Source organism: Mesorhizobium sp. M0478, from assembly GCF_040321305.1.
In the GTDB taxonomy this organism is placed as follows: Bacteria; Pseudomonadota; Alphaproteobacteria; order Rhizobiales; family Rhizobiaceae; genus Mesorhizobium.
In genome coordinates this window covers 1-217,422 of sequence record NZ_JAMYRH010000011.1, presented here as the reverse complement: position 1 = coordinate 217,422, position 217,422 = coordinate 1, and the positions used below count along the sequence as shown (strand labels likewise).

Below are 217,422 nucleotides of genomic sequence, written 5' to 3'. Positions count from 1 at the left end.
TGACGTTACACTCCTTCCAAGGCACCTTGCTCTCCTTGCAAAGGGCCGAAAGTGTAACCCATGTCTCCGGAATGAACTGTCACCCATCTCTCGGGAAGGGCACTCTTCGAGCTTCGGGTGGCAGGCCACTCGAAGCTCGTTAGTCGAAGGAGGACTGCCGACGGTTCTATTCGGCGGAGCTGGCAGCACGACATCAGGCCAACTCGCAGCCGTCGGACCTTCTAGGAAAATGTGGCAGCCTGTATGGCTGCCGTATCGCCGAACGTGTTCCTCACCCTAACCGACCTGTAGACGTAGGCGGCCCAGATCCCTGTGACTATGAAGGATGCCAAAGGTGTAACCAGAGCTCCTCCGGCAAGCAAACGGTTTACCGGGACACCCAGAACAGTCGATATCCAAACTGTGTCCAGTACGAATAAGAGAGGGATCGCGAACCACAGACATATGAACAGCTGCGGAAAGCGGTGGCTTCGCCGCAGCATCGAAACAAGCACGACCAGCTGAAGCACCAGAAATGCCAGATTGAGGGCTGCCTCGCCATAGATGGCCAAGGCCCCGTTGGGCACTGTAACAAGCTGTTGGTAGGTTTTGACCAGACTGGCCATATCGACAAGTGTGCGCAACGGCGAAAGGGACAGGCTGATCGCCAGCAGGATCAGCCAGCCGCCGAACCCCACGAGGTCATCTGGGCTCTGTGACGATTTGCGCGACGACCGGACGGCGAAGAAAACCGGCACGCCAATCAGCAACAGAAGTATCGCCCAATGCCACATTTACCCACCCTCGAATACATCCCTGGGTTGTTTAGCTCGCACCTCTGGATTGTGCAAGCGTTTTTACAGAGATCAAGGCATCGTAGAGATTTTCGGGTTTAGGTTTGCAGAGGACGCTTTCGTCGCTCGCAATGGCCGCATCTCACCCCAAGTCAAAATGCCGCGGAAAGGCCTGGTGCAGCAGGAGCAGCATGGTCTTGCGCAGCACGTCGGTGTCGCGGCTGGACGGGTTGAGATGGTCCCAATACCAGGCGCCATGCACCAGATAGTTCAGGCTCTCCGACAGCGTGTCTATGTCGACGCCGGTGTAACCGCCGCTGCGTGAAATCTCGATCAGCAGCTCGCGCGCTTCGGCCGTGTAGGCGAGATCGCTCGGCAGGCCGATTTCATTGTAGATCTGCATGCTCTTGCGGTCGCTGGAAAACACGACGAAGACCGAGACCCATTTCGGATGCTGCCGGGCAAAGCGCTGCGCGCAATCGACCGCGCCCAACACCCGCTCGACCGGCGACAGGCCGGGCGCCCGCACCAGCGTCAGCCACAGCGCGTCATATTGGTCGCTGAGATATTGCAGGACGGCCCGGAACAGGTTCTCCTTGCTGCGAAAATGAAAGACCACCAGTGCGTTGGACGAGCCGACATGCTCGGCAATGCGCTGCATGGTGACGCTGGCCAGCCCCTCCTCCGCGATGAGCTCGATGGTGGCGTCGATGATGCGCTGGACGCTCGCTTCGCCGCGCTCGCGCCGGCGGTCCTTGGGCGCGGCGTCGTTCGCCGCACCCTTGGCCGCCTTGCTTTTTCCCGCATCCGGAGTGGCTATGCGTTGCGCCATTGTCGTCAGGCCTTTCCCCGGCGGCCGAAACATCCCGCCGCTGCCTTGGCATGCCGGCGCCCTGCGGACTCACAGCGCCGGGCGTGTCCCGGCATTCGTGTACCACTGACCACGAGCCGTCTCATAGGCCATACCCGCCCGGAACACGTCAGCGTCGCTATAGGTGCGGCCGACAATCTGGATGCCTGTCGGCACGCCGTTGGCGGCGCGGCCCGACGGGATCGACAGAACCGGGCAGCGGCTCAGCATGTTGAACGGCGTCGTCATCACCCAGCCCAGCGACGGGTTCACCTCTCGTCCATTGATCTCGACCTTGCCTTTGGTCTGATCGAATTCCGCCGGCACTGCGGGAAGCGCATTGGTCGGGCAGATCAGCACGTCGTATTTTTCCAGCAAAGGCCCCAGCGTCAGGTACATCCTGGCCGCCACATCGAGCGTCGCGACAAAATCCGTCGCCTTCGACTTCTGCCCGTCCTGCGCGAACTGCCTGGCATAGCTGGTCATGTCCTTGCCGTGCTTGGCGAGCAGCGGCGACAGCGAGGCGCCGAAGAGATGTTCGAGATAGGCCATGCCGGCCTTGAGCACCTCGTCGCCCCAGCCGAGGTCCACCTCCTCGACAGTGGCGCCGAGCGAGCGGAACACATCGCAGGCGGAGAGCGTGTTTTTGCGCACGTCCGCATCGACCTCGAAGGACCCGAGATCCATGGAGAAAGCGATCTTCCAGCCTTTGATCGGCTTGTAGTCGAGCGGCAGGCGCAGTTTCGGGCGCAGCGTGGCGATGTCGAGCGGGCTCGGTCCGGCCATGACATTCTGCAGCAGGATCGCATCCCCGACGTTTCGGGCCAGCGGCCCGGTGTGGCAGTAGAAATCGAGATTGAACGGCGGCTCATCGGGATTGCGGCCGTAAGGCGGCTTGAAGCCGACGAGGCCGCAGGCCGAGGCAGGGATACGGATTGAGCCTGCAATGTCCGAGCCGGTGGCGATCGACGATGTGCCCGACGCCAGCGTTGCCGCCGAACCACCCGACGAGCCGCCCGGCGTAAAATCCGGATTCCAGGGGTTGCGCGTGACGCCCCAGCGCTTCGACCAGGTATAGCCGGCGCAGCTGAATTCGGGCGTCGCGGTGCGGGCGTGCACGATACCACCCGCCTTCATGACACGCTCGTTCATCGTCGAGGTATGGCCGCCAATGGCATCCTTCGACAGCAGCGAGCCATGCGAGGTCGGCTTGCCCTTGATGTAGCTCTCATCCTTGATGCCGATCGGCAGGCCCTCGAGCGCGCCGGTCCTGGCGCCTCTGGCGTATTTCGCCTCGGCTTTTCCGGCGAGATCCATCGCCTCGTCGAAATGCGTGAAGGTGAGGCAGTTGATCGTCGCCTTGGTTGCCTCGGCGCGGCGGATGGTGGCCTGCATCAGTTCCAGAGGCGACAGTTTCTTCGCCTTGAACAGCCGCAACGCCTCGCTGGCCGGCATGTAGCAAAAGTCGAGATCGGACATAAAAAATCTCCCGCGGCGGCTTTACGGCATCTGGCATTGGGGATGGCCGAGCCGCGATGCGCGGCCCGATGTTGGTCAGCTTCGGCCGGCGGCGCTGCTATTTCTGCAGATCGGTCCAGATCCTGGTGTAGAGCGCCTGGACGTCGGCGGGACAGGCCGACATGAATTGGCCCTTGTCGGCAATTCGGCCGGAACATCCACTTCGGGCGCGCCCTTCATATCGGCCGGCAGGAAGGGCTCGGAGCCCTTGATGCCATTGGCGTAGTGCGCGAAGGCCGAGATCATCGCTGCATTCCTGGGGTCCATGATGAAATTCTGGAAGAGCTTGGCGTTCTCGACGTTCTTGGCATCCTTGAGCACCGCGACATTGTCCATCCAGATTGGAAAGCCCTCCTTGGGATAGCCGTAGACGATCTTGTCGTTCTCCAGCCGCTCGCGCAGCGATATGCCGTTCCAGTTGACGCCGGCGGCAATGTCGCCCCTGCCGAGACCGTCGACGGCCGCATAGTCGAGCGACAGCCATTTCGCTTTCGCCTCGATGAGCTTGTCATGCACCTTTTTCAAAAGCACCTTGTCGTCGGTGCAGTACTTACCGCCCTCATAGGCAATGGCGAGGAACATGATGTCTCCCATTTCGGGCACGACATTGATCTTGCCCGCGAGTTCCGGCGGCGGATCGAGGAAAATCGCCGAGGTGTTCGGATCGCCCGCATAGACCGATTTGTTGACCGAGATGCCGGTCGTGCCCCATTGCCACGGCACCGAATATTTGCGGCCGGGGTCGAACGGCACGTCGACCCATCTCGGATCGACGTTTCTAAAGTTCTCCATCGTGTTGGGATCGGTTTCCAAGAGCAGGCCTTCGCTGATCCAGATCGGCATCACGCTGGCCGATGGAACGACGATGTCATAGCCGGAAGCGCCCTGGCGGACCTTGGCCAGAGCCGTATCGTTGGAGTCGTAGTCGGTGACGGTAACCTTGACCTTGTAGGTTTCCTCGAACTTCTTGATCAGGTCCGGGCTGGTGTAGTTGCCCCAATTGTAGATTTGGAGTTCGCCCTCGGCGCGGGCAATGCCGGTCATCGCCAGCAGCGACAGGCCGAGCGCCGTGGCGGTCGATTTCAACTGCATGCTTGTGTCTCCCATTGTTGGGACCGGCGGGATTGCGCCTCGAGTCCCTAAGTTCCCTTCGTCCTGGTGATCATTCACCGGCGAATGCCGGCTGACCAACTCGGTATCTCGGGCAACGGTATTAATTACTAAACATACAGTCAATATCTTTTAGCGACACAACTGCATCATCGGCACCGGCAGTGCGCCGGCGAAGCCGACATGATATGGTCAAGGTTGGGCCATTGATGAATTGGGGCAAGCCGTGGCGTGAGCGCCGCAGCCTGCAGGGCTTGGATCACGGTCATGCGCCTTTTTCTGGCGGTCGTGCTGCTGATGACCATGGCGCTCTTCTCCGCTGCGCGCGGCGAAGAGCGGATAGCGCTGGTTGTCGCCAATCCGGCCTCTGAGGGCTCACCGGCAATCGCCAACGCCGACCTCAGTGCCGAACTCGTTGCAGCGACACTACGATCGCTTAGCTTCACCGTCCGGCAGGTGTCGGATGGCGACCGCGCCGATGTCGCGCGCGCCATGCATGATTTCGCCCAATCCCTGGCCAATCCGGACTCCGTCGGCATCTTCTACTATGTCGGCCACACCGCGCAGGCCAACGGCAGGAACTATTTACTGACGCGCGGCACCCGGATCGATTCAAAGGAAACGGTCGACCAGACGGCATTGCCCCTCGATCTGTTCATGCAGGCGCTCGAGGCAACCCCGACATTGAAGGTGGTTCTGCTCGACAATCCCGGCGATGGCCACAACCCTACTTCCGGCGTGATGCAGGGTCTGGCTGCGGTCGATCCCCTCACCCACGCCATCGTCGCTCTGTCGGCCAAACCCGGAACCGTTGCACTGGACGAAGCCCGCCCCGTCACCGTATTTGCCGATGCGCTCACCGCTGCGCTGGTCAAGCGCGGCGCGGACATAGCCATCATCCTCGCCTCGGTCAGGCAAACCACTATCGACAAAACGTCAGGCGCCCAGTGGCCATGGATGTCATATGGCCGCTCGGCAGACGCTGCCTTTGTGCTGACGCCGGACCAAGTGGCCGGCGCGGCACCGGCGCTGCCGCTTGTGCCGGAACCGGCACCGCCGGCGATGGCGAGCGGCGGCTACATCTCCCGGAGTGGGGGTTGGCAGCCTGACGGCAGCGACTACGCCGATGACAGCGGTCAGGAGCCCTACCCCATGGACGTTGCACCGGGCTCCGGCAGTCCCGATGCCGCGATGGGCGACAGCGCCAAGGAGGCGGCGCTCTACGAGGAATACAAACGCCAGGAACAGCAGCGCCAATTGCAGGAAGAGCAGGCTCGGCAACGATACGAAGAGGAAAAGCAACGTCTTGAAGACGCGGCTGCGGCCGCTGCCCAGAACAATCTCGGCGGGACCTATCCGCAGGATGGCGAAGCCACCGGCGCCGAACCGCCCCCCGATAAGGCAAGGATCCCCCCTGAGGATGGCATGACATCGGCCCCGCCACCCGCGACCGGCGCCGAAAGTCCGCCGGAGGCGCAGGCGCCACCGAAACCAGCGCCGCCGCCCATCGACCAGGCGCAAAGCCCTCCTTCCGGCGGCGCCCTTCCACACCCCGAGACGGGCGCTGTCGAGGTGGTGCGCCATCCAACCATCGATGCGCCGGATGAGATTGTCGCCGGCGAGACGGTGACCGTTTCGATCGCCCTTACCGAAGAGCAATTCACGCCCGAAGTGAAGGTGAAGGCAGCGCCGGGCTCGTCGGTGACGGAAGATGGCGCCCTGGCCATGGCGATGCCGGCAGGAGCCGAGCAATGGCCGATCGACATCGATCTGTTCGCCTCCGGCTTCGATCTCACCGACGGCGGCAAATCGAGCCGACGGACGACGCTCTACCGCCAGGGCGACAGCGACTTCGTCCGCTTCGACGTCAAGGCGCGGCCGATCGCCAAGAACAGCAAGCCGTCCCAGTTCATCGCACGCATCTACAGCGCCGGGAGGTTCCTCGGATCGGCGTCGCGGTCCGTTGTCATCCGTCGCACAGCGCCTGTCGAGGCAGCCGCTCCGAGCGCCACAGCCGAACGCTCCGCAGCACCTGCCATGCTGATGCTGGCCGCTACACCGCCGCAACCGGCGGTGACAGGCGATGTCACGCTTGGCGGCGCGGGCGGCGATGACGTTCCCGATCTCGACGTGACCATCCTCTATGACGATCCGAGCGGGCTGGGTTCGGGGCAGATCATCATCCATTCGCCGCATCTGGCCGGTCCGGTGACCGATACGTTCTCGACGCCACCTGAGATGGCGGCGTGGCTGGACTCCGAATACCGCCGCCTGCTGCAGCTCGGCCTGAGCTTGCGCGGGGCCGTTTCGCTGCAGCAGCCTGCCGCAAGCAGCGATCCGGGGACGCAAAAGCGCTTTGTCACGCTCGCCGCCGAAGGTTTTGGCGATGCGCTCTACCGCGACTATGTGCCGAAAGCGTTCAAGGACGTGTTCTGGTCGCTGCGCGGCAAAGGCGAACTGCATTCGATCCAGATCACCTCGAACAGCCCGACGCTGCCCTGGGAATTGATCCGCCCGCGCAGCGCCGACGGCGCAACCGCCGACGGTTTTCTCGGCATGGGCTACCGGCTGGCCCGCTGGGCTCCGCGCAGCAGTGCCTCACAGGTCGACAACCCGCTCGACCGCATGACCTTCACCGGCGTCGCGGCCGTCGCGCCCTCCTATGTCGACAAGCAGTCGCTGCGCTTTCAGCAGGACGAGATCGCGGCACTGAGCAAGCTTGCCGGCTACCGCCGCTTCGATGGCGATTTCATCTCTTTCGAGAAACTGGTCGGCGAAGTCTCGACCGGTTTCATTCATTTCTCCGGCCATGGCGAGGTCAACAAGCCGAGCAGCGGCCGGCCGGTCTTTGCCATCGATCTCGTCGATCAGTCGCTCGACCCGGATACATGGGCTGCGTTGGTCGCGACCGCGCATGGCAAGGGCAATCCGTTCTACTTCTTCAACGCCTGCGACACAGGCCGTTCCCAGATGCTCGGCGGCTTCGTGCAGGGCTGGGGTCCGGCGGTGTTGGCGGGCGGCGCTTCCGGCTTCATCGGCGGCATGTGGCCACTGACCGACCGCGCGGCAGCGGCCTTCTCGACCGATTTCTATGGCGGCATCAGCACGCGGATCAAGGACGGGCCGGTCTATCTGGCCGAGATCCTGCAGGATGTCCGCAGAGAATTCTACCAGACCGGCGATCCGACCTATCTCGCCTACACATTCTACGGCAACGCCAATCTTCAGATCGTCGCGCAGTGAGCGATGGATCGTCGTTGGCAGATTGGCTTCAGCCTACAACGCGTTTTGGGGGCATGGCACGCCAGCGCCGCCGCAGCGTGAGGCCATCGGCCTGGAGCTCATGTCTTCGGACTGCCGCACAAGCTCCGCAAAGAGAAGGGCGAAACTTCCCATCACAAGGAAGACGATAATCAGGCGTGTCACCGGCAATAGACAGGTCTCGACTGGCTAGCCCCCAGCCACCCATCCTCTGTCGGCTAACATGATCGATCAGGCTTTACGAGTGTTTAAGCTCGCTCTTAACCATAACATTCGCCGTTCCGGCGACATGAAGCGCGAGCCGCCGATTTCGTTTCGCCGCGGCCGCAACTGCGCCGGACGATGCCTCCCTTTGCAGATGCGCTTGCCCATGCTACCCCACGCAACCGCCGCCGACCGCCATCGGCCGACCGCCATCGGAATGTCATGAGCAAAGCCAATCTCGCCTTCGTCTCCTCCGACACTGCCGATGCCAAGGCGGCGATGGAGAGCCTGTCGGCCCGCTATGGCCAGGCATCCTTCGACGACGCCCAGGTGGTGGTGGCGCTGGGTGGCGACGGCTTCCTGCTGCAGACCTTGCGCGACACGATGAGCACGGGAAAGAAGGTCTACGGCATGAACCGTGGCACCATCGGCTTCCTAATGAACGAGTACCGCGTCGGCGGCCTCACCGAGCGCATTGCTGCCGCGGTCGCCGAAACGATCCGCCCGCTGGAAATGCTGGCGGTGACGCATGAGGGTGAGACGGTTTCGGCACTCGCCATCAACGAGGTGGCGCTGTGGCGTCAGTCCTACCAGACGGCAAAGATCCGCATCACCGTCGACGAGCAGGTCCGCATCGAGGAACTGAACTGCGACGGCGTGATGATCGCGACGCCGGCCGGCTCCACCGCGTACAATCTTTCGGCGCACGGGCCGATCCTGCCGCTGGATGCGCCGTTGCTCGCGCTGACCCCGGTCAGCCCGTTCCGGCCGCGCCGTTGGCGGGGTGCCTTGTTGTCAAACAAGGCGACCGTACGCTTCGATATTCTGGAGTCGGAAAAGCGCCCGGTGAACACCGCCGCCGACCACACCGAGGTCAAGGCGGTGGCTTCCGTAACGGTCCGCGAATCGCCGACTGCGACGGCAACGCTGCTGTTTGATCCCAACCATTCGTGGAACGAACGCATTCTCGCCGAGCAGTTTCGCTATTGAGCCGGCGCAAAGAGTGACTACCTAATTAAGCATCGCGATTAAGCTTACGTTTTCACAATCGTGCCAATCCCGCCCGTTTCTGTTGACAAATCGCGGGCTTGCGCCTAATCGCAATACCAATCTTGCAGGCACGCTGTGCTTGCCGCGACGGATGCCGTTGCGCTTCCCCGAACCAGCCAAAGACAGCAACTCTTGTCCTCAGACACCACGACCGCTCTAGAAGCGTTGACCTTTTCAGACCTCGGCCTGTCGCCCAAGGTCCTTTCCGCAGTCACCGATGCGGGCTACACCGTGCCGACGCCGATCCAGGCTGGCGCCATCCCGCATGCCTTGCTCGGCAAGGATATTCTGGGCATAGCACAGACCGGCACCGGCAAGACGGCTTCCTTCGTGCTGCCGATGCTGACCCGCCTCGAAAAAGGCAGGGCCCGTGCCCGCATGCCGCGCACGCTGATCCTCGAGCCGACGCGCGAGCTCGCCGCGCAGGTCGAAGAGAATTTCATCAGATACGGCAAGAACCACAAGCTCAACATCGCGCTGCTGATCGGCGGCGTCTCCTTCGACGAGCAGGACAAGAAGCTGGAGCGCGGCGCCGACGTGCTGATCGCCACGCCCGGCCGTCTGCTCGATCACCGCGAGCGCGGCAAGCTGTTGCTCAACGGCGTCGAGATCCTCGTCATCGACGAGGCCGACCGCATGCTGGACATGGGCTTCATCCCCGACATCGAGCGCATCTGCGAGATGATCCCGTTCACCAGGCAGACGCTGTTCTTCTCAGCGACCATGCCGCCGGAGATCACCAAGCTCACCGAGAAGTTCCTGCATGCGCCGGTGCGCGTCGAGGTTTCCAAGGCGGCATCCGCTGCCACCAACATCATCCAGCGCCTGGTCAAGTCCGGCTCCAAGCCGTGGGACAAGCGCGAGACGCTTCGCAATCTGATAAAGGCCGAAGACGCCGAGCTGAAGAACGCTATCATTTTCTGCAACCGCAAGGTCGAGGTCGCGGAGCTGTTCCGCTCGCTGCTGAAGTATGATTTCGACGCCGGCGCCCTGCATGGCGACATGGACCAGCGCGCCCGCATGCAGATGCTGGCCAATTTCCGCGATGGCAAATTGCGCTATCTCGTGGCGTCCGACGTCGCCGCGCGCGGCCTCGACATTCCCGACGTCAGCCACGTCTTCAACTACGACGTGCCGATCCACGCCGAAGACTATGTCCACCGCATCGGCCGCACCGGCCGCGCCGGACGCTCGGGCAAATCCTTCACCATCGCCACCAAGTCCGACACCAAATACATCGACGCCATCGAGCGGCTGATCGGCAACAAGATCGAGTGGCATGACGGCGACCTGTCGACCGTGGTCGCCAGCGAAGGCGGCGAGGACGAAGCGCCCCGCCGTGGCCGTGGCGCTCCGCGCCGCGCCGGCCGCAAGGACGAGGACCGCAAGGCCCATGATCGCAAGGAGGGTGGCGAGCGCAAGCCGCGCGAACGCCATGCCAAGCGCAGCGACGACGCGCCAGCGGCAGATGCCGCGCGCGAGGAACAGCCGGTGGTAGCCGAGGCCGCGGTCGCCGACATCGGCGAACGGCATCAGCGCAAGGAAGCGATCCGCTCCGAAAACAGCGACCGCAAGGTCTCCGATCGCAACAACGAGAACCGCGCCCCGGAACGCGGCGACACAAGGCCGCAGCGCGCCAGCAACAGCCGCCCTGCCCGCGGCAACAACCGCGGTGAAGACAATGACGGCACCGTCGGCTTCGGCGACGACATGCCGGCCTTCATGAAGATCGTCGCCAAGGTCTGATTCCATGAGCCGCGGCGTCCCGAGGACGCGCGGCTTTCCTGGACGCGATTGGGATGCGAGATCTGGAGCCCGCTCAGGATCAATCAGCGCCATGCGCGGTAATCGCAAGACAGGCTCGATCTGCCCGATCTCTTCCGGCCTGGAGCGCTTCAAATACCCGTCGATGCTACAGGCTTTTGAGTTCCAGGCGGGATGCCAATAAATCCAGAAATGCCCGAACCTTGGCCGAAGATGACCGGCCTTCCTGCCACAAGGCATGGATCGGCACCGGTGCCGGCTCGAATTCCGTCAAAACCAGTTCGACGAGACCGTCGTCGACCAAATGTCTTATCTGCCACAGAGGCGAGAAGCCCAAACCCAGTCCGTGGATTGCGGCGGCATAGACCGAGGTCATCAGATTGGAGCGAAAAGCGCCTGCGACCTTCACGGTCCGGGGTTTCCCGTCGATCTGAAACGTCCATTCACCTGGACGCTCGTTAGCGGTTCTGATGATGCAACTGTGCTCACTCAGCTGGAAGGGATGGGCCGGCCGGTCGCACCGCGCGAAATAGGAAGGCGCGCCGAACACAACGCGCCGCAACGCTCCCAGGCGTTTGGCTTTCAAGTTGGAATCCGGCAAATCGCCGATGCGTATTGCCAGGTCGAGACCTTCGGCGCCAAGATCGGCAAATCCATCGGAAAGTTGAAGATCGACCTCGACCCGGGGAAATGTCCGCATGTATTCCGCGATGACAGGCATCAGGACGTTCGGGCCAAACAGAACCGGCGCCCCGATGCGCAGGACGCCTGCCGGCTCCGATCGTTGATTGATCGCCTGAAGTCTTGCGTCGTTTATTTCGTCGACCGCGGGTTTGATCCGGTTGAAAAAGGCTGCTCCGACTTCACTTGGTGTCGAGCGACGCGTTGTCCTGTGGATCAGCTCGACGCCGACTGATTGCTCCAGTGCCGCCAGGGACCGGCTGACCGACTGCAGCGAGCGGTTCAGCCGATGTGCGGCAGTCGTCAGACTTCCATGCTCGACGATCGCGATGAAAGCCTCGAAATCGTCCATCCGGCTCATGCATTCTCCCGACATTCGACATAATATATCGCAAAAACGGGTAATTGTAACGACAATTGCGACGTCGTACCTCTCTGCAAGTTGTCCCGCGAGGACAGGCTTGATGGAAGGAAATCGTCATGCAAGTAGCCAATCCAACTGTTCTGGTTGTTGGTGCCACAGGCCGAGTTGCGGGACTTGTCGTGCCTGAACTTGTCCGCCGCAATGCCAATGTTCGAGCGCTCGTTCGCGACCCTGCGAATGCCGAAAAGGCCCGGAAGGTGGGGGCATCCGAGGTTGCGACAGGAGATTTGCGAAATCGTCAGAGCCTCGAAAGGGCGGTCGCGGGCGTCGACGGCGTCTTTCACATTGGGCCGGCTTTTGCTCCCGATGAAGCAGCCATGGGCGTTGCCATGGTTGAGGCCGCCACGCGAGCAGGAGTTCGAAAGTTCGTCTTCTCGTCGGTGATCCAGCCTACCAATACGCGACTGAAGAACCATGCCAGCAAGGTGCCTGTCGAGGCTGCTCTCTACTCGACGACGATGGAATATACGATTCTGCACCCTGCCAATTTCATGCAGAACCTCGCAGCGGCCTGGCCGTCCGTCGTTGAACATGGTGTTTTCTCGGAACCGTTTCCAAAGACGGCGAAGCTGGCCCGCGTCGACTACCGCGATGTCGCTGAGGTGGCGGCGATCGCCCTAACCGAAGCGCGATTGTCCTACGCGACCCTCGATCTGTGCGCTGACGGCATGCACAACCGGGAAGACATCGTTGCGATGATGAGTGAGGAACTTGGCAGACCCATCTCTTCTGGTGAGCCGACATTTGGCGAGTGGGCGGCCGAGGCACGCCTTCCCTACAATGACCGCCAAATGCAGGTGCTGGCCAAAATATACGCCCACTATGCCCACTATGGCCTTGGCGGAAACAGTCTGACATTGCGCGCCGCCCTGGGCCGCGAACCGCGTTCGTTGCGCGGCTTTATTCGAAACCTTGCCCAGCAAATGGCGCAGGCCGCCTGACTGCGCCCAGCCGCGCATACTTCCACTTTTCGAGAAGGAGATAGGTGATGCGACCGTCATCCCACAAGGTTTTGAAATCGAGGAAGCTACCGGCCTCCTACAATGCGCTGGTAATGCCATTCGTACTTTCCATCCTGATGTCGTGCATTGTTTCCGCGGTAGCGACGCTGATCAATGCGGGCTGGACAACCGGTTTCGTGGCGACCTGGCCGTATGCATGGGGAGCATCATGGCTAGTGGGCTTTCCAAGTCTGCTGCTGGTCTTGCCGATCGTGCGCCGTATCGTTGCGGCAATTGTCGATCAGCCGACCTCGTAGGCCTTGATTACGGAGTCCGACATGCCAAACAAGAACGGCCCTTGCGGGCCGCTTTTACCTTCGACTGACGGCTCGCAGCGCCATTGTCGACTTCCGCGACCAGATACCTGTCTTCATGCGGGCAGCCTTCATGCGCGCCGGCCCTCATGCCGATCGTCGTCCGAGCCTGACTCCCGAGCGCTCTCAAATGCAGCCGGCCAGCTTGCACTCTTGGCACGCTCCTATCCTGGCCCGTCCGTCACATCGGGCCGGGCATCATCTTGGTCGGGTTTTCCAGCATCGGAAACTCTGCCTTGCTGCATTTCACGTTCGGGTTGGTCGGACTGAACATGCCGTTCGGATTGTCTCTGAACAGCCAGGCATGAAGGTCGTAGTGGACGAACTCCCTCGGAATGAGCGGATAGTGCCCTTCCATCGGTCCCATGAAGGTCTGGCCAAATAGTTTTGGAGGTTCCTTGGTGTCTGGCGTCAGGGGCACCAGCCATTCCACGCCAACCAATTTCAAGCCTTTCTTGGTCGGCTCGTAGATCAGCACATTGGGGCGCATCGGATCGAGTTTCTGACCGACACTCGGGACGTTGACGAAATGGATGCCCATAGCGCCCTTCGGATAGTCCATTGCGCCCTCGATCCTGTCCCCGCTGTAATAGACGCACCCGACAGTCGACAGATAAAGGTCGCGGACGGCGACCGTGTAGTCTTCATATTTGGCGAGCGATTTCTTCAACGCTTCGATGTCGGCTTTGTTGGCGTCCTCGGCTCGAGCCGTGGCCGCCGCGCACCAAGCAGAGACCAGACCTGTCAAAATGAGGACGCCGCAACGCCCAAGACGAGCTGTTCTTGTCATGCATTCCTCCCAGATTTCCTTATCTGGCCGTGCAGGACCGGGGCCGACTAAGTGACTGCGCGGCCGTTTGTACCGCCCCATCCCCTCTGGAACCGCACCAATGCTAATCCCTTCCAAGGCCTCCGGAAAGGGATTATTAGAAATCTCTAATGCGTTAGACCTTTTGGCGGACCACAGGAGCCCAAAAAGAAAGCGGCCCTTGCGGGGCCGCCTTCGCATTTCGATGCCGAACAATTCAGGTCAGCGGCGAAAGCTGGATCTCGACGCGCCGGTTCTGCGCACGGCCGGCCGCCGTTCCATTGGACGCGATCGGACGGGTCTTGCCGAAACCGGTGACGGCGAAGCGGCGCGAATCGACACCTTGGCCCGAGAGATAGTTGGCGACCGCCAATGCACGGCGCTGCGACAGATCGAAATTGTGTTCGTCGCCGCCGGTCGAATCGGTATGGCCGAACACATCGACCGTGGTCTGCTTGAACTTCTTCAGCACCAGCGCAACCGAGTTCAGCACCTGGTAGAAGCCAGGCTTCACCGCATCCTGGTCGACGTTGAAAGTAATGTCGGACGGCATGTTGAGGATGATCTGGTCGCCGGTGCGGGTGACGCTGACGCCGGTGCCTTCGAGCTGGCGGCGCAGTTCAGCCTCGTTCTGGTCCATGGTCGCGCCGATGGCGCCGCCGGCCAGCGCGCCGATACCGGCGCCGATCAGCGCGTTGCGGCGGTCATTGCCGCCGGCAAGCAGGCCGAGGCCCGCGCCCGCCAGGGCGCCAAGGCCGGCGCCGGCTGCGGTGTTCGAAACCTTCTGCTCCCCGGTGTACGGATCGGTCGTGGTGCAGGCACTCACCAGCACAGCCGTCGCAACGGCGACGAGCACAGTCTTTTTCATAAGGATCGTCCCTCTCCAAAGCGCGGCCTTTGCGGCTCGCGCATATAAGCCCTTCTCCGGTCTTGTAACATGAAATGCGGCGAAAAACCGAGCGGCGAAAGCGGCTTCTCCCCGCTCGCGCCACACTTCCGCTTCGGTGGCTGGTGCTGGCCTACCAGAGGTTCTTGCCGTCAATGACGACCACCTCGACCTTGTCGAGGTCGAAATCGTCGAACAGCCGCGAATTGACTGAGATCTTGGGATTGTCGAAGTCCGGTTTTCCGGTCGACCAGTCCGGCGTTTCGGTGAAGGTGCCGCAGCCGCAAATGGCGCAAAACCCGTGTTTGACGGTCTTCGATCCCCATTGATAGAAGGAAACGTTTTCCGGCGAGCTGGTGAGCTTGAATTGCGACGGAACGTAGTAAGCCCACAGCGAACCGCGCTTGGAGCAGAACGAGCAGGTGCATTGTGTTACCGTCTCGGGCGCCTGCGAAACCTCGAACGTCGTCGCCTTGCAATGACAGCTGGCCTTGATGGTCATGAAAAGCTTTCCTCTCCGTTGCCCGCCACCCATGCGGCAAGGCACCATAAAGGAAGGCTCCTGACAACTGTCTGTCAGCAGGCTCCGGTCGATCGAGCCGAGCGGCGCTCTGGCTGAAGCAGGCCCGTCGTCACCTCCCAATCGTCGTCACCTGCCGATATAGGCGGCCAGTTCGTCCGGCGTCCCGTTTGGGAAAGCCTGTTTCAGAAAATCCAGGAACGCCGACACGCGCGCGCTGAGCAGCCGCCGGGAGGGGTAGAGCGTCCATAGAGAAATTTCGGGGCCGTCAATATCCCCCCAATTCACCAGTGTGCCGTCAGCCAGGTCGTGGGCCACCAACGAAATGGGAAGCCGTCCTGCGCCGATGCCGGCTCGCACCGCATCCCGGACCATGATGAGCGTCGACAAGGCGAGGACCGGCTCGATTCTAAGTGTTGCCCGGCCACCTGGTGTCTTCACCTGCCATGTTTGCCGCTCGCCTGTCCCGCGCGCAACGCCAGGAGCGGCGAGCCCATCGGCCGGGCGAGGAAGGTCCGGGCTCGCCACAACGACCAGGCGGTCGCGGAGAAACGCCCGTCCGACCAGGCTTTCATCGGGATCCGGATTGACCCGGATTACCAGATCGTAGCCTTCCTCGATCATGTCGACATGCCGGTCTTCGGTGGTCACTTCAAGCCTCACCTCAGGATACCTCAGGGCAAATCCCGCGGCGATCCTCCCCATTGCAGTCTGCGAAAAATGCAAAGGCGCGCTGATCCGCAATCTGCCCTTGGGTCTCTGGCCGCCCGAGGCAATCGCCGATGCCGTCTCGTCCAGCTCGGCAAGCAACGCCCCCGTCCGCTCGAAGAGCGCCCGTCCTTCTTCGGTCAGCTTCAGGTTACGCGCACCCCGTTCGAACAGACGCAGATCGAGACTGCTTTCCAATTCGCCAACGCGCCGGGACAATGTTGCCTTGGGCCGGCCGGTGGACCTTGCCGCTTTGCCGAAGCCGCCATGGCGAGCCACGAGGTTAAAATCGGCAAGGGCTAAAAGATCCATGACTGTCCCACCAGTGAGACGACGTGTCTAAAATTGCCGTCTACTGGGCTCTTTGTGAGCCACACATATTGGGGCTGTCAAGCAACCCAACAGGAGAAATTCCATGACCATTCTCGTTACCGGCGCCACCGGCAATATCGGCCGCCAAGTCGTCGAACAGCTCGCCAAGCGCGGCGCCGATGTGCGTGCTCTCGTGCGCGATCCGTCGAAAACCAGTTTTCCGGCAGGCGTATCCGTCGTGCAAGGCGACTTTCTCGATGTCGATTCGCTGCGCAAAGCCATGTCTGGCGTTTCCACGCTGTTCCTCTTGAACGCCGTGGTGCCGGACGAATTCACCCAGGCTTTGATCGCCTTGAATGTCGCCCGATCGGCCGGCATCGAGCGGATCGTCTATCTCTCGGTGATCCACGCTGACGTCTATGTGAACGTGCCGCATTTCGCGGGCAAGTTCGGCGTGGAGCGAATGATCGAACAGATGGACTTCAAAGCTACGATCTTGCGCCCGGCCTACTTCATCCAGAACGATCTGACGGTCGAAGACGTCATCACCGGCTACGGCACCTACCCAATGCCGATCGGCCCCAAGGGTCTCGCCATGATCGATGCCCGCGATATCGCCGAGATCGCCGCTCTTGAGCTGCTGCGTCGCGAACGGTCCAAGGAGCCGCTTGCGTTCGAGAGGATCAACCTCGTCGGTCCGCAGACACTGACCGGGACGGACATTGCCGCAATCTGGTCAGACGTACTCGCCCGCCCGATCAGCTACAGCGGCGACAATACGGAGGGTTTTGAGCAAAATCTCAAGCAGTTCCTGCCCGCCTGGATGGCCTACGACATGCGCCTGATGGGCGAGCGTTTCTTTACCGACGGGATGCTGCCCGAGACCGGCGACGTCGAGCGCCTGACGGCACTTCTGGGTCGCCCACTGCGGCCGTATCGCGACTTCGCCTCAGCACTCGCTGCTTCCGTCTGACGCAAGCGCCTTCAGCACCAAGGCCGGCCTTCCGATGAGAACTGCCAACAGAACTCAGTAGGAACGCGGTGGCACGAACAGGCAGATCGTCTTGCCTGCGTCGAGGCCGGCCTGGTGCGCGCACCAGTGGAAATCGCCGTCGGGTGAGTCCTTGACCCGCTTGTCGCTCATCGGCACGACCTCCCCCGTTCCGGCGATGACATAGCCCTCCGGCTTTTCCAGCACCTCGCCGGTATGGGTGGTACGGCAGTCGTAGTTTGCGCAGCAGGCGAAGGGATAACTCCAGCCTTGCGGCTTCGCCGCCGTAGGCTTGGCGTCATGGGCGAAGGCGGGTGCGGTCAGCACCGCAGCAAGCATCGCGATTGCAAAGATCGCGGTCACGAACAAGGAAAACAGGAGTCGGCCAGCCGGTTGAACGGCTCTGGCCGATCGGAGAGTGGCAGCAGACATGGAAGCGTTCCTTTCAAACGAGCATCAAGCGTTTCGCTTGCCCGTTCCCGGAACGTGTCTTCCCAGTGGCCGGATCGTCAGGTCGCAGATATGCCGCGTCCGGCCATAAATGCTTTTTCTCTTCCAGCCCTCGGATGCTGGGCTGATTCCTTGGCCGGCGCAAGAAGTTGCTGCGCGAGGCCGCACATCTACGCCGCTATCTGCAACCGCTGACGAGATCCAAGGCCAGGCTCAACTCCCGGCAGACGGGCAACGAAACAACGGGATTGGCCGTATGTGGTTCCAGCCTATACGTCGCCTGGACCGGCGATCACATGCCCTTCATATTTCGGCAAGTCGTCGGCGATGGTGAACCATGGCGCTTTGGAGCCGACGAAGATGTGCGCGGTCGGCCGGATCGTCGGATCGTCGACCAGCGTGCCCATGGCGACATGGACATAGGCGCCGTCGCGGACCAGCGAATACAGCAACGAGCCGCAGCGGCTGCAATGCGCATCGTGGCCGCTGTCATCGCCGAAATGGATGAGCCCGTGATGCCCTTCGGCAAGGGCAAGTTTCTCGCGCTCGATGCCGGCGAAGGGCTTGAAGGCGGAACCTGTGGTGCGCCGGCAGTTCGAACAATGGCAGTTGGCGGCATAGACGAACTCGTCCGCCACTTCATACTGGACCGCGCCGCAAAAGCATTTGCCGGTGAGCCTGCGAGTCATGGTTCCTCCTTCGCTCCCCCGCCCAGGGATGTTCTTATTCAAGTCAGCCGAGTCGAAAGTGGCGGAAGCGCAGGAATCAGCCATTCGCAGGCCGGCCTCACCTGAATATGGACATATCTAGTCGAGGTCGGCCACGGCTTCACCGGCACCGCCCTCGATGCGCTGCGACAACGAAGCTTCCATGAAGTCGTCGAGGTCGCCGTCGAGCACGCTCGACGGGCTGGTGCTCTCGACGCCGGTGCGCAGGTCCTTCACCAACTGGTAGGGCTGCAGCACATAGGAACGGATCTGGTGACCCCAGCCGATGTCGCTCTTCGACGCTTCTGTGGCATTGGCCACCGCTTCGCGCTTCTTCAGCTCTTCCTCGTAAAGGCGCGAGCGCAGCATTTCCCAGGCCTTCGCCTTGTTCTTGTGCTGCGAGCGTTCGGCCTGGCAGGCAACCGCGATGCCGGTGGCGATATGGGTGATGCGAACCGCCGAGTCCGTGGTGTTGACGTGCTGGCCGCCCGAACCGGATGAGCGGTAGGTGTCGATGCGTACATCCGATTCCGAGACGTCGATCTCGATCCTGTCATCGACGACCGGGTAGACCCAGACGCTGGAGAAGGACGTGTGGCGGCGCGCATTGCTGTCATAGGGTGAAATGCGGACCAGGCGATGAACGCCCGACTCGGTCTTCAGCCAGCCATAGGCATTGTGGCCCTTGATCAGGAGCGTGGCGGACTTGATGCCGGCTTCTTCGCCGTCATGGACTTCCAGCACCTCGACTTTGAAGCGACGCCGCTCGGCCCAGCGCGTATACATGCGCAAAAGCATCGAGGCCCAGTCCTGGCTCTCGGTGCCACCGGCGCCGGCATGGACTTCGAGATAGGTGTCGTTGGCGTCTGCCTCGCCCGACAGCAGCGTCTCGACCTGGCGGGCCTTGGCCTCGCCCTGCATCGAGCGGAGGGCCGCTTCCGCCTCGGCGATCACGCTCTGGTCGCCCTCTTCCTCACCCAGTTCGATCAGGCCGATATTGTCTTCCAGCGCCTGGGTCAGGCTTTTGACGCCGGCGATCCCGTCTTCGAGGCCCTGGCGCTCGCGCATCAGCTTCTGCGCTTCCAGCGGATCATTCCAGAGGCTGGAATCCTCGGCGCGCACGTTCAGGTATTCAAGCCGTTTTATGGCCTGATCCCAGTCAAAGATGCCTCCTCAGCAGGGTGATCGCCTGCCTGATCTCGTCGACAATGTTCTGCGTTTCCGCGCGCATGGCTGGTTGTTCTGTCCTGTTTTTGAAGTGGCGCTTGGGTCGGCGCGATACATAGGCACGGCATTGCTGCCTGTAAAGCGAAATGGGCCGGCTCAACAAGCCAGCCCATTCAGCTTAAGAAATCAGGTCGTCAGTAAAGCCCGCCGCCGGGTGCCTGGATGGCTTCCGTAGCCTGCGGCGATAGCGGTCCGCCGGCGCCGTTGGACCCGTCGGCGCCCATGCCGATCACCCAATAGCTGTCGGCCGGGCCGGTGCCGGGCTTGAAGGCTTCGATGATGGTGCCGGAATCGCCCGACGCGGCACGCATGCCGGTCTTGCGGTTGATCGCGACCAGGTTCATGCCTTCCGGCACCTTGAAGTCGACATTGGGCGTGCCGTCCAGCGCAACGCGCATGAAGTCCTTGAAGATAGGCGCCGCCAGACCACCGCCGGTGGCGCCATGGCCGAGACCGCGCGGCGTGTCGTAACCCATGTAGAGGCCGACGACGAGGTTCGGCGTATAGCCGATGAACCAGGCGTCCTTCTCGTCATTGGTCGTTCCGGTCTTGCCGGCGATGTGGCGGCCAAGCTCGGCGATGGTGGCGCCGGTGCCGCGCTGGACCACGCCTTCCATCATCGAGGTGATCTGGTAGGCCGTCATCGGATCGAGCACCTGCTCGGAATTGTCGACCAGTTCCGGTTCGGGCTGGTTGTTCCATTCGGGCGCGTTGCAGCCTTGGCAGCCGCGCTCGTCCTGCTTGAACACGGTCTTGCCGTAGCGGTCCTGGATGCGGTCGATGAGCGAGGGTTTGATCGACTTGCCGCCATTGGCCATGATCGAATAGGCCGACACCATGCGCATCACCGTCGTCTCGCCGGAGCCCAGCGCCATCGGCAGATACGGCGCCAGATGGTCGTAGACGCCGAACCTCTCGGCATATTCCACCACCAGCTTCATGCCCATGTCGTTGGCGAGCCGCACCGTCATCAAATTGCGCGACTTTTCGATGCCGGAACGCAAGGTAGCGGGGCCTGCCACCGTGCCGTCATAGTTCTTCGGCGTCCAGGTCGTAGTGCCGCTCTGGATGGTGATCGGTCCGTCCATGATCACCGAGGCCGGCGTATAGCCATTGTCGAGCGCGGCCGAATAGACGATCGGCTTGAAGGACGATCCCGGCTGGCGCATCGCCTGCGTGGCACGGTTGAACTCCGACTGCGCATAGGAGAAGCCGCCGACCATGGCCAGCACGCGGCCGGTATGTGGATCCATGGCGATCAGGCCGCCCTCCACTTCCGGCACCTGGCGCAGCGTGTAGGCGCCTTCCGACCCTTCGTTCTTCTGCACGAAGATGACGTCGCCGGGCTGCAGTACATCGGCCGGAGACTTGGCCTTGACCGTCTTGCCATCGACCACATGGCGCATGGCAAAGCTCATGTCTTCCTTGCTGACGGCGCCTTCGACGCGTTCCTTGACGATATCGCCCGAAATCTGCCGCGTCGGCTGCAGGCCGATGGAAAGGCCGGTCGCCGAGCTGTCGAGCACGACGGCAAGCGACCATTCCGGCACGTCTTCCAGCCCCTTGACGTTGCCCAGCGCCACGCCCCAGTCGCCGGAAGCATCGATATGCGTCACCGGTCCGCGATAGCCGCGCAGCGTGTCATATTTGAGCAAGCCGTTCTGCATCGACTTGCGGGCGATGAGCTGGATCTTCGGATCGAGCGTCGTGCGCACCGAAAGGCCGCCCTCATAGAGCGCGTTCTCGCCATAGCGCGAGATGATCTGGCGGCGCACTTCCTCGGTGAAATATTCACCCGCAAACAGATAGGAGCCGTTACGACGCGGCGTCACGCCGAGCGGCTCGGCCTTGGCCTTGTCGCCTTCCTCGCGCGTCACGTAGCCGTTCTCGACCATCTGGTCGATGACCCAGTTGCGGCGCTCGATGGCGCGGTCGGCATGCTTGAAGGGATGGTAGTTGTTGGGCCCCTTCGGCAGCGACGCCAGATAGGCGGCTTCCGCGACCGTGAGTTCGTTGACCGACTTGTCGAAATAGGTCAGTGCCGCGCCCGCAACGCCATAGGCGCCGAAACCGAAGAAGATTTCGTTGAGGTAAAGCTCAAGGATGCGGTCCTTCGAATAAGCCTGCTCGATGCGGAAGGCCAGGATCATCTCCTTGATCTTGCGCTCGTAGGTCTGGTCCGAGGACAAGAGGAAGTTCTTCGCCACCTGCTGGGTGATGGTCGAGGCGCCGACCTGGCGCCTGCCCGAACCCAGATTCTGCAGGTTGACGTAGATGGCGCGGCCAAGCCCGGTGATGTCGATGCCGGGATGGTTGTAGAAATTCTTGTCCTCGGCCGACAGGAACGCCGCCTTGACCCGGTCCGGAACCGCCTGGATCGGCAGATAGAGCCGCCGTTCGCGCGCATATTCGGCCATCAACGAGCCGTCGGAAGCATGGATGCGGGTCGTCACCGGCGGCTCGTACTTGGCCAGCACCTCGTAGTCGGGCAGGTCTTTCGACAGATGGCTGATGTATATCGCCACGCCCGCGGCGACGATAAGCGCCAGCGTCGTGCCGATACCAAAGAAATAGCCGATAAGACGAATCATGCCCGCTCCAGTCCGAGGTCCGGGAATTTCCTAGACGAAGCCGCCTTTCGCGCAAGCCTTCGCAACTGTCCCGATCCGTGATGGAAAACCCATGTCGCCACCATGTGGGCAAAATACGGCAGTGCCCGGTTTAGGCATCCCCCACCTGAAATAAAAGCGCCTGGTGTTGTCGTCGTGCAACGCTGCCTCCGGTCGTGGGCGGCGGCGACCATCTCAGCCTCCGGTTCCCGTTCCCATCTTGGCGGAGGCAAACAGGGCGACGGCGTTGGTGATGCTCTGCGCCGCCTTGCCGCGCCAGTCGGCGTCGAGCAGTTGCGCTTCATCCTTGGCGTTGGAGAGATAGCCAAGTTCCACCAGCACCGACGGCACATCGGGCGCTTTCAGCACTTTGAAGCCGGCCGAACGCTGCGGATTATTGATCAGGCCAACGCTGGTGGACAACTGGCCGACCAGAGTGTGGGCAAAGCTCATCGAGAAATTATGCGTCTCGCGGCGGATCAGGTCGATCAGTATGTCGGTGACTTCCTTGTTGTCGTCCTTGATCACCATGCCGGCGAACTGGTCGGAGAGGTTTTCACGGTCGGCAAGCGCCTGCGCTTGCGGATCGGACGCCTTGTCGGAGACGGTATAAACGGTGGCGCCTCTGATACCCTTGACGCTGATCGTGTCGGCATGGATCGAGATCAAAAGGTCGGCCTCGTGCTGCCGGGCGATGCGCACGCGGTCATCGAGCCGCAGGAACTCGTCGGTATCGCGCGTCATGAACACGTCGTAGTTGGCGACGGCGGCGAGTTTGTCGCGCAATTCGGTGGCGAAGGCCAGCGTCACGTTCTTCTCGATGGTGCCGTTGAGGCCTTCGGCGCCACCGTCGATGCCGCCATGGCCGGGATCGATGACGATGGTGAAGCGATGCCCGGGATTGGAGATCGGCCCTGTGCCGACCCTGGAGCCCTTGTCGGTGGAGACGGTCGAGCCAGTGGTCAGCGCCTGGTTGGCAAGGGCTTCGTCGAACTCGCGGTCGGAGGCTGCCGACATGTCGATGGCGATGCGATAGCCTGCGCCGTCCTCGTTCTTGAGCACCTCGAGCTTGTCGACCGAGAACGGCCCCTTGCCGGTCAGGATCAGCCGCGATCCCTCGCCCTGATCGCCATAACGCACCGCTTTGACCAGGCCGCGGGCCTTGGCCTCCTTCGCGCCAATGGCGAATCGGGTGCGCGGCAGGTCCACGACCAGCCGGTTGGGGCCGCGCAGCAGGAACCATTTGATGTCGGGCTCGCGGTCGAAATCGATGACGATGCGCATCTTGGTTGCGTCGCCGGCCATCTTGTAGGCGGTGGCGCCGAGTGGCGCATCGGCGGCGCGTGAAACCGGCGCAAAAGCAAGGCAAAGCGCCAGCAGCAACAGCACACCGGCAGCGCGCAGGAAACGGCCTGCACGGCCATGGCCCTTGTCTGTGATGCCCGCCAGTCCCATTTCTTTGCAGTCGCTCCCGATTTGGCGCTTGCGCCCGCGTGGTTGGTCGAAATGCCGGTCAGGCCGCAGACTCGATTAACGATTGGTATCCAGAGAAGGTTAACCAAGCCTTTTCATTGAGGATTAAGGCCTGTGCTTCCGTTACGGCACTGCTTTTTGCCGGCATCCGAAATCGGGGTTGCCTTCCACCCCGTCAAATCATAAAAGCGATGGTGGATCACTGCAATCCTGGAACCGCTTCTCCCGCAGCTTCCTGCTACAGGTCAGATGAAAGGCGGCTCCTTTCGCTCCAGCGAAAAGGCTTCAGGTGATCGCGACGAATTTCGCAGGTGTGCGCCCGTGGCGGGGGAATCGCCTGCGTGAGGAAAACGGCCGGGTTTGTTCCCGTGCCGGCTCTGTATGAGCAAACAAGCTGGTCCGGTTCGTCCGGGCTTTGGTTCAAAAGGTTCTGCTGGTGACGATGGCTTCAAGCGCAATCATGGAAAGGTCCGCATCAAACCGCGCCATTGTGGCTGCGGGCGGCACCGCCATGGCGCTCAAGCGGCGTCCGGCGGACATTCAGACATCCGGCACCCACATCCCAGACACGCAGCAGCGGGCTTTGCCTCGCAAGCTGCGGCTGACGGCTGCCGGGAGGAAACGAAATAATGCCCAACAAAATGCTGATAGACGCCTCCCACCCGGAGGAAACACGCGTTGTCGTTATCCGCGGTAACCGTATTGAAGAATTCGACTTTGAATCTCAGGACAAGAAGCAGCTCAAAGGAAACATCTATCTCGCCCGCGTAACGCGTGTCGAACCTTCCCTCCAGGCAGCCTTTGTCGAATATGGCGGCAACCGTCACGGTTTCCTCGCCTTCAGTGAAATTCACCCCGACTATTACCAGATCCCGGTCGCCGATCGTCAGGCTTTGCTGCGCGCCGAAGCGCAGGAAGCCGAGGACGAGGAGAACGAGGACAATGACGGCGACGACCGCCAGAGTCGCGATCGCGGCCGGCGCGGCCGCCGGCGCGGCGGCAAGGGTCGTGAGCGCGGCGAACACAAGCGCGACGCCGGCGCCGATGATGAAAACGGCGAACATGGCGATGCCGGCAGCGATGCCGTCTCCGAAGCGCCTGCTTCCGAGCATGCCGCGGCCAATACCGCCGGGCATGACGATCATGCCGGGCATGGCGACAGCGAAGCCTCCGACGCCGAGACATCCGGGACCGAACCGTCGGAAGGCGGCCCGACATCGATCGCGGCAAGCGTCGAAGCGGATGTGATCTCCGAAGCTGTCCCTGCGGCGGAGCCGGGTGACGAAAGGTCGTCCAGCGAGGCAAGTGGCGAAGCCACCTCCGAGGACAATGATCGCGGCATGCTGGAAGAGGTGCAGTCCTCGCATCCGGACGACCACGAGATCGAATCCGTAGGCGCCGAGGATGCGCTGGAAGAGGTGCGCAGCCGCCGCAAGCCGGTGCGCCGCCAGTACAAGATTCAGGAAGTCATCAAGCGCCGGCAGATCCTGCTGGTGCAGGTGGTCAAGGAAGAGCGCGGCAACAAGGGCGCTGCACTCACCACCTATCTGTCGCTTGCCGGCCGCTATTCCGTGCTGATGCCCAACACCGCACGCGGCGGCGGCATTTCGCGCAAGATCACCAGTGCGGTCGACCGCAAGCGCCTCAAGGAGGTCGTTGCCGATCTCGAAGTGCCGCAGGGCATGGGCGTCATCCTGCGCACCGCCGGCGAAAGCCGCACCAAGGCGGAAATCAAGCGCGACTACGAATATCTGATGCGGCTTTGGGAAAACGTCCGCAATCTGACGCTGCAATCCACCGCCCCTGCCCTCGTCTATGAGGAAGGCAGCCTGATCAAGCGCTCGGTGCGCGACCTCTACAACAAGGATATTGACGAGATTCTTGTCTCCGGCGAGGAAGGCTACCGCGAGGCCAAGGATTTCATGCGCATGCTGATGCCGAGCCACGCCAAGGTGGTTCAGCCGTTCCGCGACACGACGCCGATCTTCGTGCGCAACGGGATCGAGGCGCAGCTCGACCGCATGCTGCAGCCGCAGGTGACGCTGAAGAGCGGCGGCTACATCATCATCAACCAGACCGAGGCGCTGGTCGCCATCGACGTCAATTCGGGCCGCTCCACCAAGGAGCACTCGATCGAGGACACCGCTCTCCACACCAACCTTGAAGCGGCGGAAGAAGTCGCCAGGCAATTAAGGCTGCGCGATCTCGCCGGCCTGATCGTCATCGACTTCATCGACATGGAGGAGAACCGCAACAACCGCTCCGTCGAGAAGCGGCTGAAGGATCACCTCAAGAACGACCGAGCCCGCATCCAAGTCGGCCGCATCTCGCATTTCGGCCTGATGGAGATGTCGCGCCAGCGCATCCGCGCCAGCGTGCTGGAATCAACCATGAAGCCGTGCCCTCATTGCGGCGGCACTGGCCATGTGCGCTCCGATTCGTCGGTGGCGCTGATGGTGGTGCGGGCGATCGAGGAATTCCTGCTCAAGGATTCGCGCAGCCACATCACGGTGCGGACCCCGGCGGCGACCGCTCTCTATGTGCTCAACCACAAGCGCGGCACGCTGGTGGAACTCGAAAGCCGCTTTGGCCTGACCATCACCGTCGAGGCCGATGATACGGTCGGTGTGCAGCACTACGCGATCTTCCGCGGCGCCATTGCCGAAAAGCCGGAAGGCTTTGTCGAAGCGCGAACCTTCCCGGCCTATGTCGAGCCGGAAGAGCCCGAGGACGAGATCGTCATCGAGGAGGAAGACGACGAGGTTGTGGTACAGGCCGAGCAGCCGCGCCAGGCGCAGCCGCAATCGCAGCAGCAGCCGAGATCGGCTGAGGACGGCGAAGGCCGCGACCGCAAGCGTCGCAAGCGCCGCAGGCGGCGCGGCGGCAAGGATCGCGAACGCGAACATGGCGATCGCGAGCATGGCGCCGAAGGTGCTTCGGTTTCGGCGGCAAGCGACGACTTTGCCGCTGAACCAGGCGATGACGATGCAACACAGCAAGACGAAGCCCAGGTTGGCGCCGTCGAAACGGTGGAAGCATCAGATGACGCCCAGGGCAAGAAGCGCCGTCGCGGCAAGCGCGGCGGCAAGCGCAATCGTCGCGAAGACGGCACGGAGACCGAAGCCGGCGAAACCGCCTCGGTGGCCGAGGCCGCTGAAGTCGGAACGGCCGCAAGCGAGCCCGTAGCAGCCGTAGCGGTTGAAGAAGCGGCGGCTCCCGCCGCGGCGAACGACGACGCTCCAGCCGAAAAGCCGAAGAAGAAGCGCGCTTCAAGGGCAAAGAAGGCTGTGGTGGAAGTCGCCGATGAGACGGCGGCCGAGGCTGCACCGGAAGCTGCCGTCGAAGCTGCCGCCCCCGCTGCGGCCGATGCCGCCACGGAAACGACCGTCGACGACGAGCCCGCCAAGGCTCGCCCGTCACGGCGCAAAGCCGTGGCCGCGGATACCTCCGCGGTGCCGGTGGTTTCCTCCAGCGTTGCCGACGAGGCAAAGGCCGAGGAAAAGCCGAAGCGCGCCGGCTGGTGGCAGCGGAAGGGCTTTTTCTAAGCTATTCAGCCGATTAAGATAGGTTCCTGACAAAAATCCCGCGCCATTCAAACCACGGCGCGGGATTTTTTCATGCGCGAATGATGGAAGGCGTCAGGGGGCGAAAATCGACCAGTTCATCATCCTGGCCAGTTTTTCCAAGGCGATCGACCCCAACTTGGAATTGCCGTTGGCGTTCAAGCCCGGCGACCATACGGCGAGTGAAGCCACACCCGGCACGATCCCCAATATGCCCCCGCCGACGCCGCTTTTTCCCGGAATGCCGACACGGAAGGCGAAATCGCCGGAGCCGTCATAGTGGCCGCAGGTCAGCATCATGGCGCCGATGCGCCGCGCCCGCTCGGCAGACACCACGGAGTGCCCGGTTGCCGGGTTTCTGCCGCCATTGGCGAGGAAGCGGCCGGCCAGCGCCAATTGCCGGCAGCTCATGGCGATCGCGCAATGGTGGAAGTACACGCCCAGCGACAGCTCGGGTGCATGGTTGAGATTGCCGAAGGATTTCATGTAGTTGGCAAGCGCGAAGTTGCGATAGCCGGTGGCGCGTTCGGATGCCGCGACCTCGCGGTCGATGATGATGGTTTCGTCATCGGCAAGGAACTGGATGAAGCGCAGGATTTCGCCGATCGCCTCGCGCGGCTGGTGGCCGGCAAGCAGTATGTCGGACACGACGATGGCGCCGGCATTGATGAACGGATTGCGCGGAATGCCGTTCTCATGCTCGAGTTGCACGATCGAGTTGAACGGATTGCCCGACGGCTCGCGTCCGACACGCTGCCACAGCGCGTCGCCGACATTGCCGAGCGCCAACGTAAGCGTAAACACCTTGGAGATGGACTGGATCGAAAACGCCTGGTCGGCGTCGCCGGCGACCAGCACGCGGCCGTCATTGGTCACGGCGGCAATGCCGAATTTCTTCGGATCGACCTTGCCGAGCTGCGGAATGTAGGTGGCGACGTCACCGCGATCGGTGAGCTCGGCCATCTCGGCGGCGACATCGGCCAGCACTTGTTCAAGATCCGGCATGCTCGTCCCCGCTATTTCAGCCAGCGCTCGATGCGCGCCATCGCCTCGACCATGTCGTCATGGCTGCCGGCATAGGAAAAGCGCATCGTGCGGTGGCCCTGAAGTGGATCGAAATCACGGCCGGGCGTCGCCGCCACATGCGCCTCGGCCAGCATCTTGCGCGCAAAGGCCATGCTGTCATTGGTATGCCGGGTAACATCGCAGAAAGCGTAGAAGGCGCCGTCCATCGGCGCCGCCAAGGGAAATCCGAGTTCCGGCAGGCGCCGCATCAACAGCTCGCGGTTCCAGGCGTAGCGCGCCTTTACCGCTTCCAGCTCTTGCGTCGCCTTGAAGGCTTCGATCGCCGCGATCTGCGACAGTTCCGGCGGCGAGATGTAGAGGCTCTGGGCGATGCGCTCGATCGGCCTCACCAGAGCTTCCGGCAGCACCATCCAGCCGATGCGCCATCCGGTCATGCAATAATATTTCGAGAAGGAATTGATCACCGTCACGCCTGAGCCATAGGCCAGCGCCGTGGTGTCGGGCGCGGCATAGGCCAGCCGGTGATAGATTTCGTCCGATATCACCGCGATGCCGAGTTCTTCGGCTGTCCTCACCAGTGCCGACAACTCGTCGACGGGAATGACCGCACCTGTCGGATTGGCCGGGCTGGCGAACAACACGCCCTTCAGCGGTTTTTCCTGGTGCGCCGATTTCAAATGCTCGGCGTACAGGTAGGCGTCGCTGCCGAGCTCCATCTCGACGATCTCGATGCCGAGCGCCGCCATGATGTTGCGGTAGGCGGGATAGCCGGGTGCTGCGATGGCGACGCGGTCGCCGGGATCGAACATCGCCAGGAATGCCAGATTGAAGGCGGCCGACGATCCCGTGGTCACGGCGATCCGGTTCGGCGCGACATCGATCCCGTAATGGTCGCCATAATGCGTGGCGATCGCCTTGCGCAGATCCGCCAGACCGAGTGTGTCGGTATAGCCGATGCGTCCGATCCTCAGCGCATTTGCGGCTGCTTCCCTCACGCCCACGGGCGCCGGATCGGATGGCTGGCCGACGGCCATGGAGACGACAGGCACGCCCGTCGCCTTCAGCCGGTTGGCTTCGGCCAGAATGTCCATGGCGTGAAACGGCTCGACTTCACCGCGGCGCGACAGCGAAACTACCATTTGACCTCAATCTTTCCGTCCGGCCCGCCGCTCAAAGCCATCAACCGGCGGCAGCGCCGCACAAATGCCCGATTGATGTGAGGATCACAAGTTCGCCTAGTTTCGGTGCCGTGACTTTTCATCGTTCGCGCGCTCGTTTACCAGTGGACCTCATGCTGAGCCGACCCAAATCAACGATGTCCAAATCTTCCATCGGGAAGACAGCGCGCGGCTTCGCGACGCTTTTGCTTGCCGCCGCCGTCGCTGTCACCGGCTCGGTGACGGCCTTCGCCCAGGCGGTGCCGGTCGTGCGCGATGCCGAGATCGAGGCGCTGGTGCGCGACTATGCGCGGCCGATCTTCAAGGCGGCCGGTCTTGCCAATGACGGTGTCGATATCGTTCTGGTCAACGATCAGAGCTTCAACGCCTTCGTCACCGGGCGCCGGCTGTTCATCAACACCGGCGCGCTGATGCAGGCAGAAACGCCCAACGAGATCATCGGCGTCATCGCCCATGAGGCCGGCCACATCGCAGGCGGCCATCAGCAGAAATTACGCGACCAGCTCGAGCGCGCCAAGACCATGGCCATCATCGCCACGCTGCTTGGCGCCGGCGCCATCGTTGCCGGCGCCACCACCAACAGCCGCGGCCTTGCCGGCGCCGGCATGGGCGTGGCCGCGGGCGGCGGCGAGATGGCGCAGCGCAGCATTCTTGCCTACCAGCGCACCGAAGAGTCGACCGCCGACCGCTCTGCCATCACCTATCTCAATGCCACCGGCCAGTCCGGCATGGGCATGCTGAAGACCTTCGCCCGCTTCCAGACCGCGCTGTCGCTGTCCGGCACGCAGGTCGATCCCTACCGCATCAGCCACCCGATGCCGCAGGAGCGCATCGCCAATCTCGAAGTGCTGGTCAAGCAGAGCCCCAATGTCGACAAGGTCGATCCGCCGGCACTGCAGCAGCGGCACGACATGATGCGCATCAAGATCGCCGCCTATATGGGCGGCCAGGCCGCGGCCACGCGGCTGATCCGCAAGGCCCCGGGCAGCCTCGCCTCGCGCTATGGCGAAGCGCAGATGGCCTATCTCTACGGCAATCTGGGCGCGGCGCTGACCAAGGCCAATGCACTGATCAAGGAACAGCCGAAGAACCCCTACTTCCAGGAAATGCGCGGCGACATACTGATGAAGGCCAACAAGCCCAAGGACGCCGCGGACGCCTATGCCAAGGCGGTCAGCCTCGATCCGGTGAGGTCGGGCCTGTTGCCCGTTTCTCTCGGCCAGGCGCTGATGGCCATCGGCACGCCCGATTCGCTGAAGAAGGCGGTGGTGCAGATCAACAACGGCCTCGGGCGCGACAAGGAAAACACGGTCGGATACCGCTATCTCGCCCAGGCCTATGGCGAGCTTGGCAACATTCCGGCGGCGGAACTCGCCACCGCCGAGGGCCATTTCTATTCCGGCGATTACACGAATGCGAAAATTTTCGCCATGCGCGCGCAAAAGGACTTGAAGCGTGGCGAACCCGGCTGGATTCGCGCGCAGGACATCATAAACTACAACCCTTCAGGCAAACTCAAGAAATGAACCTTCCGGTCGCCCGCGGCGACTAGGATAGACCGGAACCGGTAAAGAGGATGAGACGATGAACAAGGCAATATTGCTCGGCACGACGGGAGTGGCGGCTGCTCTTGCCATGCTCGCTTTCGGGTTCGTCGCCGGCAGTCCGCAGGTCGCCAAGGCCGGCACGGCGCAGACCGTGCAAACCGCCTCTGCCGACACCAAGATCGATCGCACTGAGGTCGAGGGCATTATCCGCGACTATCTCCTGAAGAACCCCGAAGTGCTGCTCGAAGTGCAGGAGGCGCTCGAGGCCAAGCAGAAGGAAGAGCAGCGCATAGCCAGCCTCGGCGTCATCGAGAAGGCCAAGTCCGAGATTTTCAACTCGACCTTCGACGGCGTCGTCGGCAATCCGAAGGGCAAGGTCACCATCGTCGAATTCTACGACTACAATTGCGGCTTCTGCAAACGCGCCATCGACGACATGCAGGCTCTGACAAAGGCCGATCCGGAACTGCGCTTCGTGCTCAAGGAATTCCCGATCCTCGGGCCGGATTCGCAAAAGGCCAGCGTCGTCTCGATGGCTTTCCACCTGATGCATCCGGAGAAATACGGCGAGTTCCACAACGCCCTGCTCGGCGGCCAGGGCCGCGCCACCGAGGCGGCGGCCATCAAGGTTGCGCTGTCGCTAGGCGCCGATGAGGCGAAATTGCGCGAGAAGATGAAGGATCCGACCATCACCGAGGCTTTCTCCAAGACCTTCGACCTCGCCAACAAGCTGGCCATCACCGGAACGCCTTCCTACGTGGTCGGCAATGAGGTGGTGTTCGGGGCGCTCGGCCAGGAAGTGCTGGCTGAAAAGATCGAGGCGGCGAAAGCCGCGCTCTGATCTTGCACGCGAGCCTATTTCTCACGGGCACATTTCCGCCTGTTGTGGACAGTGAAAGATCGCACTTGTGCTCTTTCCGCGGGCGGCTATGCCCATTATAGAAGGCCCTGCGCGCCGGCTTGAGGCCGGCGTCGGAAAAGGTCGGCATTTTTGAAAACGATTTTCGTCCTGAACGGCCCCAACCTGAACGCGCTCGGCAAGCGCGAGCCGGGCATCTATGGCGGCAAGACGCTTGCCGCGATCGCCGACGACTGCAAGCAGGCGGGCGCCGCGCTTGGCCTCGAGATTGATTTTCGCCAGTCGAACCATGAGGGCGACCTCGTCGACTGGATCCAGGAAGCCGGCGACAAGGCAGCCGGCATCGTCATCAATCCGGGTGCCTACAGCCACACCTCGATTGCCATTCACGACGCCATCCGCGCTGTCGCGCCGCTGCCCGTCGCCGAAGTTCACCTCTCCAACATCCACGCGCGGGAACCATTCCGCCACGTCTCCATGGTCGCGCCGGTCGCTGTCGGCATGATCTGCGGGTTCGGGCCGCTTGGCTACTCGCTGGCGCTGCAGGCGCTGGCGGCACGCCTATGACCGGCCCACAAACAGAAGGCTCGAAAATGTCGATAAAGAAGACCGGTGTTGACCAGCAACTGATCCGCGATCTGGCGGGCATACTGAACGACACCAATCTCACCGAGATCGAAGTCGAGCTCGGCGACCTGAAGGTGCGCGTATCGCGCCAGGCGCCGGCCGTCCACGCCATCGCCGCACCGCAGGCCGGTTATGCTCCGGCAGCGCAGCAGCCCGCGGCCGGCGCGGCTGCCGCACCAGCAGTGGCCGATCCGTCCAAGAACGCGGTCCCCTCGCCGATGGTCGGCACCGCCTATCTCGCGCCCTCGCCCGACGCCAAGGCCTTCATCGAAGTCGGCCAGAAGGTCAAGGAAGGCCAGACGCTGCTGATCATCGAAGCGATGAAGACGATGAACCAGATCCCTTCGCCGCGCGCCGGCACGGTGACGGCGATCCTGTTCGAGGACGGCCAGCCGGTCGAGTACGGCATGCCGCTCGTCGTGATCGAGTAGAGCGGGCCGGATGTTCCAGAAGATCCTCATCGCCAACCGCGGCGAAATCGCGCTTCGGGTGCTGCGCGCCTGCAAGGAACTCGGCATCCAGACCGTGGTCGTGCATTCGACCGCCGACGCTGACGCCATGCATGTCAGGCTCGCCGACGAAAGCGTGTGCATCGGTCCGCCGCCGTCGCGCGACAGCTATCTCAACATCCACCAGATCGTCGCAGCCTGCGAGATCACAGGCGCCGATGCCGTGCATCCGGGCTATGGCTTCCTGTCGGAAAACGCCAAGTTCGCCGACATTCTCGCCGCCCACAACATCACCTTCATCGGCCCGTCGGGCGACCACATCCGCATCATGGGCGACAAGATCGAGGCCAAGCGCACCGCAAAGCGGCTCGGCATTCCGGTTGTGCCGGGCTCCGACGGCGCCGTCACCGATCAAAAGGAAGCTAGGCGCATTGCCGCCGAGATCGGCTATCCCGTGATCATCAAGGCATCGGCAGGCGGTGGCGGGCGCGGTATGAAGGTCGCCCTTACCGAGGCTGACCTTGAGATCGCCTTGCAGACAGCGAGCACGGAAGCGGGAGCCGCCTTCGGCGACGATGCCGTCTACATCGAGAAATACCTGGAAAAGCCGCGCCACATCGAGGTGCAGGTATTCGGCGACGGCGCCGGCCGCGGCGTGCATTTCGGCGAGCGCGACTGTTCGCTGCAACGCCGCCACCAGAAAGTCTGGGAAGAGGCGCCCTCGCCGGCCCTCAACGCCGAGGAGCGCGCCCGCATCGGCAATATCTGTGCCAAGGCCATCGCCGACCTCGGCTACTCCGGCGCAGGCACCATCGAATTCCTGTACGAGAATGGCGAGTTCTACTTCATCGAGATGAACACGCGGCTGCAGGTCGAGCATCCGGTAACGGAGGCGATCACCGGCATCGATCTCGTCCACGAACAGATCCGCGTCGCCTCCGGCGGCGGGCTTTCGGTGCGCCAGGAGGACATCAAGTTCAACGGCCACGCCATAGAATGCCGCATTAATGCCGAGGACCCGCGCACCTTCACGCCTTCGCCCGGCACGATTACGCATTTCCATACGCCTGGCGGTCTCGGCATCCGCGTCGATTCCGGTGTCTATTCCGGCTACAAGATCCCGCCCTATTATGACAGCCTGATCGGCAAGCTGATCGTGCACGGCCGCAACCGCGTCGAATGCATGATGCGGCTGCGCCGGGCGCTCGACGAGTTCGTCGTCGACGGCATCAAGACGACGCTGCCGCTGTTTCGCGACCTGGTCGGCAATGCCGATATCGCCAATGGCGACTACGACATCCACTGGCTGGAAAAGTATCTGGCCAAAGAGGAATAGCGCCCGACTTGCCGCTATGATGCCGCGATGACCCGTCCTTACGCTCCCGGCTATCGCATTCCGACCGACCTGTTGCTCAAGGCCTATGCCTCGGGCGTCTTCCCGATGGCCGAGAGCGCTTCCGACCCGGAAGTGTTCTGGGTGCGGCCGGAGACGCGCGGCATCATACCGCTCGATGGCTTCCACACGCCGAAGAGCTTGCGGAAGACAATTCGCAAGCACCCGTTCGACATCCGCTTCGATTTCGATTTCGAGGCGACGATCGACGGCTGCGCCGAAAAGCGCGAGGAGCGCCGCTCGACCTGGATCAACGCGCCGATCCGCGAAGCCTATATCGAACTGCACCGTCTGGGGCACTGCCATTCGGTCGAGGCATGGCGCGAGGAACGGCTGGTCGGCGGCCTCTATGGCGTCTCGCTCGGTCGCGTGTTCTTCGGCGAAAGCATGTTCGCCCGGGAAACCGACGCGTCCAAGACCTGCCTGTATCATCTGGTCGAGCGGCTGAAGGCGCGCGGCTTTGCCCTGCTCGACACGCAATTCACCACTGAGCATCTCAAACGCTTCGGCGCGGTCGACGTGCCGCGCGTCAAATACGAGAAGATGTTGGCCGACGCGCTGAAGGGGGAAGCCGTTTTTTATCCCTGACCGGAGACCGAGCGGCCGAGCCGGCTCGACCGGTGAAGGGGTCAGCCCTTCGCGGTTTCCATCGGCGTCTGCGAATGGAACATCATCTTCCAGCCGTTGACACGGTGGACATAGCCGGTGCTGACCAACGCGGCGTAGGGCTCGCCGTTTTCTCGTGTCGCATGAGCCTCATAGGTCAGCATGATAATGTCGCTGCCGGGCTCGATGATACCCTTGAGGTCGATCTGAAGGTCGCGCCAGCGGTTGGGCTTGGTCGCGGTCTTGGCCAGATCGGCATTGTCCATTGCCTGTGCCATCTCAGGAAATGCCACCAGGCATTCTGTGTCGACATTGGCGGCGTAGTAAGCTTCGTCGCCCGTCCAGAACCCCTTTTCGAGTTCGAGCAGGTCGTCTTTGCTGGCCGTGATCCGTTTGCTGTCCGACATCAGAATATCCTCCAAGCGCGCAAATGCGCGGTCGTCCATGGCCCAACGCATGGTGGCCATGACGGTTCCGGAGGATCAGTTGGTGTTGGTCGCGTCAGGCTCCGTGGGGTCCGGCTGTTCGGCGGCCGGAGCAGCGGCGGGCTTTGGCTTGGACGTGTCGACCTTGGGCGTCTCGGCATTGGCCGCGTCGGGCGGCGGCACATCCGACTTCTGCTTGCAGCCCTTTAGCCAGACGTCATAGACGGCGTGCTCGACGGCGTTTAGGCCGGGGCTCTCGGCGAACATCCAGCCGGTGAAGATGCGGCGGATCTTGCGGTCGAGCGTGATTTCGTCGACTTCGACGAAGGAATCGGTCTTCGGCTCTTCATTCTCCGGCCGCGAATAGCAGATGCGCGGCGTCACCTGCAAAGCGCCGAACTGCACGGTTTCGTCGATGTAGACATCGAAGGTGATGATACGGCCGGTGATCTTGTCGATGCCGGCAAATTCGGCGACCGGATCGGTGATGCGATCGGAGATTGCGGGTGCTGCCGCAGGCGCCTGCGCCGCGGCAAACGCTGTCGGGAACATGGCGATAGCGCCAATTGCCGCCAGTCCGGCCATCGATGTCAGGCTGAAAATGTTCATGCGGAGATACCGGTGGTTTGGGCCCGGGTGATTCTGTCACGCCCAAGGCTATTCGCCGTTGTCATATCAGCAAGCAGCTAAACGCCAATTGTGGCGACAAAGGACCGGCCGGCGGTCAAGAACCAGGCGTCCACGCATCGTAGTCGCCCGTCACCTGCGGACGGTGCTGATTGGTGAGCACGGAACCCTTTGGGCGATAAGCCGCCGGTGTTCCCGTGAGGTTCGGCTCATGCGCCTTTTCCCATTCGCGCGGCCGATAGTCGTCGCTTGGCGGCGCCACATCGACGCGGTGATGCATCCAGCCGTGCCAGCCCGGGGGGATCGCCGACGCCTCCGAATAATTGGCGTAGATGACCCAGCGGCGGGTGCGGCCTTCCGAATCAACGCCGCCTTCGTAGTAGACGTTGCCGGCCCCATCCTGGCCGACCTTGTTGCCGTGGCGCCATGTGTGAAAACGGGTTCCCAGCGTCTGGCGGTTCCACCAGGTGAAAAACTGCAGAAGGAAAGTTTTCATTCAGATCCTCGCGGGCGCGCGGCGGTGGCTGTCCCTGCTTATGGCGTCAGGCCTTGGCGAAGGCAAGGGTTTTGCGGCGCCTGCGGCACTGACGGCATGCCGAAACGCTCGGTCATTGGCCGATCCATTTCGCACCTGCGAACCGACGCTTGCCAAGCCGGCTGCGTCTTCCTAAAGCTCTCATCGCCCGGCGCTGCCGCATGACCCCGAAAATCGAAATCGATTTTCGGAAAGGATCATGCGCAAACCCAAGTGCTACAGCGTCCTTTGCGCGTCCACGGGGCGCGGCGCTGTAGTCAACGCCGGCTGCGGGAGGTGAGGAATGGCCTTAGCTGTCGCCAGGATCAGTGCGGAGACAATACGCGCCCGCAAGGGCGGCGTGCCGATCGTATGCCTTACCGCTTACACCTATCCCGTCGCCCGCCTGCTCGACGATCATGTCGACCTTCTCCTGGTCGGCGACAGCGTTGCCATGGTGCTGCATGGCCACAAGACCACGCTCGGCGCCTCGCTGGAGATGATGATCGCCCATGGCCAGGCCGTGATGCGCGGTTCATCAAAGGCCTGCGTGGTGGTCGATATGCCGGCCGGCAGCTACGAGACTTCGGCCGCGCAAGCCCTTGCCTCGGCGCGCCGCATCTCTGAGGAAACCGGCTGCCAGGCGGTGAAGCTGGAAGGCGGCGTCGAAGTCGCCCTCCAGATCGCGGCAATCGTCGCGGCCGGCATTCCAGTGATGGGCCATATCGGCTTGCAGCCGCAATCGGTGGAAAAGGACGGTGGCTACAAGATCAAGGGCCGCACGCCGGAGAATGTGGCCGCGCTCATGCGCGACGCCGACGCGGTCGAGAAAGCCGGCACGTTTTCGCTGGTCATCGAGGGCACGGTCGAGACCGTTGCCGCCGACCTCACCCGGCGCATTGCCATTCCCACCATTGGCATCGGCGCCAGCCGCGATTGCGACGGCCAGATCCTGGTCATCGACGACATGGTCGGCCTGACGGTCGACCGGGTGCCGAAATTCGTCAAGGAATACGCCGATTTGCGCAGCGCGGTCGCCGATGCCGCGGCGCGCTACGCAGCGGAGGTGCGCAGCCGCACCTTCCCCGGGCCGGGCCACGTCTTTTCAGCCGCGAGCGACAAGGACAAGGCATGAACCGGCCCCCCATCAGCCAGCCGCTCGTCGTCGACACCGTGCCCGGCCTTCGCGCGCAGATCCGCGAATGGCGGCGCGAAGGCCTGAGCGTCGCCATGGTGCCGACCATGGGCGCTTTGCATGACGGCCATATCTCGCTGGTCGGGGCCGCGCTCGCAACGGCCGATCGCTGCGTCGTCTCGATCTTCGTCAACCCGGCCCAGTTCGCCCCCACTGAAGATCTCGACAAGTATCCGCGTCAGCTGGCCCGCGATCTCGACCGGCTGACCGAGGCCGGCGCACAGCTTGCCTTCACGCCTACGGTTTCCGAGATGTATCCGGCAGGCTTTGCGACGAAGATTTCGGTCGGCGGCCCGTCTTCTGGCCTGGAATCGGATTTCAGGCCGACCTTCTTCGAGGGCGTCGCCACGGTCGTGGCCAAGCTCTTTCTGCAAGCCCTGCCCGACTACGCCATCTTCGGCGAAAAAGACTACCAGCAGCTTTGCGTCGTCCGAAAGCTCTGCCGCGATCTTGACCTTCCGGTGGAAATCGTCGGCGCGCCAACCGTGCGCGATGCGCATGGCCTGGCAATGTCGTCGCGCAACGCCTATCTCGACGCCGCCGAGCTCGACGTCGCGCGACAGCTCAATGTCATCTTGCGCCAGACGGCGGCAGCGCTCGCGGCCGGTGCCGATGAAAACGGCGTGACCGGTAAAGCCACTGCCGCGCTTCTCGAGGCAGGCTTCGACAGCGTCGACTATGTCGCCGCGCGCGAGAGCCTGACGCTCACCTCGTGGCGGCGTGACGGCGATGGCCGCCTGCTTGCCGCGGCGTGGCTTGGCAGAACCAGGTTGATCGACAATGTGGAAGTTTACTCATTTATTCCCTGAAAAATTCCAATTCCGTTCACTTTGATTTGTATCGCAGAGCGGCCCGAGCGCTCTTAGACAACGGCTCATCAGGTACGTTCTGGCCAGCCCGTAAGCGCTCACGATACACCGAACGCCGCTGTGAGACGTTTCACAGACGTAACCAAGCCGGCTATGTTGTGTGCGACCCCAGGCAGAGACAGTGTGTGACCTGCCACTACGTTGCAATCCTTACGAGGCTCTACGTGTCTGTCCAGGCCAACATAGTCGGTCGCGCCCTGCCGCAGATCGTCGAGGCAATCTACGATTCGATTGTCGATGTCGGCCGTTGGCCATCGACGCTTGAATCAATCTGCAAATTGGCGCTCGGCCGGCTTGCCATGCTGGCGGTCGTCGATACGGCGAGAAACTCGGCCCGGTTTTCGACTTCCTGCGGCGATCCGGTTCTGCTTGAGCCGCTGCAGCGCGACTACGCCTGCGAGGTGCCCTTTTTCAAGGCGGTGCCGAAGATGGAAGTCGACATACCGTTGACCGTCGACAGCGTCTACGCCCTGCAAGGCCCTGACGCCCGCCAGAACTGGCTCGAAAGCCGCATCGTGCGCGAGTGGGTGGAACCCAACCGTCTCGACGATTTCTTCTGGGTAGCGCTGATGAAGCAGCCGGCGCGCACCGGCACGCTGATGGTGGTTACCGACAAGGACAGGCCCCAGATTTCAGCCAGGGATATCGACCTGATGTCCAGGCTCGCCCCCCATGTCCGGCGTGCGGTGACCATCGGCGACCTGTTCGAGGCCGAGCGGCGCAAGGCCGACATCTTTCGCTCGATCCTTGAGAGCCTCGACCATCCAGTGCTGATCGTCGCCGACGATATGCAGATCATTTTCGCCAATCCGGCAGCCGAAGCCCTGCTCACCGAAACCGCCTCAGTGTCCTCGGTGCGCGGCCAGCTGTCCTTCGCTTATGCCAACGCCAACACCGCCATCGGCCGCGCCGTCCAGCTCGGCACGCGCGACGAATTCGCGCTCGGACCGTCCGGCATCAACATTCCGCTGGTGAAGGCCATGTCTCCGGCGGTGGCGCATGTCATGCCTCTGGCGCGACGCGACATTTCGGCCCGCATGTCGCCGCGCGCCGCCGCGGCCATCTTCATTGCCGCCGCCGGCGCCGCATCAGTGCCGGCGCTGGAAGCGATCGCAGCGCTGTTCGGACTGACCACCGCGGAAAAGCGTGTCGCCGGCCATGTCGCCGCGGGGCTGACACGGCGTGAAATCGCGGCTGCCAGCGGCGTCTCGGACGGCACCGTCAAATCACAGCTGGCGACGATCTTCGACAAGACCGCCACTGGCGACCAGCGAGAGCTGGAACTCCTGATGCGCGAATTGACGCCGCCGCTGCGCTCGGCCTGAAGCCAATCGTCAAATTTTTCAACTATTTGCCGGTACGCAGGCGTAATCCACAATACCAAGCCGGCATCGTTGCAATTCGGCCAAAATCATGGTGCGGTTCTGCTCCGGTCCGGAGACGGTGCATCGTGCACGACCGGACGTGGAAACCATTTCCTGGGCGGTCCCCGAACTTGATACCGACACGAATTGAACGGCTGCTGCCTTACCTCTTCCTGCTGGCCCTGCTTTGCATCGCGCTCGCTTTTCGTCCGCTACTGCCGGTCGATGAGACGCGTTATCTCAGCGTCGCCTGGGAGATGTATCTCGGTGGACATGTCTTCGTACCGACGATGAACTTTGCGCCCTATCTGCAGAAGCCGCCGCTGTTGTTCTGGCTCATCGATCTCGTCTGGAACATCTTCGGTGTGAGCCGCGCGGCGGCGATGCTCGTCATCTTCGCCGCCTCGTCGCTGGTCATCTGGCTGACGACACTTCTGGCCAAAACCCTGTTTCCCGAGCGCCCGGAAATTGCCAGTCGCATCCCCTGGCTGGTGGCCGGCAGCACCGTCTTTGTCATCTATTCGACCCTGATCCTGTTCGACATGCTTTTGACGGCCTGTGTGGTCGCCGCACTGCTGGCGTTGCTGGGCTTCGCCAGGACCGGCAACCGCTGGCAGGCGGTGCTGGCGGGTCTCTTCATCGGGCTCGGCGTGCTGGCCAAAGGCCCGGTCGTGCTCATTCACATCGGCGCGCCCGTCCTGCTCTATCCCCTCTGGCGTGACCGGCGAGCCGGCCTTGCCCCTTTGCAGTTCTTTGCCGGAGCCGGCCTGGCAATTCTCGCCGCCCTTGTCCCGGTCGCTATATGGCTGGCGCCCGCGACCATCCTGACCAAGGGCAGTTTCGTCTACGATCTCGTCTGGAACCAGTCGGCAGGTCGGGTTACCGGAAGCCTGCACAATTCGCATGGCCGGCCGTTTTACTTTTACCTGATGCTGTTGCCGCTCATGTTCGTGCCCTGGGCCTTTATCCCCCCGGTGTGGCGGCTGAAGCCGGCTGCCCGGATACGCAGCCTGATCGGCACGAAATCCCCGGATCTGCGTGCCCTGCGCCTGCTGTCGTTCTCGTTCATTGCGGTGCTGCTGGTCTTCAGCGCCATATCCGGCAAGCAGCCGCACTATGTCGTGCCGGCACTACCATTCGCGACCATTCTGCTGGGCTACTTCATGGCCGAGATTTCAGTCGCCAGGCTGAGGGCTACGGCCTTTGTCATGCTTGCCCTTTTCGCCATCGGCCACGCCGCCGCCTCGGCAACCGTGTTCAAACGCTACGATCTCACGCCGCTGGCGAGCTTCATCGACGAACGAAAGGACGCGGACTGGGCCGTCGCTTACGACTATCAGGGCGAGGTCGGTTTCCTTGGGCGAATAGAGAAGCCATTCGAGAACGCCGACAAGCCTGAGGAATGGCTCAAGTCTCATCCCGGCGGCTACGTCATCGAAAAGCAATCGAAAGATCCGGGCACATCCGAACAGATCGCCTTCCGGCAGCCGGTGGAACGCGGCTATCTGGTCGTCCTGAAGGGACAGCACTGAACGTTTCGTCGGACGCCTATCCCAGCGGCTTCTCGAAGATCAGCGCCGGCAACCCCGAACCGCCGCCGCAATCGGCGGTGCTGCCGACCGGCAAAAATCCCTTCGAACGGTAGAAGGCGATGGCCGGCACGTTGGCCTCTTCCACCTCGACGCGCAACCTGTTCGCCTCGGGAAAGCTGGCTTCGACCTCGTCCAGCAAGGTCTGGCCGATGCCTTGCCGCTGGCAGGCCGGCAGTACATAGAGCTGGTTCAGCAGCACGATCTTCGTATCCGTCGTTGCGGCGGCAAAAGCCATGCCGCCGATACGCTTGCCGTCATCGGCGACCAGGAATTCCGAGTTCGGCCTTGTCAGCCGCGCCTTGAGCGAGGCGATCGAATGCCAGTCGTCGGTAATTTCGGTCACCCGCTCGGCGCCATAGATCGTGTCGTACGTTGCGTGCCAGGTTTCGACCAGCAGCGCGCGGACGGCAGCAAGGTCACGTTCGCTGGCGGTGCGGACGAACATTGTTCTATTCGATACCGAGCTTGGCCTTGACCAGATCGTTAACCGCTTGCGGGTTGGCCTTGCCGCCGGTGGCCTTCATCACCTGGCCGACGAACCAGCCGGCCATGGTCGGCTTGGCGCGAGCCTGCTCGACCTTGTCGGGGTTGGCGGCGATGACTTCGTCGACCGCCTTCTCGATGGCGCCGGTGTCGGTGACCTGCTTCATGCCGCGGCTTTCCACCAGCTGGCGCGGATCGCCGCCCTCGTTCCAAACAATCTCGAACAGATCCTTGGCGATCTTGCCGGAGATGGTGCCTTCCTTGATCAGGTCGATCACGGCACCGAGCTGCTCCGGTGTTACAGGAGCATTTTCAATGTCCTTGCCGGCCTTGTTAAGCTGGCCGAGCAGGTCATTGATGACCCAGTTGGCGGCAAGCTTGCCGTCGCGGCCCGAGGCCACCTGCTCGAAATAGTCGGCGATCGGCTTTTCCGACACCAGGATCGAGGCGTCGTAGGTCGACAGGCCAAGTGAAGAGATCAGGCGCGCCTTCTTGTCGTCGGGCAGTTCCGGCAACTCCTTGGCCAGCGCGTCGACATAGGCCTGATCGAATTCCAGCGGCAAAAGGTCGGGATCGGGGAAGTAGCGGTAGTCATGCGCCTCTTCCTTGCTGCGCATCGAGCGCGTCTCGCCTTTGACGGCGTCGAACAGCCTGGTTTCCTGATCGATCTTGCCGCCATCCTCGAGGATGGCGATCTGGCGGCGCGCCTCGAACTCGATGGCCTGGCCGATGAAGCGGATCGAATTGACGTTCTTGATCTCACAGCGCGTACCGAATTCGCCGCCGGGCTTGCGAACGGAGACGTTGACGTCGGCGCGCATCGAGCCTTCGTCCATGTTGCCGTCGCAAGTGCCGAGATAGCGCACGATGGTGCGCAGCTTGGTGACATACGCCTTGGCCTCGTCGGCGGAGCGCATGTCCGGCTTGGAGACAATCTCCATCAGCGCCACGCCGGAGCGGTTGAGATCGACATAGGACATGGTCGGATGCTGGTCGTGCATCGACTTGCCGGCGTCCTGCTCCAGGTGCAGGCGCTCGATGCCGATCTCGATGTCCTCGAACTCGCCCTGCCGGTCGGGACCGACCGAAATGACGATCGTGCCTTCGCCAACGATCGGCTGCTTGAACTGCGATATCTGGTAGCCCTGCGGCAGGTCGGGATAGAAATAGTTTTTCCGGTCGAACACCGACTTGTGGTTGATCTGCGCCTTCAATCCGAGGCCGGTGCGGATCGCCTGCTTGACGCATTCCTCATTGATGACCGGCAGCATGCCGGGCATGGCCGCGTCGACGAGGCTGACATTGGCGTTGGGCGCCGCGCCGAAAGTCGTCGACGCCCCGGAAAACAGCTTTGCTTCCGAGGTCACCTGCGCATGAACCTCGAGGCCGATGATGATCTCCCAATCGCCGGTAGCGCCGGGAATAAAACGTTTGGCATCGGGCGTGCGGGTATCGATAAGGGTCATGGTGGCCTGCGCTTTTGGCTCGCGAAAACTGCGATTTTCGCGAATTTGGGTATCGGTCTTCGCTAGTGCAAACCGCTTCGCGAGACAAGCGCCCAAAGCAGCGCAGAGCAGCGGGCTGGCCTTTTCAGCCCTTTTCGGCCGCTCGGCAACCGATGAATGAACGCCGCCGGCCGGTATTCGGTCGGCGGTCCTTTCGTCAGGTCAGGCCGTTGCGATATAGGCCCTGATCTCGTCGGCCTCGCGCTCGACATCCTCGATGCGGCGCTTGACCACGTCGCCGATCGACACGATACCGTCGAGCAGCCCGTCCTTTTCCACCGGCAGATGGCGGAAACGGCCTTTGGTCATGATCTCCATCACCTCGTTGACCGTGTGGTTCTCGTTGCAGATCTTCACTTTCGGCGTCATCGCCGAGCGTACCGTTATATCAAGTGCGGCAGCGCCTTCCCTGGCGACGACCCGCACGATGTCACGCTCGGAAAGGATGCCGACGATCTTGCGATCGCCATTGGTGATGACCAGTGCACCGATCTTGTGGTCGGCCAGGATTCGAATGGCTTCGCTGAGCTTTACATTCGGCCCGAGCGTGAACACGTCATGGCCTTTTCTCTCGAGAATTGCCTTAACCGTCATGGCGTCCTCCTCTCCTGCTTGGCTAGCCAGCTCCCGCCCTGACCGGCTTCACATAAGAGTGAACATCGTGCGCCGTGATCGGTTGCTTTTCAAGTGTGCCAGTGGGGTGTGCCAGTGGGCTGCGCCAATAGAGTGCGCTAGTCGGGGGTGCGCTGGTCGTCGGGGATCTCCCATTCAGGCGCCCGCCAGCGCCGGTCGAACCAGCGCAACCCGAAGAAGCCTGCGACGAGGCCGCCAATGTGCGCTTCCCAGGCGATCTGGCCGGGCTCTCCGAGCCCGAGACCGTAAAGGCCGGTGGCGAGATTGATGACCATCCAGGCGCCGAGAAAATTGACGACGCCGCGCATGCGCAAAACGATTGCGATCGGCAGCACGGGGCCGGCAAAGGCCGCCCTGCCGGAGGAGCGGTCGGTACGGAACCCGAAACGCGCCGCAGCACCCATCATGCCCGATATCGCTCCGGAAGCGCCGACCAGCGGCGCTTCGCTGTATGGATGGACCGCCCAGAACAGCACCACCGCGGCCAGCCCGGTGGCGGCGAAAAACAAGGCGAACCAGAACCAGCCGAGACGGTTGGCCAGCGGCGACCCGAAGGCGGCCAGCGCAACCATGTTGATGGCAATGTGGGCAACGCCGCCATGCATGAAGGCATAGGTGAAAGGACGGGTGAAGAGGAACCAGTCGAAACCGTATTGGCCGGTGTAGAGGACCGGAATGAAGGCGCCATCGGTGAGCAATGTTATCTGCTGCTCTTCGGTCAGCACATATTGCTGCAGCAGGAAGACGGCGACGCAGATGCCGATCACCGCCAGCACCACCGGTGGCAGGTTGAACACCGGCTCGCGGCGCGGCGGCGGCGCCTCCGCGGTCTGTTCGGTCTCCAGGGGGCCGGCCGGTTCGCTCATATGCACTGATCCAGGGATTTGCGTGTCGCGAGCATCTAGGCCATGCCCGGACAAATCACAAACTACGAATCACAAAGCGCGAATCACAAACCGCGAATCAAAAAGAAGCCGTCCAAGGTTTCCCTTGAACGGCTGGTCGAGCCCCCTGCTCCCCTAAAACTATTGACCGAAGTGCTGTTGGTCGTCGCGAAACGACCGCTTCTGGAGTGGTTTTGGTGTGCCATGGCAAGCCTGCGCGCGCAACGTAAACCACTTGTTAACCTTAACGCCCCCGACCCGTGAACAAGTCTTAACGACGCTGGCACGCATCCTGCTCCGGAACGCATGTAGGTCATCGGAGGGCGCCCTTTCTGTTCACCGATGGGACCATCAGACGGCAGAATGCGCGGAGTTTCATAGCATGAACCAGAACGGATCAATCGCGCTGTTCCATTATTGGAATCGCCTGCGTGGTGGACGTCCTGCCCCAAAGCGTTCGGAGATCGAACCTGCCGACATCAAGGCGCTTTTGGCCGACACCTTCATCCTGGAAAGGGATACGCGTGGCGAAGCGGTGTTCCGGCTTGCCGGCACCAGGCTTTGCGCCGGCTACGGCCGCGAGCTCAAGGGTTTTTCGTTCCCCTCGCTATGGCGCGAGAAGGACCAGCGGCTGGTGTCGCGCCTCATTCACGGCGTTTTCGAGCAGAAATCCGTGGTGCTGATCACTTATGAGGGGTTCAGCCGCAGCGGCCGGTCCAACCACTTCGAGTTGCTTGCGCTGCCGCTCGACGGCGGCGTCGAGAACCCGCGCTGCCTCGGCGTCATCAGCGCCGTGGAAAAGCCGTTCTGGCTGGGCGCCGACCCGATCACCGACGCGCTGATCGACGCCATCCGCGTCATCGCTCCCGACAAGGAACCGATGTTCCTGAAAAACCGTCCGGAAATATCCGTTCCTTCGCTGGCTCCCACCGAACTCGAAGCGGCGGAGACCATCTCGGCGCTCGGTCGGTCGCGCCGTATCCGCCACCTCGTCGTGTTCGACGGCGGGCGCGAGCAATAGTCTCCAAGCCGGCGCTAATCTTAACTATCGGCGACCCACTTTTCTCCTTTGTTAACCTGCTTGGCTGTAGTTTTGGCCGAGATTCCACGCACGACGCGGGAATGCCAACGGGGTGTAGGCAGTCATGAGGTCAGCGGCGGTCGAATACGCACCGTCCCGCGCCGAAAGGCGTAATTTTCAGCGCGTCCGGGTCAAGATCTACGGGCGCTTCATGCTGGAGGACCGCACCGAACACCCTTGCCAGGTCGTCGATATGTCACCGGGCAATGTCGCGTTGCGCACCGAGCGCGTCGGCATGCCGGGCGAAAAAATCATTGCCTATATCGATCATATCGGCCGCATCGAGGGCGTGGTGACGCGCACCTCGCAGGACGGCTTCGCCATGACCGTCATTGCCTCGGATCGCAAGAAGGACAAGCTTGCCGCGCAGTTGACCTGGCTCGCCAACAAGCATGAACTCGACCTGCCGGAAGACCGTCGCCACGAACGCGTGGCGCCGCGCAACCCGACAAGCGTCCTGCAGCTCACCGACGGGCGCCAGTATCAGTGCCGCATCATCGACCTGTCGCTGTCGGGCGCGGCGGTCGAGATCGACGTCAAGCCGGCGCTCGGCATCCAGGTCATGCTGGGCACCATGCGTGGCCAGGTGGTGCGTCATTTCGAGGATGGCGTTGCCATCGAATTCGCCGTCATCCAACGCCCGGAAACGCTCGATTCCGAGTTCAACGCCCCGCGCGCCTGAACGATCGGCAACAGGCAGCAAAAACGAACCGGCCCTGCGCGGCCGGTTTTTTGTTGCCGGCGTTCCGCCTGCCTCTCCAGCTTGTAGCGGCACGCAGCAAATCCACGGCTCCACCCGGAAATCCGCGCCCCGACACCCCGGTTTTACGCCGAGACCTGAACGATTTTATATTAAAATAGATCAAATTTTACGCTTATTCTATTGCGGTTTTACTCAATGTCTACTTCGGGTTTTTGCGTCAAATAAATCCAGCGCTGTCATTGTCTCCTCAAACGGGGAGACTGACCAATGGCGAAGATTTGGGGCAAGCTGTTGCTCTTGGCAATGGCGATGCAGCTTTCCGCTTGGGGAACGGCGCAAGCAGCAGGGCCGGCCTACATGCACACCGGCGGCCGCACGACACAGCCGGTCGGTCACTACGAATTCTGCCAGAAGCTGCCGCAGGAATGTGCTCAGCGCACGCCGAAGCAGGCGCCCGTCGAACTGACCCGCAAGCTGTGGGCGGCGATCGTCGACGTCAACAATTCTGTCAACACCCGGATCGTGCCGCGCACCGACATGGAAATGTGGGGCAAGGAAGAGGTCTGGTCCTATCCCGGCAGCGGCTTCGGCGACTGCGAGGACTATGCGCTGGAGAAGCGCCGCGAATTGATGGCGCTTGGCGTTCCCGCCGGCAATCTCTTGATGACCGTGGCGCGCCAACAAAATGGCGACGGCCATGCGGTGCTGACCGTGCGCACCAGCCTCGGCGAGTTCATCCTCGATAATCTGGAGTCCAAGGTGCTGTCCTGGACCGACGCAGACTACACCTACCTGAAGCGCCAGTCCGACCAGAATTCCGGCGTGTGGGTGACGATCAACGACGGCCGCGCCGACGCGGTTGCCAGCGTCCGCTAGGACGCCATCACAGAGGTCAAGCACATCGAATAATGCGACGTGCCTAACGAGAAAGCCCGGTCGAGTCCCCACCCTCCCCGTCCCCAACGACCGGGTTTTAAGGAGCCGGCCCCGTCCCCGGGCCGGCTCCACCATTTCAGACCATGATCCCGAACCGAAGGACCGCGGCAGCGAAAAGTGAGAACCGGTTTTTGCTGCGCTGACCCGCCGTTCGGAAAAGATCATCGCCAAACAGGAATAGAGTTCAGGCCTTCTTCAGCCCGGCCTTGAAGCGCTTGCCGTTGGCGACATAGTGCGCGGCCGAGGCGCGCAGCCTGGCGACAGCGGCATCGTCCAGCGTCCTGATCACCCGCCCGGGCGAGCCGACGATCAGGCAATTGTCGGGGAACTCCTTGCCTTCGGTGACTAGCGCGCCGGCGCCGACCAGGCAATTCCTGCCGATCCTGGCGCCGTTGAGCACTATGGCGCCCATGCCGATCAGGCTGTTGTCGCCGATCGTGCAGCCATGCAGCAAGGCGCGGTGGCCGATGGTGCAGCCCTGCCCGATCGTCAGGGGAAAACCGGGATCGGTGTGCATCACCGTGTGTTCCTGGACATTGCTGTCGGCGCCGATGACGATCGCCTCGTTGTCGCCGCGGATGACCACGCCAAACCAGAAGCCGGCATTGCGACCGACGCTGATGTCGCCGATCAACGTCGCGTCCGGCGCGATCCAGTTGCTGTCGGGATCATCGAAACGGGGCGCTTTTCCGTCGATTGCATAGGTCGGCATTTGCAGTCTCCGATTCGTCGCAGGCCGGGACAAACCCTAGAACAATCCTACGAAAACCGCGTAGCGGTTTCCCCCAGCAATTGCCTCAAGGCAAATACCGCGCCAGCGATTCCACCAAAAGCTGAAGCGCACCAGGAGAGCCAATGCCCCAGGAGGCAATGGCGATCAGCACGATGCCCAGCGTCAGCGCCCAGGCGATCACCGTGCAGCCGCAGGACATCAGCATCAGCGTCGAAATGCGGCCCTCGCGCCGCGCATCGAGCGCATCGTTGGCGAGCATGAACGGCCCGGCGCAAGCGGTCGCGGCCAGCGAGCGCAGGATGTACGCCGGCGACACATAAGGCTCGGCAAAGGCAAGCCGGCGGCCCGCCGCCAGTTCCATCACGGACCCGGTAAGCCCGCAGGCGGTGAGGCCGACGGCGAAAGCGAAGAGAACGGGCAGCAGCAGGCTCATCTTTACCTTCCGTTTACCATGAAATCGCACAGTCGCGTCCAGCGCAGCAAGAGCCATGCCGCGTCATGTGTGCCGCCCAGGGACAGAGGGCGGCGACTATGGGGATTGCGATGAAGCAGGCAGCGACCGCAGAAGAGTTCAACGTCGTCGATTCCGTGCTGATGAAGCGGGTGTTCTATGCTTTTGCCGCATTGGCGCTGCTGTCGCTGGCGATCAGCCTTGGCGGAAAATGGTTCGGCCGCTCGATCGCCATGGCCGGCTACACCGACGACACCACGGTCCACAGGGTAGTGATCGGCAACAATGTCATTGCCGTGCCGGCCAACGCCATCCGCTTCCTGCAGGCGCGGCGCGACGGCATCGCTTCGCGCCTCGACCTCTATCTGCGCTATCCCCAGATGGACGGCTACAGCGAAGCCGCCCGCGACGATTTCAACCACACGGGGGCCGCCAAAAACATCATCTTCCTGTCGTTTGAACCGCAGATGATGTCGCGCGACATGAGCGGCCGTTTCGCGCCGATCTATAGCGCGCTCATCAGCCAGCCCGGCGCGCCCGGCCCCGGCGGCACGACGATTTACGGTTTTACGGAAAAATCAGGCTATCTCAACGAGGTGCTCGCGGTCGCCGGCCGGGCCGGCAAGGACCCGTTCGTCGCCCGCTGCCTGAGCGGACCGAGCGCCGAGGAATCGCTGGCGCCCTGCGAGCGGGACATCCAGGTCGGCGACAGCCTCAGCCTGACCTACCGCTTTCCCCGGGAGTTGCTGGGCAACTGGCCGGCGCTTGACGCCGCTATCGTCGCCGAGGCCACGCGCGTCCTGAAGACCGCACGGTAGCGGCCCTCTGCTTTTGTCATACACGGGCGCGAAGCCGCGCGGACCCGAGGATCCGTTCCATGCCCTTAAGGCAGCGAAGCGGTGCAGAATTACTGTTGGGAAGCAGCAGAGGCAGTTCTGGACCGCCACATTCCTGAGCCGAGGCCCGGAATGTATCCCAGGGTCTCAGCGACGCCGCTCTGCGGCTGCTTCTCCCCGGGATGACGATGGCGCAGCTGGCTGCCGCCAATCGCCGAAGTCCGTAGCCATCTGGCTCAGGCCAGATCGATGTCGAGGATCGCCATCGAGAAATTGTAGTCGCCGTCATCCTCATCCTTGAAGACGATGCCGAGGAACTCGTCGCCGACATAGACCTCGGCGGAATCTTCCTTGCGCGGCCGCGCCTTCACCTCGAGTTTGGGATTCTGGAAGACGCGCTTGAAATAGGCGTCCAGCTTTCTGATTTCGTCCGGCTTCAAAAGTCTTCTCCGATCGTCGGGCTTGCTCGTTGGAACGCGCTTCTGGCACGTCGACAATGGCGATGTAAAGGCAAGCCGGCTGGATAGAACGCGAACCCTGGGGCCGGATGATTTCAGGTCGAATCCAAATCCGCCTCTAAATCAAGGAGGTAGAGCATGATGTCGTCCGAAAACCGCCTCACACTTTTCGGCATCATGCTCCAGAGGCAATGGCGCCGGCAACCGGACTTCAGTCCGGCGCGCCGGGTGTTGCAAATCAGATGTCGAAGCTGACGACCTGATCCATCGACTGCGACGGCAAAAGCTGGTCCATCTGCCGCGAAGGCTGGTCGCAGCCGGTCTCGCCGACGACGCGGGCCGGTACGCCGGCAACCGTCTTGTTGTGCGGCACCGGCGACAGCACGACCGAGCCTGCCGCGATCTTCGAGCAATGGCCGATCTCGATATTGCCGAGAATCTTGGCGCCGGCGCCGATCAGCACGCCGTAACGGATCTTGGGGTGACGGTCGCCGCCGGCTTTGCCGGTGCCGCCCAGCGTCACGCCATGGAGGATCGACACATCGTCCTCGATCACCGCCGTCTCGCCCACGACGAGGCCGGTGGCGTGGTCGATGAAGATGCCCTTGCCGATGCGGGCGGCCGGGTTGATGTCGGTCTGGAACACCGAGGACGAGCGGCTCTGCAGATAGAGCGCGAAATCCTTGCGGCCCTGATTCCACAGCCAATGGGCCAGCCTGTGCGTCTGGATCGCATGGAAACCCTTGAAATAGAGCACCGGCATGATGAAGCGGTCGCAGGCCGGATCGCGGTCGTAATAGGCCTGGATGTCGACACGCACGATCGACGACCATTCCTTGTCGTCGGCCAGCATCGACTTGAACGTCTGGCGGATGAGGTCGGAGCCGATGTCCTGATGCGCGAGCCGCTCGGCGAGCCGATGGATGACAGCTTCCTCCAGGCTCTCCTGGTTGAGGATGGTCGAATAGAGGAACGCCGCCAGAAGCGGGTCGCGGTTGACCGCTTCCATCGCCTCGTCGCGGACCGAACGCCAGATCGGATCGACCGGCTGGACCATTGTGGGGCGGGAAATGCTGATGCTGTTCATCGACGTCTTGTCCTGCGTCCTGGCCGCTTGCCTATTCTCCGGCGGCACATATAAGCCAGATCATAGCACGATTGAACTCAATTTTCCTTAGTGCTCGGTGAAATGGATTTGGTTCACGGAAATTCAAGCCGCCATGGAAAACGAACCCTTGATCGACGCTCCGCTGAAACGCGCGCTCTCCGCGCTCTATCAAGCTCCGGATCGCCACTATCACAACCTCGCCCATATCGAGGCGTTGCTGGCGCTGGCGGACGAATATCGAGCATCGCTGCATGATTCCGGCGCCGTCGAAGCCGCGATCTGGTTCCATGACGCCATCTATGACAGCCGCGCCAAGGACAACGAGGCCAGGAGTGCGGCACTTGCGCAGGACAAACTTGCCACCCGCACCGATCCGGAGCGCCTCGGCCGCATCGCGGCGATGATCGTCGCCACCGCCACGCATGAACTGCCCAGCCTTCACCCAGGGGGCCTTGCCGATGAGAACGCCCTCCGCGACGCAGCGCTTTTCCTCGACATGGACTTGGCGATCCTGGGTGCGTCAGCCGACGCTTTCGACGCCTATGAACAAGCGGTCCGACGCGAATATGGCTGGGTCGAGGAGCCGATGTGGCGCGCCGGCCGCGGCGCGATTCTCAAGACTTTCCTTGCGCGCCAGCATATTTTTCACTCGCAGGAATTCCGCCAGAGGTTCGAGCCCCAGGCCAGGCAAAACCTGGCGCGGTCGCTCGAAACGCTCAAACCCTAATCCGGAAAGGTCTCCATGCGCTGGGCATAGGCTTTGAAACCGGCGCGCCGGTAAACCGCTTGCGCGCCAGGGTGATCGAAGGTGTCGGTATGAAGCCAGATCCTTTGCGGCGCCCGCGACCAGATGGCGCGAAGCGCCTGGTCGAGCAGGAACGGGCCAAGCCTGCGACCCTGGAAGGCGGGAGCCAGCCCGAAATGAACCAGCTCGACCTCAGGCTGGCCGACGCCGTTGAATTCGCACAGGCCAGCGGCCACGCCCTCGACGCGCAGCACGTGGATATGTGTCGAGGGCAGCGCCAGCAGGCGCTTGAGGTCTTCCGCCGGCATGCGCAGCCGCTGGTCCCATTGCACGGGCTCGCCGACCGCGTGGTAGAGGCTGATATAGTCGGCCACATCAAGTGTTTCACGCGCCACCGTGGCGCCCGATAGCGGGCAGTCGAAAGCCGGCGCCGAATTCGGTTCGCGCATGTCCATATAGGTGACGAGAAGGTCAACCAAAGCGGCACCGCCTCCGGCTGCAAGCCAGACGAAGATCGATCACCTGAAGGCGCCAACGGACTTGGTGGCCGCCCAAACAAAGAACAGGCCGATCACCAACGACAGCCCGTTGAGGATGATACCGACGATGCCGAGGACACGATTGTCGTTTGAACGTCCCAGTGCCATCAAGCCAAAAACCACGCCGGTGATGTGCGCCAGCGGCGCCGCAACGAGAAACACCAGCAGAAAAACCCCGCCGAGGACGTTTTGAGCGGCCAGCGACGCCTCGCCTGGCATCAACGCCAGCGTGACCACCGCCGCAAAATCCATTGCGAACGCCAGCAGGGCCAGGATCACCGAGCGTTTGCCCAAGCTGCTCCGCCCCGCCACGCCGGGCATTGCTATCGTGCTTCTTCCCCATCCGGCCATTACTCGTCCCCGATCAGGTGAAAGCGCCGATCGTCGATGCCATTGCCACAAGCAGCAGGAAGCCAACCGCCAGGGAGCCGCCGTTGAGCAGGATGCCGACGACCCCAAGCACGCGGCTATCGTTCGAACGCACCAGCGCCATCAGCCCGAAAATCAATCCGGCAATATGCGCCAACGGCCCTGCCAGCAGGAAAACCGCCATGAAGAAAGCCGTGGCGATGTTCTGGGCACGCTCGGATGCGTGGGCCGGCAGCGCCACCATTGTGGTCAGCGCTATCACACCGGCACCGAAGGCGAGCAGCGCCAGGATGACGGAACGCTTGCCGAACATGCTTGTCACGACGGCGCCCGGCAGAGCGTCGGCGCTTCTTCCCCATTGAGCCATTGTTTGCCACCCCTCGCCGGCCGCCCAATCCATTTCGCCCGAAAAATCGCTTACCGGTTAAAGCGGATTTTCGGCATAAAACTCCAAAACCCGCTGCTTGAAAATCTTGTCGCCCACAGCCAGCATATGGTCGCGGCCGTCGATGTGAAATGACTTGGCATTCGGCATCAGCGCGGCGAGCTCGTCGGGCGAGCCGCCGATATCGTCTGTCGTCCCGACCGCAATCAGCGTCGGTTGGGCGATGCGCGTCATGTCGTGTTCGCTGAGCAGTTCGCGCGACGTGGCGATGCAGGCAGCCAATGCCCGGCGGTCGCTGCGCGTCTGATCGGCAAAGGCGCGAAAGGAGCGACCGCGCGGATGGCTGGTGGCGGCCGGATCGTCGGCCAGCAGCGCCTCGGCGATCGGATCCCAGTCGCCGACCCCGTCGACCATGCCGATCCCGAGCCCGCCGAAGACCAGCGTCGCCACCTTGTCCGGATCCGACAGCGCCAGGAACGCCGAAATGCGCGCGCCCATCGAATAGCCCATGACATGCGCGCGGCCGATGCCAAGATGGTCGAGCAGGGCCGCCGCGTCCGAAGCCATTTTGGCCGGGGTGTAGTCGGCCTCGTCATAGCTTTTCGACGACGAGCCGTGGCCGCGATTGTCGAAGGCGATGGCGCGATAGCCGGCATCGTTCAGCGTCTTGAACCAGCCGGGCGATACCCAGTTGACATAGTGGCTGGAGGCAAAGCCGTGGATCATCAGCACCGGATCGCCCGCCCCCGACGCCGGCCGGCGGTCGAGGAAGGCGAAGTCGAACCCGTCATGGGAGAAGAATTGCATCGGGAGCGGCTCAGCCGGCGCCGGGCGTGGGCGCGTTGCCGTTGTCCGATGGCGGCATGCCGGGGCCGGACACCGTGCCGACGGCCGGATGGCGCAGCAGATCGCCATGGTCGATGCCGTTTTTGGCGGCGGTGCCGGCCTTGAGCTCCAGCACGAAGCGCACTGGCACACCCGGCGAGATGACTGCATCGGACAATGGAGTGCCGTGCTTGACGGCCCGGACCTTGCCGTCCTGTCCAACAAAGATCAGGTCGAGCGGCATCGGCGTGTTGTGCATCCAGAAGCCGACCTGCTTCTGCATCTCGAAGACGAACAGCATGCCATGATTGTCGGCCATATCCTGGCGATACATCAGGCCGGCCTCGCGTTCCGAGTCGGTGTCGGCGACTTCGATCGAAAAGGATTTATCGCCGCCTTTCGTCGCCACGACCAAGGGTGTCGGATCGACGGGAAGGATCATCGCCTGACCGCCGGCGATCGTCTGCTGGGATGCGGTCGGCTGCCCGGAATAGAAGTAAGCGCCTGCGGCTACCGCAACAATGACGCAGAGCGCGCCCGCTGTCAGCCAGTTCCTGTACGCCATTGGAAATCCTCGACCAAAGACCATGATCCCTAAAAGTGGTCTCAGGTATTCGGATAAGATCGTGGTGAAACCAAGAAAAAGAGCCGTCCTGACTTCCTCAGGAAGGCTCGCGTCCTAATGCGCGACCGGCAAGGTGCCCATATCGGGGTGAATCTCGGCAGCCATGAGGCCCTTGTCACCGCGTCCGAAACGCACCAGCACGACCTGTCCGGGCCTGAGCTCGGTGATGCCATAGCGGCGCAGCGTCTCCATATGGACGAAGATATCCTCGGTGCCCTCCCCGCGCGTCAGAAAGCCGAAGCCCTTGGTGCGGTTGAACCACTTAACCAGCGCCCGCTCGAGCCCGCTTTCCGGCGTCACCGCCACATGGGTGCGCTGTTCCTGCATCTCGGCCGGATGGATCGCCGTAGTGGTGTCCATGGACAGCACCCGGAACGCCTGCAAACCACGGTCGCCGTGCTTGACAAGGCACACGACACGCGCGCCCTCCAATGCAGTCTGAAAACCGTCCTTTCGAAGGCAGGTGACATGGAGGAGGATGTCGCCCGAAGAACCGTCATCGGGAAGTATGAAACCGTAGCCCTTGGCCACGTCGAACCATTTGATGGCGCCGGCGATTTCGACAAGGTCGGCGCTATCGCCGCCACTGTCACTCTTCAGGGCGTCGTTAAGGTTCTCATCCCGCCTCGTGAAAGAGGCCTTATCCCCCATAAGAACGCCCCCTTTTTTTCAAGGAAACCACAAGTGATTCTTGACATTAGATTAACACCGCCGCTTCCGGGGTGTGCAAGACCTGCCGTGCCTTTTTTCGCGGTTGAATACAGGAATAGCTGACTTGTTGTTTGCCGGCGTCGCTGCCGACAGCAATGACGATCCATCAAGGCGGTCAACCGGTCGGCAATTTGCAAGGGATTTCGCCGAAATCGGCAACCACTTGTGTCCGGCGCTTTTGTCAGAGCCATCTGATTTTCCAAAACCGGTGACCACTTTCAGTCCGATGCTCGTTGCCCTTCGGCGGGGTGGACCTTATGTTGCCTCGCAACCCAAACATCCCCGAGGAAATCCCATGCGCTACCTCCACACAATGGTCCGTGTCGCCGACGTCGATGTCTCGCTCGATTTCTACTGCAACAAGCTCGGCCTTAAGGAAGTGCGCCGCTACGAAAACGAGCAGGGCCGCTTCACGCTGATCTTCCTCGCCGCCTCCGAGGATGTAGAAAGCGGCATCACTGAGAAGGCGCCGCTGATCGAACTGACCTACAATTGGGATCCGGAGGAGTACAAGGGCGGCCGCAATTTCGGCCATCTCGCCTATGAGGTCGACGACATCTACGCCACCTGCCAGCATCTGATGGACAATGGCGTCATCATCAACCGGCCGCCGCGCGACGGCAACATGGCCTTCGTCAAGTCGCCGGACGGCATCTCCTTCGAACTGCTGCAGAAGGGCCCGGCCAAGCCCAAGGCCGAGCCGTGGGCATCGATGCCGAACACCGGCACCTGGTAGCGATCACGCCATCTTGAGCGAGGCGGCCGCGCCGACAAGCCGGCCGCCTTTGCCATTTCGAGCAACGGCACCTATTTACCTGCCTGTCGCGCCAGCCAAGCAAAGCCAGTGCCTCATCCAGGAGAATTCATTTATGCCGACCAGCCGTGCCGATGTCACCACCGCATATGCCAGCCGCTATTTGCAGCAGCTGTGCAAGCACTGGGCGCACAAATTTCCCGTCGAGTTCGATCCAAACCACGGCACCATCGATCTGTCGCTCGGCCGCACGGTTCTCGATGCCGATGCGGCAGCGCTGCATATCACGGTGTCGACGGATGAAAGTGGATCGCTGGAGCGCATGGAGAGCGTCGTTGCCGATCACATCAAGCGCTTCGCCTTCCGCGAGGAGCTGACTTTCGAGTGGAAGCAGGCTCCGGCGACCTGATCTGCTGTCAGCCGCAACGCCGAACGCCGGAAGCTGCCAGCCCCGGACAACGTTATGGCGTCACTTGGTTGCGACGCCATCTGAATTGTCGGAACGACGGATCGATCAGAACTTGTAGTTCAGGCCGATCTTGATCGTATGGGCGTCGATCTTCACCCTTGCGTCGTTGCCCTCGATATCTGTCAAACGGACCTTGCCGAAGTCGAAGTACTGGTATTCCAGCTTCGTGGTCCATTTGTCGGCGAAGGCCCATTCGACACCGCCACCGATCGTATAGCCGAAGCGGCCTCCGCTCCTCGATGCGCTGCTGTCCGGGTCGGGCACCCCGTCAAAATCGAAAGTATCGCCATAACTCAATTTGTAGTGAGTCGCCGCCGCGCCGCCCTTGGCGTAGATCAGCAGCCTGTCGGTGGCGTAGCCCAGACGTGCCGTCAGATCGCCATAGACGCCCAGTTTCGCCGATCCGAAATTGTCCGGCTCTTCGACGATAGTCCTGTCGCCCTCGATGCCGAGATAGCCCAGATCGGCTTCGACGCCATAGACGAATGCTCCGGACTGCCAGTTGTAACCGGCCTGAACGCCGCCGAGGAAGCCGTCGGTATCGACGTCATGGGTCTGACCAAGCTCCTCGTCGAAGAAGGAATCCGTCTGGTCGACCGCGTCACCGCGTCCCCAGCCATAGCCGGCGTTGATGCCGACATAGCCACCCGACCAGACAAACCCTGCCGGTACGGTCTCAATCACGTCGGCGGCGAACGCCGCGCCGCAAGCCGAAATCAGGAAAGTAGATGCGAGAAGCAGACGTTTCATGAAACTCCCCAATGCGTCGGAAAGAGCATAGCACAGACATGCAGTATTCATTAAGCTGCCCAGGCCGGATAATCGAAAATTGTTGCAGAAAAACAACTGTTTAGCCGAGGCTTAATTAGCATCGCGACCGCAACGTAGAAGCGGTTCAAAGCGAACGCGCTATCTGCAGCAGCGCCAGCACCGAGCGCCAGTTGCGCGCGGTGCCGGGCACTTTCAGCACGCGCGGGATGAGTTTGGCGAACACCGATTTGCCGAGCCCGTCCGGCGCCTTGAGGTAGAGCACGTCGTCCCTGACCTCGAAGCTTTCCGGGCCGGTGCATTTTTCGGCAAGCCTGGCGATCTCGTCCGCCGTCGGCTGGCGCTCCAGCGTGTAGGCGTGAAGCTTGGTCGGATCGCCGGCGACTTCCGGATAAGGATTCTCCTTCACCAACCGTTCGAACCAGGAGAGATCGCGCACCATGATGCGCGAGTGAAAGCCCCATTTTTTCTCGAACGCCATTTCGATCTGTTTCGCCAGCGTGGCGGCGTCGCCCTTCTTGGTCCGGAACACGACATTGCCGCTCTGCACATAACTGGCGACATCGGTGAAGCCTAGCGCCTCGAATAACGCCCGCAACTCCGCCATCTGGACGATGCGGTTGCCGCCGACATTGATGCCGGAAAACAGCGCGACGAAGACCACCCTTCGCTCTTCGAGCTTCGGGTGGCAGGCTGTACCGCTCATATGATGAACCCGGCCAGGGTCTCGTTGTCGGTGATGTCCTGATAGTGCACGCCCTCGGCCTCGAAATTCGCCCTCAGCAAATCGAAGTTTCGCCGGTCTTTGGTTTCGATGCCAATAAGCACAGAGCCGAAGTTGCGCGCCGATTTCTTCAGATATTCGAAGCGCGCGATGTCGTCGTCGGGACCGAGCAGTTCGAGGAAGTCGCGCAGCGCGCCCGGCCGCTGCGGAAAGCGGATGATAAAATATTTCTTCAGCCCCTCGAAGCGCAGCGCCCGCTCCTTCACGTCGGGCAGCCGCTCGAAATCGAAATTGCCGCCCGACACCACCGCGACGATGGTCTTGCCGCGGATTTCCTTGCGCGAAAAATCCTTCAACGCGTCGATCGCCAAGGCACCGGCCGGCTCCAGCACCACACCTTCGATGTTGAGCATCTCGATCATGGTGGCGCAGAGCCGGTTCTCAGGGATCAGCCGCACCGCCTGAGCGGCGAACTCCTTGAGGTGGCGCAACGGCTCGCGGCCGATCTCGGCCACCGCCGCGCCGTCGACGAAATTGTCGACATTGGCGAGCCGGACGCGCTTGCCGCTGGCGAGGCTCTGATGCAGGCTCGGCGCACCGGCCGGTTCGCAAAAGACGTAGCGCGCGTCACGTTGCTGATCGGCGAAATAGTGCGTCACCCCCGCGGCCAGGCCACCGCCGCCGACCGGCAGCATGATGATGTCGGGCATGCGCGCGCCTGGCATCTGGTCGGCGATCTCATAGGCGACCGTCGCCTGCCCCTCGATAATATCCTTGTGGTCGAAGGGCGGCACCATATGCGCGCCGGAACTTTCGGTGAATTCGAAGGCGGCGCGGTAGCAGTCGTCGAAGAAGTCGCCGACCAGCCTGATCTCGACGAAATCGCCGCCGAACAGCCGCGTCTTGTCGATCTTTTGCTGCGGCGTCGTCACCGGCATGAAGACCACGCCCTTCTTGCCGAAATGGCGGCAGACGAAGGCAAAGCCCTGCGCATGGTTGCCGGCCGAGGCGCAGACGAACAGCTCGGCCTCGTTGCCGGCGGCAAGCGCCTTGCGGAAAAAGTTGAAGGCGCCGCGGATCTTGTAGGAGCGCACCGGCGAAAGATCCTCGCGCTTCAACAGCACCCGAGCCCCCGTCTTCTTCGACAGATAGTCGTTTTCCTGCAGCGGCGTTTCGGGAAAGATCTCGCGGATCGCGGCTGCGGCGGTGGCGACACGGGAGGAGAAACTGTTCATGGCGCCGTCACCTCTGGATCGAATGGTTCGAAGGCGAAGCCTATTGCACAATTCGCCGTTTGCAGCCACCGATGCGGCGCGGCCGCTTTGACGCGCCAGCAGGAAATCCATTGGAGCCATCTTCATGCCTGTTTCGGCTGTCGCCCTGAAGACCGTAGACCTTCCTGAATTCGGCGAGCCAACAGTGATGCCGCTAGTTCAGCGGCGGACCTACGAAGCACGCATCGAGGCTCTGCTGGCGCGCGGCGCCAAGGCCGGGCTCGACGCCTTTGCCGTCTATGGCGACCGCGAGCACGCGGCCAATGTCGCCTATCTCAGTGGTTACGATCCGCGTTTCGAGGAGACGTTGCTGGTCATCGTCCCCGGCAGCCAGTCAAAGCTTCTCGTCGGCAATGAGGGCTGGGGCTATGCCGAAATCTGCGACGGGCCTTACGAGCGCGTCCTCTACCAGACCTTCTCGCTGCCGGCGCAGCCACGCGACCGCTCGGCCTCTCTATCCGACACGCTTGCCGCCTGCGGCCTGAAGGCCGGCCAGAAGATCGGCGCCATCGGCTGGAAGCCGTTCGGCCCCGGCGATGGCGGCTTTGGCGAGACGACGCTCGACCTGCCTTCCTTCATCGCCGATACGCTGCGCACACTGGCCGGCGACAGAGGCGCGGTGGTCAACGCCGCCAACCTGTTGATGAACCCATCCGACGGCCTACGCGCCATCAACGAGGCAGACCAATTGGCGTCCTTCGAATTCGCCGCGACTTTTTCCTCGCAGGGCCTGCGCAATGTGCTTGGGGGTATCGAGCCCGGCATGAGCGAATTGCGGGCCGCGCGGCTGATGGGGATCAACGGCCTGCCCCTGTGCTGCCACCCGATGCTGTCCGCCGGCAGGCGTGCGCCCTACGGCTTGCCTAGCCCGCGCCTCGACATCATCAAGCGCGGCGATCCTGTCACCATGGCCTATGGCATCCAGGGCTCGCTCAACGCCCGCGCCGGCTTCCTGGTCGAGAGCGCGGCCGAACTGCCGCGCGAGATAAGCGACTATGTCGAACAGCTGGTAGCGCCCTATTTCGCCGCCGTCGTCGACTGGTACGAGACCATCGGCATCGGCGTTGCCGGCGGAGCGCTGTGGAAAGCCGTGCATGACCGCATAGGCGACCCGTTCTTCGGCGTCTCGCTCAATCCCGGCCATCTCGTCCATATCGATGAATGGATGCATTCGCCGGTGTTTTCGGGCTCGGACATCAAGCTGCAATCGGGCATGGCGCTGCAGGTCGACATCATTCCGGCGACCGGAACCAGCTATTTCACCACCAACATCGAAGACGGTATCGCGCTTGCCGATGAGGCGTTGCGCGAGGAGATCGCGGCCCGTTATCCCGAGGCATGGCGCCGCATCGAGGCGCGCCGCGCCTTCATGGGCGATGTGCTCGGCATCAGGCTCAAGCCCGAGGTATTGCCCTTCTCCAACATCCCTGCGTTCCTGCCGCCATTCTGGCTTTCGCGCAACAGTGCGATGACCGTGGCTCGACGCTGACCACATTTCGGCTGGACACGACTTACTTCTGCCGCACTCTCACTGTCCGGGAGGTGCCGCGGGGGTATATGGGCCTTTTGGCCGGAGTGGAATTTTTGACGTGCGTTTGAAGACGATTTGCATTCTTGCACTTGCCCTGTTGATCGCCGGCTGCGGCGGCCGCAAAACCGAGGAACTGCTCGGCAGCGCCGTCATGTCCACGCCGGTGACCGAAATCTCGGGCAATCACTCGATCTTCATTGCCACCACACGCAAGAAATCCGACGATCCCAACAAAGTTTTCGACGGCGAACGCTCGGCGACGCTGAACTACGCCCGCGTCACCGTCACCGTTCCCGGCGTCCACCAGACCGGCCAGATCGAGCGCCGCTCGCGCGGCAAGTCGAACGACCCGGCGAAATACTTCATGGCTTCCGAGGTCGTCGGCTACGATGCGCAGCCTCAATTCTCAAGCGCGCTCAACGCCGACATCGCCGCGCGCGGCGGCCGCGTCATGGTCTTCGTGCATGGCTACAACACCGGCTTCGACGACGCGGTCTACCGCCTGACCCAGATCGTCCACGATTCCGGCTATCCCGGCACGCCGGTGCTGTTTTCCTGGGCATCGGGCGCCAGAACCACCGACTATGTCTATGACAAGGAAAGCGCCAGCGCCGCCCGCGATCAGCTGGAGGTGACATTGCGCATGCTGCAGCAGTCCGGCGCGCGGCGCATCGACATCGTCGCCCATTCGCTCGGAACCTGGGTGACCATGGAAACGCTGCGCCAGATGGCCATCACCGGCGACCGCGATCTCGGCGGCAAGCTCGGCGATGTCGTGCTGGCTTCTCCCGACATCGACGTCGACGTCTTCAAGAGCCAGATGCGCCGCTACGGCAAGCCGGACAAGCCGTTCATCCTGCTGCTCTCCGACGACGACCGGGCGCTGCGGCTCTCAGGCCTGATCGCCGGCTCGCGGCCACGCGTCGGCGACTACAAGGATGCCGCCGACCTCGCCGCTTATGGCGTCACCGTGGTCGACCTTTCCAAGGTCAAGGGAGGCGACAGCTTCAACCACACCAAGTTCGCCGACAATCCCGAACTGGTGAAGATGATCGGCCAGCGGCTGCGCGAGGATGATGGCTTTGCCAGCGACCAGACGGTGACCGACCGTATCAGCGCGCTCGGACAATAAGGCTGTCGCCTTGCGGCGACCGTCGCCGCGTGAGGTCGCGAATGCCGCTCGGCCCGATCACTTTCAACTGGACCGGGCCGGTCTCTGCCTCTACGACATTGAAATCGGCGCCAATGCGCCAGCGGGAGCCCGCGTGAACGAGCGTTGGAAGACTGTCCTGGTCCTTGCGTTCGCGCTCGCTGCCGCCGGCTGCGCCGGCCCCAACACCCATGACCTGTTGAACAAGACGACGGTTTCGGTGCCTGCCTCCGACATCGCGGCCACCCACGAAATCTTCGTCGCCACCACCCGCAAGCAGGCGACCAAGGACCCACGCCAGGTGTTCGATGGCGATCGCTCGCTGACCACCAGCTACGCCCGCGTCGACGTCACCGTGCCGAAGGTCCACCAGGTCGGCGCCATCGAGCGCGCCAAGGGCTCGGCAAATTCGAACCCGGCCAAGCAATTCACCGCCACCGACGTCGTCCACTATGGCGACGCCTCGCAATTCGCCAAGGCCGTCGGTGCCAACATCACCATGAATGGCGACCGCGCGCTGGTCTTCGTCCACGGCTTCAACAACGGCTTCGACGACGGGGTCTACCGGCTGACGCAGATCGCCCACGACACCGAATATCCCGGCACGCCGATCCTGTTTTCGTGGGCTTCGAGCGGCAAGACCACGGGCTATATCTACGACAAGGACAGCGCCAACGCCGCGCGCGACGACCTCGAGGCGACGCTCAGGATGCTCGCCAAGACAAAGGTCAAGAGCATCGACATCATCGCGCATTCGATGGGAACCTGGGTGACGATGGAAGCGCTGCGCCAGCTCGCCATCACCGGCGACCGCGATCTCGACGGCAAGCTCGGCCGTGTCGTCCTGGCATCGCCCGATATCGATGTCGACGTCTTCAAGAAGCAGATGATCCGCTACGGCAAGCCCGACAGGCCGTTCGTCATCCTGCTTTCCGCCGACGACCGTGCTCTGAGACTGTCCAGCCTGCTATCCGGCGACAAGCCGCGCGTCGGCGACTACGGCAACGCCGCCGACATTGCCAGTTACGGCGTCGTTGTGGCCGACCTCAGCCAGATCAAGGGCGGCGACCGCCTGAACCACGCCAAATTCGCCGACAACCCGTTCCTTGTGCAATTGCTCGGCGACCGTCTGCGCGCTCCAGCCGGCCTGGCATCGGACGAACCCACGCAGGGCCAGATCGACAATCTCGGCCGAGGCCTCGGCAAGGCAGTCGGATCCGTCGCCGAGATCATCATCACCACGCCATTCAAGGTGCTGACCATCGCCACCGGCGGATGAGAGCCAAGCAGCGGGCTGATCTCAGATAAAAAGATCGACCTTCTGGAACGTCGTCACGTCGATCAGGCCGACATCGGAAATCCTGAGCTCCGGAATGACGACCAGCGCCAGCAGCGAGTGCTGCATGTAGGCGTTGTTGAGCGAGCAGCCCATCTTGCGCATTGCTTCGGTGAGTTTCTCGGCCTTGGCCGCCACGATTTCGGCGCGCTCGTCCGACATCAGCCCGGCGATCGGCATTTCGACAAGCGCCAGTTCCTTGCCCTTTGAAAACAGCACCACGCCGCCACCGACCTCGCCCAGGCGGTTGACGGCCAGCGCCATGTCTTCCTTGTTGGTGCCGACGCAGATGATGTGGTGGGCATCATGTGCGACGCTCGACGCAATGGCGCAGTCGCCCATATAGCCGAAGCCTGAGACGAAGGCATTGGTGACGCCGCCGGTGCCGCGGTGGCGCTCGACCAGCGCGATCTGGCAGATGTCGTTGCGGCGGTCCATGGCGACCAGCCCGTCCTCGACCGGCAGGTCGGCCTCCAGCGCCCGCGTCGGCGCCTGGTTTTCGATCACGCCGATGACCCGCACCCGCACCTCGTTGGCGCCCTTGGGCGCCGCAATGTCGAAGTCGCCTGGCTTCAGCTTCTTGCCGAGCTTGACGGTGTTCTTCGCCGATTTGGGGTAATCATAGGCCGGGATGTCGATCTCGAGCTTGCCGCCCTTGGCCAGCCTGATACCGCGGCCATAGACCTCGTCGATGGTCATGGCGGCGAGATCGGCGACGATCAGCAGATCGGCCAGCCGTCCCGGCGCGATCGAGCCGATCTCGCGCTCCAGCTTGAAATGCTGGGCGGTATTCAGCGTCGCCATCTGGATCGCCGTCACCGGCTTCAATCCCTGTTGGATGGCGTGGCGCACCACCCGGTCCATATGGCCTTCATGCACCAGCGTGCCGGAATGGCTGTCGTCGGTGCACAGGATGAAGTTGCGCGGGTCGAGCCCGCTCTCGGTCACCGCCTTGATCTGCGAGGCAACATCGTACCAGGCCGAGCCCAGCCGCAGCATTGCCTTCATGCCCTGGCGCACGCGGGCGATCGCGTCCTCGGCGCGCGTGCCTTCATGGTCGTCCTCCGGCCCGCCGGCGACATAGCCATGGAACGGCAGGCCGAGATCGCGCGACGCATAGTGGCCGCCGACCGTCTTGCCCGCTCGCACCGTGGCGGCTATCTCGCCCGACATCACCGGATCGTTGGCCACGACACCGGGAAAATTCATCACTTCGCCGAGCCCGATGATGTTTTCCCAGGTCATCGCTTCCGCGACATCGGCGACCGTCAGTTCGGCCCCGGCATGCTCCAGCCCCGGCGCGGACGGCACGCAGGACGGCATCTGGACATGGACGTTGATCGGCATGGCGACGGCCTCGTCATGCATCAGCCGCACGCCGGGCAGACCCAGCACATTGGCGATCTCGTGCGGATCGATGAACATCGAGGTGGTGCCGTGCGGGATGACGGCGCGGCAGAACTCGGTCACCGTCACCATGCCGCTCTCGACATGCATGTGCGCGTCGCACAGGCCGGGCACGAGATAGCGACCGCCGGCGTCGACCACCTTGGTGCCCTGGCCGATGGCATGGCTGGCATTCGGCCCGCAATAGGCGAAGCGGCCGCCTGATATGGCGATGTCGGTGCCGGCTATGATTTCGCCGGAGTGCACGTTCACCCAGCGGCCGTTGCGAATGACGAGATCGGCAGGCTTGCGCCCCGTCGCGACGTCGACCAGATGCGTCGCCATCTCGGTCCAGGGCTTGGGTTTCGTCGCCGACGGCTGCTTGGCCATGAAAGACTCCTGTTTGCCAGACTGTGCCAAGCCGGCAAGGTTTTGGCCAGCGATCACGGACGAAATCCGCTCGATGATCGGCGGATGCGCTGCACCCGTTCACACCGGCGAGCGTCACGGCGGTCATTCAGTTTGGCTTGTGCCGGCACTTATGCTACTATTCTGCCGACGGTGCTGATTTGCGCCGACGACCCGCCGCGAGGCGGGTTTTTGTTGTGATGAGGCCGAAACCTCCTGAGGTGAAGTCATGACCCGGTTCCTGAAAGCACTCGCCTTCGTCACCCTGTTCCTGATCTCGGCCGGCTTTGCATCCGCCGAGGAACGTTGGCAGACCTTGCCCGAACCGGCGGCCATGCCCAAGCCTGAACAGAGCGGATATGCGCCGGTCAACGGCATTCAGATGTACTACGCCGTTTTCGGCGCCGGTGATCCGATTCTCCTGATCCATGGCGGCCTTGGCCATGGCGACATCTGGGCAAGCCAGGTGGCGACCATGTCCAAGACGCATAAGGTTATTATCGCCGACAGCCGCGGCCATGGCCGTTCTACCCGCACCGAGCAAGCTTACGGCTATGACCTCATGGCGTCGGACTATCTTGCGCTGCTCGACTATCTCAAGATCGACAAGACCGCTCTTGTCGGCTGGAGCGACGGCGGCATTATCGGCATCGACATCGCGCTGCATCATCCGGAGCGGCTGACACGGCTCTTTGCGCAGGCCGCCAACGTCACCACCGATGGCGTCGATCCGGGTGTGCTGACCAACAAGACCTTTGCCGCCTACATCGACCGCTCGGGCCGCGACTACAAGAAACTGGCGAAGACTCCCGACCAGTACGGTGCCTTCGTGGCGCAGATCAGCCACATGTGGGAGTCGGAGCCGGCCTGGACCAAGGAACAGCTCGGCAAGATAACCACGCCGACCGCGATCGTTGCCGGCGACCATGACGAGGCGATCAAGCGCGAACACACCGAATACATGGCCTCCGTCATTCCGGGCGCCAAGCTCATCATCCTGCCCAACGCCAGTCATTTCGCCATGCTGCAGGCGCCGGACGAATATAGCCAGGCGGCGCTGGACTTCATCGACGCCAAATAGCGCCCCCAGCTGAGCACCCAGCGCAGCAACGGGTACATTCCGATTGTTGAACAATGGGTTCCGTTTTGCGGCGAATAGGATTACCTTCCGGCAAGGCGCCTTCTGAACCGCCTTTTCGGAGAACTCGATGCGCTGTCTGACCATTGCCAGTGCCGGATTTCTGATCGCTCTGGCCGCGCCGGCATTCGCCGCCGACCCGATGGCGGTGCCGATGACCGAACCAGGCTTCGACTGGACCGGCTACTATGCCGGCCTGCAGGCCGGCTACGGCTGGGGCCAGTCCGACATATCAGTGACGGAAGGCGCGCCGTTTTCCATCGCGCCCGACATTGACGGCGGTTTCGTCGGGGGCCATGTCGCCGGCCTGTGGCAGTTCGACCAGGCAGTGCTCGGCGCCGAGGCGGAGCTCAATTATTCCGCCATCGACGGTACGGCGGTATCAGGCCTTGGCAGCACGTTCCGCACGGACATCAAGTGGTTCGGATCTGTCGACGCCAAAGCGGGCTTCGCCATGGACCGCGTGCTGGTCTACGGCGTCGGCGGCATCGCCTTTGCCGGCATCGAAACTTCGCAAGTCGCGGGCGCGTCGTTCGCCGGCACACGCACGAATGTTGGCTGGACCTTGGGCGCCGGCGTCGACTACGCGCTGACCGACAAATTCATCGTCGGCGCGCAATATCGCTATTACGATTTCGGCTCCGAGCACTATGACGTGGCGGAACCCTTCAACGATCGCGATCAGGATGTGAAGCTGAACGCGGTCGGTATCAATCTCAGCTACAAATTCTGAGCCTTCTCGGCGACTGAGATTTTGGCAACAACCAACTGTTTTGCCATCACGAACCACCTTTCATGAGTCCGACACTCGGCAAAAGATGGCTTGACGGGTTTTCGCTGGCGTCTGAAAAGGGCTGGCCTGCGGACGTGGCGGAATTGGTAGACGCAAGGGACTTAAAATCCCTCGATCTCTGATCGTACGGGTTCGATTCCCGTCGTCCGCACCATTTGAAATGCTTAGGATTTGTTCTGTAAGAACTCACTGGCTACCATAGAAAAGGCTGACGCGGGTAGCAACTGAAGAGGTTTAACACTCTTGCTGGAATACCTGCTGCAACACTCCTGTCGGTAGCGACCGACCGCGCGGGCCAGGTCAAGGCACTCCCTTAGGAGCCGGCTGGGGCCGCAGCGGCCTTAACCCGGTGGGCATGCTCCGTCGCGATTTTAAGAAGAGTTGCGGCCGTTTCCTGTGGCGTCCAACCTTGCGCTTCTGACGCAGTCACCAAGGCCGCAAACGCGGCTTCTAATGCGACTTCACAGTTCACCCCACGGTCTGGGCTATCCTCTGGCAATATCGGGGGTTCGACGGATTGGGACATGGTGACTTCTTTCAAAGGGGAAAACCCGCCGCCCCAGCCTTTTGCCACTTGAAAATTTCAGCAAAGGATCATTCCAGCTATCAGCAGCGTGATTAGAACTGACAACGGCACGGCCAGAAGACCGACCAACTCAACATTTCTTGTGTTTTGTCGCTTGTCCATCTTCGTCGCCCGCATGTCGTTGGCTTTGGCATCTTGCCGTCAACGTGCAGCTGTTGGAACCAACCACAAGTGCCGCTGATCGGAGATTCAGTCGGTGCTGCATATTAGCAACACATTGTGGAACGATCGGGCGGCATCAGCCAATTGCTTTTGAATGCGCTTGCACTTGCTTCGTACGATTCCGTACAGTTTCCCCCATAGGGGAGGCGGCCGATGGACCATGACGAGGAAGGCTACAGCATTGACGCCTTCGATTTCGATGTGGTGTGCGAGACCTTCAGGAGATCCGTTCGGGAGTTGAACCTGGCTGAAGAGCATTGGGTAGACCACGCGAAGGCGCTGCTACGGGAATTCACCGACAGCGCACCTGATGACGACATGATTAGCCGGATCGTCGGGCGCTAGTGGCCTATACAGCGGTAGTTGGTTAGAATCGTACCCCGGTCCTGCCACGGAAACCTTTTCCAAGGTTTGCCGCGTCATAGAGGCATCACAGAAGCTCCTGGAACAGATTGCCCAGCGCGGAGGGCCCTATAACGAAAAAGCTCGCCACCGTGAGGCAGCGGGCAGTTTTGGGAGAAACAGAAATGGGAACAATGGACCCCCGAATTGCCAACGGGCCATCGCCAATGCCGTCAGAGAGCCCTGCCTGGACGTGTGGCGTCCTGTCCGGCCCTCGCCATTGATTTCGTCGGCAAGCTTGTCTTTGGCCTCGTGATAGGAGTTGGCATCGGGATGGCAATCGCCGGCTGCCAAGGAGGCCGGCCGCTGGCCGACCCATCAGTTAGGCGTCCGTAGCCAGAGCGTTATAAAGCAGCAAACACGCCAGGATAGGAACGGCGCTGCCTAGCAGCTGGTCTGCCGTGAGGCCGGAAAAATAGACAAGATGAAACGTCACCATCGCTCTACCAATCACGGTTCGGAACACTGCCGAATTAACCGTTGGCCGACGCTAATGTTCCGCTCTGGACTCACTACCGCTTTGGAAGAATCCTGCATCAGCGCCCCGCCGACCTTGATCTCAACGTCCGTGCCACAAGGCTTTCCTTCGTTCGCATGGTTCGCAGAGATTAGCACGATCGCATACTCTCATCTCATCCGGCGTCGTCTCCCTCACAAAGCAGCGCCGGTAAGGCTCGGCGACCTTCTTGTTTGTCCGTGTGCCAAAGGAGGTCGCCGGGCCTGCCGTTGCTCATCTTTGCTGGTGGTTGCTCCTGATGCTGCGCTTGGCGCCGTCGCCCTACTGCTACCTGCGGGGTAAGGCCGGCGAGCCCTCTTGTCAGGCAGTCCGGCATGTAGGATTATAGTCCTCGTTGCGGCGACCCCTCAATGGAGAGCGCCAATGGCCAGAACCAAACCTTCGGAACAACTTTCCCGGGCTGAAATCGAGCGCTTCCTGGCGGCAGCCGAAGCGCTGCACAAGAGCATCGTCGGGCCGCTCCTGGCGTACCACGGCGAGCACTACCAAGCTCTACGTAAGGTCCATGGACCCCTGTTGAAGTCGATCGAGACCATCACCGGCCAGAGGGCGAAGTTCATCCAGTGGAACGGGACAGGACCGGCACAGCCCCGGGACAAGCCTCCGGGCTAAGTCTCCTCCCGGAAATCCAGCAGCTTGGCATGGCGAAGCTTCTCCTCGCCCTTCAGGAACCGCACGCGGCCGACCAGGCCCGGCTTTAGCCATTCGGCTTTGTCACTTTTGAGCCCTTTCGGCGCCGGCCCGCCAATCTTGCCTTGCACGCGGTCCCATAGGCGCTGGCGCTTGTCCGCCTTGAAGGTGACGAAGGCGCCGCCGGCATAGTGGCCTTTGTCGGCCATCAGCACCATGGCAGGCTTGCCGGGCTCGCGCTGCACGCCGATGATGTCCATCTCCTTTTCGGCATAGCACTTGATCTTGCGCCAGTTCGTCGTCGGACCCGACCGATACTTGCTGCCCTTCCGCTTTGAAACGATACCTTCAAGCCCAGCCTGGTCGACCAGATGAAAGACGGCGTCGCCAGTGCCCGGCATCGCTTCGCTGAACTGAATTCGGCCGCCGTCCGGGATCAACGCCCGGAGTATCTCGCGACGGTCTTCCACCGGCGTGTTCCGCAAGTCATGCCCGTTCAGGTGCAAGAGGTCGAATGCTAGCAGATACAGATCGCGCGACGGCTTGCGGCTGGTCGCGGCTGATTGATGCGCATGGAAGTCGGATAGGCCAGCCTCATTGATCGTAATGGTCTCGCCGTCGATGATGAAGTCTTTCGCCTCGATCGCTTCCGCCTCACCGGCAAGTTGGATGTAGCGGCCCGTCCAATCATAACCGTTCTTGGTGATCAGCCGAATCCCGTCATCATCCTTGATGACCTGGGTGCGGTAGCCATCGAATTTGATCTCATGAATCCATTCATCGCCCATCGGCGGCGTGTCGACCAGTTCGGGTTCCATGGGCTTAATGAATTTCAGACGCATGCACTGACTCGCAGAACTGCGACTTCAATTAGCTAGCGCTAAATTAGTTCCGGAACATTTTAGACGAATTGGATGTTTGAAGGGCTATGAAGATCGAAGCCGACCAATGCCGGGCAGCGCTGACGCTCATCCGGCGCACAATGGAAGAGCACTGTCCTCCTGGCGTGCTGCCGAGCGAAGAGATGGTCAATGGGCTCTATGGTCCGGAACTGATGCATGAGGCGGAAGCCATTGCCGCCGGCATCGTCGCAACCATTGACCAGCTGCAATTGCCCGTGATGAAACCGCCGTCCCCTAGTATCAAATAGAGACGACACAGGGAAGGTCGCTTGGCCGCGCGATCGTGGGCTCGCAACGACCGGCGAGGCGATGCCGGCCCCACCAAGGGTTACAGCCCCTCGACCAGCAGCGAAGGCGGCTCGCGGCAGTGCAACGCCCGAAGTGTTTCGAGGCGACAATGTCCACCGAGCGTAGCCAGCGCGCGTTGTGCTGCACAAGGACTGAGGCAGCGGCACGGCCGCCCGGGCTACTCCAAAGGCGGCTCTTCGCTCTGTGGAGCCAAAACGGTGATATCCATCCTGGCGATTGTCGATGCGGCGCGCCCCTGGGCGCCAGAATCCGTGTCGCCACTTTCTGCCGCCATTGCCTTGGCGCGATGTCCTACGCTGTCTGCGCTTTTGCCTGGCGCAAATCCTTCGCCCGGTTCTGTCTTTGCGGGTTTCGGTCGAGTTTCAGCTGCCTGCCGATGTTGGTTTCCAATCGCCGAGACCATTGATACCTCCCCTTGATGAGGCCGCGACTGTACCTGTCAAGGCTGTAGCGAGGCTGATCACTTAAGTGGTCGGGTTGCGCCCGCTCGTCGTGGCCCTCCGATCACTGGGCTCTCGATGCCTTGGCGCTCGCGGACGTCTGGCCGGGTGGGAAGTTCAAACTCAGCCGCCCTTTGCGGCACCGGCTTCGCCCGACAATTAGGAACGATTTCGCCCGCCATGTGTTACGCAATCATGAATCTCGCGGATCCCGGATCATCAATGGCAACCGATCTTTTCACGATGCAACTCGCTGATGCTCAGCAGCGCATCAAACAGACCGAGTTCGCGCTGGTGCTCAGCGAGAAAATGGTGGCTGAGAACCTTGCTTTATCCAGCAGGATACGATCGGCGAGGCGGCGTGTCCTGAAGGCCGGAAGGCCTCTGGCGACAGTCGACTCAACAAGCTGAAAGAGTTCTTCAAATGATCTCGACCCAGTCGGGACGTGGGAGAGCTTGCCGGTAACCTTAGCGGTAATCGGCCGAGTCGCAGCAGGAAGCGCGCCGAAAACTTGCTCGATGAAGACTGCGGCGTCGCTATGACACTCGCCTTGTGTTGCCGAATCCGATCTGCGCAAAGGCGCGTGGTCGAGACCAGGCAGCGGCTCACGAAGATTAATCCCAGCAGGGCAAATTGACCGCTACGGCTCAGTTGAGGCAGCACTTCGAAATCACGGCTATTGACCTGCTGAGCTATCAGTTTCCCTCGATCTCTAATCGTATGGGTTCTCCGCACCACCCTTCGCTCTTCGAGCTTCGGCGTGGCAGGCCACCGAGTAGCCGTCAAACGTCGAGATAGCCGGCGGCGACCAGCGTTGCCTTATATCGTTTGGCAAATCGGCTGGGCAAACGACTGAGGTAAGCTGACGCGCCAATATCCCAATGCGCGCCCAGTTCGCGGTCGAAGGCAGCCGGATCGAATTGCAGCAAGCCGCTGCGTGGGTAGACCGTGAATTCTCCGAAGATCGGCTCCCCCTCCTCCTCGTAGAAATCGACACGCACCATGTCGAACTCGCTGCCGAGCGCCTCGGCTGCCTCGATCATCCGCGCCAGGCTCTTGGGAGGGGGAATTTCCAGGCTCGAGTCGATCGCGCCCTGGACGATGTTCAGCGGGCGCCAATCGCGATCCAGGTGGGCGGTATTCTTGACCGTGGAACGGAAGGCGACGACGACAATGTAGGCAACGCGGCCAGCCAGCACACAGAATTTGTAGTCGACCGGGTCATAGCCCTGGTCCTTGCCCACAAGGGCTTCGACGAAAACCCGCCGCTCTATGTGCTCATAGCTGCGCTCCAGCTTGCGGGCGCCATAGGTTTGGCCAAGGTATCCCGTCATCTCGGCAATGATCGCCTCCCGGTCGGCGTTGGCCGGATCGCGAACGATGACATTCATGGCGCAACCGTGGTTGCATTTGACGGCGTAGGGGATTTTCAGGTCATCGAAGGGGATCTGGCGCGGATCGTCGCCCTGCCACAGCACCTCCGGGATGGCGAGCCCGGGAAGCCGCTCCCTGACGATTTCCTTGGACTTGAGCTTGTCGAGAAGGCCGATAAAGCGAGGATCGTCATCGAAAATCTTGCGCCAGTGGACCTTTTCCGTGAACGTCACCGGGGCTGCAAAATTCGGCAGATGCCGCATTCGCTCAAGGAAACGCTGGGTCAACCGGCGATAGCGGACAAGCAGCGCGGCGTTCAGCAACAGGAGAGATGCCCGCGCGCTGTTTCGCTTCAGCCATGCCTTTGCGCCACGCGCCATTCCGGTGTCCTTGCAACTTGCGCAACTTCATCCGCGAAGTGGACGGCCACCCTGCCCGCAGCAGTGAGGCACGTCGAGCTTCGCCGAGCTAGCCCTTCATCGGGTACAGTTTCAAATGCTGGATCAGGATGATCGTCTTGGCATCGATGATGCGGCCGTCTGAAATGCCGGCCAGCGCCTCATCAAGCCGCATTTCCAGAACCTCGATGTCCTCGCCCTCGTCGGCCGCGCCGCCGCCGGCCGAGATGCGGTCGGCGGGTGAATAGCGCGCCACGAAGAACCACAGCCGTTCGGTGACGCTGCCCGGGCTCATATAGGGGGAAAACAGCCGCTCGATGTTCTGTAGGCGATAGCCGAGCTCTTCCTCGGCCTCCTTGAGGATGGCGGTTTCGGGATCGTTTTTGTCGAGCAGGCCGGCGCAGGCCTCGATCAGCGGTTCGCGGTGGCCGGTGACGTAGGCGGGGTAGCGGAACTGCCGCACCAGAAGCACCGTCTGACGCTCGGGATCGAAAGGCAGGATCACCGCGCCGTCGCCACGATCGTAGGTCTGGCGAATCTGCGTCTCCCACTGCCCGTCGCGCCGACGGTAATCGAGAACAGTCTTCTTCAGGACCGCCCAGTCGTCGGACAGGACTTCCTCCGAGCGGATGCGGATACGATCTTCCATGATGAGCTCCAAGCTGTCGGCGCCATGGCGTAACCGCGAACGGTTTTGCGCGCAACCGAAACGGCGAAGCTTTCACCGCCTCGTGTCTGGTGCCGGCAACTGCCATCGCCTAAATAGCTGCAGTCCCTCTCCGGAGTTTTTTGATGACCGCAGCGCTTTTCCAGCCGATCGCTCTCGACGGCCTGACCTTTCCGAACCGTATCGCGGTGGCGCCGATGTGCCAGTATTCCGCCGAAGATGGCTCGGCCAGCGACTGGCATCTCTATCACTGGATGAACCTGGCGATGTCGGGCGCCGGCATGGTCACCGTCGAGATGACCGACGTCGAACGGCGCGGCCGCATCACCCATGGCTGCCTCGGCCTCTATTCCGACGACAACGAGGCGGCCGCCCGGCGCACGCTGGATGCAGCAAGGCGCGTCGCCGCGCCGGAAACGAAATTCGGCATTCAGCTTGCCCATGCCGGCCGCAAGGCCTCCAACCGAAAGCCCTGGGAAGGCGGCGGCCCATTGCAGCCGGGCGAGGATCCCTGGCAGACCGTCTCGGCCTCGGCCATCGCCTATGACACCGGCTGGAATGTGCCGCATGCGCTGGAGGAGGATGAAATCCTGCAGCTTATCGAGCGCTTCACTCAAGCCGCGAAGCGGGCCGAGCGCGCCGGCTTCGACTTCCTCGAGTTGCACGCCGCGCACGGCTATCTGATCTTCCAGTTCCTGTCGCCGCTTTCCAACCAGCGCACCGACCGCTGGGGCGGCTCGCTGGAAAACCGCATGCGCTTCCTCATCGAGATCGCCAAATCGGTGAGGAAGGCAGTTCCAAACCTGATGCTTGGCGCCCGCCTGTCGGTGAAGGACTGGGTCGATGGCGGCTTCGAGGTCGAAGAGGCGATCGAGGTGGCCAAAGCCTTGAAGGCGCTTGATGTTGCCTATATCTGCTGTTCGAGCGGCGGCAATTCGCCGTTGCAGAAGCTGCCGACCGGCGCCGGCTATCAGGTGCATCTGGCCGAAGCGGTGCGCAAGGGCGCCGGCATCCCGACACGGGCTGTCGGCCTGATCGACGATCCCTCGCAGGCAGAGGCGATCGTCGCCGACGGCCGCGCCGACATAGTCGCGCTGGCCCGCGCCTTCCTCGCCGATCCGCGCTGGGGCTGGCGCGCCGCCGCCACCTTCAGCGAGAAAATCCATCCCGCGCCACAGCTCGCCCGCTCGGTGACGACGATGCAGCATTGGACGAAGGGCTGAACAGGCAGCGCCGACGGATGCGCCAAACGCATCTGCTGGACAGATTGCCGCAGCTTCGCGTTAATCCGCCCGCTATAGTCCCTGGGGGCAGGCCGCCTTGGCGGCCGGATTGGGAGCAAAGTCCATGGCATCAAGGGCAATCTATCCGGCGGCAGCCGCTCTGGTGGTCGCACTGTCGTTCGCCGCGTCGTCTCCGGTCGGCGCGCAATATTGCGAAGGCACGGTGCACGGCCTGTCCAGGCACTACGATCTGGATACCGGCAGCGGGTTTCTCGCCGTGCGCGTACGGCCGAACTCGTCGTCGCGCATGATCGGGCAATTGTTCAACGGCGACCACACGGAGATTTTCGACCGCCGCGGCAACTGGTACCAGGTCGAAATCGGCGGACGGACCGGCCGGGCCAACGCCCACTGGCTGCGCAACGACTGCGGTTACTGAGACCAACGATTGCGGTTGGTGAGACGTTTGGGCGCAGGCTGACGGCCACTTTTGCAACCATATTGGCTGCTTTGCGTTGCGGCCATCATGGATAACAAACCTTTTGAAACCCCGGTCGTGGTCGAACTCGGCCATGTCGGCAAATATCGCCAGATCCGCAGCACCCAGGAAGCGGCGGAGTGTCTGATGACGGTGTGGCCGCTCAATCGCGGCCCGCGCCATCGTGATGCTCTCGACACTTGCCTCAAAGTGCTGGAAGGTTATCGTTCGACGGCCGATGCACGCAGGGCTTTGATCGAAGCGGCCAAGGAATCGGAAGTGCTGGTTCCCGAAGACCGGCTGCCAGACGCCAAGTTGCATTGAAGCCCAGATAGCATTGAATAACGGGCCGCATTGAGCGGACGGACGAACCGGAGGATTTCATGGCGAAGCTGACTTACAAGATCGTCGAGCATGACGGGGGCTGGGCCTACAAGGTCGGTTCGACATTCTCGGAGACATTCCCGACCCACCAGGATGCGCTGCGCGCCGCCGAGATCGCCTCGGCCGAACAGCAGATCGCCGGCGCCACGGACGGCATCCAGTATGAGGATGCCGAAGGCAAGTGGCACGACGAACTGGCCGACGGCCGCGACCGGCCGCAGACCGAAGTTTCCGACTGATCCTTGCCCCTCAGCTTTCGCTGCCGGCCATGGATGCTCGCCTAAGCAATTCCCTTGGGAATTGCGTGTCAAAACAAACAGGCGGGACATCCTGCCGGTCAGTCGAAGCCGCGGCTTGATCACTTGCCGCAATATTGATCGTTCACGTTGGGCCTCACATTTCCATAGGGTCCTGACGGGTCGGAGGCGCACGGCCCCGTAGCGCCGCCATAGCCTTGGCTGCCGTCGGCATTGATGCTGCCGGTGGTGCTCTGGTCGACGGTCGATGACTGCTCGTTCCCGAACGGCCACCAGCTGTGATGGTTGGAATACGTGCTGTCCGATGACTGCGCCATCGCCGATGTGGCAAGACCGATCGTCAGCACGGATGCTGCAAAAACTTTCCTGTACATTGAATTACTCCGTATCCGCCGCCTTGGGTGCGACACGGGGTAAAACCGGATATCAGCCGAATGGTTCAGTGAAATTGTTGTGAGGCTGTGGTGAGGTCTTGGCCGGCGAATGTCCGCTCGGCAATGCGCTTGATGAAGGCGATGACGCGGTCCGGCTCGACGAATTGCGGCATGTGGCCGAGGCCTTCGACCGTCTCGAAATCGAGCCCTTCGATCCTGTCCTTCATCGGCTCCCCATGTATGCGCATGGCGATGACGCGATCGGCTGTCCCGAAGAAAATGCCGGCCGGCATGGCGATCTCTTCATAGCGCTCTTCGATGCGGCCAAGATCCTGTTCGACCGCTACGAAATCGGTGGAGGTTGCATGGAAATGGCTTGGCCTCAGCCCGAGCCATCCGCCGCCATCGATCATGTAGTCGGCGGGAACGGCCTGCGGCGCGAAGATGAACTCCAGTGTCTGCCGCGCATATCTGAGGCTTGTCGGTATCGCGACGGTGTAGGCCATGATCCAGCGCCAAAGCCGCGAACGGATATAGAGCAGGCCCGCTTTCTCGCGGGCGCCGGCTTCCGGATGCGTCAGCGGCGCCAGCAAAGCGATGCCGGAAATCGCGCCGGGATGCTCCAAGGCCAGGGTCAGCGCGACGGCGCCCCCCAGCGAGTGCCCGACCACGAGCGGCCTTTCCAGCCCGAGTGTTTCGATGAAGCGCCTGATGATCTCGACCTGTTCAGGCAGATGGCCGGTGGCTCCTCGCGCGCGAACAGAATAGCCCGATCCCGGCCGGTCGAGTGCAATGAGGCGGTAGCCAGGGCCAAAGCGCTCAAACAGCGTGTGGCGAAACTGGTGGAGTTGCGCGCCAAGTCCGTGCACGAACAGGATCGGCCGTCCCTCGCCCGTTTCGACATAATGGATGCGGCTGCCGTCGATCTCGACGAAGTTTCCGCTGGCCGGCACCAGCCTTTCGGCCTTGGCGGCAATCCAGAGCGTAGCGGCCACCAGGCAGGCCACGATGACGAGAGCCAGCACGGACAGGCCGGCGACAAGCCACAGCAGAATCGATACCAGCATGTTTCACCTGGGGAGCGGACCGGCGCGCACCATCACCCACTGACGAACGCTCGGCAAGGCAGATGGCGGCTTGTGTCGGCATTGCCGCCAGTTCGATGTCGCGCTATCTCAGGCGACCTTCTTTCTGCCTCAGGCGACCTTGTCTGCCAACGGGCCTGTTTGCCGGAGCCTTCCATGCCTGAAATCGTCACTGCCGCCATGCTTGTCATCGGCGACGAGATTCTGTCCGGCCGCACCAAGGATAAAAATATCGGCCACCTCGCCGACATCATGACGGCCATCGGCATCGACCTGAAGGAAGTGCGGATCGTTCCCGACGAGGAGGACGAGATTGTCGCTGCGGTGAATGCCGTGCGCGCCCGCTACACCTATGTCTTCACCACCGGCGGCATTGGCCCAACGCATGACGACATCACCGCCGATTCGATTTCCAAGGCTTTTGGGGTGCCGTGCGAATACGACGCCAAGGCCTATGCCATGCTGGGCGAGAGCTATGCCGCGCGCGGCATCGAATATACCGAGGCCCGCAAGCGCATGTCGCGCATGCCGCGCGGCGCCGACCATATCGACAATCCGGTCTCCGTCGCGCCCGGCTTTCGCATCGGCAACGTCCATGTCATGGCCGGCGTGCCGGCGATTTTCCAGGCCATGCTCGACAATGTCGTGCCGACGCTGAAGGCCGGCACCAAGATGCTGTCGGCCACCGTCCATTGCCCGTTCGGCGAAGGCCTGATCGGCGGTCCCCTGGGCGACATCCAGAAGGCGAATCCCGACACCGTCATCGGCTCGTATCCGAAATATGGCGACGGCAAATTCTGGACCGAGCTGGTGGTCCGCGCCCGCAGCCAGGAGGCGCTGGATTCGGCACGCAAGGACGTCGAGGCGATGGTGGCCGGCTTCACCGCCGCCAATTGACCCTGGGTTCGCGGCCCATCGCCGGGCCGGAACCAAGCACCGCACTCCCACGTTTTCCCTCGGGCGCAGCACGCGCCGGCAGATTTGAGGGATTTCGCATGCGCTTCAAGACCATCGTCGCCATATTGCAGAACGAACAGGACGCCGAACGCGTGCTCGACTGCGCCATCCCGCTTGCAGACCGGTTCGAGAGCCATCTCATCGGCATCCATGCCGAAGCGCTGCCCGTTCCCTACACCTCGGCAACCGGCTTCCCCGACACCGAGTTCCTGCAGGTCTCCGCCGACATGAATCGCGAGCGCGCCGAGAAATTGAAGGCGCTTTTCGTTCGGCAGATCGAGAATTCCGGCCTTTCCTTCGAATGGCGCAGCCTCGAGAGCTTTTCCGGCGACAGCGCGCTGACGGGTATTTCCAGCGTGCGCGCCGCCGATCTGATTATTGCCGCGCAGCGCGAGACCGGGGGCGACACGAGCGCCGATGTCGACACGCTGGTTTACGATGCCGGCCGGCCAGTGCTGGTGGTGCCGCATGAGGGGCCATTGGTCACCACATTCAAACATGTGCTGCTGGCCTGGAACGGCAGCAAGGAGGCGGCGCGTGCCGCCTTCGACGCGCTGCCCTTCATCATCGAGGCCGAAAAGACCGACATTCTGGTCATCGATCCGCCGGATACGCTGGATGACAACCCGGAAGCCGCCGGCGCCGAGATCGCCGCGGCACTCTCCAGGCATGGCGCAACGGTCAGCGTGTCGGTGCAGAAATCGGGTAATGCTTCGGTCGATGACGTAATCCAGACCCGGATCGCCGAGACCGGAGCCGACCTTCTGGTGCTCGGCGCCTACAGCCATTCCTGGCTGCGTCAGCTTTTGTTCGGCGGCGTCACGCGCACCGTGTTGCGCAGCGTGCCGGTTGCGGCCTTTTTGTCGCGGTAACTCCACAGACTGGCCCCGCCCTTGCCAATGCCCTGACTTTCCAGTTAATTCCGCGCGCATTCCACAATGTTGCGCGCGGAGTGCAGAATGTCCCTTCCCGAAAAAGCCTTTCCGGTCTCCTGGGACCAGTTCCACCGCGATGCCCGGGCGCTCGCCTGGCGGCTTGCCGGCGCCAACAAGGGTCAGTGGAAGGCCATCGTCTGCATCACCCGTGGGGGCCTGGTTCCCGCTGCCATCATCTCACGCGAACTCGGCATACGCGTCATCGAGACGGTCTGCGTCGCCTCCTATCACGACTACACCAGCCAGGGGCAATTGCAGGTGCTGAAGGAGATCACGCCGGCGCTGCTCGCCGATGATGGCGCGGGCGTGCTGATCATCGACGACCTCACAGACACCGGCAAGACGGCAGGCATCGTGCGCGCCATGATGCCCAAGGCGCATTTCGCCACCGTCTACGCCAAGCCGAAAGGCCGGCCGCTGGTCGACACCTTTATCACCGAAGTCAGTCAGGACACCTGGATCTACTTTCCCTGGGACATGGGTTTTACCTACCAGAAGCCGATCGCCGACGATCACGCAGGCTGATTCGCGCCAGCCCCATTTCTGCCCAGACGGCCAAACCCGCCCCGTTTGCTATGAAAACAGGCACTGGAAGGGACAATATTCTGTCGAATCGACAGCTGTTGGCGGAGTTTGACGGGTCGGTGTGAGGTTTTTTACTTTTAAGACTTACACTTGTCGGTAAGATTCATACGGCGGCTAACGATTCTGAGGGCTGGGGTAGCTTTCACTGATGCTGACGACACCGGCGACACACGACCATCTGGCTGAAAGGGTCCGCAAGCTCTTCGGCACTTCGCCTTGTCGCCTGCAGGTTGCCGCTTTGCCATGGCGCAATAACGAAGACGGCGTCGAGATCATGCTGATCACCAGCCGAGACACCGGGCGTTGGGTGCTGCCGAAGGGCTGGCCCGAGGCCAGGGAGCCGCTCTGCGAGGCAGCGGCGCGCGAGGCGGGCGAGGAAGCCGGATTGCGTGGCAAGATTTCGCTTTTCGAGGCCGGTCGTTACTTCTACGCCAAGGCCCTCGCGTCCGGCGAGGAAGTCCCTTGCGAAGTGCTGGTGTTTCCGCTGCAGGTCGAGCACGTTGCCGACCGCTGGAAGGAAAAGCGCGCGCGCACCCGCAAATGGGTCAATGGGGCCGAGGCCGTACGCATGGTCAACGAGCCGGACCTCTGCCAGATCATCGCCCATTTCTGCGCCGATCCCGACAAGTTCGTCGTTAGAGCCTAGCTCACAGCCACCGCTGCATAGTCCTGCGCGCCCGCACCGGTTCTTGCCCCGATTCCGGGCTCGGTGCTTCGCTCCGCGCGCCAGCAATCCGACACTATAAATCCCTCCCCTTCAGGCCAAGCTTAGCCACAGCTTGACATGCAGGCATTTACCTGCATATTGTGTCTTCAAGATGAGTGAGACCGATGGACGCCGACAAGGTTTTCAAAGCGCTGGGCGACCCGACCCGCAGAATGCTGCTCGATCTTCTGTGTGAGAAGAACGGCCAGACGCTCGGCGAGCTTTGCGAAAATCTCGACATGGCGAGGCAATCCGCCACGCAGCACATCGATCTGCTGGAAGCGGCCAATCTGATCAGCACGGTCAAGCGTGGCCGCGAGAAGCTGCATTTCATCAACCCCGTGCCGCTGCACGAAGTCTACGAGCGGTGGGTGCGAAAATTCGAACGGCAGCGGCTGAGCCTGCTGCACGACCTGAAACAAGAACTCGAAGGAGACGACCAATGACCCGGGAAACCACCAGTTTTGTCTACGTGACCTACATCAGATCGACGCCACAAAAGGTGTTCGAAGCCATCACCAGGCCCGATATCGCCAAGCGCTACTGGGGCCACGAAAACGTCTCCGACTGGAAGCCCGGCTCGAAATGGGAACACATCCGCGCCAATGACGAACGGACCGTCGAACTCGTTGGCAAGGTCGTCGAAATCTCGCCGCCGACCCGCCTGGTCATGAGCTGGGCCAACGCCTCGCAGGCCGACGATCCCACCAAGCACAGCCGGGTGACGTTCGCCATCGAGGAATACGACACCATGGTCAAGCTGACCGTCAGCCATGACGAGCTCGAAGCCGGCAGCGGCATGGCCAAGGGCATCAGCCAGGGCTGGCCGGCCGTGCTGTCCAGCATGAAATCCTTCCTCGAAACCGGCACAGGCATCGACCTGTTCGCCAAGCCGAAATCGGCCTGAAGCAATCTGACAGCGGGAGAACGACAATGACCAGGCACTATACCGGCGGCTGCGCCTGCGGCGCGATCCGCTATGAGGCCAGCGGCGAGCCGATCTTTCAGAACCACTGCCAATGCCTCGATTGCCAGAAGCGCAGCGGTACTGGCCATTGTTCCTATGTGACCTTCGGCCGGCGCGCTGACGTAAAGATCACCGGCGAGCCGAGCACATGGCGGATGATCGCCGACAGCGGCAATGAAAAAGCCCAGGCCTTTTGCCCGACCTGCGGCACGCCGGTCTACGTAACGTTCGTCGCCATGCCGGAGGTGACGGCGATCCAGGCCACGAGCCTCGACGATCCCGGCCAGTTCGACCCGCAGGCGGTCACCTACACCGTGCGCGGCCACGCCTGGGACACGATCGACCCAGCGCTTCAGCCATTCGAGCGAATGCCTGGATGAATCAGGCAGAGCCCTATCCCTCGGATAGGGCTCTGCGTTCAGCTCAGATCACCAGGCCCTTGGTCAGTTCCAGCGCCTGCCGCTCGAACAGGCGGCGGTAGATGCCGCCCTTCAGCCGGATCAGCTCGTCATGCGAGCCTTCCTCGACGATCTTGCCACGGTCGAACACGAGCAGCCTGTCCAGCGCCCGCACCGTCGACAGACGGTGCGCGATGACCAGCGTCGTGCGGCCAACCATCAGCCGCTCCATCGCCTGCTGGATCAGCACTTCCGATTCCGAATCGAGGCTCGATGTCGCCTCGTCCAGGATCAGGATGCGCGCATCCGCCAGGAACGCGCGTGCGATCGCCACCCGCTGGCGCTCGCCGCCCGACAGCTTCACGCCGCGTTCACCGACCAGGGTGCCGTAGCCCTTCGGCAGGCTGGTGATGAAGTCGTGCGCGCTGGCGAGCTTGGCGGCATGCTCGATCTCGGCCTGCGTGGCGTCCGGACGGGCGTAGCCGATGTTTTCCGCCAGCGAGCGGTGGAACAGGATGGGCTCCTGCTGGACGATGGCAATCTGCGCGCGGAGCGACGCCTGTGCAACCTGGGAGATGTCTTGGCCATCGATCAGTATCCTGCCGCCGCTGACATCATAGAGACGCTGGATCAGCTTCACGAAGGTCGTCTTGCCCGAGCCGGAATGGCCGACCAGTCCGACCCGCTCGCCCGCCGCTATCTCCACCGAAAAGTCGCGGTAGAGCGGCAAGCGATGGCTACCATAGTGGAAGGTGACGTTATCGAAGGCGATGTGGCCATGCGTGATCCGGATCGGCTTGGCGCCGGGCCGGTCCTCGATGCCGAGCGGTTGCGACTGGAAATCGACCAGTTCCTCCATGTCGTTGACCGAACGCTGCAAATTGCGGATATGCGTGCCGATGTCCCGGAGATAGCCCTGCAGCACGAAGAACGAGGTCAGCACGAAGGCGACATCGCCCGCACTTGCCTGGCCCCAGGCCCACAGCATCAGCGACAGGCCGATTACTGCCGTCCGCAGCACCAGCAGCATGGCGCCTTGCGTCGTGCCGTTGATGGTGCCGCGCACCCAGGTGCGGCTGGTCCGCGCGCGCCATTTGGCGACGACCTTGGCAAGCCGCGTTTCCTCGCGCGTCTCGGCGCCGAAACCCTTGACCACGGCATTGCAGCTCACGGCATCGGCAAGCGAGCCGCCAAGCCGCGTATCCCAGCTGTTGGCGAGCCGTGCCGCGGGCGCGACATAGCCGAGCGACAGCAGCGCCGTCACGGTGATGAACAGCAGCGAGCCGACTGCCACGACCAGCCCCATCAGCGGCCAGAACCAGCCGAGCAGCAACGTCGAGCCGACCAGCATGGCGACCGACGGCAGCAACGCAATCAGGATGGTGTCGTTGAGCAGGTCGAGAGCCCACATGCCGCGCGTAACCTTGCGCACCGTCGATCCGGCAAAGCTATTGGCGTGCCAGTCGGTTGAGAAGCGCTGCACGCGATAGAACGCGTCGGCGGCGATGTCGGCCATCATCTTCAGCGTCAGCTCGACAATGCCCATGAAGGCGAGGTTGCGCAGCACCACGCCGGTCAGCGCCAAAGCGATGAGCGCGAAGAACGCCGCCATTGCCGCGTTCCACGCGACATCGTCAGCCAACGCACTGCTGGCGACGGCGTCGACCAGCCGGCCGGAATAGAGCGGCGTCAAGACGTCGGCCAGGGTCGACAGCAGGAAGCTGCCCATGATCAGCGAAAGCCGCCACGGCTGGCGCCGCCAGTGGCTGAGCGTGAAGCCAAGAACGCTGCGAAAGGCGCTTGCACGCAGATCGATTCGGAAACGAGCCATGTTGTCATCCGGGCGCAAATCTGCCCGGTCCCGGTAAGGTCTGAAATTGAAAACCGCGCTGGGCAATTCGCCCGGGGCTGCGGAGGTTCGGCATAGGTGGCGGCGCGCCCGATTCGTCGGGTGGCGACCGGCATCGGCAGAAGCCTGTACTCGACCCGGCATCGGCGCGAAGGACAAACCTTCGCCGGACGCCAGGTGAGACCTAGGCTTCGCGGCCTCGCATTACCATGTGAAATACTGCCATTCAGACCTCCCGCAAGACACTTGCGGAGAGGTCCTTATAGAGACGCCATGAAGGATCGCCAAGGCCGGGCACGTGGCAAAGCGTAACTGGTCCAACCAGTGAGGTTATTTTGCAACAACAGCCGGTCAACCCCCCTCGCTATGCGTCATTCCGGGTTGCGATCGAGGCGCATGTAGCGGCCGTCGGTTGATGCCTTGAAGCCCAGCTTCTCATAAAGGCCATGCGCGTCACTGGTCGACAGGCTCCAGTGCGAGACCGTGCTGAGTTCAGGGTGGTCGATGAGCGCCTGCACCAGTTGCAAGCCAATGCCTTGGCCGCGATGCTGCGGCCAGATGATGATGTCGGCGAGATAGGCAAACACCGTACGGTCGGTGATGGCCCGGCCAAAACCGACTTGGTTCCCGTCGATATAGGCCGCGGTGCAGAACGAGTTGGCAAAGGCGCGGCGATGAAACTCATCGCTGCGGCCGGCGCCCCAATAACTTGCCATCAACAGGTCGGAGGTCGCCCGGAAATTGATCCGTGACATGTCGAAGCTGATCTCACAGTCGGGCATGGTGCCTCGCAAAGAATGGAGGGCGGCCGAATTCAGTCCGGCCGGTGATTTGGCTGCCCACGTGGCGCGCTTATGGCACCACGAGATAGGCCTTCTGGTCGGCGATCGCGATGGTCACGTCGGTGCCGGAATTGAACTCGACGAAATCGAGCTCCATCCCGTCGCTGAAGATGACGCCGCCCCTGCTCTGCCGCGAAGAAACCACCAGCGGCCGGTCGCGGGTGATGACGCCATGCACAAGCGACACGCCGGTCGTGTTGCTCGGAAACGGTTCGCGCACCGAAAAGAACAGCTGTTCGCCTTCGCGGTCATAGCCTTGCGGCGGCACGGTCGGCACGGAGTTGTCACCATAGGCCGCGGCCAGTCCCGCGGCGCCCGCCATAACCGAGCGCAGCCAGCCGGTAGAGCCGGCGCCCGTGGAGATGATAATGCCGCTCGACGACTGGCGCTCGGTCCTGCCGCCATAGGTCAACTCGTAACGCGCCGAGACATGCGTCGAGGCGCCAACGAACAGATCGTTGAAGGCGATCAGCCGGCGTCCGTCATTGGAGCGCGCTTCGGCCATCACCACCGCCTGGCGCTTCGCCTTGCCAGCGATCGTCAGGCCGAGGACCTTTTCGGTATCGTCGGCATTCCACGGCAGCAACACGCCGTCGAAAAGCGCCGGGTTCGGGTTGATGCCGATCAGCGGCTGGTACGGGAGGTACTTCGCGGTGTTGGACACCAGCCCGTCCTGACCGAGCGCGATCACCGCGTCGGAGCCGAATTCGAACTGCGGGACCAGTTCGCGGTCGAGCCGCAACTGTTTGAGGCCTTGGGGAAGCGAACCCATCACCCGGCCGAGCGCCTGGTGATAGACGTCATGCGCCGCCTTGACCGGGTCGAAATTCATGCCGGCCTGCCGGAGATAAAAGCGCGCCTGTCCCTGCGTGTTGAAGCGCGTCGTCAGCTCCTCCAGCTCGGTCTTGCGGGTGACGACGATCACCCGGTCGATCGGCCTGCCGCTCTGGTCGCTTGCCACCCGAGCTTGCCTTTCAGGACCCGGCTTTCGGAGTGGAAAGCTGGCTGAGCGCGCTGGTGAGCATATCAGGCGTGATCGACAGATTGCCGACCGAACCGCCCTTTTCCGCCCAGGCCTTGAAGGCCATCGCCGTGAGCACGTGCGCCGGCGCCGACGAATAGACGGTGAGTTCGAGCTGTTGGGCCTTGGCTTCCGCCTCGGCAAGCGTCAGCTTGTTGCGCGCCTCGGTATCGACCAGCAGCTTGTTGCGTTCGGCAAGCTCGATTTCGGTCGCCAGCTCGCTCTGCTTGATCTCGCGCTCCTTCTCCACGCCCCAGGCACGGCGCCCATAGATCGCGGCATCGGCCTGGCGCTGCAGCGCCTCGCGATATTCGGTCTGGAGCGCCTTGCGGATCTCCGGCGTCGGCTGGACCGAGGTGATGTGAACCTCCTCGATCGACAGGCCGGCGGTCGCGGCAATCGGATCGTTGCGCAGGAGTTCGGCGAGATTGCCACCGAGCTTGGTCACCTCGGCCAGCGCCTGTTCCAGCGTCATGCTCGAAACCACCGCGCGGGCGCGGCTCTGTATCGCAAGCACCAGGCGCTCGGCGATCTTCTCCCGGCCGTCGCCGACGACGTCGGCACGGCTGAGCTTGGCGCTGAAATCAAAACCTTCGGCTGCCTTGAGTGGATCGATGATGCGGTAGCTGACCGACCCCTGGATTGCCAGATCCTGGAAATTCGCCGTCGTCTCGGTGAAGATGAAGGGGTTATCGAGCGACGTCACCGGCACCATCGCTATCGTGGTGCCGAACGTGCCGTACCAGAAGGAGATGCCGCGCCCCTGCTCCCTGATCTTGCCGTTCTTGAAGCGCAGGATGTGATACTCAGGTGTTCCCTTGAAATAGCTGATAAACATGCGTCCCCCAAGGTTCATCAATGTTTAGCCGCGATCCCTGAAACGGTTGGTGATGGGATAGCGGCGGTCGCGGCCAAAATTCTTCCGGGTGATCTTCACACCCGGCGCCGCTTGCCGGCGTTTGTACTCGGCAATGTAGAGCAAATGTTCGACGCGCGTCACCGTCGCCCGGTCGTGGCCGCGCGCCACGATGTCGTCGACGCCCATTTCGTTCTCGACCAGGCATTCCAGAATGTCGTCCAGCACCGGATAGGGCGGCAGCGAATCCTGGTCGGTCTGGTTCTCGCGCAATTCCGCCGACGGCGCCTTGTCGATGATATTCCTGGGGATCACCTCGCCTGAGGGACCGAGCGCGCCCGGCGGCACATGGCTGTTGCGCCAGCGCGACAGCGCATAGACCTGCATCTTGTAGAGGTCTTTTATCGGGTTGAAGCCGCCATTCATGTCGCCATAAAGCGTGGCGTAGCCCACCGACATCTCGCTCTTGTTGCCCGTGGTGACGACCATCGAGCCGAACTTGTTGGAAATCGCCATCAGGATCGTGCCGCGCGCGCGGCTCTGTAGATTCTCTTCGGTGATGCCTTCCTTGGTGCCTTCAAAAAGCTGCGCCAGCGTGTGTAGGAAACCCTCGACCGGTTCGAAGATCGGCACGATGTCATAGCGGCAGCCAAGCGCACGGGCGCAATCCTCGGCATCCTTCAGCGAATCCTCCGAGGTATAGCGGTAGGGCATCATCACCGCCCGCAGCCGCTCCTCGCCGAGCGCATCGACGGCCAATGCGGCGCAGATCGCCGAATCGATGCCGCCGGAGAGACCCAGCACGACGTTCTTGAAGCCGTTTTTATTGACGTAGTCGCGCAGGCCGAGCATGCAGGCGCGGTAGTCCGCCTCCTCGCGCTCGGGGATTTTCGACATCGGCCCTTCCGAGCAGACCCAGCCGTCGAACTCTTCTGCGTTTTGCGCGCCTGCGGCGACGCGGTTGCGCTTCCAGGTGGTGACGTCGACAGTTTCCTCGAACTGGCTCATCTGGAAGGCGAGCGTCTTGTCGGCGCCGATGGCAAAAGAGGCGCCGTCGAAGATCAGCTCGTCCTGGCCGCCGATCTGATTGGCATAGATCATCGGCAAACCGGTCTCGATGACCTGGCGGATAACGACCTGATGGCGCACGTCCATCTTGGCGCGGTAGTAGGGCGAGCCGTTCGGCACCAGCAGGATTTCCGCGCCGCTCTCGGCCAAGGTTTCACAGATGCCGACGTCGCCCCAGATGTCCTCGCAGATCGGAATTCCGATGCGCACACCACGGAAGTTGACGGGTCCCTGAGCCTCGGGCCCGGCCTGGAAGACGCGCTTCTCGTCGAACTCGCCATAGTTTGGCAAATCGAGCTTGTAGCGCTCGGCGAGGATCTTGCCGCCATCGGCGACGATGATCGAATTGTGGGTGCCGCTCTTGCGCTTCAGCGGCGTGCCGATGATGACGCCCGGCCCGCCATCGGAGGTATCCGCGGCGAAATCCTGAGCGGCCTTCTCGCAAACCTTGAGGAAGGCCGGCTTCAGCACCAGATCCTCCGGCGGATAACCGGCAAGGAAAAGCTCGGTGTAGAGCACGATGTCGGCGCCCTGGCGGGCGGCATCCGCCCTCGCCTCGCGCGCCTTGGCAAGGTTGCCGGCGACATCGCCGACCGTCGGGTTGAGCTGGGCAACGGCGATGCGCAGAATATCGGGTGCGGTCTTCTGGGTCATCTGTGCGGTTTAGCGCGGCAAATTTGCCCGAGCAATGGCGTTCGTTTGGACCAATTCGGTGATCAGTCGTCGCCCATATATTCGCGCAGCGATTGCGGCGAATGGTTCTCTCCGATCGACATCGCCAGAATGCGCGAAATGTGCCGGCGCGGCAGGCCGGTTTCCTGCGCCCATTTGTTGATCTGCGCCTGAATCCTGTCGAGATCCCTCTTCGACGTCGGGCTTTCCGCAATGTCGAGGCCGGCGTCACGCAAAGCCGCAACCATATCGGCCGAGATGACGAAGGCGTCCCATTGCAGCCAGCGCAGGAAATACTGGCCGGTGTTGCCGCCAAGCCGGCTGCCATGCTTGCCGAGATACGCCATCAGCCCGACCTGGTCGTCGTCAGGCCACTCCGCGAGGAATTTGCCGAAACCGCCATGTTCCTTCGACACACGCTCAACGAAGGCGGCGTTGTCGCGGACGGATTTGATCTTCTGCGGGTTGCGCACAATGCGTTGATCAGCCGTCAGGTCGTGCCAGAAGTCATCAGGTTGAAACAACAGCCGTTTCGGGTCGAAATGGAGAAAGGCTTCCTCGAAGCCCGGCCATTTCTGTTCGATGACGCGCCAGACGAAGCCGGCGGCAAACACCCGCTCGGCCATCGTCGACAGGATGCGATCGTCCGTAATGTCGGCAACGGCAGCATTGTCAGGCGCCGGCCCGAGCAGCGAGGTCAGCACCGCGTCGCCGCCTTTGCGTTTTGCAGCACGGGCGCGAATCTTCGCGAAATCGGGCATCCTGCATCCTCGCGCCGCGCTTTTGACGAAACGCCATCTTCCTATATGCAAACGAGGCTGCCAAGCCGACGCTTTTCCTATGGAGACATCCATGCACAAAACCGTGCCAGAACTGGCCAACCGCTGGCTGAAGCGAACGCCGGAGGGCCTCAGCGAGCTCGAGCGGCGGGTGTTGCAGAGCACTGTCGACCGCAAGCCCATCTCGCAGGATATCAACGACAGCCTCACCGGCCTTCAGGGCGCCGGCGACCGGATCGCCGATGCCATTGCCCGCATCGGCGGCTCGTGGACGTTCATCCTGTCCTTCATTGCTTTCCTGGTGCTGTGGATCGGCGCCAATTGGTGGCTGCTCGGGCGAGACTCGTTCGACCCCTACCCCTTCATCTTCCTCAACCTGGTGCTGTCGATGATCGCCGCCCTGCAGGCGCCGGTGATCATGATGTCGCAGAACCGACAGGCCGCGCGCGACCGCATCGACGCCGCGCATGACTATGAGGTCAACCTCAAGGCCGAGATCGAGATCATGGCTCTGCATGAAAAGCTGGACGAACTGCGCCACAGCCAGATCATCGGCGTGCGCGAGGACATCGCGCGCCTGGCCGAACAGGTGAACCGCATAGACGAAAAACTGTCGGGCCGGCAAACCTCTCAATGACCGGGATCGTCCATCACCTCATCGAGCAATATGGGTTGATCGCGGTTTTCCTGGGCTGTGTCGCCGAAGGCGAAAGTGCGGCCATCCTCGGCGGCTTCTTCGCCCATCAGCATGTCTTCATCCTCTGGAAGGCTTTCCTCACGGCCGCCATTGGCGCCTTCGTCGGCGACACGTTTTTCTTCATTCTCGGCCGCAGCTTTGCCGACCATCCCAGGGTGCTGAAACTGAAGGCGAGGCCCGGCTTCAACCACGCCTACCGTCTCGTCTCGTCCCATCCCAAGATCTTCGTCCTGTCCAACCGCTACATCTATGGCCTGCGCCTGGTCGGCGGCATCGCGGCCGGTTTCGCCAGCATTTCGGTAGCGCGCTTCGTTATCCTCAACGCGGTGTCGTCGCTGGTCTGGGCGGCTTTGTTCTGCGGCATCGGCTACGTCTTCGGCCTCGGCGCCGAGCAGATGATAGGCAAGGCACTGCTCCATCACGAACGGCTGCTGATCGCGCTTGCCATAGGTCTGGGTGTCGCCATCCTTGCCTGGCTCATCGCCCGCACCGTCGCCGGCAAGGAGCGCGCCAAGGACGCCCGCGACAGCGAAACCATATCGTAAGGTTCAGTCGTCGTCCTCGACCAGAGCCCGGTCGCCGCGATCGAGGATCAGCGGGATGATGAGATCTTCCTCGTCGGCCAGATGCCGCTTCAGCATGGCGATCAGCCGGCTGTTCTCGTCCGCATAGGCGTCGGCGGCGAAGCGTTGCCTGTCCTCGCTCTCCTCGAGCGTGCGGATGAAGGCGTTCGCCGTCTCGGCGTTGCGCTCCAACCCCTCATGAATGGTGTGATGGTCGGCATCGAGGATTTCGAAGCCGCGCTTCAGGCGCGGCTCCGCCTTGGCGAAAGCCGGGAAATATTGGTAGTCCTCGACATTGTGGTGGCCGTCGAGATTGCCGAGAAAGTGGTTCAGCCGCGGCGCGAACCAGCGCGCGAAATCCGGCGCCGTCAGCCTGCCTTCGCGATAGTCGCCAATGCCGTTGGTGAGCATGCCGCCCAGCTCTCGGAACATGTCGTGCCGCTGCAGCCACATGTTTGCCATGCCGTGGATGTCGGCGTGGCCCTGCCATGTCTCGCGCGGATATTTTTCCGCCAGCCAGCGCAGGTCTTCCGGCAGGCCGGCTCTTTCAAGCAGCAGAAAATTGGCTTCCACGACGTCAGTCTCCTTTGGTGACTAACATATGGGAGCGTTCAGATCAGATCGGTAGTCCCGTGATGCGCTCGATGAGGGCGATTCCCCAGACGCCGGCGACGATAACAACCGAAATCAGCACCGCCAGCGAGCCGCAGTCCTTGGCGAGCTGGATGTCGACGTTGAACTCGCGACTGAAGGCATCGCAGGCTGCCTCGATGCCGGTGTTCAGCACTTCGACCATGATGAGCAGCAGCACCGCGCCGATCAACAGCGCGTAGCCGCGCCACGAGACCGAGACGAACCAGCCGAGCGGCAGCGCCAGCACCAGCAGCATCAGTTCCTGCTGAAATGCCCTTTCGCTGGCGGCGAGCTTGCGAAAGGCTCGCACAGAATTGAAGTAAGCACCGATCAGCCGCTGCATGCCGCATCCCCTTCGAATCACCGGCAGGGGATATCGCAATGGCTGGATCAAGGGAATAAGGCAGCCGCCGCAAAATCACTCCTCCGCAACCTTGATCGGCGGCGTCGACTTCTCGAACTGCGGCAGTCCATCGTCGATCGTATAGTAATCGCCCTTGTCGCCGACAAAGATGTGGCATTGGCCTTCGAGCCCGGTCGGGTTGTCGAACGATCCGGCCAGAACCGAGACATAGGCATCCTGACCCGGCTTCCAGAACAGCACCGAGCCGCAGATCTTGCAAAAGCCGCGCTTGGCAAAGGAAGACGATTCGTACCAGCTGATGTTGTCGGCGCCGGTTATCGTGATGTCGCCGTCGGCGACGTTGGTCGCGGCGTAAAAATGCCCGCTCTGCTTGCGGCACTGCGAACAGTGGCAATAAATGACTCCGCGCAACGGCCCTCGCGTCTGGAAACGCACGGCTCCACACAGGCAAGATCCGCTGTGGTTGTTGCTCATCCCTACCTCCACCAGCCATCGTCCACGGCTTCGCCGCTGGCCGAGAGGATTTCAGTTTTGCCGCAGCCGGGCACCGGCAAATGCGACATGGGGTGGGCGTGTTCGGACCTGACCTCAGGATCTTTGCAAACCATTTCTGCAGCCTGCGGTAGAACGGACGCGTTACCTGGCGGCACATTAAGGAAACTTTAGCGCCGGCGCATCTATGGTCGTTGCCAAGCGAATGTCGCGATTGGGGACGTGTCTTTCGCAGGATGATCCGAAATACGGCTGGCACTCTCCGGTCGGCGGCATCTCGCACGGTCTGCGATGGTTCCCAGAGGCAGAGTGAACAGAACATGCAGCCGGCAGCCGTCCAGACCGACCGAAACAGCGACATTGCAACAGCCGTTGTGGCGACCATGCGTCAGCTCGGCGTGCTTGGCCTGCCGCGCAATTACGAAATCTTCTACGAAGCACTGAAAGGCACCAATCGCGAACTCGGCCTGGCCGTCGTCGCGCTGGGCAACCAGCCGACGCAGGACGATCTCGACCGCATCGGCCGCGCTTTCTTTGCCCAGCATCACGGTCCCGGCATTGTCGAGCAGGCGCGCGACGTGCTGGCCAGGGAACTCGAGGACATCGCCTTGTTGCTGCGCAGCGAACGTAGCCATATCGAGAAATACGGCAAGATCCTCGATGAGACATCGAGTGGCCTCGCCAACCGCAGCCTGCTTTCGCAGGATCTGCTGCAGAAGGTCGCCAGCGCCATGGCGGCGGCCACCAACTCGACCCTCGACCACGGCAAGCAGGTTGCAACCACGCTGAGCGACAAGACGGCGGAACTGGAGAGCGTCAAGTCGAAGCTTGAGGAGTACAAGCGGCTCGCCGACACCGACCCCTTGACGCATATCTGGAACCGCCGCGCCTTCGACAAGCAAATCACGGCGATTTACACCTCCAACAAGGGGATCCTGTTCAACGCCCTGATCCTTGCCGACATCGACCATTTCAAGGGTGTCAACGATCGCTACGGCCACCCGGTCGGCGACAAGATCATCCAGATCGTCGCTGAAATCTTCCAGACCAGCATCCGTGAAGACATGTTCGTTGCCCGCACCGGCGGCGAGGAATTCGCGCTGATCGTCGAGGGCGCCAGCGAGGATACCACTTACGAGATCGCCGAACGCATCCGCGTGCTGATCGAACAGACGCCGTTCACCAGCAGCCAGACCGGCGCCAATTACGGCACGGTGACCGTTTCCATGGGCATCTGCATGGCTTCCGAAGCGGAAAGCCCGGAGGATCTTTACACCAAGGCGGACCGGGCGCTCTACCGCTCCAAGGTTGGCGGGCGCAACCGCGTCACCCGGCACTCGACAATGGCCGGCCGCACCGGCAAGAACTGGCTGCTCTACAAGAAAGACTGACGCTTCGGCGTGCAGCCAATTCCCGGGCACAGGCAAATTTATCGGATCCCGCCTCTTTCCATATGAATTTCCGTGGACTATATTTTCCATGGAAAGAGAGAGGCCATGTCTGTTACACCACCCAATGCTGCCGCCCCTGATCTGACCGCGAAGGCGGCCGAAAACGCGGTTCTGACCAAGGCCACGCTGCGCGCCGCCGAACTCTTGGATATAACCGCCAGGGTGCTTGCGTCGATCATCGGCGTCTCGGAAGCCACGGTTTCACGCATGCGCAGGCAGGAATTCCTGCTGGAGCGCGGCACCAAGCCGTTCGAACTCGCGGTGCTGTTCGTGCGGCTGTTCCGTTCGCTCGATGCCATTGTCGGCGGTGACGAGACGATAGCCCGGGCATGGCTGAAGAACGCCAACACGGCTTTCGATGGCAGCCCGCTTGAAAAGATCCTCACTATTACCGGGCTTGTCGATGTCATTGCCTATCTGGACTCCCGACGCGCTCTCGTCTGAAGCCGTCCGGCTCGACGGCAAATACTGGCGCATGGTCGAGGCGCAGCACCGCGTCTCGACGCTGAAGATCGTCGACACGCTGGACGAACAGGCGCTGCTCGAGGATCTGATCGAGGAGACCAAGCCGCAAATCCCCATGGAATGCCGGCATCTCCACTATCTCCTGGCGACGCCCTTCCGCTACGGCTCGATCTATCCCTACGGCTCGCGCTTCCGCCGCGCCGGCCGCACCCTGGGTGTCTACTATGCCGCGGAGACGATCATGACGGCGGTCGCCGAAATGGCCTTCTACCGCTTGTTGTTCTTCGCCGATTCGCCCGACACGCCATGGCCGCACGACGCCGCCGAATACACCGCCTTCGCCGCCGCGATCCGTACCGACAAGGCCATCGACCTGACGCGGCCGCCGCTCGACCGCGACCGGGCCCATTGGACGCATCCGACCGACTATGCCGCCAGCCAGGCGATTGCCGATGTCGCGCGTGAGGCTGGGCTGGAGGCGATCCGTTACCGTTCGGCGCGCGACCCGAAGGGCGTCAATGTGGCGCTGCTGACATGCCGCGGCTTTACCAAGGCCAAGCCGCTGGAGCCGCACACATGGCGCATCCGGCTGGGCTCCCTCGGCGTCCAGGCGATCTGCGAATTTCCGGAAAGGCGCATCGAGTTTTCCAGAACCGCCTTTGCCAACGATCCCCGGCTCAACGGATTGCGCTGGGAACGCGGGCGTTGATCAAAACGAAAAAGCGCCGGATCTCTCCGGCGCTTTCCACTTCAATCTGAAAACGGGTTCAGCCGTTGGCCGCCTGCTTGTGCTGCACGGGATGGCTCTTCTTCAACAGGTCGGAGACGAGGAAAGCCAATTCGATCGCCTGGTCGGCGTTAAGGCGCGGGTCGCAATGGGTGTGGTAGCGGTCCTGCAATTCCTCTGCGGTGATGGCGCGGGCGCCGCCGGTGCATTCGGTGACGTTCTTGCCGGTCATTTCGACATGGATGCCGCCGGGATGCGTGCCTTCGGCGCGATGCACCTCGAAGAAGGTCTGGACTTCCTTGAGGATGCGGTCGAACGGCCGCGTCTTGTAGCCGGCTGCCTCGATCGTGTTGCCGTGCATCGGATCGGATGACCACACGACGCTGCGGCCTTCCTTCTGCACCGCGCGCACCAGCTTCGGCAGATGGTCGGCGACCTTGTCGGAGCCGAAGCGGGCGATCAGCGTCAGCCGGCCCGGCTCGTTCTCCGGATTGAGCAGGTCGATCAGCTCCAGCAAGCCGTCCGCCGTCAGCGACGGACCGCATTTGAGGCCGAGCGGGTTCTTGATGCCGCGGCAATATTCGACATGCGCATGGTCGGGCTGGCGGGTACGGTCGCCGATCCAGATCATGTGGCCTGACGTTGCGTACCAGTCGCCCGAGGTCGAATCGACGCGGGTCAGTGCTTCTTCATAGCCAAGCAGCAGCGCTTCGTGGCTGGTGTAGAAGTCGGTCTCGCGCAGCGCGTAATTGGTCTCGGAGGTGATGCCGACGGCCTTCATGAAGTCCATCGTCTCGGTGATGCGGTTGGCGAGCATGCCATACTTCTCGCCTTGCGGGCTGTCGGAGACGAAGCCCAGCATCCAGCGATGCACATTCTCCAGGCTGGCGTAGCCGCCTTGGGCGAAGGCACGCAGCAGGTTAAGCGTCGCCGCCGACTGGCGGTAGGCCATTTCCTGGCGGGCCGGGTCGGGAATGCGCGACTTCGGGTCGAACTCGATGCCGTTGATGATGTCGCCACGGTAGCTTGGCAGCGTCACCTCGCCCTTGGTCTCATTGTCAGACGAGCGCGGCTTCGCGAACTGGCCTGCGACACGGCCGACCTTCACCACCGGCTGCGCGCCGGCAAAGGTCAGCACCACCGACATCTGCAGGAAGACGCGGAAGAAGTCGCGGATGTTGTCGGCGCCATGTTCGGCGAAACTCTCGGCGCAATCACCGCCCTGCAGAAGGAATGCGTCGCCGGCAGCGACAGCCGCAAGCTGCTTCTTCAGCTTGCGCGCCTCACCGGCAAAAACCAGCGGCGGAAAGGTGGCGAGCTGGGCTTCCGTGTTCTTCAGCGCGGCGAGGTCCGGATAGGCAGGAACCTGCTTGATCGGCTTTGCTCTCCAAGAATTCGGCGACCATTTCGTCATCGCTGCACCCAAACGCTCTTTCCAGCAGGCTTTTGCCCGCCATTCCCGCCCCATATGGGGATGGCGGCTCCATACACGAAGCCGATTTCCTATTCTAGACCGGAATTCAAGCGCTGGCGAATGGTAGCCGGCGGGCTATGCGGCCTTCTCCACCAGCCGCGCCAACTGCGTCATGACGACAGCCGAGCCCGCCAGGCGCTTTTCCGCCGTCGGCCAGTCGCGGATGAAGACCACGCTGTGGTCGGCCCTGATCTTGGCCAGCGAGCCCTGTTCGCCGATGTACTTGACCAGCCCGACCGGGTTCGAAAACTCGCGCTTGCGGAAGTGGATGACGACGCCCTTGGGGCCGGCATCGAGCTTTTCGACATTGGCCCTCCGGCAGAGTGCCTTGATGAAGACGATCTTGAGCAGATGCTTCACTTCCTCCGGCAGCGGGCCGAAGCGGTCGATCAGCTCGGCGCCGAAAGCATCGATCTCCTCGGTGCTTTCGAGATCGCCAAGGCGGCGGTAGAGCGCCAGCCTGAGCTGCAGGTCCGGCACATAGCTTTCCGGGATCATGACCGCCGTGCCCACCGCGATCTGCGGCGACCAGCCGCCATCCTGCACCTCACCGGAATCCTTCACCTCGGCCACCGCCTCCTCCAGCATCTGCTGGTAGAGCTCAAAGCCGACCTCCTTGATGTGTCCGGATTGTTCTTCGCCGAGTAGATTGCCGGCGCCCCTGATGTCGAGGTCGTGGCTGGCGAGCTGGAAGCCGGCGCCAAGCGTGTCCAGCGATTGCAGCACCTTCAGCCGGCGCTCGGCGGTGTCGGTGAGCTTGCGATTGGCCGGCAGCGTGAACAACGCATATGCCCGCACCTTGGAACGGCCGACGCGGCCGCGCAGCTGGTAGAGCTGCGACAGGCCGAACATATCGGCGCGATGGATGATCAGCGTGTTGGCGGTCGGAATGTCGAGCCCGGATTCGACGATGGTGGTCGACAACAGCACGTCGTACTGGCCGTCATAGAAGGCGTTCATGATGTCGTCGAGTTCGCCCGGCGGCATCTGGCCATGGGCCACCGCCACCTTCAGCTCGGGGACGGATTCGCGCAGGAAATCATGGATTTCGGCGAGATCGCTGATGCGCGGAACGACATAGAAGGAATGGCCGCCGCGGTAGCGTTCGCGCAGCAGCGTCTCGCGGATGACCAGCGGGTCGAAAGGCGAGATGAAGGTGCGCACCGCCATGCGGTCGACCGGCGGCGTGGCGATCAGCGACAGTTCGCGCACGCCGGTCAAGGCAAGCTGCAGCGTGCGCGGGATCGGCGTCGCCGACAGCGTCAGCACGTGGACGTCGGTCTTGAGGTCCTTCAGCCGTTCCTTGTGCTTGACGCCAAAATGCTGCTCCTCGTCGATGATCAGCAGGCCGAGATTCTTGAACGAGATCGCCGACCCGAGCAGTGCATGGGTGCCGATGACGATGTCGACCTGCCCCTCGGCGATGGCTTTCTTGGTTTCCGCCAGTTCCTTGGCGCCGACCAGCCGCGAGGCCTGGCCGACGCGGATCGGCAGGCCGGAGAAGCGCTGCGAAAAAGTCTTGAAATGCTGGCGCGACAACAGCGTCGTCGGCACCACGACCGCGACCTGGAACCCTTCCATCGCCGCGATGAAGGCGGCGCGCAACGCCACTTCGGTCTTGCCGAAGCCGACATCGCCGCAGATCAGCCGGTCCATCGGCTTGCCGGCGCCGAGATCGTCCACGACGGCATCGATCGCGCCCTGCTGGTCGTCGGTCTCCTCATAGGGAAAGCGCGCCGAGAATTCGCCGTAAAGCCCTTCCGCCGGCACCATGGGCGGCGCGGTACGCATCTGGCGCTCGGCGGCAATGCGGATCAACTGTCCGGCCATGTCGAGCAGGCGCTTCTTCAGCCGCGCCTTGCGCGACTGCCAGGCGCCGCCGCCGAGCTTGTCCAGCGTCGCCTCGGCTGTGTCAGAGCCGTAGCGCGACAGAAGCTCGATGTTTTCCACCGGCAGGAACAGCCGGTCGTCGCCGGCATAGTGGATTTCCAGGCAGTCATGCGGCGCGCCGACCGCCTCGATGGTGCGCAGGCCGATGAAGCGGCCAATGCCGTGATCGGCGTGGACGACGATGTCGCCGGCCGACAGCGACGAGGCCTCGGCGATGAAATCCGACGCGCGCTTCTTGCGCTTCGAGCGGCGGATCAGCCGGTCGCCCAGAATGTCCTGCTCGGCGACGACGACCAGCTGTTCGGTCTCGAAGCCGGATTCCAGCGGCAGCACGGCGAGTACCGCCTGCCCCGGCTCGAGCTTTTCCGCCTCGGCCAGCGTCGCCACCGGCACGAGATTGCCGAGATGGTGCTCGGCCAGGATCTGGCCCAACCGGTCGAGCGAGCCTTCGGTCCAGCCGGCGACGATGACCCGGCGGCGCGCCGCGCGCTCGTCAGCGATGTGTTTTACGACGACATCGAAGACGTTGATGTTTGGGTCAGCCCGTTCCTCGGCAAAGCTGCGGCCATGGCGCGAGCCGCCATGGAAGACCTTCTTGGCCCCGACATCGGGCGCGTCGAAGGCGGTGAAGTCGATGGCTTCGCGCGGTCCGAGCGACGCCACGAGGTTTTCCGGTGAGAGATAGAGCAGGTCCGGCGCCACCGGCTTGTAGGGCACGGCGTCCTTCAACGCGGCGTCGGCCTGTTTGCGGCGCGCTTCGTAGTGGTCGAGGATTAGCGTGTGACGCTCAGCCAGCGCTTCGTGCGCCAGATGGTCGAAGATGACAGGCGCATCCGGCAGATAATCAAACACTGTCTCCAGCCGCTCGTAGAACAGCGGCAGCCAGTGCTCCATGCCGGCAAAGCGCCGCCCTTCGCTCACCGCCGCATAAAGGCCGTCGTCGCGCTGCGGCGCGCCAAAGGCTTCGATATAGGAGCGGCGGAAGCGGCTGATGGTTTCGGGGGTCAGCGCCACTTCACTCATCGCCTGCAGCGCCATCGACTTGCGCTGGCCGGTGGTGCGCTGCGTGGCGGCGTCGAAGACGCGGATCGATTCCAGCGTGTCGCCGAAGAAATCGAGCCGCAGTGCTTCCGTCCAGCCGGGTGCGTAGAGGTCGAGGATGCCGCCGCGCACGGCGAATTCGCCGATACCGCGCACCGTCGGCACTCGCTCGAAGCCGGAAATCTCCAGCCGGGACACCAGCGCGTTCATGTCGATTTGGTTGCCGGGCTTTGCGTGGAAAGTCTGCGCTTCGACCAGATCGGCCGGCGGAATGCGCTGCAGCAGCGCATTGGCAGTGGTCAGGATGACCGCGCGATGCGGCTTTTTTGCCAGCGCGATCATTGCCGTCAGGGCGTCGAGCCGCTTGGCGGCGGCATCGGAGCCTGGCGAAACGCGGTCATAGGGCAGGCAATCCCAGGCCGGCAACTCCAGCACCGGCAGGCCGGGGGCGGCAAAGGTCAGCGCCTCGATGATCGACGGCAGGCGCTGGCCGTCGCGCGCCACGAACAGCACCGGTTTGTCAGGCGCAATCTCATGGATCGCCTGCACCAGCGCAAAGGCTTCGTAGCCATCGGCAACGCCGTCGACGATGAACTGGCCGGCACGGCCTTTCGGCAGACCGATTTTGGGAATGAGGCTCATGGTTGCACGTTTAAAATGTCATGGTCCGGCGCGATGCCAGGATCTTTTGCAGGACGGCACAGTCGATATTCCTGGGAACCGGGCGTTCGCCGGTGACCATGGGCAGGAATTCGGTGTCGGGGATGTCGAGGAGCCTTTCATATTGGTCGATTTCATCGCCGGTCAAGGCGCCGATCTCGTTGTCGGCAAACGTACCGAGGATAAGGTCCATCTCGCGCATCCCGCGATGCCAGGAGCGGAACAACAGCTTGCGGCGCCTGATATCCAGCCCCTCGCTTGATCGTTTCGTCCCGGTCATCGTGCCGCATCCTTGCTTGGTGCGGCGCATATAGCGTGGATAGAGGGCGGTGTCAGCCTTGCAACGCACGGGTGGGCGGCTAAACATCCCTGGTGTGAAGAACACTCCTGACAACGCTGGTGCCGGACACCGCCCGCACTTCACCCTCCCCCTTGTGGGGAGGGTCGGCGAGCACGCTTCGCAAAGCGAAGCGAGTGAGACGGGGTGGGGGTGCGGCGCTGACCTACCGACTTCCTCGAAAGTTAGCCGCGCACCTACCCCCATCCCGCTCCGCTTCGAGGATCGACCCTCCCCACAGGGGGGAGAGTGAAGCCATGCGCCCCTCCCTCCTCGACCCTCTCTTCGTCCCGATCACTTCGCTTGCCGGCGTCGGCCCCAAGGTTGGCGCTCTGATCGAGAAGGTGGTGGCGGCCGATCTCGGCGAACGGCCGGCGCGCGCCGGCGACCTGTTGTTCGTTCTGCCGCACACCGTCATAGACCGCCGCAATCGTCCCGGCATCGCGCTTGCGCCGGCCGGCGCCATCGTCACGCTCGACGTGCGCATCGACCGCCACCAGCCGCCGCCGCGCGGCAACCGGTCGGTGCCTTACCGCGTCTATGCCCATGACGACACCGGCGAGATCGGCCTGATCTTCTTCCACGCCCATGCCGCCTATCTCGAAAAGGCGATGCCGGTGGGCGAGCATGTCGTCGTCTCCGGCCGCATGGAGTGGTTCAACGGCCGCCCGACCATGGTCCATCCCGACCATATCGCCCTGGTGAGCGAGGCGGAAACACTGCCGCTGGTCGAACCGGTCTATCCGCTGACCGCCGGCCTGTCGGGCAAGGTGCTGCGCCGCGCCATCGGCCAGGCGCTCGGCCGGCTGCCGGAATTGTCGGAATGGCAGGACGGCGCCTTCATGCGCAAGCAGACTTTCCCCGCCTTCGCCGACGCGCTCGCCCGCATCCACTATCCCGCGGACCCGATCGATGTCGCCATCGAGGGGGTGGCATGGCGCCGCCTTGCCTATGACGAGCTTCTCGCCGGCCAGGTCTCGCTGGCATTGGTGCGGGCAAAAGTGCGCCGCCTGTCGGGCCGGCCGCTCATCGGCGACGGTCGCATCGTTGAGAAACTGCGCGCAGCCCTGCCCTATTCATTGACCGGCAGCCAGGAATTCGCGCTTGCCGAAATCAATGCCGATCTGGCCGACCCCGAGCGCATGCTGCGCCTGCTGCAAGGCGATGTCGGCTCCGGCAAGACGGTGGTGGCGCTGCTGGCCATGGGGCGCGCAGTCGAGGCCGGTGGCCAGGCGGCATTGATGGCGCCGACCGAGATCCTGGCGCGCCAGCATCTGGCGACGATCACGCCTTTGGCCGAACAGGCCGGCCTGCGCGTCGCTATCCTGACCGGCCGCGAAAAGGGCCGCGAACGCACTGAAACGCTATCAGGTCTCGCCAGCGGCGAGATCGACATCGTCGTCGGCACCCATGCGCTGTTCCAGGAAACGGTGACCTATCACGACCTCGTCTTTGCCGTGGTCGACGAGCAACACCGCTTCGGCGTCCACCAGCGGCTTGCCATCACCGCCAAGGGCGACGCCCCCGACATGCTGGTGATGACGGCGACGCCGATCCCGCGCACTCTGGTGCTGACCGCCTTCGGCGACATGGACGTCTCCAAGCTGACGGAAAAACCGATCGGCCGCCAGCCGATCCGCACCGTCACGCTGCCACTGGAACGGCTGGACGAGTTGGTCGGTCGCATGCTGGACGCGGTTGCCGACGGCCAGAAGATCTACTGGATCTGCCCGCTGGTCGAGGAATCCGAAGAGATCAAGCTGATGTCGGCCGAGGACCGTTTTGCCTCGCTGCAGCCCTTGTTCGGCGATCGCATCGGCCTCGTCCACGGCCGCATGAAGGGTGCCGAAAAGGACGAGGCGATGCGCGCCTTCAAGGCCGGCGAAACCCGCATCCTGATCGCCACCACCGTTATCGAGGTCGGCGTCGACGTGCCGGACGCCACGATCATGGTCATCGAGCATGCCGAGCGTTTTGGCCTGGCGCAACTGCACCAGCTGCGCGGCCGCGTCGGGCGCGGCGACAAGCCTTCTTCCTGCGTGCTGCTTTACAAGGACCCGCTCGGCGAGACGGCAAAGCGCCGGCTGTCGGTGATGCGCGAGACCGAGGACGGTTTCCTGATCGCCGAAGAGGATCTGAAGCTGCGCGGCGAAGGCGAATTGCTCGGCACCCGCCAGTCCGGCACGCCGGGCTTCCAGGTGGCGCGCATCGAGGTGCACGCCGACTTGCTCGAAGCAGCCCGCGACGATGCAAGGCTGATCCTGTCGCGCGACCCGGAACTACAGTCTGAGCGCGGCGAGGCGCTGCGCCTGCTGCTCTATTTGTTCGGCCGCGACGAGGCCGTACGGCTCTTGCGCGCCGGCTGAGCGCCCTCGGCGATCAGCCCGCCAAGCGGCGGGTTGGCGAGATCTCCGTCGATCGGCTGGCCGTTCATCGTCACCATTTTCGGCTTGACTTCGGGCGCCACCAGCCCGGCCGAGACGATCAGCCTGGCGCCGTCCTCGATCGTCATGTCGAGCAGCACGATGTCGGATTTCGGCACGTACATCAGGAAACCGGTGGTAGGGTTCGGCGTGCACGGCATGAACACGGCGATCATCGGGTCGCCTGCATGGTCGAGCTTCTGGTTGATCTCGGTTTCCTTCTCGCTGGCGACGAAGACCAGCGACCAGACGCCTTTTCGCGGATATTCGACCAGCCCGACCTGGCGGAACATATCGCCCTTGTTCGATAGCACCGTCTGGAAAATCTGCTTCAGCGAACCGTAGATGCCGCGCACCAGCGGCATACGGCCAAGCAGCCGTTCGCCGAAATTGACGATGGCGCGACCGACGATGTTGGCGGTCATGAAGCCGATCAGCGTGATCAGCACGAGCGCCACGATCAGGCCGAAGCCGGGCACCGGAAACGGCAAATAGGTGTCGGGGCTGTAGCGCGCCGGAATGTACGGCTTCACCCAGGAATCGACCCAGCCGACGAACGACCAGGCGATATAGGCGGTGATCGCCAGCGGCGCGCAGACGATAAAGCCTGTGAGGAAATAGTTCCTCAGCCGGGTCATGCCGGAAGTTCTGGGAGCATCGGACATGGTTCACCGGGGATGCGGGTTGCAGCGCCACACTAGTGAAGCGGACGGCGCTTTGGAACTGCGAAGTTTTTTAGACCCCCGATGAGCGCCGACTACTCCACGGTCACCGATTTCGCCAGATTGCGCGGCTGGTCGACGTCCGTCCCCATGAACACGGCGGCGTAGTAGGCCAGCATCTGGATCGGCAGCGCATAGATGATCGGCGAGATGATTTCCGGCACGTCAGGCAGGATGATCGTCTCCATCGTCTTCAAGCTCACCTGAGCCGCGCCCTTGGCGTCGGTGATCAGGATGATCTTGCCGCCGCGCGCCGCCACCTCCTGCATGTTCGACACAGTCTTTTCGAAGATGCGGTCATGCGGCGCGATGACGATGACCGGCATGTTTTCGTCGATCAGTGCGATCGGGCCATGCTTCAGTTCGCCCGCGGCATAACCCTCGGCATGGATGTAGGAGATTTCCTTGAGTTTCAGCGCGCCTTCCATGGCGAGCGGGAAATTGGTGTCGCGGCCGAGATAGAGCACGTCCTTGTAGCGCGAGATTTCGCGCGCGATGCGCTCGATCTGCTCCTCGAGCTTGAGCACCTGGTTGGCGTAGCGAGGCGCCTCCGAAAGAGCGCGCACCAGCGTCTTTTCCTCGTCCTTCGAGATCGTGCCGCGGGCCACACCCGCACGCACCGCCAGCGAGGCCAGCACCGAAAGCTGGCAGGTGAAAGCCTTGGTCGAGGCGACGCCGATCTCCGGCCCGGCCAACGTCGGCAGCACGACGTCGGATTCGCGCGCCATGGTCGATTCGCGCACATTGACGATGGCGCCGATCTTCATGCCCGCCTTGCGGCAATAGCGCAGCGAGGCCAGCGTGTCGGCGGTTTCGCCGGACTGCGAGATGAAGAAGGCAGCATCATCAGCCGATAACGGCATTTCGCGATAGCGGAATTCCGAGGCGACATCGATGTCGACCGGCAGCCGCGCATAGCGCTCGAACCAGTATTTGCTGATCAACCCCGCGAGATAGGCGGTGCCGCAGGCCGAGATCGCCAGCCGGCCGATCTTAGCGAAGTCGAACGGCAGTTCCAGCGGCTTCGACACGCCAGAGACGAAATCGACATAGTGCGCCAGCGTATGCGAGATCACTTCGGGCTGTTCATGGATTTCCTTTTCCATGAAATGGCGGCGGTTGCCCTTGTCGACCATGAAGCTGGTCGACAGTGATTGCTGGCGCTTGCGGGCAACCTCTTTGCCGTCGATGTCGAAGATGGTGACGCCATCGCGGCGCACCACCGCCCAGTCGCCGTCTTCGAGATAGGTGATGGAATTGGTGAACGGCGCCAGCGCGATGGCGTCGGAGCCCAGAAACATCTCGCCATCGCCATGGCCGACGGCCAGCGGCGGGCCATTGCGGGCGCCGACGATGAGATCCTCGTCGCCGGTGAACATGATGGCCAGAGCAAAGGCGCCTTCCAGCCGCTTCAGCGCCTGGTGCGCCGCCTCGATCGGCTTCAGCCCTTTGGCAAGCTGCCGCGCCACCAGATGCGCTACGACCTCGGTATCGGTCTGCGACGAGAAGGAATAGCCGTCGCGGATCAGCTCATCGCGCAACTCGGCGAAATTCTCGATGATGCCGTTGTGAACGATGGCGACGCCGTCGGAGAAATGCGGATGGGCGTTGGTCTCGTTGGGCACGCCATGTGTGGCCCAGCGCGTGTGGCCGATGCCGATCGTGCCATCGAGCGGCTCGTCCTTCAGCCGGCGTTCGAGGTTGATCAGCTTGCCTTCGGCGCGGCGGCGGCCAAGCCGGCCATGCTCGATCGTGGCGACACCGGCCGAGTCATAGCCGCGATATTCCAGCCGCTTCAAAGCATCGACGATGAGCGGCGCGACTTGGCTCTGGCCGACAATTCCGACGATACCGCACATGCGCCTGCCCCCGATTCACCTGGAAAACCAGTCCGATGGAAAACCAGCGCTATCTAGGGATTGCCGGCCCGCCGCGAAAGTCACTTTGCGTTTCGTCTGCTGTAACGGAACGCTTCTCAACCCGATGCACCATGACACACCGCTCTTGCAATCCGGTTACCGCAATTCCTCGGTTGTTCAATTGCTTCGGCGGTTAATGGCCGGTGCCGGCCTTTTTCTTCGCCGCTGCGGCAGACGCGAAGCGCTCGCGCAATTCCTTGCCCTTGCCGGGAATGGTCTTCTGGCGGGCGCGGCCGAAGGCCAGCGCATCGTCCGGCACGCTTTCGGTTATGACGCTACCCGAGGCGATGTAGCCGCCCTTGCCGATCGTAACCGGCGCCACCAGCGACGAGTTCGAACCGATGAAGGCGCCCTCGCCGATGTCGGTGAAAAACTTCGAGTAGCCGTCATAGTTGCAGGTAATGGTGCCGGCGCCGATATTGGCCCCCGCGCCCACACGGGCATCGCCGATATAAGTCAGATGATTGACCTTGGCGCCCTCCTCGATGACCGCCTGCTTGACCTCGCAGAAATTGCCGACCTTGGCTTTCTCGCGGAGATCGGCGCCTGGCCTGAGCCGTGCGAACGGACCGACGTCGCAATTGGCAGCGACGGTCGCGCCTTCGATGTGGCTGAAGGCGTGGATCTTGGCGCCGCCGGCGATTTTCACGCCCGGGCCGAACCAGACATTGGGCTCGACGATGGTGTCGGCGCCGATTTCGGTATCGTGCGAGAAATACACGGTGTCCGGCGCAATCAGCGTTACGCCCGACAGCATCGCCTCGTCCCGACGACGCTGTTGCCAGATGCCTTCCGCCTGCGCCAGCTCGGCCCTGTTGTTGATGCCGAGCGCGCTCTCGAAGCTCGTTTCGGTGGCGACGACATCGAGCCCTTTCGCACTGGCGATCTCGACGATGTCGGTGAGATAGTACTCGCCCTTGGCGTTCTTGTTGCCGACCTTGTCGAGCAGTTCGAGCGCATGAGCGCCGGCCACCGCCATCATGCCGGCATTGCAGAAGCCGATCTTCTTTTCCTCGGCGGAGCAGTCCTTCTCCTCGCGGATGGCGGTGAGCTTGCCACCTTTTTCGATCAGCCGGCCATAGCCGGCCGGGCTGGGCGGACGGAAACCGATCACCACGACGGCCGCGCCATCGGCAAGCTTTTGCCGCGCGGTCACCAGGGCTTCAGCATCGATCAGCGGCGTGTCGCCGAACATCACGAGAATATCGTCATAACCCTTTGATATCGCATCGCGCGCAGCCCGCACGGCATGCGCAGTGCCGAGCCGCTTCTCCTGCACGAAGGTCTCGGCCTTGGGCGCGAATTTCGCCGCCGCCTTGCGCATATCATCGGCGCCATGGCCGATCACCAGCGCCTGGCTGGCAGCACCGGCGGCCCCGGCCGCCTTCACAACATGGGCGACCATCGGCAGCCCGGCGATCTGGTGCAGCACCTTGGGCAGAGCGCTCTTCATGCGCGTGCCTTCGCCGGCGGCGAGGATGACGGACAGACAGGATCTCTGGCTCATGGAAGGACAACCATCTGAAAAGGGATCAGGAATCGGAGAGTGGTAGCATCTGGCGTCATGCTGCACCAATGCGGTTAAATTCCGGTGAGGTGATGAGGCAGTTCACTCTCGATCAGCGGATCTCTACCCCAGCCGGCCCAGCACCGGAAATGTCTCCAGCAGCCAATAGGACACCGTCTGCACGCCACCGGTGAGGAAGAACACGCCGGCGATAACCAGCAGCGCGCCGATCGCCTTTTCGACGCGGCCGAGATGGACGCGGAACCTGCCCAGGAAGCGCATGAAGGCGCCGGAGAACAGGGCAGCAATCAGGAACGGAATGCCGAGGCCAAGCGAATAGGCGGCAAGCAGAAGAGCGCCCTCGCCCACCGTCTCGCGGCCGCCGGCCAAGGTCAGGATCGGCCCCAGCACCGGGCCGATGCACGGCGTCCAGCCAAAGGCGAAGGCCAGCCCCATGACATAGGCGGCGACCATGCTGGCAGGCTTGCCCTGCGACTGAAAGCGCGCCTCGCGCGACAGAAGTGGTATGCGCAGGATGCCGAGGAAATTCAGCCCCATCAGGACGATCAGCACCCCGGCCGCCATCGCCAGCGGCTCCTGCCAGACGCGCAGCCAGTGGCCGATGGTCGAGGCGCCGGCGCCAAGCGCCACGAACACGGTGGAGAAACCGAGTACGAAGGCGAGCGAGGAATAGATGAGCGCGCCGCGGGCGCCGGCCTTGGCCGTGACGCCGGCACCGCCACCGCGAAAGTCGTCGACCGACACGCCGGCCATGTAGCAGAGATAGGGCGGCACCAGCGGCAGCACGCAAGGCGACAGGAACGAGATCGCCCCCGCTCCGACCGCGCTGACATAGCCGATGTCCAATGGCATTCCAGAACTCCAGATTCCTTGGCGCCGATATAGCGACGCAAAATCGTGTTCGCCAATCACCATCGTGTGGAATTTGGCTACAGATACGATCCGGCCGGACGAATTGTTGTCGGCCAATCCCAAGTTGACCAAGCCGGGGAAGAAATGTCCCTCGCCGAACGTTCACAGAGCGAAGCCGCGGTTTCTGCGCGCTTCGTCGGATCACCAGGGAGATTTCCATGAAAACGATCACCGTCGGCCTGGCCGCCCTTCTGCTCAGCACCGCCGCATCCTTCGCCGCCGAAGCGTGGAAGGAAGCGGAAGTCGCTGGCACCAAGATCTACACCGATGCCAACGGCATGACGCTCTATACCTATGACAAGGACGAGAAGGGCAAGACCAACTGCTATGACAAATGCGCCACCAACTGGCCGCCGCTGAAGGCCGAGGACGGCGCCAAGGCGGACGACGAATGGACCATCGTCGACCGCACCGACGGCACCAAGATGTGGGCCTATGACGGCAAGCCGGTCTACACCTTCATCAAGGACAAGAAGGCCGGTGACGTCACCGGCGACGGCGTCGGCGAAGTCTGGCACATCGTCAAGGCCGACTGATCGTCCGAACCTCTATCCCGCACCCCATCGGCGGGACTCGGCTGGCCGCCGGCTCCAAGCGACCCGGCGGCCAGTTCGGCATTTACGGGCAGCACGAACTGGTCGCGGCACCTTTCCCGGTGGCTCGAAACACGAACCCTCCCAGACAAAAAATTTTGTGATCTTCTCCATACACTCTAAGAGTGTATTGCGGCACACGCCTCCGCATTTTGGCCGCTTGCCCTTGACCGATCGCAAAAGCGCGGCCATGTGAGCGACCAATTGAATGCGTCACGCAGCGGAATTCTTCTGCCGCCCCCACAGCTGATATGAGACCTCATGGACGTCGTCGTCGTCGAATCGCCGGCCAAGGCAAAGACAATCAACAAGTATCTCGGCAAGAACTTCAAGGTTCTGGCCTCGTTCGGCCATGTCCGCGATCTGCCGGCCAAGGATGGTTCGGTGCGTCCCGACGAGGATTTCGCCATGTCCTGGGCGGTCGACACCGCTTCCGGAAAGCGTCTCACCGACATCGCCAACGCGGTCAAGGATGCCGATGGCCTGATCCTCGCCACCGATCCGGATCGCGAGGGCGAAGCCATTTCCTGGCACGTGCTGGAGGTGCTCAAGCAGAAGCGCGTGTTGAAGGACAAGCCGGTCAGCCGCGTCGTCTTCAATGCCATAACCAAGTCGTCGGTGCTGGAAGCGATGGCCAATCCGCGCCAGATCGATGCACCATTGGTCGATGCCTATCTGGCTCGCCGCGCACTCGATTATCTCGTCGGCTTCACGCTGTCGCCGGTGCTGTGGCGCAAATTGCCGGGCGCCCGTTCGGCCGGCCGCGTCCAGTCGGTGGCGCTGCGCCTGGTCTGCGACCGCGAATCCGAGATCGAGCGCTTCATCCGCGAGGAATACTGGCAGATCGCTGCCCTCCTCGGCACGCCACGTAACGACAGCTTCGAGGCGCGGCTGACCGCGTTCGAGCGCAAGAAGCTGCAGAAGCTCGACATCGCCAGCAAGGCGCAGGCCGACGATATCAAGGGCATGCTCGAAGGCGCGACCTTCAAGGCTCTATCGGTGGAAGCCAAACCGACAAGGCGCAATCCTGGCCCGCCCTTCACCACTTCGACGCTGCAGCAGGCGGCATCGTCCGGCCTCGGCTTTTCGGCGACGCGCACCATGCAGGTGGCGCAGCGCCTCTATGAAGGTATGGAGATCGGCGGCGAGACTACCGGCCTGATCACCTATATGCGAACCGACGGCGTGCAGATGGCGCCGGAGGCGATCGACGCCGCCCGCGACACCATCGCCAAGGAATTCGGCCCAAGATACCTCCCGGAAAAGCCGCGCCAGTACACAGCCAAGGCCAAGAATGCCCAGGAAGCGCACGAGGCGGTCCGCCCGACCGATTTCATGCGCACGCCGGCTTCGGTCAGGCAATATCTCGATTCCGACCAGCTGCGGCTTTACGAATTGATCTGGAAGCGCGCCATCGCCAGCCAGATGCAGTCGGCCGAGATCGAGCGTACCACGGTCGAAATCGAGGCGGTCAATGGCGCTCGCACCGCGGAGCTTCGCGCCGTCGGTTCCGTCGTTCGCTTCGACGGCTTCATCGCCGCCTACACCGACCAGAAGGACGACGACGCCGAAGACGAGGAAAACCGTCGTCTGCCCGAGATCCGTGCCGGCGAGCAGCTGGCCCGTCAGGCGATCAATGCCACCCAGCACACCACCGAGCCGCCGCCGCGCTACTCCGAGGCGTCGCTGATCAAGAAGCTGGAAGAGCTCGGCATCGGCCGTCCGTCGACCTACACCGCGATCCTGAAGACGTTGGAAGACCGTGACTACGTCACCATCGACAAGCGCCGGCTGGTGCCGCAGGCCAAGGGCCGGCTGCTGTCGGCTTTCCTCGAAAGCTTCTTCGAGCGCTATGTCGAATATGACTTCACGGCCTCACTCGAGGAAAAGCTTGACGAGATTTCCGACGGCAAGCTCGCCTGGAAGGACGTGCTTCGTGACTTCTGGAAAGATTTTTCCGGCGCCGTCGCCGACATCAAGGAACTGCGCGTCACTGACGTGCTCGACGCGCTGAACGAGGAACTGGCGCCGCTGGTGTTCCCCGCGCGGGAGGATGGCTCGAATCCCCGCATCTGCCCAAAATGCGGCTCCGGCAATCTGTCGCTGAAACTCGGCAAGTTCGGCGCCTTCGTCGGCTGCTCCAACTATCCGGAATGTTCCTTTACCCGCCAACTCGGCGATGCCGCCAACCCGAATGGCGAGAATGGCGGCGGCGAGGACGGCACCAAGGTCCTCGGCAAGGACCCCTACACGGCAGAGGAAATCACGCTGCGCTCAGGCCGCTTCGGTCCTTATATCCAGCGCGGCGACGGCAAGGAAGCCAAGCGCTCCAGCCTGCCCAAGGGCTGGACGCCCGACTCGATCGACCATGAAAAGGCCTTGGCGCTGCTGTCGCTGCCGCGCGATATCGGCAAGCACCCTGAATCCGGCAAGATGATCTCCGCCGGGCTTGGCCGCTATGGTCCATTCGTTTTGCATGATGGCATCTATGCCAATGTCGACAGCATAGAGGATGTGTTCTCGATCGGCCTCAACCGCGCTGTCACCGTGATCGCCGAGAAGCAGCTGAAGGGCAAGGGCGGCCGCAATGGCGGCACTGCGGCGGCGCTGAAGGAACTCGGCGACCATCCCGATGGCGGGGGCAAGATCGTCGTGCGCGATGGCAAATATGGGCCCTATGTCAACTACGGCAAGGTCAACGCGACACTGCCCAAGGGCAAGGATCCGCAGTCGGTGACCGTCGAGGACGCGCTGGCGCTGATCGCCGAGAAGGAAGCCAAGGGCGGCGGCAAGAAGCCGTTCCGCAAGGCGGCAGCCGCCAAGGCCCCCACAGCCAAGAAAACCACTGCCAAAACAACCACTGGCAAGAAAACCACAGCCAAGAAGTCGGCGACCAAGAAGCCGGCGGCGAAGAAAAAGGGATAGCAGCGTGGCGCGCAGGATCACCGGTAGAAGCCACGGCGATCCGCGCACCGCCGACACGAGGGCCAAGGTCAAGGACGACTACAGGCCCTCGCGTGACGAAATCCTGCGCTACATCGCCGAGAACCCCGACCGCGCGGGAAAACGCGACATCGCCAAGGCGTTTGCCTTGCGCGGCGACGACCGCATCTGGCTGAAGGACATTCTGCGCGACCTGCAGGACGAAGGCATCCTGACCAAGGAGCGCAAACGGCTGGCCCGTGTCGGCGCCTTGTCGCATGTCGCCGTACTCGACATTTTTGGCCGCGATGGCGACGGCATCCTGCTGGCGCATCCTGCCGAGCCCGTAGGCACCGGCGAACCGCCCGTCGTCTCGATCCGCGTCTCGCGCGGCGGCAATGGCCCGCAGCCGGGCATCGGCGACCGTGTGCTGGCCAAGACCTTCCCGACCGACGATGCGACCGGGCCCGCCTATACGGGCCGCGTAATGAAGATTTTCGAGAAGCGGACAGATGCCGTGCTGGGCGTCTTTCGTATCCTTCAGGACGGCACCTTCCGCATCGAGCCGGTGGAACGTCGCCAGCCCGAACTGATCGTCGACAAGGAATTCCAGAACGGCGCCAGGAACGGCGACCTTGTCGAGGTCGAGCCCGCGCGGGCCTCCCGGTATGGTTTGCCGCGCGCAAAAGTGGTGGCGGTGCTGGGCTCGCTGACCAGCGAAAAGGCGGTCTCGATGATCGCCATCCACGCGCACGACATTCCGCATATCTTCCCGGCCGACGTCATCGCCGAATCCGAGGCGGTAAAACCGGCGACGCTTGCTCACCGCGAGGACTGGCGCGACCTGCCGCTGGTGACCATCGACCCGGCCGACGCCAAGGACCATGACGACGCCGTCTTCGCCACGCCCGACCTCGACGAGAAGAACCCCGGCGGCGTGATCGCCACGGTGGCGATCGCCGATGTTGCAGCCTATGTCCGCTATGGCACCGCACTCGATCGCGAGGCGCTGAAACGCGGCAATTCTGTCTATTTCCCCGACCGCGTCGTGCCGATGCTGCCAGAGCGCATCTCCAACGACCTGTGCTCGCTGCGCGAAGGCCAGGACCGTCCCGCGCTTGCCGTGCGCATGATTTTTGCCGCCGATGGCCGCAAGCTGCGTCACACCTTCCACCGCGTCATGATGAAATCGGCGGCAAAGCTCGCCTATCCGCAGGCCCAGGCCGCGATAGACGGCCTTCCTGACGACAAGACCGGCCCGATCCTCGATACGGTGCTGAAGCCGCTGTGGGACGCCTACGCCATCCTCAAGCGCGGCCGCGATGGCCGCCAGCCACTCGAGCTTGATCTGCCCGAGCGCAAGATCCTGCTCAAGCCGGACGGCACCGTCGACCGCGTCGTCGTCCCGGAGCGGCTCGACGCCCACAAGCTGATCGAAGAATTCATGATCCAGGCCAATGTCGCCGCCGCCGAAACGCTGGAAGCGAAGAAGCAGGCGCTGGTCTACCGCGTCCACGATGCGCCGTCGCTGGCCAAGCAGGAATCGCTGCGCGAGTTCCTGCAGACGCTCGGCCTGTCGCTGGCGCGTGGCGCGCAGATGCGGCCCGCCCAGTTCAACGGCATTCTCGAGCGCGTGCGCGGCGCCGACAATGAGGGGCTGGTCAACGAAGTGGTGCTGCGCTCGCAGAGTCAGGCCGAATATTCGCCCAAGAACATCGGCCATTTCGGCCTCAACCTGAAGCGCTACGCGCATTTCACCTCGCCGATCCGCCGCTATGCCGATCTGATCGTGCATCGCGGGCTGATTGCCGCACTTGGGCTCGGCCCTGGCGGGCTGACGCAGGACGAAGAGACGCGGCTGGAAGACGTCGCGGTGCTGATCTCCGGCACCGAGCGCCGCGCCATGGCGGCCGAGCGCGACACCGTCGACCGGCTGATCGCTGCCTACCTCGCCGAGCGCATCGACGACCGGTTCGACGCCCGCATTTCGGGCGTCACCAAATCGGGACTATTTGTCCAATTGCCGCAGTTTGGCGCAGATGGCTTCATCCCGGTGTCAAGTCTGGATGGCGATTACTATATATATGACGAAACCGCGCGATCGCTGTTCGGAGAACGCACCGGCAAGGGCTATCAGCTTGCCGACCGCGTCGAGGTTCGCCTGATCGAGGTGGCGCCTATGGCCGGCGCGATGCGTTTCGAGATGCTGACCGACCCGAAGCCCCTGCCCGGCTCCAAACGGTCGTTTCACAAGGCAAAAGGCCGCGCCCGCGCGTCGCAATCGCGCCCGGGGTCGCGCGGCAGGAGACGATAATGGCAAGCGAAATGGGAATCCAGAAGCAGGTTTTCGGCGGCGAACATCATTCGGGCCGAGTCGCCCGCCCGCTGTGGACGGCGATGAAGCGCGGCGCCCTTGGCCGCTGCCCGCATTGCGGCGAAGGCAGGTTGTTCGCCGGCTTCACCAAAAGTGTCGACAAATGCGCCGTGTGCGGTGAGGAGTTCCACCACCACCGCGCCGACGACCTGCCCGCTTATCTCGTCATCGTCATTGTCGGCCACATCGTTCTCGGCGCCTTCATGGGCGTTGAGGCGACCTCGACGCTCTCCATGTGGCAGCACATCGCCATTTGGGTGCCGTTGACCATCGTGCTGTCGGTCGCTCTGCTGCAACCGGTCAAGGGCGCCGTCATCGGACTGCAATGGGCGCTCTATATGCACGGCTTCGGCGGCGAAAAAGACGGCACCGAGCCGCATCCCGGAACCTAGTTTGCGTCAGGGCAATGTCGCCTGGCGCAACATGCCGACCGTGAAAGGCCACTTTCGTTTGCCAGAAGTTTCCGCTAGGTCCTGCGCATGGAAGGTATGACCAAGGCGGAAGTCAGCAGGATGGACCGTGGCGCAGCCGCCCACAGCGGCCTGCCCATACGCCCGCGCGATGCCGCCACCCTGATCCTGCTCGACCGCGAGGGCGACGAGATTCTGGTGCTGATGGGCCGGCGCCATGCAGGCCACGCCTTCATGCCCGGCAAGTTCGTCTTTCCCGGCGGCCGCACCGATTCGGCCGACAGCCGCATAGCCGTTGCCACCCCATTGCTCCCGGAGGAAGAAGCCAGGCTGACCGCCGGCGTCGGCCGCATCAGCCCGTCGCGGGCCCGTGCCATCGCGCTCTCGGCCATCCGCGAGACTTATGAGGAAGCCGGCCTGCTCATCGGCCGCAAAGGCTCGTTCGCAACCGACAAGCGCGACTGGCAGGGCTTTGTCGAGCACGGCGTCCAGCCTTCGCTGGCGCCGCTGCGCTTCATCGCCCGCGCCATCACCCCGCCCAATCGCGTGCGTCGTTTCGACACCCGCTTCTTCAGCGCCTGGCGCAGCGATGTCGCCGTGGAACTGCCGGGTGGCGGCCCGACCAATGAGCTGGAAGAACTGGTCTGGCTGCCGCTTGCCAAGGCCAGAGAGGCCGATATCCCCGACATCACCCGAACGATCTTGCAGGAGCTGGAGACGCGGCTTGCCGGCGATCCGCGCCTGCGACCCGGTGGGTCCGTGCCGTTCTACCGGCTTATCCGCAACCGCTTCGTTCGCGAAATTCTTTAGAGCAATTCCAGGAAAAGTGTGACGCGGTTTTCCGTCCGGAATTACGCAATATCAAACAGACAGAGTATTCAGGCATCACATGACGGTCGATACCCAGCAAGAGGGCGACGAGCGCGTACATTGGCTACCGATGATCGCCGCGATCTCGTCGATCAGCGTCGTCGGCATCGCCATAGGCCTCGGCATGCCGCTGCTCAGCGTTATTCTCGAGAGCCGCGGCCACTCGGCATCGATGATCGGCCTCAACACCGCGGTCGCCGGCCTTGCCTCGATCGCCGGCGCCCCGCTGGCCACGCCGCTGGCGATGCGCTTCGGCGTCGCCTGGACGATGATCGCCATGATCGCCGCCGGCGCGCTCGCCTTTGTCGGCTTCCACTTCGCGCCGGACTTCTGGATGTGGTTCCCACTACGCGTCGTGCTGCACATCGCGCTGACGGTGCTGTTCATCCTGTCGGAATTCTGGATCAGCACCTCGGCGCCGCCGCGCCGGCGCGGCCTGGTGCTCGGCATCTACGCCACCGTGCTGTCGCTCGGCTTCGCCGCCGGGCCATGGATCTTCGCCCATATCGGCAGCACCGGCTTCTTGCCGTTTGGCGTCATCATCGTCCTGGTCGCGCTGGCCGCAATCCCGGTGCTGGCCGCACGGAATGAAAGTCCCACAATCGTGGTTGACGGCGAAACCAGCAACTTCCTGCGCTATATCTGGCTGGTGCCGACAGCGACCGCCGCCGTGCTGGTGTTCGGCGCCGTCGAGACCGGCGGCTTTGCGCTGTTCCCCGTCTATGGCAACCGCATCGGCTATTCCGAGGCGGATGCAGCCCTCCTGCTCACCATGATCGGCCTCGGCAACGTGCTGATGCAGATCCCTATCGGCATGATCAGCGACCGCGTCTCAGACCGCCGCTATCTGCTGTTGGCCTGTGCCACCGTCGGACTTGCCGGCACCATCTTCATGCCGTTCTTCGCCGGCAATTGGCACCTGATGGCGGCGCTTCTGTTCGTCTGGGGCGGCGTGGTGGCCGCCATGTACACGATCGGCCTTGCCCATCTGGGCTCGCAGCTCTCCGGCCATGAACTGGCCTCGGCCAACGCCGCCTTCGTACTCTGCTACGGCGTCGGCATGGTGCTTGGCCCGCAGGCGATCGGCATCGGCATGGATGCCTTCGGGCCCTCCGGCTTCGGCTGGTCGCTCGGCCTGTTCTTTGCCGCCTATATCGCCTTGGTCAGCGCCAGGCTGGTCCGCAAGATCTGGTAGCCTGTCCGTCGCCAGCCTGCGCAATCCTGACGGGATGTCGCCGCTGCTGACAGAACCGTGTCAGGAGACCTCAGCTAAAAGGGTGTCCCAAAAAACCCGAGTTTGAGGATACGGCGATGATCGACAGCGGCTTTGAAACCACATCTCTGCGCATGACGCTTCTGCTGCTTGTCAGCTTCCAGGCCCCGGCAGCCGATGTCGACCGCATCATGGACGCCGTGGTCGCAATCGCGCCGCTGGCAATGGGCAAATACGACCGCAACGCCTATCAAACGGCGCACGGCATCGAACGCTACCGACCGCTGGAAGGTGCAGCCGCCGGCGTCGAAACCGAACTGCGCCGCCGCCCCGGCACCGTCGAGGTCTCGTTCGAGTTGCCCGACGACCAGTCGCTCGCCGCCCGCGTCGTCGAGGCGATTTTCCAGGCGCATTCCTACCAGGAGCCGGTGATCCGCATCCAGCCGATCCTCGCCAGCCGCTCCAAGGGCCTGGACGACCGCGCCAATCCGAATCGCTGGTGGAACACCACTGGGGACTGGAAGAAAGCGCTTCCAGTTAAGGAAGAAGCCTAGAAATCCGGCCCCGCTGAGGGGAAGCAGCGGCTTTACCTTCTCCGTTGTGAGGTGAGAAGCGGTCCGAAGCGGACGAAAAGCCAATTGCTTGGTTGTCGAGATTCGAACGCCCTGAGCCTGCGAAGAGTTGGTCGGGGTGACCAATCCACCCTGCCGAACCCCGCCGCTTCGCAGCGTCCCGGCATTCGCCGGCCTATAGCCATGCTGTCCGTCTCATCCTCAGCCTCCATCGGGCCGATGATAAAACCGGACAACTCATGTGCTCCTAATCCGGACAACTCATGTGCTTACGACACAGGCAAGGCGTCGGGCTTGACTTTCCGGGCACGTTCTTTATGTGTCGCGCCAAGTTTCCCGCGTCCGGGTGTTTTCCCCCGCTCCAGCGGCCAAAACCCCACGAACATAACGGACTGATACAATGGCCAAAGCCGCAAACATCAAGATCAAGCTTCTGTCGACCGCCGACACCGGTTTCTTCTACGTGACCAGCAAGAACAGCCGTACCAAGACCGACAAGCTGTCGTTCCGCAAATACGACCCGGTCGCCAAGAAGCATGTCGAGTTCAAGGAAACCAAGATCAAGTAATCTGGTTTTCATACGCTCTGTCAAAAGCGCCGCCCCTTCGGGCGGCGTTTTTGATTCAAGGCCCCGAAAAGCCAGAACCCTCCGCTGTTTGGCGCGAAGTGCTCATCTCATTTTTTGGCAAAAAAGGGGGCCGGTCGGCGTATGGCAGCGGTACGAGGAGGCCACTATGTGCCAGCGCCGGCCGGCCGACCCCACGGACCCAGGAGATGCGGCGGACCTGAGCATCATGGGGTATTCGGCGAAGCGATGCGGCTGTCTACCCTCGTGCCCGCATCGCCCTTGTTCTTGCACCGCACATTTGCGCAACAATGTTTGAAAATCAATAGTTTCTTAACCAAGCCTGCCGAATCGCTTGGATTAAGGTAAATTCCTAACCCTGTCCGATTGACTGGATAATCGGTGGTCTAGCCTACGCTGCCTTGGCGACGACCCGGTTGCGGCCGCCACTTTTGGCTTCGTAGAGCGCCACGTCGGCACGTTTCATCAACGCCGCGACCGTGTCCGCGCCCTTCAGAACCGATGACACGCCGACGCTGACCGTGACTTCGATCGCCTTGCCTTCAGGGCCGATGGCAAAGGGCAGCTGGGCGATTTCGGCGCGAATGCGCTCGGCAACCTTCTCCGCCACCGCGCCGTCCGTGTCCGGCATCACAACGACGAATTCCTCGCCGCCGAAGCGGCAGGCAAGGTCGATGCCCCTGACGTTCTTGCGCAGCCGCCTTGCGAACTCGCGCAGCACATCGTCGCCGCCATCATGGCCATGCGAGTCATTGACGGTCTTGAAGCGGTCCAGATCGGTGATCATCACAGACAGAGGCCGCCGCCGCGCCACGGCGCGGTCGAACAGCGTCTGCAAATGGCTGTCGAGGTAGCGGCGGTTGTGCAGCCCGGTCAATGCGTCGGTCACCGCCATCTCTATGGTCTGGGTGACGCTGGCGCGCAGCTGGTCATTGTAGCGCTTGCGGCGCACCTGCGTGCGCAGCCGCGCCGTCAGCTCCTGCTGGTCGATCGGCCGCATCAGATAGTCGTTGATGCCGAGTTCGAGGCCTCTGATGATGCGGCCCTCCTCGCCTTCGTCGGCAATCAGGATGATCGGCAGGAAGCGGGTGCGGTCGAGCGAACGCAATTGCGAACACAACCGCAGCGGATCGAAATCGGTAAAACCGGTCGAGATCAGCACGCACTCATAGGGCGCCTCGGCGGCCTGGAAGAAGCCGGCATGCGGATCGGTGGCAATGTCGAGCTCGGCGCTGCCGCGCAGCATGTTCTGGATGCGCTCAACCGACGATTTGCGCTCGTCGATCAACAGCACCTTCGGCGTGGCGTCCTCCGACGCGAAGCTGCGGCTCAACAGCGCCTCGATGCCGATGTTGCGGGTGGTCGATGCGCGCAGCCGCAGCTCGTCGGTCAGCGACTTCAGCCTGACCAGGCTCTTCACCCGCGTCATCAGTTGCAGATCGTTGACCGGCTTGGTGAGAAAGTCGTCGGCGCCTGCCTCGAGGCCGCGCACCCGGTCGGCAACATGGCCCAGCGCGGTCACCATGACCACCGGTATATGCGCGGTCGCCGGATCGCTTTTCAGCCGCTTGCAGACCTCGAACCCGTCCATGCCGGGCATCATCACGTCGAGCAGCACGACATCGACCTTGCCGTTTTCGCAGGCCTCGATCGCGTCCGGCCCGTTGGAGGCCGTCAACACCTCGAAATATTCGGCCAGCAGCCGAACCTCGAGAAGTTTGACATTGGCAGGGATGTCGTCGACGACGAGGATCCGCGCGGTCATGTCACAAGGCTCCGGCTGAAGGCATCAGGCATCAGGCATCACCGAGATAGGATTTGATGGTCTCGATGAAACGCGGCACCGAGATCGGCTTGGAGATGTAGGCCTCGCAACCGCCCTGGCGAATGCGTTCCTCGTCGCCCTTCATGGCGAAGGCGGTGACGGCGATGACCGGAATGGAATGGAGGTCGTCGTCCTCCTTCAGCCATTTCGTCACTTCCAGCCCCGACACTTCGGGCAGCTGGATGTCCATCAGGATCAGGTCGGGCCTGTGCTGGCGCGCCAGATCGAGCGCCTCGAGCCCGTTGCGCGTGCGCACCGTTTCATAACCGCTGGCTTCGATGAGGTCGCGAAAGAGCTTCATATTGAGCTCGTTGTCCTCGACGATCATGACCTTCTTAGGCATCGATTTCCCGTCCCGGCCAGGCTTCTGCCCGAAGCCCTGCCGCTATGCGCCTTTGTCGAAGCACACCAAACCCTCGCTCACTCTTAAGGCAATATGATTGACGAAATGCAAACCCGAAGCGGCAAAAGCCATTCGGATTCCACCTCGAAAACCACATTGGATCGGGGCTGTGGCTTGCCGCAGGCGACGCTTGCGATTACTGCGGAAAAGAGACTCATTTCCGCAACGAGAAAGTAGTGATGGCAAACGCAGCGTCAATGCGCGAGGAAGCGGAAACCATTGCCGTGAAGGCACTGGGCTTCGTCGCCGCCGACCCCGAACTCCTGCCGCGCTTCCTGGCCATCACCGGCATCGAGGCGTCCGCCATCCGCCGCGCCGCGGCCGAACCGGGATTCCTTGCCGGCGTGCTGCAGTTCATCCTCGCCCACGAGCCGACCTTGCTGCGCTTTGCCGAGGAAACCGACACTCCGCCGGCCTCAGTCGGCAAGGCGTTGCGCGCGCTGCCTCTTGGCGGCGACGACCATGAGCATTCGATATGAGCGACGATCCCGAGACGGCACGCCAGATCGCCGAACTTGCAGCCGACGACCGGCCTCTGCTGATCCTCGATGTCGACGATGTCGTGCTCGAATTCATCCGGCCGTTTCCGCATTTCCTGAAATCGCGCGGCTTCGGCCTGACCCTGGCCTCCTTCCGTCTCACCGGCAACATTGCCGAAACGGCGAGCGGCCGGCTGATCGAACAGCCGGAGGTGACGGCACTTCTCGGAGATTTCTTCGATACGCAGGCCGACTGGCAGAGCGTCACCGATGGTGCCGAACAAGCGCTTGCCAGCCTTGGCGACCGCGCCGAGATCGTCCTTTTGACCGCCATGCCGCACCGGCATCGCGCCGCCCGCCGCGCCCATCTCGATGCGCTCGGTCTGCCCTATCCGCTGTTGACCACCGAAATGGCCAAGGGACCGGCGGTGGCGAAACTGCGCGGCAAGAACGGCCGGCCGGTAGCCTTTGTCGACGACCAGCCCGCCAACCTCATCTCGGCACGCAACTCGGTTGCCGACGCCCACCTCTTCCACCTGATGGCCGACAATTCGCTGCGCGCCTTCCTGCCGCCGGTGCCGGACGACATCATCTCCGTCGAGGACTGGCACGAGGCCGCGCCGAAGATCGCGAGCGCGCTCGGGCTTTAAGCCCAAGCGCCTCCAAGCTTGGCGATCAAGGCTGCAGCTTCGCCCCTGCTCCGCCATTGTTGCCCTCGCCAGGGATCGCATCCTGATCGGTGTTGTCTTCCACGACCGGATCCGGCCCCTTCAGCATGGCGCCGTTGACCGTCACCGACCCATCGTGCCTGGCGTTGATCACCCATTCGATACGACCATCCGGCAGCGTCTTGGCAAATCCCTTGATGGCCAAGGCGCCGGTAAAAGCCTGTGAGGCCTGCGGGTCGGTCTTCGCCGCCTCCTGCAGGCTTGCCACGATCTTGTCGTAGCCGGTCACGTCGATTGTCACGTTGGCATCGGGCTTCTCGCCATCGGGAAACGTCATATCGCCCTCCAGCCCGATTTCGGCACCGCCGCCCTTGACCGTGCTGTGGCCGATGAGGATCTTGGGGCCGTTCGCCAGAAAATCTTTCTTCAGGCCGTCGCCGAAATCCGCCGAAAGCGGCGGGTTGTTGTTGAGATCGAAGGCCTCGATAGCCTTCTTGGCCATTGTGTCGAGATCGATGTTGGCCCCACCGAAATTGAGGTCGATGTCGGTGGGCAACAGCGCGACGCTCCAGGCTGGAACAAGATTTTGCGGTATCGAGAGCCCAGACGCTTTGATCCCGTAGCTGATCGTCCCGTTGCGCGAGACACCGTGCATGCCGAAGGCGATGCCGAGTGTTGCTGCGCCGAAACTGCCGATCGGGCTGCCGACGCTGAAATCCTTGAGACTGTAAGCCCCATCAATCCGCTCCCATATCGGCAGCGCGGTCAGAAGATGCGACTTGAGCTCCGCCTGATTGGCTTTCAGTTTCGCCTCGTCCTCATTGGCCACGGCGAAAGCCAACAGGTCCAGAATAGGCTTCGTGCGCAGCCCCTTGCCTTTCGCGTCGACCGAAAATTCGGGCGACTTGACCGTCAGCGGGATTTTCTGCCCGCTGTTGGGGTTGTCGATCGTGATGACCTCTGCAAAATCGGCAATCGTCTGAACCATGCTAAAATCGACACCGCCATTTGCGCCCTTGGTAGCGCTCATTGTGGCGGTTCCAGCACCAGAACTCATCTCCGTGCGCTGCCTGGCGTCCTGCGACGTCATATTCATGCCTTCAAGTGACGACGTGGCGCTGCTGAAAGCCGCCAACTCGGGATCGTAGACACCAACGAACTTCCCGCCCTTGATAGACATCTTCATGCTTTGCGGCCCCTGAGGGCCGTTGAACTCCATCGACCCTTCCGGCGCCAGATTGCCTGAGACATCCCACGCGCCATCGCTGCGTGGTTTGGTCAACAGCGTATAAGGGGTGAGATCGAGCTTCAGGCCATCCTGTTTTGCCAAGAGTTCCACGACGGGCTTGAAATCGAATGCGAGCTTGTAGGCGTCGCCTTCGACCGAGACCTTCAGAAATCCGATCTCGAACGGCTTCTTGCTGAAATAGCGCGCCAGATTGTCGGTAAGCTGCTTGGCGCCCTCGCTGTCGACCGTCTGCCCAAGCGCCGGCGCACTGCAGGCTAGAAGCAAAGCGAATGGCAAAACGCGCTTCATATCGATCCTCCCTTTATTGCAGTCGTCAAAACCGCTTCTACCACTGGTAGGAAAATACCATCACAGCCGCAAGACAAGACCTATGGATTGCTGCCGCCTACAGCACAAGCCGCATCAGCGGCCGGCCGGCCTTGCGTTCGAGGAGCCGCTCGAAGCCGGCCTTTTCGAACACACGCGACGAGCCGACGAACAGCTCGATCGAACGCGAATCGCGCGACACGTCGATCGGACACGCCTCGACCAGCCGCGCCTTGTTCTGGCGGGCAAAAGCGATGCCGCCCTCGACCAGGCGGTGGCTGACGCCCCGGCCGCGCGCGCTGGCGCGGATGAAGAAGCAGGAGATGGCCCAGACGCCGGGATCTACGGCGTCGGTTGGATCGACCGGCGCCGAGCCCCTGCCCCGATTGTTCCATTCGGGCACGTCGGCGCGCGGGCCGATCTGCATCCAGCCGACCGCTATGCCGTCCTCGAAAGCCAAAAGCCCCGGCGGCGGCCCTGCGTCGATGCGCGCCTTGATATGATCCTTGTTGCGCTGTTTGTCGCTGGCCCGCCGGACCGCCGGCGCCATCCGGAAATGCGTGCACCAGCACCCGTAACAGGCGCCCTGCTTGCCGAAAAGATCCTCGAAATCCGCCCATAGGTCAGGCGCCAGCGGCGCTATGGTGGTGCTCATGAGTTCTCTCCCGGCTAACCGCTTGTGGCGGCTTCCGTCCTGACGTACCATTGCATCTGTTCTCTTTATGTTCGCAGCGATGGCGGCCCCTGTCAACAATCCCGAGCACGGTTTTTGCCGCGACTGCCTGACCTTTCAGCGCAGCGATACCAGGCGCTGTGAGCGTTGCGGCAGCCCTCGACTCACCCGCCATCCCGAGCTCTACCAGCTGCATCTAGCGCATATCGATTGCGACGCCTTCTATGCGGCGATCGAAAAGCGCGACAATCCGGCGCTGAAGGACAAGCCGCTGATCATCGGCGGCGGCAAGCGCGGCGTCGTCTCCACCGCCTGCTACATCGCCCGCATCAAGGGGGTGCGCTCGGCAATGCCGATGTTCAAGGCGCTCGAAGCCTGTCCGGAAGCGGTCGTCATCCCGCCCAATATGGAGAAATACGTCCGCGTCGGCCGCGATGTCCGCGCCTTGATGCAGGCGCTCACGCCGCTGGTCGAACCGCTCTCCATCGATGAGGCGTTTCTCGACCTTGCCGGCACCGAGCGCCTGCACGGCATGCCGCCGGCGGTGGTGCTGGCGCGCTTTGCGCAGACCGTCGAAAAGGAAATCGGCATCACCGTTTCGGCCGGCCTTTCCTACTGCAAGTTCCTGGCCAAGGTTGCCTCCGATTTCCGCAAGCCGCGCGGCTTTTCGGTGATCGGCGAAGCCGAGGCGCTGGGTTTCCTGGCCGAACAGCCGGTGACGCTGATCTGGGGCGTCGGCAAGGCTTTTGCCGCAACGCTCGAACGCGACGGCATCCGCAGCATCGCCCAGTTGCAGCGCATGGAGCGCGCCGATCTTATGCGCCGCTATGGCGTGATGGGCACCCGGCTCTACCATCTCTCGCGCGGCCAGGACGACCGCCGTGTCGATCCCGACCAGGATGCGAAAAGTGTGTCGGCCGAAACCACTTTCGACACCGACATAGCTGAAATGGGCGAACTGGTTCCAGTGCTGAGGGGATTGTCGGAAAAGGTCTCGGCGCGGCTGAAGAAGTCAGGCATTGCCGGGCGCACCGTGGTGCTGAAGCTGAAGACGCAGGATTTCAAGCTGCGTACCCGCAACCGCCAGCTCGGCGACCCGACCCGGCTGGCCGACCGCATTTTCCAGACCGGGCTCGAGCTGTTGCGCAAGGAGGCGGACGGGACAAAGTACCGGCTGCTTGGCATCGGTGTCAGCGATCTCTCGGATGACGAGAAGGCCGATCCGCCCGATCTCGTCGACGTCGGCTCGCGCAAGCGCGCCATGGCCGAAAGCGCCATCGATACGCTGCGCGACAAGTTCGGCAAGAAGGCGGTGGAAACCGGCTACACCTTCGGCAAAGGCCGCAACGCCAACCCGCCGGAGCCGATCGAGGAGTGAGACGGCTTAGATACGCTTGAGATCGATGCGGCTCGTCACCACGTTCTTGCCGGTTTTCGGATCGACGTCGGTAACGGTCAACCGCATTCCGTCGCCGCTGGTTTTCTCGACCGTCAACCGCGCCTTACGATCGCCATTGACCTCCGCCGCCCAGCGAATGCCGAGAGTGATCGCGTTGCCAGAACGGCTGCCGGCGAGCTGTGCCGGCCCGGTGCGCGACCCGACATAGACGCCTGTATACTTCGCCCCGCGGGCCTTCAGATTGGCGCTGATGGCGCGCGTCACCACGACAAGACCACGGCAATTGCCGTCAAGCGACAATGAGCTCGAGGTCGCGTCGGAATTGAAGGTGCAGGACACATTCACCGTCGGTGCGTCGGTGGTGACCTTGACTGTCCCCTTGCCGGAGAAATTCCCTTGCAAGGAGCTGAGAAAATTCGCCTCGTCGGCATGGGCCGCGGCGCTTGCAGTTAGCAGGCAGCCGGCTAGCAGAAACCGCGCGAATGATTTCATCGGAATCTCTCCCCCGTTGATGTTTAAGAAACGATGCGTCCAGCAATTGGCCAATACCGGGAACCAACGCCTGCCGTTGCGTCAGGTTCCACTTCCAGCATGGCTGTTTTGCGACGGGTCTGGCCCAGTCGAATGCGTCGCCTAGCGGTTGCGATGGAAGCCCCGGCTTGCGACATAGCGCCTATGGCACCTTCCCCATCGATCCCCAAAGCCGCGTTCTGGATGGCGCTGTCGATCGCCTCGTTCCTGGCGATGTCGGTCGCCGGCCGCGCCACGACCGCGGAGCTCAACGTGTTCCAGGTGCTGGAACTGCGCTCGGTGATCGGCTTTTTCATCCTGCTGCCGCTGGTGATTGTGAGCGGCGGCTTTGCGGCGATGCGCACGCAGCGCCCCGTCGCCCATCTCGCCCGCAATGTCATCCACTATACCGGCCAGGCGGCATGGCTTTACGCATTGACACTGATCCCGCTGGCCGTGCTGATTTCGATCGAATTCACGACGCCGATCTGGACGGCCCTGCTGGCGGTGGCCTTCCTCGGCGAAAGGCTCTCCCGACCCAAGCTGGCGGCGATCGCGCTGGGGCTGATCGGCGTGGTGATCATCGTGCGGCCCGGCGTTGGCGCCGTCGATCCGGGGCACCTGATCGTGCTCGGCGCCGCTGTCTGCTTCGGCATTTCGGTGGTCATGGTCAAGTCGCTGACACGCACCGACAGCGTCGTGCGCATCATCTTCTGGATGCTGATCATCCAGTCGGTGGTCGGCCTGATCCCGGCGCTTTATGAATGGCGCAACCCACCGCTCGAACTCTGGCCATGGATCCTGCTGATTGCCTTCACCGGCATGTCGTCGCATTTCTGCATGGCGCGTGCCCTCACCTATGCCGACGCTACGGTGGTTTCACCGATGGATTTCCTGCGCGTGCCACTGTCGGCGCTGATCGGCTGGCTGCTCTACAGCGAACAGATCGACATCTTTACAGCCGGCGGCGCCCTGCTGATCCTGATGGGCAACCTGCTCAACCTGCAGCGCAAGGCGCCAAAGCCGGCCGAGGTCGCGGCCTCGTAGCGGTCGGTCAATTCCCCTCATCCGGTATGTTGAGGAGATGCCCGCAGGCCTTGCAGTGCACGGCGTCCGGCTCATGCCGTTGCAGTCCGCACTGCGGACAGGGAAAGAACACCTTGGCGGGTCGAAAAATCGCGGTCGCCAGTCTGACGAACAGCGAGATGCCGATGATCATGGTGGCGATCGCGGTCAGCTTGCCGGCGATCCCCGGCAGCACGATGTCGCCGAAACCGGTCGTCGTCACCGTGGCGACGGTGAAATAAAGCGCATCAATGTAGTTTTCGAGGCCGGCGCCGGTGCGGAAGAAGAAGGTGTAGACGAAGCCGGTGATGACGAACAGGAACGTCAACAGGTTGATGACCGCGTGGCTCGCCTCGCGCCAAGGCCTTAAGCCACGCATCTCGAAATGCCGCCACAGCGACCCGCTGCGCGACAGCGACCACAGCCGCAGGATGCGCAGGAACGCCAGATTTGCCAGCGCCGTCGGCATCAGCAGCGTCAAAAGGATGAAGACATCGACCCAGGATGTCGGCTGTTTCATCAGCCGCAACATGTCGTTGGAGGCTAACAGTCGGGCAATCAGGTCGGCGGCGACCAGCGCCGCGACGGTATAGTCGAGCCACAGGAATGACGGCTTGTCCTGGAGCACCGGCGTGGCAACGAAGAAGGCGATGATGGCGAGGTCGATGATGACCGCCACCAGTTGAAACCGGAACGCCGCCGGCGTGCGTCCGTGATAGAGCTTGCGCAGCCTGTCACGCAGCCGCGCGATGGCAGAGCTTTGCTGCGATCCGTCCTTCTCGGCTGCTTTCATCACCAAGTGCGTAACGGTCCCAGGCGGGGCCGTCTAGAGCATGATCCCAAAAAGTGGGTGCCGGTTTTTGGAAAAGATCCCGTTCAACAAAGGGTTAGATCATGATGAGATTTCAACCGAATCTCATCATGATCTAGTGGGCCCGGTGATCGTCAGCCCTCCACCACCTTGCCGTCCGGCCCGACGAGGCGCCAGGCCGAGGCGGTGTCGTAGACGAACCGCTCCTCCGCAATCCGGTCACCACGCCAGCGCTGCAGGGCCACCTCTTCCAGCCGGCGCACGGTGCCGGCCTTGTCGACACGGTCGAAGGTCCAGCGGATGGCGACATTGTCGCCATCGACCAGGAATGTCTGGACAGGATGGGTGTGCATCTTCTCGATCCGGTCGAGTGCTGCCTGCTCATGCGCCATCAGTGTTTCCTTGCCGCGCCGCGGGACGCCGAGATTTTCCTGCATGGTGGCATCGTCATGGTAGAAGTCGGCGATCGCTTTGACGTGGCTGCCTTCGACCACCTCCTTGAGGAAGGCTTCGACGCGTTCGCGGCTGGGCATGATTGTGCGTTCCTTTGAAGTTTCTGCTCAACGCATGTGGTTCAAAGGAAGGTCAGGTCAACCACGCCCCGCACGCTGGCCCTATCGGCTGCAATGTCAGGCCCAGAGCATCTTTATGCCGTCATGCACTGGCCGACGTCGATGCGATTGCCGTGTATATCAGCGCAGCCTAGACGAGCTCGACTTCGACCACACCCGGCACCGCGCGCATGGCCGACGCGATCTGCGGCGAGATGCGGTAGCGATTGGGCAATTCGATCTCGATCTCACCTTGCCCGGCTTCCTTGATCAGCACGAAGCTGACCTGGCCCTCGCCCTTTACCGCCAGTTGGCCGGCCAGCATGCCGATCGGAGCCGCATCGCGCACGAAGATGCGCAGCGCCTTCTGGATACGGCTGGCCTCATCCTCCAGCGACTGCACCGTCTGGATGCGCAGATTGACCCCTTCGGGCCTATCCTCGGCCGAAACGGTGATCACCACCGAACGTCCGGGCTCGAGCAGATCGCGATACTGCGCCAACCCTTCCGAAAACAGCACGGCTTCATATTGGCCAGATGTGTCGGAAAAGGCGATGACGCCCATCTTGTTGCCGGTTCGGGTCTTGCGCTCCTGCTTGGTGGTGACGGTGCCGGCGAGCCGGCCCGCGGCGGCACCGCGTTTGACCGCAGCCGAGAACTCGCCCCAGTTTTGCACGCGCATCTTCTGCAGGGCCGCCTTGTACTCGTCGAGCGGATGCGCCGAAAGATAGAAGCCGACGACCTGGAATTCGCGGTGCAGCCGGTCGGCGGCAAGCCACGGATCGGTCTGCGGCAAATTGAGCGCCTGCTGTTGCGCGCCGAGCGACGCGCCGAAAATGTCGTGCTGGCCCGAAATGGCATTCTGCTGCGCCAGAGAAGCCAGCCCCATCATCCGTTCGACGCCGGCCATCATCTGGGCGCGGTCGTGGCCGAAGCAGTCGAGCGCGCCGGCCATGATCAGGCTTTCGAAGACGCGCTTGCCGACGATCTTGGGATCGACCCTTTCACAGAAATCGGCGAGATTCTTGAACGGCTTTTCGCCGCGCATGGCGACGATGTGCTCGACCGCAGCGTCGCCGACGCCCTTGAGGGCCGCCAGCGAATAGTAAATGCGGTTCTCGCCGACCTCGAAATTGCGGAAGCTGGTCATCACCGACGGCGCCACCACCTCGATGCCGAGACGCAGCGCATCCTGGCGGAAATCGGCGAGTTTGTCGGTATTGCCCATGTCGAGCGTCATCGACGCCGCCAGGAACTCGACGGGGTAATGCGCCTTGAGATAGGCGGTCTGGTAGGACACGACGGCGTAGGCGGCCGCGTGCGATTTGTTGAAGCCGTAGTCGGCGAACTTGGCCAGAAGGTCGAAGATGAAGTCGGCCTGCGGCTTGCCGACGCCGCGTTCGACCGCACCAGTGACGAAGCGCTCGCGCTGCTTGTCCATTTCGGCGCGGATCTTCTTGCCCATGGCGCGGCGCAGCAGGTCGGCTTCGCCGAGCGAATACCCCGACAGCTCCTGCGCGATCTGCATCACCTGTTCCTGGTAGACGATGACGCCTTGCGTCTCCTTCACCAGATGGTCGATTTTGGGATGGATCGAGGCCATCTCCTCTTCGCCATGCTTTCTGGCGTTGTAGGTCGGGATGTTCTCCATCGGGCCGGGGCGGTAGAGCGCCACCAGCGCGATGATGTCCTCGATACAGTCGGGCCGCATGCCGATCAGCGCCTTGCGCATACCGGCACTTTCCACCTGGAACACACCGACCACTTCGCCGCGCGACAGCATGGCGTAGGTTTCAGGGTCGTCGAGCGGGATCGTCACCAGGTCGATCTCGATGCCGCGCCGGCGGATCAGCTTCACTGCCGTCTCCAGCACGGTCAGCGTCTTCAGGCCGAGGAAGTCGAACTTCACCAGCCCGGCCTGTTCGACATATTTCATGTTGAACTGGGTGACCGGCATGTCGGAGCGCGGATCGCGGTACATCGGCACCAGTTCCGACAAGGGCCGGTCGCCGATGACGATGCCGGCGGCGTGCGTCGAAGCGTGGCGGTAGAGCCCTTCCAGCTTTTGCGCCATATCGAGCAGCGTCTGCACGATTGGCTCCTTCTCGGCCTCCTCGGCAAAGCGCGGCTCGTTGGCGATGGCATCCGCCAGCTTGACCGGATTGGCGGGGTTCTGCGGCACCATTTTGGAGAGCTTGTCGACTTGGCCGTAAGGCATTTGCAGCACGCGGCCGACGTCGCGCAGCACCGCGCGCGCCTGCAGCGTACCGAAGGTGATGATCTGCCCAACCTGGTCGCGGCCATATTTCTGCTGGACGTAGCGGATGACCTCTTCGCGCCGGTCCTGGCAGAAGTCGATGTCGAAGTCGGGCATCGACACGCGGTCGGGGTTGAGGAAGCGCTCGAACAGCAGCGAGAAGCGCAGCGGATCGATGTCGGTGATGGTCGTGGAATAAGCGACCAGCGATCCGGCGCCCGAACCACGGCCCGGCCCGACCGGAATGCCTTGCGCCTTGGCCCATTTGATGAAGTCGGCGACGATCAGGAAATAGCCGGGAAACTTCATCTTCTCGATGATGGAGAGTTCGAAATCGAGCCGCTCGCGGTATTGTTCGACCGTGTAGCCGGAAGTGGGCCCATGCGCAGCCAGCCGCGCCTCGAGCCCCTCATGCGCCTGCCGGCGTAGCTCATCGGCCTCCGCTTTCAGCGCCACCTCATTGTCGGCGACATCGCCGCCGGTAAAGCGTGGCAGGATCGGATTGCGGGTCTTGGGATAATAGGAACAGCGCAGCGCGATCTCGACGGTGTTGTCGATCGCTTCCGGCAGGTCGGCGAACAGCCGCGCCATATCCGCCTGGCTGCGCAGGAAATTGTCCGAAGTCAGCCGGCGACGGTTGTCGGCGGCAACCACCGAACCCTCGGCAATGGCGATCAGAGCATCATGCGCGTCATAGTCGTCGCGGGCGGCGAAGAACGCCTCATTCGTGGCGACCAGCGGCAGATCATGGATATAGGCAAGGTCGACCGATGATTTCTCGATAGCGCGGTCATAACCGGAAACACGGTCCAGCTCGACATAGAGCCGGTCGCCGAACAGCGCCTTGAGTGCCAGAAGCCGCGTCTCGGCAAGATCTCGGCGATCCTCCTTCAGCGCCCGGCCGATCGGGCCGCGCGGCCCGCCGCTGAGGCAGATCAGGCCATCGCTATGGCCTTCCAGCATTGCTGACGTCAGATGCACGGGCTCGCCCGGCGGCGTCTCCAGATAGACCTGGCTGACCAGCCTGACGAGGTTGCTGTAGCCGGCCTCGGTGGCGGCGAGCAGCACCACGGCGTGCATCTCCGGACCATGGCGGCGGCGGTCGCGCTGCGCGTCGCTGGTCTCGCCGGAAAAGGCGAGATCGATCTGGCAACCGATAATCGGCTGGATGCCTTCCTTCACCGCCTTCTGGGCAAATTCCAGCGCGCCGAACAGATTGTTTGTGTCGGTGACTGCGATTGCCGGGCACTCGTCCTTGACTGCATGACCGACAACGGCGGCGACCTGCAAGGCGCCCTCGAGCAGCGAATACGCCGAATGCACGCGCAGATGGATGAACGGCCGCGCCGGCGCCTCCGGGCGCGCAGCAGCGAGCGCTGCTTCGCGCCTCAGGGGATCGCGTGGAAGTTTGTCATCCGCCATGATGTTTCAAATTGCTCGAAGGGCTTTGAGTCGATGGAGATGTATTGTCCCGGACCGGGCGATGCCAGTCCAGCACAAATGACCACCGACCACAGGCTTCCGTACCCAGCCGCACGGCTCAGAGATTGTTCGAAATTCGCACTGGCGAGTCATATGATGGTGGTTTCGAGAACCGGAGCGCAGCGGCCATTGGTCCGTGAGCACGGGAAGCGCAGAACCACCTTCAGATGGCCGCCGGAGTAGAATTTCCAAACAATCTCTAGGCGAACTCCATGATCACCGCATCGACAGCCAGGCTGTCACCCGGCTTGGCGTTGAGCTTCGACACGACAAGATCGCGGTCGGCGCGCAGCACGTTTTCCATCTTCATCGCCTCGACCACGGCCAGCGTCTCGCCGGCCTTGACCTCCTGCCCCTCGGCAACCGCGATCGACACGACCAGGCCCGGCATCGGGCAAAGCAGCATCTTGGACGTGTCCGGCGCCACCTTCTCCGGCATCAGCCTTTCCAGCTCCGCCGTGCGCGGCAGCATGGCGCGCGCCGTCACCGACATGCCTTTCCAGGCAATGCGCAGGCCGTTCGGCGCCGGCCTGATCTGCGCCGTGACCTTGCGGGCACCGACAGTGCCGCGCCAGATGAGGTCGCTCGGCCGCCAGTCGGACGCCACGGTCAGCACTTTGCCGCCATCGACCGACAGATCGATTTCCATCGGAATGGAGATCATGCCCTCGATGATCGAAGCCTGGAGATAGTCGTCGCCGAGCTTCACCACCCAATCGCGCTTGAGTGCGCCCGAATGCGGCGCCAGCCGCCCGCCCAGCCGGTCGAGCCGGTCGCGGCGCAGAAGCTCGACCGCGGTGGCGATCGCCGCCAGCACTGCCTTTTCATCGCCATTGGGCACGATCGGCGCGAAGCCGTCAGGATATTCCTCGGCGATGAAGCCCGTCGATATCCGCCCCTCGCGCCAGCGCGGATGCTGCATCAGCGCCGCCAGGAATGGAATGTTGTGCTCGATGCCGTCGACGACGAAACTGTCCAGCGCTTCCGACATGGCGTCGATTGCCGCCAGCCGTGTCGGCGCCCATGTGCAGAGTTTTGCCACCATCGGGTCATAGAACATCGAAATCTCGGAACCTTCGGTGACGCCGGTGTCGTTGCGGATGACGATGTCGCCGAACGTGCCCTCCTCCGGCGGCCGGTAGCGCGTCAAACGGCCGATCGAGGGCAGGAAATTGCGATAGGGATCCTCGGCATAGAGCCGGCTTTCCACCGCCCAGCCGTTCAGCTTGACGTCGCTCTGCTCGATCGCCAGCTTCTCGCCGGCGGCGACACGGATCATCTGCTCGACTAGGTCGATGCCGGTAACAAGCTCCGTCACCGGATGCTCGACCTGCAATCGTGTATTCATTTCAAGGAAATAGAAGTTCTTTTCAGCATCGACGATGAACTCGACGGTGCCGGCGCTCTGGTAGTCGACCGCCTTGGCCAGCGCCACGGCCTGCTCGCCCATGGCCTTGCGCGTCCTGGCATCGAGGAATGGCGACGGCGCCTCTTCCGCAACCTTCTGGTTCCGGCGCTGGATCGAGCATTCGCGCTCGCCGAGATAGAGGGCGGTGCCATGCGCGTCGGCCAGCACCTGGATTTCGATATGACGCGGATCGACGACGAACTTTTCGATGAAGACGCGGTCGTCGCCGAACGAGCTTTTCGCCTCCGAGCGCGCCCGGTCGAAGCCGTCGCGCACTTCCGACTGGCTCCAGGCAATGCGCATGCCTTTACCGCCGCCGCCGGCCGAGGCCTTGATCATCACGGGATAGCCGATCTCGCCGGCGATCTTTTCGGCATGGTCGGCATTTTCGATGACACCAAGCCAGCCCGGTACCGTCGACACTTCTGCGGCATTGGCGAACTTCTTCGATTCGATCTTGTCGCCCATCGCCTTGATCGCCTTGGCTTTTGGACCAATGAAGACCATGCCCTCAGCCTCAAGCGCTTCGCAGAAGGCGGCCCGCTCCGACAGAAAACCGTAGCCGGGATGCACGGCCTGCGCGCCCGTCTCCTTGCAGGCAGCGATGATCTTTTCAGGCAGAAGATAGCTTTGCGCGGCCGGCGATGGCCCGATATGCACGGCTTCGTCGGCCATTTCGACGTGCACGGCGTCGCGATCGGCGTCGGAATAGACCGCTACGGTGGCAATCCCCATCCTGCGCGCCGTCTTGATGACGCGGCAAGCAATCTCGCCGCGATTGGCGATCAGGATTTTCGTGAACATCGAAGGCGTTTCCTCGGTCTTTCGTCCTTCTTATGGGCTTCGGCAGCCGGGCTCAAGCACCGCCGGCAGCGCACCCATCAAGACACTCCCTGCCCGCCAGGCCCGTGCCGAGGGGCGAAGGTTGGGCTCGCCGACGACTGAGCCAAGATTTGCGCCATATTTGGTCGCCAAATCGGGTTGAAACAGTATAAAAACCCTGAAAGCCTGAAGACCAATCGCCTTGGGAGGAATTGCCTGATGAAAACCCGCGCCGCTGTCGCTGTCGCCGCCGGAAAGCCGCTGGAAATCATGGAGGTCGACCTCGACGGACCGCGCGAAGGCGAGGTGCTGGTCGAGATCAAGGCGACCGGCATCTGCCACACCGACGAGTTCACTTTGTCGGGCGCCGATCCCGAAGGTCTGTTTCCGGCAATCCTCGGCCATGAAGGCGCCGGAATCGTCGTCGATGTCGGCAAGGGCGTCACTAGCGTCAGGAAGGGCGACCACATCATCCCGCTCTACACGCCGGAATGCCGGCAGTGCCCGTCCTGCCTGTCGCGCAAGACCAATTTGTGCACCGCCATCCGCGCCACGCAGGGCCAGGGCCTGATGCCGGACGGCTCGTCGCGCTTCTCAATCGGCAAGGACAAGATTTTTCACTATATGGGCTGCTCGACCTTCTCCAACTTCACCGTGCTGCCCGAGATCGCGGTGGCCAAGGTCAACCCCGAGGCCCCCTTCGACAAGATCTGCTACATCGGCTGCGGCGTCACCACCGGCATTGGCGCTGTCATCAACACCGCCAAGGTCGAGCAAGGCGCGACCGCCGTGGTCTTCGGCCTAGGCGGCATCGGCTTGAATGTCATCCAGGGCCTGAAGCTGGCCGGCGCCGACATGATCATCGGCGTTGATCTCAACAACGACAAGAAGGCATGGGGCGAGAGGTTCGGCATGACGCATTTCGTCAATCCGAAGGAGATCGACGGCGACATCGTCCCCCACCTCGTCAACATGACCAAGCGCGGTGCCGACCAGATCGGCGGCGCCGACTACACGTTCGACTGCACCGGCAACACCAAGGTAATGCGCCAGGCGCTGGAAGCCTCGCATCGCGGCTGGGGCAAGTCGGTCGTCATCGGCGTTGCGGGCGCCGGCCAGGAGATTTCGACCAGGCCATTCCAGCTGGTCACCGGCCGCACCTGGATGGGCACCGCCTTTGGCGGCGCACGCGGCCGCACTGACGTGCCAAAAATCGTCGACTGGTACATGGACGGCAAGATCCAGATCGACCCGATGATCACCCATTTGCTGAAGCTGGAAGACATCAACAAGGGCTTCGACCTCATGCATGAGGGCAAGTCGATCAGGAGCGTCGTCGTTTATTGAGGAGAAGAAGCCGCCGACCGAAGGGCCAGCGACTGTAGTTGCATGGGTTCAACAAGGGAGGAAGATAATGCCTGAGAAACTGCATCCGAAAATCGACAATGGCCTGCCGAAGGAAAGCGCAAGCTTTGCCGGCGGCACGCTGGTCTGTGCCTGCACCAGCAAGCCGGTGAAGGTGACGGTCAAGGGCCAGATCGCCCACAACCATGCCTGCGGCTGCACCAAATGCTGGAAACCGGACGGCGCGGTGTTCTCGGTCGTGGCGGTCGCCGGCACTGGCGACGTCACCGTCACCGAGAATGGCGACAAGCTGAAGGTGGTCGATCCGGCAGCATTGATCCAGCGCCATGCCTGCACCGGTTGCGGCGTCCACATGCACGGCCCGGTCGAGCGCGATCATCCGTTCAAGGGTCTGTCCTTCATCCATCCCGAGCGCTTCGAGGAAGACGGCTGGTCACCGCCGGGCTTCACCGCTTTCGTCTCGTCGATCATCGAATCCGGTGTCGACCCCAAGCGCATGGACGGCATTCGCGGCCAGTTGAAATCGATCGGCCTCGAACCCTATGACTGTCTCAACCCCGGCCTGATGGATTACATAGCCACCTGGACGGCGAAGAAGTCGGGCGCGCTGCCGGCCTGACGGTACGAGATTTCTGGCATGGGGCCGGGTAACATGCCGGCCCCATGTCCGTTTTGGAGAGATAATGCCCGCACCCGCCATCTACGTCGACGCCGACGCCTGCCCGGTGAAAGCCGAGGTCGAGAAGGTCGCCGAGCGCCATGGCGTGGTCGTCACCTACGTCTCCAATGGCGGGCTGCGTCCGTCGCGCGATCCGATGATTCGCAACGTCGTCGTCTCTAAAAGCGCCGATGCCGCTGACGATTGGATCGTCGAGAACGCAAAACCCAACGACATCGTGATCACCGCCGACATCCCGCTTGCCGCTCGCACCGTGGGGCTCGGCGCGCATGTGCTTGGGCCAACCGGCCGGCCGTTCACGCCGGAGACCATCGGCATGGCGGTTGCAATGCGCGATTTGAAGCAGCATCTGCGCGAAACCGGCGAGAGCAAGGGCTACAATGCCAGCTTTGCGCCACAGGATCGCTCGCGTTTCCTGGGTGAGCTCGACCGTATCTTGCGGCGGGCTCTGAAATCCGTCACACCCGACCAGACGTGAAGCATCATCCGAGGTCGGGCTATGGCCGACACATCGCCGAATAACCCCTTGCAGCGGCACAAGCAGTTCTTTGTGTCGCTAGCCGTCGGTCTGGTCGTATTTGCCGCGGTATTGCCTTTGATTGGAGCGCTCCCCGTCTCCACGCGGCTTGCCTATTCGATCTCGATTGCCGCCGATTCCTTCTTCGTCGTCTTCATCGCGCTCGTCATCGCCAAGATGCCGCTGCTGTCCGGCCGCTATCTCAGCAAGAACGCGCGCGAACTGGACCTCCCAGTGCTGGGCATCTTTGCCATCACGCTCGGCATCGTCGCCATGGCCATTGTCCTGCTGTTCCTTTTGATCAATCACAAGGATCGCGACCCCATCGAACTCGGCTTCGCCATGCTGTCGATCCCGCTTGGCTGGTTCACCATCCATGCCATGGCCGCCCTCCACTATGCGCATGTCTACTGGATGGACGGCGACGCGATCGATGCCGAAACCAAGAAGAAGATACCGGTCGGCGGCCTCGATTTTCCCGGCAGCAAACGGCCGGACGGTTGGGACTTTCTCTATTTCGCGACGGTGATCGGCATGACCGCGCAGACCGCCGACACCGCGATCACGACCTCGCATATGCGCCGCGTGGTGCTTGTCCATTCGATCCTGTCGTTCTTCTTCAACGCCGTCATCGTCGCCGCCGTCGTCAATCTCGCGGTGAGCCTCGGCAATTGAGTATCCGTGCCCGCGATAAACCCGTGCCCGTAATAAAAACGTGACCGCATGAAACATCGCTTTCGATAGCGACGTATTGGGAGGACAAGGACGAGCGCGGCCATCCCAGGATCGCGCAGCCGGAGGCGAGGAAAAGATGGAAACCATTACCGTGAGTCAGCCCGGCGCAGGCGTCGATGCCGCCTCAACGAAGGATGCGACGCTGATCTACCGGCAATCGCGCTGGACCCGCCTGACGCACTGGCTGTGGGCGATCTCGCTGTTCTTCATGCTTTTGTCCGGCCTGCAGATCTTCAATGCCCGGCCGCAGCTCTACATCGGCAAGCAATCCGGCTTCGAGTACAACAACACCGTCTTTGCCATCGGCGCCGAAAACACCGCCACCGGCCCGCGCGGCTATACCGAAATCTTCGGCCATCGCTTCGACACCACCGGCGTGCTCGGCTGGTCGGGCCCGGCCGGTCAGCAAACCTCGCGCGCCTTCCCCTCCTGGGCGACGATCCCGTCCTATTACGATCTCGGCACCGCCCGCGTCGTGCATTTCTTCTTCGCCTGGATACTGACCACCACCCTGGTCGTCTGGCTGGTCGCCAGCCTGGTCAACGGCCATCTGCGCCGCGATCTGGCGCCGCGCCTTGACGATCTCAAGCGGCTGCCGCAGGACATCATCGAGCACGCCAAGCTCAGGTTCCACCACACACGCGAATACAACACGCTGCAGAAAATAGCCTATGGCGGCGTGCTGTTCGTGCTGTTGCCACTCATGATCATCACCGGCCTTGCCATGTCACCGAGCATGAACTCGGTGCTGCCCTGGTTAAACGAAGTGCTCGGCGGCCGGCAGACGGCGCGCACCATCCATTTCACGGTGATGGTGCTGCTGGTCGGCTTTTTCATCGTCCATATGATGATGATCCTCGCTGCCGGCCCGATCAACGAACTGCGCTCGATCATCACCGGCTGGTACCGCACGGATCCGCCAACGCATGGCGACACCGAGAGGAGTGCGTGAGATGGCCAAATTCCCGATCAGCCGCCGAAAGTTCCTGACGGGTGCCGGCCTCGGCGTTTCCGGCATCATGTTGTCGGGCTGCGATGCCTTCGACAGCCAGCTCGGCATGGGCGATGGCCTGCGCAGTTTCCTCGAAAACGCCAATGGCCTGACCTACCGCGCGCAACGCTGGCTTGCCGGCCGCGATGCTCTGGCGCCGGAATTCACCGAGGCCGACATCCGCCAGCCGCAGCGGCCGAACGGCGTCACCGCGCCCGACGATGACACCTACAAGGGCCTGCTCGCCAACAATTTCGCCGACTGGCGGCTGGAGGTAACGGGCCTGGTCGAAAAGCCGCTGTCGCTCAGCCGCGAGCAGTTGGAGAACATGCCGAGCCGCACGCAGATCACCCGCCACGACTGTGTCGAAGGCTGGAGCTGCATCGCCAAATGGACCGGCACCCCGCTGTCGCTGGTGCTCGACCAGGCTGTGGTCAAGCCGCAGGCCCGCTATGTCATGTTCCACTGCCTCGATACGATCGATCGCAGCCTCTCCGGGGAAATCAAATATTACGGCACCATCGACCTGATCGATGCCCGCCACCCGCAGACGATCCTGGCCTACGGCCTCAACGGCAAGCCGCTGCCGGTCGAAAACGGCGCGCCGCTGCGCGTGCGCGTCGAACGACAGCTCGGCTACAAGATGCCGAAGTATCTCTACAAGATCGAGCTCGTCGACAGTTTTGCCAATATTGGCGGCGGCCGCGGCGGCTATTGGGAAGACAATGGCTATGACTGGTATGGCGGGATTTGATGGCCTCGCATTCTGACCGAGCACGATCTGACTCCGACCGAACCGAGCTTGCCTGAGGAAGCCGGTTTCGAGCGCGTGGCCGAACTTGGCGATTGGCCTGAAGACACTCCAATATCGTCCTCTGCAAAACGGTCGCAGAAAACGGCGCGGCTTAAGCAACCTTGTCGAGCAGTGGCTTGAGCGCCGGATGTATCTCCGGCGAGGCGAGTTTGATCAGCGTCAGCAGCGCGCATTCATTGTCACGCAGCGGGCGGTCGGTGCCGATGCGATCGGCCAGCCATTTCGCCTCGCTGGCGTCGATCGTCTCGGCGCGGCGCGCGAGTGCCTCGGCGGCACGGTTCTTCGACTCCCATTCGGCCTCGATATCGCCGGGCGAACGATAGGCTTCCATGATGCCGGCCAGTCCGCCCGACACCATGCGGCTGAAGAAGCCACCAATTTCGGGCTCGGCCTGGTCCAAGAAACTGTCACGACGCAGCGCCACATCGCGCGTCGGCGCTTCGTAGCCGGCCGAACACATGACGAAATTGGCGAGCGCCTTGACGAACAGGTCGTTCCAGGACGGGTCGTTGTGGGCCGCTGCGGTCTGCTCGTTGATCTGGAACAGCACCTCGGCCTCAACCCGTGTGATGGCAATGTTACCGTCGCCGCCATAGGCATGGAGAATGCGGCGCAACAGATCGACCTCTGCCTTGGCGACCAGCCCGGGAACCAGCGCGCCGCCGAGCATCAGTGGTCCCTTGCCGTCGACCACCGCGTTGGCGACCTGCTCGAGCGCATAGGCGGAGAGCCGGCCGGGCGATGATTTCGCCCTTTCCAGCACATGCACCAGCAGCTCCAGTTCGGTCACACTGTCGACCATTCCGTCGCGCGAGATGGTCTGGATCAGCCAACCGGCATTGTCTTCAGAGATATAGCCTGCCGGCTTTTCCTGGTGGACGATGTAGTCGGTAACGGCCTCGACGAAGAATTCAGGCCATTGCGGGCATTTGTCCGTCGCTGTCGCATCGAGCGCGAACAGTGCTTCAGCCTCGCCGCGCGTCACCACGCCGTCGGCGAACACTTCGCGACGCAGCATGACGACATCTTCCGCCGTGATGCGGTCCTTCGAGGCCAGCCCCGCCACCGGCGCGCTCCCGATCCGTTCGCCCATCTGTCAATCCCCATCCGCCGTGCCCAACGCAATTGCCGGCCAAACCGTCAGCCCAGAATATCGCCATTGTCTTGAAAAACCGGCAAACGGCGTGGTTAGCGAAGACTGTAAAGACGACGCGCTTTACGTGTCGCTGGCAGGTGACAAGGTGTCGCCGACAAGCTATGGATGGCGCGTCGAGGGCTTAAGTTTTGAGTCCTACCTGTTTGCGGGAGAGAGCAGCGCGAGCTGCCGCCGAAGGGGAAATCGCCCGAAATCTCTCAGGCAAAAGAACCGTAGACGGGAAAGACACTCTGGAAAGTCGGGGCTTGCCCCCGCGCCGAAGGTGTAAGCGTCGCCGACAGAGTTCCGGTTGCGCGAGTCTCTCAGGCTTCAGACAGAGGGGCACGGACTGGTCGCCAGCAGCGGCCGATTGCGTGCGACTCTGGAGATGACATGACGGGCGACGACACCAAACACCTTCCTCTCGAAGATCTGCACACCGCCGCCGGCGCACGCTTTGGCGCCTTTGCGGGCTGGTCGATGCCGCTGACCTATCCGGCCGGCGTGATGAAGGAGCACCTTCACACCCGCGAACATGCCGGCCTGTTCGACATTTCGCATATGAAGCTGTTCGAGATCAGCGGACCGGGCGCTGCGGCACTGCTCAACCGCGCCAGTCCGCTCGATGCCGGCGCGCTTGAGATTTCACAGTCCAAATATACCTTCTTCCTCAACGAGGCCGCCGGGATCATCGACGATCTGATCGTCACCCGGCTCGGCGCCGAGCGCTTCATGGTGGTCGCCAACGCCGGGAATGCGGTCGAGGACGAGAAGCATTTGCGTGCGCTGGCGACCGATTTCGACGTGAAGGTCGATGCGCTCGATCGCGTCTTCCTGGCGATCCAGGGGCCCGAAGCCTGGGCTGCCTTGTCCCGCGCCGGCATCGAGACCGGCTCGCTCTTGTTCATGCATGGCATCGAGCCGAAGCAAAACTGGTTCATGAGCCGCTCCGGCTACACCGGCGAGGACGGCTTCGAGATCGGCCTGCCGGAGGCGGATGCGCGCGCTCTGGCCACGAAACTGATCGAGGACGAGCGTGTGTTGTGGATCGGCCTTGCTGCCCGCGACTCGCTGCGGTTGGAGGCCGGCCTGTGCCTGCACGGCCAGGACATCACCCCGGAGATCGATCCGGCGAGTGCCGGCCTGATGTGGGCGATCCCCAAAGATCTCCGCGCCGGCGGATCCTTCATCGGCGCCGATGCGCTGCGGTCCATCCTGGAGCGCGGGTCGTCGCAAAAGCGCGTCGGCCTGAAGCCGGACGGCCGCCAGCCGGTGCGCGCCGGCGCTGCTTTGTTCGATGCCGACGGCAATCCGGCCGGCCACGTGACATCAGGCGGCTTCGGCCCCTCGGCCGGCCATCCCGTCGCCATGGGCTACGCCACAACGCCCCTGGCCAACCCGGGCACGAAACTCTTCGCCGATGTTCGCGGGACGAAAATCCCGGTCGATATCAGTTCCTTGCCCTTCACTCCTCATCGCTACCGCAAAGGATAATTCCGATGGCAAAAACCTATTTCACACAAGATCACGAATGGCTGAGCGTCGAGGGAGGCATCGCCACCGTCGGGATAACCGACTATGCGCAGGAACAGCTTGGCGATCTCGTCTTCGTCGAACTGCCTCAAATCGGCACGAAGCTCAGCAAGGGCGATACCGCCGTGGTCGTCGAATCCGTCAAGGCGGCCTCCGACGTCTATGCGCCGGCTGACGGCGAGATCACCGACGCCAACGGCGCGCTGTCCTCGGACCCGTCGCTGGTCAACTCCGCGGCGACCGGCGACGGCTGGCTGTGGAAGATGAAGCTCGCCGACGAAGGCCAGCTCGCAGGCCTCATGGATGAGGCTGCCTACAAAGCCCATATCGGTTGATATCAGGACCTATTGCCATGAGCGCAGCACTTACCCCCTTCTCGGCCCGCCACATCGGTCCTGATGTAAACGATGTCAGAGCCATGCTTGCCGTGATCGGCGTTCCCTCCGTCGAGACGCTGATCAGCCAGGCTGTGCCGCAGTCGATCCGCCTCGATCTGCCGCTGACCCTTCCCGCGCCGGCGAGCGAAGCCGAAGCGCTGGCCGAATTGTCGGCGATCATGGCAAAAAACACGGTGCTGAAGAGCTTCATCGGCGCCGGCTATCACGGCGTCCACGTGCCGCCGGTCATCCAGCGCAACCTGTTCGAGAACCCGGCCTGGTACACCGCCTATACGCCCTACCAGGCCGAGATCAGCCAGGGCCGCCTGGAAATGCTGTTCAACTTCCAGACCCTGGTCACCGAATTGACCGGCCTGCCGGTGGCTTCGGCCTCCCTGCTCGACGAAGCGACGGCGGTGGCCGAAGCGGTCGGCATCGCGCTGCGCCATCATCGCGACAAGCGCACCAAGGTAGCGCTGGCCGGCACGCCGCATCCGCAGACGCTGGACGTCGTGCGCACCCGCGCCGAGCCGCTCGGCATCGAGATCGATGGCGAGACCATCGACGACAACACCGCCGCCCTGCTGGTCTCCTGGCCGGACACGTTTGGCGTCTATGGCGACCACAAGGCGGCGATCGAGAAGGCTCGCGCCACCGGCGCCGTGGTCGTCTTCATCGCCGATCCGCTTGGTCTCACGCTGACCGACGCGCCGGCCAGGCTTGGCGCCGACATCGCCGTCGGCCCGATGCAGCGCTTTGGCGTGCCGATGGGCTTTGGCGGCCCGCACGCCGCCTATTGCGCCGTCTCCGACAAGCTGACCCGGCTGATGCCCGGCCGCCTCGTCGGGCAGTCGATAGACAGCAAGGGCCGTCCCGGCTATCGCCTCGCCCTGCAGACGCGCGAACAGCATATCCGCCGCGACAAGGCGACCTCCAACATCTGCACCGCGCAGGCGCTGCTTGCCAACATGGCGACCGCCTATGCGATCTGGCACGGCCCCACTGGTTTGCAGGCGATCGCAGCGCGCATCCATGAGCTCGCCAACCGCCTCGCAGCAGGCCTGAAAACCGCTGGTGTTTCCGTGCTCGGCTCAAGCCGTTTCGACACGGTGACGGCCGAAGTGAAGGGCAAGGCAGCTTCGATCGCCGCTGCCGCTGAAAAAGGTGGCCGGCTGCTGCGCGTCATCGATGCCGACCGCATCAGCATCGCCTTCGACGAAACCTCGACCGAGGCGGATCTCGAGGCTATCGCCGCCCTGTTCGGCGCCAAGTCCGGCGCTACTGAGGCCGGCGCGATGCCCGGCAAGCCGCGCGGCAAGGAGTTTCTGACCCAGCCGGTTTTCCGCGAAAACCACTCCGAGACCGACATGATGCGCCTGCTGCGCAGGCTAGCCGACAAGGATTTGGCGCTCGACCGCACCATGATCCCGCTGGGCTCCTGCACCATGAAGCTCAACGCGGCGGCCGAAATGATGCCGGTCAGCTGGCCTGTTGTCGCCAACCTCCATCCCTTCGCGCCGGCCAGCCATTCGGCCGGCTATCGCGCCATGGTCGGCGAGCTGGAAGGCTGGCTGGCGGAGATCACCGGCTTCGACGCCGTCAGCCTGCAGCCCAATGCCGGCAGCCAAGGCGAATATGCCGGCCTGCTCGCCATCCGCGCCTATCACCGTTCGCGTGGCGAAGGCCATCGCACCATCTGCCTGATCCCCCAGTCCGCGCATGGCACCAATCCCGCGAGTGCGGCGATGGCCGGCATGAGCGTCGTCGTCGTGCGTTGCCTGGAGGACGGCAATATCGACATGGACGATATGCGGGCCAAGGCCAACGAGCATTCGAAGAATCTCGCAGCCCTGATGTTCACCTATCCCTCGACGCACGGCGTCTACGAAGAAGGCGCGCGCCACCTGTGCGCTCTCATTCACGAGCATGGCGGCCAGGTCTATTTCGACGGCGCCAACCTTAACGCGCTGGTCGCCCTGGCCCGGCCCGCCGATATCGGCGCCGATGTCTGCCACATGAACCTGCACAAAACCTTCTGCATCCCGCATGGCGGCGGCGGTCCGGGCGTCGGTCCGATCGGCGTCAGGGCGCATCTGAAACCCTATCTGCCGGGTCATGTCACCGAAGGCTCGGCGCATGCCGTGTCGGCCGCACCGTTCGGCAGCGCTTCCATCCTGCCGATCACCTGGATGTACATCCGCATGATGGGCGCCGCCGGCCTGAAGCAGGCGACGGAGACGGCGATCATCTCGGCCAATTATGTGGCGACGCGGCTCGCGCCGCACTTCCCGCTTCTCTACAAGGGCAGGCACGATCGCATCGCGCATGAATGCATCCTCGACACGCGCGTGCTCAAGGAGAGCGCCGGCATCAGCGTCGATGATATCGCCAAGCGGCTGATCGACTACGGCTTTCACGCGCCGACCATGTCGTTCCCTGTCGCCGGCACGCTGATGGTCGAGCCCACAGAGTCCGAGCCCAAGCGCGAACTCGACCGGTTCTGCGAGGCGATGATTGCCATCGCCGGCGAGGCAGCGAAAGTGGCGAAGGGCGAATGGCCGCTCGAGGACAACCCGCTGGTCAATGCCCCGCACACGGCGGCCGAAACCCTTGCCGGCCAGTGGACCCACCCCTATTCGCGGCTGGAAGCGGCCTACCCCGCCGGCGATGTCGATACGGCGGCCAAATACTGGCCGCCGGTTTCGCGCATCGACAATGTCGCCGGCGACCGCAACCTCGTCTGCTCCTGCCCGCCGCTGTCGGAATATCTCGGCGCCGCCGAATAACACTCTGGCCTGTCAGGCTGAGCGCAGGGCCGGTCCGTCGGCTTTGCCGTTGAGGACAAGCACGCGATTTCGCCCGGCGTTCTTGGCCGCGTAGAGCGCCCGGTCGGCCTCGGCCAGCACTTCATCCAGGCTGCTGCCGTCTTCCTTGCCAAAGCCAATGCCGCCGCTGACGCTGCTGCGCAACGGCCCGCGCGGCGTCGGCACCACTTCCGTGCCGAAGGCGACGCCGATCCTGCAGGCGAAATCGTAGGCCTTGTCTTCGGTCATCCGAGACATGACCAACGCGAACTCCTCGCCGCCCAGCCGGAAGGCGTCGACGCCAACCCTGTCATACTTCTTGATGACTGCGGCGAAACGGCAGAGCACCCGATCGCCGACGGGATGGCCATAGACATCGTTGGTTCGCTTGAAGTGGTCGAGGTCGAACATGGCGACCGACATGAACGGGCCGAAGACGCGCTCGCGATAGAGCGAGTTCAAAGCCCGCCGGTTCATCAGACCGGTCAACGGGTCGGTCAGGGTCTCGGCCTTCAGTTCGATCTGTGCCTGCAGATGATGCAGCGACAGCGTCAGCGCGCCGAGAGCCGTCATGCAGGCGACCGCCACGACCGAATTCAACCGCTCGGCCCAATTGTCGGGTGCGACGCCGAGCACCCACTGGGCCCTTGACCAGAAGCACGGCGCCGCAGAGCCCGAAGGATACGCCGCAGACGCCGCTTAGCGCCGAAACGACCAGCAGAATGCCGCGATCCTGACCGCCCTTGATCCAGAACATCACCCCGATCGAGGCGAGCAGCACTGTTACCGTCGTATAGGTGAGGATGAAGCCGACACCATCGAAACCGAGATAGGTCACGCCGGCGCAGACAGCGATCGCGAGCATGGCCGGCAGGACAGCGCGGCTGTAATTGCGCACACCAAGATATTGCATGGCCGAAAGTGAAAGCGCCAGGAAACCGAGGCTGAGCAGCGCCAACGCTGCCTGACAAAGCAACGGACTGGGCCTCCCTCGTGTAGCGCCAGAAGACGATGACGTGGGCGACAAGGACGAGAATGCCGCACGCAACCGTCAGCACGAAGCGTGCACGCGGCGCCGTGAACCAGATCACAAACATGGTGACGCTCAGGCATGTGCCCGACAGCGCAGCCGCCAGCAATAGCGAACTGAAATCCAGCATGGATGAGCGGCAACCTTTGGGATCTTCGATTTGTGGCGCATCATAGGCATGCAACCGGCCGGAGATACCGTTTTCGGCCGGTTTTCAAAGCAACCTGCCGACAGGGTTTACAAAGCGTCGACTGCCGTCCCGCGAAGCTCGGCACGCGAGTGTCCCTAGTCTCAGCCCTTGTTGAGCAGCGCCAGATTGGCGTTGATCACGCTCGGGTCGGCCATGCCGGCCCTTGCTTCCATGAGCAGCGCTCTCGCCTTCTTCTTGTTGCCGCGCAGCAGCTGCGAATAGCCCATATTGTTGACAATCTGCGGCTTGCGCCCGGCAACCTTCAAAAGCTGGTCGTAGGCGCGGTCGGCGAAGTCGAAGCGGCCGAGTTCGTCATAGGAGGCGGCAAGCCCCATCCATCCCTCGGCACTGTCGGCCTTCAGTTCCACGGCCTTGCGGAAATGCTGTTCGGCAAGGCCGTAATTGGCCTCGCGGAACTGCGCCTTGCCTTGCGCAAGGTCGGAGGTGCTGACGTCTTTTGCCACCGGTTGGATCGATGTGGTCTTGGTTTTGTCGACGTTGTCGGTCGTGCAGCCGCCGACCATCAAGACCGCCGCTAGCGCGGCCATTGCCGTGAAACTTCTGTGACGCATGCCCCTGGCCCCAATCGCCCGATTTACCGGGTCGTTCTCTGAGGAAGCAGACTACAACAGGGCGATTAAACTTCAGTGCGGAAACGCGCCTAAAATTTGGTTTCGGGCACAGAAGCCATTAACCAGCCGAAGCCTATTCCGGCTCCAGCGCCTTGAGCCCCGCCGGAAACTGATAGCGCCTGCCGTCGTAGCGCAGCCGGTAGGTTCGTTTCATGGACCTGCCGGGATGGGACTGGCACTCGCCATTCTTGTCGACAGACGGATTGTCGGTGTCCAACCGCTCGAACACTGTGATGTCGTGATAGCCGTGATGTCTCGCCGGGCTCATCGCCAGGCTGACCCGGTTGGATTGAAAGGATCCTGCGCAATTGGTGTCGCCTTCGCCGCCAAAGCCGGCCACGATGATGCCGTCGAGCACCAGGCGCAGAGCACCGCCGTCAAGGGCATAGAGCCGCAGGTCGGTTTCACTGAAAGGATTCGGCTGCGAATGGTTTGCCATGTCGATGCGCAGGCCGAAGGCGCCGACATCGGGCGCCAATCTGTAGCGCCCGGTATCGAAGTCGATCTCGCGGATGCCGACGGCATCATCGGTCATCAGCCCGGGCTGGAGCAGGCGCTGGCGCACCTGCCGGGTCTTCCTGTCGACGACCAGAAGCTCGACATCGCCGAAATGCCCGTCGTCGCTGGATTGGGAGCTGTCGATCAGCGGCACGGCGACCAACAACAGGTCGTCATGGGCGGGCCAGATCTTGCAGACCACGCCGAATGGCGCATCGCCATCCCAAAGCGTCTGGGCGATGCTGGTATGAGGTTCGAGCGTGAAGGAGGCGCCATCGGCACTCTTTTGGGCCTTGGGATATGCCTGCTGCACCAGAGCGGCAGCGTCGCCGCAATCGTCGGCCGCGGCCGAGGCCGGCGACAGACTGGCCGCGGCGAGGCCGAGGAAGGCGGTGCACAAGACTATTCGCATGGACGGCTCACTCATTTTGCTTTTTGCGGATTTTGCCGAAGGAGAGCGGCCAAACCGGCCGGATATGACATCCAGGCGAAGCGTAGTTGAAGTGAGTAACCGCAGAAAGCCGCCGGGCGGCCACTTGGTATCTACTGCCTTGGTATCTACTGAACCGCCGTCATTTTGACGATGATCGGGATGACGGCGATCATCAACACCACCGGCAGGATGCACACCACCACCGGCACCGACATCTTGGCCGGCAAGGCATGTGCCTTCTCCTCGGCCAACGACATGCGCTTGTGGCGCATTTCGTCGGAGAACACGCGCAGCGCCCCGGCGAGGCTGGTGCCGAGTTCCTTCGACTGCTGCAAGAGCGTGGCGAAGGAGCGCACCTCGTCCAGGCTGAGGCGGTCGGCGAGCGCCTTCAATGCATCGTCGAGGCTGCGGCCGGCCCTGAGTTCCAGCGACACCAGCTGCAGATTCTGGCTCAGCGACGGATAGGTCTTGGCCAGTTCCCTCGAGACGCGCTCGATGCCGGCCTCCATGCTCATGCCGGCATCGGAGCAGACGATCATCAAATCCATGAAGTCGGGAAAGCCGTTGCGGTATTCGCGCATCTTTTCCCGCACCTTCTGGCTGAGCACCAGGCCGGGCACGAAATAGCCGGCGGCTCCCGACAGGATGATGAAGGTCCAGCGGCTGGTCGCGGTGGAATCGGCGCTGCCCATCCAATGGTTGACCAGGAACGCGCCGATCGCTGCGCCCACCAGGCAGGCGAAGCGGATCAGGAAGAATGTGCCGACCGCGCGCGGCTCCATATAGCCCGCCTGGATCAGCTTCATACGCAACCGGGCGACATTTTCCGGATCGCTCTTGGCGTAGAATTCCTGCGCCCGCTTCACCGCCTTCTCGCGCACGACGCTCTGGTTCTTCTTCGGCGCCACCTCGGCCTGTTGGGGAGTCTTGCTGTCGTCGATCTTGAGCCGGCGCTTGAGATCGTTGCGGTCGCCTTTGGCCACCACCAGCGGCCATGCCACCGCGCTGCCGCCCAATGCCAGCAGCATCGCGGCTACCGGCATCAGCGACGTCGGCGCCAGCGAGGCAAGAAACTGGATCACCTGCTCCATCTCAGAACCGGAAGTTCGACATCTTGAACATGATGATGTTGCCCAGCATCAGCCATGTCACCGAACCGCCCAGCAGATACCAAGTCTTCGGCACATCCCAGACGCTTTGATAAAATTGCGGCATCATCACCATGATGGCGGCGAACAGCAGCGCCGGCACCGCCGTCAGGATATAGGCCGACATACGACCCTCGGTCGAAATGGCGCGCACCTTGCGGCGCAGCTTGCCGCGTTCGCGGATCGTCGTCGACAGCCCGTCGAGGATCTCGCGCAGATTGCCGCCCGAACTCGTCTGGATGGAAACCGCGGTGACGAACAGCGGCAGATCCTCCTGGCCGACGCGATCAAACAGTGAATTCAACGCCGAAACCAGGTCGGAACCATAAGTCACCTCGTCGGAGATAACGCCGAATTCGGTGCCGATCGGATCGGGCATCTCGCGCGACACCATCGAGATCGCCACCGGAACCGGATGCCCGGCCTTCAAGCCGCGCGTGATCAATTCCAGCGCCTCCGGCAACTGCACGCCGAAACGCTTCACCCGCCGGGCACGCTTGGAGCGCAGCACAATTACCGGCAGCAGCGCTGTCAGCACCACAAACAGCAAAATGGCGAGCAACAGCGGCAGGCCGTACCAGAGCGCGACGAGCATCATCGCCAGCGCCACGCCCGTCGTCATCGTCAGGAATTTCGGCAAGGGCATCACCATGCCAGACTGCGTGCGCAGCGCGCGAAAACGGTCGGGCGAGAAGGATGACGTGCCGGAATCGAGGCCGCGTTCCTTGCGCAGCTGGATCAGCACCTGTTCCTGGCTGATCTTGTTTTCCTGCAGCTTCATGCGCCGGTTGATAGCCAGGCGCTTGTCGCTGCGGCCGGCATAGAGCAGATAGCAGCCTTCGGCGATCATGATGCCGGTCAGCGCTGCCGCGGCATAGACGACATAGATCGGGCTGAAATTCTCGAACACCCGGCTTACTCCTGCGGCCGGCCGGGTTCGAAATATTTGCCGGGGAATTCAATGCCCATATTGCGCAGGTCCTCGAGGAAACGCGGGCGAATGCCGGTCGCCTCGTAGTGACCGAGGATCTTGCCGTCGGCTTCCATGCCGGTGCGCACGAAGCGGAATATCTCCTGCATCTGGATGACGTCGCCTTCCATGCCGGTCACCTCGGCGACGCTGGTCACCTTGCGCTTGCCGTCCGACAGTCGCGTCAGCTGGACGATAAGGTCGAGCGCGCTGGCGATCTGGCTGCGGATCGACTGCACCGTCATCGGCATGCCGGTCATGCCCAGCATCTGCTCGAGGCGCGAAATGGCGTCGCGCGGCGTGTTGGCGTGGATGGTCGCCATCGAGCCTTCATGGCCGGTGTTCATCGCCTGCAGCATGTCGAAGGCCTCCTCGCCGCGGCACTCGCCGAGGATGACGCGGTCAGGGCGCATGCGCAGCGCGTTCTTGACCAGGTCGCGCTGCTTCAGCTCGCCATGACCTTCGATGTTGGCGGGGCGCGTTTCCATGCGCGCGACATGCGGCTGCTGCAGCTGCAGTTCGGCCGCGTCCTCGATGGTGATCAACCGTTCGTCTTCCGGAATGAAGGCTGACAATGCGTTGAGCATCGTCGTCTTGCCGGTGCCGGTGCCGCCCGAGATGATGGTCGTCTTGCGGGCGTGGACTGCCGCCGCCAGCACCTCGGCCATATTCTGGGTGATGGCGCCGAACTCGACCAGCTTGTGCAGGCCGAGCTTGTTCTTGGAAAACTTGCGGATCGATACCAGCGGCCCGTCGACGGCGACCGGGCGAATGGCGGCGTTGAAGCGCGAGCCGTCGAGCATGCGGGCATCGACCATCGGCTGCGATTCGTCGACCCGGCGGCCGACGGCGGCGACGATCTTGTTGACGATGCGCAACAGGTGCGCCTCGTCCTTGAACGGGATATGGACCTGCTGCAGCTTGCCCCGTTTTTCGACGAAGCAGTTCTGGTGGCCGTTGATCAGGATGTCATTGATGTCGGGGTCCTTGAGCAGCGGTTCCAGCGGGCCGAGGCCGACCATCTCATCGACGATGTCATCGACCAGCGCTTCAAGTTCGACGGTGTTGATCGCCATACGCTCCTGGCGGGTCTTTTCCGACACGAACTCCTGCACCTGCCGGCGCATCTCATCCTTGGGCAGGCGCTCCAGCGCGACCAGGTTGATTTCCTCGAGCAGCAGCCGGTGGATGCGCACGCGGGCATCGAGCACCTTGTTGGCGCTTTTTCCCGGTGTTGTCTCCGGCTTCGGCGGCAAGGCCTTGCGGTTCGTCGGGATGACCACGGCGTGATGCGCGACCGGCGCCGCCTCGGCCGGCTTCAGCGCGCGGACGTCACGGTTCTGCAGGGTCGAGAAGCGGCTGGTCATCCGGCTTTCCTCTTCAGGAGGCCCCTGCCGATGCCGAACAGCGAGCGCGATTTCTCCGGCGTCACCACGGCTTCTTCCGGCAGGATGATCCTCTTCAGATCGTTGACGACATTGGCGTTCGGGTCGATCTCATGCAGCGGCACGCCGCGGTCGACCGCTTCACGCACAAGCCGGTAATTGTTGGAGATGCCGCCGACGAAATGCTCGCCGAGGATTTCCTGGACATCCGCCTGCTTTATGCCGTTGTCGAACATCTTCTGCTCGAAACGGTTGACGATCACGTTCGGCTTCACTTCCTTGCCTGCCGTCTCGTAGACCGCCTGGATCAGCCGCTGCGTATGGCGCAGGCACGGCACCGTCATTTCGGCGACGATGTAAAGCTTGTTGGAGCCGAGCAGCACCGTTTCCGTCCACGGAAACCAGGTGCGCGGCATGTCGATGACGACGTTGTCGAAATAGGCCGAAACGAGATCGAGCATGCGCACCACGACATCGGTCTTGAACGAGCGCATTTCCGACGGATGCGTTGGCGCCGCCAGCACGCAGAGCCCGCTCGCATGCTTGGACAGCATCACATCCAGCAGCTGACGGTCGAGGCGCTCGGGCTGGTTCTCGATTTCGGTGATGTCGAAGCGCGGCTCGAGGTCGAGATATTCGGCGCAGGCGCCTTGCTGGAAATTGAGGTCGACCACGCAGGTCGACGCGCCGCGCGTCACCGAATGATGCAGCTGGAAGGCGGTCTGCAGCGCCAGCGTCGTGGTGCCGACGCCGCCGGCGGCCGGCATGAAGGTATAGATCTGCGACTCGGTGTTTTCCTCGCGCCCCGGCCCTTGCAGCGCGCGCACGACCGACCGCACCAGATCGGCGGTGGTGATCGGCTTGACCAGGAAATCGGCGACCTGGAGCTGCACCAGGATACGCACTGCGGCTGCGTTGAATTCCTGGGTGACGACGACCACCGGAACGCGGCCTTCAAGCCGGCGCATGATGCGCTGCAGCGACTCGATCTCTTCCAGCTTTGCCGCATCCATGTCGACGATGAGCGCGCCGAAATCGGCTTCCTGGACCTCGCCGCGCAGTTCGGTAATGTTCTTCTCGACGGTCGAAAGCTGGATCACCTCCGAGGCCGCGAACGCGGTGCGCGTATCCTGCGCAAAGGTCCGGTCGCTGGACACCAGCAGGATCTTCTTGGTCTTGATGCCGCTTGCCATTTTGTCAGCCTGTCAGGTCATTCCCGGTCAAATCACCGGGCAAATCAATCGGTTGTCGCTGTCGGTTGCACGGCCTTGGCAGCAGCAGCCTGGTCGGCGGCGTTGACTGCCGCCTCACTGCGCTGCGCCGGCACCAGCAGCCTGGTGTTCTGGACGCCGTATTTCCAGGGATCGACCATCTGCATGGCCGTATTGGCGGCCTGTGCGTTGCCGGCGGCAATCGTCGGTCCCTCGGAGCGGACATAGTCGTCGCTGGTGCAGCCGCCGGCGAGGCCGGCGATCAGCAGGGCGATGCATGATTCCACGCGCATGGCTTCAATCCTTCGGCAGGTCGAGGAAATGCCCGACGGTGGTGACCGCGGCCGGCTGTGCCGTACTGCCGCTGGCCATTGCCACTGCACGATTGGCTTCGGACGATTTCACTTCCTCGGTGTTGTTGAGGAAATAGTCGACATTGCTGGCCGGCTGCGTGCCGTCGGTCGGCTCGAGCAGCTTCTTCGACGGATCGACCGGCTTGACCAGATAGGGGGTGACGATGATCACCAGATCGGTCTCGCGCCGCTGATAGGATTTGGAGGAGAACAGCGAGCCGAGCACCGGCAGCTTGCCGAGGCCGGGGAGACGCGACGTGGTGATGTCGTTCTGTGACTGCAGCAGGCCGGCGATCATGAAGCTCTGGCCGTTCTTCAGGTCGACCGATGTTTTGGCGCGGCGCACGATAAAGCCCGGCACCGAGATATTGCCGATATTATAGGAGGCCGAAGCATCGATCGAGGACACTTCCGGCGCTATGTCGAGGCTCACCAGCCCGTCCTTGAGAACCGTCGGCGTGAAGTCGAGGCTGACGCCGTATTTCTTGTAGCTGACGGAAATCTTGCCATTGTCCTCGGAGACCGGGATCGGGAACTCGCCGCCGGCGAGGAAGCTTGCCGTCTGGCCCGAGCGGGCGATCAGGTTCGGCTCGGCCAGCCGCCTGGCAAGACCACGTTCCTCCAGCGCCTTGATGGCGACGTCGATCGACAGGCCGTTGGACAGCAGCCGGCCGATGATCTCGCCATTGCCGGCTCCCGGCACCGAGCCCGGCTCGATGGTGACGTCGCGCCCGCCAATGCCGTAAGCAAAATTGGCGCTGTATTTGGCGCCGAGATCCTGTCCGGCCTGGCGATTGATCTCGACGAAGCGGACGTTGAGCTGAACCTGCTGCGAGGACGAGATGTTGACCGAATTGATCACTTCTTCATTGCCGGAGAAGCGGCTGGCGATCTTGCTTGCCTTCTCGGCGGCGACCGCGTCATCGGCCTCGCCCGACAGCACGACGCGGCCATTGGCCGAGCCGACCTTGATCTTGGCGTCCGGCACGCTGGCGCGAATGGTGCTGGCCAGCTGGTCGGTGTCCAGCGTCACCTCGATGTCGACGGTGCCGACCAACTGCTTGTTCTCGTCGAACAGCGCGATGCCGGTGGTGCCGAGATTGTTGCCCAGCACATAGAAGGATTTGTCGGTCAGCGGATTGACGTTGGCGATCTCCGGATCGCCGATGACGATCTGGTAGAAGGCGGCATTGGTCATGACCGTCTTCGGCTTGCCCTTGGCTACCTTGATCGACGCATTCGTTGTCGACGAGACATGGACGATATCGTTGTCGGCCTTGGCTGGCGCACTGAGGCCGAGCATTGCGGCCGCGGCCAGGCAAGCCCCCACCGCAAGCGCCCGCATTGGGCGCAGCCCTTTCGTAGTTCGAAATGCATGAAGTCCCGACATCTGTCCCGTCCCTCGCCCGGTCCCCACCGGCAGTTATTGCTGGTCCCGCGCAGGAACCTGGTATTCTTCGACCTGCGTGCCGCGCGTCACGATGATCGTCTTGAATTTCGGCTTCTCAGGCTCCTTGGTCGCGGCAGTGAACAGCGCGCCGGCAGCGGCCTGGACGCCGGAGGCGACCGATCCGCCGAAGGACGAGATGGTGGTGACGCCGTCCTTGGCGGCCCCTCCGTCTGCGGCCGAGCGGAGCGACAGCGACAAGGTGCCGACGGTGCGGGCAAGCGCCACTTTCTGCGCGCCTTCGGTCGTCACCTCGATGGTGACGGAATTGGCGATCTGCGGTGTGGTCTGGCGCTCGTCGGCGCCCTGCCCCACGGTCAGCACCTTGGCGTCGGAGACGACGATCTCGGAGGTAACGGTCGATCCGGCAGCGCCCTGCGCGTTCTTGGCCACTTCCTGGATTTCGCCCGCATCGCGTGTCAGCACCACGTCGACCCGGTCGCCCGGCATGACGAAGCCGCCGACACCGGCGATCTCGTCGGTGCGGATTGTCACCGCCCGCATGCCGGGCGTCATCATGTTGGATAGCGTCGCGCGGCCGTTCGGCCCCGACAATTTGCTGATCAGCACCGGCTCGTTGATCTCGATCGGCGACAATACCACGCGGCTGCCTTCGGCGAGCAATGCATTGACTGTGGTGAACGCGCCCTGCGGCACCGAATCCTCGGACCATGGGATTTCGCTGAGCTGCGCCCGGTCAAGCTCCATGCCGTAACGCAACGGCGCGTTGGCCACCACGATGGTCTTGAAGACGATCTTGGGGACGGCGGGCGCCGGGATCGACGCCGTTTTCTCTTCGGCATCGGCCTTGGCCTGGCTTTTCACCCAGAAATCCGCGGCAAAGATTGAAATCGCGCCGAAGACGGCAGCGATGCCAATCATCGTTATGGCCTTGCCCCTCACAACCAACCCCTGACATTCGTGGTCTTTTGTTTTGTTGAGGCGACGCTAGGCCGCTTTGTTAAAGATTCAGGAATCGCGCCCGCTCCGCACGGACCTATTTCCGCCAGCTTGGTTATCGAAAGGTTTTAGGATAAGAAGGGTTTAATCCCCGAACGTAACAGGAACTTCCGTCGCTTGGCGCCGAAAAGCGTGGCAGTATCGACGGGTGATTCGCGGCACCGGATTCTATGGCAGGCATGGACGACAACAACGATCTTTTCGGCAATCTGGAAAAGCAGCCCCAACCGGCTCGGACACCGGAGCGCCCGGCCGACCCGCTGGTGCAGGCCACGAAGCGTCCTGCCGCGACCAAGGACGGCAGCGAGGGCTATAGCGCCGCCGACATCGAGGTGCTGGAGGGGCTGGAGCCGGTGCGGCGCCGTCCCGGCATGTATATTGGCGGCACCGACGACAAGGCGATGCACCATCTGTTTGCCGAGGTCATCGATAATTCGATGGACGAGGCGGTCGCCGGCCATGCCACCTTCATCGATGTCGAGCTGTCGGCCGACGGGTTTCTGACCGTTACCGACAATGGCCGCGGCATTCCGGTCGATCCGCATCCGAAATTCAAGAAGCCGGCGCTCGAAGTCATCATGACGACGCTGCATTCGGGCGGCAAGTTCGATAGCAAGGTCTATGAGACCTCCGGCGGTCTGCACGGTGTCGGCGTCTCGGTCGTAAATGCGCTGTCGGACCATCTCGAAGTCGAAGTCGCGCGCGGTCGCCAGCTTTACCGCCAAAGGTTCTCGCGCGGCGTTCCGGTGAGCGGGCTGGAGCAGCTCGGCGAAGTGCACAACCGGCGCGGCACCAAAATCCGCTTCCATCCCGACGAGCAGATTTTCGGCAAGGGCGCCGCCTTCGAGCCGGCGCGGCTCTATCGCATGACCCGCTCGAAAGCCTATCTGTTCGGCGGCGTCGAGATCCGCTGGAGCTGCGACCCATCGCTGATCAAGGAAAAGGACCAGACGCCCGCCAAGGCGGAGTTCCATTTCCCCGGCGGCTTGAAGGACTATCTCAAGGCATCGCTTGGCGACGACTTCCAGGTGACCCGCGAGATCTTCGCCGGCAAGAGCGAAAAACAGGGCGGCCACGGCTCGCTGGAATGGGCGGTGACCTGGTTCGGCGGTGACGGCTTCGTCAACTCCTACTGCAACACCATCCCGACCGGCGAAGGCGGCACGCATGAGGCCGGCTTTCGCAATGTGCTGACGCGCGGGCTTCGGGCCTATGCCGACCTGGTCGGCAACAAGCGCGCCTCGATCGTCACCTCCGAAGACGTGATGATCTCGGCGGCAGGCATGCTGTCGGTGTTTATTCGCGAGCCGGAATTCGTCGGCCAGACCAAGGACAGGCTGGCAACGATCGAAGCCATTCGCATTGTCGAGACCGCCATCCGCGATCCCTTCGACCACTGGCTGGCCGACAATCCGCAGGAAGCCTCCAAGCTGCTGGAATGGGTAATTGCGCGCGCCGACGAGCGGGTGCGCCGGCGCCAGGAAAAGGAAGTGTCGCGCAAGAGCGCGGTGCGCAAGCTGCGCCTTCCCGGCAAGCTCGCCGACTGCACGCAGAATGCCGCCGCGGGCGCCGAACTGTTCATCGTCGAAGGCGACTCGGCCGGCGGCTCGGCCAAGCAGGCGCGCGACCGCGCCAGCCAGGCGGTGCTGCCGCTGCGCGGAAAAATCCTCAACGTCGCCAGCGCCGGCAACGACAAGCTAGCCGCCAACCAGCAGATTTCGGACCTGATTCAGGCGCTCGGCTGCGGCACGCGCTCGAAATACCGCGACGAGGATTTGCGCTACGACCGCGTGATCATCATGACCGACGCCGACGTCGACGGCGCTCACATAGCCTCGCTGCTGATCACCTTCTTCTACCAGGAAATGCCGAACCTGGTGAATGGCGGCCATCTCTATCTGGCGGTGCCGCCGCTCTATTCGATCCGGCAAGGCGGCAAGGTTGCCTATGCCAGGGACGATGCGCACAAGGACGAGCTGTTGCGCACCGAATTCACCGGCCGCGCCAAGGTCGAGATCGGCCGCTTCAAGGGCCTGGGCGAGATGATGGCCGCGCAGCTCAAGGAAACCACCATGGACCCGAGGAAGCGCACGCTGCTCAGGGTCGATGTTATCGACGCCGTGGCGGCGACCAAGGATGCTGTCGACGCGCTGATGGGCACCAAGCCGGAAGCCCGCTTCCGCTTCATCCAGGAACGCGCCGAATTCGCCGCGACGGAAGTGCTGGATATCTGAGCGCCGGCCAACTCTTCGTTTTGACGCAGTTCCGGGCGGAAAACCGTTTCACACTTTTCCTGGAACTGCTCTAGCCTGCGCTTCCGATACGGAGACCAGCTTGTGATCTGGGCGCGGCTGAAGAGCTACTTCGAAACTAGTTTGGCGGGCCTGACGCAGCCGACGCGCTCGGATTGGATTTTCGCCCTGCGCACGGTTTCGGCCGGTCTGATCGCGCTTCTCGCTGCTTACGCGCTAAAACTCGACCACCCGCAATGGGCGATGATGACGGTCTTCATCGTCGCCCAGCCGGTCGCCGGCATGGTGCTGGCGAAAGGTTTTTACCGGCTGCTCGGCACGCTGGCCGGTGGACTTGCGGCGATCGGCATCACCTCGGTTTTCGGCACCAATCCCTGGCTGCTGGTCACGGCGCTGTCCGTCTGGATTGGGCTGTGCACGCTGGTTTCGTCGCTGCTGCGCAATCCGGAAGCCTATGGCGCCGCACTTGCCGGCTATACCGCGATGATCATTGGGCTGCCGGCTTTCGGCCAGCCGCATGTGATCGTCGATCTCGCTGTCGCGCGCTGCGCCGAGATCGTGCTCGGCATCGTCTGCGCCGGCCTGACCAGCCGGCTGATCCTGCCCAAGCTGGCCGCTGACGCCATCATCTCCAGGCTGAAGCGCAGCATCCTCGACCTTGCAACCTATGCGGGCGGCGCTTTTTCCGGCGGCGACCCGGCGAGACTGGCCGGCCTGCACGGCAAGCTGATCACGGACGCCCAGATGCTGGCCGAGATGCGCACCTATGCCCGGCTCGAAGCCCCGAGCTTCGCCACCCGCGCCCATCCGGTCCGCCTCACCATCGGTCAGCTTCTGTCGGCGCTGTCGGCGGCACGCGCGCTGCATTCTCACGCCGCGCCGAAAAACGCAGCGCTCATTCCGGTGCGCTCGGAACTGCAGTCGCTGGTCAGCGAACTGGCAGCCACGCCCGAGGCGCTGGAGGACACGTCGCCCTGGGTGACGCGGCTCGACGCGATTGCCGGCAAGGCCCGGCAAATGCCCGACGCCTCGACCGATCAGGGCGACGACAGGGTCGGCACCATCACGCGCCTCACCATCGCCGCCGATTTCGCCGAAGCCTTCAAGCAGGTGCTGCGCGGCCTCGACGGCCTGCGCGCACCGGTGACGCGCCCGAGCCGGAGCAACATGCAGCTGCCTGCGCTGGTGGTGCATCGCGATTATCCCGGGGCTTCGCGCAATGCCATACGCGCCGCCCTTGCCACGCTGGCGGTCGCCGCCTTCTGGCTGACGACGAAATGGTCCGACGCGGCCGCCACCGTTATCCTCGTTGCGGTCGTCTCCAGTCTTTTCGCCGCGCGGCCTGACCCGGTGCGGGTGTCCTGGGGCTTCTTCAAGGGTACGCTGCTGGCTTTGCCCTTTGCCTTCCTTGTTGGCCAGGTCGCGCTGCCTGCTTTGCCCGGCTTCGGCTGGTTCACGCTGTTTGTCGTGCCGATCCTGGTACCGACGGCGCTGGGCATGGCCAATCCGCGCACCGTCGGCGTGGCGACGGCCTTTGCAATCAATTTCCTCGCCTTCCTCAGCCCGCATCAGGCGATGACCTATGCCCCAGGCCCGTTCTTCGCCGGCTCGGCGTCGGTGCTGGTCGGCATCCTGCTGGCTATCTGCGTCTTCATCGTGGTGCTGCCGGTGGATCCATGGCGCGCGGCCAACCGCATCGTGCGCGCCATGCGCGAGGATCTGGCGCGGCTGTGCCTGCATGAGCGGGTGCCGCGGCGTTCGGCCTTCGAGAGTCTGGCCTATGACCGCATCAACCAGCTGATGCCGCTCTTGCAAAATGCCGGCAGGAAAGGCGATGCGATCCTGGGCGGCGGGGTCGCCGCCGTTACCGTCGGCCTCGAAATCCTGCGCCTGCGCGCCGCGCAGCAGAGGCCGTCCACTCCTACTGACACCGCGCTCTCGATCGCCAATTTCCTGCGCGGCCTCGCGCGTGAACTGCTCTTTCGCGCAACCGGCGATCCACAGACAGCAACTGTCACTGTGGCCCGGCAATATGCAGCCAGCCTTTCAGAGCGCAGCGGCGGTGCGGATATGCTGCAGATCGCAGCCTCGCTGCGCATCATCGCCGCCGCGATCGAGGATTTCCCGGATTTCTTCGCCAAGGACCGAGTTTAGGGCGTCAGGCCGCGGCTATCGCCAGCGCATGCCCGCGCGCGTTTTCCCGCAGCGCGTCGAGGTGGATCGACTTGACCAGGCCGGCGAGATCGCCCTCGGTGGCCGGACCGCCAAGCTCCTTCAGCATCAGCCAGCTGACCTCCTGCACGCCGGCGAGGCGCTTGCCGTTGGCGACCTCGCGCCAGATTTTGAGCGCGCGCAGGATGATGCCATGGGTGGAAGCGGCAAGGCCGGCGCTGCGGAAGAGCGCCTGCAACGCAACGTCCTGGCCGCCTGCGAGCAAGGCCCGCACCCGCTGCTCCGACTGCTGGCTGAGCGCAACCAGGGCCGAGCCGAAAAAGTCGACCTTGCCGTGGGCAATGGCACGGATGATGAAACTTGCGGTCAGGTCGCCGCGCAGGCGCAGATGTTCGATAAGTGCCGCATGTTCCTCAGTGCGCGTGCCTTCGACCAGCCGCACCGAAGCCTTGACGCAAGCATCGCGCGTGACCCGCTCGGCTCTGGCCGCCCCCATCAGCGCCATCACCAGCGGCGAAGCCTTCAGCGTTTCGCCGAGCTTGACCAGCAGCATGTGCCGGCAGTCGGCCGGCAGCCGCACATCCCTGACCATTGCCTCGCGCAAATGAGCGATATGGCCATGCCGCTCGGCCATGCGGCGGAAGCTGAGCGACGCGATATCGGCGCCGTCATTGGCGAGCAGCGCCGCACACGCTTCCGGTTCGCCGATCTCGGCGATCGCCGCGGCAACCGCCATCGAAACGACCGGCCGGTCGGCGATCAGTTTTTGCGTCGCCTTGTGCCCGGCCGCGACGCGGTCGATCAGGTCGGCGTCCGTCAGCAGCGGGGAGCGCGCCAGCACCAGGGCTGCCACTTCCGGCTGATCGGAGGCAAGCGCGCTGATGATCTGCAGCGGCGCGTGATGGCTCATCGACAGCGCTTCGGCCATAGCCAGCCGCACCTTCGACGAGGCGTCGTCGAGCAGCAGCGTCAGCGCCGCTTCGGCCGCGCAACGGTCTTCGAAAGGCAGGTCGGAATTGACGTAGGCGCGGGCCAGCGCGCTCGCCGCCGCGGCGCGCTCCGAAACTCTCGCGGTGTAGATCCATTTGAGAAAATGCGAGACAACCATACTGCCTGCTACGCCCCTTGCCGGAAAGCTTCCGGCCCCAGGAATGACCCTAGGCAGAAATGGTTTACGAACCGTTCACCATGTTTGTTAATGCATGTCGCTCGAAAGTGGCCCCGGTTTCGAGGCAACGACATGCATCAAAACAAAGACTTAAAACTTGCGGGTGGCATGGGCAGCGCCTATCAACCGTCAGGCAGCGGAGGAGAAAAACGATGCCCGGGCTTTATCTCGAAGAGTTCGTCGTCGGACATGTCATTCGGCACACGCTGCGCAAGACCGTCACCGAAAGCGATAACATGCTGTTCTCGGTGATGACGCTGAACCCGCAGCCGCTGCACATCGACTTCGACTTCGCCGCCAAGAGCGAATGGGGCAGACCGCTGGTCAATTCGCTGTTCACGCTCGGCCTGATGATCGGCATTTCCGTCAATGACATCACCGTCGGCACCACAATTGCCAATCTCGGCATGAGGGAGACGGTGTTTCCGCACCCGGTCTTCCATGGCGACACCATCCGTGTCGAAACGACTGTGATCTCGGTCAGGGAATCGAAATCCAAGCCGGACCGCGGCATCGTCGAGTTCGAGCATCGCGCCTACAATCAGAACGATGTGCTCGTCGCCAAATGCACGCGCCAGGCGATGATGATGAAAAAGGCGGCCTGATGCGCTCGCTGCTGTTTGTGCCCGGCGATTCCGAAAAGAAGCTGGACAAAGGCTTTGGCGCCGGCGCCGACGTGGTCATCGTCGACCTTGAGGATTCCGTGGCGCCACAAAACAAGGCGTCGGCACGCGACATCGCGGCACGCTTTATCGGCGGCAACCGGCAGCAGACAAGCTCCGCCATCTATATCCGCGTCAACGATCTCTCGACCGGATTGACCGACGACGATCTGGCCGCCCTGGTTCCGGTCAAACCCGACGGCATCATGCTGCCGAAGTCGAACAGCGGCCAGGATGTCCAGCAGCTATCCGTAACGCTCCGCGTACATGAGGCCGAAAACGGATTGCCGGATGGCGCGATCAAGATCCTGCCGATCATTACCGAGACCGCTGCTGGGTTGCTGGCCGCCGCGACCTATGCCGGGGCAAGCGCCAGGCTTGCCGGCCTCACCTGGGGTGCCGAAGATCTGTCGGCGGCGATCGGCGCGCAGGCTGCGCGCGACGACAACGGCCGCTACACCGATGTCTTCCGGCTTGCCCGCACCATGACCATCCTCGCTGCCGGCGCGGCCGAAGTCCCGGCGATCGACACGGTTTTCCCCGCCTTTCGCGACATGGCCGCCTTCGAAGCCGAATGCGCCGAGGCCGAGCGCGACGGCTTTACCGGCAAGATGGCGATCCATCCGGCGCAAGTGCCGGTCATCAACGCCGCCTTCACGCCATCGGCCGAGGCGGTGGAGCGCTCGCAGGCGATCGTCTCTGCCTTCGAGGCGGCAGGAAATCCTGGTGTGGTCGGCATTGACGGCAAGATGTACGACCGGCCGCATCTGCGGCTGGCCGAACGGATTCTGGCCCGGGCCAAGGCGGCCGGGGTTTAGTCCCGCGCCAGCACGATGACCCGGTCCTCCGGCAGGTAGGCCAGCGCTTCCGACTTCAACGGGTTGACGGTGACGCCGCCCAGCGCCCGCTCATCGGCTTCAGCAGTGCGGACGCGCCGGTATCCGATGGCGATCTCGCCACGCAACCGCGCCGATTCCGCGATCGTCCAGAACGTCACCGGCTGGTCGATGGCGACATAGTCGCCGACCGGGCGCATGTAGATTTCGGAGCCCTCTTCGTCGAGCAGATCATCGAAGATCGCGGCGAGATACTGGTTCTCCGACGCCTGCGCCAGCATCAGGCTGACCAGCCGGTTGCTGACGACGAAATCATCGGCCTTGGTCACCGCTGCCAGCTCGCGGTTGCGCACATCGATCATCTCGCTGACGATGCTGATATGCGTGCCGGCATCATCTGAAATCTTGCGCAGATGCAGCAGCGTCACCAGCGTGCGCGTATCGGCGGGCTGCGCCGCCATGGTCTCGCTGTAGCCCAGCACGAGCACGTGGTCGTAGGAAGGCACGTCCAGGCTGGCAAGCTCGGTGCTGCTCGACGTGTCGGTGATGCGGCAGGACACCGACAGATTGTCGCCCACGACCGGCAGTCCGGCAACTTCCTGCTCGAGGCCGGGTGTGTCGGCGGCGATGGTCAGGATCGAGCCGGGCGCGACATAGCGCGACAGTTCATAGGTGATGATCGGACCGCGGCGGTTCCAGCCGAGGATCAGCGTGCGCTCGGGCTTCGCCTCGACAGGCTGATGGCGAAGGATCGCCGCGGTATCGATCTTGGCCGCCGCGCCTCCCAGCTTGATGGCGGCATCGTCCTCGGCAATGATGATGGCGCGCATGTCCTTGCCGATCACCAGCTCCGACGACGGGTTGAGATTGACCCGCCCCTTTTGGTCGCAAAGCCCGATCAGCGCGCAATGCTCATACGCCATCACCGCCTCGCCGAAGGTCTTGCCGACCAGATCCGGTTGTTCGGTCGTGTAGATTTCGCAGCCGTCGAAATCGAGCAGCTCCGAATAGACGCCGCTGAGACCCGACTGCCGGCTCGAATGCACGACGATGCGCGAGATCAGCTGATCGGCCAGCACGAGCTGCACCTCGGCCCCGCCGACGACGCGGGCGACCTCGGCGTTCTTGCCGTCGCGGATTTCGGCGGCGATGTTGTAGGGCGCGGTGCGCCGGTTCGGGTCGTTGGCCAGCGCCAGCACCGTCTTGATCACCTGCGAATCCGGATCGTCGCCGTCCGGCGACAGCACGATGATCGAGCGCGAAGTCTGCGGGTTGACGATGGCGAGGTCATAGAGGTCGGTCGGGTCGCCGCTGCGGCAGATGATGCGCGTGTTGCCCAGCCTGTCGACCTTGGCCGCGATCTCGTCCTCCATCGCGACCTTGTCCATATTGGCCATGACCACAATGCGCGGATGGCGGCGGCTGGCATTGGCAATGACGAGTTCGGAGATGACGTCGAAGATCGACGGCGACCAGTTGAGGATAATGGTGTGGTCGCTCTCCAGCACCCGCGAACGGCCCTTGCGCAATTCATCGAGCTTGCTGTCGACGCCGGCGCTGAGCACGCCGATGAGCGCCGACACGACGAAGATGCCGGCAAGCGTGACAAAGAGCATGACGAGGCGGAAGGCCCAGCCGGTGTCGCCGCCCATCGTGCCGGAATCGAGCGTACGCATCAGCGATTCCCAGAGCGCTTCGAAGAAGTTCAGCGGTTCGCCGCCCTCCGGCGCGATGCGGGTCACCGCAAGGAAAGCCGCGGCGGCGATGATGATCAGCAGCGAAGCGAGGGCGAGCCAGCCGATCAGCGCGATCGGGCCGGCGGCCATGCTCTTGTCAAACCCGTAGCGCAGCCGGGTTCCCAGCGAGTCTCGTTTCTTCATGTCGCCGGCGACCCCCAATATCCTATGATCGATACGCCAACCCCACGCATCGCCAAGCCGCCGTCTTAGCCTGTGTTTAAATAAAGGGGAATCGCTTTCGGGTGTCAGCCGTTCCACGGCCCAGTATAATCGGCATAGAGCTTTGCCGGATCGGGCCGCGGCCGTTCCGGCGCCGGGCCCTGGTAGGAGCCGACATGGATGAAGCCGACGACGCGCTCCTGCGGCGCCAGCCCCAGGATCGCCCTGCCCTCCGCGACGTCGGAATACCAGTTGCTGATCATGTTGGTGCCATAGCCCAGCGCGTTGGCCGCGATCATCAGGTTCAGCGCCGCCATGCCGCCGGACAGGAACATTTCCCATTGCGGGATTTTTGGATTGTCCTTCGGAACCGACACCACGCCGATCACCAGCGGCGCGCGGGAAAACCGCGCAAGCTCCTGGTTGCGGCGGTTTTCCGGCAGCGGCCCTTCGCGCTGTTCGGCGAGCGCCGCCAGCTTCCTGCCGATCTCGAATCGCGCCTCGCCGCGATAAAGGATGAAGCGCCACGGCTCCAGTCGGCCGTGATCGGGCACACGGCTTGCAGCCGCGATCATGGTCGCGATATCGGCATCGCTGGGCGCCGGTTCCTTCAATTCAGGAATAGGTGCGGAGTTTCGGGTCAGCAGGAAGTCGATGATCGGCGACGCCATGGGGGCCAGGTCTCCTAAAGCACTCGATTTTGAGCTGAAGCGCGCCATTGCGGATCGGGGCGGCTCGGGCATTGGCGCGGGCGCGCCGGACGAAAGAACCTGTTGCCAAGGCGGTCGGACTCTTAAGCCTTGAAATTGCCACCGCCTTGGGCTTCAACGCAAGGCATGTTTGAGGGGACATCGCGCCTTTTCCTGATTTGGCTCGCCGTAGCGCTGTTTGCGCCGGCCTCGATGGCCATGGCGCAGAATGCCGACGGCATCGGCAATCTGAAACTCCCCGATATTTCGAGCTATGCACCGCCCAAGGGCGAGACGCCGCTGGCACTCGGTGGCGGCGGTGCCATAACGCTGTCGGCGCAGTTGACCGACAAGGGCGCCGACATCACGCGCGGCATCGTCTGGCGCGTCTTCAAGCCCGAGGCCGCGAGCGACGGCAAGCTGCCGATGGTGGCTTCCGCGCATGGCGGCAGCGCCGTGTTCCAGCTCGAACCCGGCAGCTATCTGGTCCACGCCTCATACGGACGCGCCGGCGCCACCAAGCGCATCACCGTCGGCAAGGACGCCAAGCGTGAAAGCCTGGTGCTCGATGCCGGCGGCCTCAAGCTCGACGCGGTGCTGTCGGGCGGCGTGCGCATTCCGCCGAAAAAGCTGCGCTTTTCCATCTATGAGGGCACCGCCGAGGCCAATGGCGACCGCGCTCTGATCATCCCCGATGTCGAGCCGAACAGCGTCGTGCGGCTCAACGCCGGCGTTTATCATGTCGTCTCCACCTATGGCGCGGTCAATGCCGTTATTCGCTCTGACATCCGTGTCGAAGCCGGCAAGCTGACCGAAGCCACCGTCGAGCATCGCGCGGCGGAGGAGACCATGAAGCTGGTGCGCGAGACCGGCGGCGAAGCGATCGCCGATACATCCTGGTCGCTACTCAACGAATCCGGCGACCCGATCAAGGAAGCCGTCGGCGCCTTCGCCTCGATGGTGCTGGCCGAAGGTCAGTACACCATCATCGCCAAGAACCGCGACCGCATCTACCAGAAGGATTTCACCGTCGTCGCCGGCCAGAACCAGGAGATCGAGGTTCTGGCCACCGAAGCCTCGGCGATCGATCCCGAGGAAGGCGCCGACTAACCGGCGCGTTTGCCGCTCTATTGAAGTGGTACCCGTTTCGTCAGGCTGCCTTGCGCATACGGCGCGGCAGGAAGTGGACGCGGCTGCGCGGTGCGTCGGGCGCCAGATCGAAGACGCCGCGATGAAGGCGATCAAGCAAGGTCTTGCGGTCGCGCAGCGGCTCCAGCTCATCCCAGCGCAGTACGTTGCCGACGCGAACGTCGATCGCTTTGCCGGACAGCCGCGCGAATTCGCGGATGAGCATTGAAAGGCGCAACGTCAGCGACGCCTTGCCGACTAATTTCGCCAGCCTTCCTTCGCGCTCCCCCATGTTCATCGGGCCGCTGACCAGATGGAACAGCCGGCCGTTCTGCCCGGAAAAATGCATCGGCACCACCGACGCCTTGGCGTCCTGCACGAGGCGCGCCGGAAACATCTTCCACGGCAGGTCTCGCGCCCGGCCAAAGCCTCTCGGCGCGGTGGCGACGCCGCCGGCCGGAAATACCACGATGGTGACGCCCTCTTTCAACAGCCGCACTGCCTCGTGGCGCACCGCCATGTTGTTCTTCACCGCGTCCTTGGTCTCGGAAAAGTCGATCGGCAGCGAGTACGGTTCCATTTCGCGGACCTTCAGCAGATCCTTGTGGATCATGACGCGGAACGGACGCCCGAGCTGCTCGACCAGCGACAGCACGGCAATGCCGTCGCCAATGCCGAACGGGTGGTTGGCGACGATCACCAGCGGCGTGTCCGGCAGCCCCGCCGGCGGCCACCGATCGGTGCTGCGCACCTTGACGTCGATCAGCTCCAGCATGCGGCTGAACACCCGCTCGCCCGTCGGCGCCACCTGGCGGCGCCAGAAATCGTAGAGCGCGGCATACCGGTCGCGCCCCGAGAGGCCTTCAATGGAATGGATGAACCAGCGCGTCAGCGCCGGTTGGCTCGCATTGGCGTAGGAGAGTTCGGGAAACGGTCTTTCCCGTATCTTCAGCTTGAGCATGGGGGCTCGTTACAAGGTTCGCGTGACAGGCATGTGAAAATGGCGGTGGATCGCTCCACCGCCATTTCTCCGAAACATTGTTTGCTCAGGCCGCGCTTCGCCTGCGGTCGGGCGAAACAGCCTCGTCAGAAAGCAGCTTCAGCGCGTCGGCCAGCTTGAGCGATTCCTGATCGCGCGAGCCAAGCCGGCGGATGTTGACCGTCTCCTCCTCCGCCTCGCGCTTGCCGCAGACGAGGATCACAGGAACCTTGGCCAGCGAATGCTCACGCACCTTGTAGTTGATCTTCTCGTTGCGCAGATCCGGTTCGGCCAAAAGTCCTGCCGCCTTCAACTGTACGACAACCTTTCGCGCATAGTCGTCAGCATCCGAGGTGATCGTCGCCACAACCACCTGCAGCGGCGCGAACCACAGCGGGAAATGGCCGGAATAATGCTCGATCAGGATGCCGAGAAAGCGTTCCATCGAACCGCAGATGGCGCGATGCACCATCACCGGCTGCTTCTTTTCCGAATCCGAACCGATGTAGAAGGCGCCAAAGCGTTCCGGCAGATTGAAGTCGACCTGCGTGGTGCCGCACTGCCATTCGCGGCCGATGGCGTCCTTCAGCACATATTCGAATTTCGGCCCGTAGAAAGCGCCCTCGCCCGGATTGATCGAGGTCTTGATGCGGTTTCCCGAGCGCGTCCTGATTGTATCCAGCACGTTGCCCATGATCGCCTCGGCATGATCCCAGGCCTCGTCGGTGCCGACGCGCTTATCCGGCCGCGTCGACAGCTTCACGCTGACATCGTCGAAGCCGAAATCGGCGTAGGTCGACAGGATCAGATCGTTGATGCGCAGGCACTCCGCGGCCAGCTGCTCCTCGGTGCAGAAGATGTGCGCATCGTCCTGCGTGAAGCCGCGCACGCGCATCAGCCCGTGCAAGGCGCCGGACGGTTCGTAACGATGCACATTGCCGAATTCCGCAAGCTTTACGGGCAGATCGCGATAGGATTTCAACCCATGCTTGAATATCTGCACGTGGCCCGGACAATTCATCGGCTTCAGCGCGAACACGCGGTCGTCGTCGGTGTCGTCGCCGGCCACCGTCACCTTGAACATGGCATCGCGATACCAGCCCCAGTGGCCTGACGTCTCCCACAGGCTCTTGTCGAGAACCTGCGGTGCGTTGACCTCCTGGTAGCCTTGCTCGTCGAGGCGGCGGCGCATGTAGTTGACCAGATTCTGGAACATCTTCCAGCCCTTGGCGTGCCAGAAGACGACGCCCGGCCCCTCTTCTTGGAAATGGAACAGGTCCATCTCGCGGCCGAGTTTGCGGTGGTCGCGCTTCTCTGCCTCTTCCAGCATAGTCTGGTAGGCATCGAGTTCAGCTTGCTCGGCCCAGGCCGTGCCGTAGATGCGGGTCAGCATCGGGTTGTTCGAATCGCCTCGCCAATAGGCGCCGGCCACCTTCATCAGCTTGAACGCGTTGCCGATCTGGCCGGTCGAGGCCATGTGTGGGCCGCGGCAGAGATCGAACCAGTCACCCTGGGAATAGATCTTGAGATCCTGGTCTTCGGGAATGGCGTCGATCAGTTCCAGCTTGTAGCGCTCGCCCTTGTTGCCAAAGACCTTTTTCGCCTTGTCGCGCGACCAGACTTCCTTGGTGAACGGCTTGTTGCGCGCAATGATCTCGCGCATCTTCTTTTCGATCACCGGGAAATCGTCAGGCGTGAACGGCTCGTTGCGGGCGAAGTCGTAATAGAATCCGTTCTCGATCACCGGCCCGATGGTCACTTGCGTTCCCGGCCACAGTTCCTGCACGGCCTCCGCCAGCACGTGTGCTGCATCATGACGGATGAGCTCCAGCGCGCGCGGATCGCTGCGGGTGATGATCTCGACCTTGCCGGACTTGCCAAGCGGGTCGGAAAGATCGCGGACGGTGCCGTCGATGGCATAGGCGACAGCCTTCTTGGCCAGCGACTTCGAGATCGATTCGGCGAGGCCCGCACCGGTCATCGCCGCGTCATAGTCGCGGACGGAGCCATCGGGAAATGTCAGGGAAACGGAATTCAGCATCGGGTATCTCCTATCCAGTCCCGCAAACGAGCGCGGGTGGTCGTGGTGTGAAGCCGGAGGCATCCGGCAGCGGGCGGGTTTTAGAGGCCACGCGGCATCAGGTAAAGAGCCGTCGTTGGCGCAGCTGTCAGGAAATGGCGCGACAGATGTCGCAGGCCAGTCGCACAGGCTTGCGAATTTCCCCGACACGAGGTTGGAATCCCCGGCATGGAAGACGCAAAACCCAGCCGAACCGCCTTGGGCGTCGCGCGTATGCGAGCCCTCCACCAGTTCTCGCAACAGGCGGCGCTGTTTCGCGACCCATATGCGAGTGCGATACTGGGCGATGCCGCACCGACGGCGCAGGAACTCGAGCAGGAAGATGAGCGCAGCCAGCGCATGCGCCTATTCGTGGCGGCGCGTGCCCGTCTCGCCGAGGACTGGCTTGCAGCGGCGGTGTGCCGGGGCGTTCGGCAAGTGGTGGTGCTCGGCGCCGGCCTCGACACTTTCTCGCTGCGCAATCCGTACCCTGATGTCGCGGTGTTCGAAGTCGATCACCCGGCGACACAGGCCTGGAAACGGAAATGCATCGCCGATGCTGGTCTTGCCGAACCGCGGGCCACCATGTTCGTGCCGGTCAACTTCGAGCGCCAGCGCCCCGCGGATGAACTGGCATCGGCCGGTTTGCGGCAGACCGAGCCCAGTTTCTTCATCTGGCTGGGTGTCGTTCCGTATCTGAGCCAGGACGCAATCTTCAGCACCCTGTCCTGGATTGCCGGCATGCCCGGTTCGGAGGTCGTCTTCGACTACAGCGAGCCGGCCGAGAACCGCGATGCGGCTGGACAGGCTGCCCTCTCTTTCCATGCGGCGCGCGTCGCCGCTGCCGGAGAGCCCTGGATCAGCTTCTTCGTGCCCGCGGCACTGGCGCAATCGCTGCGCGAGCTCGGCTTCGATGAGATCGAAGATCTGGAAAGCAGCGACATCGCCGCCCGCTTCTCCAGGACGCCAAAGGCGGAGACAAGGAATTCCGGCGGCCACATCCTTCGTGCCCGCCGGAGCACTTGAAGCTAAAGCAAGTTCACTTCACCAGTTGCGGCAACTCCCTCAGTAACGCCGCGCGTGTCGCCGGGCCTTTCGGCATGTCGATCGGCTTGGTGTCGACGACCAGCCGGGCGAAGACGATCCGCCGGCCGCCCTTTTCGGCCCAGCCGACGAACCAGCCCAGCGCGCGCTTGTCCTTGCTGTTTCCCAGCCTGGTGCTGCCGGTCTTGCCCTGCACCGTCCAGCCGTCGGCCTGGAAACTCGGCAGGATGGCTCGGGTCATCTCATGTGCCTTGGCAGAAACCGGCATCTTGCCGGCGAGCAGCCGGCGCAGGAAGGCTGTCTGTTCGACCGGCGATATCTCAAGCGAGGAATTTATCCAGGACTGCGTGAGCCCGTTGTCCTTGTCGGCATCGCCCGAGACATCCATGTTGCCGTAGCCGAATTTCGAGACGTAGAGGGCAAAGCTTTTTGCGCCGAGCCGGCGCACGATCTCGCGCGAATACCATACGATCGAGTCGCGCTCCCAGATCGTCGGGTCGACGGCCTTGTGGTCGCGCTTCACGGCGTTGAACTCAGGCTTGTAATCCCAGCTCGGTGTATGCGCGTCGCTGAGGACACCGCTGTCGTAGCCGATCAGCGCCAGCGGCACCTTGAAGGTCGACGCCGGGCTGACGCGTTGGTCGCAGACGCCGCTTTGATAGAGCGTCTCGCCGCTCGCCGCGTCCTGGATAAGCGTGCAGGCGAAATCGCCAAGCGGCGCCGATTGCGCCCGCATCGGAAATCCCAGAAACCAGGCCAGCAGGAAGAGGACCGCGGCAATGATGAAGGGATGGGTTTCGATCCGACGCATGTGGGCTCTCCTGGGAATGACAGGAGGCGCTTAGCGAAGTGTCTTGGCCCGATTTTGACTCAAATGCGCAGTCTTTGTGCAGGTCGTTGTTAACCTTACCGGATTGTAAAGAAATGCCGCGCTGGCGACCTGGATCAGGGACCAGCGCACCCGCCGTCAGGCCTCGCCGCGCTTCCTGCCGATCTGCCAATAACGCCATGGCGTGAACCAGACGTAGCGCGGGGCGAGCACCTCCGGCACGCGGTCGATGCCGTGCGTTCCGAACGGCCCGCAGCGCAGCACGCGGAACAGCCCCATGAAGCCGCCGGCCCACAGACCATGGCGGGCGATCGCCTCATGCGCGTATTCGGAACAGGTCGGCAGATGCCGGCAGGAATTGCCGACAAATCCGGACAGCGTCAGTTGATAGAGGCGCACCAGCGACGTGCCGAAAATGCGGCCGGGTGTTTTGCGCCAGGGACCGGGCCAGTTGCGCCCGCGCCGGGTCCGTCCGGCGGCATGCACATGCCGATGCTGGTCGCCCACCGCAGTCTCTTTCCGAACGCGACCCGAAACCGGCTTCCGGGTCAGCTTGCGTTTCCAAACCGATAGATGTGAGCTTCGGCCGGCAAACGCAATCCTCTTCACTCACTCGCCTCTTTGTCGGCTCAGGGTCGCGAGCGGCGAAAGGGATGCCGCTCCGATGGAGCCGCCCAGCGGGTGGCCGGCCTTTGCTCGGTGCGCTGCACATGATGCCGCCTGTCGCCATGCCACTGAAATGTCGCGATCCGCATCACATCGCAAAAGATCTTCAGTAACTGGATCATGGCGCATCTCCTTTGAGGCGGATTAGACGCCCGCTGGCCTTCGCCTTCAAACGAGTATAATTTCCGGTCCGGATAACTTCGGGTTATGCGAAATGAAGCGCGGACGGCTGCCGCTGACGGCGTTGCGAAGTTTCGAGGCAGCTGGCCGGCAATTGAGCTTTAGCCGGGCCGCCGAGGAGCTGTTCGTCTCGCAGGCCGCCATCAGCCGGCAGATCCGCGAACTCGAGCAGTTCCTGCGCCAGCCCTTGTTCCACCGTCATCACCGCCGCGTCGAGTTGACCGAGGCCGGCCAGCGCCTGCTCGATCAACTGGTCAGGAGTTTCGACGACATCGACAGGCTGCTTTCGGACCTGGTGGCGGCCCCGGCACAGTCGGTGGTTCGCGTCAGTGTCGAGCCGTCGCTGGCCTCGGTATGGCTGTTGCCGCGGCTCAACCGGTTCAGCCAGTTGCGGCCTGATATCGACGTTTCCCTCGAAGTCGACCCAAGGCCGATCGAGTTCCGCAGCGATCAGCCTGAACTCGCCTTGCGCTTCAGCGCGCGCGCCACCTCGTGGCCGCGCAGCGAGGCCGAATGGCTCGCCTCGACCGTCGATTCACCGGTCCTGTCGCCCGCCTTGCTGGCATCGGGCCCTGCCCTCGAAAAGCCGCTCGACCTTGCCCGCTACACGCTGTTGCACGAGGAGAATCGTCAAGGCTGGGCGCGCTGGTTCGAGGCAGCCGGCGTCGCCGCCGACACCATTCCGGCGCGCGGCCCTATGCTGGCGGATGTGTCGCTGTCGAAGCAGGCGGCCCTGCTCGGCCACGGCGTGGCGCTGGGCGACCTCTTGCAGATCGGCGAGGAGATTGCATCCGGCGCGCTGATCAAGCCGTTCGACATTGATGTCGCATCGGGCGCCTACTGGCTGGTCGCCAGGAGTTTGAAGGACCTGGCGGAGCCGGCCAAGGCCTTCGCCGACTGGGTGAGAAGCGAATTTGCCGAAAGCAGACGGGCGCAGCAAACCAAGGCATGAGCCCGGTTACGTGAGAAGCTCCTCGACGTGTTCAGCGCCCAATTTTGACAATTCACCGGCTGTTGGAGGAGCCGTCATGTACCAACATCACGCTGCTTCTTCTGCGCGTTTCTTCTCGATCTGACCGATGGCATCGACGACCGCATCGAAGGTCAGCATGGTCGAGGCATGGCGCGCCTTGTAGTCGCGCACCGGCTCCAGATATCTCAGATCGGCAAAGCGGCCTTGCGGCGGCGCGCCGTTTTCCTTGAGCATCTTCAGCACGGTGTCGCGCACCGCCCGCAATTCGTCGGCGCTGGCGCCGATGACATGTTGAGCCATGATCGAGGACGAAGCCTGGCCGAGGGCGCAGGCCTTCACGTCATGAGCGAAATCGGTGACGACGCCATTGTCCATCTTGAGGTCGACGGTTACCGTCGAGCCGCACAATTTGGAATGAGCCTTGGCGCTCGCATCCGGATGATCGAGCCGGCCTATGCGGGCGATGTTTCCGGCAAAACCCAGAATTTTCGCATTGTAGACGTCGTCAATCATATTTTTCCAATCCGTCGCCGCCAAGCGAACAGCGATTGCCGCTGTGGCGTCTTTCATTCGCTGCGCACGACCATATATAATGCTGGCAGTCGGGTATCGACAAGGCAACGCAGAGCCATCGTCCTTGCCCATTTCGTTCACGCCGCTTGCGGGCTGGAAACCGGGCGAGTTTTCAGCACCCGAAAGGTCGTGGTCCGTTCAACTCGTTCCTCCTGAGAGAGGAACTACGGGAGACGCCTTTATGGATGCCGTCATCAAGAAAATCATGCCCCCTTCCGACTATCTGGACAAGCCGGTCACCGACAGGCCGAGCGAAGCCGAGGTCGAGGCCGCCGTGCGCACGCTGTTGCGCTGGACCGGCGACAATCCGGACCGCGAGGGCCTGATCGACACGCCCAAGCGCGTCACCAAGGCCTTTCTCGAAATGTTCAACGGCTATGACATGTGCCCGGCCGAAGAACTCGGCCGCACCTTCGAGGAAGTCGCCGGCTATGACGATCTCGTCATCGTCAGGGACATCCAGTTCCACTCGCATTGCGAGCACCACATGGTGCCGATCATCGGCAAGGCGCATGTCGGCTACCTCCCGGACGGCAAGGTCGTCGGCCTGTCCAAGATCGCGCGCGTCGTCGATATCTTCGCCCATCGCCTGCAGACTCAGGAGGCCATGACCGCACAGATCGCCGGCGTCATCCAGGACGTGCTCAATCCGCGCGGTGTCGCCGTCATGATCGAGGCCGAGCATATGTGCATGGCCATGCGCGGCATCCGCAAGCAGGGCTCCACCACGCTGACCTCGACCTTCACCGGCGTGTTCAAGGACACGCCCGAGGAACAGGTCCGTTTCGTCACCATGGTGCGCGGCCTCGGGGCGTAAGCCCCTCGCCGGCATCGCTAGATCAAGGACCCGCGATGTCGGCACTAACATTTCCCACGGCTCCATCAGACAAGAAGGCTCTCGAAGAAGGCGCGGTGTTTTCCCCGCGCTTCGATGCTGCCGGGCTGGTCACCGTCGTCGTCACCGACGCCGCTGACGGTATGCTGCTGATGGTCGCGCATATGAATCCCGAGGCGCTGGCGCTGACGCTCGAAACCGGCATCGCGCACTACTGGTCGCGCTCGCGCAGCACGCTGTGGAAGAAGGGCGAAACATCAGGCAATTTTCAGACGGTCGTCGAGATGCTCACGGATTGTGACCAGGACGCCATATGGTTGCGCGTCAAAGTGTTGGGCCACGACGCAACTTGTCACACCGGCCGGCGTTCATGTTTTTATCGGACGGTGGGGCTAATCGGCGGCAAGGCAACGCTTGCCGGCGATGGCAGCACGCCGCTGTTCGATGCGGAAAAAACGTATCGGAAGCCCGCGTGAACCATTCAACAGTCGCAAACCACTCATATTCACTATTCTCAAACGTCCTTCCTGTAGAACGGACGCGGGACAAGGGAGATCATGATGCTCGAGTGGGCGTCATTGCGTAGCAGACCGGACGTGCGGGAGGCCAATGGCCCCTCATCGTCCGGCGGCGTGCCTGACCCGCAACCTGCGGGCAAGACAGGCATTTCGCTCGCGCTGGGCGGCGGCTGCGCACGCGGCTGGGCGCACATTGGCGTGCTGCGCGCGCTCGACGAAGCCGGCATCGAAGTCTCAATGATCGCCGGCACCTCGATCGGCGCGCTGGTTGGCGGCTGCTATCTCGCCGGCAAGCTGGACGAACTCGAGGAGTTCGCCCGCAGCCTGACCAAGCGGCGCATCTTCGGCCTGCTCGATCTCAATCTGCGCGGCAGCGGCCTGTTCGGCGGTATGAAACTGGACGTCAGGCTGCGCGAGCACATGGCAGGCATCCGCTTCGAGGATCTGACGAAACCGTTCGTCGCCGTTGGCGCCGAAATTCGCACCGGCCATGAGATCTGGCTGTCCAGCGGTTCGCTGATCACCGCGATGCGGGCTTCCTATGCGCTGCCCGGCGTGTTCGAACCGGTGAATTGCAACGGCCGCATTCTGGTCGACGGCGCGCTGGTCAACCCGGTTCCGGTTTCGGTCTGCCGCGCCTACGAGCAGCCGCTGGTCGTCGCGGTCAACCTTCACTACGATCTGTTCGGCCGCGCCGCCGTCATCAAGCACAGCGCCGGCGAACTGCTCATCGAGAAGGACGCGCCCCGGCCAGGCCAGGCCAGCCCCGACCACCAGCCGCACCAAAGCCGTCTCGGCATCACCGGCGTCATGGTCGAAGCTTTCAACATCATCCAGGACCGGATTTCACGCGCAAGGCTGGCGGGCGATCCGCCCGACATGTCGCTCCAACCGAAACTCAGCCATATCGGCTTGACCGAATTCCACCGCGCGGATGAGGCGATCAGCGTCGGTTACCAGGCGACGATGGCGCAGATCAGCGAGTTGAAGCGGCTGCAGACGGTTCTCGCTTAAACCAATTCGGCAATGTCAGGCTTTGGCCGCATCGGTGATGCGGAACTGCACCGTGCGGTTGCCGTTCCAATAATTCCCCGACAGCGAGCCGGCTACATGGATCGTGTTGCCCCTGTTCTTGAACAGGAATTCGCCCAGCGCGGTATCGACGGATCGAAAGGCGATGCCCTGGATGCGGCCGCCGCTTTCCGACTGCAGATCGGCCCGGATGTGGTTGGTGCCGACGGCCCGCGCGTCGGCCAGCCGATGGCGCGGCAGCGCGAACACCGGCGCGACATGGCCGGCGCCGAAAGGCCCGGCCTTTTCCAGTGCATCGAGCAAAGCAATCGTCGCGCCCTCGGCGGCGAGCGCGCCGTCGACGGCCAGACTTTCTTCGTCCTGCAGCCGGAACACTTCGGCCGCCGCGCGCTCCTCGAAGAAAGCACGGAGTTCGCCGAGCTTGGCGCGTTCCACCGTGATGCCGGCGGCCATGCCGTGGCCGCCGCCCTTGACGATCAGCCCGGCATCGGCGGCTGCGCGCACCAGCCGTCCGAGATCGAAGCCCGACACCGAACGGCCGGAGCCGGTGCCGATGCCATTGGCGTTGAAGGCGATGGCGAAGGCCGGCCGCCGCGCATGGTCCTTCAGCCGCGAGGCGATCAAGCCGACAATGCCGGGATGCCAATTGGTGCTGGCGGTGACGATGATGGCCGGCCCGTTGCCGCCGGCAAGTTCGGCGTCAGCCTCGGCGCGCGCCGCTGCCAGCATCTCCAGCTCCATCTGCTGGCGTTCCTGGTTGAGCCGGTCGAGTGTCTCGGCAATGGTCCTGGCCTCAACCGGATCGTCGGTGGCGAGCAGCCGGCTGCCAAGTGCTGCATCGCCGATGCGGCCGCCGGCATTGATGCGCGGCCCAATCAGATAGGCGAGATGAAAGGTGCTTATCGGCTCACCAATGCGGGACACCCGCGCCAGTGTGGCGAGCCCCTCATTCTTCTGCTGCCGCGCCATCTGTAGTCCCTTGATGACGAAAGCGCGGTTCACGCCGATGAGCGGCACCACATCGCAAACCGTGGCCAGCGCCGCCAAGTCGAGCAACGACAACAGGTCCGGTGGCGCTGCGTCGGGCAATCGGCTGCGCAGGACCCTCGCCGTCTGCACCAGAGTGAGGAAGACGACACCGGCGGCGCACAGATGGCCTTGCCCGGAAAGGTCGTCCTCGCGATTGGGATTGACGACCGCGGTCGCCTCCGGCAGCGGGCCGCCGACCTGATGGTGGTCGAGCACCACCACATCGGCGCCTGCGGCCTTGGCGGCATCAATGGAGACAGCGCTGTTGGTGCCGCAATCGACGGTGACGATCAGCGTCGCGCCGCGCGAGACCAGTTCGCGCATAGCCTCCGGATTGGGGCCGTAGCCCTCGAAGATGCGGTCGGGAATGTAGATCTCCGAAGGCACCAAGAAATGCGTCAGGAAGCGTTTGAGCAACGCCGAAGAGGCGGCGCCGTCGACATCGTAGTCGCCGAAGATTGCCACCTTCTCCTTGGCCATGACCGCTTCGGCGATGCGCGTCGCAGCCTTGCCCATGTCGGTCAGCGAAGCCGGATCCGGCAACAGATTGCGGATCGTCGGATCGAGGAAGCGCTCGGCCTGGTCCGCGGTCACGCCGCGCCCGGCGAGCACGCGCGCCACAATGTCGGGCACGCCGTGGCCCTGCGCTATGGCGAGCGCAGTCATGTCCTGCCGCTCGCTCAACCGGTGTTCCCAGGAAACACCGGTCGCCGACTGCCTGACATCGAGGAAGAAGCGTTTGTCGCCCGTCATAGGAGGCGTAATCTATAGATTGTCATTTCCGGCAATATGCGACGGCTAAACAGGAAAGTCTCAAAACTTTTCCACATCCTGGTGACGCCTTGATCTCGCGACTCACGCCTCCGCCAGAGCCCGATGATGATTGGTGGGTTCGACCTGAAATCTCAATCCGGCTCCAAATCAAAGAGATAGAGCATTATGGCGTCCGAAACCACTTTTCAGCAGCAGCATCAATCGGTTAAAGGAGAAAAATGACTTGGCCTAGCCCGCACGCTCGATGCGGATAACCTGCGGCTTGTCTGTGAGGTGGCCGTCCTTGGTGATGCCGTCGACAGCCTTGCGCACCGCTGCTTCCGTCGTCTCGTGGGTGACCAGGATCACCGTCTTTTGCGCGTCGGTCTCACCGCTGACGGCATGCTGGACGATCGATTCCAGCGAAATGTCGTTGTCGGCCATGCGCTTGGCGATCGCGGCAAAGACGCCGATGCGATCATGCACGGTCAGTCGGATGAAATAGCCGCCGGCATGGCTGCGCATCTGCGCCTTCTTGTAGGGCCGCAGTTCCTTGGCCGGCAGGCCGAACACCGGACCGTGCTGGAAGCCCGGCCGGCTCTTGGCAATGTCGGCGATATCGCCGACCACGGCGGACGCGGTGGCGTTGCCGCCGGCGCCGGGGCCGGAGAGCAGCAGCTCGCCCAGAATGTCGGTTTCGATGGCCACCGCATTGGTCACGCCATGCACCTGTGCGATCACCGACGCGGTCGGCACCATGGTCGGGTGCACACGCTGTTCGATGCCGCTGTCGGTGCGCTGCGCGACGCCGAGCAATTTTATCCGGTAGCCAAGGTCGCCCGCGGCGCGGATGTCGGCCTGGCTGATGTTGGAAATGCCTTCCATGTAGATGTCATTGGCCGCGATCCTGGTGCCGAAGGCCAGGCTGGTCAGGATCGACAATTTGTGCGCCGTATCATGGCCCTCGATATCGAAGGTCGGGTCGGCCTCTGCATAACCCAGCCGTTGCGCGTCCTTCAGGCACTCGTCGAAGGAGATGCCCTCGGCCTCCATGCGGGTCAGGATGTAGTTGCAGGTGCCGTTGAGGATGCCGAAGACGCGGGTGACCGAATTGCCGGCCATCGCCTCGCGCATCGTCTTGATGACCGGGATGCCGCCGGCAACTGCCGCCTCGTAGTTGAGCAGCACGCCCTTCTTCTCGGCGATTTCGGCAAGCGCCACGCCGTGCTTGGCCAACAGCGCCTTGTTGGCGGTGACGACATGACGTCCGGCTTCAAGTGCTGCCTTGACCGACGCGCGCGCTGCCCCCTCATCGCCGCCGATCAGTTCGACGAAGACGTCGATATCGGCGGCCTGCGCCATCTTGATCGGATCGTCGAACCATTTGGCGGCGCTGAGGTCGACGCCACGGTCGCGCTTGGGATCACGCGCGGAAACGGCCGCGACGATGACATCGCGTCCGCACTGGCGCGTCAGTTCCGCTGCCTTGTCGCGCAGCACGCGCGCCACCGAGGCACCGACAGTACCCAGACCGGCAATTCCAACACGCAACGCTTCAGCCATGCCCGGCGACGCCCCTCAAAAAATCTACTCGAATAAGATGTGCGGCGACTTTAGCGATGCGCGGCGAGCGGCACCACATTGTTCGGCTGCTTGGCGCTGGACGCCAGGAAGCGCTTGATGTTGCGCGCCGCCTGCCGGATCCGGTGCTCGTTCTCGACCAGCGCGATGCGAACATGATCGTCGCCATGCTCGCCAAAGCCGATGCCCGGCGCCACCGCCACGTCGGCGTGCTCGATCAGGAGCTTGGAAAACTCAAGCGAGCCGAGATGCTTGAACGGCTCCGGGATCGGCGCCCAGGCGAACATCGAGGCAGCCGGTGCCGGAATGGTCCAGCCGGCGCGGCTGAAGGCGTCGACCATGACGTCGCGGCGCTTCAAATAGACCTCGCGCACTTCGGCGATGTCGGCGCCGTCGCCATTCAGCGCATGCGCCGCCGCCACCTGGATCGGCGTGAAGGCGCCGTAGTCGAGATAGGACTTCACCCGCGTCAACGCCGAGATCAGCCGCTCATTGCCGACGGCAAAGCCCATGCGCCAGCCGGGCATGGAGAAGGTCTTCGACATCGAGGTGAACTCGACGCAGACATCGATGGCGCCCGGCACTTGCAGCACCGAAGGCGGCGGATTGCCGTCGAAATAGATCTCCGAATAGGCAAGGTCCGACAGGATGATGATGTCGTTCTTCTTGGCGAAGGCGACCACGTCCTTGTAGAAATCGAGCGAGGCGACCAGCGCCGTCGGGTTCGACGGATAGTTGAGGATCAATGCCAGTGGCTTCGGGATCGAATGACGGACACCGCGCTCGAGCGCCGGGATGAAGCCGTCATCCGGCTCGACCTGCAGCGAACGGATGACGCCGCCCGACATGATGAAGCCGAAAGCATGGATCGGATAGGTCGGGTTGGGGCACAGGATCACGTCGCCCGGCGCGGTGATCGCCTGCGCCATATTGGCGAAGCCTTCCTTCGAACCGAGCGTCGCCACCACCTGCGTGTCGGGATTGAGCTTCACGCCGAAACGGCGCTGATAATAGGCGGCCTGGGCGCGGCGCAGACCTGGGATGCCGCGCGAGGAGGAATAGCGATGCGTGCGCGGATCGCGCACCACTTCGCACAATTTGTCGACGATCGCCTTCGGCGTCGGCAGGTCCGGATTGCCCATGCCAAGGTCGATAATGTCGGCGCCGCGCGAACGGGCGCTGGCCTTCAGCCGGTTGACCTGCTCGAACACGTAGGGCGGAAGCCGGCGGACCTTGTGAAATTCTTCCATGTCAGTTCCAGACGATTTAAGATTGGCTTTAGCACAGTTGGCTTGGCTAGGCGCCTTTGGCAAAGACCGCTTTCGGCGCGCGATATAGCCTTATTTGCAGGTAGGGTCGAGGGCGGGATCGCATTTGGCTTCGATCTGCTTCAGCGTGTCCTTGCCATGGTTCTTCGCCAGCGAATTCAGCGCCGCCGGGCTGGTGGACGGGGCACCGCCGCCGCCCTTGGCCACTTGCCCCTGCTGTTCGCCCTTCAACTGGGCAAGCTTGGCCTGCGTCTCCTCAGGGGTGAGCTGCTTTGCCGCCACCTGCGGTGGGATGTTGAGATTGGGATAAGAGCCGGTGTCCTGCGCGCCCTGGGTCAGGCCGACATTCATCCCGTTGCCGGTGTTGGCGCTCGTGCAGCCACTTGCCGCCAGCAGCCCTGGCGTCAGACAGGCGATTGCAACCGCGACGCGGCAAAAGCGGCCTGCTCCCGAAAAAATGGTCTTGCCGGTGTTAATCGTCATATTGTTTTCCTGGCAGCCGGGGTACAGCGCATTGGACCCGGTCAGATGTCCCATGATAATATGTCAAGAAAACGCCTCGGGAGGAACCCCGCGAGCCATGTCCAAAACACCTGATTCGAGCAAAGCGGAAGATGATCAATCTTCGACCGTCGAGCAATATCTGGTGAAAGACCCGGAACGCTTCGCGTTGAACATGGCGCGCATGGTCGAACAGGCCGGCAAAGCCGCCTCGGCCTGGGCCGAGCCGCGCGAAAAAGGCGAGGTGCGCGATCATGTCGCCGAACCCGTGGTCGACATGGTCAAAACCTTTTCCAAGCTCAGCGAATATTGGCTGGCCGACCCGCAACGCGCGCTGGAAGCGCAGACGCGACTGTTCGCCGGCTACATGACGGTCTGGGGCAACGCCATCCAGAAGGTTAGCCCGAATGCCGAAGCGCCGGACGATGCGGTCAAGCCCGAGCGCGGCGACAAGCGTTTTCAAGACCCCGAATGGGGTCGCAACGCTTTCTTCGATTTCCTCAAACAGGCCTATCTCGTCACCTCGCGCTGGGCGGCCGACCTGGTCGAGCACGCCGAAGGCCTCGACGACCACACCCGCCACAAGGCGAGCTTCTACGTCAAGCAGGTGTCCAATGCCATCTCGCCGTCGAACTTCATCCTGACCAATCCGGAGCTGTTTCGAGAAACCGTCGCCTCGAATGGAGAAAACCTGGTGCGCGGCATGAAGATGCTGGCCGAAGACATCGCCGCCGGCAAGGGCGACCTGAAGCTGAGACAAGCTGACTATTCGCCCTTCGAGATCGGCAAGAACGTCGCGACATCTCCCGGCAAGGTGGTCGGCCGCAGCGATGTCGCCGAAATTATCCAGTACGATCCGACGACGGAGACGGTGCTCAAGCGCCCGCTGCTGATCTGCCCGCCCTGGATCAACAAGTTCTACATCCTCGATCTCAACCCGCAAAAGTCCTTCATCCGCTGGGCGATCGAGCAAGGCCATACCGTGTTCGTCATCTCCTGGATCAATCCCGACGAGCGGCACGGCGCCAAGGGCTGGGAAGCTTACATACGGGAAGGCCTGCAATACGGCCTCGACATGATCGAGAAGGCGACCGGCGAGAAAGAGGTCAACGCCATCGGCTATTGCGTCGGCGGCACGCTGCTGGCGGCCGCACTCGCACTGCTGGCACAGGAAGGCGACAACCGCATCAAATCGGCGACCTTCTTCACCACGCAGGTCGACTTCACCCATGCCGGCGACCTGAAAGTCTTCGTCGATGAGGACCAGGTGGCAGCGGTCGAGAAATCGATGAACGAAAAGGGCTACCTCGACGGCACCAAGATGGCGACCGCCTTCAACATGCTGCGCTCGGGCGACCTGATCTGGCCTTATGTCATCAACAATTACATGCGCGGCAAGGATCCCCTGCCCTTCGACCTGCTCTACTGGAACGCCGATTCCACCCGCATGGCGGCTGCAAACCACTCCTTCTACCTGCGCAACTGTTATCTCGAGAACAATCTGACTCGTGGCGTGATGGAACTCGCCGGCCGCACTGTGTCGCTGGCCGACGTCACCATCCCGGTCTACAACCTGGCGTCAAAGGAAGATCACATCGCGCCGGCCCTTTCGGTGTTTCTCGGCTCGCAATATTTCGGCGGCGACGTCGAGTTTGTGATGGCTGGTTCCGGCCACATTGCCGGTGTCGTCAACCCGCCGGCAGCCAAGAAATACCAGTACTGGACCGGCGGCAAACCGACGGGCGATTTTGGCCAGTGGCTCGCCTCGGCGGTGGAGCATCCCGGCTCCTGGTGGACGCACTGGCAGCACTGGATCGAAACCCAGGACGACACCCTCGTTCCGGCCCGCAAACCGGGCAAGAATATGAAAACCCTGGGTGATGCCCCCGGCACCTATGTGAAGGTCCGCGTGTAACGCCGGCACCTTTTGCAGGTGCCTGTGTGTAACGGAATGTAATGTCTGGTGAGTTGACGGGCCGGCAAAACGGGGCGAAATGGTGTCGTCAACCTTCAAGAAGCCTCAATTGGCCTCCAACGAGCAAATAATTCAGAGGCTTGCAGAATTGACACAAGTCTCGTTTCCGGTTTGGGAACACAAGGTTATTGGATGTGAACGTTTCGACGCCGCACCAATAGCAGGCCGACCGGACACCGAGGGGGAATCTAGTTTTGAAATCAGTAGGATCGCGTCTCGCGGGGAGAGAAGGTCGCACTATAGCGGCAGCGCTTTTCTCCGTGCTTCTGGCGTCCTGCACCTCCGCCGGCGACCCCACAATGTCCGTCGGCATGCCTGGCTACAACGCGACCGCTTCTGACATCGCCGCGGCTTCCGGCGCCAGCCCTGCGGCGCCGGGCGATTCGACCGTGCAGGTCACATCCACCGGGCCGCAGATGATGATGACGGCAGCGGGCGATGCGACACTGCCCGAGCAGGTCGCCTATGTGCCGGTGGCCAAGCCCGGCACCGGCTTCCCGGTCAATGTTCCCGCCGGCTCCGAAACCATTGTCGGCCAGACGCCGCAGTCGCTGCAGCAGTCAGCACAGACCGCGGCCGCAACGGACGCCGTGGCGCAGAAGATCGCCGCCGCCGATGCCGGCGTGACCGCACCGAAAGCGACGGCAGCGGCACCCGCGACCAACGAGGTCTACGTGACCGCCGCGCCCCAGCAGATCGACACGCCGAAGAAGGGCTTCCTGGCCTCACTGTTCAGCACCACGCCAACCTCGGCGGCACCTGCTCCGCTGGTCAACTCGCGCTCGGGCGAACAGCCTGCGGTTGCTTCCCAGAAGGCCGTCCCGGCAAAGCCGATCATCACGCTAGCGTCAGCCAATTCCGCCGACAAGCCCTTGCAGCTTGCCTCGCTTGGCAACGAGAGCAACCACATCACCGGCAGCGATGCCTTGCCCGGGGTGCGCCAGACGGCGCTGTTCGAGATCAAGCGCAAATCCGGCCTCGACGACGAAAGCGACGTCGACCTGAACGAGGACGAGGGTTCGGGCGGCGCCTATCAGGTGGCCTCCGCCGCCGGCCTCGCCCGGCTGGCGCCCAATGGCCTGTTGAAGCAAAACGAGAGCGTCGACGTCGCCTGCCTGAAGCCGTCGCTGGTGCGTGTGCTGAAGACCATCGAAGGCCATTACGGCCGCAAGATGATGGTCACATCAGGCTACCGCGACCCGGCCCGCAACCGGCGCGCCAACGGCGCCAAGAATTCGCTGCACATGTATTGCGCCGCCGCCGACATCCAGGTTCCCGGCGTCTCCAAATGGGAACTGGCGAGCTACATCCGAACCATGCCCGGCCGCGGCGGCGTCGGCACCTACTGCCATACCGAATCCGTTCACGTCGACGTCGGCCCCGAGCGCGACTGGAATTGGCGCTGCCGCCGGCGGGGTTAGCATCCCCATTCGGCAAACGGGCCGAGGGGCCGTTAGCAGCCTGCCGTTTTTCCCGATTAGCTATCAGCGACGTTCGAGATTAGCCGAGGCACCCGCGACTTCGTCATCCTATGGCGAAGCAAGGCGCGCAGCGACGCAGCGCAGACCATAGGATGACGACTGCGCGGGGCGTTCAGGCTAATCTCCAAAGATGTGCAATGACGCGAGGGCAGAAAACCTGGGCTGGCTCACAAACTGGCCCTTTTCGCCCCTCTTGAAAAAAGTTTCCGCATCTGGCGGCTGATGGGTTGCCGGTTGGCAACAACGCAATTATAAGCCGCTTCGTCTGAGCGCGCCCATCGTCTAGCGGTTAGGACACCGCCCTTTCACGGCGGTAACAGGGGTTCGATTCCCCTTGGGCGTACCAGATATTTCAAGCACTTAGCTCCACACCGAAGGAATTCGTTGCCGAATTCGTTGATCGCAGAAACCCACTGCGTTGGCGTTTTGGCTTCACCGAGATTCGCAATGTGCTAAGATGCGACCGGGAAAACAGATGAACGGCATCGATTTTGCGGCCAATTCTCAAAACAAAACGCACCAAGACGGGCAAGCTGTGGGGTCGTCCGGTCAAGGCGCTCGAGCCTGACAACGGCGTACGCGACCTTCCATCCAAAGAGCGTAGGCGCCGGGGCTCCAAACAGAGTGCCACCCTGGGCATCGTGTACCGCGTTGTTGCCAAAAGAGCCGGCGACTCGCCGACGTCACGATCGGCGTGGTTGGTGATGAACGACCACGAACGGTTTCCGACATCGGCCGACAAATCGGCCGAAGCCGTGGACAGAATGAAGCGCTTTCTGGTCGACCCCACTCGGTCGAAGCCGCCTTCTGCCAAACGGGCAAAATAAACAAACTTTCGGCCGATTCCATCGCTGTTTCAAAGCCTTGGACTTGCCCTGGCAATTGGTGGCGGTCTGCCAAGCTCACGCCGTACGATGAGGCCTCAATCAGTCGCGAGGCCACTCAATGTCATCTAAGAACCCCACGCCAGTCCTTCAGGCAGTCTTTTCGGTCGAGGAATTGGCCGACTATTTCCGCATCTCGCGTGCTGGCGTCTGGCGTTTGCTACAAGACGGCCGGCTACCGAAAACGAAGATCGGCGGCCGGACCCTTATCCGGCGCATTGATGCCGACGCTTTTCTTGCCAGCTGCGTGAGCGCCGCGTGAGGTCCCATAGTCTCTCCGAACCGGAGCCTCGGTTTCGCGCCTCGTATCCACTCCGATACGACGATCCTTGCTCGTCGAGCTTGCTCGGCTTCCTCGTCGAGGGCTTTCGCATCGCCGGCGACGCACCGGGCCTCTCGCCCTTCGGTGAGCATGCTGTTGTAGACCCGTCGTACTCCCGACCGATCCAGAACATGCTCAATGACCACAACTCGTTGGTCGCGGCCGTCGAGAGTTCGCTGCGGAGGCGAGCAACTGAACTGGTGACTGCCGCCGGGGTCGAAGTGGGCGCCGCCGGTGAGCCGCTGGTGGCCGAACTGGTGAGGGCGTGGCGAAATGAGAGCCTGGCGGTCGAGTTGCTGTCTGCCGAGCGAGTGCGCCACGATCTGACGTCTCCGGCCGCGCGCGCCATTGCAGGCGCATGCATCTTGCTCCGCGGTGAGTTGGATCCGATCCGGGATACCCCACTATACGCAGAAGTCGCGAAGCTGGTGAACCGAGGCGCAGCGACATCGTCGTTTCTAGCTGGCCGGCATATGCGCGCCGGCGCGAACCGATGGCGAGCAGACCTCGTGAGTGGTTTGCAGAGGCCGCGACGTGTTGCAATTCCTGTCGAAGAGCTGATGCGGTTCGAAGTCGACTACACAACACAGTTCACGCGTGCGCTCTTGGTGTTGTGGTCGCAAGCGCCCGGCGTCGACCGCCTCAAAAGCTATCGCGGCGCCGCCCTCGCCCAAGCGATCGACGATCAGGACGGCCTGATTTACCGGATTGGAAAAGCGCACGATCAGCCGCTGCGCTTGCGACAGCTATACGATTCCCGGCGCTGAAATCGCACTCGCATCGTACGGCATCTCTCACCACAATTGCCCGACGACCAACCTCCCAGGAAAGAGAACCATGCGGAAATTGTCAGCAGTCGACCGCCCTGAATTCATCACTGTTCGCCAGGCAGCAATTCTCGCCCAACGATCGACGTCATGGATCCGCGAATGGGTGGCTTGCGGCCGGCTGGCGGCTGAGAGGCGCGGCCGGCTGATCTTCGTTGATCAGGCAGATGTCGACGCCTTGATCGCCAGAACCATCAGGCGGCGCCCTGCGCGCCGGGGCGTGCCGCATCTGCGGCTCGTCGTCGACAACACTTAAAAGGAAAAGGCCGCCCGCCCCTGGCAGAGCGCGACGGCCGGAAAGTAAAGTGAACAGCTTGAATGTACACCACACCCCGGACGGCCCGCAAGCTGGCAAGGCCAGTTGGGAGCAAGTCCGCGACGGCGCTCGAGCTACGCCAGCGACATCCGCCGCTACGACCGTGAAGTCGTCGGCGAGCACTTCCCCATTAGGAGAAGTGGCGTCGGCGATGGTGGCCGCCGGCTATCTACCTTTCCTACGGCCATGCCTGCCCGTCAAAGTCAGTTTCACCAGGTGGGATCGGAGGACGAAGCTTCTCGTTGAGAAGATATCGGACGGCAAAGTGCCGGGCGAGTTCGCCAACGGCAAGTGGAGGGCGATGGCGGACTGGCCGAACCGAACGCCAACCGACACGGATGTTGCTGAGTGGCGCACTTGGCCAGACGCAGGGCTGTGTCTCGCCACCGGGACCGTGGCTGCGCTAGATATCGACGTCAAGATCGGGACAGCGGAAACGGGGCGTGAAGCCGACCGCGGCCGGACGCTGGTCGATGCAATCAAACGGCTGGCCGCCGATGCATTGAGCGTGCCCATCGCGCGCCTTCCGCTACGCTGGCGCGAAAACTCGACCAGTTGCATGGTGTTGGTGAAGCTCGCCGCGCCGCGGGGTAGACGGCAGCTGCATCTCGTCGATAACGAGACCGGGCGAGAACATGCGGTCGAGTTCTTGGCGAATGGCCAGCAAATTGTCGTCGCCGGGATGCACGCATCCGGCGCCCGCGTTCAATCGTCGTTGCCTAATGTACCGTTCGAAGCTTTGCCTACTCTGGACAGCGCCAAGCTAGACGAACTCATTCCCGCCATCGTCGAAACTGCGCGGTCGTTGGGCTTCAGCCTGTCGGCATCGAAAGGCGGCTCTGGCCGGGAAATGAAACCGCCCTACCCGCCCGCCGTTGCGGTGCGCCGCGCAGTCATGGCACGACGCGCAGAGTGGGTGCCGCAAATCGTCCCGTGCACGCCAACCTCCGATCACGAATGGCGCGTCACGTCGGCAGAGTTCGACCGCGACCTCGAGGAAGATCTTGCAATATTTTCGGACGGAATTGAGGACTACGGAACGGAGCGAACCCACACGCCCGCCTCGCTGATCCAAGAGTTCGGGTCGTTCGCCGGCGACGGCGTCATACACTTCGGAGGGAGCCCTCTCTACGGGCCTAGGGATGGTCAGGCCTTCGCCGTCGTCGGCGAGCCAGATCGGTCGACTCGACGCCCTACTGGAGCTGAGGCGTTGACGTGGCTTTGCCGGACACTGGCGGGCGACCATTTCCCCGCGTTTGCCGAGGGCGCTACCTGGTCGTCCTCGCTGCCAACAATTGCTCGCGCCGTCGGGCTTCGCTGGCAGTCCTTGGTAACAGCCCGCTGGTTTGAATTTGCTGAAGACAACCGGCCTTGGTCCTGGCCGCCGGATGTGCTGAGCGAGAAGGCAGACGTTCTGGTCGCGTTGGAGGCGATTGATCCGGTTGACTTTGCACGAATCGAATTCGCGAATGAGATGAGACCCGACCCAGCAAACCTGCGGAAAATCATCGACGATCGACGGGCAGTCGTGGCCGCTACGTGTCCTGAGCAAGGAGCCGCCGCTGTTGATTACGGTGGGGAACCGGAGCCCGTCGACATCTTCGCCCAAGACGACCCCGCCGAGCTCTCTGCACTGCCGGCAGATTGCCTGCCCCCGATGCTCCACCGATGGGTGCGAAGCGAAGCACGACGCAAAGGGGCGCCGGAGAGCTTCGCCGCCTTGGCCGCCGTTGCTGTCGCCTCCGCCGCTGTGGGAGCGTCGCTGCGAATTCAACCGAAGGCGCGCGACACCGACTTTGTGCAGCCGGCTGCTTTGTGGGCTGCAATCGTCGCTGAGCCAGGCCGTGGCAAATCACCAGTCATCAGCGCCGCTGAAAAGCCGCTACGGGAGCTCGACGCGGAATGGTACGCAGCAGGTAAAGACCGGCATGATCGCTGGGCGGCTGCGAGGGATGCGCACCGGAAGAAGCCGAAGGAACATCCCGACCCTGGCTCGGAGCCGATTATACGCCGCATTGTGGTCGACGACATTACGCTTGAGCAGCAAGTCCGCGTACACGCCCAAAATCCCCGAGGCCTGATGCGAGCGCCAGACGAGTTGCTGGGCTTTTTCGGTTCTCTTGGCCAATATAAAAAAGGTGCTGAAGGTGACAGGAGCCAGGCGCTGCGCCTTTTCGAAGGTCGCCCCATCACGGTGGACAGAGTCGGCAGCGGTTCTGTCCGCGCCGATCAGGCCCTGATGGGAGTGATCGCCGGAACGCAGCCGCAGAAGCTGACAGAGATCGCGCGCAACCTCGGCGCAGATGGAATGCTCCAGCGGTTCCTTTTCGTCGTCGATGACGGTGCGGAACGAGAGGCCGTTGACGAAGAGCCAGACGCAGAGGCGCTCGGCGCATACCGTCGCGCGCTCCGCAAGTTGGCGGCAACAGAGTTCCCGCACTCAGTGCCATTGAAGATGGCTCCCAGCGCACAAAAGGACTTTAGGGAAGCTATGGCTTCAATCTCCCGCCTAAGGAACGTGCCCGGCGGTTCCGTCGCGTGGCGCGGCCACCTGGACAAATGGGGGCTGTTCCTGCCGCGCATCGTGCTCACCTTCCACGCCCTGCAATTTGCCTTCGCGCTGGACGACGCCGATTTCAATGCGGACATTGAGGCGCCTACCGTTCGGCGTGCCGTCAATTTCGCCAGGTTCCTTCTGCGCCACGGGCTTCGAATTTACCAATCGTTTTTCGCTCCCGACCCCGCAGCCACCGAGGCAAGGGCGATCGCAGGCTATCTGCTGACGCGACCGGATCTCGAGACGCTGTCACCGCGGACCATCTCGGACGCTCGGAAGGATCTTCGTTCCGACCGCCGAAAGCTTTTGGCGGCCATGGCGGAGCTTGAAGAAGCCGCTTGGTGTGTCGTGGCTGAACGCAACGCCGATGGGCCGGCTCGCTGGCGGATCAACCCAAAGGTCCATGTTCGTTTTCAGGCCCAGGCCGCGAGGGAAACATCGGAGCGCTCGCGAAAGCGGCAAGCTATTGCGGAAGCCGGCGAGGCGCGAAAGTGGGTCAACACGGACAGATTGTCCGACGGAGGCAGCGATGAAGGTTGAAGGCGCGGCAAACGCGGCTTGCGTACGCGAAGAGATAGTTTGCATACCACCCTATTTTTACCAGTCTCCCTATCTGGTTTTGAAAATGTATCTCACACGCGCACAAGCCGCGTTTGCCGCAGTGGGCTCGGTCGGACAATTTGTCATCGATACGGGGCGGTGCCGATCAGGTGAGCTGACCGATTCGGGGGCGGCAAGAGTTGGAATGGCGATAACTCATAAGCGCCTATCGTGGGAGTGGCTGTGAGACGCGCCGGCACGCCCACGCCGCCCGACGGATGGCGGGGAAGCGCCGCCCAGATCGCCGTCGGCCGCGCGGCGATCCGGGCATATAACAAGCGGCGACATCTGGTGCCGAAATGCGGGGCCAAAGCTAAGAGCCATGGTAACCCCTGCGGCCAGATCGCCATGGCCAATGGCCGCTGTTATTTACACGGCGGGCGGGTTCCGGCCGGCGACGGGTATCACCTGCCGGTGTGGCCAGACGGAAAGGCACCTGGCGGCGTGGCGAAGTTGAATCGCAAATTGAACGACCTCGACCGCGCCGCGGCGAAGCGAGCAAAGCGCGTCGCGGCGATGAGCGCGGAAGAGCGCGCTGCTTACGAGCAATGGAAGAAGACGCACAAGCCCGGTCCGGCGGTCGCACGGGCCAGAGCGCGGCGGGAGCGGGAGCGGGCGAAGGCTCAGCGCGAGCTGATCGAAACCTTTCCTCCACGGCAGTCGCCGTCTGCAAAGTCAGCGGAGCTTGCAGAACAAATCGAGGCGCTGCGCGCGGAACTTAAGCGCCGCAGAGACGACGAACAAAAACCAAAGCCGATAGGGGCGTTCGCATGAGTGAACTCAACGACAACGAACTTGACGACTTCGACGGCGACGAGCGGCTTCGGGCCGACATCATTAGGCAAGCGCGCACGGTAGGTATCCAGGTGGCGTTTGAGAGCGCCCTTGCGGTTTGCCGAGATCCAAACGCTCCAGCCGCAGCGAAGGCGTCGAGCCAGCGTACGCTTTTGATGGTAGGCGGTCTTCTAGATCGCAACGACCGCAACGCCAGCGTAGAGAAGGCACCGTCGGAAATGGACGGCGCCGAACTCGAGAAAGCAACCCAAGACCTAATCCGTAGACAGCGCCGCACAGGATCTGTGGCGACTAAGCCACGCGGCGACGCCTTCAATTGATCATGCGATCGTCGCGTCAGCCCGGTCTAGTATCCGCTTCACCGACATCGCCTTCAGGCCGATGGCATCGCCAATCGCGCGTAGACTGGCGCCGGCTTTTCGCATCGATTGCATTTTGGCCAGGGTGAATTGCTGCTCCGCATTGTCGACCAACCGACCGTCGACCACGTCGAACCCGAAAGGCGCTTTACCGCCCCCGTAGACGCCCTTAGAGGCTAGGTGGCGCTTTACCTCACGAATGCGCTCACGGATGCGATCGCGCTCGTTCTCAGCGACGGCTGACAGGATGGTGAACACTAGCTTGCTGATTCCGTTCCCAGTGACGTCGCCACCGAGATCGATCATCACCAGGCCAGTGCCTTGCCCCTTCATCTCCTCGAGGGTGCCGAGCGCGTCTGATGCGCTCCGAAACATGCGATCGAGTTTCGGCGTGATGATCATGTCGCCCTTGCCGACGGCAGCGAGAAGACGTTCGCCCTGCGGCCGATCGGCGAGCGGCACCGAGCCGGAAACGCCTGCCTCAACAAAAATCTCGTCTACCCCCCAGCCTTGCATCATGGCGTATCCGACGATCTTCGCCTTTTGCGTTTCAAGGCTGTCGCCGTTCGTCGCCTGCTCGGCGGTCGATACTCGCACGTAGCCAAAAACCTTCATTTCATCGGCCCTTTTGTAACCGTGCATTAGCAATGTTACATTGTAGGCAATGTTACGCCATGATAGCAAGGTAAAAAGTAGACGCAACGGGGCAGGCATCAGCAGCCGGCCCCGGCCCCCGGGCAACGACCCGGGGGCCGGTGGCACCCCCCGGTACGGTCCGAACAGCCCGGGCCGAGCGCCGGCGAACGCCGAAACAAAGTCGCCCCATTTTCAAACTTTTGGTCCCCATTTTGTTCGATTTAGCGGCTTTTAGAGGCCGTTGGTTCGTTCAACAGAAGCGGGCAAAATAGGTGCACTGAAACAACTGGACCCGCCCTGATGCCGAACGAATTCATTCCCTTCGCCACCGACGGCCATGAAGAGGGCGATCCGCCCACCCAGGAAGAAATCGCCTTCGATGGGCAAGTCGACAGCATTGGATTTGGGCTGTGGAAGTCGACATTGCTGCACGTCAATATCGCCTTTGAATTGCCGCTCACGTTGGAGTCGATCCGAAAATTCAAGCCCGTCTACCAACTCGACGCAAAGCGTCGCGACCAGTTGGTTCTCGACGCGGCTGACGCCATGGCCTCCGCGGCAAGGCGCCTGCCCCCAAATTACAGCCGTGGCCAAATCGTCACTTTAATGTCGGCAGCGATAACCGTTATCCGCTCCTGGGCGGAAGATGACGTTGAAAAAGCTGCCCATCATCCGCATCGACTGACCGACGCCAAGGTGTGGATAAAGCTGTTTGAACGCGACCTGCGCAATCTTTCGGACTTCCAGTGGTTGCAGCAGCGAAAGGCTCAACGGCGCGAAGAAATCGTCGCAAGTATGCTCATTGGGAGCTCCATGGTTCCCGCCCTCGCCGGGGCTGCGTGATGCTGGCCTTTTCGGTCCAAATTTCGTATAGTGATAGCGCTGGAACCGCGCGGGACTCGAGCATCCGCAAATCGCCGCAAGCAGTGCTTGCCAACTTCAACCCTTTCACAGCCATCAATTTGCGAAGCTCGCGCTTCGTCGCTGTTGATTTCGGGGTGATGCGATGACGGAACCCACGCTGCCAATCTCCCCACCTTCCGCCGAAGCTGTTCGTTCTCGACTGGAACGTGCAGCTGGCTATCTGGCCAACGTCACAGAGCCAGGCAAGACCGTACTCAACGCCTTGAGCGGCGTGCGCGAGATACTGTTCGCGGCATGCGAAACCGGCGATCTGCCCGGCGAATTTCCCGACCTGGTGCCAAGGCTCTCGCAGCTGATCGCCGACGCTTGCCCTATCCTCGCCAAAGATGGCGCGATGTCAGCGGAACGGGCCTATTGGGGCTTGGGTCGAACGAACGATCTCTTGCATCCCTGCAAGGCCGACGCCAAGACGGCCGGCATCAGTTACGTGGCCATATTCGTAGGGGAACTTTCGATCGCGTTCCATCGGACGCAGCTTTTGGCCGCCGGTTTCGAAATATTCGAAGACATCTTTGCCAAACGACTGCCGATCGACACCGGCAGCGCTGCACTCCACTGAGGGACCGCCGTGAGCATGAAATCGAGCCCCTACTTTAACTCGCCCCAGTTTGCCCAAGCGGCGAGCAACCTTTCCTCGCTGTTCGAACCGCCGAGCGGCGCGGATGCCGCCGGCTGGGCTGACGCGAATGCCAAGAAAGCTGCAGCTTCGCGGATCCAGCAGCTTTTCGATTACCGCAATTCGCCGGATTTCGATCAGCAGTCGTTCGATCGAGGCAACATCGCGGTCGGCAACTACGCTCCGACTAGCTCGTTTCAGGCGCTGGACATGAACGACGCGACCAAGCGTCGGGGTGACGACATCACGGCGGCCACGTCGCGCGCCAACAATGCCGCGGATAATGTCGGGGCGATGGATCGGACCCGATTGAGCGAGCTCGGCAATCTGTTCGTGCCGCTGAGTGAAGGCCAGGTGCGCCCCGAATTGCCATCCGATATCGCTGGCCAGTTCGGTGTGACGCACGATCTGCCTGCGGCGCAGGGCCGCGAGAAGCCGCTGACGGAAACCGAATTCAACGCCCGCACCCTGGCCGGCATGTCGCCGGAGATGCAGCAGGCCGCAGCGTTCGGCAGCACGCCGATCGAGCCCGTTGTCACGCCAGACGGCCCACGCAACGTTACGCGCCCGAACGCGCTCGGCCAGGTCCCATACGACAAACCGACGGCCGGCTTTTCCGTGTCGATGGATAAGGACGGCAACGTCACTTACACGCAGGGCGGATCCGGAGGGAAGACGACAGAATTCCAAGGAAAGCAGAATGCGTATGTGACCCGCATGCGCGGGATGGCGCCGATCATCGACACGCTCGGCAACGAACTGACCGACTTCAAACAGGCCGCCTACGACGCTCTTCCGACGGTAGGAACGATCAAAACCGGCAATGGCATGCTGAGCGAAAACTACCAGAAAGCCAGCAACGCCGGCCGTGTGTTCCTTCAGTCAGTCCTTCGCCTGGACAGCGGCGCCGCGATCCCGCCCGCAGAAGAAGCGCAGTATGGCGACGTCTTCCTGCCGCGGCCTGGCGACAAGCCGGGAACCATCGCGCAGAAGAAACAGGCCCGCGACCTAGCCTTGAACGGTGTGGAAGCTGGGATGACGCCGGAACAGGTTCTGGCAACCGGCAGGGCCGTGCTGGCGTCTGGCGGTGACCCGAACGCGACAAGCGCCCCTTCAGCGCGAGCTCAGCAGCAAGGCGCGGCGGGTGGCCGCCCCTCGCAGAAGGCTGTCGATTTTCTGAGGTCCAATCCCGGTGCAGCGCAGCAGTTCGACGCGAAGTATGGCGCCGGTGCCGCTGCGGCCATTCTAGGAGGCCAGTGACTTGGCGAACATCTTCGATCAATTCGACGAACCGGCTCCGCTCCAGGGGCCGCCGCTGCTGCGTCCATTCAAGGCCGACGAGAAGCGGCCGAATGCCGATGGCTCTTATTCGACCGAGATCAGCACCACATGGCAGCAGCCCGATGGTCAATGGGTGAACATCCCCTCGCTTTGGATGAGCCCGCAAGGACCGAAGCAGTTCGAACCCGGCGATGAAGATGGGATCAACACGGCCGCCAATAATTTCGAGCAGATCAACGGACCGACATTCCAGCGATTCCCCGATCTGGCATCCGCCGAGCAGGCCGCGAAGCTTCGGTCTTCCGAAGGCGGTGCAGCGGCGCCGGCCGGAAACGTCTTTGACCAGTTCGACGAGCCGGCCACTCCCGCATCCTCTGCGCCCGGCAACAACCTTGAGAGCCTGATGCGCGGGACAGAGCAGGCCCCGCCGGGGCCTGAAACCTCAACGGCCAAGGACGTCGGCTTGTCGGCGTTGTCCGGCATTCCACGCGGTCTGGCTGAAACAGCGATGTTTCCGGTGACCCTTTCCCGAATGGTCGAAGGTGGCGGGAACTGGTTGTACAACAAGGCCGAAAATGGCGTTCGCTATGCAATCGGCGCCGAACCGCTGTCTGACGAGGAATTGGCTCGCCGTGAGCAGCCGATGGGCATCAATGGCTATCTCTACGATGCGCAGGACGCAGCGCGCGGCGAGATGGACAAGGTTCTGCACAAGCCACAGACCACACCAGGAAAGTTTGCCGGCACGATCACCGAGTTTGCCGCGCCTGGCGGGTTGCCGAGTAAGGGTGTTCGTCTCGCGGAGACTGGCGTGGGCGCGCTTCGCAAGTACGGTGCCGAACTGGTCGGAAACGTCGTTGTGCCGGCGGTTGCGTCGGAAAGCGCGGGCCAACTGGCGGAAGGGACGCCATATGAAGGTTTGATGCGCTTTCTCGGCGCGGCTTTTGGAAATGGTGGCGTGGCCGGCGTCCGTGCCCACAACGCCCCGGGGGCGGCTGTTCGCCGTGCCACCGAAGGCACTACGGACGCAGAGTGGGCCGCAGCAAAGGCTCTTCAAGACAACAACACCGGCATTGCGCTTTCCGGCCCGGAGGCCCACGCTCAGGCCCGCGACGGCGCCAGCAAGCTTCTCGACCTTCAGCGAGTTGTTGAAGGCTCGACCACGGGCGGCAACAAGACGGGGCCGTTCTATGCACAGCGTCCCGCACAAGTCGATGCTGCCGTTGGCAGGCAACTGGATGAGATCGCCCCGAAGAGTGCGGATCCCTATGCACTCGGGCCGCGAGCGGCCGAAGCTGCCGGGAATGTGATCGACAAGACGCGCCAGAACATCAATGCGCAGACTCGGCCGCTCTACGATGCCGCACGGCCGCAACAGATACCGGCGGCAGAATTTGCGCCGATCGCCGCCGATCCTCGCTTCGTCGCGGGGTTGAAGCGGTTGCGTGAAAACAAGGAACTAGCTCCCGATTACGCCAACATGCCCGACAATTCGGTCGGCGTCATCGATGCGGTGACGAAAGACATGGCCGCCCGTGGCGAAGCTCTCAGCACCGTTGCCAATCCGCTCTATGGCCCCGAGCTCGCAGGCAAGAGCACCGCGGGCGCAGCCAACGCGCGCAACATTGCGACGCAGGAGTCGCCGGAATACGCCCAGGCTCTGGCAGAACAAGAGGCCCTGCGTCGAACTCAGTTGAACCCGCTCGAGCAAGGCCCTGTCGGCAGTGTGGCAAAGGCAACGGACACCAGGACGGCCGGCGAGGCCATTCTGCCCCGCGACCCGCTCGCCGGCGCAGCGCCGTCGAACGCCGATGCGGTCAAGCGGCTCGCTGCTGAAGATCCGGAGACCACAGCCGCGCTTGTTCGGCAAAACCTCGCCGATCGCTATTCTGCGGCTCAGACTGAGACGCAGAGCGGCAGCCGCGAGACCGCCGGAGCGAAATTCCATAAGAGCGTGGCTGGCAATGACGAGCGTAGCGCCCTCCTCGACGCGGTGCTGCGCGCCCTGCCGAACAATCAAGCGTCGGTGACGATGCCCGAGCTTCTCGATGTCTTGCAGGCCACCATGAGGCGGCAGGGGCCAGGCAGTGCGACCGAGCCAAATCGAATGATCACGTCAGAGCTCAGCGCGGCGTCCCCGGCAGCGGCCGTGTTCGATATCGTGAAGTCAGTCGGCGGTAGCGTCATCAATAAGGCCGGCGACGCGACGAAGCGTGCCGCGCTGCGCGATGGGTTGGAAACGCTCGCCGATATGTTCATCTCCCCGAACTCTGTCGATCTGATCCGCAATGCCAAGAACAATGGCGGACGGCGGATCGCTGCGACGGCAGCGGCTCGTACCGCCGCAGAGACAGGTGGGACGTTGTTCGACCCTGCCGGCCAGCGGTGACGTATAAGCGCTTTCCGATCTGCGGCCTCAATTTGGTCCGGTGTAGAGGCTAGGAACGCACCCAAGTTTGAGATATCGAAAGAGAGCGCAACGGCGATCTTTGCGCAACGAGACTGAAAACGGGGGAGAACAGGTTGGCTACGAGGCGCACGGCATTGCCGCCATCGTCACTAGAAGAGACGCTTTTTCCAATCGTAGATCTTTCCGATGAGCAATTCGTTCGGCTGATGGCAGGCCTGAGTTCCGAAGCTTCGTTTGCTCTACCCCGGGCTGTTGTAGGCGACTTGGCCCAAGATTTGTCCATGTCTGAGAGACAAATCTCATTCCTGGCAAATTCGCTAGCATACCTATATGTCTCAGCGCAGGATTCACCCTTAGCGCACAATGAAGCTGCAAAGGCACTCGTCAGCGAACTCGAACTGTCCGCATTGCAAGATCATCAGCAGGCTCAATTTTCCACTCGATTGTTAGAGCTGATCTCCAAGTCATCAACTCATGACGCCTACCGCAAACGAGAAATGCTAAAAGGCGGGATCCTTCCAGCGGCGGTCGCTCTAAAAACGCTGGTCGATCTGCGTGCAGATTTTGGAGAAGATGAAAAAACACCCCTGGCAAAGTCGTTCGTAATTTCTATTCAGCTCAAAATAAGTACGGACTCCAGAATAGACCAGAATCGCGACTTGACGTGCCATCTTACTGAGGACGTTCTTGATGATTTTATAGAAAAATTGCAACGCACTAAGAAGAAGATAGTCGCCTTGAAAGATTTCGCTGCCGCTAACTCACTTTCGGTTCATTAGATGTATCATGATTTCTTGGCGGATCTCCGAGTCACTCCGCTGGATCACGGGGATCCAGAGACTACAGAGCGGATGGTGCGGTGTACAGTCCGGCATCAGGACTTGGCACCGACGGGACGGATAAAAGGGATAGGGTTTCGACGCTCCACCCCCGCGTCTGATGGGATTTTGCATCACAGGTTAGAGGAAACTCCTCGGCTGAGGGTTTGGCGTGAAAGCGCGGACGGTTATAATTTCGGGCTCACCCATCACAGGCCCTACCCCGAAAAATCTGAGGTTAAGGCTGTATCTGGCCAAAGCGCCTTGAGCCTAAGCGGCTCATATTCTCCGAGCAAATCTGTGCTGGCATACTGGTTTGAGGGCCTTCGTCAATTTGCTCCGGCGGAAGAGTTTGCAGAGGCCGAGCGGCTTCTGAGCAGGTCGGACGAGGCTGAGCTCGCGGCGGAATTTGGCCGGCGGCTCGTTTCGCTGCTAGGCTCATTTGTGCAACACCGGCGGGACGAACGACCTGTTCTCTTTGCGCTGACCCAAAATGGTAGAATTGATCCTCACTTCCAAGTGGCGGCATGCGAGCGCTTCTGGATTGTTCCCGACAAGTGCGGAGAATTCCTCGGCGCGCTGGCGAGTGACCTGCTGTCAAACCTGAACGGTGGCGTGGAAATTTCCGGCGAGTGGGGCCGGATCTTGTCTGATGGTCGCAATTTGCAAGCTCGACTTGATCCACTCCGTAAAATTGTCGAGCCGAGCTTTATACATGCCGTCCGGACCGAATGACGCTCTTCCGATTTATACAGCTGTCCGATATCCATCTGTGCATCGAACCCCGTCGCAGAAACGCGCTAGCGCTGTTCAGGAGGCACCCAAGCGCGAGCCTCGACGTAGCTCGGCAATGGTGGAACGGAAACCTAGCGCTAAAGCTTACTCGCCCGGAAAGCTACGATCCTGACCTGGTGGCTGGTGTCGCCCGTTTCGCATGGCGACATGGTGACGTCACCGACTGCATCATCGTGTCTGGCGATTTGGCGACGACAGGTAGCCAGCTAGATTTGGCAACCGCGAAAGCCTTCGTCGACGCTGCTCCCAATGACCGTTTTTTCACCCTTGGTGGCGGTGTAACTTTGAAGGCGGCGCACCCCGATATCCACGTTATGGCCGGCAATCATGACCACTATCGGGACGATTACGGAAGCCCAGGCGGATCAGCACATTTCCGGTTGAATTTCGGAAATCGCATGCCGAACCATGACGGAAAGATTTCTCATACGGTACTGACAAAAAATGAAGAAACAATAGGGCTCATTTTCGCTGATTTCACGCTGGACAAAAGCGACGACTGTTCTGCGGTCAACGCTGGTGCTATGTTTCTAAGGTATGGTCAAGGTCGTGTATATCCAGATGTTCTTAAGGCGCTTATTGCCAAGCACCACGTGCTAAAACAGAAATATCGAAATATTCATATTGTTTGGGTGGTTCATTTTGCGCCATTTGATTGTTCAGTTAAACTTCAACTCAATGATTTTAGTGAACTAGTTGATGCGGCGAACAGCGTGGGGGTACAGCAATTGCTATGCGGGCACACTCACTCCATGAAGAAGCAAATAGAAGGAAAGTTGTCGATATATTGTGCTGGGCCGGCTGGTGCAATAGGCTCGGAAGAATCAAGCTACATTCATATCAACGAGATTGAACTGACTGGCGGGGTCGGCCGCTTTAAGAGGCGGAATTTTCTATGGTCGGCCGCTCGACATGATTTCGACGAGCAAGCGTCAGACTAAGTCTTAGATGACTTCGGCAGGTTGCTAAAATTCGTTTAGACGAAATTGGGCAACAGCACCGGCCGTGTTCGACATCGTGAAGTCAGTCGGCGGTAGCGTCATCAATAAGGCCGGCGACGCGACGAAGCGGGCGGCGTTGCGGGACGGACTGGGAACGCTGGCCGACATGTTCATCGACAAACACTCGGTAGAGCTCCTACGCAACGCCCGGAACAACGGCGGTGGTCGCATCGCACGTGCGGCAGCGGCTCGCACCGCGGCAGAGGCTGGCGGAACTTTGGTCGACCCGGTCGGTCAGCGCTAGGACGTCCTTGCCAGCGCTGCAACGCATCGTTGCATTAAAGGTTAACCGCGTTCTGGCCTTCGCCTTGAAGGTCGGCTTGATGTCAGGTTGATGTTCCGCTCGCATTTGAACTACCCGGTGCGCGCTGCCACACAAACATCAAAATCCGAATCCGGAGCCGGAGCAGCAACAGACGATCCACGACCTGCGCAACGTACTGGAGCAATACACGACCCCTGAAGCACCATCCCAAGTTCTGCATTGATCGGCGTGCGATTCTGCTTCAGCATGGCCTTCGGGTTTTTGCGACGTTTCGGCACGGTGGGCAGCATGAATCAATTCGTCCGTGGCGCCTTGAACCGTGAAGCTGCGGTCAACCGCACCTCGGCGGTGCGGCCGGCCGGTGAGGTCGGCCAGCTATGGGGCGATGTCTGCAGCTGGGTTTGCGCGATCGAGGACGGGCTGGGCAAGATCGGCACGGGCATTTTGATCGGCGCCGATCTGGTGCTCACCAACCATCACGTAGTCGAAAATCTTTTCCTCGCACCGGCCCGTATCAAGGACGCGGGCGTGCGTTTCGATTTCTTCGAGGACATTGCATTCAAGGGGAAAGTCTACGAGGGCCGCCGGGTGAAGCTCGTGGAGAACTGGAGTCTCGACCTACCGCACTGCAGCGACATCGACTACGCGGTGATCCGCCTGGCCGAGAAGGTGGGCGACCAGGCCATCGCCGACAAGAACGATCGCCTGGCCCCGCAACGCAGCTGGCTGGCGCTGCCCATGGCAACAGCCAAGCTCGTGCCCGGCGCCGAAATCCGTGTTTTGCAGCACCCCGTCAACGACACCCAGACTGCCGCCCAGCCCCGCAAGGAAAGCCCCGGCACGATTCTCAAGTTGCTCCATGGCGGCACGGTTCTGCGCCACGACGCCACGACCTTTGGCGGCTCGTCGGGCGGCGCAGTGCTCAACGCCCGCTTCAACCTCATCGCCATCCATCAGGGCGGCAACGAGGCGGAGAAGTTCAACCAGGCCATCGCGATCAGCGCCATCACCGCCGACATCGAGAAGAAAGGCTTCCCGCAACTGGTCGGCGTGGCGCCGCCGGAGCGACGCCAGCCCGTGGCCCGGCCCTTTAACCGCAAGAGCGAGACGGAGAAGGCGCGCAGCGAGGTCACAGCTTGGACTAGCGAGGTCTGGCAACTGCACATGCGCATGCTAATGGATCGCGACCAGGAGGAAAGCGACATTAGCGCCATGCGCGACATGGCGCTGGAGCATCCCGGCCTGATCCACCTGATCGCCTGCCGCGGCGTCGACAGCCACGCCAATTTCCTGGCAAGGCTGGCGCGCCTGTCGCTCGACAAACTAGGCGACGAAGACCGCAGCAAACGCGAGGCGGCATTACTCGGCGACACCGGTGCGCAGGGGCTGCAGCCCTGGAAGCCGGCCCGTATCGAATGGCCGAGGCGGATGTATCCTGCAGCGCGCGCCTGGCCGGGGCTCAAGACCGCAGTCGACAGGTATCTGCCCCCGAGCCAGCCCACCCTCGTGCAGATCGAGATCATGATGGACCAGTGGGAGCCAGTCCGCGATCCCGAGCTGATCGCCATGCTCGCCGCATATCTGCGCGGCAAGGAGGGGGTCGGCGCCGATTGCCTGCAGGTCCTCGTCATCTGCGCCGATGCCGTCGCGCAGGGCGATCCCGACCCATACGACGCGGACCGTGAGAAGATCCGGCAGATATGGGACAAGGATGCGCCGCCCGGCTGCGGCGCGGCGATCGAATTCTTCGACGTCACCAGCAACGACTTTGGTTCCTGGTGCCAGGCATTGGCGGCGGCGATGACAGGCAGCGGCGGCAAGATCAGGGGCAAGGCGGCGCTGGCGGACGCGATAGCCAGCAAGAAGAGGGAGATCGCCGCGGCGGTCGGCTTGGCTTTGCCGGGCGGTCAGGCCGTACCGATGGTGGTCGCGGAAGCCGCGCTTATGAAGAAGCTCGCACCGCTGATACGCAAGGCAGCTGCGAAGGATTGAGCGGCGCACAATCTATTCGATACCGCGCAAGGAGGATGGCTGATGTGGTTCAAGACTTTTCCCGAGAAGGATCCGAAAGAAGTGGTCCCCCTCATGGAGAACGGGCGCGAGGTGGAGAAAAAGGGCAAGGACTACGTCTTCAATCCAGACCTGATCGCCGCGGTCGACGTCGCCCGCGGCCTTGGCCGGCCGCTGCTGGTATCTGGCGAGCCCGGCTGCGGCAAGACGGAGCTGGGTTACGCCATTGCGCGGCGGCTCGGCATCCCGCGGGTGCATTTCTTCTCGACCAAGTCGAACTCCGAAGCGCGCGACCTCTTCTACACATATGATGCGATCGGCCGTTTCCGCCACGCCCAGGGCGACGGCGCACAGGTCGCCCCTGACGTTGCAGACTACATCGAGTTCCAGGCGCTCGGCCGTGCCATCCTCGACGCGCATGATCGTAAAGACATCGATCGCCTGCTGGTCGGCCGGCGCCCTTACCAGCCGCTGGAGAAACCAGGCCCCACTGTCGTCATCATCGACGAGGTCGATAAGGCCTCGCGTGATTTCCCTAACGACGTGCTGCGCGAGATCGAGGACTTGGCCTTTCGTGTTCCCGAGCTTTCAGGGCGCATAGCCGGGGAGGCGGAGACGCCTGGCAGCCTGCCGGCCGAGCAGCGCCCCATCGTGGTGATTACCTCCAATGAGGAGCGCCAGTTGCCCGATGCGTTCTTGCGGCGCTGCGTCTTTCACGAGATCGCCTTCCCCACCGACGAGAAGATCCTGCGCGCCATCATCGCCAGCGGGCTGAGGAAGAAGTTCGGGAAAAAGCAGGAGCCACCTGGGCAGGGTGTTGAGATGAAGTACGACCTGCCGGACAAGGACAAGGATTCGCTGCTGAGGCTGTTCAACAATTTCCGCAACGAGCCGCTGGAAAAGAAGCCCGGCATTTCCGAGCTCATCGATGCGGCTGCCCTGCTCGCCTACCCGCCGGCCCAGGCCCCGCGGGCCAAGCTGGCCGCGAGGATGCAGGAGATCGGGCCGGCGCTCGCCAAGCTCAAGAACGACCGGATGACGCTCGGCAAGCTGCTTGCGGAGCCCAAGCCCGAGGGCGCCTGATGCCGCAAGCCGGTGAAACCCACGACGCCACTCGCTTCGACTTTACCGAAGCCGGGCTGGAGGCGTTTTTCCGGCGCTATGAGGCGCAGCGCCTCCATCACGGCGTCGCCACGACGCTGCATCACGTATCGCCTGGCCAACGCATCGATGCGATCACCGCCATCGTCGGTCTGAACAAGGCAGAGGGCTGGCGGCGCCAGGAAAGCGACACGGCAAAGAGCCTGTGGCTGCGCTACATCACGCCGGTACTGGCGGAGGCGCGTGAATCGGCTGCCGCACTTGCCGCCGCCGCTGTCGACGGGCTGCCTGGTGTGTTCGTCCCACCATTCCCCGAGCCGCCGATCAGGCAGTTCCGCGAGCGCCCTCCGCCACGGGACCCACCGCCGCGCACAAAGCGGGATGACGAAACGAAGGCGATGATCAAGGTCAAGATGCCGGCGCTCACCTGGCGCGAACGGCTTGCCGCTCTGCCGCAGCAACTCTGGCAGGCGCTGCGCCGGGGTCAGGTGCAGCTCGTGATCGCGGCGATCGTGGCAGGCTGTGCCCTTGCCGGCTTGCTGCTGGACGGGAGCGTCGACAGGTTTCTGGAGTGGATCCAGCCAGGCCCTGTCGTTGAATGCGCCGCGCCACCATGCACCGTCGGTCCCGACCCGGGCGGCAATGAAGATCGCCTCGTACTACCGCCTCGTGACGTCCAGTTGCCTGACCCGAGTGCGGACGACCCTGTCGGCGACGCTTACCGCATGGCGCTGGTGGTGACGTTGGCCGCCGCTGCAGAGCACGACAACAAACTGACCCCACGCATGCTGGCGGAAATCTATGCCGGCGAATCTGACGTTTCCGGGCGGCCCGAGCTTTTCCTGGCCGCCATGCTGAAGCGTCGTCCGGACCCAGTTGACGATCTTGTCCTCGACCATCCCGCGTTGTTGGAATTTGCAGCCGCTTTTGCAGCGATCGAGCTTGGCACGGACAGGGTGAGAGTTCAGGCACTCAACCGTGGTGATAGCGAAGATCGCAGATTGGGCGAGTTGCTCAATACGTTCATAGCCAACAGCCCTGCTCAGAGCGCCCATATTCCGAGCCAAAACCAGACTTGGCCGGCCTGGCTGCCCTACTCCGTCTTTATCCTGTTGCTGCCGGCGCTGCTTCTTGCCGCCTTCACCTACCCGGCTGCCGTCGAAGCCAGTCTCGCCAATCCGCCGAAAGGCATCCGCGGCAAACCCTTTGACCTGCCGCTTGACGGGCTGGTGCTGTCGACGCCACGGCCTGACCGCAGGCTGGCGCGCAGCATTTCTTGGCGCGAGCCGGTAGTGGGGCGGCGCATGCATGCAGACCGCTCGATCCGGGCGACGTTGGCGGCAGGCGGCTTCCTTAGCATCGTCATGCGCAAGCGTACGCTGCTTGCCGAATATGTGTTCCTAGTGCGCCGGCCTTGGCCGAACGATCACGAGGCGGCGCGTGTCAGCCGGCTGATCGACACGCTGTCTCAAGCGGGCGCCAACCTCGCCACCTACGACTACGACCCCGATCCGCGCACGATCAGCGCGCGCCAGCGCGACGAGCGCTCGCCGGCCGTGGCCTTCGACCTGCGCGGCCTGCGCGAGCGCCATCCCGACGCCAGGCTGGTGCTGGTGACCGACGGCAACGAGCTGGTCGACTATTTCACGCTCGACCCGCTCCCCTTCGTGGCCGACGAGCTCGCCAGATGGCCGGGTCGCATGTTGTTGACGCCGATCCCCGTCGCCGAATGGGGAGAGCGCGAGATGAAGATCAGCCGGGCATTGGACGCCCCGATCGGCCGCGCCTCCGCGGCAGGTTTCCAGGAGTTGGCAGCAGCCTTCGGCGAGCGGCGCAGGCCGGCGCCGCGCCGCATCGCTGAGCCGCGGGCCGCCGACGATGCCGATCTGATCGAGCGCATCGTGCCCTGGCTGGTCGAGGCGCGCCGGCGCGTCTGGGCGGGGCCGGAGCCGGCGGCCCGCCCCGCCGCCATCCGGCTAGACGAGCCGTTCCTGCGCTCCGACGTGCCGCCCTCGCCCAAACTCGTGGCCGGGCTGGTCGACGATCTGCACGGCTGGCTTGGCGCCCGTGGCTTCTACTGGCTGGCGGCCTGCGCGCAATATCCCGAGCTGCGTTTTCCAGTGACGACCTATCTCGGCTGGAAGATCGCCATCGACCATGGCGGCGTGAAGGTGCCGCTCTACGACGAGGACCTGCTAGCGCAGCTCACGCTGTTGCCCTGGTTCCGCTCCGGCCACATGCCGCCCTGGCTCGGCAAGGCGCTGCTTGCCGCGCTCACCGACACGGCTCTGGCGGCGGTGCGGCAGGCAGTCGACGCCATGCTGAACGGCGAGCCGCTGCAGCCGGACGGACGGCCGCTGCCGAAAGACGCCAGCCTGCCGATCTGGCTGCCTGGCGACGACGCTTTGGCAATCCCGCTGGAGGCGGTGGTGGCCAATGTGCTGAACCCGGACCCGGATCCGCGCGCGCCGAAGCTCGGCCACAAAGCGATGTCGCGCCTGCTCGGGCCGCACCGGCGCCATGCGGCGGGCATCCGCGCGCTGGCGCTGGCCGGGGTTGTGCTTTGGTGCGCCGCGGCCTGGTGGCTGTGGCCCGATCCCGCGGCGACGCCGCATGGCCAGGGCGCCTGGCTGCCGCTTGCCGCGCTTCTGCTCGTCACCGCGATGGGGGCCGTTGGCGTGTTGCTCTTTCTGCGCCCCCCCAGCGGCGCTGCCGCAGCCGGCCAGAAGCCAGGCTCGGCGGCGCCCGGCAAAGATGCAACGGCGCGCGAGGGCAAGACGCAAGACATGAAGCAACTGCCGTCGGCGGGCGAGACGATGCAGCCCGTCTCTCTCACCACGCCATCACAGGCGGAAGCTACCAGCGAGGCCACAATTGGCGGAAGCTACAAATCCTGAAGCGGCGCCCCGGCGGTTGGAGCCCGAGGCGACCGCCCCGACGTCAGTGCCGCAGCCTGTCCCCGCCGTTCCGCGGAAGCCAGAGCGACCGCTGCCGGCGCGGCCCGCTACGGTGCGGCGCACGCTTCTCGCACTCGCGCTCATTGCGCTGGTCCCGGTGTTCGCGGCCTTCGCCGTGCGGCTCTACCTGTCGCCCCAGCAGCGTGTCTTCGACGAACAAATGATTTTCGGCGACGGGTTCCACACCGTCACCGTCCTTGATTGGTCCATGCAGCCGAATGGCCCACTCTTTGTCGGAACGCGTGCGGGAGTCGTCATGCAACTCTCTAGAGACGGTGGCAGCTCCACCGTTCGGTTCGCCGGCGACGGAAAGCCTGTCATAGCGTTGCATGCTGCGGGCAATGACGCGCCGATCGCCGTAGTCCCGGATCGCGGAGGTGCCGATGGCGCCGCCATTGCCATGGCAGGGCCTTGGGAGGTCGCCGTTCATGAGAGGCTGTTTGCGGCCGTGCCTGCCAACAATGGTTCGGCGATCGTAGGCCAGTATGAAGGCACCGGCGACACAGGTTCTCTATTTTCGACGCAACTGTTTCCACCCGCTCCAAGCGGCCGATTGCGATTGATGCTGTACCGCGACCTCAACACCAAACCCATTGCGGTCGGCGAAATTCCCGGCATTGAGGATGCTCGCGTCGTGGCGGCGCTGCCCCACACCAATATTGTCATCGCCGGCGACGGCAAGGGCAATCTCTTTGCCATTGATGCCTCCGCGCAGATTGGCGGCGTCAGTCCCACGCAGTACATCAGTCTGATCGGCAGGCACGATTCCGCGATCGTCGAGATCGCGGTTTCGGCCGACCCGTTATTCGCAGGGATGCGATTCGCGACCTTGGCGTCCGATCGCTCCATCAAAGTATGGGGCGAGGAAGTCGATTCACCTACCATCGGCTACGTCTCGGCCGACGTGACGCCGCCCGGATCGGCATGGGTGCAAGAACCCACGGTGCCGCCGGTTAATGGTTTGCGCGACCTTCTGTCAATGAATCGCAATGGACGCCGGGTGTTGGTCAATCGAGGTACCGATCTTTTGATCTATGACCTACCCGCTCCGGGCGTAGACGCCGCGGTAACGGTCCATGAAAATATCTCGAACCACAAGCTAGATAGTCCGGCAATATTGTCACAAAGCGGCAGCCGGCTACTCGCGAACAATCCACGCGATTTGGTGGTCGAACTGATAGACTTATCCAACATCGGAAGCCAAGCGCGGCCGCCGCCGGTCATCGCCTCCTTCCTCAGGGGACGGTCCGTCATCCATCTGGCCTTCGACGCGATTGGCGATCGTTTCGTTGCTGTGAGCGCGGACGGCACAATCTTTCTGCAATCAGTATCTTCGCCGGATTCTTCCCCAGTCGAGATAAGGGAGTACAGTCATCAGCTACTCGACCCCCAGGTGGCGATCAGTCCTGACGGTACTGTAGTGGCTGTGTGCACACGTGGACTGATCAGCCTTTACTCCACCGACGATGGCCACCGCCTGTCGCAGTGGCCCGCGTTTAGATCCGAAACGGCCGGCGCGCCCGGCTTCGATTCAAATGGCCGCAGGGTGCATGTCTACAATGACGATACCACCCTGCTTTCCACCTTTTCGATCCGCGGGCCAGTCCACCGCGCTTTCCCCGTACCTGTCGACACCGAAAGCATCAAATACAGTGGCGACGGGAAACGGTTTGTTGGTACCTCCGCCACGGAGCTGCGTGTTGGCGACATCGACGGACAAAAGGAAGTCGGAACAATCGTCTCGATCGCTGCGGGCGGCAGGCAATGGGTGACCAACTACAGCGCCAGCCGCATTGCCGTGCTCGACAGTTCCGGCCGGCTGCGGTTCTTCCGCGAAAAGGAAGATCTGACACGCCCTGGCCCTATGCCGGCGCTGCGCGAGCGTGCGCTCAGGCTATCAGCCGACGGGCGCCAGCTCTTCGCTGGCACGGCCGACGGCCGGCTGCTGTTCGCGCAGCTCATCAACGGGCGCCAAACCATCCTGGCCCGCCCCGTGCTCGAGCCGATCCTAGCAGGCCCGGTGCTCGATTTCGCCAGTCCGTCCGGCGGTACTGTGGCGACAGCGCGAACCGACGGCAGCGTCAGCATTGCCGACATCGTGCTGCCTGCACTGCTGGACAGTGGAGAGGCCGATGCCAACATCGCCGTGCGGCCGACCGGACTGAATGCGGTTGCGACCATCACCGGCCATGGCGGCCCAGTCCAAGCCATGGCGCTTTCGCCCGACGGCACGCTGCTTGCCACCGCCAGCGCCGACGGGCGGCTGCGCATCACTGATCTTGCCATAACAAGGCTTGTCGCTTGGCTGCCCATTTCGACCCTACCCACTGGGCCGGCCGTAGAGACCATGGTTGCGCGACCGCTCGCTAACTCACCCTATGCGCCCGCAGCGGAAGGGTCAGCGGCGACACCCGACCCAGCCTGGCTGAAAATTGCCCGGGGCGAAATCGGCGTTCGAGAATACCTGCCCGTCAAAGGCATCACATGGCTCCCCGCAAGTAACCCGAGGATTGAGCAATACCACGCGTCGACTACCACGGGCCGGCAGCCGCAGACTGTCGCCTGGGGCTGTTCATTCGTCAGTTGGGTGCTCCAGCAGGCTAATGTCGCCGGCAATCCGCGCAGCGCCCGTTGCGCCGATTATCGCCAATTTGGACGGCCTCTGGACGAGCCCGCCACGGGTGCCATCACAGTGCTCAGCCCCCAAGCCGCCGCTGAGGCAGTATCCGGCGCTGCCGGCTTCTTGGTCAGCTGGGACGATGCCACCGTCACGCTGGTCATCGGCAATGTCAACAACCAGGTTGGTCTGCAAAGATTCCCGAGAGCGCAGGTGCGGGGCTATCGATGGCCGATTCCATCAGGTGGCTGACAAAAAAAGAACTGCACCGCACGGAGAGGCCGGCCTACAGCACGAGGTCCGACGTGCCGTTGATCGACCGGAAACTGCCGCGCGTCCCGGCCAAGCTCTCGGCCTTGCGCCGCTTCGCGAAAGGATCGTGCTTACTGAGATGCCCGACATCGAGCCGCGCCAACTCTCCGATCTGCGCGACCTCGACCTGGTAGGTCTTGAAGGCGCCGTAGACGAACTCGCCGGTCAGACCCTTGATCAGGTCGCCTTGCGCCAGAATATAGCCCGTGCATGACAGGTCGCCTGTCTCGTCATTGACCACTGCGGCGATCTTCCAGAAAGCCTTCGGCAACTTGACTAGGCCTCGATAGTCAGGATCCTTGTCGCCGAAGATTGGACCGGTAAAGGCGGAGACCTGCAGGCCGCGCGTGCGCGCATTGCCGAGCACATAGTCCTCCAGCCTCACCCAGTCGCGCTGATTCAGGTCTTCGTGCTGTGGCGCGGCATTGGTGTAGTGGAACGTGTCGAGATTGGCCTCTGCCGCGATCTCCACGGTCTCGCCCCACACCGGATCTTCGCGGCGCACCATATGGCCGCGATCCAGCGGGTTCTTGACGTAGGCGGAGTTGTCCACCTGGAACTCGTCGCCCAGCCGCCCGTCTATGTACCATTTGTCGACCCGGCCCAGACGCTTGGCCAGCACACCGTTAATGTTGACGGCCGTCATAAGCGGCAACTTGCGGCTCTTGCACATCCACACCGAGAAATGGCGGTACTTGAGCACGTCGGTGTCTTTGCCGGTGTCGGCATCCTTGACCGCGGCGATGTCTTTTTGCCACTGCTTGCCCGGCCTTGGAGGCTCGACCTTTTGCGCCTTCCCGAGGAAGAGCGGGTTGTAGCCGTCTCGTCCCTTGAAATGCTGCGGCTTGTTGCGTCCATCGCCGGCGGCTTCGGTGATGCTGGCTTGAGAGGGTATGACGCTGGTGCTGGTCAGACCCTTCAGCGCCGACTTAATCTCGGAGACCGGCACCGCGTAGTTGGCTACCCTGTAGTCGCCGGCAAAATGCAGCCCGACCGCCTTGCCTGTCTCGCGGTTGAACACGACAGAGCCAGAATTGCCGCCAAGCGTCGTCGCGTCGTGCGTGAATTCTGGGCGATCTGTAGCAATACTGTTGACATCGCCGAAGGCAAAACGCTTGACGTCAAATATGTCGCCGAAATAGGCGGCAACGTCTTCTGGATCGCTGCGGCTGTCATAGGCCGGATAACCGACGACCCCGATCGGTGTTCCTTCCTTCAAGGCAGTGGTCGAGAACGGGATTGGATCAAGGTCGCGCAGAATCTCGTCCTCGACCTCCAGCAGGGCAATGTCGGCCGAATTGCTGCCCGCGATGAAGACGACCTTGCCGACACGCGCCTGCCGGGTCCTAGAAACACCATGTTCCTCGAGGAAATCCACATTGACCTGATAGTCTTGATAGTTGGGTAGGGTGTTGAAGAAGTAGCTGCCGCGCCCGTCATTGCTCGCGAATTCCTCGGCGACGTGGCGGTTGGTCACCAAGATCGCTTTGGTCGGGCTCTTCTTCTCCACGATCCAACCGGTGCCAACGTAGGGCACGTTGGGCACATTGCCGAGCTCCACGCGGGCGGTGCGTGCAATCACCGTGTCGATCTTGGCCCGCTTCAACTTGTTGAGGATCTTCTTGACCTCCGGCACCGGATCTAGCGGCAACACGAAGGTCCCGTTGCGCACCAACAGGGAGGGTCGGATGATCTTCAGGATGATCGCCTCCAGATGGACATTGCTGAGCGGCGTCTCGGAGCTGATGTAGGCCGTTTCCGGCACCACACCCGAGCGGCGGCGGGTGCTCAGACTCGCCGATCCCACTAGGCCAACGTTGGCTGATTCCAAAGTGAGCGAAGGCCCACGGCGGCCAGTAGCACTCTCCGCTCCGATGCGCGAATTCATGGCCTGCGGCGTGAGATCGTTAATACCCAGCCTCTCACGTACGTCGTCGAGCAGTTTCGGGTTGAGGCGGGCCATCGAGCGCAGCGACGGGCTCTCGAAGTTCACATGCAGCGATGTTTTCGGCATTGGCCCCCTCCGACATCCCGGTTCGAGAGCAGCGTTGCGCGCGCGACCGAGCCGAGTTGTTGCAAGTATGCTCGGCTATCCCGTATTTGGCTAGCGCAACGCGGCAATTCGACCACCACGAATTTTGCCTTGCGGCAGGCCAACGGGTGTGCGTACCTGTCGATCACGTTATTCAGGGATAGCTGCAAGGCAGGATTCCGCCCCCCATCTAATTCCTCTCGCGTCCGGTCTAGAGGCGCAAGTCTTCACCTTTGCGGCCGCTGCGTGCAGCGTTGCGCAGCATTCTCAGGGACTTTGGCGGATATGTTCGTCGACCTGCGATTCGGTCGAGCTCATTCGAGATGCGAACGGCCGCGGCTTAAAGAGTGGACTTGGCGATGCCTTGGCTCGCACCGGCGCCGAAACGGGCGGGACTCTGTTCGACCCGGCCGGTGTCCGCTACCACCGACAACAGCCGGGACGCTTTACGATCCACGGGAGCGGGCGGCGAGCGGCGCCTGAAGCAGTTCAGACTCTTCACGATTCGCAGACGAACTGATGTTGGAGCGCCCCTGTGGGGTCTATCGTGGGCTATCGAGACGATAACCTACCGCCCCAACGTCATCGCGGAGAAATTGAACTGCCACGACGGAGTTCGTCGAAAGATCTATGATTGGGGCCCCTGAGGACCCGGGGCCGGTATCACACTGATGATGAATCAGGTTTGGCTCCAATTTGATCACCCGACAGTCCGCCACACCCCAAACGGTCCGAGGCAAACCGTCCGTTCGAAAGTAAATTACTCCCAAGGTGGCGTTCTCAGATAGTGCATTTCGGCTGATCACCAATGGCGTAAAGCTGGCATCGGCAGGTCGATCCAGACCAAGGGAGGCATATCCGCCCATTTTGTCCTCTGAACCGACAATCTTAGTCTTAGTCAAATCGACGTTAAAGATTACCGACCCGTCAATTGTTCCTTTCGGCAAAAGTAAAAATCGGATAGAAATCGCGTCCTTTGCGCAATGAGTTGCCGTAATTATTTGGGAAGGACCAACGAGAAACGCTGTGCAAACAACCAACTGATTTTTTCGCTGAATTGCGAGACGGCCTACTGCCCGCGCTAACTGGCGAGCGGGGTGTTGATCTGGCAAAGATGAAATGAGCTGAGAATCGTCGAAACCAATAACTCCCGGTAAAACCGAATTAGACGTCAGCCGGGGTATAATTTCCTTGTCCGGATTTTGAATCTGCTCCTCGGCCATTGCCTGAAGTTCATCTCGGTTTAGAGAATTCAAAATCCCGGCGCGTGCAAGAAAAAGAAGTACAGCTGCTCGCTCGCCATTGGTCTTGGAAAGATTACTAAGCTCTGATTTCACAATTTCGTATTGAAATTCGCGTTCCTTTGCCAACGCTTGTATCTCTGCTACTGTTTTTGTAGTTTCCGTGTCCAATTGCTGCTTCGTCCTCGCCTCACTATCCTTTAGTTCTTGTCGAACTTGTTCTAGAGTTACGGTGTTCTTCGTAGTGTCTTCGCGCGCAATTCGATCAAATAGGAATGTAGCTGACAACGTTAGCAATCCGGCAAGGGCAGCAACCAAAGGCGTATTCCAAATGAATTTTCGGTGATCCAAACCTAGTTGCTGAATCTTGAGATCGTGGTCGGATTTTGCCGTTCCCGAGGTAATAAGCGCCTGCGCAATAGCGGTTCTTACCGCCTCCGGTATCTCTGCGTTTGTCAGAACCTCGATATCTTTCGCGTCCATATGAGCACCAGGCGAACTAGCTACCATCGTTCGAAATGCGTCGTACGAGGCCGGAATCCTCGACGGTGGTGAATGTTGATGGCGACACAAATATTCATCGTGGTCAATATGTTCGTCCATTTTGAGGAAATCTTGGCTTTTTCTTGATTGGCAGCGGATGGAATACGCCCGTTTTTCTTTCGTCGGCGTAGCCACTGTGATACTATTGATGCGGCCGGAACAACCGCAGAACTCGGGCAACTGCACCAACCGCTTCGGATCCTGCCGGGGCTAACGTCAACGGACTTCCAACAAGCATCTGAAATCTGAGTGCGGAGCGCTGCTCCTGCGCCGCGATGCGATCATGGAAGCGACGTTCTGGTGCACCAAAATGCCCTCTCCGACGAAGCCCGTCATCGAGTTCAGCTACCAATACCTGCCCTACGGGACCCAACTCGACAACGATCTGGCCGAGCTCGTGCGCAGCGCCGACGAAACCATCGACGCACTGGCCGACGTGCGGCGCGCTGACGGCAAACTTCAAAATCAGACCGTCACGCCCGACAGTCTGACGCCGGCAACGCTGGCGCTGATCACTGGCGAGGGCGCAACAGGCCCCACGGGGCCGAGCGGCCCGGCAGGCGTCGGAGCAACCGGCCCGAGCGGCCCGGCGGGGGCTACGGGCCCGGCGGGAGCCACAGGACCGACGGGCGTTACCGGCGGCGTCGGTGCGACTGGTCCGACCGGTATCACCGGCCCAACGGGTTTGACCGGCGCGACCGGAGTAGTCGGGCCGACCGGTGTGACCGGCGGCGTCGGCGCGACAGGACCGGTTGGCGCCACGGGCGTCACCGGGCCGACAGGCTTGACCGGCCCAACCGGAGTCACCGGGCCTACGGGCGTCACCGGCTTGACGGGCGCAACCGGCCCCACAGGACCGACAGGAGCTACCGGTCCTGTCGGCGTGACGTTTGTGGCGACGCGGACGGCGATGAAGGCCATCAACACCGGCACGACGACTCAGGTCTATCTGACCGAAGTCGGCCGCGAGGGTATGTTTCTGTTTTTGTCGGGAAATTACTCGACGCACGTCACCGCCGACACGTTGGAAGGTATCTACGTCAAGGCCACGGCCATTGCATCGAGCGTCGGCGCGTGGGTCCGCGTCTATGACGGGGTGCTGCAAGCCGAGTGGTTTGGCGCGTCGCCCAACACCACGACCGATAGTCAGCCGGCATTTGCCGCGGCCTATGCGCTGCTGGCGGCGATCAGCGGCACCACAGAAGGGCCGATCGGTCGCATCGAGGGTAAGAAGGGCAAATACCGTCTTGGATCCAGCCTTTCCTTCACGCTGCCGGTTGAACTGTTCGTTCCAGACTATCTCGAGTATACGCCGACCACGCTTTCGGCGGTCATCATCGGTCTGGCGGCGCCCGTTGGGGGCCGCAATACCGGGTACGATATCGAGATCGGCGGGATTCGCGCCATCAACGGCAACGGGTCGGCTCCGACCGGCGTAAATACGTCCGGTTGCTCCGGTTTCGAGATCAGGAACGCTCAGTTCTCGCGCTTCAAGATCGGCCGGATCATCGCCTTCACGAAATACGGTTTTTGGGGCAATCAGTCGAACGATATCTATTCCGGACAGCATTGCCAGGACAACACGATCTGGCTCGGCGACATGGCGGTCAATGGAACCGGGGTTTACATCGAAAGCGTGTCGGCTTCTCTTGGTGCGTTCCAAGTCAACGAGGTCCACATCCAGAACAGCTTCGCGAACTGGATCAATTTCAGCACGCCGGCCGGCGACATCAACACCAACAACAACACGCTGCATTTCAACGCGGCCGATGCTGACAAAGGCGGCGGGAATATCTTTATCAATGGCGGCTGGAACGACTTCTATTTCGGCTACACGGACGGCACGCTGACGCTGCGCGCCGGAGCCGTCTACAACCGCGTCTTCGGTCACAACATCACGTTCACCGACAGCAGCGGCAACACGACTAACGAGATATCGGACGGCCAAAACGGCACGGTCACGCTCAAGAGGTTCAAAACTGGCGGGATCGCGTCGCTGATCCGCCTTGAAAGCACGGAGAGCGGAGCCGCCTCGGCTGCGCTGCTGGAAAACTATCGCAACTCGTCGACGCCGGCAGACAACGACAAGGGCGTCGCGCACGTCTGGTACATGAACGACGATGCCGCTGCGAAGCGCAAAGTCGGCGAAATGCGCATGGATTTTCCGACTGTCGCTGCCGGAAACCTGAATTCCCGTTTCGCGTGGGACACCGTGGTTGGCAACGTCTACGGTGAAAAGATGGTGCTTTGGCAGGGCATCACCCTCGGCAGCCCGGCCGGCGGCGACAAGGGCGCAGGGACCATCAATATATCCGCCAGCTACTATGTTGCCGGCACGAAGGTTCTTGGTGCGCAGGCGACTGGCTGGACCGCTGGAACTGGAACCGCGCTGAAAGGAACATGGGCCGCCTACGCGGGCCAGACGCACACCGGAGCCTACGTGCAGGCCACCATCCAGGCGCTTGACGATAATTGCAAAAACACCTCGCAGCGCGTCAAGGCGCTTGAGGATTTGCTACGAACGCACGGGTTGATGAACTGACGAGGTGAGGCCACCTGGTCGCGCTGCAAATGCGCGATTTCAAAGTCGCGGTTCATAACACCGCCTATCCGCGAAATCTCTCTGTGTGCCACACGATCTTGCCGTCGATCTTCATCGGTTTGTGAATCATCAGACGCTTCGGCAAGTGCTCGGGATGAACCTCGAGAAGCGTGATCTTGGTCTGCGGCTTGCACCGGTTGCAGTCAAACTTCAGCTTCTGCGGGTCGACGCCGCCGCCGTAGACCATCATGAGATCGGCGGATCGGCAGTAGCGGACGTTGCCGCAGCTGCATTCGGCTTTCACAAGCATGTTGTGCCGGGTCGCCTTGCCCAGCGTGTCGATCGGATCGTGCGCCATAGCGAGCAAAATGAGGAACATATTCCTGTCCAGTCAAGAGGGATTGACTCTCGTGTTCCTATTTTGTTCACTTCTGGCAATTGGAGACACCAGATGCGCGGCCTCTCACCTCCCAGCCAAAAGGCGGCCACCGCCAAATTAACTGCCATATGGTGCCTGGCGAACTATCCCGATGACCTTGATCGTGCATTGTCTTTGGCAGGGGCCATACGGCCCGCTCAGCGTGCCCGAACTCCTGCGCAACTGAGGCAGAGCGATGTGCGGACGCTACACCAAATATCTGTCGTGGTCGGAAATTCACCGGCTCTACAGACTGACTGCGCCAGCGGAAACCGGCCGCAACGACGAGCCGCGCTACAACATTGCGCCTACGCAGGATGTGCCGTTCGTCACTGCCGGTGAGGATGGCAACCACCGGCTCCGTGAAGGGCGCTGGTGGCTGGTTCCTTTCTGGGCGAAGGAGATGCCGAAGGCGGCGATGTTCAATGCGAGGATTGAGGGCATCGATACTGCGCCCGCCTTCCGGGACGCCCTCAAGTCGAAGCGCTGCCTGATCCCGGCCGATGGCTTTTATGAGTGGACCATCTCACCGGCTGACGGAAAGAAGGACCCCTGGCACATCTATCAGCCCGGCCACGCGCCTTTCTCGTTCGCCGGCCTTTGGGCTTACAATTCCAATCTCGACATAACCAGCTGCACCATCATCACAGAGCCTGCCGCAGAACCGATGAAGCAGCTGCACAATCGACAGCCTCTCATTCTCGACCAGGCATATTATGACGCCTGGCTGGACCCGGAGACGCCCAAGGACAGCCTCAAGGACATTCTCAGCCACGACATCGACGGTCAGCTGCAGTTCAATCGCGTTGGGCGTGAGGTGAACACGAGCGCCGTCAATAAGTTGCCCAACGACCATCCCGGCCTGGTCGGGCCGATCAACCCGCTATGAGCGACGAACCGAGCCGGCTTGCCGAAGGCATGACAGCGCCCCCGTGCGATCGACGCCGCGTCGACAATCATGCGTGCGAGCACCCGGGCTGCGGCATGGATGCTGGGTTTGGCTTTGCTAAGCCGCGTCATCCTTCGCACTGGTTCTGTTTCGGACATAGGAGCGAAGGCGAGCAATTTCTTTAGGAGGTTTAAATGTTGGAAAACGTGCTGCCCACTCAGGCCAAGCCGAAGCTGATTGTGGTCGTTGCATTTGATCGAGGCGAGGACAGCGAGCTATTCACCGCTTACGGCCCGACTGATCAGCAAAGCGAGGAGCGCGCGGTCCGCACGGCCAAGGCTCTGTCATCGAGCCATGTTGGTGTCATAGCCTGGAGCCGTGATGCAGACCCGGCGCTCGGCGACTATGGGCCGCCCACGATGCTGTTCGTCAGCGGCGACGTCCCGGACATGGAATGAGACTAGCCCGTTGTCCCGCCTTCGCGGCTCTGCATCGCCTCGAGGATGATCTCAAAGACGCTGCCCACCTCTTCGCTGATCTCGTCGGCTGAAATGCCTTCCTTGTCGGCCGCTCGCATTGCCTGGTCAGCGAGATCGGTGACGGCGCCGGGATCATCGGTGACTGCATCCGGCAGGTGCTCCGCCATCCACTCGTCAAGAAAGTTTATGCCGCGCGTGCTCATATCGCCTTAAGCACTGCAGACGGCATAAGTTCCGATCACGACTAGATGGTGGGGAACAGCTTGCCGTCTAGCGCCATGGCGCGGGCCTCCGCAGCGTCTGCCTCCGTCAGGGTAATCTGCTCCGAGACGGACTTTTCGTCCTCCACCAGAAACTCAGTAGGGGCGATGTCGCGCATCAGGCTGTGGGCCCGCATGGCTGCCTGCTTTGCATCATCAGCTTCCAGTTCGACGAAGGTGGATACTCGGTAAAGGGTCATGGTGCGTTCTCCGGCTTGTTCACCGCGGAGTCGTTCAGCTCCGCCTCGATGTTGTCGCTGACTGTTGGCAGCGGTTCGCCCACCCGCACCCCGTCAAAGCCCTGAAGCCACGCATCGGCATGCTCCTGCCAGTAAGCTGGCGCCGCATGCTCCTTGCCATCCTTGCTCGCTTGGGCGCCGTACATCCACGCAAGCTGACGCGCTCCTGGTCTTCCTTAGCCACGGCCATCTGTGTCATCTTCTCGAAAGTCCTGCAGCGATGCATGCCGCAGGTCATCCTCGCCGCGCAAGTGCTTCACGCGCCCGATCAGCCCCGGCTTGACCCATTGCGTTGCCGGTCGCTTCATTCCCTTCGGCGCCGGCCCAGCGTGCTCCTGGACGCGCTTCCTTAGCCGTTCGCGAATTGCTCGGCTGGAGTTGATGAACGCCGAGCCGACATACTGCCCGGTCTTCCGATCGGCCATCAGCGCAAAGGCCGGCTTGCCGGGTTCACGCTCGACGCCGAGCAAATCGTATTCCTCCACCATGTAGCTCTTGATTTTCAGCCAGGCGGTAGACCGGCCGCTGCGGTATTTGCTGTCGCGGCGCTTCGAAACCATGCCCTCAAGGCCGGCTTCATCGATCAGGTGGAAGATGGCTTTTGCGTCACCGGGCAGCGCCTGGCTGAATTGGATGCGGATGTCGGCAGGGATCATGCTTTCAAGGATCTCACGCCGTTCCTCCATGACCATGTCGCGTAGATCGTGGCCGTTTAGGTGAAGGAGATCAAAGGCAACGAAATAGAGGTCGTGCTGCCGGCGTGTGATCGCCTTGCGCAGCGCGGCGAAGTCGGAAAGGCCGGCTTCGTTCAGGACGATGATTTCTCCGTCTATGATTGCGCTCTCGGCGCCAAGCTCTGCGCTTGCAGCCACGATGTCGCGGTATTTGGTTGTCCAGTCGAGCCCGCGACGGGTGTAGATCCGCGTGCCGTCCTCGTCGATGATCATCTGGGAACGGTAGCCGTCGAACTTCACCTCATGAGTCCATCCATCGCCCTCGGGAGGCTTCTCCACCAAGGTCGGTATTAACGGCTCGATGAACTTCAAACGCATGCACTGACCCACACCCGGCGATTCAAGCCGCGAGCCCGAAATCAGTTCCGGAACATTTTAGACGAATTGCATGTTTGAAGAGTTATGAAGATTGAAGCCGACGAATGCCGGTCAGGCAATCTCCCACTTCGGCGCCGGCCATTTTCATTGCACCCCGCGCGGGAGCCGCCTTGGCTGACGTCCATTAGCTCCCGCTCATCTTGACCCCGGGCGCAATGTATTGTCCGTATATGAACTCGACGAGTGAGGG

201 protein-coding genes, 2 tRNA genes, 1 pseudogene and 1 riboswitch are annotated in these 217,422 nt (G+C 62.6%); of the genes and pseudogenes, 106 read left to right on the top strand and 98 right to left on the bottom strand.

Features of this window, described 5'->3' with window-relative positions; all coding sequences use genetic code 11:
* Positions 1-221 precede the first annotated feature (221 nt).
* From NKI64_RS24320 to NKI64_RS24305, 4 genes and pseudogenes are all read right to left on the bottom strand, one after another.
* Positions 222-773, bottom strand: coding sequence for a DUF2569 family protein (locus tag NKI64_RS24320; RefSeq protein WP_023688401.1), 552 nt, complete (start codon positions 771-773; stop codon positions 222-224).
* A 142-nt stretch (positions 774-915) separates the two neighbouring features.
* Entirely contained in the window at positions 916-1,605 is a 690-nt protein-coding gene (locus tag NKI64_RS24315) for a TetR/AcrR family transcriptional regulator (RefSeq protein WP_023688400.1), read from the bottom strand.
* 69 nt (positions 1,606-1,674) lie between these two features.
* On the bottom strand, positions 1,675-3,102 hold the full coding sequence (locus NKI64_RS24310) for an amidase (protein ID WP_352670525.1): 1,428 nt from the start codon (positions 3,100-3,102) through the stop codon (positions 1,675-1,677).
* 97 nt (positions 3,103-3,199) lie between these two features.
* Positions 3,200-4,233, bottom strand: a pseudogene (locus NKI64_RS24305) (extracellular solute-binding protein).
* A gap of 285 nt (positions 4,234-4,518) precedes the next feature.
* Between NKI64_RS24305 and NKI64_RS24300 the strand changes: the two are divergent.
* From NKI64_RS24300 to NKI64_RS24290, 3 genes are all read left to right on the top strand, one after another.
* Entirely contained in the window at positions 4,519-7,494 is a 2,976-nt protein-coding gene (locus NKI64_RS24300; RefSeq protein WP_352670523.1) for a caspase family protein, read from the top strand.
* A gap of 444 nt (positions 7,495-7,938) precedes the next feature.
* Complete coding sequence (locus tag NKI64_RS24295) at positions 7,939-8,706, top strand: NAD kinase (protein ID WP_023667464.1); 768 nt, start codon at positions 7,939-7,941, stop codon at positions 8,704-8,706.
* Positions 8,707-8,898: 192 nt separating this feature from the next.
* Entirely contained in the window at positions 8,899-10,512 is a 1,614-nt protein-coding gene (locus tag NKI64_RS24290; RefSeq protein ID WP_031196539.1) for a DEAD/DEAH box helicase, read from the top strand.
* Positions 10,513-10,678: 166 nt separating this feature from the next.
* Here the strand turns inward: NKI64_RS24290 and NKI64_RS24285 are convergent, their stop codons facing one another.
* The gene (locus NKI64_RS24285; protein ID WP_023691233.1) at positions 10,679-11,572 is read right to left on the bottom strand and encodes a LysR family transcriptional regulator; all 894 of its coding nucleotides are present in this window, start codon (positions 11,570-11,572) and stop codon (positions 10,679-10,681) included.
* A gap of 119 nt (positions 11,573-11,691) precedes the next feature.
* Here NKI64_RS24285 and NKI64_RS24280 point away from each other — a divergent pair, with 119 nt between their 5' ends.
* Positions 11,692-12,576, top strand: coding sequence for an NmrA/HSCARG family protein (locus NKI64_RS24280; protein WP_352670520.1), 885 nt, complete (start codon positions 11,692-11,694; stop codon positions 12,574-12,576).
* Between the two features lie 47 nt (positions 12,577-12,623).
* Positions 12,624-12,893, top strand: coding sequence for a DUF2798 domain-containing protein (locus tag NKI64_RS24275; protein ID WP_023667468.1), 270 nt, complete (start codon positions 12,624-12,626; stop codon positions 12,891-12,893).
* A gap of 238 nt (positions 12,894-13,131) precedes the next feature.
* Here the strand turns inward: NKI64_RS24275 and NKI64_RS24270 are convergent, their stop codons facing one another.
* The 4 genes from NKI64_RS24270 to NKI64_RS24255 form a co-directional block, all read right to left on the bottom strand.
* Positions 13,132-13,740: a hypothetical protein gene (locus tag NKI64_RS24270; RefSeq protein ID WP_023691231.1), complete on the bottom strand. Its 609-nt coding sequence runs from the start codon at positions 13,738-13,740 to the stop codon at positions 13,132-13,134.
* 235 nt (positions 13,741-13,975) lie between these two features.
* Positions 13,976-14,626, bottom strand: a complete 651-nt coding sequence (locus NKI64_RS24265) for a YiaD family glycine zipper/OmpA-like lipoprotein (RefSeq protein ID WP_023667470.1) — start codon at positions 14,624-14,626, stop codon at positions 13,976-13,978.
* A gap of 151 nt (positions 14,627-14,777) precedes the next feature.
* Positions 14,778-15,146 (bottom strand): GFA family protein, encoded by a 369-nt coding sequence (locus NKI64_RS24260; RefSeq protein WP_023667471.1) that lies wholly within the window; start codon positions 15,144-15,146, stop codon positions 14,778-14,780.
* A gap of 147 nt (positions 15,147-15,293) precedes the next feature.
* Positions 15,294-16,184: a LysR family transcriptional regulator gene (locus tag NKI64_RS24255; RefSeq protein ID WP_023681487.1), complete on the bottom strand. Its 891-nt coding sequence runs from the start codon at positions 16,182-16,184 to the stop codon at positions 15,294-15,296.
* A gap of 103 nt (positions 16,185-16,287) precedes the next feature.
* Between NKI64_RS24255 and NKI64_RS24250 the strand changes: the two genes are divergently transcribed.
* On the top strand, positions 16,288-17,157 hold the full coding sequence (locus tag NKI64_RS24250) for an NmrA/HSCARG family protein (protein ID WP_023667473.1): 870 nt from the start codon (positions 16,288-16,290) through the stop codon (positions 17,155-17,157).
* A 54-nt stretch (positions 17,158-17,211) separates the two neighbouring features.
* On the opposite strand, the gene NKI64_RS24245 is transcribed toward NKI64_RS24250, so the two are convergent.
* From NKI64_RS24245 to NKI64_RS24225, 5 genes are all read right to left on the bottom strand, one after another.
* A complete protein-coding gene (locus tag NKI64_RS24245) occupies positions 17,212-17,607 on the bottom strand; it encodes a hypothetical protein (protein ID WP_352670515.1) in 396 nt (131 codons plus the stop codon).
* A gap of 287 nt (positions 17,608-17,894) precedes the next feature.
* Positions 17,895-18,314: a GFA family protein gene (locus NKI64_RS24240; protein ID WP_352520419.1), complete on the bottom strand. Its 420-nt coding sequence runs from the start codon at positions 18,312-18,314 to the stop codon at positions 17,895-17,897.
* Positions 18,315-18,431: 117 nt separating this feature from the next.
* Positions 18,432-19,563 (bottom strand): peptide chain release factor 2 gene (prfB, locus tag NKI64_RS24235; RefSeq protein ID WP_155922402.1). Its coding sequence is split into 2 segments (ribosomal slippage): positions 18,432-19,496 and positions 19,498-19,563, totalling 1,131 coding nucleotides; the frame shifts between segments, so codons are not numbered across the junction.
* 130 nt (positions 19,564-19,693) lie between these two features.
* A complete protein-coding gene (locus NKI64_RS24230; protein ID WP_352670512.1) occupies positions 19,694-22,150 on the bottom strand; it encodes a penicillin-binding protein 1A in 2,457 nt (818 codons plus the stop codon).
* A 213-nt stretch (positions 22,151-22,363) separates the two neighbouring features.
* Positions 22,364-23,623 carry an N-acetylmuramoyl-L-alanine amidase gene (locus tag NKI64_RS24225; protein WP_352497480.1) on the bottom strand — a complete coding sequence of 420 codons (1,260 nt, stop codon included), beginning with the start codon at positions 23,621-23,623 and terminating at the stop codon, positions 22,364-22,366.
* A 647-nt stretch (positions 23,624-24,270) separates the two neighbouring features.
* Here NKI64_RS24225 and NKI64_RS24220 point away from each other — a divergent pair.
* Entirely contained in the window at positions 24,271-27,186 is a 2,916-nt protein-coding gene (locus NKI64_RS24220; RefSeq protein WP_023756361.1) for a ribonuclease E/G, read from the top strand.
* A gap of 93 nt (positions 27,187-27,279) precedes the next feature.
* Here NKI64_RS24220 and NKI64_RS24215 read toward each other — a convergent pair whose 3' ends face one another.
* Both NKI64_RS24215 and NKI64_RS24210 read right to left on the bottom strand, forming a co-directional pair.
* Complete coding sequence (locus NKI64_RS24215; protein WP_352670507.1) at positions 27,280-28,209, bottom strand: glutaminase; 930 nt, start codon at positions 28,207-28,209, stop codon at positions 27,280-27,282.
* Between the two features lie 11 nt (positions 28,210-28,220).
* Positions 28,221-29,369 carry a pyridoxal phosphate-dependent aminotransferase gene (locus NKI64_RS24210; protein WP_023695368.1) on the bottom strand — a complete coding sequence of 383 codons (1,149 nt, stop codon included), beginning with the start codon at positions 29,367-29,369 and terminating at the stop codon, positions 28,221-28,223.
* 152 nt (positions 29,370-29,521) lie between these two features.
* Here NKI64_RS24210 and NKI64_RS24205 point away from each other — a divergent pair, with 152 nt between their 5' ends.
* From NKI64_RS24205 to aat, 6 genes are all read left to right on the top strand, one after another.
* Positions 29,522-30,934 carry a M48 family metalloprotease gene (locus NKI64_RS24205; RefSeq protein WP_023725768.1) on the top strand — a complete coding sequence of 471 codons (1,413 nt, stop codon included), beginning with the start codon at positions 29,522-29,524 and terminating at the stop codon, positions 30,932-30,934.
* Positions 30,935-30,992: 58 nt separating this feature from the next.
* Positions 30,993-31,796, top strand: a complete 804-nt coding sequence (locus NKI64_RS24200) for a DsbA family protein (protein WP_023667484.1) — start codon at positions 30,993-30,995, stop codon at positions 31,794-31,796.
* A gap of 150 nt (positions 31,797-31,946) precedes the next feature.
* Positions 31,947-32,381, top strand: a complete 435-nt coding sequence (aroQ, locus tag NKI64_RS24195; RefSeq protein WP_023667485.1) for a type II 3-dehydroquinate dehydratase — start codon at positions 31,947-31,949, stop codon at positions 32,379-32,381.
* Positions 32,382-32,407: 26 nt separating this feature from the next.
* The gene (gene accB, locus NKI64_RS24190; protein ID WP_023681496.1) at positions 32,408-32,872 is read left to right on the top strand and encodes an acetyl-CoA carboxylase biotin carboxyl carrier protein; all 465 of its coding nucleotides are present in this window, start codon (positions 32,408-32,410) and stop codon (positions 32,870-32,872) included.
* Positions 32,873-32,882: 10 nt separating this feature from the next.
* Entirely contained in the window at positions 32,883-34,226 is a 1,344-nt protein-coding gene (gene accC, locus NKI64_RS24185) for an acetyl-CoA carboxylase biotin carboxylase subunit (protein WP_023681497.1), read from the top strand.
* Positions 34,227-34,253: 27 nt separating this feature from the next.
* Positions 34,254-34,871 (top strand): leucyl/phenylalanyl-tRNA--protein transferase, encoded by a 618-nt coding sequence (gene aat, locus NKI64_RS24180; protein WP_023681498.1) that lies wholly within the window; start codon positions 34,254-34,256, stop codon positions 34,869-34,871.
* 41 nt (positions 34,872-34,912) lie between these two features.
* Here aat and NKI64_RS24175 read toward each other — a convergent pair whose 3' ends face one another.
* From NKI64_RS24175 to NKI64_RS24165, 3 genes are all read right to left on the bottom strand, one after another.
* On the bottom strand, positions 34,913-35,296 hold the full coding sequence (locus tag NKI64_RS24175; protein ID WP_023667489.1) for a hypothetical protein: 384 nt from the start codon (positions 35,294-35,296) through the stop codon (positions 34,913-34,915).
* 75 nt (positions 35,297-35,371) lie between these two features.
* Complete coding sequence (locus NKI64_RS24170; RefSeq protein WP_352670501.1) at positions 35,372-35,923, bottom strand: DUF2155 domain-containing protein; 552 nt, start codon at positions 35,921-35,923, stop codon at positions 35,372-35,374.
* 115 nt (positions 35,924-36,038) lie between these two features.
* Positions 36,039-36,437 carry an NADH:ubiquinone oxidoreductase subunit NDUFA12 gene (locus NKI64_RS24165; protein WP_023667491.1) on the bottom strand — a complete coding sequence of 133 codons (399 nt, stop codon included), beginning with the start codon at positions 36,435-36,437 and terminating at the stop codon, positions 36,039-36,041.
* Between the two features lie 322 nt (positions 36,438-36,759).
* On the opposite strand from NKI64_RS24165, the gene panB reads away from it, so the two are divergent.
* The 4 genes from panB to NKI64_RS24145 all read left to right on the top strand — a co-directional run bounded on the left by panB (position 36,760) and on the right by NKI64_RS24145 (position 41,415).
* On the top strand, positions 36,760-37,590 hold the full coding sequence (gene panB, locus NKI64_RS24160; protein ID WP_023667492.1) for a 3-methyl-2-oxobutanoate hydroxymethyltransferase: 831 nt from the start codon (positions 36,760-36,762) through the stop codon (positions 37,588-37,590).
* 11 nt (positions 37,591-37,601) lie between these two features.
* Positions 37,602-38,459, top strand: coding sequence for a pantoate--beta-alanine ligase (gene panC / locus NKI64_RS24155; protein WP_023706622.1), 858 nt, complete (start codon positions 37,602-37,604; stop codon positions 38,457-38,459).
* A gap of 224 nt (positions 38,460-38,683) precedes the next feature.
* Entirely contained in the window at positions 38,684-39,844 is a 1,161-nt protein-coding gene (locus tag NKI64_RS24150; protein WP_352670498.1) for a helix-turn-helix transcriptional regulator, read from the top strand.
* Between the two features lie 170 nt (positions 39,845-40,014).
* Positions 40,015-41,415, top strand: a complete 1,401-nt coding sequence (locus tag NKI64_RS24145; RefSeq protein WP_352670496.1) for an ArnT family glycosyltransferase — start codon at positions 40,015-40,017, stop codon at positions 41,413-41,415.
* Positions 41,416-41,431: 16 nt separating this feature from the next.
* Here the strand turns inward: NKI64_RS24145 and NKI64_RS24140 are convergent, their stop codons facing one another.
* The 4 genes from NKI64_RS24140 to NKI64_RS24125 all read right to left on the bottom strand — a co-directional run bounded on the left by NKI64_RS24140 (position 41,432) and on the right by NKI64_RS24125 (position 44,962).
* Positions 41,432-41,920 (bottom strand): GNAT family N-acetyltransferase, encoded by a 489-nt coding sequence (locus NKI64_RS24140; RefSeq protein WP_352670493.1) that lies wholly within the window; start codon positions 41,918-41,920, stop codon positions 41,432-41,434.
* A 4-nt stretch (positions 41,921-41,924) separates the two neighbouring features.
* Positions 41,925-43,424, bottom strand: coding sequence for an Asp-tRNA(Asn)/Glu-tRNA(Gln) amidotransferase subunit GatB (gene gatB / locus NKI64_RS24135; RefSeq protein WP_023715796.1), 1,500 nt, complete (start codon positions 43,422-43,424; stop codon positions 41,925-41,927).
* A gap of 201 nt (positions 43,425-43,625) precedes the next feature.
* Positions 43,626-44,057 carry a CBS domain-containing protein gene (locus NKI64_RS24130; RefSeq protein WP_023667498.1) on the bottom strand — a complete coding sequence of 144 codons (432 nt, stop codon included), beginning with the start codon at positions 44,055-44,057 and terminating at the stop codon, positions 43,626-43,628.
* 137 nt (positions 44,058-44,194) lie between these two features.
* Complete coding sequence (locus tag NKI64_RS24125) at positions 44,195-44,962, bottom strand: rhomboid family intramembrane serine protease (RefSeq protein WP_352670490.1); 768 nt, start codon at positions 44,960-44,962, stop codon at positions 44,195-44,197.
* A 400-nt stretch (positions 44,963-45,362) separates the two neighbouring features.
* Here NKI64_RS24125 and NKI64_RS24120 point away from each other — a divergent pair, with 400 nt between their 5' ends.
* The 3 genes from NKI64_RS24120 to NKI64_RS24110 all read left to right on the top strand — a co-directional run bounded on the left by NKI64_RS24120 (position 45,363) and on the right by NKI64_RS24110 (position 47,640).
* The gene (locus tag NKI64_RS24120) at positions 45,363-46,001 is read left to right on the top strand and encodes a PAS domain-containing protein (RefSeq protein ID WP_352670488.1); all 639 of its coding nucleotides are present in this window, start codon (positions 45,363-45,365) and stop codon (positions 45,999-46,001) included.
* Positions 46,002-46,125: 124 nt separating this feature from the next.
* Complete coding sequence (locus NKI64_RS24115; protein WP_023667501.1) at positions 46,126-46,743, top strand: PilZ domain-containing protein; 618 nt, start codon at positions 46,126-46,128, stop codon at positions 46,741-46,743.
* 288 nt (positions 46,744-47,031) lie between these two features.
* Positions 47,032-47,640 (top strand): transglutaminase-like cysteine peptidase, encoded by a 609-nt coding sequence (locus NKI64_RS24110; protein WP_352670485.1) that lies wholly within the window; start codon positions 47,032-47,034, stop codon positions 47,638-47,640.
* 244 nt (positions 47,641-47,884) lie between these two features.
* Here the strand turns inward: NKI64_RS24110 and NKI64_RS24105 are convergent, their stop codons facing one another.
* Both NKI64_RS24105 and NKI64_RS24100 read right to left on the bottom strand, forming a co-directional pair.
* On the bottom strand, positions 47,885-48,412 hold the full coding sequence (locus NKI64_RS24105; protein ID WP_352670482.1) for a gamma carbonic anhydrase family protein: 528 nt from the start codon (positions 48,410-48,412) through the stop codon (positions 47,885-47,887).
* 85 nt (positions 48,413-48,497) lie between these two features.
* Positions 48,498-48,866 carry a DUF6949 family protein gene (locus NKI64_RS24100; protein WP_023667504.1) on the bottom strand — a complete coding sequence of 123 codons (369 nt, stop codon included), beginning with the start codon at positions 48,864-48,866 and terminating at the stop codon, positions 48,498-48,500.
* A gap of 110 nt (positions 48,867-48,976) precedes the next feature.
* Here NKI64_RS24100 and NKI64_RS24095 point away from each other — a divergent pair, with 110 nt between their 5' ends.
* Positions 48,977-49,702, top strand: a complete 726-nt coding sequence (locus NKI64_RS24095) for a hypothetical protein (protein WP_023667505.1) — start codon at positions 48,977-48,979, stop codon at positions 49,700-49,702.
* Between the two features lie 254 nt (positions 49,703-49,956).
* Here the strand turns inward: NKI64_RS24095 and NKI64_RS24090 are convergent, their stop codons facing one another.
* On the bottom strand, positions 49,957-50,160 hold the full coding sequence (locus NKI64_RS24090; RefSeq protein ID WP_006200852.1) for a DUF3126 family protein: 204 nt from the start codon (positions 50,158-50,160) through the stop codon (positions 49,957-49,959).
* 256 nt (positions 50,161-50,416) lie between these two features.
* Positions 50,417-51,265 carry a serine O-acetyltransferase gene (cysE, locus tag NKI64_RS24085; RefSeq protein ID WP_023667506.1) on the bottom strand — a complete coding sequence of 283 codons (849 nt, stop codon included), beginning with the start codon at positions 51,263-51,265 and terminating at the stop codon, positions 50,417-50,419.
* A 133-nt stretch (positions 51,266-51,398) separates the two neighbouring features.
* Between cysE and NKI64_RS24080 the strand changes: the two genes are divergently transcribed.
* Entirely contained in the window at positions 51,399-52,013 is a 615-nt protein-coding gene (locus tag NKI64_RS24080; RefSeq protein ID WP_023702481.1) for an HD domain-containing protein, read from the top strand.
* On the opposite strand, the gene NKI64_RS24075 is transcribed toward NKI64_RS24080, so the two are convergent.
* The 6 genes from NKI64_RS24075 to NKI64_RS24050 all read right to left on the bottom strand — a co-directional run bounded on the left by NKI64_RS24075 (position 52,010) and on the right by NKI64_RS24050 (position 55,425).
* On the bottom strand, positions 52,010-52,510 hold the full coding sequence (locus NKI64_RS24075; RefSeq protein ID WP_023702482.1) for a GNAT family N-acetyltransferase: 501 nt from the start codon (positions 52,508-52,510) through the stop codon (positions 52,010-52,012). The genes NKI64_RS24080 and NKI64_RS24075 overlap by 4 nt on opposite strands.
* A gap of 39 nt (positions 52,511-52,549) precedes the next feature.
* Positions 52,550-52,864 carry a hypothetical protein gene (locus tag NKI64_RS24070; RefSeq protein WP_023667509.1) on the bottom strand — a complete coding sequence of 105 codons (315 nt, stop codon included), beginning with the start codon at positions 52,862-52,864 and terminating at the stop codon, positions 52,550-52,552.
* Positions 52,865-52,934: 70 nt separating this feature from the next.
* Complete coding sequence (locus NKI64_RS24065) at positions 52,935-53,306, bottom strand: hypothetical protein (protein ID WP_023695388.1); 372 nt, start codon at positions 53,304-53,306, stop codon at positions 52,935-52,937.
* 57 nt (positions 53,307-53,363) lie between these two features.
* Positions 53,364-54,131, bottom strand: a complete 768-nt coding sequence (locus NKI64_RS24060; protein ID WP_023805268.1) for an alpha/beta fold hydrolase — start codon at positions 54,129-54,131, stop codon at positions 53,364-53,366.
* A 10-nt stretch (positions 54,132-54,141) separates the two neighbouring features.
* Complete coding sequence (locus tag NKI64_RS24055; RefSeq protein ID WP_023805269.1) at positions 54,142-54,714, bottom strand: DUF192 domain-containing protein; 573 nt, start codon at positions 54,712-54,714, stop codon at positions 54,142-54,144.
* A gap of 114 nt (positions 54,715-54,828) precedes the next feature.
* Entirely contained in the window at positions 54,829-55,425 is a 597-nt protein-coding gene (locus tag NKI64_RS24050) for a cold-shock protein (protein ID WP_352670475.1), read from the bottom strand.
* A gap of 355 nt (positions 55,426-55,780) precedes the next feature.
* Here NKI64_RS24050 and NKI64_RS24045 point away from each other — a divergent pair, with 355 nt between their 5' ends.
* The gene (locus tag NKI64_RS24045) at positions 55,781-56,221 is read left to right on the top strand and encodes a VOC family protein (RefSeq protein ID WP_023667513.1); all 441 of its coding nucleotides are present in this window, start codon (positions 55,781-55,783) and stop codon (positions 56,219-56,221) included.
* Positions 56,222-56,354: 133 nt separating this feature from the next.
* Entirely contained in the window at positions 56,355-56,648 is a 294-nt protein-coding gene (locus NKI64_RS24040) for a DUF2218 domain-containing protein (RefSeq protein WP_023681521.1), read from the top strand.
* Positions 56,649-56,753: 105 nt separating this feature from the next.
* Here NKI64_RS24040 and NKI64_RS24035 read toward each other — a convergent pair whose 3' ends face one another.
* The 3 genes from NKI64_RS24035 to ilvA all read right to left on the bottom strand — a co-directional run bounded on the left by NKI64_RS24035 (position 56,754) and on the right by ilvA (position 59,435).
* A complete protein-coding gene (locus tag NKI64_RS24035; RefSeq protein ID WP_352514860.1) occupies positions 56,754-57,458 on the bottom strand; it encodes an outer membrane protein in 705 nt (234 codons plus the stop codon).
* 145 nt (positions 57,459-57,603) lie between these two features.
* Positions 57,604-58,182 carry a DUF1697 domain-containing protein gene (locus NKI64_RS24030; RefSeq protein WP_352670472.1) on the bottom strand — a complete coding sequence of 193 codons (579 nt, stop codon included), beginning with the start codon at positions 58,180-58,182 and terminating at the stop codon, positions 57,604-57,606.
* Positions 58,179-59,435, bottom strand: coding sequence for a threonine ammonia-lyase IlvA (ilvA, locus tag NKI64_RS24025; protein WP_023715803.1), 1,257 nt, complete (start codon positions 59,433-59,435; stop codon positions 58,179-58,181). Before ilvA ends, NKI64_RS24030 begins: the two co-directional genes overlap by 4 nt.
* A 124-nt stretch (positions 59,436-59,559) precedes the next feature.
* Here ilvA and NKI64_RS24020 point away from each other — a divergent pair, with 124 nt between their 5' ends.
* The 3 genes from NKI64_RS24020 to NKI64_RS24010 all read left to right on the top strand — a co-directional run bounded on the left by NKI64_RS24020 (position 59,560) and on the right by NKI64_RS24010 (position 63,434).
* On the top strand, positions 59,560-60,963 hold the full coding sequence (locus tag NKI64_RS24020) for an aminopeptidase P family N-terminal domain-containing protein (protein ID WP_352670468.1): 1,404 nt from the start codon (positions 59,560-59,562) through the stop codon (positions 60,961-60,963).
* A 100-nt stretch (positions 60,964-61,063) separates the two neighbouring features.
* A complete protein-coding gene (locus NKI64_RS24015) occupies positions 61,064-62,137 on the top strand; it encodes an alpha/beta hydrolase (protein WP_023691199.1) in 1,074 nt (357 codons plus the stop codon).
* Between the two features lie 133 nt (positions 62,138-62,270).
* Entirely contained in the window at positions 62,271-63,434 is a 1,164-nt protein-coding gene (locus tag NKI64_RS24010; protein WP_023734424.1) for an alpha/beta hydrolase, read from the top strand.
* Positions 63,435-63,455: 21 nt separating this feature from the next.
* Here the strand turns inward: NKI64_RS24010 and ade are convergent, their stop codons facing one another.
* Positions 63,456-65,267: an adenine deaminase gene (ade, locus tag NKI64_RS24005; protein ID WP_023751503.1), complete on the bottom strand. Its 1,812-nt coding sequence runs from the start codon at positions 65,265-65,267 to the stop codon at positions 63,456-63,458.
* A 247-nt stretch (positions 65,268-65,514) separates the two neighbouring features.
* On the opposite strand from ade, the gene NKI64_RS24000 reads away from it, so the two are divergent.
* The 5 genes from NKI64_RS24000 (at position 65,515) to NKI64_RS23980 (ending at position 69,495) form a co-directional block, all read left to right on the top strand.
* Positions 65,515-66,366, top strand: a complete 852-nt coding sequence (locus NKI64_RS24000; RefSeq protein ID WP_352670463.1) for an alpha/beta fold hydrolase — start codon at positions 65,515-65,517, stop codon at positions 66,364-66,366.
* A 127-nt stretch (positions 66,367-66,493) separates the two neighbouring features.
* The gene (locus NKI64_RS23995) at positions 66,494-67,156 is read left to right on the top strand and encodes an outer membrane protein (RefSeq protein ID WP_352670460.1); all 663 of its coding nucleotides are present in this window, start codon (positions 66,494-66,496) and stop codon (positions 67,154-67,156) included.
* 128 nt (positions 67,157-67,284) lie between these two features.
* Positions 67,285-67,370 (top strand) — tRNA-Leu (locus NKI64_RS23990).
* 747 nt (positions 67,371-68,117) lie between these two features.
* Positions 68,118-68,309 (top strand): hypothetical protein, encoded by a 192-nt coding sequence (locus NKI64_RS23985; RefSeq protein ID WP_023667524.1) that lies wholly within the window; start codon positions 68,118-68,120, stop codon positions 68,307-68,309.
* A gap of 937 nt (positions 68,310-69,246) precedes the next feature.
* A complete protein-coding gene (locus NKI64_RS23980) occupies positions 69,247-69,495 on the top strand; it encodes a hypothetical protein (RefSeq protein ID WP_023695401.1) in 249 nt (82 codons plus the stop codon).
* On the opposite strand, the gene NKI64_RS23975 is transcribed toward NKI64_RS23980, so the two are convergent.
* The gene (locus NKI64_RS23975) at positions 69,492-70,355 is read right to left on the bottom strand and encodes an ATP-dependent DNA ligase (protein ID WP_352670457.1); all 864 of its coding nucleotides are present in this window, start codon (positions 70,353-70,355) and stop codon (positions 69,492-69,494) included. The genes NKI64_RS23980 and NKI64_RS23975 overlap by 4 nt on opposite strands.
* 86 nt (positions 70,356-70,441) lie before the next feature.
* Here NKI64_RS23975 and NKI64_RS23970 point away from each other — a divergent pair, with 86 nt between their 5' ends.
* Both NKI64_RS23970 and NKI64_RS23965 read left to right on the top strand, forming a co-directional pair.
* Positions 70,442-70,663 (top strand): hypothetical protein, encoded by a 222-nt coding sequence (locus tag NKI64_RS23970; RefSeq protein WP_023710600.1) that lies wholly within the window; start codon positions 70,442-70,444, stop codon positions 70,661-70,663.
* Positions 70,664-71,386: 723 nt separating this feature from the next.
* On the top strand, positions 71,387-71,575 hold the full coding sequence (locus NKI64_RS23965) for a hypothetical protein (RefSeq protein ID WP_023688348.1): 189 nt from the start codon (positions 71,387-71,389) through the stop codon (positions 71,573-71,575).
* 372 nt (positions 71,576-71,947) lie between these two features.
* On the opposite strand, the gene NKI64_RS23960 is transcribed toward NKI64_RS23965, so the two are convergent.
* Positions 71,948-72,919: an ATP-grasp fold amidoligase family protein gene (locus tag NKI64_RS23960; protein ID WP_352670454.1), complete on the bottom strand. Its 972-nt coding sequence runs from the start codon at positions 72,917-72,919 to the stop codon at positions 71,948-71,950.
* 88 nt (positions 72,920-73,007) lie between these two features.
* Positions 73,008-73,586, bottom strand: coding sequence for an NUDIX domain-containing protein (locus NKI64_RS23955; protein WP_023688346.1), 579 nt, complete (start codon positions 73,584-73,586; stop codon positions 73,008-73,010).
* A gap of 143 nt (positions 73,587-73,729) precedes the next feature.
* Between NKI64_RS23955 and NKI64_RS23950 the strand changes: the two genes are divergently transcribed.
* From NKI64_RS23950 to NKI64_RS23935, 4 genes are all read left to right on the top strand, one after another.
* Positions 73,730-74,827, top strand: a complete 1,098-nt coding sequence (locus tag NKI64_RS23950) for an NADH:flavin oxidoreductase/NADH oxidase (RefSeq protein ID WP_023701165.1) — start codon at positions 73,730-73,732, stop codon at positions 74,825-74,827.
* 124 nt (positions 74,828-74,951) lie between these two features.
* Positions 74,952-75,266, top strand: a complete 315-nt coding sequence (locus tag NKI64_RS23945; protein WP_023818167.1) for an SH3 domain-containing protein — start codon at positions 74,952-74,954, stop codon at positions 75,264-75,266.
* 84 nt (positions 75,267-75,350) lie between these two features.
* Entirely contained in the window at positions 75,351-75,629 is a 279-nt protein-coding gene (locus tag NKI64_RS23940) for a DUF982 domain-containing protein (RefSeq protein ID WP_032891817.1), read from the top strand.
* A 59-nt stretch (positions 75,630-75,688) separates the two neighbouring features.
* Positions 75,689-75,928, top strand: coding sequence for a DUF2188 domain-containing protein (locus NKI64_RS23935; RefSeq protein ID WP_023667535.1), 240 nt, complete (start codon positions 75,689-75,691; stop codon positions 75,926-75,928).
* 119 nt (positions 75,929-76,047) lie between these two features.
* Here the strand turns inward: NKI64_RS23935 and NKI64_RS23930 are convergent, their stop codons facing one another.
* The gene (locus NKI64_RS23930) at positions 76,048-76,320 is read right to left on the bottom strand and encodes a hypothetical protein (RefSeq protein ID WP_023688343.1); all 273 of its coding nucleotides are present in this window, start codon (positions 76,318-76,320) and stop codon (positions 76,048-76,050) included.
* A 65-nt stretch (positions 76,321-76,385) separates the two neighbouring features.
* Positions 76,386-77,387: an alpha/beta fold hydrolase gene (locus tag NKI64_RS23925; protein ID WP_352670448.1), complete on the bottom strand. Its 1,002-nt coding sequence runs from the start codon at positions 77,385-77,387 to the stop codon at positions 76,386-76,388.
* A 174-nt stretch (positions 77,388-77,561) separates the two neighbouring features.
* Here NKI64_RS23925 and NKI64_RS23920 point away from each other — a divergent pair, with 174 nt between their 5' ends.
* The 7 genes from NKI64_RS23920 (at position 77,562) to NKI64_RS23890 (ending at position 81,935) form a co-directional block, all read left to right on the top strand.
* A complete protein-coding gene (locus NKI64_RS23920; RefSeq protein ID WP_352545894.1) occupies positions 77,562-78,302 on the top strand; it encodes a competence/damage-inducible protein A in 741 nt (246 codons plus the stop codon).
* A gap of 98 nt (positions 78,303-78,400) precedes the next feature.
* Positions 78,401-79,234: a universal stress protein gene (locus NKI64_RS23915; protein WP_352670445.1), complete on the top strand. Its 834-nt coding sequence runs from the start codon at positions 78,401-78,403 to the stop codon at positions 79,232-79,234.
* Between the two features lie 87 nt (positions 79,235-79,321).
* Complete coding sequence (gpt, locus tag NKI64_RS23910; protein WP_023667540.1) at positions 79,322-79,822, top strand: xanthine phosphoribosyltransferase; 501 nt, start codon at positions 79,322-79,324, stop codon at positions 79,820-79,822.
* Between the two features lie 208 nt (positions 79,823-80,030).
* Complete coding sequence (locus NKI64_RS23905) at positions 80,031-80,528, top strand: NUDIX hydrolase (RefSeq protein ID WP_023667541.1); 498 nt, start codon at positions 80,031-80,033, stop codon at positions 80,526-80,528.
* Positions 80,529-80,713: 185 nt separating this feature from the next.
* Entirely contained in the window at positions 80,714-81,034 is a 321-nt protein-coding gene (locus tag NKI64_RS23900; protein WP_023681541.1) for an ArsR/SmtB family transcription factor, read from the top strand.
* Positions 81,031-81,495: an SRPBCC family protein gene (locus tag NKI64_RS23895; protein ID WP_023681542.1), complete on the top strand. Its 465-nt coding sequence runs from the start codon at positions 81,031-81,033 to the stop codon at positions 81,493-81,495. The genes NKI64_RS23900 and NKI64_RS23895 overlap by 4 nt, the downstream gene beginning before the upstream one ends.
* Before the next feature lie 26 nt (positions 81,496-81,521).
* A complete protein-coding gene (locus NKI64_RS23890; RefSeq protein WP_023735338.1) occupies positions 81,522-81,935 on the top strand; it encodes a GFA family protein in 414 nt (137 codons plus the stop codon).
* Positions 81,936-81,978: 43 nt separating this feature from the next.
* Here NKI64_RS23890 and NKI64_RS23885 read toward each other — a convergent pair whose 3' ends face one another.
* The 6 genes from NKI64_RS23885 to NKI64_RS23860 form a co-directional block, all read right to left on the bottom strand.
* A complete protein-coding gene (locus NKI64_RS23885) occupies positions 81,979-83,784 on the bottom strand; it encodes an ABC transporter ATP-binding protein (protein ID WP_352670441.1) in 1,806 nt (601 codons plus the stop codon).
* Between the two features lie 389 nt (positions 83,785-84,173).
* Positions 84,174-84,584 (bottom strand): GNAT family N-acetyltransferase, encoded by a 411-nt coding sequence (locus NKI64_RS23880; protein WP_023825636.1) that lies wholly within the window; start codon positions 84,582-84,584, stop codon positions 84,174-84,176.
* Between the two features lie 70 nt (positions 84,585-84,654).
* A complete protein-coding gene (locus NKI64_RS23875; RefSeq protein WP_352670438.1) occupies positions 84,655-85,605 on the bottom strand; it encodes a diacylglycerol kinase catalytic domain-containing protein in 951 nt (316 codons plus the stop codon).
* 13 nt (positions 85,606-85,618) lie between these two features.
* Entirely contained in the window at positions 85,619-86,503 is an 885-nt protein-coding gene (locus NKI64_RS23870; RefSeq protein ID WP_023695413.1) for an SPFH domain-containing protein, read from the bottom strand.
* A gap of 24 nt (positions 86,504-86,527) precedes the next feature.
* Entirely contained in the window at positions 86,528-88,243 is a 1,716-nt protein-coding gene (locus tag NKI64_RS23865) for an NAD+ synthase (RefSeq protein WP_023681548.1), read from the bottom strand.
* 62 nt (positions 88,244-88,305) lie between these two features.
* Positions 88,306-89,022 (bottom strand): DNA-3-methyladenine glycosylase I, encoded by a 717-nt coding sequence (locus NKI64_RS23860; protein WP_352520444.1) that lies wholly within the window; start codon positions 89,020-89,022, stop codon positions 88,306-88,308.
* A gap of 91 nt (positions 89,023-89,113) precedes the next feature.
* Here NKI64_RS23860 and NKI64_RS23855 point away from each other — a divergent pair, with 91 nt between their 5' ends.
* Both NKI64_RS23855 and NKI64_RS23850 read left to right on the top strand, forming a co-directional pair.
* Positions 89,114-89,677: a DUF1003 domain-containing protein gene (locus NKI64_RS23855; protein ID WP_023691179.1), complete on the top strand. Its 564-nt coding sequence runs from the start codon at positions 89,114-89,116 to the stop codon at positions 89,675-89,677.
* Positions 89,674-90,282, top strand: a complete 609-nt coding sequence (locus NKI64_RS23850) for a DedA family protein (RefSeq protein WP_352670433.1) — start codon at positions 89,674-89,676, stop codon at positions 90,280-90,282. The genes NKI64_RS23855 and NKI64_RS23850 overlap by 4 nt, the downstream gene beginning before the upstream one ends.
* A 3-nt stretch (positions 90,283-90,285) precedes the next feature.
* Here NKI64_RS23850 and NKI64_RS23845 read toward each other — a convergent pair whose 3' ends face one another.
* The 3 genes from NKI64_RS23845 to NKI64_RS23835 form a co-directional block, all read right to left on the bottom strand.
* A complete protein-coding gene (locus tag NKI64_RS23845) occupies positions 90,286-90,873 on the bottom strand; it encodes a hemerythrin domain-containing protein (protein WP_352520446.1) in 588 nt (195 codons plus the stop codon).
* A 43-nt stretch (positions 90,874-90,916) separates the two neighbouring features.
* Positions 90,917-91,276 carry a diacylglycerol kinase gene (locus NKI64_RS23840; protein ID WP_023667554.1) on the bottom strand — a complete coding sequence of 120 codons (360 nt, stop codon included), beginning with the start codon at positions 91,274-91,276 and terminating at the stop codon, positions 90,917-90,919.
* 75 nt (positions 91,277-91,351) lie between these two features.
* A complete protein-coding gene (locus NKI64_RS23835) occupies positions 91,352-91,771 on the bottom strand; it encodes a GFA family protein (RefSeq protein ID WP_023681554.1) in 420 nt (139 codons plus the stop codon).
* A 338-nt stretch (positions 91,772-92,109) separates the two neighbouring features.
* Here NKI64_RS23835 and NKI64_RS23830 point away from each other — a divergent pair, with 338 nt between their 5' ends.
* From NKI64_RS23830 to NKI64_RS23820, 3 genes are all read left to right on the top strand, one after another.
* On the top strand, positions 92,110-93,180 hold the full coding sequence (locus NKI64_RS23830; RefSeq protein WP_023681555.1) for a GGDEF domain-containing protein: 1,071 nt from the start codon (positions 92,110-92,112) through the stop codon (positions 93,178-93,180).
* 105 nt (positions 93,181-93,285) lie between these two features.
* Positions 93,286-93,684: an MbcA/ParS/Xre antitoxin family protein gene (locus NKI64_RS23825; protein WP_023701176.1), complete on the top strand. Its 399-nt coding sequence runs from the start codon at positions 93,286-93,288 to the stop codon at positions 93,682-93,684.
* Positions 93,644-94,414, top strand: coding sequence for an RES family NAD+ phosphorylase (locus NKI64_RS23820; protein WP_023734445.1), 771 nt, complete (start codon positions 93,644-93,646; stop codon positions 94,412-94,414). The genes NKI64_RS23825 and NKI64_RS23820 overlap by 41 nt, the downstream gene beginning before the upstream one ends.
* 58 nt (positions 94,415-94,472) lie before the next feature.
* On the opposite strand, the gene NKI64_RS23815 is transcribed toward NKI64_RS23820, so the two are convergent.
* The 3 genes from NKI64_RS23815 to NKI64_RS23805 all read right to left on the bottom strand — a co-directional run bounded on the left by NKI64_RS23815 (position 94,473) and on the right by NKI64_RS23805 (position 99,777).
* Positions 94,473-95,846 (bottom strand): class II 3-deoxy-7-phosphoheptulonate synthase, encoded by a 1,374-nt coding sequence (locus NKI64_RS23815; RefSeq protein WP_352459085.1) that lies wholly within the window; start codon positions 95,844-95,846, stop codon positions 94,473-94,475.
* A gap of 135 nt (positions 95,847-95,981) precedes the next feature.
* Positions 95,982-99,479: a transcription-repair coupling factor gene (gene mfd / locus NKI64_RS23810; protein ID WP_027050383.1), complete on the bottom strand. Its 3,498-nt coding sequence runs from the start codon at positions 99,477-99,479 to the stop codon at positions 95,982-95,984.
* A gap of 10 nt (positions 99,480-99,489) precedes the next feature.
* The gene (locus tag NKI64_RS23805) at positions 99,490-99,777 is read right to left on the bottom strand and encodes an FAD assembly factor SdhE (protein ID WP_023681561.1); all 288 of its coding nucleotides are present in this window, start codon (positions 99,775-99,777) and stop codon (positions 99,490-99,492) included.
* Between the two features lie 314 nt (positions 99,778-100,091).
* On the opposite strand from NKI64_RS23805, the gene recG reads away from it, so the two are divergent.
* Positions 100,092-102,200, top strand: a complete 2,109-nt coding sequence (gene recG / locus NKI64_RS23800) for an ATP-dependent DNA helicase RecG (RefSeq protein ID WP_027050382.1) — start codon at positions 100,092-100,094, stop codon at positions 102,198-102,200.
* On the opposite strand, the gene NKI64_RS23795 is transcribed toward recG, so the two are convergent.
* The 4 genes from NKI64_RS23795 to NKI64_RS23780 all read right to left on the bottom strand — a co-directional run bounded on the left by NKI64_RS23795 (position 102,152) and on the right by NKI64_RS23780 (position 107,278).
* Positions 102,152-102,922: a DUF502 domain-containing protein gene (locus NKI64_RS23795; RefSeq protein WP_031193123.1), complete on the bottom strand. Its 771-nt coding sequence runs from the start codon at positions 102,920-102,922 to the stop codon at positions 102,152-102,154. The two genes, recG and NKI64_RS23795, sit on opposite strands and share 49 nt — an antisense overlap.
* Before the next feature lie 92 nt (positions 102,923-103,014).
* Positions 103,015-104,838: a glutamine--fructose-6-phosphate transaminase (isomerizing) gene (glmS, locus tag NKI64_RS23790; protein WP_352444069.1), complete on the bottom strand. Its 1,824-nt coding sequence runs from the start codon at positions 104,836-104,838 to the stop codon at positions 103,015-103,017.
* A gap of 193 nt (positions 104,839-105,031) precedes the next feature.
* Complete coding sequence (gene glmU / locus NKI64_RS23785) at positions 105,032-106,405, bottom strand: bifunctional UDP-N-acetylglucosamine diphosphorylase/glucosamine-1-phosphate N-acetyltransferase GlmU (protein WP_352670426.1); 1,374 nt, start codon at positions 106,403-106,405, stop codon at positions 105,032-105,034.
* Positions 106,406-106,528: 123 nt separating this feature from the next.
* Complete coding sequence (locus NKI64_RS23780; RefSeq protein WP_023748539.1) at positions 106,529-107,278, bottom strand: cytochrome c biogenesis CcdA family protein; 750 nt, start codon at positions 107,276-107,278, stop codon at positions 106,529-106,531.
* Positions 107,279-107,496: 218 nt separating this feature from the next.
* On the opposite strand from NKI64_RS23780, the gene NKI64_RS23775 reads away from it, so the two are divergent.
* The 8 genes from NKI64_RS23775 to rpmG all read left to right on the top strand — a co-directional run bounded on the left by NKI64_RS23775 (position 107,497) and on the right by rpmG (position 116,860).
* Entirely contained in the window at positions 107,497-107,874 is a 378-nt protein-coding gene (locus tag NKI64_RS23775) for a COG4315 family predicted lipoprotein (protein ID WP_023748538.1), read from the top strand.
* 318 nt (positions 107,875-108,192) lie between these two features.
* Entirely contained in the window at positions 108,193-110,856 is a 2,664-nt protein-coding gene (gene topA, locus NKI64_RS23770) for a type I DNA topoisomerase (protein WP_023695425.1), read from the top strand.
* Positions 110,857-110,860: 4 nt separating this feature from the next.
* Positions 110,861-113,167, top strand: a complete 2,307-nt coding sequence (rnr, locus tag NKI64_RS23765) for a ribonuclease R (RefSeq protein WP_023744817.1) — start codon at positions 110,861-110,863, stop codon at positions 113,165-113,167.
* Positions 113,167-113,619: a DUF983 domain-containing protein gene (locus tag NKI64_RS23760; RefSeq protein WP_031194788.1), complete on the top strand. Its 453-nt coding sequence runs from the start codon at positions 113,167-113,169 to the stop codon at positions 113,617-113,619. The genes rnr and NKI64_RS23760 overlap by 1 nt, the downstream gene beginning before the upstream one ends.
* 87 nt (positions 113,620-113,706) lie before the next feature.
* Positions 113,707-114,447 (top strand): NUDIX hydrolase, encoded by a 741-nt coding sequence (locus tag NKI64_RS23755; RefSeq protein ID WP_023710624.1) that lies wholly within the window; start codon positions 113,707-113,709, stop codon positions 114,445-114,447.
* Positions 114,448-114,526: 79 nt separating this feature from the next.
* Complete coding sequence (locus NKI64_RS23750; RefSeq protein ID WP_352670420.1) at positions 114,527-115,702, top strand: MFS transporter; 1,176 nt, start codon at positions 114,527-114,529, stop codon at positions 115,700-115,702.
* A 116-nt stretch (positions 115,703-115,818) separates the two neighbouring features.
* Positions 115,819-116,274 (top strand): YqfO family protein, encoded by a 456-nt coding sequence (locus NKI64_RS23745; RefSeq protein ID WP_023695428.1) that lies wholly within the window; start codon positions 115,819-115,821, stop codon positions 116,272-116,274.
* A 418-nt stretch (positions 116,275-116,692) separates the two neighbouring features.
* Positions 116,693-116,860 carry a 50S ribosomal protein L33 gene (rpmG, locus tag NKI64_RS23740; protein ID WP_006201775.1) on the top strand — a complete coding sequence of 56 codons (168 nt, stop codon included), beginning with the start codon at positions 116,693-116,695 and terminating at the stop codon, positions 116,858-116,860.
* A 409-nt stretch (positions 116,861-117,269) separates the two neighbouring features.
* Here rpmG and NKI64_RS23735 read toward each other — a convergent pair whose 3' ends face one another.
* Together NKI64_RS23735 and NKI64_RS23730 are read right to left on the bottom strand one after the other, a co-directional pair.
* Complete coding sequence (locus NKI64_RS23735) at positions 117,270-118,643, bottom strand: PleD family two-component system response regulator (RefSeq protein ID WP_023688311.1); 1,374 nt, start codon at positions 118,641-118,643, stop codon at positions 117,270-117,272.
* Between the two features lie 31 nt (positions 118,644-118,674).
* On the bottom strand, positions 118,675-119,046 hold the full coding sequence (locus NKI64_RS23730) for a response regulator (RefSeq protein ID WP_023667574.1): 372 nt from the start codon (positions 119,044-119,046) through the stop codon (positions 118,675-118,677).
* 239 nt (positions 119,047-119,285) lie between these two features.
* On the opposite strand from NKI64_RS23730, the gene NKI64_RS23725 reads away from it, so the two are divergent.
* Positions 119,286-119,585 (top strand): DUF3572 domain-containing protein, encoded by a 300-nt coding sequence (locus NKI64_RS23725; RefSeq protein ID WP_023688310.1) that lies wholly within the window; start codon positions 119,286-119,288, stop codon positions 119,583-119,585.
* The gene (locus NKI64_RS23720) at positions 119,582-120,235 is read left to right on the top strand and encodes a hypothetical protein (RefSeq protein WP_023701190.1); all 654 of its coding nucleotides are present in this window, start codon (positions 119,582-119,584) and stop codon (positions 120,233-120,235) included. The genes NKI64_RS23725 and NKI64_RS23720 overlap by 4 nt, the downstream gene beginning before the upstream one ends.
* 25 nt (positions 120,236-120,260) lie before the next feature.
* On the opposite strand, the gene NKI64_RS23715 is transcribed toward NKI64_RS23720, so the two are convergent.
* Both NKI64_RS23715 and NKI64_RS23710 read right to left on the bottom strand, forming a co-directional pair.
* The gene (locus NKI64_RS23715) at positions 120,261-121,790 is read right to left on the bottom strand and encodes a hypothetical protein (protein WP_352670414.1); all 1,530 of its coding nucleotides are present in this window, start codon (positions 121,788-121,790) and stop codon (positions 120,261-120,263) included.
* A gap of 97 nt (positions 121,791-121,887) precedes the next feature.
* Positions 121,888-122,463, bottom strand: a complete 576-nt coding sequence (locus tag NKI64_RS23710; RefSeq protein ID WP_352670411.1) for a GNAT family N-acetyltransferase — start codon at positions 122,461-122,463, stop codon at positions 121,888-121,890.
* A 67-nt stretch (positions 122,464-122,530) separates the two neighbouring features.
* On the opposite strand from NKI64_RS23710, the gene NKI64_RS23705 reads away from it, so the two are divergent.
* A complete protein-coding gene (locus NKI64_RS23705) occupies positions 122,531-123,859 on the top strand; it encodes a DNA polymerase IV (protein WP_023734461.1) in 1,329 nt (442 codons plus the stop codon).
* Positions 123,860-123,865: 6 nt separating this feature from the next.
* On the opposite strand, the gene NKI64_RS23700 is transcribed toward NKI64_RS23705, so the two are convergent.
* Positions 123,866-124,372, bottom strand: coding sequence for a hypothetical protein (locus NKI64_RS23700; protein ID WP_352670408.1), 507 nt, complete (start codon positions 124,370-124,372; stop codon positions 123,866-123,868).
* 183 nt (positions 124,373-124,555) lie between these two features.
* Between NKI64_RS23700 and NKI64_RS23695 the strand changes: the two genes are divergently transcribed.
* Complete coding sequence (locus NKI64_RS23695; RefSeq protein ID WP_023729857.1) at positions 124,556-125,437, top strand: DMT family transporter; 882 nt, start codon at positions 124,556-124,558, stop codon at positions 125,435-125,437.
* 7 nt (positions 125,438-125,444) lie between these two features.
* On the opposite strand, the gene NKI64_RS23690 is transcribed toward NKI64_RS23695, so the two are convergent.
* The 4 genes from NKI64_RS23690 to NKI64_RS23675 form a co-directional block, all read right to left on the bottom strand.
* On the bottom strand, positions 125,445-126,248 hold the full coding sequence (locus NKI64_RS23690) for a potassium channel family protein (protein WP_023688306.1): 804 nt from the start codon (positions 126,246-126,248) through the stop codon (positions 125,445-125,447).
* Between the two features lie 152 nt (positions 126,249-126,400).
* Entirely contained in the window at positions 126,401-126,799 is a 399-nt protein-coding gene (locus NKI64_RS23685) for a nuclear transport factor 2 family protein (RefSeq protein ID WP_023667583.1), read from the bottom strand.
* Between the two features lie 169 nt (positions 126,800-126,968).
* On the bottom strand, positions 126,969-130,496 hold the full coding sequence (gene dnaE, locus NKI64_RS23680; protein ID WP_352670405.1) for a DNA polymerase III subunit alpha: 3,528 nt from the start codon (positions 130,494-130,496) through the stop codon (positions 126,969-126,971).
* A 259-nt stretch (positions 130,497-130,755) separates the two neighbouring features.
* Complete coding sequence (locus tag NKI64_RS23675) at positions 130,756-132,768, bottom strand: acetyl-CoA carboxylase biotin carboxylase subunit (protein ID WP_352670402.1); 2,013 nt, start codon at positions 132,766-132,768, stop codon at positions 130,756-130,758.
* A gap of 237 nt (positions 132,769-133,005) precedes the next feature.
* Between NKI64_RS23675 and NKI64_RS23670 the strand changes: the two genes are divergently transcribed.
* The 6 genes from NKI64_RS23670 (at position 133,006) to NKI64_RS23645 (ending at position 137,827) form a co-directional block, all read left to right on the top strand.
* Positions 133,006-134,133, top strand: a complete 1,128-nt coding sequence (locus NKI64_RS23670; protein ID WP_023691151.1) for an S-(hydroxymethyl)glutathione dehydrogenase/class III alcohol dehydrogenase — start codon at positions 133,006-133,008, stop codon at positions 134,131-134,133.
* A gap of 67 nt (positions 134,134-134,200) precedes the next feature.
* Positions 134,201-134,770: an S-(hydroxymethyl)glutathione synthase gene (gene gfa, locus NKI64_RS23665; protein WP_023691150.1), complete on the top strand. Its 570-nt coding sequence runs from the start codon at positions 134,201-134,203 to the stop codon at positions 134,768-134,770.
* A gap of 64 nt (positions 134,771-134,834) precedes the next feature.
* Positions 134,835-135,308: a YaiI/YqxD family protein gene (locus NKI64_RS23660; RefSeq protein ID WP_023691149.1), complete on the top strand. Its 474-nt coding sequence runs from the start codon at positions 134,835-134,837 to the stop codon at positions 135,306-135,308.
* Between the two features lie 21 nt (positions 135,309-135,329).
* A complete protein-coding gene (locus NKI64_RS23655) occupies positions 135,330-136,022 on the top strand; it encodes a DUF1345 domain-containing protein (protein WP_352670399.1) in 693 nt (230 codons plus the stop codon).
* A gap of 136 nt (positions 136,023-136,158) precedes the next feature.
* Positions 136,159-137,034: a cytochrome b/b6 domain-containing protein gene (locus tag NKI64_RS23650; protein WP_023825655.1), complete on the top strand. Its 876-nt coding sequence runs from the start codon at positions 136,159-136,161 to the stop codon at positions 137,032-137,034.
* A 1-nt stretch (position 137,035) separates the two neighbouring features.
* The gene (locus NKI64_RS23645) at positions 137,036-137,827 is read left to right on the top strand and encodes a molybdopterin-binding protein (protein ID WP_023822981.1); all 792 of its coding nucleotides are present in this window, start codon (positions 137,036-137,038) and stop codon (positions 137,825-137,827) included.
* A gap of 151 nt (positions 137,828-137,978) precedes the next feature.
* On the opposite strand, the gene NKI64_RS23640 is transcribed toward NKI64_RS23645, so the two are convergent.
* Positions 137,979-138,980, bottom strand: coding sequence for a hypothetical protein (locus NKI64_RS23640; protein ID WP_352670395.1), 1,002 nt, complete (start codon positions 138,978-138,980; stop codon positions 137,979-137,981).
* Between the two features lie 199 nt (positions 138,981-139,179).
* Positions 139,180-139,266, top strand: a riboswitch (glycine riboswitch).
* A gap of 149 nt (positions 139,267-139,415) precedes the next feature.
* Between NKI64_RS23640 and gcvT the strand changes: the two genes are divergently transcribed.
* Genes gcvT through gcvP form a run of 3 tightly spaced genes read left to right on the top strand, consistent with a single transcriptional unit; the run spans position 139,416 to position 143,718 of the window.
* Positions 139,416-140,516, top strand: coding sequence for a glycine cleavage system aminomethyltransferase GcvT (gene gcvT, locus NKI64_RS23635; protein ID WP_023748527.1), 1,101 nt, complete (start codon positions 139,416-139,418; stop codon positions 140,514-140,516).
* A 5-nt stretch (positions 140,517-140,521) separates the two neighbouring features.
* Positions 140,522-140,890 carry a glycine cleavage system protein GcvH gene (gene gcvH, locus NKI64_RS23630; protein WP_023667594.1) on the top strand — a complete coding sequence of 123 codons (369 nt, stop codon included), beginning with the start codon at positions 140,522-140,524 and terminating at the stop codon, positions 140,888-140,890.
* Positions 140,891-140,907: 17 nt separating this feature from the next.
* Positions 140,908-143,718 (top strand): aminomethyl-transferring glycine dehydrogenase, encoded by a 2,811-nt coding sequence (gene gcvP / locus NKI64_RS23625; RefSeq protein WP_023667595.1) that lies wholly within the window; start codon positions 140,908-140,910, stop codon positions 143,716-143,718.
* Between the two features lie 12 nt (positions 143,719-143,730).
* Here gcvP and NKI64_RS23620 read toward each other — a convergent pair whose 3' ends face one another.
* From NKI64_RS23620 to cpaB, 10 genes are all read right to left on the bottom strand, one after another.
* On the bottom strand, positions 143,731-144,372 hold the full coding sequence (locus NKI64_RS23620) for a GGDEF domain-containing protein (protein WP_352670390.1): 642 nt from the start codon (positions 144,370-144,372) through the stop codon (positions 143,731-143,733).
* Between the two features lie 685 nt (positions 144,373-145,057).
* Entirely contained in the window at positions 145,058-145,528 is a 471-nt protein-coding gene (locus NKI64_RS23615) for a hypothetical protein (protein WP_023667596.1), read from the bottom strand.
* Positions 145,529-145,661: 133 nt separating this feature from the next.
* On the bottom strand, positions 145,662-146,714 hold the full coding sequence (locus tag NKI64_RS23610) for a PA3715 family protein (RefSeq protein WP_245263958.1): 1,053 nt from the start codon (positions 146,712-146,714) through the stop codon (positions 145,662-145,664).
* Complete coding sequence (locus tag NKI64_RS23605) at positions 146,645-147,610, bottom strand: type II secretion system F family protein (RefSeq protein WP_023667598.1); 966 nt, start codon at positions 147,608-147,610, stop codon at positions 146,645-146,647. Before NKI64_RS23605 ends, NKI64_RS23610 begins: the two co-directional genes overlap by 70 nt.
* Position 147,611: 1 nt before the next feature.
* Positions 147,612-148,577, bottom strand: coding sequence for a type II secretion system F family protein (locus NKI64_RS23600; RefSeq protein ID WP_023667599.1), 966 nt, complete (start codon positions 148,575-148,577; stop codon positions 147,612-147,614).
* Between the two features lie 5 nt (positions 148,578-148,582).
* A complete protein-coding gene (locus NKI64_RS23595; RefSeq protein ID WP_023667600.1) occupies positions 148,583-150,004 on the bottom strand; it encodes a TadA family conjugal transfer-associated ATPase in 1,422 nt (473 codons plus the stop codon).
* On the bottom strand, positions 150,001-151,215 hold the full coding sequence (locus NKI64_RS23590) for a CpaE/TadZ family protein (RefSeq protein WP_023667601.1): 1,215 nt from the start codon (positions 151,213-151,215) through the stop codon (positions 150,001-150,003). The genes NKI64_RS23595 and NKI64_RS23590 overlap by 4 nt, the downstream gene beginning before the upstream one ends.
* 44 nt (positions 151,216-151,259) lie before the next feature.
* Positions 151,260-151,526: a hypothetical protein gene (locus tag NKI64_RS23585; RefSeq protein ID WP_023667602.1), complete on the bottom strand. Its 267-nt coding sequence runs from the start codon at positions 151,524-151,526 to the stop codon at positions 151,260-151,262.
* Between the two features lie 4 nt (positions 151,527-151,530).
* Positions 151,531-152,931 (bottom strand): type II and III secretion system protein family protein, encoded by a 1,401-nt coding sequence (locus NKI64_RS23580; protein ID WP_031244501.1) that lies wholly within the window; start codon positions 152,929-152,931, stop codon positions 151,531-151,533.
* 78 nt (positions 152,932-153,009) lie between these two features.
* A complete protein-coding gene (gene cpaB / locus NKI64_RS23575) occupies positions 153,010-153,915 on the bottom strand; it encodes a Flp pilus assembly protein CpaB (protein WP_023667604.1) in 906 nt (301 codons plus the stop codon).
* A 257-nt stretch (positions 153,916-154,172) separates the two neighbouring features.
* Between cpaB and parE the strand changes: the two genes are divergently transcribed.
* Positions 154,173-156,227 carry a DNA topoisomerase IV subunit B gene (gene parE / locus NKI64_RS23570; protein ID WP_023744803.1) on the top strand — a complete coding sequence of 685 codons (2,055 nt, stop codon included), beginning with the start codon at positions 154,173-154,175 and terminating at the stop codon, positions 156,225-156,227.
* Positions 156,228-156,329: 102 nt separating this feature from the next.
* Positions 156,330-158,399: an FUSC family protein gene (locus NKI64_RS23565; protein ID WP_352670384.1), complete on the top strand. Its 2,070-nt coding sequence runs from the start codon at positions 156,330-156,332 to the stop codon at positions 158,397-158,399.
* Positions 158,400-158,403: 4 nt separating this feature from the next.
* Here NKI64_RS23565 and NKI64_RS23560 read toward each other — a convergent pair whose 3' ends face one another.
* Positions 158,404-159,525, bottom strand: a complete 1,122-nt coding sequence (locus NKI64_RS23560) for a DUF2336 domain-containing protein (protein WP_352653730.1) — start codon at positions 159,523-159,525, stop codon at positions 158,404-158,406.
* A 59-nt stretch (positions 159,526-159,584) separates the two neighbouring features.
* On the opposite strand from NKI64_RS23560, the gene NKI64_RS23555 reads away from it, so the two are divergent.
* Together NKI64_RS23555 and NKI64_RS23550 are read left to right on the top strand one after the other, a co-directional pair.
* Positions 159,585-160,190 (top strand): MaoC family dehydratase, encoded by a 606-nt coding sequence (locus NKI64_RS23555; protein WP_502901397.1) that lies wholly within the window; start codon positions 159,585-159,587, stop codon positions 160,188-160,190.
* Entirely contained in the window at positions 160,190-161,065 is an 876-nt protein-coding gene (locus tag NKI64_RS23550) for an HpcH/HpaI aldolase/citrate lyase family protein (protein WP_352670379.1), read from the top strand. Before NKI64_RS23555 ends, NKI64_RS23550 begins: the two co-directional genes overlap by 1 nt.
* Here the strand turns inward: NKI64_RS23550 and NKI64_RS23545 are convergent.
* Both NKI64_RS23545 and NKI64_RS23540 read right to left on the bottom strand, forming a co-directional pair.
* On the bottom strand, positions 161,062-162,963 hold the full coding sequence (locus NKI64_RS23545; RefSeq protein WP_352670377.1) for a CASTOR/POLLUX-related putative ion channel: 1,902 nt from the start codon (positions 162,961-162,963) through the stop codon (positions 161,062-161,064). The two genes, NKI64_RS23550 and NKI64_RS23545, sit on opposite strands and share 4 nt — an antisense overlap.
* A 104-nt stretch (positions 162,964-163,067) precedes the next feature.
* Positions 163,068-163,652 (bottom strand): nitroreductase family protein, encoded by a 585-nt coding sequence (locus tag NKI64_RS23540; protein WP_023667611.1) that lies wholly within the window; start codon positions 163,650-163,652, stop codon positions 163,068-163,070.
* Between the two features lie 165 nt (positions 163,653-163,817).
* Here NKI64_RS23540 and NKI64_RS23535 point away from each other — a divergent pair, with 165 nt between their 5' ends.
* Positions 163,818-164,780, top strand: a complete 963-nt coding sequence (locus NKI64_RS23535) for an RgsD C-terminal domain-containing protein (protein ID WP_352444089.1) — start codon at positions 163,818-163,820, stop codon at positions 164,778-164,780.
* Between the two features lie 40 nt (positions 164,781-164,820).
* Here NKI64_RS23535 and NKI64_RS23530 read toward each other — a convergent pair whose 3' ends face one another.
* Positions 164,821-165,759, bottom strand: a complete 939-nt coding sequence (locus NKI64_RS23530) for a lysophospholipid acyltransferase family protein (RefSeq protein ID WP_352444090.1) — start codon at positions 165,757-165,759, stop codon at positions 164,821-164,823.
* Positions 165,760-165,844: 85 nt separating this feature from the next.
* Complete coding sequence (thrS, locus tag NKI64_RS23525; RefSeq protein ID WP_352670374.1) at positions 165,845-167,818, bottom strand: threonine--tRNA ligase; 1,974 nt, start codon at positions 167,816-167,818, stop codon at positions 165,845-165,847.
* A gap of 207 nt (positions 167,819-168,025) precedes the next feature.
* Between thrS and NKI64_RS23520 the strand changes: the two genes are divergently transcribed.
* On the top strand, positions 168,026-168,862 hold the full coding sequence (locus tag NKI64_RS23520; protein WP_352444092.1) for an SAM-dependent methyltransferase: 837 nt from the start codon (positions 168,026-168,028) through the stop codon (positions 168,860-168,862).
* 13 nt (positions 168,863-168,875) lie between these two features.
* Here the strand turns inward: NKI64_RS23520 and blaOXA are convergent, their stop codons facing one another.
* Positions 168,876-169,691: a class D beta-lactamase gene (gene blaOXA, locus NKI64_RS23515; RefSeq protein WP_352670372.1), complete on the bottom strand. Its 816-nt coding sequence runs from the start codon at positions 169,689-169,691 to the stop codon at positions 168,876-168,878.
* 156 nt (positions 169,692-169,847) lie between these two features.
* Positions 169,848-170,216, bottom strand: a complete 369-nt coding sequence (gene yidD / locus NKI64_RS23510; protein ID WP_352670370.1) for a membrane protein insertion efficiency factor YidD — start codon at positions 170,214-170,216, stop codon at positions 169,848-169,850.
* A 373-nt stretch (positions 170,217-170,589) separates the two neighbouring features.
* On the opposite strand from yidD, the gene NKI64_RS23505 reads away from it, so the two are divergent.
* A complete protein-coding gene (locus NKI64_RS23505; protein ID WP_352670368.1) occupies positions 170,590-171,507 on the top strand; it encodes a LysR substrate-binding domain-containing protein in 918 nt (305 codons plus the stop codon).
* Positions 171,508-171,594: 87 nt separating this feature from the next.
* Here the strand turns inward: NKI64_RS23505 and NKI64_RS23500 are convergent, their stop codons facing one another.
* Positions 171,595-172,041 (bottom strand): iron-sulfur cluster assembly scaffold protein, encoded by a 447-nt coding sequence (locus NKI64_RS23500; protein ID WP_023710657.1) that lies wholly within the window; start codon positions 172,039-172,041, stop codon positions 171,595-171,597.
* Between the two features lie 241 nt (positions 172,042-172,282).
* Between NKI64_RS23500 and folE the strand changes: the two genes are divergently transcribed.
* The 3 genes from folE to NKI64_RS23485 all read left to right on the top strand — a co-directional run bounded on the left by folE (position 172,283) and on the right by NKI64_RS23485 (position 174,468).
* The gene (gene folE / locus NKI64_RS23495) at positions 172,283-172,918 is read left to right on the top strand and encodes a GTP cyclohydrolase I FolE (protein ID WP_023667622.1); all 636 of its coding nucleotides are present in this window, start codon (positions 172,283-172,285) and stop codon (positions 172,916-172,918) included.
* A 35-nt stretch (positions 172,919-172,953) separates the two neighbouring features.
* Positions 172,954-173,412, top strand: a complete 459-nt coding sequence (gene hisI / locus NKI64_RS23490) for a phosphoribosyl-AMP cyclohydrolase (protein WP_023710659.1) — start codon at positions 172,954-172,956, stop codon at positions 173,410-173,412.
* A gap of 84 nt (positions 173,413-173,496) precedes the next feature.
* The gene (locus NKI64_RS23485; RefSeq protein ID WP_023667624.1) at positions 173,497-174,468 is read left to right on the top strand and encodes a patatin family protein; all 972 of its coding nucleotides are present in this window, start codon (positions 173,497-173,499) and stop codon (positions 174,466-174,468) included.
* A gap of 15 nt (positions 174,469-174,483) precedes the next feature.
* On the opposite strand, the gene recJ is transcribed toward NKI64_RS23485, so the two are convergent.
* From recJ to NKI64_RS23465, 4 genes are all read right to left on the bottom strand, one after another.
* The gene (gene recJ / locus NKI64_RS23480; RefSeq protein ID WP_352596554.1) at positions 174,484-176,268 is read right to left on the bottom strand and encodes a single-stranded-DNA-specific exonuclease RecJ; all 1,785 of its coding nucleotides are present in this window, start codon (positions 176,266-176,268) and stop codon (positions 174,484-174,486) included.
* Positions 176,269-176,517: 249 nt separating this feature from the next.
* A complete protein-coding gene (locus tag NKI64_RS23475; RefSeq protein WP_023707143.1) occupies positions 176,518-177,831 on the bottom strand; it encodes a homoserine dehydrogenase in 1,314 nt (437 codons plus the stop codon).
* Positions 177,832-177,881: 50 nt separating this feature from the next.
* Positions 177,882-179,099: an LL-diaminopimelate aminotransferase gene (locus tag NKI64_RS23470; RefSeq protein WP_023681615.1), complete on the bottom strand. Its 1,218-nt coding sequence runs from the start codon at positions 179,097-179,099 to the stop codon at positions 177,882-177,884.
* A 90-nt stretch (positions 179,100-179,189) separates the two neighbouring features.
* Positions 179,190-179,600 (bottom strand): hypothetical protein, encoded by a 411-nt coding sequence (locus tag NKI64_RS23465; RefSeq protein ID WP_023753345.1) that lies wholly within the window; start codon positions 179,598-179,600, stop codon positions 179,190-179,192.
* A 97-nt stretch (positions 179,601-179,697) separates the two neighbouring features.
* Here NKI64_RS23465 and phaC point away from each other — a divergent pair, with 97 nt between their 5' ends.
* From phaC to NKI64_RS23420, 9 genes are all read left to right on the top strand, one after another.
* Complete coding sequence (gene phaC / locus NKI64_RS23460) at positions 179,698-181,533, top strand: class I poly(R)-hydroxyalkanoic acid synthase (protein ID WP_352462585.1); 1,836 nt, start codon at positions 179,698-179,700, stop codon at positions 181,531-181,533.
* Positions 181,534-181,892: 359 nt separating this feature from the next.
* Positions 181,893-183,014: a D-Ala-D-Ala carboxypeptidase family metallohydrolase gene (locus tag NKI64_RS23455; RefSeq protein ID WP_245259993.1), complete on the top strand. Its 1,122-nt coding sequence runs from the start codon at positions 181,893-181,895 to the stop codon at positions 183,012-183,014.
* A gap of 331 nt (positions 183,015-183,345) precedes the next feature.
* Positions 183,346-183,420 (top strand) — tRNA-Glu (locus tag NKI64_RS23450).
* Between the two features lie 599 nt (positions 183,421-184,019).
* Complete coding sequence (locus NKI64_RS23445) at positions 184,020-184,220, top strand: helix-turn-helix domain-containing protein (protein WP_352670363.1); 201 nt, start codon at positions 184,020-184,022, stop codon at positions 184,218-184,220.
* An 80-nt stretch (positions 184,221-184,300) separates the two neighbouring features.
* Entirely contained in the window at positions 184,301-185,047 is a 747-nt protein-coding gene (locus NKI64_RS23440) for a hypothetical protein (protein ID WP_352670360.1), read from the top strand.
* Positions 185,048-185,117: 70 nt separating this feature from the next.
* Complete coding sequence (locus tag NKI64_RS23435) at positions 185,118-185,363, top strand: MerR family transcriptional regulator (RefSeq protein ID WP_352670358.1); 246 nt, start codon at positions 185,118-185,120, stop codon at positions 185,361-185,363.
* Between the two features lie 49 nt (positions 185,364-185,412).
* Positions 185,413-188,520: a DUF3987 domain-containing protein gene (locus tag NKI64_RS23430; protein ID WP_352670355.1), complete on the top strand. Its 3,108-nt coding sequence runs from the start codon at positions 185,413-185,415 to the stop codon at positions 188,518-188,520.
* A gap of 243 nt (positions 188,521-188,763) precedes the next feature.
* Positions 188,764-189,354: a hypothetical protein gene (locus NKI64_RS23425; RefSeq protein ID WP_352670352.1), complete on the top strand. Its 591-nt coding sequence runs from the start codon at positions 188,764-188,766 to the stop codon at positions 189,352-189,354.
* Positions 189,351-189,695 carry a hypothetical protein gene (locus NKI64_RS23420; protein ID WP_352670350.1) on the top strand — a complete coding sequence of 115 codons (345 nt, stop codon included), beginning with the start codon at positions 189,351-189,353 and terminating at the stop codon, positions 189,693-189,695. Before NKI64_RS23425 ends, NKI64_RS23420 begins: the two co-directional genes overlap by 4 nt.
* Here the strand turns inward: NKI64_RS23420 and NKI64_RS23415 are convergent, their stop codons facing one another.
* Complete coding sequence (locus tag NKI64_RS23415; protein ID WP_352670347.1) at positions 189,696-190,448, bottom strand: recombinase family protein; 753 nt, start codon at positions 190,446-190,448, stop codon at positions 189,696-189,698.
* 222 nt (positions 190,449-190,670) lie between these two features.
* On the opposite strand from NKI64_RS23415, the gene NKI64_RS23410 reads away from it, so the two are divergent.
* The 12 genes from NKI64_RS23410 to NKI64_RS23355 all read left to right on the top strand — a co-directional run bounded on the left by NKI64_RS23410 (position 190,671) and on the right by NKI64_RS23355 (position 207,417).
* Positions 190,671-191,213 (top strand): hypothetical protein, encoded by a 543-nt coding sequence (locus NKI64_RS23410; RefSeq protein ID WP_352670344.1) that lies wholly within the window; start codon positions 190,671-190,673, stop codon positions 191,211-191,213.
* A gap of 163 nt (positions 191,214-191,376) precedes the next feature.
* Positions 191,377-191,853 carry a hypothetical protein gene (locus NKI64_RS23405; protein ID WP_352670341.1) on the top strand — a complete coding sequence of 159 codons (477 nt, stop codon included), beginning with the start codon at positions 191,377-191,379 and terminating at the stop codon, positions 191,851-191,853.
* Between the two features lie 9 nt (positions 191,854-191,862).
* Positions 191,863-193,170: a hypothetical protein gene (locus NKI64_RS23400; RefSeq protein ID WP_352670338.1), complete on the top strand. Its 1,308-nt coding sequence runs from the start codon at positions 191,863-191,865 to the stop codon at positions 193,168-193,170.
* Position 193,171: 1 nt separating this feature from the next.
* A complete protein-coding gene (locus tag NKI64_RS23395; RefSeq protein ID WP_352670336.1) occupies positions 193,172-195,580 on the top strand; it encodes a hypothetical protein in 2,409 nt (802 codons plus the stop codon).
* Between the two features lie 134 nt (positions 195,581-195,714).
* Entirely contained in the window at positions 195,715-196,380 is a 666-nt protein-coding gene (locus tag NKI64_RS23390) for a hypothetical protein (RefSeq protein ID WP_352670333.1), read from the top strand.
* A gap of 339 nt (positions 196,381-196,719) precedes the next feature.
* A complete protein-coding gene (locus tag NKI64_RS23385) occupies positions 196,720-197,154 on the top strand; it encodes a hypothetical protein (protein WP_352670331.1) in 435 nt (144 codons plus the stop codon).
* Entirely contained in the window at positions 197,151-198,155 is a 1,005-nt protein-coding gene (locus tag NKI64_RS23380; RefSeq protein ID WP_352670328.1) for a metallophosphoesterase, read from the top strand. The genes NKI64_RS23385 and NKI64_RS23380 overlap by 4 nt, the downstream gene beginning before the upstream one ends.
* 64 nt (positions 198,156-198,219) lie before the next feature.
* A complete protein-coding gene (locus NKI64_RS23375; protein ID WP_352670325.1) occupies positions 198,220-198,459 on the top strand; it encodes a hypothetical protein in 240 nt (79 codons plus the stop codon).
* Positions 198,460-198,708: 249 nt separating this feature from the next.
* Positions 198,709-200,472, top strand: a complete 1,764-nt coding sequence (locus tag NKI64_RS23370; protein ID WP_352670531.1) for a trypsin-like serine peptidase — start codon at positions 198,709-198,711, stop codon at positions 200,470-200,472.
* 42 nt (positions 200,473-200,514) lie between these two features.
* The gene (locus NKI64_RS23365; protein ID WP_352670322.1) at positions 200,515-201,573 is read left to right on the top strand and encodes an AAA family ATPase; all 1,059 of its coding nucleotides are present in this window, start codon (positions 200,515-200,517) and stop codon (positions 201,571-201,573) included.
* Positions 201,573-204,488: a hypothetical protein gene (locus NKI64_RS23360; RefSeq protein ID WP_352670319.1), complete on the top strand. Its 2,916-nt coding sequence runs from the start codon at positions 201,573-201,575 to the stop codon at positions 204,486-204,488. Before NKI64_RS23365 ends, NKI64_RS23360 begins: the two co-directional genes overlap by 1 nt.
* A gap of 112 nt (positions 204,489-204,600) precedes the next feature.
* On the top strand, positions 204,601-207,417 hold the full coding sequence (locus NKI64_RS23355) for a hypothetical protein (RefSeq protein WP_352670316.1): 2,817 nt from the start codon (positions 204,601-204,603) through the stop codon (positions 207,415-207,417).
* 34 nt (positions 207,418-207,451) lie between these two features.
* Here the strand turns inward: NKI64_RS23355 and NKI64_RS23350 are convergent, their stop codons facing one another.
* Positions 207,452-209,491 carry a DNA/RNA non-specific endonuclease gene (locus tag NKI64_RS23350; RefSeq protein WP_352670313.1) on the bottom strand — a complete coding sequence of 680 codons (2,040 nt, stop codon included), beginning with the start codon at positions 209,489-209,491 and terminating at the stop codon, positions 207,452-207,454.
* 560 nt (positions 209,492-210,051) lie between these two features.
* The gene (locus NKI64_RS23345) at positions 210,052-211,479 is read right to left on the bottom strand and encodes a trypsin-like serine peptidase (RefSeq protein WP_352670528.1); all 1,428 of its coding nucleotides are present in this window, start codon (positions 211,477-211,479) and stop codon (positions 210,052-210,054) included.
* A 97-nt stretch (positions 211,480-211,576) separates the two neighbouring features.
* Here NKI64_RS23345 and NKI64_RS23340 point away from each other — a divergent pair, with 97 nt between their 5' ends.
* The gene (locus NKI64_RS23340; protein ID WP_352670310.1) at positions 211,577-213,835 is read left to right on the top strand and encodes a collagen-like domain-containing protein; all 2,259 of its coding nucleotides are present in this window, start codon (positions 211,577-211,579) and stop codon (positions 213,833-213,835) included.
* Between the two features lie 64 nt (positions 213,836-213,899).
* On the opposite strand, the gene NKI64_RS23335 is transcribed toward NKI64_RS23340, so the two are convergent.
* Positions 213,900-214,214 (bottom strand): hypothetical protein, encoded by a 315-nt coding sequence (locus NKI64_RS23335; RefSeq protein ID WP_352670307.1) that lies wholly within the window; start codon positions 214,212-214,214, stop codon positions 213,900-213,902.
* A 235-nt stretch (positions 214,215-214,449) separates the two neighbouring features.
* On the opposite strand from NKI64_RS23335, the gene NKI64_RS23330 reads away from it, so the two are divergent.
* Together NKI64_RS23330 and NKI64_RS23325 are read left to right on the top strand one after the other, a co-directional pair.
* On the top strand, positions 214,450-215,142 hold the full coding sequence (locus tag NKI64_RS23330) for an SOS response-associated peptidase (RefSeq protein ID WP_352670304.1): 693 nt from the start codon (positions 214,450-214,452) through the stop codon (positions 215,140-215,142).
* Between the two features lie 194 nt (positions 215,143-215,336).
* Complete coding sequence (locus NKI64_RS23325) at positions 215,337-215,600, top strand: hypothetical protein (protein WP_352670301.1); 264 nt, start codon at positions 215,337-215,339, stop codon at positions 215,598-215,600.
* Between the two features lie 2 nt (positions 215,601-215,602).
* Here NKI64_RS23325 and NKI64_RS23320 read toward each other — a convergent pair whose 3' ends face one another.
* The 4 genes from NKI64_RS23320 to NKI64_RS23305 are packed head-to-tail and all read right to left on the bottom strand — an operon-like array spanning position 215,603 to position 217,172.
* On the bottom strand, positions 215,603-215,824 hold the full coding sequence (locus tag NKI64_RS23320; RefSeq protein ID WP_352670298.1) for a DUF768 domain-containing protein: 222 nt from the start codon (positions 215,822-215,824) through the stop codon (positions 215,603-215,605).
* 41 nt (positions 215,825-215,865) lie between these two features.
* The gene (locus NKI64_RS23315; RefSeq protein ID WP_352670296.1) at positions 215,866-216,081 is read right to left on the bottom strand and encodes a hypothetical protein; all 216 of its coding nucleotides are present in this window, start codon (positions 216,079-216,081) and stop codon (positions 215,866-215,868) included.
* Positions 216,078-216,266, bottom strand: a complete 189-nt coding sequence (locus tag NKI64_RS23310; protein WP_352670294.1) for a hypothetical protein — start codon at positions 216,264-216,266, stop codon at positions 216,078-216,080. Before NKI64_RS23310 ends, NKI64_RS23315 begins: the two co-directional genes overlap by 4 nt.
* Positions 216,267-216,296: 30 nt before the next feature.
* Positions 216,297-217,172, bottom strand: coding sequence for an ATP-dependent DNA ligase (locus NKI64_RS23305; protein ID WP_352670291.1), 876 nt, complete (start codon positions 217,170-217,172; stop codon positions 216,297-216,299).
* Positions 217,173-217,422 lie beyond the last annotated feature (250 nt).

Excerpts from the sequence above, each read along its gene's own strand:
- NKI64_RS24200 (WP_023667484.1), top strand. The coding sequence starts at position 30,993 with ATGAACAAGGCAATATTGCTCGGCACGACGGGAGTGGCGGCTGCTCTT.
- NKI64_RS23695 (WP_023729857.1), top strand. The coding sequence starts at position 124,556 with ATGGCACCTTCCCCATCGATCCCCAAAGCCGCGTTCTGGATGGCGCTG.
- NKI64_RS24260 (WP_023667471.1), bottom strand. The coding sequence starts at position 15,146 with ATGACCATCAAGGCCAGCTGTCATTGCAAGGCGACGACGTTCGAGGTT.
- NKI64_RS23335 (WP_352670307.1), bottom strand. The coding sequence starts at position 214,214 with ATGTTCCTCATTTTGCTCGCTATGGCGCACGATCCGATCGACACGCTG.
- NKI64_RS23420 (WP_352670350.1), top strand. The coding sequence starts at position 189,351 with ATGAGTGAACTCAACGACAACGAACTTGACGACTTCGACGGCGACGAG.
- NKI64_RS23580 (WP_031244501.1), bottom strand. The coding sequence starts at position 152,931 with ATGCGGGCGCTTGCGGTGGGGGCTTGCCTGGCCGCGGCCGCAATGCTC.
- NKI64_RS23925 (WP_352670448.1), bottom strand. The coding sequence starts at position 77,387 with ATGCTGGTATCGATTCTGCTGTGGCTTGTCGCCGGCCTGTCCGTGCTG.
- NKI64_RS24080 (WP_023702481.1), top strand. The coding sequence starts at position 51,399 with ATGGAAAACGAACCCTTGATCGACGCTCCGCTGAAACGCGCGCTCTCC.
- NKI64_RS23870 (WP_023695413.1), bottom strand. The coding sequence starts at position 86,503 with ATGTTTATCAGCTATTTCAAGGGAACACCTGAGTATCACATCCTGCGC.
- NKI64_RS23780 (WP_023748539.1), bottom strand. The coding sequence starts at position 107,278 with ATGCCATTGGACATCGGCTATGTCAGCGCGGTCGGAGCGGGGGCGATC.
- NKI64_RS23855 (WP_023691179.1), top strand. The coding sequence starts at position 89,114 with ATGCACAAAACCGTGCCAGAACTGGCCAACCGCTGGCTGAAGCGAACG.
- NKI64_RS24175 (WP_023667489.1), bottom strand. The coding sequence starts at position 35,296 with ATGTCGGACAGCAAACGGATCACGGCCAGCAAAGACGACCTGCTCGAA.
- NKI64_RS24170 (WP_352670501.1), bottom strand. The coding sequence starts at position 35,923 with ATGAACATTTTCAGCCTGACATCGATGGCCGGACTGGCGGCAATTGGC.
- cysE (WP_023667506.1), bottom strand. The coding sequence starts at position 51,265 with ATGAACAGCATCAGCATTTCCCGCCCCACAATGGTCCAGCCGGTCGAT.
- gfa (WP_023691150.1), top strand. The coding sequence starts at position 134,201 with ATGCCTGAGAAACTGCATCCGAAAATCGACAATGGCCTGCCGAAGGAA.
- rpmG (WP_006201775.1), top strand. The coding sequence starts at position 116,693 with ATGGCCAAAGCCGCAAACATCAAGATCAAGCTTCTGTCGACCGCCGAC.
- NKI64_RS23690 (WP_023688306.1), bottom strand. The coding sequence starts at position 126,248 with ATGAAAGCAGCCGAGAAGGACGGATCGCAGCAAAGCTCTGCCATCGCG.
- NKI64_RS23445 (WP_352670363.1), top strand. The coding sequence starts at position 184,020 with ATGTCATCTAAGAACCCCACGCCAGTCCTTCAGGCAGTCTTTTCGGTC.
- NKI64_RS23435 (WP_352670358.1), top strand. The coding sequence starts at position 185,118 with ATGCGGAAATTGTCAGCAGTCGACCGCCCTGAATTCATCACTGTTCGC.
- NKI64_RS23960 (WP_352670454.1), bottom strand. The coding sequence starts at position 72,919 with ATGGCGCGTGGCGCAAAGGCATGGCTGAAGCGAAACAGCGCGCGGGCA.
- NKI64_RS23455 (WP_245259993.1), top strand. The coding sequence starts at position 181,893 with ATGTCCGTCGGCATGCCTGGCTACAACGCGACCGCTTCTGACATCGCC.
- NKI64_RS24125 (WP_352670490.1), bottom strand. The coding sequence starts at position 44,962 with ATGAGCGAACCGGCCGGCCCCCTGGAGACCGAACAGACCGCGGAGGCG.
- NKI64_RS24315 (WP_023688400.1), bottom strand. The coding sequence starts at position 1,605 with ATGGCGCAACGCATAGCCACTCCGGATGCGGGAAAAAGCAAGGCGGCC.
- accB (WP_023681496.1), top strand. The coding sequence starts at position 32,408 with ATGTCGATAAAGAAGACCGGTGTTGACCAGCAACTGATCCGCGATCTG.
- hisI (WP_023710659.1), top strand. The coding sequence starts at position 172,954 with ATGTCGGCACTAACATTTCCCACGGCTCCATCAGACAAGAAGGCTCTC.
- NKI64_RS24295 (WP_023667464.1), top strand. The coding sequence starts at position 7,939 with ATGAGCAAAGCCAATCTCGCCTTCGTCTCCTCCGACACTGCCGATGCC.
- NKI64_RS23615 (WP_023667596.1), bottom strand. The coding sequence starts at position 145,528 with ATGCGTCACAGAAGTTTCACGGCAATGGCCGCGCTAGCGGCGGTCTTG.
- NKI64_RS24045 (WP_023667513.1), top strand. The coding sequence starts at position 55,781 with ATGCGCTACCTCCACACAATGGTCCGTGTCGCCGACGTCGATGTCTCG.
- NKI64_RS23530 (WP_352444090.1), bottom strand. The coding sequence starts at position 165,759 with ATGCTCAAGCTGAAGATACGGGAAAGACCGTTTCCCGAACTCTCCTAC.
- dnaE (WP_352670405.1), bottom strand. The coding sequence starts at position 130,496 with ATGGCGGATGACAAACTTCCACGCGATCCCCTGAGGCGCGAAGCAGCG.
- NKI64_RS23475 (WP_023707143.1), bottom strand. The coding sequence starts at position 177,831 with ATGGCTGAAGCGTTGCGTGTTGGAATTGCCGGTCTGGGTACTGTCGGT.
- NKI64_RS23310 (WP_352670294.1), bottom strand. The coding sequence starts at position 216,266 with ATGTACGGCGCCCAAGCGAGCAAGGATGGCAAGGAGCATGCGGCGCCA.
- NKI64_RS24280 (WP_352670520.1), top strand. The coding sequence starts at position 11,692 with ATGCAAGTAGCCAATCCAACTGTTCTGGTTGTTGGTGCCACAGGCCGA.
- aat (WP_023681498.1), top strand. The coding sequence starts at position 34,254 with ATGACCCGTCCTTACGCTCCCGGCTATCGCATTCCGACCGACCTGTTG.
- gpt (WP_023667540.1), top strand. The coding sequence starts at position 79,322 with ATGTCCCTTCCCGAAAAAGCCTTTCCGGTCTCCTGGGACCAGTTCCAC.
- NKI64_RS23605 (WP_023667598.1), bottom strand. The coding sequence starts at position 147,610 with ATGGAGCAGGTGATCCAGTTTCTTGCCTCGCTGGCGCCGACGTCGCTG.
- NKI64_RS24055 (WP_023805269.1), bottom strand. The coding sequence starts at position 54,714 with ATGGCGTACAGGAACTGGCTGACAGCGGGCGCGCTCTGCGTCATTGTT.
- gcvH (WP_023667594.1), top strand. The coding sequence starts at position 140,522 with ATGGCAAAAACCTATTTCACACAAGATCACGAATGGCTGAGCGTCGAG.
- NKI64_RS23890 (WP_023735338.1), top strand. The coding sequence starts at position 81,522 with ATGACCAGGCACTATACCGGCGGCTGCGCCTGCGGCGCGATCCGCTAT.
- mfd (WP_027050383.1), bottom strand. The coding sequence starts at position 99,479 with ATGAGCCTCATTCCCAAAATCGGTCTGCCGAAAGGCCGTGCCGGCCAG.
- accC (WP_023681497.1), top strand. The coding sequence starts at position 32,883 with ATGTTCCAGAAGATCCTCATCGCCAACCGCGGCGAAATCGCGCTTCGG.
- NKI64_RS23660 (WP_023691149.1), top strand. The coding sequence starts at position 134,835 with ATGCCCGCACCCGCCATCTACGTCGACGCCGACGCCTGCCCGGTGAAA.
- NKI64_RS24120 (WP_352670488.1), top strand. The coding sequence starts at position 45,363 with ATGAACCAGAACGGATCAATCGCGCTGTTCCATTATTGGAATCGCCTG.
- NKI64_RS24245 (WP_352670515.1), bottom strand. The coding sequence starts at position 17,607 with ATGTCTGCTGCCACTCTCCGATCGGCCAGAGCCGTTCAACCGGCTGGC.
- NKI64_RS24270 (WP_023691231.1), bottom strand. The coding sequence starts at position 13,740 with ATGACAAGAACAGCTCGTCTTGGGCGTTGCGGCGTCCTCATTTTGACA.
- NKI64_RS24285 (WP_023691233.1), bottom strand. The coding sequence starts at position 11,572 with ATGAGCCGGATGGACGATTTCGAGGCTTTCATCGCGATCGTCGAGCAT.
- NKI64_RS23650 (WP_023825655.1), top strand. The coding sequence starts at position 136,159 with ATGGAAACCATTACCGTGAGTCAGCCCGGCGCAGGCGTCGATGCCGCC.
- NKI64_RS24165 (WP_023667491.1), bottom strand. The coding sequence starts at position 36,437 with ATGAAAACTTTCCTTCTGCAGTTTTTCACCTGGTGGAACCGCCAGACG.
- NKI64_RS24065 (WP_023695388.1), bottom strand. The coding sequence starts at position 53,306 with ATGGCTCAATGGGGAAGAAGCGCCGACGCTCTGCCGGGCGCCGTCGTG.
- recG (WP_027050382.1), top strand. The coding sequence starts at position 100,092 with ATGCGCCCCTCCCTCCTCGACCCTCTCTTCGTCCCGATCACTTCGCTT.
- gcvT (WP_023748527.1), top strand. The coding sequence starts at position 139,416 with ATGACGGGCGACGACACCAAACACCTTCCTCTCGAAGATCTGCACACC.
- NKI64_RS23470 (WP_023681615.1), bottom strand. The coding sequence starts at position 179,099 with ATGGAAGAATTTCACAAGGTCCGCCGGCTTCCGCCCTACGTGTTCGAG.
- NKI64_RS23405 (WP_352670341.1), top strand. The coding sequence starts at position 191,377 with ATGACGGAACCCACGCTGCCAATCTCCCCACCTTCCGCCGAAGCTGTT.
- cpaB (WP_023667604.1), bottom strand. The coding sequence starts at position 153,915 with ATGATTGGCATCGCTGCCGTCTTCGGCGCGATTTCAATCTTTGCCGCG.
- NKI64_RS23850 (WP_352670433.1), top strand. The coding sequence starts at position 89,674 with ATGACCGGGATCGTCCATCACCTCATCGAGCAATATGGGTTGATCGCG.
- NKI64_RS24220 (WP_023756361.1), top strand. The coding sequence starts at position 24,271 with ATGCCCAACAAAATGCTGATAGACGCCTCCCACCCGGAGGAAACACGC.
- glmU (WP_352670426.1), bottom strand. The coding sequence starts at position 106,405 with ATGAGCCAGAGATCCTGTCTGTCCGTCATCCTCGCCGCCGGCGAAGGC.
- NKI64_RS23410 (WP_352670344.1), top strand. The coding sequence starts at position 190,671 with ATGCCGAACGAATTCATTCCCTTCGCCACCGACGGCCATGAAGAGGGC.
- NKI64_RS24240 (WP_352520419.1), bottom strand. The coding sequence starts at position 18,314 with ATGACTCGCAGGCTCACCGGCAAATGCTTTTGCGGCGCGGTCCAGTAT.
- NKI64_RS23330 (WP_352670304.1), top strand. The coding sequence starts at position 214,450 with ATGTGCGGACGCTACACCAAATATCTGTCGTGGTCGGAAATTCACCGG.
- NKI64_RS24095 (WP_023667505.1), top strand. The coding sequence starts at position 48,977 with ATGAAGCAGGCAGCGACCGCAGAAGAGTTCAACGTCGTCGATTCCGTG.
- NKI64_RS24050 (WP_352670475.1), bottom strand. The coding sequence starts at position 55,425 with ATGGGGGATAAGGCCTCTTTCACGAGGCGGGATGAGAACCTTAACGAC.
- NKI64_RS24215 (WP_352670507.1), bottom strand. The coding sequence starts at position 28,209 with ATGCCGGATCTTGAACAAGTGCTGGCCGATGTCGCCGCCGAGATGGCC.
- NKI64_RS24225 (WP_352497480.1), bottom strand. The coding sequence starts at position 23,623 with ATGGGACTGGCGGGCATCACAGACAAGGGCCATGGCCGTGCAGGCCGT.
- NKI64_RS23730 (WP_023667574.1), bottom strand. The coding sequence starts at position 119,046 with ATGCCTAAGAAGGTCATGATCGTCGAGGACAACGAGCTCAATATGAAG.
- NKI64_RS23705 (WP_023734461.1), top strand. The coding sequence starts at position 122,531 with ATGTTCGCAGCGATGGCGGCCCCTGTCAACAATCCCGAGCACGGTTTT.
- NKI64_RS23540 (WP_023667611.1), bottom strand. The coding sequence starts at position 163,652 with ATGGCGTCGCCGATCATCGACTTCCTGCTGACCCGAAACTCCGCACCT.
- NKI64_RS23970 (WP_023710600.1), top strand. The coding sequence starts at position 70,442 with ATGAAGATCGAAGCCGACCAATGCCGGGCAGCGCTGACGCTCATCCGG.
- NKI64_RS23585 (WP_023667602.1), bottom strand. The coding sequence starts at position 151,526 with ATGCGCGTGGAATCATGCATCGCCCTGCTGATCGCCGGCCTCGCCGGC.
- NKI64_RS23860 (WP_352520444.1), bottom strand. The coding sequence starts at position 89,022 with ATGCCCGATTTCGCGAAGATTCGCGCCCGTGCTGCAAAACGCAAAGGC.
- NKI64_RS23505 (WP_352670368.1), top strand. The coding sequence starts at position 170,590 with ATGAAGCGCGGACGGCTGCCGCTGACGGCGTTGCGAAGTTTCGAGGCA.
- NKI64_RS23590 (WP_023667601.1), bottom strand. The coding sequence starts at position 151,215 with ATGGCAAGCGGCATCAAGACCAAGAAGATCCTGCTGGTGTCCAGCGAC.
- thrS (WP_352670374.1), bottom strand. The coding sequence starts at position 167,818 with ATGCTGAATTCCGTTTCCCTGACATTTCCCGATGGCTCCGTCCGCGAC.
- NKI64_RS23365 (WP_352670322.1), top strand. The coding sequence starts at position 200,515 with ATGTGGTTCAAGACTTTTCCCGAGAAGGATCCGAAAGAAGTGGTCCCC.
- NKI64_RS23980 (WP_023695401.1), top strand. The coding sequence starts at position 69,247 with ATGGCCAGAACCAAACCTTCGGAACAACTTTCCCGGGCTGAAATCGAG.
- NKI64_RS24110 (WP_352670485.1), top strand. The coding sequence starts at position 47,032 with ATGGCGAAGATTTGGGGCAAGCTGTTGCTCTTGGCAATGGCGATGCAG.
- NKI64_RS23995 (WP_352670460.1), top strand. The coding sequence starts at position 66,494 with ATGCGCTGTCTGACCATTGCCAGTGCCGGATTTCTGATCGCTCTGGCC.
- NKI64_RS23675 (WP_352670402.1), bottom strand. The coding sequence starts at position 132,768 with ATGTTCACGAAAATCCTGATCGCCAATCGCGGCGAGATTGCTTGCCGC.
- NKI64_RS23535 (WP_352444089.1), top strand. The coding sequence starts at position 163,818 with ATGTTTGAGGGGACATCGCGCCTTTTCCTGATTTGGCTCGCCGTAGCG.
- NKI64_RS23880 (WP_023825636.1), bottom strand. The coding sequence starts at position 84,584 with ATGCCCGACTGTGAGATCAGCTTCGACATGTCACGGATCAATTTCCGG.
- ilvA (WP_023715803.1), bottom strand. The coding sequence starts at position 59,435 with ATGAACAGTTTCTCCTCCCGTGTCGCCACCGCCGCAGCCGCGATCCGC.
- NKI64_RS23640 (WP_352670395.1), bottom strand. The coding sequence starts at position 138,980 with ATGGGCGAACGGATCGGGAGCGCGCCGGTGGCGGGGCTGGCCTCGAAG.
- ade (WP_023751503.1), bottom strand. The coding sequence starts at position 65,267 with ATGGCCAAGCAGCCGTCGGCGACGAAACCCAAGCCCTGGACCGAGATG.
- NKI64_RS23735 (WP_023688311.1), bottom strand. The coding sequence starts at position 118,643 with ATGACCGCGCGGATCCTCGTCGTCGACGACATCCCTGCCAATGTCAAA.
- NKI64_RS23465 (WP_023753345.1), bottom strand. The coding sequence starts at position 179,600 with ATGACGATTAACACCGGCAAGACCATTTTTTCGGGAGCAGGCCGCTTT.
- NKI64_RS23350 (WP_352670313.1), bottom strand. The coding sequence starts at position 209,491 with ATGCCGAAAACATCGCTGCATGTGAACTTCGAGAGCCCGTCGCTGCGC.
- NKI64_RS23795 (WP_031193123.1), bottom strand. The coding sequence starts at position 102,922 with ATGTCCGATGCTCCCAGAACTTCCGGCATGACCCGGCTGAGGAACTAT.
- NKI64_RS23825 (WP_023701176.1), top strand. The coding sequence starts at position 93,286 with ATGTCTGTTACACCACCCAATGCTGCCGCCCCTGATCTGACCGCGAAG.
- NKI64_RS24320 (WP_023688401.1), bottom strand. The coding sequence starts at position 773 with ATGTGGCATTGGGCGATACTTCTGTTGCTGATTGGCGTGCCGGTTTTC.
- NKI64_RS23900 (WP_023681541.1), top strand. The coding sequence starts at position 80,714 with ATGGACGCCGACAAGGTTTTCAAAGCGCTGGGCGACCCGACCCGCAGA.
- panB (WP_023667492.1), top strand. The coding sequence starts at position 36,760 with ATGGCCTTAGCTGTCGCCAGGATCAGTGCGGAGACAATACGCGCCCGC.
- NKI64_RS23485 (WP_023667624.1), top strand. The coding sequence starts at position 173,497 with ATGCTCGAGTGGGCGTCATTGCGTAGCAGACCGGACGTGCGGGAGGCC.
- NKI64_RS23820 (WP_023734445.1), top strand. The coding sequence starts at position 93,644 with ATGTCATTGCCTATCTGGACTCCCGACGCGCTCTCGTCTGAAGCCGTC.
- NKI64_RS23595 (WP_023667600.1), bottom strand. The coding sequence starts at position 150,004 with ATGACCAGCCGCTTCTCGACCCTGCAGAACCGTGACGTCCGCGCGCTG.
- NKI64_RS23760 (WP_031194788.1), top strand. The coding sequence starts at position 113,167 with ATGGCAAGCGAAATGGGAATCCAGAAGCAGGTTTTCGGCGGCGAACAT.
- topA (WP_023695425.1), top strand. The coding sequence starts at position 108,193 with ATGGACGTCGTCGTCGTCGAATCGCCGGCCAAGGCAAAGACAATCAAC.
- NKI64_RS24100 (WP_023667504.1), bottom strand. The coding sequence starts at position 48,866 with ATGAGCCTGCTGCTGCCCGTTCTCTTCGCTTTCGCCGTCGGCCTCACC.
- NKI64_RS24140 (WP_352670493.1), bottom strand. The coding sequence starts at position 41,920 with ATGTTCGTCCGCACCGCCAGCGAACGTGACCTTGCTGCCGTCCGCGCG.
- NKI64_RS23710 (WP_352670411.1), bottom strand. The coding sequence starts at position 122,463 with ATGAGCACCACCATAGCGCCGCTGGCGCCTGACCTATGGGCGGATTTC.
- folE (WP_023667622.1), top strand. The coding sequence starts at position 172,283 with ATGGATGCCGTCATCAAGAAAATCATGCCCCCTTCCGACTATCTGGAC.
- NKI64_RS23550 (WP_352670379.1), top strand. The coding sequence starts at position 160,190 with ATGCGCTCGCTGCTGTTTGTGCCCGGCGATTCCGAAAAGAAGCTGGAC.
- NKI64_RS23670 (WP_023691151.1), top strand. The coding sequence starts at position 133,006 with ATGAAAACCCGCGCCGCTGTCGCTGTCGCCGCCGGAAAGCCGCTGGAA.
- NKI64_RS23645 (WP_023822981.1), top strand. The coding sequence starts at position 137,036 with ATGGCCAAATTCCCGATCAGCCGCCGAAAGTTCCTGACGGGTGCCGGC.
- recJ (WP_352596554.1), bottom strand. The coding sequence starts at position 176,268 with ATGACGGGCGACAAACGCTTCTTCCTCGATGTCAGGCAGTCGGCGACC.
- NKI64_RS24130 (WP_023667498.1), bottom strand. The coding sequence starts at position 44,057 with ATGACGGTTAAGGCAATTCTCGAGAGAAAAGGCCATGACGTGTTCACG.
- NKI64_RS23745 (WP_023695428.1), top strand. The coding sequence starts at position 115,819 with ATGATCGACAGCGGCTTTGAAACCACATCTCTGCGCATGACGCTTCTG.
- NKI64_RS24230 (WP_352670512.1), bottom strand. The coding sequence starts at position 22,150 with ATGATTCGTCTTATCGGCTATTTCTTTGGTATCGGCACGACGCTGGCG.
- NKI64_RS23715 (WP_352670414.1), bottom strand. The coding sequence starts at position 121,790 with ATGAAGCGCGTTTTGCCATTCGCTTTGCTTCTAGCCTGCAGTGCGCCG.
- NKI64_RS23500 (WP_023710657.1), bottom strand. The coding sequence starts at position 172,041 with ATGATTGACGACGTCTACAATGCGAAAATTCTGGGTTTTGCCGGAAAC.
- NKI64_RS23830 (WP_023681555.1), top strand. The coding sequence starts at position 92,110 with ATGCAGCCGGCAGCCGTCCAGACCGACCGAAACAGCGACATTGCAACA.
- NKI64_RS23775 (WP_023748538.1), top strand. The coding sequence starts at position 107,497 with ATGAAAACGATCACCGTCGGCCTGGCCGCCCTTCTGCTCAGCACCGCC.
- NKI64_RS23325 (WP_352670301.1), top strand. The coding sequence starts at position 215,337 with ATGTTGGAAAACGTGCTGCCCACTCAGGCCAAGCCGAAGCTGATTGTG.
- NKI64_RS23840 (WP_023667554.1), bottom strand. The coding sequence starts at position 91,276 with ATGCAGCGGCTGATCGGTGCTTACTTCAATTCTGTGCGAGCCTTTCGC.
- NKI64_RS23865 (WP_023681548.1), bottom strand. The coding sequence starts at position 88,243 with ATGACCCAGAAGACCGCACCCGATATTCTGCGCATCGCCGTTGCCCAG.
- NKI64_RS24210 (WP_023695368.1), bottom strand. The coding sequence starts at position 29,369 with ATGGTAGTTTCGCTGTCGCGCCGCGGTGAAGTCGAGCCGTTTCACGCC.
- gcvP (WP_023667595.1), top strand. The coding sequence starts at position 140,908 with ATGAGCGCAGCACTTACCCCCTTCTCGGCCCGCCACATCGGTCCTGAT.
- NKI64_RS23885 (WP_352670441.1), bottom strand. The coding sequence starts at position 83,784 with ATGGCTCGTTTCCGAATCGATCTGCGTGCAAGCGCCTTTCGCAGCGTT.
- NKI64_RS23835 (WP_023681554.1), bottom strand. The coding sequence starts at position 91,771 with ATGAGCAACAACCACAGCGGATCTTGCCTGTGTGGAGCCGTGCGTTTC.
- NKI64_RS24205 (WP_023725768.1), top strand. The coding sequence starts at position 29,522 with ATGCTGAGCCGACCCAAATCAACGATGTCCAAATCTTCCATCGGGAAG.
- NKI64_RS23315 (WP_352670296.1), bottom strand. The coding sequence starts at position 216,081 with ATGACCCTTTACCGAGTATCCACCTTCGTCGAACTGGAAGCTGATGAT.
- NKI64_RS23380 (WP_352670328.1), top strand. The coding sequence starts at position 197,151 with ATGACGCTCTTCCGATTTATACAGCTGTCCGATATCCATCTGTGCATC.
- NKI64_RS24115 (WP_023667501.1), top strand. The coding sequence starts at position 46,126 with ATGAGGTCAGCGGCGGTCGAATACGCACCGTCCCGCGCCGAAAGGCGT.
- NKI64_RS24030 (WP_352670472.1), bottom strand. The coding sequence starts at position 58,182 with ATGAGCGGTACAGCCTGCCACCCGAAGCTCGAAGAGCGAAGGGTGGTC.
- NKI64_RS24300 (WP_352670523.1), top strand. The coding sequence starts at position 4,519 with ATGCGCCTTTTTCTGGCGGTCGTGCTGCTGATGACCATGGCGCTCTTC.
- parE (WP_023744803.1), top strand. The coding sequence starts at position 154,173 with ATGGACGACAACAACGATCTTTTCGGCAATCTGGAAAAGCAGCCCCAA.
- NKI64_RS24035 (WP_352514860.1), bottom strand. The coding sequence starts at position 57,458 with ATGAAACGTCTGCTTCTCGCATCTACTTTCCTGATTTCGGCTTGCGGC.
- NKI64_RS24275 (WP_023667468.1), top strand. The coding sequence starts at position 12,624 with ATGCGACCGTCATCCCACAAGGTTTTGAAATCGAGGAAGCTACCGGCC.
- NKI64_RS23360 (WP_352670319.1), top strand. The coding sequence starts at position 201,573 with ATGCCGCAAGCCGGTGAAACCCACGACGCCACTCGCTTCGACTTTACC.
- NKI64_RS23520 (WP_352444092.1), top strand. The coding sequence starts at position 168,026 with ATGGAAGACGCAAAACCCAGCCGAACCGCCTTGGGCGTCGCGCGTATG.
- NKI64_RS23655 (WP_352670399.1), top strand. The coding sequence starts at position 135,330 with ATGGCCGACACATCGCCGAATAACCCCTTGCAGCGGCACAAGCAGTTC.
- NKI64_RS23955 (WP_023688346.1), bottom strand. The coding sequence starts at position 73,586 with ATGGAAGATCGTATCCGCATCCGCTCGGAGGAAGTCCTGTCCGACGAC.
- NKI64_RS24060 (WP_023805268.1), bottom strand. The coding sequence starts at position 54,131 with ATGCAATTCTTCTCCCATGACGGGTTCGACTTCGCCTTCCTCGACCGC.
- NKI64_RS23950 (WP_023701165.1), top strand. The coding sequence starts at position 73,730 with ATGACCGCAGCGCTTTTCCAGCCGATCGCTCTCGACGGCCTGACCTTT.
- NKI64_RS24255 (WP_023681487.1), bottom strand. The coding sequence starts at position 16,184 with ATGGATCTTTTAGCCCTTGCCGATTTTAACCTCGTGGCTCGCCATGGC.
- NKI64_RS23415 (WP_352670347.1), bottom strand. The coding sequence starts at position 190,448 with ATGCCTGCCCCGTTGCGTCTACTTTTTACCTTGCTATCATGGCGTAAC.
- NKI64_RS23965 (WP_023688348.1), top strand. The coding sequence starts at position 71,387 with ATGGCAACCGATCTTTTCACGATGCAACTCGCTGATGCTCAGCAGCGC.
- NKI64_RS23975 (WP_352670457.1), bottom strand. The coding sequence starts at position 70,355 with ATGCGTCTGAAATTCATTAAGCCCATGGAACCCGAACTGGTCGACACG.
- NKI64_RS23720 (WP_023701190.1), top strand. The coding sequence starts at position 119,582 with ATGAGCGACGATCCCGAGACGGCACGCCAGATCGCCGAACTTGCAGCC.
- NKI64_RS24105 (WP_352670482.1), bottom strand. The coding sequence starts at position 48,412 with ATGCCGACCTATGCAATCGACGGAAAAGCGCCCCGTTTCGATGATCCC.
- NKI64_RS23905 (WP_023667541.1), top strand. The coding sequence starts at position 80,031 with ATGCTGACGACACCGGCGACACACGACCATCTGGCTGAAAGGGTCCGC.
- NKI64_RS23555 (WP_502901397.1), top strand. The coding sequence starts at position 159,585 with ATGGTTTACGAACCGTTCACCATGTTTGTTAATGCATGTCGCTCGAAA.
- blaOXA (WP_352670372.1), bottom strand. The coding sequence starts at position 169,691 with ATGCGTCGGATCGAAACCCATCCCTTCATCATTGCCGCGGTCCTCTTC.
- NKI64_RS23985 (WP_023667524.1), top strand. The coding sequence starts at position 68,118 with ATGGACCATGACGAGGAAGGCTACAGCATTGACGCCTTCGATTTCGAT.
- NKI64_RS24000 (WP_352670463.1), top strand. The coding sequence starts at position 65,515 with ATGACCCGGTTCCTGAAAGCACTCGCCTTCGTCACCCTGTTCCTGATC.
- NKI64_RS24265 (WP_023667470.1), bottom strand. The coding sequence starts at position 14,626 with ATGAAAAAGACTGTGCTCGTCGCCGTTGCGACGGCTGTGCTGGTGAGT.
- NKI64_RS23685 (WP_023667583.1), bottom strand. The coding sequence starts at position 126,799 with ATGCCCAGCCGCGAACGCGTCGAAGCCTTCCTCAAGGAGGTGGTCGAA.
- NKI64_RS24020 (WP_352670468.1), top strand. The coding sequence starts at position 59,560 with ATGCCTGTTTCGGCTGTCGCCCTGAAGACCGTAGACCTTCCTGAATTC.
- NKI64_RS23815 (WP_352459085.1), bottom strand. The coding sequence starts at position 95,846 with ATGACGAAATGGTCGCCGAATTCTTGGAGAGCAAAGCCGATCAAGCAG.
- NKI64_RS23560 (WP_352653730.1), bottom strand. The coding sequence starts at position 159,525 with ATGGTTGTCTCGCATTTTCTCAAATGGATCTACACCGCGAGAGTTTCG.
- NKI64_RS23895 (WP_023681542.1), top strand. The coding sequence starts at position 81,031 with ATGACCCGGGAAACCACCAGTTTTGTCTACGTGACCTACATCAGATCG.
- NKI64_RS23725 (WP_023688310.1), top strand. The coding sequence starts at position 119,286 with ATGGCAAACGCAGCGTCAATGCGCGAGGAAGCGGAAACCATTGCCGTG.
- NKI64_RS23755 (WP_023710624.1), top strand. The coding sequence starts at position 113,707 with ATGGAAGGTATGACCAAGGCGGAAGTCAGCAGGATGGACCGTGGCGCA.
- gatB (WP_023715796.1), bottom strand. The coding sequence starts at position 43,424 with ATGACCCTTATCGATACCCGCACGCCCGATGCCAAACGTTTTATTCCC.
- NKI64_RS23340 (WP_352670310.1), top strand. The coding sequence starts at position 211,577 with ATGGAAGCGACGTTCTGGTGCACCAAAATGCCCTCTCCGACGAAGCCC.
- NKI64_RS24310 (WP_352670525.1), bottom strand. The coding sequence starts at position 3,102 with ATGTCCGATCTCGACTTTTGCTACATGCCGGCCAGCGAGGCGTTGCGG.
- NKI64_RS24250 (WP_023667473.1), top strand. The coding sequence starts at position 16,288 with ATGACCATTCTCGTTACCGGCGCCACCGGCAATATCGGCCGCCAAGTC.
- phaC (WP_352462585.1), top strand. The coding sequence starts at position 179,698 with ATGTCCAAAACACCTGATTCGAGCAAAGCGGAAGATGATCAATCTTCG.
- NKI64_RS23930 (WP_023688343.1), bottom strand. The coding sequence starts at position 76,320 with ATGTACAGGAAAGTTTTTGCAGCATCCGTGCTGACGATCGGTCTTGCC.
- NKI64_RS23320 (WP_352670298.1), bottom strand. The coding sequence starts at position 215,824 with ATGAGCACGCGCGGCATAAACTTTCTTGACGAGTGGATGGCGGAGCAC.
- NKI64_RS23915 (WP_352670445.1), top strand. The coding sequence starts at position 78,401 with ATGCGCTTCAAGACCATCGTCGCCATATTGCAGAACGAACAGGACGCC.
- NKI64_RS23920 (WP_352545894.1), top strand. The coding sequence starts at position 77,562 with ATGCCTGAAATCGTCACTGCCGCCATGCTTGTCATCGGCGACGAGATT.
- NKI64_RS23700 (WP_352670408.1), bottom strand. The coding sequence starts at position 124,372 with ATGAAATCATTCGCGCGGTTTCTGCTAGCCGGCTGCCTGCTAACTGCA.
- NKI64_RS23805 (WP_023681561.1), bottom strand. The coding sequence starts at position 99,777 with ATGACCGGGACGAAACGATCAAGCGAGGGGCTGGATATCAGGCGCCGC.
- NKI64_RS24040 (WP_023681521.1), top strand. The coding sequence starts at position 56,355 with ATGCCGACCAGCCGTGCCGATGTCACCACCGCATATGCCAGCCGCTAT.
- NKI64_RS23945 (WP_023818167.1), top strand. The coding sequence starts at position 74,952 with ATGGCATCAAGGGCAATCTATCCGGCGGCAGCCGCTCTGGTGGTCGCA.
- NKI64_RS23305 (WP_352670291.1), bottom strand. The coding sequence starts at position 217,172 with ATGCGTTTGAAGTTCATCGAGCCGTTAATACCGACCTTGGTGGAGAAG.
- NKI64_RS23545 (WP_352670377.1), bottom strand. The coding sequence starts at position 162,963 with ATGAAGAAACGAGACTCGCTGGGAACCCGGCTGCGCTACGGGTTTGAC.
- glmS (WP_352444069.1), bottom strand. The coding sequence starts at position 104,838 with ATGTGCGGTATCGTCGGAATTGTCGGCCAGAGCCAAGTCGCGCCGCTC.
- NKI64_RS23750 (WP_352670420.1), top strand. The coding sequence starts at position 114,527 with ATGACGGTCGATACCCAGCAAGAGGGCGACGAGCGCGTACATTGGCTA.
- NKI64_RS23935 (WP_023667535.1), top strand. The coding sequence starts at position 75,689 with ATGGCGAAGCTGACTTACAAGATCGTCGAGCATGACGGGGGCTGGGCC.